This is a genomic window from Halioxenophilus sp. WMMB6, from assembly GCF_033283405.1.
GTDB lineage: Bacteria > Pseudomonadota > Gammaproteobacteria > Pseudomonadales > Cellvibrionaceae > Halioxenophilus.
Genome location: NZ_JAWMQR010000001.1, coordinates 403,701 through 634,386, shown reverse-complemented (window position 1 = coordinate 634,386; position 230,686 = coordinate 403,701). Strand labels below are relative to the sequence as shown.

General features: G+C 51.8%; 209 protein-coding genes, 6 tRNA genes and 1 pseudogene (1 of these 216 running past the window's edge). 92 read left to right on the top strand and 124 right to left on the bottom strand.

Translation table 11 applies throughout. The features are described 5' to 3' along the window. The first annotated feature begins 1 nt into the window (after nucleotide 1). A complete protein-coding gene (locus tag SBL51_RS02715) occupies nucleotides 2-1,012 on the top strand; it encodes an LLM class flavin-dependent oxidoreductase (RefSeq protein WP_317928982.1) in 1,011 nt (336 codons plus the stop codon). Nucleotides 1,013-1,020: 8 nt separating this feature from the next. Here the strand turns inward: SBL51_RS02715 and arsB are convergent, their stop codons facing one another. Genes arsB through SBL51_RS02700 form a run of 3 tightly spaced genes read right to left on the bottom strand, consistent with a single transcriptional unit; the run spans nucleotide 1,021 to nucleotide 2,844 of the window. Then, a complete protein-coding gene (gene arsB / locus SBL51_RS02710) occupies nucleotides 1,021-2,025 on the bottom strand; it encodes an ACR3 family arsenite efflux transporter (protein ID WP_317928980.1) in 1,005 nt (334 codons plus the stop codon). Between the two features lie 2 nt (nucleotides 2,026-2,027). After that, nucleotides 2,028-2,501, bottom strand: coding sequence for an arsenate reductase ArsC (locus SBL51_RS02705; protein WP_317928978.1), 474 nt, complete (start codon nucleotides 2,499-2,501; stop codon nucleotides 2,028-2,030). Between the two features lie 10 nt (nucleotides 2,502-2,511). Then, complete coding sequence (locus tag SBL51_RS02700; RefSeq protein ID WP_317928976.1) at nucleotides 2,512-2,844, bottom strand: metalloregulator ArsR/SmtB family transcription factor; 333 nt, start codon at nucleotides 2,842-2,844, stop codon at nucleotides 2,512-2,514. Nucleotides 2,845-3,997: 1,153 nt separating this feature from the next. Between SBL51_RS02700 and SBL51_RS02695 the strand changes: the two genes are divergently transcribed. From SBL51_RS02695 to SBL51_RS02685, 3 genes are all read left to right on the top strand, one after another. Further along, the gene (locus SBL51_RS02695; RefSeq protein WP_317928974.1) at nucleotides 3,998-4,831 is read left to right on the top strand and encodes a TauD/TfdA family dioxygenase; all 834 of its coding nucleotides are present in this window, start codon (nucleotides 3,998-4,000) and stop codon (nucleotides 4,829-4,831) included. Nucleotides 4,832-4,848: 17 nt separating this feature from the next. Then, a complete protein-coding gene (locus SBL51_RS02690; RefSeq protein WP_317928973.1) occupies nucleotides 4,849-5,592 on the top strand; it encodes an SDR family NAD(P)-dependent oxidoreductase in 744 nt (247 codons plus the stop codon). Between the two features lie 137 nt (nucleotides 5,593-5,729). Next, nucleotides 5,730-6,449 (top strand): dienelactone hydrolase family protein, encoded by a 720-nt coding sequence (locus SBL51_RS02685; protein WP_317928972.1) that lies wholly within the window; start codon nucleotides 5,730-5,732, stop codon nucleotides 6,447-6,449. 24 nt (nucleotides 6,450-6,473) lie between these two features. On the opposite strand, the gene SBL51_RS02680 is transcribed toward SBL51_RS02685, so the two are convergent. Beyond that, nucleotides 6,474-7,268 carry a GntR family transcriptional regulator gene (locus SBL51_RS02680; protein WP_317928970.1) on the bottom strand — a complete coding sequence of 265 codons (795 nt, stop codon included), beginning with the start codon at nucleotides 7,266-7,268 and terminating at the stop codon, nucleotides 6,474-6,476. A 405-nt stretch (nucleotides 7,269-7,673) separates the two neighbouring features. Here SBL51_RS02680 and SBL51_RS02675 point away from each other — a divergent pair, with 405 nt between their 5' ends. The 11 genes from SBL51_RS02675 (at nucleotide 7,674) to SBL51_RS02625 (ending at nucleotide 20,471) form a co-directional block, all read left to right on the top strand. Continuing rightward, nucleotides 7,674-9,044: an aromatic ring-hydroxylating dioxygenase subunit alpha gene (locus tag SBL51_RS02675; RefSeq protein WP_317928968.1), complete on the top strand. Its 1,371-nt coding sequence runs from the start codon at nucleotides 7,674-7,676 to the stop codon at nucleotides 9,042-9,044. Between the two features lie 123 nt (nucleotides 9,045-9,167). Beyond that, nucleotides 9,168-10,343 (top strand): CoA transferase, encoded by a 1,176-nt coding sequence (locus SBL51_RS02670; RefSeq protein WP_317928966.1) that lies wholly within the window; start codon nucleotides 9,168-9,170, stop codon nucleotides 10,341-10,343. Between the two features lie 80 nt (nucleotides 10,344-10,423). Next, complete coding sequence (locus tag SBL51_RS02665) at nucleotides 10,424-11,590, top strand: acyl-CoA dehydrogenase family protein (protein ID WP_317928962.1); 1,167 nt, start codon at nucleotides 10,424-10,426, stop codon at nucleotides 11,588-11,590. A 40-nt stretch (nucleotides 11,591-11,630) separates the two neighbouring features. After that, nucleotides 11,631-12,524 (top strand): CoA ester lyase, encoded by an 894-nt coding sequence (locus SBL51_RS02660; RefSeq protein WP_317928961.1) that lies wholly within the window; start codon nucleotides 11,631-11,633, stop codon nucleotides 12,522-12,524. After that, nucleotides 12,521-13,792 carry an acetyl-CoA hydrolase/transferase family protein gene (locus SBL51_RS02655; RefSeq protein WP_317928959.1) on the top strand — a complete coding sequence of 424 codons (1,272 nt, stop codon included), beginning with the start codon at nucleotides 12,521-12,523 and terminating at the stop codon, nucleotides 13,790-13,792. Before SBL51_RS02660 ends, SBL51_RS02655 begins: the two co-directional genes overlap by 4 nt. 3 nt (nucleotides 13,793-13,795) lie before the next feature. Then, nucleotides 13,796-14,563 carry an enoyl-CoA hydratase/isomerase family protein gene (locus tag SBL51_RS02650; RefSeq protein ID WP_317928958.1) on the top strand — a complete coding sequence of 256 codons (768 nt, stop codon included), beginning with the start codon at nucleotides 13,796-13,798 and terminating at the stop codon, nucleotides 14,561-14,563. A 267-nt stretch (nucleotides 14,564-14,830) separates the two neighbouring features. Next, nucleotides 14,831-15,601 (top strand): enoyl-CoA hydratase/isomerase family protein, encoded by a 771-nt coding sequence (locus SBL51_RS02645; protein ID WP_317928957.1) that lies wholly within the window; start codon nucleotides 14,831-14,833, stop codon nucleotides 15,599-15,601. Nucleotides 15,602-15,644: 43 nt separating this feature from the next. Further along, nucleotides 15,645-16,274 carry a carboxymuconolactone decarboxylase family protein gene (locus tag SBL51_RS02640; protein WP_317928956.1) on the top strand — a complete coding sequence of 210 codons (630 nt, stop codon included), beginning with the start codon at nucleotides 15,645-15,647 and terminating at the stop codon, nucleotides 16,272-16,274. A gap of 49 nt (nucleotides 16,275-16,323) precedes the next feature. Next, nucleotides 16,324-17,571 carry an MFS transporter gene (locus SBL51_RS02635; protein ID WP_317928955.1) on the top strand — a complete coding sequence of 416 codons (1,248 nt, stop codon included), beginning with the start codon at nucleotides 16,324-16,326 and terminating at the stop codon, nucleotides 17,569-17,571. 211 nt (nucleotides 17,572-17,782) lie between these two features. Next, nucleotides 17,783-18,343 (top strand): TetR/AcrR family transcriptional regulator, encoded by a 561-nt coding sequence (locus tag SBL51_RS02630; protein WP_317928953.1) that lies wholly within the window; start codon nucleotides 17,783-17,785, stop codon nucleotides 18,341-18,343. Nucleotides 18,344-18,443: 100 nt separating this feature from the next. Beyond that, nucleotides 18,444-20,471 carry a molybdopterin-dependent oxidoreductase gene (locus SBL51_RS02625; protein ID WP_411860447.1) on the top strand — a complete coding sequence of 676 codons (2,028 nt, stop codon included), beginning with the start codon at nucleotides 18,444-18,446 and terminating at the stop codon, nucleotides 20,469-20,471. A 70-nt stretch (nucleotides 20,472-20,541) separates the two neighbouring features. On the opposite strand, the gene SBL51_RS02620 is transcribed toward SBL51_RS02625, so the two are convergent. Next, a complete protein-coding gene (locus tag SBL51_RS02620; protein WP_317928949.1) occupies nucleotides 20,542-21,648 on the bottom strand; it encodes an HD domain-containing phosphohydrolase in 1,107 nt (368 codons plus the stop codon). Between the two features lie 567 nt (nucleotides 21,649-22,215). Here SBL51_RS02620 and SBL51_RS02615 point away from each other — a divergent pair. The 3 genes from SBL51_RS02615 (at nucleotide 22,216) to SBL51_RS02605 (ending at nucleotide 28,842) form a co-directional block, all read left to right on the top strand. Then, a complete protein-coding gene (locus SBL51_RS02615) occupies nucleotides 22,216-25,467 on the top strand; it encodes a PAS domain-containing protein (RefSeq protein WP_317928948.1) in 3,252 nt (1,083 codons plus the stop codon). A 121-nt stretch (nucleotides 25,468-25,588) separates the two neighbouring features. Next, nucleotides 25,589-26,707 carry a PleD family two-component system response regulator gene (locus tag SBL51_RS02610; RefSeq protein ID WP_317928947.1) on the top strand — a complete coding sequence of 373 codons (1,119 nt, stop codon included), beginning with the start codon at nucleotides 25,589-25,591 and terminating at the stop codon, nucleotides 26,705-26,707. A 407-nt stretch (nucleotides 26,708-27,114) separates the two neighbouring features. Continuing rightward, complete coding sequence (locus tag SBL51_RS02605; protein ID WP_317928945.1) at nucleotides 27,115-28,842, top strand: thiamine pyrophosphate-binding protein; 1,728 nt, start codon at nucleotides 27,115-27,117, stop codon at nucleotides 28,840-28,842. Between the two features lie 106 nt (nucleotides 28,843-28,948). Here SBL51_RS02605 and SBL51_RS02600 read toward each other — a convergent pair whose 3' ends face one another. The 4 genes from SBL51_RS02600 to SBL51_RS02585 form a co-directional block, all read right to left on the bottom strand. Beyond that, complete coding sequence (locus SBL51_RS02600; protein WP_317928943.1) at nucleotides 28,949-29,581, bottom strand: TetR/AcrR family transcriptional regulator; 633 nt, start codon at nucleotides 29,579-29,581, stop codon at nucleotides 28,949-28,951. Between the two features lie 100 nt (nucleotides 29,582-29,681). After that, on the bottom strand, nucleotides 29,682-30,026 hold the full coding sequence (locus SBL51_RS02595) for a hypothetical protein (protein WP_317928941.1): 345 nt from the start codon (nucleotides 30,024-30,026) through the stop codon (nucleotides 29,682-29,684). Further along, on the bottom strand, nucleotides 30,023-31,219 hold the full coding sequence (locus SBL51_RS02590; protein ID WP_317928940.1) for an aromatic ring-hydroxylating dioxygenase subunit alpha: 1,197 nt from the start codon (nucleotides 31,217-31,219) through the stop codon (nucleotides 30,023-30,025). The genes SBL51_RS02595 and SBL51_RS02590 overlap by 4 nt, the downstream gene beginning before the upstream one ends. 335 nt (nucleotides 31,220-31,554) lie before the next feature. Next, nucleotides 31,555-32,187 (bottom strand): TetR/AcrR family transcriptional regulator, encoded by a 633-nt coding sequence (locus SBL51_RS02585; protein WP_317928939.1) that lies wholly within the window; start codon nucleotides 32,185-32,187, stop codon nucleotides 31,555-31,557. 297 nt (nucleotides 32,188-32,484) lie between these two features. Between SBL51_RS02585 and SBL51_RS02580 the strand changes: the two genes are divergently transcribed. The 3 genes from SBL51_RS02580 to SBL51_RS02570 are packed head-to-tail and all read left to right on the top strand — an operon-like array spanning nucleotide 32,485 to nucleotide 34,876. Beyond that, nucleotides 32,485-33,705 carry a cytochrome P450 gene (locus SBL51_RS02580; protein ID WP_317928938.1) on the top strand — a complete coding sequence of 407 codons (1,221 nt, stop codon included), beginning with the start codon at nucleotides 32,485-32,487 and terminating at the stop codon, nucleotides 33,703-33,705. 56 nt (nucleotides 33,706-33,761) lie between these two features. After that, nucleotides 33,762-34,118, top strand: a complete 357-nt coding sequence (locus SBL51_RS02575) for a nuclear transport factor 2 family protein (protein ID WP_317928937.1) — start codon at nucleotides 33,762-33,764, stop codon at nucleotides 34,116-34,118. A 5-nt stretch (nucleotides 34,119-34,123) separates the two neighbouring features. Then, nucleotides 34,124-34,876, top strand: coding sequence for an SDR family NAD(P)-dependent oxidoreductase (locus tag SBL51_RS02570; protein ID WP_317928935.1), 753 nt, complete (start codon nucleotides 34,124-34,126; stop codon nucleotides 34,874-34,876). Nucleotides 34,877-35,090: 214 nt separating this feature from the next. On the opposite strand, the gene SBL51_RS02565 is transcribed toward SBL51_RS02570, so the two are convergent. The 8 genes from SBL51_RS02565 to SBL51_RS02530 form a co-directional block, all read right to left on the bottom strand. Beyond that, the gene (locus tag SBL51_RS02565; protein WP_317928934.1) at nucleotides 35,091-36,521 is read right to left on the bottom strand and encodes an aldehyde dehydrogenase family protein; all 1,431 of its coding nucleotides are present in this window, start codon (nucleotides 36,519-36,521) and stop codon (nucleotides 35,091-35,093) included. A gap of 171 nt (nucleotides 36,522-36,692) precedes the next feature. After that, nucleotides 36,693-38,429, bottom strand: a complete 1,737-nt coding sequence (locus SBL51_RS02560; protein ID WP_317928933.1) for a thiamine pyrophosphate-binding protein — start codon at nucleotides 38,427-38,429, stop codon at nucleotides 36,693-36,695. Between the two features lie 127 nt (nucleotides 38,430-38,556). Next, entirely contained in the window at nucleotides 38,557-39,963 is a 1,407-nt protein-coding gene (locus SBL51_RS02555) for an aromatic ring-hydroxylating oxygenase subunit alpha (protein ID WP_317928932.1), read from the bottom strand. A gap of 122 nt (nucleotides 39,964-40,085) precedes the next feature. Beyond that, nucleotides 40,086-41,948: an NAD(P)/FAD-dependent oxidoreductase gene (locus tag SBL51_RS02550; protein ID WP_317928931.1), complete on the bottom strand. Its 1,863-nt coding sequence runs from the start codon at nucleotides 41,946-41,948 to the stop codon at nucleotides 40,086-40,088. Nucleotides 41,949-42,233: 285 nt separating this feature from the next. Further along, on the bottom strand, nucleotides 42,234-42,992 hold the full coding sequence (locus SBL51_RS02545) for a glucose 1-dehydrogenase (protein ID WP_317928929.1): 759 nt from the start codon (nucleotides 42,990-42,992) through the stop codon (nucleotides 42,234-42,236). Between the two features lie 44 nt (nucleotides 42,993-43,036). Then, nucleotides 43,037-43,885, bottom strand: a complete 849-nt coding sequence (locus SBL51_RS02540) for a TauD/TfdA family dioxygenase (protein WP_317928927.1) — start codon at nucleotides 43,883-43,885, stop codon at nucleotides 43,037-43,039. A gap of 274 nt (nucleotides 43,886-44,159) precedes the next feature. Next, nucleotides 44,160-44,909, bottom strand: coding sequence for an IclR family transcriptional regulator (locus tag SBL51_RS02535; protein ID WP_317928925.1), 750 nt, complete (start codon nucleotides 44,907-44,909; stop codon nucleotides 44,160-44,162). A gap of 42 nt (nucleotides 44,910-44,951) precedes the next feature. Further along, on the bottom strand, nucleotides 44,952-45,704 hold the full coding sequence (locus SBL51_RS02530; protein WP_317928924.1) for an IclR family transcriptional regulator: 753 nt from the start codon (nucleotides 45,702-45,704) through the stop codon (nucleotides 44,952-44,954). A gap of 159 nt (nucleotides 45,705-45,863) precedes the next feature. Between SBL51_RS02530 and SBL51_RS02525 the strand changes: the two genes are divergently transcribed. From SBL51_RS02525 to SBL51_RS02510, 4 genes are all read left to right on the top strand, one after another. Beyond that, nucleotides 45,864-46,430, top strand: coding sequence for a hypothetical protein (locus tag SBL51_RS02525; protein WP_317928922.1), 567 nt, complete (start codon nucleotides 45,864-45,866; stop codon nucleotides 46,428-46,430). Next, nucleotides 46,427-47,572, top strand: coding sequence for a hypothetical protein (locus SBL51_RS02520; protein ID WP_317928920.1), 1,146 nt, complete (start codon nucleotides 46,427-46,429; stop codon nucleotides 47,570-47,572). Before SBL51_RS02525 ends, SBL51_RS02520 begins: the two co-directional genes overlap by 4 nt. Nucleotides 47,573-47,686: 114 nt before the next feature. Then, on the top strand, nucleotides 47,687-49,393 hold the full coding sequence (locus SBL51_RS02515) for a thiamine pyrophosphate-binding protein (protein ID WP_317928919.1): 1,707 nt from the start codon (nucleotides 47,687-47,689) through the stop codon (nucleotides 49,391-49,393). A gap of 13 nt (nucleotides 49,394-49,406) precedes the next feature. Then, nucleotides 49,407-50,195, top strand: a complete 789-nt coding sequence (locus tag SBL51_RS02510) for an SDR family NAD(P)-dependent oxidoreductase (protein WP_317928917.1) — start codon at nucleotides 49,407-49,409, stop codon at nucleotides 50,193-50,195. Nucleotides 50,196-50,647: 452 nt separating this feature from the next. On the opposite strand, the gene SBL51_RS02505 is transcribed toward SBL51_RS02510, so the two are convergent. The 10 genes from SBL51_RS02505 to SBL51_RS02460 all read right to left on the bottom strand — a co-directional run bounded on the left by SBL51_RS02505 (nucleotide 50,648) and on the right by SBL51_RS02460 (nucleotide 64,266). Then, entirely contained in the window at nucleotides 50,648-52,015 is a 1,368-nt protein-coding gene (locus tag SBL51_RS02505; protein ID WP_317928916.1) for an aromatic ring-hydroxylating dioxygenase subunit alpha, read from the bottom strand. 81 nt (nucleotides 52,016-52,096) lie between these two features. Beyond that, on the bottom strand, nucleotides 52,097-53,944 hold the full coding sequence (locus SBL51_RS02500; protein ID WP_317928915.1) for an NAD(P)/FAD-dependent oxidoreductase: 1,848 nt from the start codon (nucleotides 53,942-53,944) through the stop codon (nucleotides 52,097-52,099). Nucleotides 53,945-54,188: 244 nt separating this feature from the next. Next, nucleotides 54,189-55,028, bottom strand: coding sequence for a TauD/TfdA family dioxygenase (locus SBL51_RS02495; RefSeq protein WP_317928913.1), 840 nt, complete (start codon nucleotides 55,026-55,028; stop codon nucleotides 54,189-54,191). A gap of 83 nt (nucleotides 55,029-55,111) precedes the next feature. Further along, nucleotides 55,112-56,425 carry an amidohydrolase family protein gene (locus tag SBL51_RS02490; protein WP_317928912.1) on the bottom strand — a complete coding sequence of 438 codons (1,314 nt, stop codon included), beginning with the start codon at nucleotides 56,423-56,425 and terminating at the stop codon, nucleotides 55,112-55,114. A 367-nt stretch (nucleotides 56,426-56,792) separates the two neighbouring features. Continuing rightward, nucleotides 56,793-57,227, bottom strand: coding sequence for a PaaI family thioesterase (locus tag SBL51_RS02485; protein WP_317928911.1), 435 nt, complete (start codon nucleotides 57,225-57,227; stop codon nucleotides 56,793-56,795). Between the two features lie 141 nt (nucleotides 57,228-57,368). Next, nucleotides 57,369-59,069 carry a class I adenylate-forming enzyme family protein gene (locus tag SBL51_RS02480; RefSeq protein ID WP_317928910.1) on the bottom strand — a complete coding sequence of 567 codons (1,701 nt, stop codon included), beginning with the start codon at nucleotides 59,067-59,069 and terminating at the stop codon, nucleotides 57,369-57,371. Nucleotides 59,070-59,100: 31 nt separating this feature from the next. Further along, nucleotides 59,101-60,015, bottom strand: coding sequence for an SDR family NAD(P)-dependent oxidoreductase (locus SBL51_RS02475; protein ID WP_317928909.1), 915 nt, complete (start codon nucleotides 60,013-60,015; stop codon nucleotides 59,101-59,103). A 154-nt stretch (nucleotides 60,016-60,169) separates the two neighbouring features. Next, nucleotides 60,170-61,387, bottom strand: coding sequence for a CoA transferase (locus SBL51_RS02470; RefSeq protein WP_317928908.1), 1,218 nt, complete (start codon nucleotides 61,385-61,387; stop codon nucleotides 60,170-60,172). A gap of 162 nt (nucleotides 61,388-61,549) precedes the next feature. Further along, complete coding sequence (locus SBL51_RS02465; protein ID WP_317928907.1) at nucleotides 61,550-62,677, bottom strand: MaoC family dehydratase N-terminal domain-containing protein; 1,128 nt, start codon at nucleotides 62,675-62,677, stop codon at nucleotides 61,550-61,552. Between the two features lie 23 nt (nucleotides 62,678-62,700). Further along, the gene (locus SBL51_RS02460) at nucleotides 62,701-64,266 is read right to left on the bottom strand and encodes an acyl-CoA synthetase (RefSeq protein WP_317928905.1); all 1,566 of its coding nucleotides are present in this window, start codon (nucleotides 64,264-64,266) and stop codon (nucleotides 62,701-62,703) included. A 231-nt stretch (nucleotides 64,267-64,497) separates the two neighbouring features. Between SBL51_RS02460 and SBL51_RS02455 the strand changes: the two genes are divergently transcribed. Next, complete coding sequence (locus tag SBL51_RS02455; protein ID WP_317928903.1) at nucleotides 64,498-65,295, top strand: IclR family transcriptional regulator; 798 nt, start codon at nucleotides 64,498-64,500, stop codon at nucleotides 65,293-65,295. Nucleotides 65,296-65,421: 126 nt separating this feature from the next. Here SBL51_RS02455 and SBL51_RS02450 read toward each other — a convergent pair whose 3' ends face one another. The 3 genes from SBL51_RS02450 to SBL51_RS02440 form a co-directional block, all read right to left on the bottom strand. Then, entirely contained in the window at nucleotides 65,422-66,183 is a 762-nt protein-coding gene (locus tag SBL51_RS02450) for an ABC transporter permease (protein WP_317928901.1), read from the bottom strand. A gap of 4 nt (nucleotides 66,184-66,187) precedes the next feature. Then, the gene (locus SBL51_RS02445; RefSeq protein ID WP_317928899.1) at nucleotides 66,188-67,120 is read right to left on the bottom strand and encodes an ABC transporter ATP-binding protein; all 933 of its coding nucleotides are present in this window, start codon (nucleotides 67,118-67,120) and stop codon (nucleotides 66,188-66,190) included. A gap of 226 nt (nucleotides 67,121-67,346) precedes the next feature. Then, nucleotides 67,347-68,219: a LysR family transcriptional regulator gene (locus SBL51_RS02440; RefSeq protein ID WP_317928898.1), complete on the bottom strand. Its 873-nt coding sequence runs from the start codon at nucleotides 68,217-68,219 to the stop codon at nucleotides 67,347-67,349. 123 nt (nucleotides 68,220-68,342) lie between these two features. Between SBL51_RS02440 and SBL51_RS02435 the strand changes: the two genes are divergently transcribed. The 4 genes from SBL51_RS02435 to SBL51_RS02420 all read left to right on the top strand — a co-directional run bounded on the left by SBL51_RS02435 (nucleotide 68,343) and on the right by SBL51_RS02420 (nucleotide 72,971). Then, nucleotides 68,343-68,756: an EthD domain-containing protein gene (locus tag SBL51_RS02435; protein ID WP_317928897.1), complete on the top strand. Its 414-nt coding sequence runs from the start codon at nucleotides 68,343-68,345 to the stop codon at nucleotides 68,754-68,756. A 76-nt stretch (nucleotides 68,757-68,832) separates the two neighbouring features. Further along, on the top strand, nucleotides 68,833-70,002 hold the full coding sequence (locus tag SBL51_RS02430; protein WP_317928896.1) for a MaoC family dehydratase N-terminal domain-containing protein: 1,170 nt from the start codon (nucleotides 68,833-68,835) through the stop codon (nucleotides 70,000-70,002). A gap of 46 nt (nucleotides 70,003-70,048) precedes the next feature. After that, on the top strand, nucleotides 70,049-71,743 hold the full coding sequence (locus tag SBL51_RS02425; RefSeq protein WP_317928894.1) for a class I adenylate-forming enzyme family protein: 1,695 nt from the start codon (nucleotides 70,049-70,051) through the stop codon (nucleotides 71,741-71,743). A 361-nt stretch (nucleotides 71,744-72,104) separates the two neighbouring features. Next, entirely contained in the window at nucleotides 72,105-72,971 is an 867-nt protein-coding gene (locus SBL51_RS02420; protein WP_317928893.1) for an oxygenase MpaB family protein, read from the top strand. 134 nt (nucleotides 72,972-73,105) lie between these two features. On the opposite strand, the gene SBL51_RS02415 is transcribed toward SBL51_RS02420, so the two are convergent. From SBL51_RS02415 to SBL51_RS02360, 12 genes are all read right to left on the bottom strand, one after another. Then, nucleotides 73,106-73,999 carry a hydroxymethylglutaryl-CoA lyase gene (locus SBL51_RS02415; RefSeq protein ID WP_411860446.1) on the bottom strand — a complete coding sequence of 298 codons (894 nt, stop codon included), beginning with the start codon at nucleotides 73,997-73,999 and terminating at the stop codon, nucleotides 73,106-73,108. A gap of 2 nt (nucleotides 74,000-74,001) precedes the next feature. After that, complete coding sequence (locus SBL51_RS02410) at nucleotides 74,002-76,014, bottom strand: acetyl/propionyl/methylcrotonyl-CoA carboxylase subunit alpha (RefSeq protein ID WP_317928891.1); 2,013 nt, start codon at nucleotides 76,012-76,014, stop codon at nucleotides 74,002-74,004. A 10-nt stretch (nucleotides 76,015-76,024) separates the two neighbouring features. Continuing rightward, complete coding sequence (locus SBL51_RS02405) at nucleotides 76,025-76,816, bottom strand: enoyl-CoA hydratase/isomerase family protein (RefSeq protein ID WP_317928890.1); 792 nt, start codon at nucleotides 76,814-76,816, stop codon at nucleotides 76,025-76,027. Nucleotides 76,817-76,833: 17 nt separating this feature from the next. Continuing rightward, a complete protein-coding gene (locus SBL51_RS02400; protein WP_317928889.1) occupies nucleotides 76,834-78,441 on the bottom strand; it encodes a carboxyl transferase domain-containing protein in 1,608 nt (535 codons plus the stop codon). Nucleotides 78,442-78,506: 65 nt separating this feature from the next. Then, on the bottom strand, nucleotides 78,507-78,902 hold the full coding sequence (locus SBL51_RS02395) for a MerR family DNA-binding transcriptional regulator (RefSeq protein WP_317928887.1): 396 nt from the start codon (nucleotides 78,900-78,902) through the stop codon (nucleotides 78,507-78,509). Between the two features lie 227 nt (nucleotides 78,903-79,129). Then, nucleotides 79,130-81,376 carry a TonB-dependent receptor gene (locus tag SBL51_RS02390; protein WP_317928886.1) on the bottom strand — a complete coding sequence of 749 codons (2,247 nt, stop codon included), beginning with the start codon at nucleotides 81,374-81,376 and terminating at the stop codon, nucleotides 79,130-79,132. A 418-nt stretch (nucleotides 81,377-81,794) separates the two neighbouring features. Next, complete coding sequence (locus SBL51_RS02385) at nucleotides 81,795-82,712, bottom strand: SDR family NAD(P)-dependent oxidoreductase (RefSeq protein ID WP_317928885.1); 918 nt, start codon at nucleotides 82,710-82,712, stop codon at nucleotides 81,795-81,797. Between the two features lie 100 nt (nucleotides 82,713-82,812). Next, nucleotides 82,813-83,979, bottom strand: a complete 1,167-nt coding sequence (locus SBL51_RS02380; RefSeq protein ID WP_317928884.1) for a MaoC family dehydratase N-terminal domain-containing protein — start codon at nucleotides 83,977-83,979, stop codon at nucleotides 82,813-82,815. A 42-nt stretch (nucleotides 83,980-84,021) separates the two neighbouring features. Continuing rightward, nucleotides 84,022-85,509 carry an SMP-30/gluconolactonase/LRE family protein gene (locus tag SBL51_RS02375; protein WP_317928883.1) on the bottom strand — a complete coding sequence of 496 codons (1,488 nt, stop codon included), beginning with the start codon at nucleotides 85,507-85,509 and terminating at the stop codon, nucleotides 84,022-84,024. 339 nt (nucleotides 85,510-85,848) lie between these two features. Then, a complete protein-coding gene (locus SBL51_RS02370; protein ID WP_317928882.1) occupies nucleotides 85,849-86,256 on the bottom strand; it encodes a nuclear transport factor 2 family protein in 408 nt (135 codons plus the stop codon). A 37-nt stretch (nucleotides 86,257-86,293) separates the two neighbouring features. Then, nucleotides 86,294-87,052 carry an SDR family oxidoreductase gene (locus SBL51_RS02365; protein ID WP_317928881.1) on the bottom strand — a complete coding sequence of 253 codons (759 nt, stop codon included), beginning with the start codon at nucleotides 87,050-87,052 and terminating at the stop codon, nucleotides 86,294-86,296. A 134-nt stretch (nucleotides 87,053-87,186) separates the two neighbouring features. After that, complete coding sequence (locus tag SBL51_RS02360) at nucleotides 87,187-88,416, bottom strand: CaiB/BaiF CoA-transferase family protein (RefSeq protein ID WP_317928880.1); 1,230 nt, start codon at nucleotides 88,414-88,416, stop codon at nucleotides 87,187-87,189. 2,030 nt (nucleotides 88,417-90,446) lie between these two features. Between SBL51_RS02360 and SBL51_RS02355 the strand changes: the two genes are divergently transcribed. Further along, nucleotides 90,447-91,175, top strand: coding sequence for a site-specific integrase (locus tag SBL51_RS02355; protein WP_317928879.1), 729 nt, complete (start codon nucleotides 90,447-90,449; stop codon nucleotides 91,173-91,175). Between the two features lie 11 nt (nucleotides 91,176-91,186). Here SBL51_RS02355 and SBL51_RS02350 read toward each other — a convergent pair whose 3' ends face one another. The 5 genes from SBL51_RS02350 to SBL51_RS02330 all read right to left on the bottom strand — a co-directional run bounded on the left by SBL51_RS02350 (nucleotide 91,187) and on the right by SBL51_RS02330 (nucleotide 96,767). Further along, nucleotides 91,187-91,687: a DUF2244 domain-containing protein gene (locus tag SBL51_RS02350; RefSeq protein ID WP_317928878.1), complete on the bottom strand. Its 501-nt coding sequence runs from the start codon at nucleotides 91,685-91,687 to the stop codon at nucleotides 91,187-91,189. 121 nt (nucleotides 91,688-91,808) lie between these two features. Continuing rightward, entirely contained in the window at nucleotides 91,809-92,714 is a 906-nt protein-coding gene (gene mmsB, locus SBL51_RS02345; RefSeq protein WP_317928877.1) for a 3-hydroxyisobutyrate dehydrogenase, read from the bottom strand. A 20-nt stretch (nucleotides 92,715-92,734) separates the two neighbouring features. Further along, nucleotides 92,735-93,838, bottom strand: coding sequence for an enoyl-CoA hydratase/isomerase family protein (locus SBL51_RS02340; protein ID WP_317928876.1), 1,104 nt, complete (start codon nucleotides 93,836-93,838; stop codon nucleotides 92,735-92,737). Between the two features lie 53 nt (nucleotides 93,839-93,891). Next, nucleotides 93,892-95,058: an acyl-CoA dehydrogenase family protein gene (locus SBL51_RS02335; RefSeq protein ID WP_317928875.1), complete on the bottom strand. Its 1,167-nt coding sequence runs from the start codon at nucleotides 95,056-95,058 to the stop codon at nucleotides 93,892-93,894. A 176-nt stretch (nucleotides 95,059-95,234) separates the two neighbouring features. Next, nucleotides 95,235-96,767, bottom strand: a complete 1,533-nt coding sequence (locus tag SBL51_RS02330) for a CoA-acylating methylmalonate-semialdehyde dehydrogenase (protein ID WP_317928874.1) — start codon at nucleotides 96,765-96,767, stop codon at nucleotides 95,235-95,237. Between the two features lie 101 nt (nucleotides 96,768-96,868). Here SBL51_RS02330 and SBL51_RS02325 point away from each other — a divergent pair, with 101 nt between their 5' ends. After that, nucleotides 96,869-97,822 carry an AraC family transcriptional regulator gene (locus SBL51_RS02325; RefSeq protein ID WP_317928873.1) on the top strand — a complete coding sequence of 318 codons (954 nt, stop codon included), beginning with the start codon at nucleotides 96,869-96,871 and terminating at the stop codon, nucleotides 97,820-97,822. 1 nt (nucleotide 97,823) lies between these two features. Here SBL51_RS02325 and SBL51_RS02320 read toward each other — a convergent pair whose 3' ends face one another. The 10 genes from SBL51_RS02320 to SBL51_RS02275 form a co-directional block, all read right to left on the bottom strand. After that, nucleotides 97,824-98,645, bottom strand: a complete 822-nt coding sequence (locus SBL51_RS02320; protein WP_317928872.1) for a sterol desaturase family protein — start codon at nucleotides 98,643-98,645, stop codon at nucleotides 97,824-97,826. A gap of 17 nt (nucleotides 98,646-98,662) precedes the next feature. Next, nucleotides 98,663-100,030, bottom strand: coding sequence for a glutathione-disulfide reductase (gorA, locus tag SBL51_RS02315; protein WP_317928871.1), 1,368 nt, complete (start codon nucleotides 100,028-100,030; stop codon nucleotides 98,663-98,665). A gap of 148 nt (nucleotides 100,031-100,178) precedes the next feature. Next, on the bottom strand, nucleotides 100,179-100,433 hold the full coding sequence (locus SBL51_RS02310; RefSeq protein ID WP_317928869.1) for a hypothetical protein: 255 nt from the start codon (nucleotides 100,431-100,433) through the stop codon (nucleotides 100,179-100,181). Nucleotides 100,434-100,447: 14 nt separating this feature from the next. Continuing rightward, a complete protein-coding gene (locus SBL51_RS02305) occupies nucleotides 100,448-102,067 on the bottom strand; it encodes a methyl-accepting chemotaxis protein (protein WP_317928867.1) in 1,620 nt (539 codons plus the stop codon). A 296-nt stretch (nucleotides 102,068-102,363) separates the two neighbouring features. Next, nucleotides 102,364-103,125 carry a uroporphyrinogen-III C-methyltransferase gene (cobA, locus tag SBL51_RS02300; RefSeq protein WP_317928865.1) on the bottom strand — a complete coding sequence of 254 codons (762 nt, stop codon included), beginning with the start codon at nucleotides 103,123-103,125 and terminating at the stop codon, nucleotides 102,364-102,366. Between the two features lie 6 nt (nucleotides 103,126-103,131). Further along, the gene (gene serS / locus SBL51_RS02295) at nucleotides 103,132-104,412 is read right to left on the bottom strand and encodes a serine--tRNA ligase (protein ID WP_317928864.1); all 1,281 of its coding nucleotides are present in this window, start codon (nucleotides 104,410-104,412) and stop codon (nucleotides 103,132-103,134) included. A 24-nt stretch (nucleotides 104,413-104,436) separates the two neighbouring features. Beyond that, nucleotides 104,437-104,811, bottom strand: a complete 375-nt coding sequence (gene crcB, locus SBL51_RS02290; protein ID WP_317928863.1) for a fluoride efflux transporter CrcB — start codon at nucleotides 104,809-104,811, stop codon at nucleotides 104,437-104,439. 27 nt (nucleotides 104,812-104,838) lie between these two features. Next, a complete protein-coding gene (locus SBL51_RS02285) occupies nucleotides 104,839-106,206 on the bottom strand; it encodes a replication-associated recombination protein A (RefSeq protein WP_317928862.1) in 1,368 nt (455 codons plus the stop codon). A 6-nt stretch (nucleotides 106,207-106,212) separates the two neighbouring features. Beyond that, nucleotides 106,213-106,836: an outer membrane lipoprotein chaperone LolA gene (lolA, locus tag SBL51_RS02280; protein ID WP_317928860.1), complete on the bottom strand. Its 624-nt coding sequence runs from the start codon at nucleotides 106,834-106,836 to the stop codon at nucleotides 106,213-106,215. 16 nt (nucleotides 106,837-106,852) lie between these two features. Then, nucleotides 106,853-109,192, bottom strand: a complete 2,340-nt coding sequence (locus tag SBL51_RS02275; protein ID WP_317928858.1) for a DNA translocase FtsK — start codon at nucleotides 109,190-109,192, stop codon at nucleotides 106,853-106,855. A 450-nt stretch (nucleotides 109,193-109,642) separates the two neighbouring features. Between SBL51_RS02275 and trxB the strand changes: the two genes are divergently transcribed. From trxB to infA, 4 genes are all read left to right on the top strand, one after another. After that, on the top strand, nucleotides 109,643-110,593 hold the full coding sequence (gene trxB, locus SBL51_RS02270) for a thioredoxin-disulfide reductase (RefSeq protein WP_317928857.1): 951 nt from the start codon (nucleotides 109,643-109,645) through the stop codon (nucleotides 110,591-110,593). 69 nt (nucleotides 110,594-110,662) lie between these two features. Beyond that, nucleotides 110,663-111,355 (top strand): leucyl/phenylalanyl-tRNA--protein transferase, encoded by a 693-nt coding sequence (gene aat, locus SBL51_RS02265; RefSeq protein ID WP_317928855.1) that lies wholly within the window; start codon nucleotides 110,663-110,665, stop codon nucleotides 111,353-111,355. Nucleotides 111,356-111,441: 86 nt separating this feature from the next. Next, nucleotides 111,442-112,158, top strand: coding sequence for an arginyltransferase (locus SBL51_RS02260; protein WP_317928854.1), 717 nt, complete (start codon nucleotides 111,442-111,444; stop codon nucleotides 112,156-112,158). Between the two features lie 258 nt (nucleotides 112,159-112,416). After that, nucleotides 112,417-112,635, top strand: coding sequence for a translation initiation factor IF-1 (infA, locus tag SBL51_RS02255; protein WP_317929931.1), 219 nt, complete (start codon nucleotides 112,417-112,419; stop codon nucleotides 112,633-112,635). Between the two features lie 246 nt (nucleotides 112,636-112,881). Here infA and clpA read toward each other — a convergent pair whose 3' ends face one another. Together clpA and clpS are read right to left on the bottom strand one after the other, a co-directional pair. Further along, nucleotides 112,882-115,158 carry an ATP-dependent Clp protease ATP-binding subunit ClpA gene (gene clpA / locus SBL51_RS02250; RefSeq protein ID WP_317928852.1) on the bottom strand — a complete coding sequence of 759 codons (2,277 nt, stop codon included), beginning with the start codon at nucleotides 115,156-115,158 and terminating at the stop codon, nucleotides 112,882-112,884. A 29-nt stretch (nucleotides 115,159-115,187) separates the two neighbouring features. Next, entirely contained in the window at nucleotides 115,188-115,529 is a 342-nt protein-coding gene (gene clpS / locus SBL51_RS02245) for an ATP-dependent Clp protease adapter ClpS (RefSeq protein WP_317928850.1), read from the bottom strand. Nucleotides 115,530-115,852: 323 nt separating this feature from the next. Between clpS and cspD the strand changes: the two are divergent. From cspD to SBL51_RS02205, 8 genes and pseudogenes are all read left to right on the top strand, one after another. After that, a pseudogene (cspD, locus tag SBL51_RS02240) lies at nucleotides 115,853-116,050 on the top strand (cold shock domain-containing protein CspD); the annotation flags it as partial. Nucleotides 116,051-116,391: 341 nt separating this feature from the next. Further along, nucleotides 116,392-117,012: a pseudouridine synthase gene (locus SBL51_RS02235; protein ID WP_317928848.1), complete on the top strand. Its 621-nt coding sequence runs from the start codon at nucleotides 116,392-116,394 to the stop codon at nucleotides 117,010-117,012. Further along, complete coding sequence (locus tag SBL51_RS02230) at nucleotides 117,009-117,458, top strand: NUDIX hydrolase (protein ID WP_317928846.1); 450 nt, start codon at nucleotides 117,009-117,011, stop codon at nucleotides 117,456-117,458. Before SBL51_RS02235 ends, SBL51_RS02230 begins: the two co-directional genes overlap by 4 nt. Nucleotides 117,459-117,504: 46 nt before the next feature. After that, nucleotides 117,505-118,674: a tRNA 2-thiouridine(34) synthase MnmA gene (gene mnmA / locus SBL51_RS02225; RefSeq protein WP_317928844.1), complete on the top strand. Its 1,170-nt coding sequence runs from the start codon at nucleotides 117,505-117,507 to the stop codon at nucleotides 118,672-118,674. Then, nucleotides 118,671-119,309: a high frequency lysogenization protein HflD gene (hflD, locus tag SBL51_RS02220; protein WP_317928842.1), complete on the top strand. Its 639-nt coding sequence runs from the start codon at nucleotides 118,671-118,673 to the stop codon at nucleotides 119,307-119,309. Before mnmA ends, hflD begins: the two co-directional genes overlap by 4 nt. A gap of 99 nt (nucleotides 119,310-119,408) precedes the next feature. Then, a complete protein-coding gene (purB, locus tag SBL51_RS02215; RefSeq protein ID WP_317928841.1) occupies nucleotides 119,409-120,773 on the top strand; it encodes an adenylosuccinate lyase in 1,365 nt (454 codons plus the stop codon). Between the two features lies 1 nt (nucleotide 120,774). After that, on the top strand, nucleotides 120,775-121,941 hold the full coding sequence (locus SBL51_RS02210) for a cupin domain-containing protein (protein WP_317928840.1): 1,167 nt from the start codon (nucleotides 120,775-120,777) through the stop codon (nucleotides 121,939-121,941). A 12-nt stretch (nucleotides 121,942-121,953) separates the two neighbouring features. Next, nucleotides 121,954-122,928: a GNAT family N-acetyltransferase gene (locus SBL51_RS02205; protein ID WP_317928839.1), complete on the top strand. Its 975-nt coding sequence runs from the start codon at nucleotides 121,954-121,956 to the stop codon at nucleotides 122,926-122,928. A 34-nt stretch (nucleotides 122,929-122,962) separates the two neighbouring features. Here the strand turns inward: SBL51_RS02205 and SBL51_RS02200 are convergent, their stop codons facing one another. Further along, on the bottom strand, nucleotides 122,963-123,265 hold the full coding sequence (locus SBL51_RS02200; protein ID WP_317928838.1) for a Rieske (2Fe-2S) protein: 303 nt from the start codon (nucleotides 123,263-123,265) through the stop codon (nucleotides 122,963-122,965). A 166-nt stretch (nucleotides 123,266-123,431) separates the two neighbouring features. On the opposite strand from SBL51_RS02200, the gene pabB reads away from it, so the two are divergent. Then, nucleotides 123,432-124,763 carry an aminodeoxychorismate synthase component I gene (gene pabB, locus SBL51_RS02195; protein ID WP_317928837.1) on the top strand — a complete coding sequence of 444 codons (1,332 nt, stop codon included), beginning with the start codon at nucleotides 123,432-123,434 and terminating at the stop codon, nucleotides 124,761-124,763. 87 nt (nucleotides 124,764-124,850) lie between these two features. Next, nucleotides 124,851-125,069: a hypothetical protein gene (locus tag SBL51_RS02190; RefSeq protein WP_317928835.1), complete on the top strand. Its 219-nt coding sequence runs from the start codon at nucleotides 124,851-124,853 to the stop codon at nucleotides 125,067-125,069. Between the two features lie 97 nt (nucleotides 125,070-125,166). On the opposite strand, the gene cysB is transcribed toward SBL51_RS02190, so the two are convergent. After that, nucleotides 125,167-126,141 (bottom strand): HTH-type transcriptional regulator CysB, encoded by a 975-nt coding sequence (cysB, locus tag SBL51_RS02185; protein WP_317928834.1) that lies wholly within the window; start codon nucleotides 126,139-126,141, stop codon nucleotides 125,167-125,169. Nucleotides 126,142-126,307: 166 nt separating this feature from the next. On the opposite strand from cysB, the gene SBL51_RS02180 reads away from it, so the two are divergent. Further along, complete coding sequence (locus tag SBL51_RS02180; RefSeq protein ID WP_317928832.1) at nucleotides 126,308-127,090, top strand: sulfite exporter TauE/SafE family protein; 783 nt, start codon at nucleotides 126,308-126,310, stop codon at nucleotides 127,088-127,090. Between the two features lie 50 nt (nucleotides 127,091-127,140). Here the strand turns inward: SBL51_RS02180 and SBL51_RS02175 are convergent, their stop codons facing one another. The 7 genes from SBL51_RS02175 to SBL51_RS02145 all read right to left on the bottom strand — a co-directional run bounded on the left by SBL51_RS02175 (nucleotide 127,141) and on the right by SBL51_RS02145 (nucleotide 133,575). Beyond that, nucleotides 127,141-128,037: a 5'-nucleotidase gene (locus tag SBL51_RS02175; protein WP_317928830.1), complete on the bottom strand. Its 897-nt coding sequence runs from the start codon at nucleotides 128,035-128,037 to the stop codon at nucleotides 127,141-127,143. A 37-nt stretch (nucleotides 128,038-128,074) separates the two neighbouring features. Further along, nucleotides 128,075-129,076: a D-cysteine desulfhydrase family protein gene (locus tag SBL51_RS02170; RefSeq protein WP_317928829.1), complete on the bottom strand. Its 1,002-nt coding sequence runs from the start codon at nucleotides 129,074-129,076 to the stop codon at nucleotides 128,075-128,077. A gap of 59 nt (nucleotides 129,077-129,135) precedes the next feature. After that, entirely contained in the window at nucleotides 129,136-129,471 is a 336-nt protein-coding gene (gene yajC / locus SBL51_RS02165) for a preprotein translocase subunit YajC (RefSeq protein ID WP_317928828.1), read from the bottom strand. A gap of 172 nt (nucleotides 129,472-129,643) precedes the next feature. Continuing rightward, entirely contained in the window at nucleotides 129,644-130,615 is a 972-nt protein-coding gene (locus SBL51_RS02160) for a helix-turn-helix domain-containing protein (protein WP_317928827.1), read from the bottom strand. 592 nt (nucleotides 130,616-131,207) lie between these two features. After that, on the bottom strand, nucleotides 131,208-131,681 hold the full coding sequence (gene bcp, locus SBL51_RS02155; RefSeq protein ID WP_317928825.1) for a thioredoxin-dependent thiol peroxidase: 474 nt from the start codon (nucleotides 131,679-131,681) through the stop codon (nucleotides 131,208-131,210). A gap of 140 nt (nucleotides 131,682-131,821) precedes the next feature. Next, on the bottom strand, nucleotides 131,822-132,802 hold the full coding sequence (locus SBL51_RS02150) for a malate dehydrogenase (protein ID WP_317928824.1): 981 nt from the start codon (nucleotides 132,800-132,802) through the stop codon (nucleotides 131,822-131,824). A gap of 143 nt (nucleotides 132,803-132,945) precedes the next feature. After that, complete coding sequence (locus SBL51_RS02145; protein ID WP_317928823.1) at nucleotides 132,946-133,575, bottom strand: dUTP diphosphatase; 630 nt, start codon at nucleotides 133,573-133,575, stop codon at nucleotides 132,946-132,948. 208 nt (nucleotides 133,576-133,783) lie between these two features. Between SBL51_RS02145 and SBL51_RS02140 the strand changes: the two genes are divergently transcribed. Continuing rightward, nucleotides 133,784-134,299 (top strand): phosphatase PAP2 family protein, encoded by a 516-nt coding sequence (locus tag SBL51_RS02140; RefSeq protein WP_317928822.1) that lies wholly within the window; start codon nucleotides 133,784-133,786, stop codon nucleotides 134,297-134,299. A gap of 65 nt (nucleotides 134,300-134,364) precedes the next feature. After that, nucleotides 134,365-135,465 (top strand): MJ1255/VC2487 family glycosyltransferase, encoded by a 1,101-nt coding sequence (locus tag SBL51_RS02135; RefSeq protein WP_317928821.1) that lies wholly within the window; start codon nucleotides 134,365-134,367, stop codon nucleotides 135,463-135,465. On the opposite strand, the gene SBL51_RS02130 is transcribed toward SBL51_RS02135, so the two are convergent. From SBL51_RS02130 to holB, 3 genes are all read right to left on the bottom strand, one after another. Next, nucleotides 135,462-136,238, bottom strand: coding sequence for a TatD family hydrolase (locus SBL51_RS02130; protein ID WP_317928820.1), 777 nt, complete (start codon nucleotides 136,236-136,238; stop codon nucleotides 135,462-135,464). The genes SBL51_RS02135 and SBL51_RS02130 overlap by 4 nt on opposite strands. A gap of 58 nt (nucleotides 136,239-136,296) precedes the next feature. Beyond that, nucleotides 136,297-136,650, bottom strand: coding sequence for a PilZ domain-containing protein (locus SBL51_RS02125; protein ID WP_317928819.1), 354 nt, complete (start codon nucleotides 136,648-136,650; stop codon nucleotides 136,297-136,299). Between the two features lie 89 nt (nucleotides 136,651-136,739). Continuing rightward, on the bottom strand, nucleotides 136,740-137,705 hold the full coding sequence (gene holB, locus SBL51_RS02120; RefSeq protein WP_317928818.1) for a DNA polymerase III subunit delta': 966 nt from the start codon (nucleotides 137,703-137,705) through the stop codon (nucleotides 136,740-136,742). Between the two features lie 103 nt (nucleotides 137,706-137,808). Here holB and SBL51_RS02115 point away from each other — a divergent pair, with 103 nt between their 5' ends. Then, the gene (locus tag SBL51_RS02115) at nucleotides 137,809-138,471 is read left to right on the top strand and encodes an RluA family pseudouridine synthase (protein ID WP_317928817.1); all 663 of its coding nucleotides are present in this window, start codon (nucleotides 137,809-137,811) and stop codon (nucleotides 138,469-138,471) included. On the opposite strand, the gene SBL51_RS02110 is transcribed toward SBL51_RS02115, so the two are convergent. The 10 genes from SBL51_RS02110 to SBL51_RS02065 all read right to left on the bottom strand — a co-directional run bounded on the left by SBL51_RS02110 (nucleotide 138,428) and on the right by SBL51_RS02065 (nucleotide 146,070). Further along, nucleotides 138,428-138,799 (bottom strand): VanZ family protein, encoded by a 372-nt coding sequence (locus SBL51_RS02110; RefSeq protein ID WP_317928816.1) that lies wholly within the window; start codon nucleotides 138,797-138,799, stop codon nucleotides 138,428-138,430. The two genes, SBL51_RS02115 and SBL51_RS02110, sit on opposite strands and share 44 nt — an antisense overlap. A 22-nt stretch (nucleotides 138,800-138,821) precedes the next feature. After that, entirely contained in the window at nucleotides 138,822-139,460 is a 639-nt protein-coding gene (gene tmk, locus SBL51_RS02105; protein ID WP_317928815.1) for a dTMP kinase, read from the bottom strand. Between the two features lie 17 nt (nucleotides 139,461-139,477). Continuing rightward, nucleotides 139,478-140,509, bottom strand: coding sequence for an endolytic transglycosylase MltG (gene mltG / locus SBL51_RS02100; RefSeq protein WP_317928814.1), 1,032 nt, complete (start codon nucleotides 140,507-140,509; stop codon nucleotides 139,478-139,480). A 90-nt stretch (nucleotides 140,510-140,599) separates the two neighbouring features. Then, nucleotides 140,600-141,844 carry a beta-ketoacyl-ACP synthase II gene (gene fabF, locus SBL51_RS02095; protein ID WP_317928813.1) on the bottom strand — a complete coding sequence of 415 codons (1,245 nt, stop codon included), beginning with the start codon at nucleotides 141,842-141,844 and terminating at the stop codon, nucleotides 140,600-140,602. 171 nt (nucleotides 141,845-142,015) lie between these two features. After that, the gene (gene acpP / locus SBL51_RS02090; protein ID WP_012487300.1) at nucleotides 142,016-142,252 is read right to left on the bottom strand and encodes an acyl carrier protein; all 237 of its coding nucleotides are present in this window, start codon (nucleotides 142,250-142,252) and stop codon (nucleotides 142,016-142,018) included. Between the two features lie 229 nt (nucleotides 142,253-142,481). Further along, nucleotides 142,482-143,225, bottom strand: coding sequence for a 3-oxoacyl-ACP reductase FabG (fabG, locus tag SBL51_RS02085; RefSeq protein WP_317928809.1), 744 nt, complete (start codon nucleotides 143,223-143,225; stop codon nucleotides 142,482-142,484). A gap of 43 nt (nucleotides 143,226-143,268) precedes the next feature. Then, nucleotides 143,269-144,213, bottom strand: a complete 945-nt coding sequence (gene fabD, locus SBL51_RS02080; protein WP_317928808.1) for an ACP S-malonyltransferase — start codon at nucleotides 144,211-144,213, stop codon at nucleotides 143,269-143,271. A gap of 59 nt (nucleotides 144,214-144,272) precedes the next feature. Then, nucleotides 144,273-145,280 (bottom strand): phosphate acyltransferase PlsX, encoded by a 1,008-nt coding sequence (plsX, locus tag SBL51_RS02075; RefSeq protein ID WP_317928807.1) that lies wholly within the window; start codon nucleotides 145,278-145,280, stop codon nucleotides 144,273-144,275. 3 nt (nucleotides 145,281-145,283) lie between these two features. Then, entirely contained in the window at nucleotides 145,284-145,463 is a 180-nt protein-coding gene (gene rpmF / locus SBL51_RS02070; protein WP_317928806.1) for a 50S ribosomal protein L32, read from the bottom strand. Between the two features lie 70 nt (nucleotides 145,464-145,533). Next, entirely contained in the window at nucleotides 145,534-146,070 is a 537-nt protein-coding gene (locus SBL51_RS02065) for a YceD family protein (protein WP_317928805.1), read from the bottom strand. A 90-nt stretch (nucleotides 146,071-146,160) separates the two neighbouring features. Here SBL51_RS02065 and SBL51_RS02060 point away from each other — a divergent pair, with 90 nt between their 5' ends. Further along, on the top strand, nucleotides 146,161-146,775 hold the full coding sequence (locus SBL51_RS02060; RefSeq protein WP_317928804.1) for a nucleoside triphosphate pyrophosphatase: 615 nt from the start codon (nucleotides 146,161-146,163) through the stop codon (nucleotides 146,773-146,775). A 4-nt stretch (nucleotides 146,776-146,779) separates the two neighbouring features. On the opposite strand, the gene SBL51_RS02055 is transcribed toward SBL51_RS02060, so the two are convergent. From SBL51_RS02055 to SBL51_RS02045, 3 genes are read right to left on the bottom strand one after another with little or no spacing between them, the layout of a single operon-like run. Continuing rightward, entirely contained in the window at nucleotides 146,780-147,745 is a 966-nt protein-coding gene (locus SBL51_RS02055; RefSeq protein WP_317928803.1) for a S49 family peptidase, read from the bottom strand. Between the two features lie 36 nt (nucleotides 147,746-147,781). After that, a complete protein-coding gene (locus SBL51_RS02050; protein WP_317928802.1) occupies nucleotides 147,782-148,441 on the bottom strand; it encodes an HAD-IIIA family hydrolase in 660 nt (219 codons plus the stop codon). A 2-nt stretch (nucleotides 148,442-148,443) separates the two neighbouring features. Beyond that, nucleotides 148,444-149,421, bottom strand: coding sequence for an RluA family pseudouridine synthase (locus tag SBL51_RS02045; protein WP_317928801.1), 978 nt, complete (start codon nucleotides 149,419-149,421; stop codon nucleotides 148,444-148,446). Nucleotides 149,422-150,565: 1,144 nt separating this feature from the next. Here SBL51_RS02045 and rne point away from each other — a divergent pair. The 7 genes from rne to SBL51_RS02010 all read left to right on the top strand — a co-directional run bounded on the left by rne (nucleotide 150,566) and on the right by SBL51_RS02010 (nucleotide 156,074). Then, nucleotides 150,566-153,514 carry a ribonuclease E gene (gene rne / locus SBL51_RS02040; protein WP_317928800.1) on the top strand — a complete coding sequence of 983 codons (2,949 nt, stop codon included), beginning with the start codon at nucleotides 150,566-150,568 and terminating at the stop codon, nucleotides 153,512-153,514. Nucleotides 153,515-153,631: 117 nt separating this feature from the next. Next, nucleotides 153,632-153,719, top strand: a tRNA-Ser gene (locus tag SBL51_RS02035). Nucleotides 153,720-153,927: 208 nt separating this feature from the next. After that, the gene (locus SBL51_RS02030) at nucleotides 153,928-154,608 is read left to right on the top strand and encodes a Bax inhibitor-1/YccA family protein (protein ID WP_317928799.1); all 681 of its coding nucleotides are present in this window, start codon (nucleotides 153,928-153,930) and stop codon (nucleotides 154,606-154,608) included. 67 nt (nucleotides 154,609-154,675) lie between these two features. After that, nucleotides 154,676-155,062, top strand: coding sequence for a sulfurtransferase complex subunit TusD (gene tusD / locus SBL51_RS02025; RefSeq protein ID WP_317928798.1), 387 nt, complete (start codon nucleotides 154,676-154,678; stop codon nucleotides 155,060-155,062). 4 nt (nucleotides 155,063-155,066) lie between these two features. Then, the gene (tusC, locus tag SBL51_RS02020; RefSeq protein ID WP_317928797.1) at nucleotides 155,067-155,435 is read left to right on the top strand and encodes a sulfurtransferase complex subunit TusC; all 369 of its coding nucleotides are present in this window, start codon (nucleotides 155,067-155,069) and stop codon (nucleotides 155,433-155,435) included. A gap of 4 nt (nucleotides 155,436-155,439) precedes the next feature. Then, the gene (gene tusB / locus SBL51_RS02015; RefSeq protein ID WP_317928796.1) at nucleotides 155,440-155,739 is read left to right on the top strand and encodes a sulfurtransferase complex subunit TusB; all 300 of its coding nucleotides are present in this window, start codon (nucleotides 155,440-155,442) and stop codon (nucleotides 155,737-155,739) included. Next, nucleotides 155,736-156,074, top strand: coding sequence for a TusE/DsrC/DsvC family sulfur relay protein (locus tag SBL51_RS02010; protein WP_317928795.1), 339 nt, complete (start codon nucleotides 155,736-155,738; stop codon nucleotides 156,072-156,074). The genes tusB and SBL51_RS02010 overlap by 4 nt, the downstream gene beginning before the upstream one ends. 43 nt (nucleotides 156,075-156,117) lie before the next feature. Here the strand turns inward: SBL51_RS02010 and SBL51_RS02005 are convergent, their stop codons facing one another. Then, entirely contained in the window at nucleotides 156,118-156,525 is a 408-nt protein-coding gene (locus tag SBL51_RS02005; protein ID WP_317928794.1) for a secondary thiamine-phosphate synthase enzyme YjbQ, read from the bottom strand. A gap of 103 nt (nucleotides 156,526-156,628) precedes the next feature. Between SBL51_RS02005 and trmA the strand changes: the two genes are divergently transcribed. Further along, the gene (gene trmA / locus SBL51_RS02000) at nucleotides 156,629-157,750 is read left to right on the top strand and encodes a tRNA (uridine(54)-C5)-methyltransferase TrmA (RefSeq protein WP_317928793.1); all 1,122 of its coding nucleotides are present in this window, start codon (nucleotides 156,629-156,631) and stop codon (nucleotides 157,748-157,750) included. A gap of 62 nt (nucleotides 157,751-157,812) precedes the next feature. Here trmA and SBL51_RS01995 read toward each other — a convergent pair whose 3' ends face one another. Further along, nucleotides 157,813-158,265, bottom strand: coding sequence for a DUF2489 domain-containing protein (locus tag SBL51_RS01995; RefSeq protein WP_317928792.1), 453 nt, complete (start codon nucleotides 158,263-158,265; stop codon nucleotides 157,813-157,815). Nucleotides 158,266-158,498: 233 nt separating this feature from the next. Here SBL51_RS01995 and SBL51_RS01990 point away from each other — a divergent pair, with 233 nt between their 5' ends. The 7 genes from SBL51_RS01990 (at nucleotide 158,499) to SBL51_RS01960 (ending at nucleotide 168,464) form a co-directional block, all read left to right on the top strand. Further along, complete coding sequence (locus tag SBL51_RS01990) at nucleotides 158,499-158,918, top strand: hypothetical protein (RefSeq protein WP_317928791.1); 420 nt, start codon at nucleotides 158,499-158,501, stop codon at nucleotides 158,916-158,918. Beyond that, nucleotides 158,915-159,772, top strand: coding sequence for a glutamate racemase (gene murI, locus SBL51_RS01985; RefSeq protein ID WP_317928790.1), 858 nt, complete (start codon nucleotides 158,915-158,917; stop codon nucleotides 159,770-159,772). Before SBL51_RS01990 ends, murI begins: the two co-directional genes overlap by 4 nt. Nucleotides 159,773-159,866: 94 nt before the next feature. Then, nucleotides 159,867-160,160, top strand: coding sequence for a hypothetical protein (locus SBL51_RS01980; protein ID WP_317928789.1), 294 nt, complete (start codon nucleotides 159,867-159,869; stop codon nucleotides 160,158-160,160). Between the two features lie 189 nt (nucleotides 160,161-160,349). After that, entirely contained in the window at nucleotides 160,350-163,064 is a 2,715-nt protein-coding gene (locus SBL51_RS01975) for a PD-(D/E)XK nuclease family protein (RefSeq protein WP_317928788.1), read from the top strand. Next, nucleotides 163,057-166,488, top strand: a complete 3,432-nt coding sequence (locus SBL51_RS01970; RefSeq protein WP_317928787.1) for a UvrD-helicase domain-containing protein — start codon at nucleotides 163,057-163,059, stop codon at nucleotides 166,486-166,488. The genes SBL51_RS01975 and SBL51_RS01970 overlap by 8 nt, the downstream gene beginning before the upstream one ends. A 265-nt stretch (nucleotides 166,489-166,753) precedes the next feature. Further along, complete coding sequence (locus SBL51_RS01965; protein WP_411860458.1) at nucleotides 166,754-167,830, top strand: 3-deoxy-7-phosphoheptulonate synthase; 1,077 nt, start codon at nucleotides 166,754-166,756, stop codon at nucleotides 167,828-167,830. A gap of 298 nt (nucleotides 167,831-168,128) precedes the next feature. Then, nucleotides 168,129-168,464, top strand: a complete 336-nt coding sequence (locus SBL51_RS01960; RefSeq protein WP_317928785.1) for a hypothetical protein — start codon at nucleotides 168,129-168,131, stop codon at nucleotides 168,462-168,464. Between the two features lie 153 nt (nucleotides 168,465-168,617). On the opposite strand, the gene nfuA is transcribed toward SBL51_RS01960, so the two are convergent. Next, nucleotides 168,618-169,202: a Fe-S biogenesis protein NfuA gene (gene nfuA, locus SBL51_RS01955; protein WP_317928784.1), complete on the bottom strand. Its 585-nt coding sequence runs from the start codon at nucleotides 169,200-169,202 to the stop codon at nucleotides 168,618-168,620. A 332-nt stretch (nucleotides 169,203-169,534) separates the two neighbouring features. On the opposite strand from nfuA, the gene metH reads away from it, so the two are divergent. The 4 genes from metH (at nucleotide 169,535) to SBL51_RS01935 (ending at nucleotide 176,584) form a co-directional block, all read left to right on the top strand. After that, nucleotides 169,535-173,239, top strand: a complete 3,705-nt coding sequence (gene metH, locus SBL51_RS01950) for a methionine synthase (protein ID WP_317928783.1) — start codon at nucleotides 169,535-169,537, stop codon at nucleotides 173,237-173,239. A gap of 60 nt (nucleotides 173,240-173,299) precedes the next feature. Then, nucleotides 173,300-173,503: a DUF2970 domain-containing protein gene (locus SBL51_RS01945; protein WP_317928782.1), complete on the top strand. Its 204-nt coding sequence runs from the start codon at nucleotides 173,300-173,302 to the stop codon at nucleotides 173,501-173,503. Nucleotides 173,504-174,438: 935 nt separating this feature from the next. Continuing rightward, nucleotides 174,439-176,103, top strand: coding sequence for a nitrite/sulfite reductase (locus SBL51_RS01940; protein ID WP_317928781.1), 1,665 nt, complete (start codon nucleotides 174,439-174,441; stop codon nucleotides 176,101-176,103). Further along, nucleotides 176,087-176,584 (top strand): DUF934 domain-containing protein, encoded by a 498-nt coding sequence (locus SBL51_RS01935; protein ID WP_317928780.1) that lies wholly within the window; start codon nucleotides 176,087-176,089, stop codon nucleotides 176,582-176,584. The genes SBL51_RS01940 and SBL51_RS01935 overlap by 17 nt, the downstream gene beginning before the upstream one ends. 252 nt (nucleotides 176,585-176,836) lie before the next feature. On the opposite strand, the gene SBL51_RS01930 is transcribed toward SBL51_RS01935, so the two are convergent. The 5 genes from SBL51_RS01930 to SBL51_RS01910 all read right to left on the bottom strand — a co-directional run bounded on the left by SBL51_RS01930 (nucleotide 176,837) and on the right by SBL51_RS01910 (nucleotide 181,693). Further along, nucleotides 176,837-177,331, bottom strand: a complete 495-nt coding sequence (locus tag SBL51_RS01930; protein WP_317928779.1) for an NADAR family protein — start codon at nucleotides 177,329-177,331, stop codon at nucleotides 176,837-176,839. An 85-nt stretch (nucleotides 177,332-177,416) separates the two neighbouring features. Further along, nucleotides 177,417-178,205: a DUF1461 domain-containing protein gene (locus SBL51_RS01925; RefSeq protein WP_317928778.1), complete on the bottom strand. Its 789-nt coding sequence runs from the start codon at nucleotides 178,203-178,205 to the stop codon at nucleotides 177,417-177,419. 85 nt (nucleotides 178,206-178,290) lie between these two features. Further along, on the bottom strand, nucleotides 178,291-178,500 hold the full coding sequence (locus SBL51_RS01920) for a DUF3012 domain-containing protein (RefSeq protein ID WP_317928777.1): 210 nt from the start codon (nucleotides 178,498-178,500) through the stop codon (nucleotides 178,291-178,293). A gap of 26 nt (nucleotides 178,501-178,526) precedes the next feature. Then, nucleotides 178,527-179,918, bottom strand: coding sequence for a cysteine--tRNA ligase (gene cysS, locus SBL51_RS01915; protein ID WP_317928776.1), 1,392 nt, complete (start codon nucleotides 179,916-179,918; stop codon nucleotides 178,527-178,529). 59 nt (nucleotides 179,919-179,977) lie between these two features. Continuing rightward, nucleotides 179,978-181,693 carry a glutamine--tRNA ligase/YqeY domain fusion protein gene (locus SBL51_RS01910; RefSeq protein ID WP_317928775.1) on the bottom strand — a complete coding sequence of 572 codons (1,716 nt, stop codon included), beginning with the start codon at nucleotides 181,691-181,693 and terminating at the stop codon, nucleotides 179,978-179,980. 233 nt (nucleotides 181,694-181,926) lie between these two features. Between SBL51_RS01910 and SBL51_RS01905 the strand changes: the two genes are divergently transcribed. The 3 genes from SBL51_RS01905 to SBL51_RS01895 are packed head-to-tail and all read left to right on the top strand — an operon-like array spanning nucleotide 181,927 to nucleotide 183,408. Continuing rightward, nucleotides 181,927-182,421, top strand: a complete 495-nt coding sequence (locus tag SBL51_RS01905) for a peptidylprolyl isomerase (protein WP_317928774.1) — start codon at nucleotides 181,927-181,929, stop codon at nucleotides 182,419-182,421. Between the two features lie 10 nt (nucleotides 182,422-182,431). Next, the gene (locus SBL51_RS01900; RefSeq protein ID WP_317928773.1) at nucleotides 182,432-183,166 is read left to right on the top strand and encodes a UDP-2,3-diacylglucosamine diphosphatase; all 735 of its coding nucleotides are present in this window, start codon (nucleotides 182,432-182,434) and stop codon (nucleotides 183,164-183,166) included. Between the two features lie 17 nt (nucleotides 183,167-183,183). Then, nucleotides 183,184-183,408, top strand: coding sequence for a hypothetical protein (locus tag SBL51_RS01895; protein WP_317928772.1), 225 nt, complete (start codon nucleotides 183,184-183,186; stop codon nucleotides 183,406-183,408). Between the two features lie 233 nt (nucleotides 183,409-183,641). On the opposite strand, the gene SBL51_RS01890 is transcribed toward SBL51_RS01895, so the two are convergent. The 4 genes from SBL51_RS01890 to SBL51_RS01875 form a co-directional block, all read right to left on the bottom strand. Beyond that, nucleotides 183,642-185,546: a DUF885 domain-containing protein gene (locus SBL51_RS01890; RefSeq protein WP_317928771.1), complete on the bottom strand. Its 1,905-nt coding sequence runs from the start codon at nucleotides 185,544-185,546 to the stop codon at nucleotides 183,642-183,644. Nucleotides 185,547-185,865: 319 nt separating this feature from the next. Next, nucleotides 185,866-186,738, bottom strand: a complete 873-nt coding sequence (locus SBL51_RS01885) for an alpha/beta hydrolase (protein WP_317928770.1) — start codon at nucleotides 186,736-186,738, stop codon at nucleotides 185,866-185,868. 424 nt (nucleotides 186,739-187,162) lie between these two features. Next, nucleotides 187,163-187,239 (bottom strand) — tRNA-Asp (locus tag SBL51_RS01880). A 46-nt stretch (nucleotides 187,240-187,285) separates the two neighbouring features. After that, a tRNA-Val gene (locus SBL51_RS01875) sits at nucleotides 187,286-187,361 on the bottom strand. A gap of 169 nt (nucleotides 187,362-187,530) precedes the next feature. Between SBL51_RS01875 and SBL51_RS01870 the strand changes: the two genes are divergently transcribed. Then, on the top strand, nucleotides 187,531-188,985 hold the full coding sequence (locus SBL51_RS01870; protein WP_317928769.1) for a two-component system sensor histidine kinase NtrB: 1,455 nt from the start codon (nucleotides 187,531-187,533) through the stop codon (nucleotides 188,983-188,985). 43 nt (nucleotides 188,986-189,028) lie between these two features. Here SBL51_RS01870 and SBL51_RS01865 read toward each other — a convergent pair. The 3 genes from SBL51_RS01865 to SBL51_RS01855 form a co-directional block, all read right to left on the bottom strand. Continuing rightward, nucleotides 189,029-189,104: transfer RNA gene (locus SBL51_RS01865), tRNA-His, on the bottom strand. 85 nt (nucleotides 189,105-189,189) lie between these two features. After that, nucleotides 189,190-189,266: transfer RNA gene (locus tag SBL51_RS01860), tRNA-Arg, on the bottom strand. Between the two features lie 51 nt (nucleotides 189,267-189,317). Beyond that, nucleotides 189,318-189,394 (bottom strand) — tRNA-Pro (locus SBL51_RS01855). A 303-nt stretch (nucleotides 189,395-189,697) separates the two neighbouring features. On the opposite strand from SBL51_RS01855, the gene folD reads away from it, so the two are divergent. Genes folD through SBL51_RS01835 form a run of 4 tightly spaced genes read left to right on the top strand, consistent with a single transcriptional unit; the run spans nucleotide 189,698 to nucleotide 193,087 of the window. Continuing rightward, entirely contained in the window at nucleotides 189,698-190,546 is an 849-nt protein-coding gene (gene folD / locus SBL51_RS01850; protein WP_317928768.1) for a bifunctional methylenetetrahydrofolate dehydrogenase/methenyltetrahydrofolate cyclohydrolase FolD, read from the top strand. Then, nucleotides 190,546-191,292: a tRNA pseudouridine(65) synthase TruC gene (gene truC, locus SBL51_RS01845; protein ID WP_317928767.1), complete on the top strand. Its 747-nt coding sequence runs from the start codon at nucleotides 190,546-190,548 to the stop codon at nucleotides 191,290-191,292. The genes folD and truC overlap by 1 nt, the downstream gene beginning before the upstream one ends. 2 nt (nucleotides 191,293-191,294) lie before the next feature. Continuing rightward, the gene (locus tag SBL51_RS01840) at nucleotides 191,295-192,029 is read left to right on the top strand and encodes a pseudouridine synthase (protein ID WP_317928766.1); all 735 of its coding nucleotides are present in this window, start codon (nucleotides 191,295-191,297) and stop codon (nucleotides 192,027-192,029) included. Nucleotides 192,030-192,034: 5 nt separating this feature from the next. Beyond that, nucleotides 192,035-193,087 carry a methyltransferase gene (locus tag SBL51_RS01835; protein WP_317928765.1) on the top strand — a complete coding sequence of 351 codons (1,053 nt, stop codon included), beginning with the start codon at nucleotides 192,035-192,037 and terminating at the stop codon, nucleotides 193,085-193,087. A 31-nt stretch (nucleotides 193,088-193,118) separates the two neighbouring features. Here SBL51_RS01835 and SBL51_RS01830 read toward each other — a convergent pair whose 3' ends face one another. The 4 genes from SBL51_RS01830 to SBL51_RS01815 all read right to left on the bottom strand — a co-directional run bounded on the left by SBL51_RS01830 (nucleotide 193,119) and on the right by SBL51_RS01815 (nucleotide 196,593). Further along, complete coding sequence (locus SBL51_RS01830; protein WP_317928764.1) at nucleotides 193,119-193,880, bottom strand: hypothetical protein; 762 nt, start codon at nucleotides 193,878-193,880, stop codon at nucleotides 193,119-193,121. 84 nt (nucleotides 193,881-193,964) lie between these two features. Next, nucleotides 193,965-195,245 (bottom strand): alpha/beta hydrolase, encoded by a 1,281-nt coding sequence (locus tag SBL51_RS01825; protein ID WP_317928763.1) that lies wholly within the window; start codon nucleotides 195,243-195,245, stop codon nucleotides 193,965-193,967. A gap of 238 nt (nucleotides 195,246-195,483) precedes the next feature. Further along, nucleotides 195,484-196,185, bottom strand: a complete 702-nt coding sequence (locus SBL51_RS01820) for a TIGR01621 family pseudouridine synthase (protein ID WP_317928762.1) — start codon at nucleotides 196,183-196,185, stop codon at nucleotides 195,484-195,486. A 45-nt stretch (nucleotides 196,186-196,230) separates the two neighbouring features. Further along, the gene (locus SBL51_RS01815; protein WP_317928761.1) at nucleotides 196,231-196,593 is read right to left on the bottom strand and encodes a hypothetical protein; all 363 of its coding nucleotides are present in this window, start codon (nucleotides 196,591-196,593) and stop codon (nucleotides 196,231-196,233) included. 287 nt (nucleotides 196,594-196,880) lie between these two features. On the opposite strand from SBL51_RS01815, the gene SBL51_RS01810 reads away from it, so the two are divergent. From SBL51_RS01810 to SBL51_RS01800, 3 genes are read left to right on the top strand one after another with little or no spacing between them, the layout of a single operon-like run. Beyond that, nucleotides 196,881-197,375, top strand: a complete 495-nt coding sequence (locus tag SBL51_RS01810) for a DUF3806 domain-containing protein (protein WP_317928760.1) — start codon at nucleotides 196,881-196,883, stop codon at nucleotides 197,373-197,375. 4 nt (nucleotides 197,376-197,379) lie between these two features. Next, nucleotides 197,380-198,231, top strand: coding sequence for a mechanosensitive ion channel family protein (locus tag SBL51_RS01805; RefSeq protein ID WP_317928759.1), 852 nt, complete (start codon nucleotides 197,380-197,382; stop codon nucleotides 198,229-198,231). Between the two features lie 12 nt (nucleotides 198,232-198,243). Then, a complete protein-coding gene (locus SBL51_RS01800; RefSeq protein ID WP_317928758.1) occupies nucleotides 198,244-198,489 on the top strand; it encodes a hypothetical protein in 246 nt (81 codons plus the stop codon). A 3-nt stretch (nucleotides 198,490-198,492) separates the two neighbouring features. On the opposite strand, the gene SBL51_RS01795 is transcribed toward SBL51_RS01800, so the two are convergent. The 3 genes from SBL51_RS01795 to SBL51_RS01785 all read right to left on the bottom strand — a co-directional run bounded on the left by SBL51_RS01795 (nucleotide 198,493) and on the right by SBL51_RS01785 (nucleotide 200,630). Continuing rightward, entirely contained in the window at nucleotides 198,493-199,326 is an 834-nt protein-coding gene (locus SBL51_RS01795) for a hypothetical protein (protein WP_317928757.1), read from the bottom strand. Continuing rightward, entirely contained in the window at nucleotides 199,326-200,153 is an 828-nt protein-coding gene (gene djlA / locus SBL51_RS01790; RefSeq protein WP_317928756.1) for a co-chaperone DjlA, read from the bottom strand. The genes SBL51_RS01795 and djlA overlap by 1 nt, the downstream gene beginning before the upstream one ends. 177 nt (nucleotides 200,154-200,330) lie before the next feature. Then, the gene (locus SBL51_RS01785) at nucleotides 200,331-200,630 is read right to left on the bottom strand and encodes a hypothetical protein (protein WP_317928755.1); all 300 of its coding nucleotides are present in this window, start codon (nucleotides 200,628-200,630) and stop codon (nucleotides 200,331-200,333) included. A 320-nt stretch (nucleotides 200,631-200,950) separates the two neighbouring features. On the opposite strand from SBL51_RS01785, the gene SBL51_RS01780 reads away from it, so the two are divergent. From SBL51_RS01780 to SBL51_RS01755, 6 genes are all read left to right on the top strand, one after another. After that, nucleotides 200,951-202,429 (top strand): hypothetical protein, encoded by a 1,479-nt coding sequence (locus SBL51_RS01780; RefSeq protein ID WP_317928754.1) that lies wholly within the window; start codon nucleotides 200,951-200,953, stop codon nucleotides 202,427-202,429. 71 nt (nucleotides 202,430-202,500) lie between these two features. After that, nucleotides 202,501-203,394, top strand: a complete 894-nt coding sequence (locus SBL51_RS01775; RefSeq protein ID WP_317928753.1) for a LysR family transcriptional regulator — start codon at nucleotides 202,501-202,503, stop codon at nucleotides 203,392-203,394. A gap of 39 nt (nucleotides 203,395-203,433) precedes the next feature. Next, nucleotides 203,434-204,108: an SDR family oxidoreductase gene (locus tag SBL51_RS01770; RefSeq protein WP_317928752.1), complete on the top strand. Its 675-nt coding sequence runs from the start codon at nucleotides 203,434-203,436 to the stop codon at nucleotides 204,106-204,108. Further along, a complete protein-coding gene (locus SBL51_RS01765) occupies nucleotides 204,105-204,857 on the top strand; it encodes a tRNA-uridine aminocarboxypropyltransferase (RefSeq protein ID WP_317928751.1) in 753 nt (250 codons plus the stop codon). Before SBL51_RS01770 ends, SBL51_RS01765 begins: the two co-directional genes overlap by 4 nt. 4 nt (nucleotides 204,858-204,861) lie before the next feature. After that, entirely contained in the window at nucleotides 204,862-205,284 is a 423-nt protein-coding gene (locus tag SBL51_RS01760) for a hypothetical protein (protein ID WP_317928750.1), read from the top strand. Between the two features lie 2 nt (nucleotides 205,285-205,286). Further along, nucleotides 205,287-205,694, top strand: coding sequence for a hypothetical protein (locus SBL51_RS01755; protein WP_317928749.1), 408 nt, complete (start codon nucleotides 205,287-205,289; stop codon nucleotides 205,692-205,694). Nucleotides 205,695-205,698: 4 nt separating this feature from the next. Here SBL51_RS01755 and SBL51_RS01750 read toward each other — a convergent pair whose 3' ends face one another. Next, a complete protein-coding gene (locus SBL51_RS01750) occupies nucleotides 205,699-206,196 on the bottom strand; it encodes a DUF1499 domain-containing protein (RefSeq protein WP_317928748.1) in 498 nt (165 codons plus the stop codon). A 132-nt stretch (nucleotides 206,197-206,328) separates the two neighbouring features. Here SBL51_RS01750 and SBL51_RS01745 point away from each other — a divergent pair, with 132 nt between their 5' ends. Beyond that, complete coding sequence (locus SBL51_RS01745) at nucleotides 206,329-206,739, top strand: EF-hand domain-containing protein (RefSeq protein WP_317928747.1); 411 nt, start codon at nucleotides 206,329-206,331, stop codon at nucleotides 206,737-206,739. Here the strand turns inward: SBL51_RS01745 and SBL51_RS01740 are convergent, their stop codons facing one another. From SBL51_RS01740 to rimK, 7 genes are all read right to left on the bottom strand, one after another. Continuing rightward, on the bottom strand, nucleotides 206,740-207,306 hold the full coding sequence (locus SBL51_RS01740; protein ID WP_317928746.1) for a hypothetical protein: 567 nt from the start codon (nucleotides 207,304-207,306) through the stop codon (nucleotides 206,740-206,742). 21 nt (nucleotides 207,307-207,327) lie between these two features. Next, nucleotides 207,328-208,767 (bottom strand): NAD-dependent succinate-semialdehyde dehydrogenase, encoded by a 1,440-nt coding sequence (locus SBL51_RS01735; protein ID WP_317928745.1) that lies wholly within the window; start codon nucleotides 208,765-208,767, stop codon nucleotides 207,328-207,330. 24 nt (nucleotides 208,768-208,791) lie between these two features. Beyond that, on the bottom strand, nucleotides 208,792-209,619 hold the full coding sequence (locus SBL51_RS01730; protein ID WP_317928744.1) for a hypothetical protein: 828 nt from the start codon (nucleotides 209,617-209,619) through the stop codon (nucleotides 208,792-208,794). Between the two features lie 134 nt (nucleotides 209,620-209,753). Continuing rightward, complete coding sequence (locus SBL51_RS01725; protein WP_317928743.1) at nucleotides 209,754-210,689, bottom strand: hypothetical protein; 936 nt, start codon at nucleotides 210,687-210,689, stop codon at nucleotides 209,754-209,756. Between the two features lie 279 nt (nucleotides 210,690-210,968). Then, nucleotides 210,969-211,400 carry an ATP-dependent zinc protease gene (locus SBL51_RS01720; RefSeq protein ID WP_317928742.1) on the bottom strand — a complete coding sequence of 144 codons (432 nt, stop codon included), beginning with the start codon at nucleotides 211,398-211,400 and terminating at the stop codon, nucleotides 210,969-210,971. A 57-nt stretch (nucleotides 211,401-211,457) separates the two neighbouring features. Further along, nucleotides 211,458-212,510 carry a M14 family metallopeptidase gene (locus SBL51_RS01715; protein WP_317928741.1) on the bottom strand — a complete coding sequence of 351 codons (1,053 nt, stop codon included), beginning with the start codon at nucleotides 212,508-212,510 and terminating at the stop codon, nucleotides 211,458-211,460. Nucleotides 212,511-212,562: 52 nt separating this feature from the next. Then, nucleotides 212,563-213,468 carry a 30S ribosomal protein S6--L-glutamate ligase gene (rimK, locus tag SBL51_RS01710; protein WP_317928740.1) on the bottom strand — a complete coding sequence of 302 codons (906 nt, stop codon included), beginning with the start codon at nucleotides 213,466-213,468 and terminating at the stop codon, nucleotides 212,563-212,565. A 527-nt stretch (nucleotides 213,469-213,995) separates the two neighbouring features. On the opposite strand from rimK, the gene SBL51_RS01705 reads away from it, so the two are divergent. The 3 genes from SBL51_RS01705 to SBL51_RS01695 all read left to right on the top strand — a co-directional run bounded on the left by SBL51_RS01705 (nucleotide 213,996) and on the right by SBL51_RS01695 (nucleotide 218,087). Further along, a complete protein-coding gene (locus SBL51_RS01705) occupies nucleotides 213,996-216,098 on the top strand; it encodes a carboxy terminal-processing peptidase (RefSeq protein WP_317928739.1) in 2,103 nt (700 codons plus the stop codon). After that, nucleotides 216,095-216,907, top strand: coding sequence for an exodeoxyribonuclease III (xthA, locus tag SBL51_RS01700; protein ID WP_317928738.1), 813 nt, complete (start codon nucleotides 216,095-216,097; stop codon nucleotides 216,905-216,907). Before SBL51_RS01705 ends, xthA begins: the two co-directional genes overlap by 4 nt. 97 nt (nucleotides 216,908-217,004) lie before the next feature. Then, nucleotides 217,005-218,087 (top strand): mechanosensitive ion channel family protein, encoded by a 1,083-nt coding sequence (locus tag SBL51_RS01695; RefSeq protein WP_317928737.1) that lies wholly within the window; start codon nucleotides 217,005-217,007, stop codon nucleotides 218,085-218,087. Here SBL51_RS01695 and SBL51_RS01690 read toward each other — a convergent pair. The 9 genes from SBL51_RS01690 to SBL51_RS01650 all read right to left on the bottom strand — a co-directional run bounded on the left by SBL51_RS01690 (nucleotide 218,071) and on the right by SBL51_RS01650 (nucleotide 227,427). Continuing rightward, nucleotides 218,071-219,072 carry a tyrosine-protein phosphatase gene (locus SBL51_RS01690; protein ID WP_317928736.1) on the bottom strand — a complete coding sequence of 334 codons (1,002 nt, stop codon included), beginning with the start codon at nucleotides 219,070-219,072 and terminating at the stop codon, nucleotides 218,071-218,073. The genes SBL51_RS01695 and SBL51_RS01690 overlap by 17 nt on opposite strands. A 37-nt stretch (nucleotides 219,073-219,109) precedes the next feature. Then, a complete protein-coding gene (locus tag SBL51_RS01685) occupies nucleotides 219,110-221,281 on the bottom strand; it encodes a response regulator (RefSeq protein WP_317928735.1) in 2,172 nt (723 codons plus the stop codon). Between the two features lie 43 nt (nucleotides 221,282-221,324). Continuing rightward, entirely contained in the window at nucleotides 221,325-221,525 is a 201-nt protein-coding gene (locus tag SBL51_RS01680; RefSeq protein WP_317928734.1) for a DUF2788 domain-containing protein, read from the bottom strand. A gap of 145 nt (nucleotides 221,526-221,670) precedes the next feature. Beyond that, on the bottom strand, nucleotides 221,671-222,222 hold the full coding sequence (locus tag SBL51_RS01675; protein WP_317928733.1) for a DUF1285 domain-containing protein: 552 nt from the start codon (nucleotides 222,220-222,222) through the stop codon (nucleotides 221,671-221,673). A 271-nt stretch (nucleotides 222,223-222,493) separates the two neighbouring features. Then, nucleotides 222,494-223,195, bottom strand: coding sequence for a tRNA (guanosine(18)-2'-O)-methyltransferase TrmH (gene trmH / locus SBL51_RS01670; protein WP_317928732.1), 702 nt, complete (start codon nucleotides 223,193-223,195; stop codon nucleotides 222,494-222,496). A gap of 3 nt (nucleotides 223,196-223,198) precedes the next feature. Continuing rightward, nucleotides 223,199-224,263 carry a protease SohB gene (gene sohB / locus SBL51_RS01665; protein WP_317928731.1) on the bottom strand — a complete coding sequence of 355 codons (1,065 nt, stop codon included), beginning with the start codon at nucleotides 224,261-224,263 and terminating at the stop codon, nucleotides 223,199-223,201. A 12-nt stretch (nucleotides 224,264-224,275) separates the two neighbouring features. After that, nucleotides 224,276-224,929 (bottom strand): DUF4006 family protein, encoded by a 654-nt coding sequence (locus SBL51_RS01660; RefSeq protein WP_317928730.1) that lies wholly within the window; start codon nucleotides 224,927-224,929, stop codon nucleotides 224,276-224,278. Nucleotides 224,930-224,941: 12 nt separating this feature from the next. Beyond that, the gene (nudC, locus tag SBL51_RS01655; protein ID WP_317928729.1) at nucleotides 224,942-225,748 is read right to left on the bottom strand and encodes an NAD(+) diphosphatase; all 807 of its coding nucleotides are present in this window, start codon (nucleotides 225,746-225,748) and stop codon (nucleotides 224,942-224,944) included. Between the two features lie 5 nt (nucleotides 225,749-225,753). Then, a complete protein-coding gene (locus SBL51_RS01650) occupies nucleotides 225,754-227,427 on the bottom strand; it encodes a hypothetical protein (protein ID WP_317928728.1) in 1,674 nt (557 codons plus the stop codon). A gap of 782 nt (nucleotides 227,428-228,209) precedes the next feature. On the opposite strand from SBL51_RS01650, the gene nhaB reads away from it, so the two are divergent. Then, nucleotides 228,210-229,742 (top strand): sodium/proton antiporter NhaB, encoded by a 1,533-nt coding sequence (gene nhaB / locus SBL51_RS01645; RefSeq protein WP_317928727.1) that lies wholly within the window; start codon nucleotides 228,210-228,212, stop codon nucleotides 229,740-229,742. 63 nt (nucleotides 229,743-229,805) lie between these two features. Here the strand turns inward: nhaB and sthA are convergent, their stop codons facing one another. Continuing rightward, on the bottom strand, nucleotides 229,806-230,686 hold the 3' portion of the coding sequence (gene sthA, locus SBL51_RS01640) for a Si-specific NAD(P)(+) transhydrogenase (RefSeq protein WP_317928726.1). Its footprint extends 529 nt past the window's final position; only the last 881 of its 1,410 coding nucleotides appear in the window; its start codon lies off the right edge, out of view; its stop codon occupies nucleotides 229,806-229,808.

Below are 230,686 nucleotides of genomic sequence, written 5' to 3'. Positions count from 1 at the left end.
TATGAACAAGCCTTTAAGCTTTGGTTATCTCTACGACTTTCGTAATCCGCAACCTTGGCATAGCCCCAATGCCTCGCTCTATGCTGAAACCCTGGAGTTAATTACCTGGACTGAGTCTCTTGGTTTTCAAGGCGCCTGGCTGCCAGAGCACCATTGTGCCGACGACGGCTATATGCCATCACCATTAGTGGCTCTGAGTGCAATTGCAGCGAAGACCAGCCGCATAAAAATCGGAACCGCCATAGCGCTGGCGCCGCTCTATCATCCCGTTAAATTTGCAGAAGATTGTGCTGTACTTGATATCATCGCCGATGGTCGATTGGAAATCGCCCTGGCGATTGGCTACCGACGACGGGAAACGGCTGCATTTGGTGTCGATTTCACCAAACGCGGCCAGCGTTTTGACGAGTTTCTGGAGATTATCCAAGCTCTCTGGGCCGGCGATACCGTCACTTATGCCGGCAAACATTTCAATGTTACCGAGGCCGCCATTAATCCATTACCGCCACGAGGTAAAATTCCTCTCTATATAGGTGGTTTTGCTGATAAAGCACTGGAGCGTGTGGCGAAATATGCCGATGGCTATTTTGGCAATGAAGAGGTCTGTGCGGCCTACCTGAACAAGGTAAAAAATCTAGGTAAAAATCCACAGAAAATGGGTGTTAGAATCCAGGGGCTCTTCTATTTGGTCGCTCACGATCCAGAAAAAGCAATGCACGAATTGGCCCCCTATTACCACTATGTAAATAATGCTTATAGCATCTGGCTCAATGAGGATAAAGCGTCTGGTGCCGATGGTATTTTGCAGCAGATGAGTTTGGAAGATTTTAAAAAGAGCGGCATCCTTCAGATAGACACTCCCGCAAAAGCAATCGAAAAGTTTGAATGTATGCGGCAATCAATGCCCTTTGAGCACTTTATGATGATGCGTCCACCGGGTTTGCCTGTTGAAAAATTTCAGGAGTACGCCGAGGTTTTTGCTAGCCACGTCCTACCCAGCTTTAACACGTGAATCTGTAGCTACTGAAACCAGTGACGGGTTCTATTCGCAAACAGTACCAGAGAGATCATCACCGGCACCTCAACCAATACACCCACAACCGTTGCCAATGCGGCGCCCGAATTTAAACCAAATAGCGAGATGGCCACTGCCACAGCCAGTTCGAAAAAATTAGAGGTGCCGATCATACAGGCCGGTGCGGCTATTGAGTGTGGCAATCGGATCAATTTCGCCAGCGTGTAAGCGATAGCAAAGATACCATAGGTTTGAATCAATAACGGAATTGCGATTAGTAGAATTACCAATGGCTTGGTGATTATTGTGTTCGCCTGGAAGCCAAATAGCAGAACCACAGTCGCCAGCAGGCCGATAATGGAGAAAGGCTTTAAGTGGTGGACAAAACTATCGAGCTTACCCTGTGCCATCAGCTTGCGCGTTAACGCTCCAGCCGCGAGCGGTATCACCACGTAAAGCACAACCGATAACACAAGCGTAGCCCAAGGTACGGTGACGTTGCTGATTCCCAACAGCAGTGCCGCCAAAGGCGCGAATGCAAATACCATGATCAGATCATTCACCGAAACCTGAACCAAAGTGTAATTGGGGTCGCCCTTGGTGAGCTGGCTCCATACAAACACCATCGCCGTACAAGGTGCCACACCTAATAAAATCATACCGGCGATGTATTGCGATGCCGAATCAGGATCCACTAAGGGCGCAAATAGTAGTTTGAAAAACAGCCAACCCAGTGCCGCCATAGTAAATGGTTTTACTAACCAATTGATAATCAGGGTTAATGCCAGCCCTTTTGGTTTCTTGCCAACATCTCTGACTGCGGTAAAGTCTACCTGGACCATCATCGGATAGATCATAATCCAAATAAATATCGCGACCGGAAAGTTAACGTGGGCATATTCCACTGTGGCGAACCAGTGGAAAAGCCCAGGAATCAAGCTACCTAATAGAACCCCCGTGAGTATGCAAAGCCCCACCCAAAGGGAGAGGTACCGCTCAAATATTCCCATGGTTACCCTGCTTTGATTTCTTCAGACAACGCCCTGGCTAAGGCACTGTTTGATAAGCCCTGCCCGACTATGCCCATGAGTTTTTGGGTGCGCTTCTCAATGGTATCGATCACCTGATTAAACGCGTGTTTAACAGCATGTTCGTCACCTTCTAATCTGGAGGGGTCGGGCAGCCCCCAATGCAATTTTATGGCTGTGCCTAACCATATTGGGCAGGGTTCATTGGCGGCGCTGTCACAGACGGTAATTACCACATCGGGTACTAGGGTTGTGAATTCATTCCAGGATTGGCTGCGTAGAGCGTCGGTGCTATAGCCCCTTTCAGAAAGCGTTCTGATAGTAAGTGGATGCACTTCCCCACTGGGTTCACTACCAGCACTAAAGGCGGTGATCTGATCCTTGGCAAGCTGATTGGTAATAGCTTCGCAAAGAATACTACGACAGCGGTTGTGCGTGCAGACGAACAAAATTTTCATTGGCAGCCTATTAATTGCAGGAGGGACGATTGTTCATCACTTTTAAATTTTGGGAACAGGACAACAATGGTACCTTCTCACTTTTCAATGCTTGGTCCAGTATCTTTATCGCCCAGTGCGGTAGGTTTGGGTTAATACTGTAGTAGACCCATTGCCCCTTTCGGCAGTCAGTTAATATCCCTGCCGCTCTTAGCGGTGCCAGGTGACGTGATATTTTTGGCTGGCTCTCAGCTAATGCAGTCATCAATTCGCAAACACAGAGCTCACCCTCTTGATACACGAGCAATGTCGCTTTTAACCGGGTGGTATCCGACAAACATTTGAATAGTTGCACTGCATCCACGGTTTGTACCTAAATGGCTCTGTTAAGTTGGCGAAATCTAACATAAGGATATACGTATATCCATATGTTATTTCACTGGCTGTATTATTGGGTGTTAAACCATGCTCCCTTTTCATGTATACAGAACCACCTGAATGGTTTATGGCATGCCAGTGTCTATGTTGCACACCGCTGCTGTTCAGAGTAACGGCAAAAAGAGCCATTAAATTGCATAAAGCTATTGTTTTAGCCCTGCTCATTGTGTTTCCCAGGCGGGCTTGGATAGCGGTTCGTCCTCCGGCCATTATTCGGTTTGGCCTATGAAACTACCATGCCATGATTCGTTTTTCGCTTAATTGGTTTCCATCTACCCCTGCGCAAAAGTAAGTTGCGCACAGAGCAGCGGCGTTTGCACGGCGGAAAGTGGCTATAGGTTCACCTGATTACTGATTGGCTGTCTGTGTATGCGAACCGATGCATCTGGTCTAAACGTCTAAGGTTGTTAGTCGTGTTGGTACATTATCTTTTGTAAAACGAATAAATGTATGGACTATAGACCTAAACTTTTTGTCTACATGCTACCCCAAACCGTTGGTTAGCCATTGGTACGTTATCTGCTTTTTTCCCCTCGGAATGGAGATGTTTTTCAACAAATTTTCCATAAAATAATTCCAACAGATAATTAATATCTGTTGAATAGTTGAGCTGGTTCGGGGGGTAATATGGCTCGCAAATGCTTTTATTCAAAAGGGGCCTAATTATAAAAACACCTGGAATTACAGTATCGAAACCGCTTTGCTGCGCCTGCACATTCAACAAATGTAATAGCTCTGTTTAATATTTTGGTCTGGACAAACTTAAACATAGCGATTGGCAACTAACGGTGTATAAATATGGGTGGCACAGCTATTATTAGCCGTATAGATCAATTATATTTGCCGTCCCGGACTAGTATGTAGCAATCTGGTCAATTCCGGCCCGGGGAATTGCCCCGCTAAGGTATGGGTGCTAGTTTTTGTCCATACTTTTGGCCTTGTGGCGCCGACGAATAGGCTTCACTGCTACGCTTATTGGTATCAGACCGATTCCATACGGCTATGAATTCCAGTTTTCGATATTGCCCCGATCCGTTATTGAAAGATGTTTTCGGATAGTTATTAGGAGAGAAAGTAAAATGACACTGCAATCCAAAGAGATTAAGCCTTTTATTGGTTCACAGGTTTTAAACTCCAAAGAAGAGTTGTTAAGCGGTAAATATGCAACAGAAATTCGTGAGCTATTGGAGCAGCGTGGTGTTCTCGTATTTCCTGAAATTAATTTTACTGATGAAGAACAGGTAGCCTTTACCAAAACCCTTGGCAAATTTGCTCCTGAGTTGCTCAATGCTGGCGAAGAGGTTCACAAGATCACTCTTGATACCAAGCACAGCGCCAGCGCCGAATACCTCAAAGGCTCTATGTATTGGCATATCGACGGTACCATGAATAAGGTACCTATTTTGGCTTCTATCCTCTCTGGTAAGGTACTTTCCCCCGAAGGCGGCCAAACTGAGTTCTGTAATACCTACGCCGCTTACGAGCAGTTGTCTGACAAAGAAAAAGCCGAATACGATGGCCTTACCGTTATGCACTCGGCCTGGAACTCCCTCTTCTTCTACGAGCCCGAGCCCAGTGTTCAAAAGCTGCAGGCAATGATGGCTATTGGTGATGCCGAGCTGCCATTGGTTTGGGCACACCAATCAGGTCGTAAATCTCTGGTGCTTGGTTGTACCGCCTACCAGGTGGTTGATAAGCCAGCCAAAGAGAGTGCGCTTATCCTCAATAAACTGCGTGATTGGGCGACTCAAGAACAATTCACTTACAGCCACGAATGGACCGTGGGCGATACCGTAATGTGGGATAACACCGGCACCATGCACCGCGCTCGCCCCTACGATCCAGCCTGTGGCCGCATGATGCACCGCACCAAGTTGGAAGGCGAAGAGCCTATCGTCGCTGCCGCCAGCTGATTGCGGAGACTAGGATAATGTCCGTTAACAAAGTTGCCGTCGTTACCGGTGGTGCCAGTGGTATTGGCAAAGCGATCAGCCAGCAGTTGGCTCAGGAAGGTGTTGCGGTCTCTGTGTGGGATCTCAATGCCGATGCCACCCAGGCGACAGTCGATGAGATTGTCGCCGCTGGCGGCCAGGCGATCGGTTGTGTAGGCGATGCCGCCGACAAAGCCGCCATCGCTGATAATGCGCAGAAAACCCGTGAAGCCTTTGGTGCGATTACCATCTTGGTTAACAACGCCGGCATCACCGGGTTTATCCCCTTCCTGGAGATCGACGAGGAGACCGTTGATCGCATTTTGCGAATCAACGTCAAGGGCCCCCTCCTCTGCTGCCAGGAGATGATTCCCGATATGCTGGAGGCGGGTTGGGGGCGTATCGTTAACGTTACCTCCTCTTCCGCACAAACTGGTGCGGCCCGTATGGTTCACTACGCCACCTCCAAAGGGGGTGTGATGTCGATGACCAAATCCTTGGCCATGGAGTATGCCGATAAAGGCATTACTGTGAACAACATTCCACCGGGCTTCATCGATACCCCGATGATGCGGGCATCGCCGATTGGCGCTGCGCTGGATCAGGTTATTGCTGCATCACCAATGAAACGGGCGGGCCAGCCTGAAGATATCGCCGCCGCCTGTTCTTATCTGGTTTCAGATGCTGCGGCCTATGTCACCGGCCAGACGATCAATGTCAACGGTGGCCGTTACATTTGCTAGTCTCTAGCCCAGCGGGAGCTTAGGCTCCCGTTGCGTCTTCTCCCCATCTCCCGTATTTTCTCTCTGACTTCTGGTTTAGCGCCCTTCGCTGGGGTTCGCTGAGCCAATCCATTCATATTCAGCAATAAGGAAAGGCGATGGCTATCCAGACTAGAACGGTAGAGTACAACGATGGCGGTGTGTTGCTTGAAGCCTATATGGCCTGGGATGACAGCATCGCACAGCCCATGCCCGCGGTCGCTGTGTCGCACGCCTGGGCCGGGCGCACCGAATTTGAAGACAACAAGGCGGAGTATCTGGCGCAATTGGGCTATGTGGGGTTTGCCTTGGATATGTATGGCAAGGGCGTTCGCGGCTCTTCTGCTGAGGAAAACGCCGCCCTAATGACCCCGTTGGTGCAAAACCGGGCAGCACTACAACAGCGAATCGCCCTGGCCATTGAAATCTTACGTGAGCAACCGGAAGTGGATGCCGACAAAGTGGCGGCTATTGGGTTCTGTTTTGGCGGCTTGTGCGTTCTGGACTTGGCCCGAACGGGGGCGGAGGTAAGTGGTGTTGTTAGCCTGCATGGCCTCTTTATGCCGGCCGATAACCTTCCCTCACCGAAGATTTCCGCCAAGGTGCTCTGCCTGCACGGTTACGATGACCCCATGGTGCCGCCAGAGCAGGTGAATGCGCTGGCCAGTGAGCTGACTGCAGCCGGTGCCGATTGGCAGATACATGCCTATGGCAACACCAAGCATGCCTTTACCAATCCACAGGCCAACGACGATGCCGCCGGAACTGTCTACTGCCCGGTGGCCGAGCGGCGGGCCTTGATCAGTATGGAGAATTTCCTAGCGGAGATTTTTGCTTAATCGTATGAGCCTGGCGGCGGGTTGTTAGGCTTTTACCCGCCGCATGGTCATGGAGTGCTGATAGCGCGAAGCCGGGTGCACGTTAATAGTTACCTGGGCCACTTTATCATCCGAGGTTTTGTAGGTGCGCCGTACAATCAGCGCTGGCGAACCGGCTTCAACTTTCAGTACCTCTGCCAGTTCGGCGGTTATCAGTGCCGCTGAAATCTGTTGCTGAACCTCAGCAATTTTCAACCCGAACATATCTTCAATTAGTGGGAATATCGGGCCGCTCTGGCGCTGCAGTAGCCGGCCAACAGCGGCAAAATCGCGATTGATGTAATACTCGGTCCAGCAAACCGGCGTAGAGGACTCTCGCCCATGCCGATAACCACTCACCTGCAGCCATTCACTGTTCAGCGGCAGGCCTGTTCGGCCACTCTGCTTGTCGTCGATTTTGATCATTGTTATCGGGTTGATAACAAAGTGGGTGTCAGAGGCAAACGCCACCAGGTCATTAATCGACATCACCTGGTGGATATCCGAGGCGTTGGAACTGGGTGGGATCACCAGTGTACCCGCGCCCCGCCGTGAAGAGACCAGCCCGTCATCCCGTAAAATTCTTAATGCTTCGCGCACCGTGTAGCGGCTTACTGAAAAGCGCTCGCACAGGTTGTCTTCAGTGGGCAACAAAGACCCGACAGGGTATTTGCCGCTGACTATCTCGTTTTTAAGGGTGCGGGCCAGCTGCAGATAGAGTGGGTCATCGGAGCCGGACTTGGGCAGATTTGAGGATGATTTGCTGCTGCTGGCAGGTTTGGCATCGACTGGCTTATTCACTGGGCTCTATTCCATAATCGAAAATTATCCTTGTTCTGAGCGCGGTACTGGCGTCCATAGCAGGTTAATTCTCTCCTCTGTTTGGCGTACTGCATGGGTACGCCATTTCTGCGCATTATGCCTAGCGGCGCCCGGAAAGCCAAATGGCAATCTGGCTCAGGCCGAGCTCTGGTTTGGGACTCTTCTTGCTCGACGAACAACTATTAGTCCGTACATATAATTATGTTATTCGATGATTCATTCCGTAAAAATGTTGCGAATACGCTTTTTGACATCGTAAATGTATGGACATATTATTAGCGCTTTGCCACGCATGTCCAGTGTTGCCGGCGGCCGTAATCAATGGCCTCACTCTGCGAGTCTGGCCAAACTATCGATAAAAGAGATCCCAAAAGCGAGGGCGCCATGAGCGACAACGATAACAAGATAGCCGTAACCGATCTTACCGAAGCTGTAGTCATCCCCACCGAGGCCTATATCTCGGAAGAGTACGCCCGCGCAGAAAGAGACAAGCTGTGGCGAAAAGTTTGGCTACAAGTTGGCCGGGTAGAAGATGTACCGGAAGTCGGTAACTACCTTACCTTCGAAATATTGGACGACTCCATCCTCATCGTACGGTCCGATGAAGAGACCATCAACGCCTACCACAATGTCTGCCCACACCGAGGTCGTCGCCTGGTTGATCCGCCCAAAGGCGAGCGCAATGGCAGTGGCAAAAAAGCCAACTTCGTGTGTGCCTACCACGGCTGGCGGTTTGACCTTAACGGCAACAATGACCGTATCCCCTACCGTGAAGACTGGCAGGGTGCGCTTACCGATGAGTGTGTTGGCCTGGCCAAGGTTAACATCGATTTTTGGGGTGGCTGGATCTGGATAAACATGGATCCCGATTGTGAGCCGCTACGCGATTACCTGCAGCCGGCCGCCTCGATGCTGGAGCCCTTCCAGCTGCAAAATATGCGTGTTCGCTGGCGTAAATGGGGCATCTTCGACTGTAACTGGAAGGTCGCCCTGGAAGCGTTCAACGAAACCTACCACGTCGCCACAACCCACCCGGAATTCAACAAGTTTGGTGAGTTTCGCGGCTGGGCGAAAGCACAGGGCAAGCACAGTAACCTGGGTTACGAAGCCCCGAAAGATATGGACCAGAACCAGTCCGCCAAGCTGCGCCTGGGCATGAATGCCGACCCTCGTCTCTCCACCGCTGAAATGCAGGTCTACACCTGGGAGAAGGCCAACACCAATACCACCGCGACACTGGTTAATGCCGCGCTGCGCTTAAAAGATGACCTGCCGGAAGGTACGCCACCTGGTGAGGTATTGCAGCACTGGTTAAAAACCGCGCGCAGCGACGACGAGGCGCGCGGCGTTGTCTGGCCTACAGTTGATCCCAAGCATGTGGGCGAAAGCGGTACTGCCTGGCAGATCTTCCCTAATTTCCAGATCGGCCATGCCGTCAACAATATGCTCTGCTACAGCGCCCGCCCCTACGGCTACGATCCTGACAAATGCATTTTTGAGGGTGCGGTCTACGAGCTCTTCCCGGAAGGCGAAGAGCCAAACGCCCCCTGGGAGTACTGCGAAGCCACCGAAGAGGCTTGGTGTTATGTCCTCTCCCAGGACTTCTCCAACATGGCCGCAGTACAGCAGGGTATGAAATCCGCCGGTTTTACCGGGCCGAAACCCAACCCCTACATGGAGCGAGCCACGGCCAACCTGCACCGCAATTTGGCCGCCTACATGGGTACTGGCTCACCTGAAAAAATTAAAAAGTAGGCCGTAGGTACCCCGCTCTCTGGCTTTTGCGTCTCTAGCAAAGCTCAGCGGGCCAACTTAAAGCAGACAAACCCATTCAAGCCCTTTGAATGCGAGCAGGTAACACCGTCGGAGTAGATTAGTGTGAACAAGACAGGCCCACTGGCAGGAATAACCGTTGTTGACCTCACCTCTATGGTGATGGGGCCCTACAGTACCCAGATCATGGCGGATATGGGTGCAGAAGTGATCAAGATCGAGCCACCTGGTGGTGGCGATCCCACCCGGTATGTATCGACTGGCACAGAGCCCGGAATGAGCGGTGTTTTTATTAACGTGAACCGCGGTAAAAAAAGTGTTCAATTGGATTTGCAGTCGGATGAAGGCAAAGCGGTCATCCGCAAAATGGTGGAAACCGCCGATGTCTTTATCCACTCTATGCGCGCTAAGGCGATTGCCCGGCTGGGTTTCAGCTATGAAGATATCGCCGCGATCAACCCCAAGATTGTGTACACCAATTGCTACGGTTATGGCCGGCGCGGACCCGATGCCGATCTCCCCGCTTACGACGATACCATTCAGGCCGAATGCGGCCTGCCGGCGGTTCAGTCGATGCTGACTGGTGAGGCCAATTACGTCGGCACCATTATGGCCGACAAGGTGGCCGGCCTTACCGTGCTCTATGCCACGGTGATGGCGCTGTTCCATCGGGAGCGCACCGGTGAAGGCCAAGAGGTAGAGGTGGGCATGTTCGAAACCATGGCCTCGTTTATGTTGGTCGAACACGCCGACCAGGCCATTTTTGATCCCCCGGTTGGCCCTGCCGGCTACCACCGGGCCATCGCCCCCAATCGCAAACCCTACCAGACCAAAGATGGCTACATCTCTGCGCTTATCTACAACGACAAACACTGGTCGTTGTTTGTCGATGCGGTCAAGCCTGAGTGGGTAACCCCAGATATGGCAACACTGGCGCAACGGGCCAAACGTATTAACGAAGTGTATGGCAATTTGGGTGTGACCTTTAAAGAACGAACCACCGACGAGTGGTTGCAGTTATTCCGCAAGTTGGGCATTCCCGCCGCACCGCTGCGCTCGCCCGAAGAGCTGTTCGATAACCCCCATTTAAATGCTGTCGGTTTCTTCGAGCGCATCGAAACCAGCGGTGGCACCGTGCGCTTTCCTGGCCCGCCCACCTGGTTTTCGAAAACGCCCGGTAAAGTCCACGGCCCTACCCCCCACCTTGGCGCTGATACCGAGGCGGTGTTGGCCACTTATGGCTTTGCCTGTGCTAACGACGAGGTCATCGCCGACCAATAGTCATCGCGCACCCTATTACCTATCTGGCGGGGTCGGTGATCATTACCGCTCCGCCGCGCTTGAATGAAAGGAGCGAAATCGTGGATTTCTCTTACACCGAAGACCAACGCAATATCCGTGAGGCAGTCTTAAAGCACTGTTCTCAATTTTCTGATGAGTATTGGCTGGATGTGGATCGCAAGGGAGAGTTTCCCTATGAGTTTCATATGTCCATGGCCGAGAGTGGCTGGCTGGGCGTAGCCATGCCGGAGAGTGTTGGCGGTGCCGGGCTCGGCATCACCGAGGCCGCCATTATGATGCAGGCAGTCTCTGAAGCCGGTGGTGGCATGACCGCCGCCTCCAGTATTCATGGCCCGGTATTCAGCCTGGAGCCCATCGATCTGTTCGGCACCGAAGAGCAAAAGCAACGGATGATTCCGCCCATTCTCTCGGGCGCGCAGAAGATGTGCTTTGCGGTCACCGAGCCCAATGTCGGCCTCGATACCACCAAGTTAAAAACCCGTGCCGTTAAGGTCGATGGTGGTTACCAGGTCAATGGTGAAAAGATCTGGATCACCAACGCCCATGTCGCCGATAAAATGATGCTGCTGGCACGTACTACTCCCCTGGAAGAGTGCAAACGCAAAACCGATGGCCTCTCTCTCTTCTTTACCGACCTCGACCGCAGCAAGATTGAGCACCGCCTGATCCCCAAAATGGGTCGCCATGCGGTGGGCTCCAATATGCTGTTTATCAATGACCTGTTTATCCCGGAGGAGGATCGCATCGGCAACGAAGGCGATGGTTTCAAGATCATCCTGAAAGGCTTGAACCCAGAGCGGATTCTATTGGGTGCCGAAGCGATTGGTCTGGGCCGCGTGGCGATTCAGAAAGCGGCCCGTTACGCCCAGGAGCGAGTGGTCTTCGACCGCCCCATCGGTATGAACCAAGGCATTCAACACCCGCTGGCTAAGTGTTGGGCTCAGGTAGAGGCCGCTAATTTGATGGTGATGAAAGCGGCCACCCTGTTCGACAAGGGCGAAGAGTGCGGCGTAGAGGCCAATACCGGTAAATACCTGGCGGCCGAAGCCGGTTTTGAAGCTTGCCACACCGCCATGCTGACACTCGGTGGCATGGGCTACGCCCAGGAGTATCATGTTGAGCGCTACCTGCGCGAAGTGCTGATTCCACGCACAGCACCGGTTAGCCCGCACATGATTCTGAACTTTATTGCCGAGAAAGTGCTCGAGCTGCCCAAATCCTACTAATTCAGATAACTACTAGGCCAAATAACTACGAGAAGCTTCCATGACCGAGACTACAGATTACGCGGTTCCCCGCTCCTGGCTGTTTGCTCCAGGCGACAGCGACAAAAAGATGGCCAAAGCCACCGACGGCCCGGCCGATGCGGTAATTTTCGATCTTGAAGATGCCGTTTCGGAAGAAGAAAAATCCAATGCCCGCAATAAGATATCGGAATTTCTTAAAGCACAACCTGAGGCGGCTCGCGCGCGTCTTTGGGTGCGCGTAAATCCGCTCGATGGCCCCCATACCTTAACCGACCTGGCCGCGGTCATGCCCGGCAAACCGGGCGGCATTATGCTGCCCAAAGCCTATGGCCGCGCCGATGTCGAATTGCTCGACCACTACCTCTGCGCACTGGAGGTTGCCAACGGCATCCCACAGGGTGTTACCAAGGTCATTGTGCTGGTGACAGAAACCGCCGATGGCATGTTTACCACGGGCAGTTACAAAGATGCGCCACGCGTGATCGCCATGACCTGGGGCGCTGAAGATCTGGCCGACGCCATTGGTGCCAGCGAAAACCGCAATCCCGATGGCAGTTATGGTTTCACCTACGAGCTGGCGCGCAGTCTATGCGTATTGGGCGCCGGAGCCGCCGGTGTGGCCGCCATTGAGACCATACAGGGCGATTTTAAAGACCTTGAGGGTTTGAAAAAGCGGGCTGAGAAGGTTCGCCGCGACGGTTACCGCGGTATGCTCGCTATTCACCCAGCTCAGGTTGAGGTTATCAACCAGGCCTTCACGCCCAGCGAAGAGGAGCTGGCCGCGGCCCAGGAGATCGTCGATCTGTTTGCTGCCAACCCAGGCGTGGGCACCATCGGCTACAAGGGTGCCATGCTCGACCGTCCTCACCTGGCGCGTGCCCAAGCCCTGTTGGCTCAGGCAGGCCGTTCATGACACGGGTTTTGGATACCAGCCAGTTGGAGTTAAGCCAATACCTGCGCTCAGGTGACCACATCATTATGGGCCAGGCCTGTGGTGAACCGACCAGCCTGGTAAAATCGTTGATCGACCAGGGCCAGGCCATCGGTAACCTCTCTGCCTTTATCGCCACCAGCTTTTCTGGCCTGTTTACGCCGGAAACCGCCGATAGTTTTCACCTCTACAGTATGGGTGCCATCGGCTCCCTGCGCATCATGACCAAAGCCAACAAGCTGTCGGTGATTCCCATCCACGTCAGCCAGGTGGCGCCCATGATTGAGGCTGGCATCATGCCCTGTGACGTCGCCTTTATTCAGGTGAGCCCAGCCGATGAGCGCGGTTACCACAGCTGTGGCTTGATCAGCGACTATGTGCAAGCTGCCGTAGACAAAGCACGGGTGGTGATTGCCGAGGTCAACGAACAGGTGCCTTTCTGTAATGGTGAGCTGATCCACTCGTCGGCCATAGATGTCGCCGTTACCGTCTCCAACCCACCGGTGGAGGTGCCGCCGGCGAAAATCAGCGACCTTGATCAGGCCATCGCCAACCACTGCGCTGCCTACATTGAAGATGGCTCGGTGATTCAAACCGGTGTTGGTGCTGTGCCCGATGCCATTTTGCGCCTGCTGCACGATCGCAAAGACCTGGGTGTGCACTCCGGCATGCTGGGTGATGGCTTGGTGGAGTTGATGGAAGCGGGGGTTATTACCAATGCCCGCAAGAAGATTGATACCGGGGTCTCTATTAATGGTGCCCTCATTGGCAGCCGTCGGCTTTACGACTTCGCTCATCAAAATCCTAATATCCGTATGTGCGCCACCTCCTATACCCACGATGCCGCCGTACTGGCGCAATTGGAGAAGCTGGTCACCATTAACTCGGCCATGGAAGTGGATTTAACCGGCCAGGCCAACGCCGAACAGAGTGGTTCCAGCTATATGGGCGGTACCGGTGGTCAGGTCGACTTTGTGCGCGCCGGTGCCCGTTCCAAAGGTGGCCACGCGATCATTGCCCTGCCTGCCACCGCCAAGGGCGGCTCCATCAGCCGCATCACTGTCGACCTCTCCGGCCCGGTGACTACGGCGCGTACCGATGTTGACGTTATCGTTACTGAATTTGGGGCTGCGGAATTAAAAGGCCAGTGTCTGGCCGAACGCGCCCGCCGTCTGATTGAGATTGCCCACCCCGACTTCCAGGAAGAGCTCTCCCGGGCGGCCCATACCATCGCACAACGAGGCTTTTAATCGATGAGTGACGCAGTTTTATTTGATGCCCGCGATGACGGCATCGCCATCATAACCATCAATCAACCCGAAACCCGTAACTGCCTGAGCAAGGTAGTGCGTGAAGGGTTGTTTCAGGCTTGGGACCGGTTCGAGCGGGACGACAAACTACGCGTCGCCATTTTAACGGGCAGCGGTGAAAAGGCCTTTTGCGCCGGCGGGGACCTGAAAGAGATGGTCACCACTGGTATGAAAGTGCCGCCTCGGGATATGTTTCCCGTGCCCTACGATACGGTGGAGCTCTCCAAGCCAACAATTGCCGCCGTGAATGGTGTCGCTTTTGCCGGTGGCTGGATGATCGCGCAAGCTTGCGACCTCTGTGTGGCTTCAACCACCGCTAAATTTGCTGTTACCGAGGTAAAGGTGGGCCGCAGTTCACCCTGGGCTTCGCCGCTTATTCATATGATTCCTCAGCGCATCATGATGGAGATCCTGCTAACCGGTAAACCAATCACTGCCCAACGCGCCTATGAGATAGGCCTGGTAAACCGCCTGGCTGAGCCGGCTGAGCTGCTCGATAAGGCACTTGAGCTGGCCGGAGAAATTCTCGACGGTGCGCCACTGTCGGTAAAAGCCGCCCGCGAGACGGTGATGGTCTCTACGGAGATGGGCCGCTCTGCTGCGCTTATCGCCGCCCGCCACGCCTCTGAGTACTGCTACAACAGTGATGATGCCCAAGAGGGTCCGCGCGCCTTTGCTGAAAAACGCCAGCCCGATTGGCAGGGCAAGTAATCGAAGGGCCACCGTCACCGGCGGTGGACTACCCTTCCCACGGCGCCATTTTTCAACTTGCGCGGTATCTTTTACTTAGAGCCCTAACCGGCTATGTGAAGGATTTAAACCACTTGCCACTTTGGCTTATATCGCCGCTCCCAGGTCGAATGTCCCTTTGCTCAAGCACAACTAGGCGGATAAACTTAGCGCCTCGTATTAATAATCAACAATGCTGCATATAAGCATTGGTTTATCGTCGCCAGTGCCGGCAACAGGAAGCAGACCATGTCCGAACAGATCGATGTAGAAGTTCTCGGCCATATCGCCAAGATCACTTTTCAAAACCCACCCCTCAACTTTGCCACCGTCAGTTTGTTGCGCGGTATCGCCGATGCCTTGGAGAGCCTGGCTGCTGATGATGACGTTCGCTGCGTGGTGCTTACCTCTGCCACCGACCTCTTCTGCGCCGGTGCCGACCTGGCCTCCCCCAACGGCTTTGGCGCCGAAGGCAGTGACCCCTTGCGCGAATTCTACGACCAGGCGATTCGTATTTTTGCCAGCCCCAAGCCCGTGGTGGCCGCCATCGGCGGTGCGGCTATTGGTGCCGGGCTGGGTTTGGCGGTAGCGGCCGATTTTCGGGTTGCCACCGCTAACGCCCGCTTTGCCGCCAATTTCGTTAAATTGGGGTTCCACCCGGGCTTTGGCCTAACCCACACTTTGCCCCGTCTGATTGGCCAGCAGCGGGCAGCTGAGATGTTCCTCACCTCTGACCGTTATAAAACTGAAGAGGTAGCTCCCTGGGGGCTGGTCGACCGGATTGCGGAAGACGGCACTCTACTTGATAACGCCATGGCGTTTGCCGAGTCAATTGCGGTTAATGCGCCCCTCTCTATTTTGGCCACCCGGGCGACGCTGCGTAAAACCCTGGTACAAGAGGTCACCGAAACCCTGCTGCATGAACATGCCGAACAGTTAAAGCTGCAGGTGACCGAAGACTTTGCCGAGGGGGTGCGGGCGGTAAACGAACGCCGGCCAGGAAATTTCAAAGGCTGCTGATCCAACCTTTGGCCCCAATCAAAACAATAATCTGGAGATAACCATGTCTGATTCTAAGAGCGCCCGTTTGGCGCCCTTGCCCATCCCTGAATGGGATGACGAAATTATGGATGCGCTGGGAGCCTTTCCCGGCGGTTTGAAATTTGTGATGACGCAATTTCAAAGTGAAAGTGGCGATATGCGCGGCAGCCATGTGCTGGGCATTTTTGCCAACTACCCTGCGCTCGCCAAAGCATTTTTAACCTTTAACAACCACGTTGCCGCCAACAGCAGCCTCACTTTTCGCGAACGGGAGCTGCTGATTCTACGCACCGGATGGTTGCGAAAATGTGAGTACGAATTTGTGCAGCATATTGTTTTGGGCAAACGCTCAGGGCTTACGGAGGAGGAGATCGCCGGGATTCAACAGGGGCCGGATGCAGCCATCCTACAAGCTGAAGACGCCTTATTGGTACGGGCCGCCGATGAATTGCATAAGAACACTGATCTGAGTGATGCAACCTACTTGGCGTTATCGGAAAAGTACAATCATCGGCAAATTATGGACATCATCGGTTGTGTTGGTTGCTATACCATCATTGCCTTTATGGCCAATAGTCTGCGCGTTCCCATGGAAGAGGGAGCGGTGCCTCTGGATGACACAACTCGAGCAGAGATGCTTAATCAACAGTAATAAGACACGCGTTAAAGATTAACAATAGAAAATAACAAGAGGGCTGACAATGCATTCACCCACGGCCGCTGACGAGTGGCGAAATTTTTGGTACCTGCCCATTGCTGCCGCTTTGGGCTATGCCACTTCAGTAATTTTTGTCTACGGATTCAGCCCGTTTATTGTGCCATTGGAGAACGAATTTGGTTGGAGCCGACGAGAGATCTCATTTGGCATTACCATCGCCTCATTCACCAACGCCCTACTCTGCATGCCCATTGGCATGCTGGTCGATAAAATAGGCCCCAGGGTTGTTGGCCTGCTAGGTATACTGCTGATGGGTGTGGCGTTTGCGTTATTGGGTACTGCCACCGGCAGCCATAGCAACTGGATTTTGCTCTGGCTTGGTATCGCCTTTGCCGTGCTATTTATTCAGGCAACGGTATGGACGTTGGCTGTTACCAGCCGGTTTACGGCCTCGCGCGGGTTAGCCCTGGCCATAACACTCTGTGGCGCCTCTGTGGCGGCAACAATATTCCCACCTATAGCCCAGTATTTAATCTCTAATTTCGGTTGGCGTATGGGCTTTATTGGTATGGGGTTAGGTTGGGCAGCGTTAGTGTTTCCGGTACTATTTTTCTTTTTCAAAACAGCGAAAGAGGCCAAACACGAACCTGTGGTTGGCAGTAATCCTGCACAAAAAATACTCAAAGGGCTAACCATTAAAGAGGGGTTGCGTTCTCCAGCTCTCTATAAACTGTTACTGGCCGGCGGTTGTTTTTCATTTACTATTATCGGTATTTTTGTCCACTTCGTGCCCATTATGGCCGCCCTGAAAACCACGGGTAATGTGGCTTCAACATTGAGTTCTTTAATTGGTATTTGCTCTATCGTTGGGCGGTTGGGCACTGGTTTTCTGCTTGATCGATTCAAAGGTTACGCAGTCGGTGGCTGTGCTTTTATAATGCCGCTCGTTGGTTGTTTGCTGTTGGTGGTAGCGGGTAACAATTTTATCTGCCAGGTAATTGCCGCGATGACCATCGGTTTAACACTGGGTGCGGAAGTCGACGTTATTGCCTATCTGGCGTCGAAATATTTTGGCCGTAAAAACTTTGCTGCTCTGTATGGTGCACTGGTTGGGGCGTTAACGCTGGGCACAGCGTTTGGTCCGCTAACCGCTGGTGCCATTTACGATCATTTTAAAAATTACGAACCATTCTTAATGATTTCTGCAGCCCTGTTGGCCGCCAGTGCTATTGCCCTATTTAGCCTGGCAAAAACACCCATAGTGGATGAGTCGGCCGCTACCGGTCATTAACAGTACCCCACAATGGGTGTTAGACACCATTGCCACTCAACTTCCCTGGGTGGCAATGCCCTATCGGTTAAGCCCCGTGCGATTTGATTTTCAGCCCACTTAATTAGGCCTACTTCGCTGCTCTATAACCGACGTTAGTACAGCTCGATTTACCCCATAGCCACCTTCACGTATTCTCAGTTTATTCACCGACTAAAAAGACTCAATCGCCATGACGGAGCAGCACAAGGTTGTTAAGCGCAGGAACGCCGTACAGACCCGGGCCAGTATTTTAACGGCTGCGTTTGATGCCTTTGCGGAGCTCGGTTACGCCAAAACCGGCACGCGTGAAATAGCCAGCAAAGTGGGTATCTCATCATCTTTGATTAATCGTTATTTCGGTAGCAAAGCCAATCTGTTCGAAGAGGCGCTGGTGCACGGCATCTACAGCCATAGCCTGTTTGTGCAGAACAAAGAGCATTTTGGCAGGGAGATGGCCAAGTTGATGGTGGGTGAAAACAACCCCAATTTAACAGCCATGATGGTAATGGCCATCGCCGACCCGCAATCCCATGCCATCGCTCAAAAGGTGGCTGCCCGACATGTGCTGGAGCCCCTGGCTGAGTGGCTGGGGCCTCCACAGGCTAAAGCGCGGGCAATTAATATGTTGGTGCTTTTAAACGGTTTTTCTATTCAACTCAAACTCACCCATACACCCATGCCTAAGGATTCCATCCGCTGGTTTGCGCGGGCACTACAAGCCATTGTCGATGGTGGTAATCAAGCCTCGTAAAACCTTGCTCAGGACGGTTGCTATCGCCCCGCCTCTTGTGAATAATTGATCAATTGATCACTTATAACAATAACCAAGGATATCAACGGGAGCACTGTCAATGGCCGCAGCCGAGATAGAAACCAAACCTACCTATTGCAAAGTGTGCATGGTGCACTGTGGTCTGGTGGCTGAAATCCAAGACCAACAGGTCCTCAAGGTGCGAGGAGATCGAGCACACCCTCTCACGCAGGGCTACACCTGTCCTAAAGGCCGTGCCATTGGCCAACTTCACCATGCTCCCGAAGCGATTACAGAGCCACTGATGAAGCAAAATGGTGAGTTGGTGCCTGTCTCTTGGGATGAAGCTCTGGATGACGTTGCTACTCGCTTGCAATCAATTATTGATAAACATGGCCCGCACTCGGTGGCGATCAATTTCGGTAGTGGTTTGGGGCTGGACTCCTCTGGTTATGCCATGGAAGAGGCGCTCTACCGGGCGTTGGGTTATGGCCCCAAATTTACGCCACTGACAATCGACGGCGTGGCCAAGGTGTTAGTGGCCGGTAGTATGGGGGCTTTTCCCGGGCTTAACCCGAAAACCGACTACGACAATGTTGAGCTGTTGCTCTATGTGGGTACCAACCCGATGGTCAGCCACGCGCACAATACCGGCATGTTCAATCCGGCTACCTGGATCAAGGCGGTGGCAAAACGCGGAGAGGTATGGACCATCGATCCACACTTTACCGAAACAGCGGCCCTCTCCACTCGCCATGTGGCTGCCTACCCCGGTAAGGATTATGCGATTCTCGCTTGGCTCACCAAAGAGATCCTGGATGGCGGCCCCATGGATCCCCAGCAACCTATCCAGGGGTTAGAAAATTTACGTGGCGCATTGGATGGCTTGGAGTGCAGTGTGGCCGCCGATATTGCTGGCGTTACAGAGCAGGAGTTGAAAGATCTGCTGGCGGCCGTTCGCCGTCATGGCAAGGTGGTGATTGAAACCGGCACCGGCATTACCATGTCATTCGGTTGCAACATGACTCAGTGGTTTGCCTGGTTGTTGATGATCCTTACCGGAGCAATGAACAGGCCGGGTGGCACTTGGTTTCATCCGAGTTTTCTAACCCCATTCGAATCTTTCGAGCTACCCCAATTGGACCCCTGGACACCAGGCTCCAATACCCGTCCGGAAGTACCGGGTATCATTGGCGATTGGCCCTGTGCGGTACTACCCGATGAGATTAAAGCGGGCAACATCCGGGCATTATTGAATTTTGGTGGCCGGTTGTTGCGCGGCTTTCCCGATACCAATGAACTGAGCCAAACACTCGGCGAGCTTGAATTGAATGTCACGGTGGATATATTAAATAACGAAACCACCGCTTACAGTACTCATGTTCTACCCACCAAAGATGCCATCGAGCGACCGGAGTTTACCCGCTGGGATACCCTGGCTTGGAATCTCTCACTACAATACTCCGAAGCCCTGGTAAAACCTTTGGGCGAGCGCCGTTCAGCCTGGTGGGTTATTGCTGAAATAATGCGCCGTTCGGGCATGCCCGTAGCCGAACATGTGCCAGTGGATGACCGAACTGCTGGTGCCGATGAGACCATGCTGGCGCACATGATGGGCAGTGCCCGCTGCTCTTTTGAGGAACTTAAAAAGGCGCGCTATGTGGAGTTGCCGATGGAATTTCCTGCGCGGTGGCTCGATAACCATATCGAACGCATTGGCGGCTGGCGGCTTGTTCCGGAAAAGCTTCTGCAACAGTGGCAACAGATCTATTCCACGGACAAGGCCCAACTCGGCCAACCCAAACCGCTCTGTTTTTCATCGCGTCGTCAGCGTCGAAAATTTAACGCGCAATTGGATTTTTTAGGTGCCGAGGCCGATATGCTCATACACCCCATTGACGCGGCTGCGTACAACATTGGCGATGGGCAGAAGGTTCGCGTCTCCAATGACAAAGGCGCGATTGAGTTAATTGCTCGCATAGACACTGGCATGCGAGCGGGCGTGGTATCTATTCCTCATGGCCATCTTGAAGCAAACATCAATAAGCTTACCAGTAAGTCAACAATCGACTCGATCAGTGGCATGGCGCTCTATTCGGGAGTGCCTGTTACCATTGAGGCGGGCTAAGATGGTTGCCGAGGTTTTCTCCCGGGGGCTTTGTATTGAGGAAAGAGAGAGCGTTGGCAATGCCCTCGAATCAGGCGTGTAGACTGACGGCTTGGTCTCCGTACTGATTTTGAATAGACCTTACTTGCTCTAAATGTTTAAGGAACACTTCAACCAGCTCCGGATCAAAATGGACGCCGCTATTGGTCTTTATAAACTGAACAGCCTCCTCAAAAGGCCATGGCTGTTTGTAGGGCCTTCTTGAAACCAGAGCATCAAATACATCGGCAAGCGCAGCTATTCGCCCGGACAGGGGTATATCCTCGCCATACAACCCATTGGGGTAGCCGGAGCCGTTCCATTTTTCATGGTGAGTTAAAGCAATATCCTTAGCCATCAGCAACAGGTCAGAGTCGTCACCGTCCAATAACTTAGCGCCAATCACCGTATGGCTCTGCATTACCCGCCACTCTTGCGCATCAAGCTTACCGGGTTTCAGTAATATTTTATCGGGAATGCCTATTTTACCGATGTCGTGCATGGGACTCGCGTTTAGCATCAGTTCACATTGCCCATCATTCCAGCCGATGGCAGAAGCCAGCAGCACGCAGATGTTACTCATGCGCAAAATGTGGTTGCCGGTCTCTTCGTCTCGGTACTCGGCCGCCTTACCCAGTCGTTGAACCACCTGTAGCCGCGTGTGGCTTATCGCCTCGGTTCGCTCTTTAACCAGGGCAGACAACATCAAATTCTGATCACAGACAAGCTTGTGCGCCAGGTGGGCTTCCAAAAGATTGCGCACACGGGCTAACAGTTCATTGCGGTTAAATGGTTTGGTGACGTAGTCACGCGCACCATTGGCAAAGGCCTGTAGCAGGTGCTGGTCTGAAACTTGCGCGGTAAGCATGATTACCGGGGAAGGCAACTCATCGCGTAGGCCTTGTAATTGCGCCATCACCTCGTAACCGTTGAGCGTTGGCATGTTAATATCCAACAGAATCAGATCTGGTTTGTTGTGCAGGTAGAGAGGAATCACCTCCAAAGGGTTGTTGAGCAGAGTGAGGTTATCGTAACCAGCGCTGCGCAATATGCGATCAATCAGCTTAAGGTTAGTCGGCTCATCATCCACCACTAATATGTGGGCATGATGGGACGAGTTGTTTATGTATTTGTCGGCTCTTTGGGTTATTGGGCACACGCTAAGACAGGCTCCATACAGAAAATCCATCCGTAAATAAGGATAGAGCATGATGCCTGGATGGTGCCAAAATATTTCGATATTGCAATGGTTTACACCATTTATCTAACCTGAAATGGAATTTATTCTCGCATCGAATTTGATCGAGCATTCTGCTCTGCGGCCGAGCGCCGTAACAGAACGTTCATACAAAATAGTTTTTTTCAATGACCTGTATCAAGCCGCAGCGAGAACAAGTATTAATTCAAATGATATTGATCTATATCAATGATACTTTGGTCTACACTGTTTATTTATGCGCCATTAGTAAGTAAAACATTGATCAGTACCGTAAGACCCGCAATTACTTAAATAGCTAATATTAGATATTGCTGACATTCGTTTTAACTTGCTTTCCGCCCACCCTGCTTCGGCGAGAGTTCGGCAGCTGTTTTGCTACTACTGCCAGAGTTTAAGCAACCAAAGCTGTAGTCAGGAACGGGATTCGGATGCAAGAAAAATGAGTGGTTATTCCAATTGGAAAAAGTAGTTAACTAGAGCCAGCAGTTGTAAATATTAGGCAAGACTATGGTGGTAAACAGTAACAATCTCGAGGGAATTCAGGACCTCTCGGGCAATGTGGTTTGTAATTGGGAGCGATTGGCCCAAGCGCTCAATCAGCATGCTATCGTTAGCATTGCTGATGCCAAGGGCAATATTGTTTATGCCAACGACCTTTTTTGTGAAATCAGCGGCTACAGCCAATGTGAGCTGATCGGTCAAAACCATCGTATTGTAAAATCCACTCATCACTCTAATCGTTTTTACACCGAGATGTGGCAAACCATCAGTGCCGGGCAGCTGTGGAAAGGAGAAGTCTGCAATCGGCGTAAGGATGGCAGCCTTTACTGGGTAGAGTCTTCAATAACCCCCATTTGTGACGCTTACGGAAAACCCAAACAATACATTTCCATCCGCACCGATGTCACCGCAGTTAAACTGGCAGAGCAGGAGCACAAACTACGCGGCCAATTACGTGGTGCGCTATCGGAAATTGGCCAGGTTCTACTCTCCTCCAGCAATCCCAATATCGAACCGCTGATAGACAACGCGTTAAATATTTCCCAAAAGACTTTGGGCAGCAGCCAAATTACACTGTTTTTGCAACAGACTAAGAACTCAACTATCGCTTACGAATTACTCTCCTGTGCGCCGAGCAACAGGAAACAAGATTGTGCGCAGATGCGGCAGAATTGCCTCAACCTGTTACAGGATGCCGACAAATTTCGCTACCGCATTACCACACTGCCACGTTCCATAGATAACACTCTTGGCGAATTCCCTAGCCGTCAGGCCGTGGTTCTACCCATTCATATTGGCGATCAGATCTCTGGAGTATTGGTGGTCAGTTACGACCACGATATAGAACCGTGGTGGCAAGTGCGTGAGTTCTTCGTTCTGCTCTTGCGCGACATGATTATCAGTGCGACCAAGCGCAGCCTCACTACCGCAGAATTAGCCCGCTCCAAAGAGCGCTTACGCCGTGGCCAGGCTTACGCCAACATAGGTACCTGGGAGTGGGATATACGCACCGATGAACTTTTTTGGTCGGAAAAAATTGCACCACTATTTGGCTATAAAGAGGGTGACCTGGTCACCAGCTACCAAAACTTTATTAATGCAGTCCACCCGGAAGACCGTAAGTCCGTTGAACAGGCAGTGGCAGATGCCGTTGAGAAAGATGCTCCCTACGATATCGAACACCGGGTGGTTTGGCCTGACGGCAGTGTCCGTTGGGTATTGGAGCGCGGTGCGGTGCAGCGAGCTCAGGATGGTACTCCGTTACGTATGATTGGGGTTGTGCAGGACGTTGATACTCGAAAATTAGCCCAATTGAGTCTGGAGCATAGGGAAGCGCAGTTATCACAAGCACAAACGCTAACCAAGTTGGTTAGCTGGTACGCCGACTTTAAAAATAAAACCTTTGAGGCTTCCGCCAACTTTGCTGAGCTGTTTGGTATGGAGCCGGACGGCTCTTCCTCTACCGTGGACCGCCTGCACGAATTGACCTACCCAGATGATCGGGCAGTGGTGAATGATATCTATCGACAGGTCCTGGAGGGTGGAAGCTACAGTATTGTGCACCGTATATACCGAGCAGATAACCGGGAACTCCGTTTTGTAAGAGGCTCCGGTGTTGTCACTCTCAATAACAGTGGCGGTATCGATTCTATACAGGGTACTCATCAGGACATTACCAATTTAATGTTGCTGGAGGACCGTTTGCGCGATATGGAGCAGCGTTTCTCCTTTGCGGTAGAGGGCGCTGGTTACGGGCTTTGGGAATTTGACGTCAACAATAATCGCGTCCGGCTCTCTCCTACCGCCCTGTCACTGCTCGGCTACTACGGTGATTTTCCCGAATCGGACGATATGCCCGATACCTGGCGTGCGTTGATTCATCCGGCAGATTATACCCAGGCTCGCAAGGCGATATTCGATTTTGCTCATGGCCGTGCCGACCACTTCCATATGGAGGTTAGGCTGCAACACGCAGATGGCAGCTACAATTGGTTTCTAACGCAAGGCAGTATTATTGAATATGACCAGACCGGTAATGCCAGCAAGTTGATTGGTGTAAATACCAATATTGATGAAATTAAACAGAAAGAAGCGGAATTAATTCGCGCGCGCAATGAAGCATTTCAGGCAAATCAGGCCAAATCAGAATTTCTTTCCAATATGAGCCATGAGCTGCGCACCCCCTTAAATGCCATTCTTGGCTTCGGACAATTGTTGGAGCTGGATGATAGCCTCTCCAATGAGAGCAAAGACAATCTTCTGGAAATATTAAAAGCTGGTCGGCATCTGCTGGCACTAATCAACGAAGTGCTTGACCTAGCCAAGGTGGAAGCAGGCCGCTCTGATCTAGCGCTTGAGCCCGTGCAGGTCGGCCCGCTTATCACTGATATCTGCACACTGCTGCGAGGGGTCGCATTGACTAACTCGGTCGAGCTGTTAGTGGGCGAACTCTCTGATCAGCCTGTAAAAGCTGATCCGGTTAAGTTAAAGCAGGTGCTGATTAATTTGATCAATAATGCGATTAAATATAATCGCAAAGGTGGGTCGGTGCTGGTGTCTACTAAGCAAATAGGACCCAGCCGCCTGAGAATTGATGTTGAAGATACTGGCTATGGCATAAGCCCCGAAAAGCTGGCCGATATATTCGAACCATTTAACCGGTTAGAGAAAGATAAAGCGGATATCGAAGGCACCGGTATAGGGCTAACCTTAACGAAAAAATTCGTGCACATGATGGGGGGGGAGCTGGGTGTTAGTAGTAAAGTGGGTGTTGGCAGCCGTTTTTGGGTAGAGATAGAAACCCTGGAGTTTGACCAATATCTTCCGGTGTTAGCGCACAGTGACAAGAGCCCTGGTGAGACTCTGCCCACAACCATCCAGAAAACGGTTCTATACATAGACGACAATTTGGCCAACTTACAGTTGGTAAAGAGTATTTTTAAAAGCGCGGAAAATATTCGCTACCTGGAAGCGCACGGTGGGCCATTAGGCCTGCGCACCGCGCAAGCCAACCAGGTGGATCTGATTCTTGTCGATCTAACCATGCCAGAACTGGATGGCTTTCAGTTGCTGGAACTATTTCGTGCGGATAGAAAACTGCAGTCAGTGCCTATCATTGCCGTAACAGCGGCAGCAATGTTGAACAATATCACTAAAATCAAAGCAGCAGGGTTTGATGGCTATATTACAAAACCTTTTGATATCGGCCATTTTAACAATATAGTGCGCCATCATTTAGAGACCACCAGTACCGTTTAGGTAACGGAAGCACAGGCCCACCTCGCGCAAAGCTTGCACTAAGCTTTGCCCTTGGCTAGGGTCATGTTAACGGTACTCCTAACCCCATATACCAAGGAACTCAATTTTCGAGAGTGGCAGTATGTATCGAATTTTGTCGGTTGATGACGAATCCACTAATCAGAAGCTTATACAAAGTGCGCTTGGCCAGTATTATGAGCTGAGCTTCGCGACCAGCGGTGAGGAGGCTCTCACCCTTTTCCAGTCTGTTGCACCAGATTTAATACTATTGGACGTCCACATGCCTGGCATGGATGGCTTAAAGGTTTGCCGTGAAGTGCGCAAACTTGCCGCTGCGGAGCAGTTACCGATTATTTTTGTGTCAGCGTTAACCACACTGGAAGACAAGCTCAAAGGCTATGAGGCGGGAGCCAACGATTACATTGGTAAACCCATCCTATTGCCAGAGCTCGCCTCCAAAGTGCAGCTGCTGCTTCAGCAAAAGCAGCGCTATACCGAAATTGAATCCACTCTGAACGGTACCCGCCAGGCGATGTTCTCCGCTATCCACTACGCCGGAGAGCTGGGCGAAGTGATCCGATTTTTTGAGAACAGTTACGGCGCTAACGATTTTGCTGAGTTGGCAAAGGCGATTTTCTCGGCTACTGATCATCTAAACTTAGCGGTTTCAGTACAGCTGCGCTCTGCAGATCGGGAAGAAAACTTCTCTTCCCGTGAAATTATTCCACCATTGGAGGCGGAACTGCTCAGCCTGGCCAGAAAAGGTGGCCGCATCATCAGCTTGAACAACAAGTCGATCTATAACGGCAAGGGTGTGACGATTCTGGTAAAAAACATGCCGCTGGACGATAGCGAGTTGTGTGGCCGCATTCGTGATCACCTGGCGATACTGTTGCGCGCTTGTGAAGCGCAACTGGAGTTAATCGAAACCCGGCAGCAGCTGCGCGCAGTGCGCAATCACCAGATCGATCAGCTCTGCCGCGAGGTGAGCCAACAGCTGAATGGTGTGCAAGAGCTGATTGGGCAGTGCGCTTGCGAACTTAGTGATGGGTACCAGGAGTTTGCCCTCAATTTAAAAGAGGCAGCGCTGTTGGCCGATATCGACGTCCGGCAGCAACAGGCGCTCATGTCCGCACTAAAACCCTTGAGTCACGCCCAGGAGACCTCCAGTAAGCAACAGGCGGCCATCAGCCAGATCATTGCCGGTATTATTACCTCGCTTACCACCATGAGGGATTAGCCTCCCTCCCCGCTGGCGTTGCTCACTCCTCCCTTACCTTGGGTTGGCAACGTTGAGAACCCCAGCCATCGGCTTTCGCCGCCGCCATCATGTTATAAGCCTGTCATTTGTCCGTACTAATGAAGGCATTTTTTATTGATTCCAAGAGGCGCAAAAGGTATTCTTGTGCGTCTATAAGTCACAGACTTTGGCTCTTCAAGCACGTTAAACGGCTTGGGTGCTGTAAAAAGCACGGTAAATTTGTCTGTACAAAAACTTAAGTCAGGGTTAGCAAGAGGCGGGCTTCACGCTACCGCCGATTGCCAAGTTTTATGGGCTTCTTTCCGGTGCAGCCGGCTCACGCAGAGCGACGCCAGGAAGTGCCAGCGCGCTAACAACAGCTATTTAAAATAACGGGAGAATAATAGATGACCGTGAAAGTTTATGAACGCATCCTCGAACTCTTTGAAGCCGAGGGTGTAAAAGCCGTCTTTGGTATCCCTGATCCCAACTTTGTGCACCTGTTCGTTGCAGCTGAAAAGCGCGGCTGGACCGTTGTAACCCCGCACCACGAGTTGGCCGCCGGCATGATGGCTGAAGCCTATGCCCGTATGAATGGTACACCGGCGCTCTGTATCGCCACACTCGGCCCAGGTATTGCGCTCTCTTCCGGTTCCATGATGAACTCTTTGGTTGAAAACTCTCCGGTGATCTACATCGGTGGTCAACGCGCTCGTATTACTGAACGTCGTGTTCGCCGCGGCCGCATCCAGTTTATTCAGCAGGAATCACTGTTCGAAAACTCCGTTAAGTGGAGCGCGAGTATCGAATACGCGGATCAAACCGATGAGATCATCCGCCACGCTTTGCGCGTTTGTCAGTCTGGTACTCCTGGCCCCGTCTACATCGAGTACCCATCACACGTTATTCAACAAGATCTGGATGTGCCCCCTGCCCTGCCACCTGCAAAATACCGCTTGGTGGAGCCGGGTGCCGACGGCAACATGGTTGCCCAGGCCGCTGAACTGATCAAAAATGCCGAGTGCCCGGTTTTATTGGTTGGCCACGCAGTTCAGTGCACCCGTGCTGGCGCCAAAGTGCGTGAACTGGCTGAGCTGATGGGTTGCCCGGTTCTGCAAACCTCGGGTGGTACCGCCTTTATTGAAGGTATTGAAGATCGCACCTTCCCTTACCTGTTTGCCACTGTTGCCGACGAGATCGTCGCCAAATCTGACGTGGTGGTGGCGATTGGTACTGAAATTGGCGAGCCGGTTCACTACGGTGTTGGTTATCTGTGGAAAGAGGGCAATGTCGATCGCAAGTGGATCAATATCGAACTGGACGCCGAAGCCATTGGCCAAAACCGCCCCATCGATGTCCCCCTGGTTGGCGACCTACGCACCGTTGTGCCGCAGCTTTCTGCCGCCTTGAAAGATTCTCCGCGTGCCGAACATCCAGACCTGGCCCGCTGGGTCAAAGAGGACAAAGAGCGCCTGCAGAAATTAACCGAACAGGATTTCACCACACCCAGCGGCCGTGTGCACACGGGGCAGTGGGTAATTGAAGCCACCAAAGCCATGCCAGAGAACGCTATTCATGTGCGTGATGGTGGCTGTACCGTGATCTTCACCTGGACCTACCTGCAGAGCAAACCACGCGATGTAATCTGGAATCAGAACTTCGGCTGCCTGGGTACTGGTCTGCCCTACGCGGTGGGTGCCTCTATCGCGGACGGCGGTAAACGCCCAGTGTTGTTCACCACCAGTGACTCCGCTTTCCTGTACCACATCGGTGAGTTGGAAGTTGTCCAGCGCTTTAACCTGCCTATGGTTATTGTGGTGGCGGTGGATAACGCCTGGGGTCTGGAAGTGGGTGTTTATAAGCGTACCTTCGGCCACGGTAACACCAACGAGCCTGGCGTACACTGGAGCAAGAATGTCCGCTTCGATGAAATCGCCAAAGGCCACGGCTGTGAAGGCGTTTACGTTGAGAAAGGCGAAGATCTGGGTGCAGCCATTACCGCTGCCTTCGAAAGTGGCAAGCCAACGGTAATCCACGTACCCATCGACCCTGTGATCAACCACGGTGGTAACCAAAACCTGGATACTCCCAATTACGATCGCTTCCGTACCTGGTACGCAGAGGGTCAGCAGTAACTCATACTGCAAACAAAAAAGGAGACCAGATGGTCTCCTTTTTTATGCGCGTTTACCTCATTTTTTTATTGTAGATTTAACCGGCGAGAACTCTCTAAGCTTGAGATTAATCCTCGCTAGCGGTTTTTTGACTACTGCCGAAGACCAGTGGCGAGGTCAGTACTCGCTCTTTGGAGAGGTTGCGTAAGTGCAATTTGCTAATCCGCGCAATTAAACTCTCTTTACTTTCATCTGGGTTAACGCTGCGGATAAACACCAACGGTGTGACGAAAGCGCTAATCAATAGCTCCAAACAGAAAATTTCTGCATCTATCTCTTCACCTTCCTTGGCAAAAAGATCGGCCGTGCTGGCCACCAGTTTGTGCCAAACCGGATAGCACTCTTCAATTTTTTTGCCCGAGATAAGATCTTCCAGCCAGAGTTTAATCAACTCAGGGTTTTCCAGAACATAACGCGTAATATAATCGACACGGTCCTGGCGCGGGATCTGAATATCGATACCTTTTGCCAGCTGCACAGACGACCACTGCTTAACTTCGCTGATAAGCTCATCGCGATTTTTAAAGTGATAGTAAATGGTGGTGCGGTTGACATCCATTGCCCGGGCTAGATCCGCCAGGCTGAGCGCTTCAGCCCCTTTCTCGGCGATAAGCTTAATCGCGGTTTCGACCATTTTCTGATGGGATTTTTGGTAGCCCTTATTGCGCTGCTTTGAATCGTCATCGTTTGCTGAAATCATCGTCTAGCTCGACTGCCGGTTAAAAAATGGGGCGATTGTATCAGTATTTGGGCGTAGATCGACAACGCCCAAATACCGAGGGAGGATGGCCCGCCGCAGATCAGCGATCAGCTGCAGAGTGGCTAATGGTGATGTATTTGGCGTAGCCTGCATGAAAATCTTCGTCATCGCGCTGAATTTCCACGGCCTGGGCAATATGGGCGAGCGTTAATACCAGATTCATTAACCGCGCTTCCTGCTCGCTGTACTCCTTGGAGGGCTTTTGGCCGAGCAGTGCCAAGGCCGGCTCTGCCAGCCCCTTACCGGCCTCGAAAAAGACTTCGCGCTCTTCATAGGAGCTATTCAGCCGGGCTTGCAGACGATCACAAGAGCGATCGATCGCCCACTGCTCCACAAATGGCGATAGCGATTCAAACCCTTCGGGCAGTAAATTGGCTGAACTCATTGCTTTTCTCCTGCATGTGAAGCCTTGTACGCCTGAACCCGTTTATCCACCTCTTTGAAGAGGTGACGACAGAGCACCTCCTGAGACTGGAAATGGATATGTTGCAGGGCCCCGCTGGCCAAACCCTTGTGCCCAGCCTCAATCACGGCGCGATCTTCAGAGTGGATATCCAGCGCAGTTGCCAGGGCAAACTCCTGGGCAAAACGCCGGGTGGCGCTATCGTCTTCACCAACCCAGTACAGGCGAATAACACTGCGGGAGCGGTTATGGGCAATGGGCATAATGCTCTGTGAAAAAGGCGTACTGGCATTGCCCAGAATAAACAGGCTAGGGAAGATGCCAAAGTAGTCTTTGATGGTCATATCCAGGCCATCTTTCATTGACATGATGGCACCCTTGGTAAAGCCAAACATCTGGAAGGGTTTTACCTTTGGTGCCGGGTTAGACCAGATGGTTTGAGTGCGATGTGGATCATGAAAGCCGTATTGTGTGGGGTAACCAAAGGGGTTCTCCTCACCGCCAGCCGCCTCCCCGGAGCGCGGGTGAATAAAGCGCAGGTGATAGTTCTCCTGGAAATTGTCGTAGGTGAGTTTCCAGTTGGCATCAACTTCGTAGGTGTACTCAGAAAACGAGGTCGCTCTGGCGACTGGTAACTGCTCCAAACGCTCTGCCAACGGGCCGATAAAATCGGCCAGGCTCTGCTCAGGGCTTTTATCGAGGTTTACAAAGATAAGCCCTGCGCAAACCCCTACGGCAATTTTAGGCAGGTTGCACTGGCTCTTATCGGTTACATAGAATCGTTCGAAATCCGGTGCTGACTTCAACTCGCCATCACTGGCAAATGTCCACATATGATAAGGGCAGCTGAACATCGATTTGCGCCCTTCCGTGGCCTGCTCCAATCGGGTTCCCCGGTGGGTACAGACATTATGAAAAGCCCGAATCTCGTCATCTTTGCCACGGGTAATGAGAATTGAAACCCCTGCAAAGTCCAGTTCCCGTACGATGAATGAGCCTGGCTGTGGCAGTTCACAGATGTGGCCAATCTGCATCCATGTTTTTTTGAAAACCGCCTCTACCTCCAACTGGAAGTAGTCTGGATCGTAGTAGGGTTTGGCCGGGATAGGATTGGTACCAACAAAGGCCAAAGCCTCCTTGGAAACCGGTTGAAATGGATCAGCGGGTCTATTCATTATGTTCTCCTCCGCTTGGGTCACTATTTGAACTTGCCGGGTAAAAATACCCCTAAAACCACACTTTTACAACACATGTGTTGCAAAAGTGTGGTTGGGACGTCTTAGATTGACCCCTGTTGCATAATCGGTATGCACATCAGGCCGCTTCTGGCCGGGTCCACACTGCCTTGCATTACCTGGATAGTATTGGGATATGGCTTGGAAAGTGTGAGTTATGGCGTAGCTAGTGGAAATGCAGGATGACTGGAAAAACACGCTCCAGGCTGGCTGGAACCAACGTCTATCCACTGAATGACCTAACTTGCCGGGGAAAATGGCGCAGCGGTCGCGCGTTAACGTCGGAAGGCTCTAAAAAAGTAATCCACGGCCTGTTGTGTGCGCGCTTTAATTTTTTGATTATTCATGGGCAGGGTTGTGCCAAAGATCACCCGGTTGTAGGCCGAGCCGGTGACCATATCCAGAAAGTGCTCGGCAGCCGCGTGGGGGTCTGCTATGACAAGATTGGCAGTTTCTGCCTGACGCTCGCAAAGCTCGGCTATTCCGGCAATAACACGCTCCAGGCTCTGTTCTAAAAAGTGGTGAGCAAGCTTCGGAAAACGCTGGGATTCAGCTACCAAATTGCGAAACAGGGCCAAGGTTTGTTCGGCGTTGGCCAGCTGCAGAATATGTTCACCAATCTTCTGCAGTTGTTGAGCGAGATTCAGATTGTCGAGTTCGCCGGGTTCGAAGTTTTGATAGATAGCCCCTAGCTGGCGCTGAATAACATCGATAAAAATCTCATCTTTGCTTTTGTAGTAGTTGTAGAGCGTGCGTTTGGAGACGCTGGCAGCCTCAACAATGCGATCCATGCTCGTTCCACCATAGCCCTCCTTAAAAAACAGCTCAGCTGCCGCCGTGACAATCTGCTCTTCTTTCTGCATACGGCGCTGATCGCGACCACTGATTCTTTCTGCTGGCTCGGACACAGGATAACGACTCTCACTCAATTTTGTTGGTGGTTGGGCAAGCGGATTGCCCTTGTTGATACAACCCTCTGCAGGGAAGTCCGAGCAGGCTTTAACGCCTGTTTTCGATGTTTTATCGCTCTTATCTCCAGTGCCTTCAACGCCTTAAACGCTATTTTTGCCCCGCTTGAGCTTGTCGCTAAGCCTAGCGAGTTTCGTTGACAATGTAAACGGTACGGTGTAGTTTACTTTGCACTGCAAAATAATGAGCTCCACCCCAAGGGAGCCACCCTTTTTCTATAAGCTGAGGGATAACCGATGACCAGTGTAATTGCCGACCAGATAGAGATCCCTGCAAACGTACCCAAAGAGCTAGTCATTAACCAAAGTTATGAAGCCTACGCAATGGCGGGGAATGACCCTTTTAAAGCCATTGCCCGCCTACACCAGGGACCAGGTATCTATTGGACGCCAAATATCGGCTTTGGTGAACCCGGTTGGTTCATTACCCGCAATGACTACGTGCGCGAAGCTTTTACCCATTGGCAGGACTTTTCCAGTGATTATCGTGCCTTGGAAGTATTGGGCATTCCCTGGAAATTGAATCCCATTGAGTTCGACCCGCCCGAACATACCGCCTATCGCAATATCCTTAATCCAATCTTCTCGCCCGCGTCTGTGGTTAAGATGGACGAGGCGGTAAAAGCTGCCTGTTTTGATCTTATTGCCAAATTTGAAGATCGTGGCTCCTGTGAATTCATCAGTGAATTTGGTGAGGTATTTCCCGCGCAGATCTTTCTGGACGTGATTGGCATGCCCAAAGAGCAGCTTGCTCAGTTCCTGGTGTGGGAGCGTTCCATGCTACGTGAATCGGATCCGCAAAAAAGAGTGGGTTCGATGATGGCCATTTTGCAATTTATTAAGGCTTTTGTAGCCGAGCAGAAGCAGAACCCCACATCCGATTTAATGTCGGCTATGGTTGGAGCCAAACTCAACGGTGAACGTCCCCTGACAGATGAAGAGATTCTTGGGATGTGCTACCTCTTTTACATAGGCGGTCTTGATACCGTTTACAGTATGTTGGGGTGGATCTTCCGACATTTGGCAAATGACTTACCGTTGCAAGATCGCCTGCGTGCTAACCCCGAGGATATACCCAAAGCAGTAGAGGAGTTCCTGCGCTGTTACGGTGTGGCCTCCCCTACCCGTCGCGCGCGCCAGGATTTTGAGTTCCATGGTATTCAATTTAAAGCTGGCGATGTTATTAAACTATGCACCCCTGCCGCATCGCGGGATCCACTTGCCTATGACGATCCAGACACCGTAAACATTGATCGTGGAGCGCGTTATCTGGCTTTTGCCACAGGTCCCCACATGTGCTTAGGCATGCATTTGGCGCGCCGAGAGATGCGGGTCGTAATTGAAGCTTTCCTGAGCAAATTTAAAAACATTCGAATGATTGCAGGTGAAGAGTATCAGTATCACACGGGTGGCATTTTTGGCGTCGATAAACTGATGCTCACCTGGGACAGAATTTAATCTCACATTTTAATAATAATAACGAGTGTAAAAATATGAGCAGCAATGAACAACTTATGCGACGGTTTCTTGGCTACTGGGCCACTCGCGAGTGGGGTGCCATGGCCGAGATGTTTAGTGAAGATTGCAAATATCTTAACGTACCGGAAAAAATGGCCTTGGAGGGTAAAGAAGGTGTACGCCAATGGTTGATTAAAGTGTTTGATCACCTTACTCGAATTGATGTCTCTGTAGTCAATATGGTTAGCCAGGGTGAATGGATTTTAAGTGAGCGTGTGGATGACCATATCGTTGGCAACAAACATATGAAATTACCAGTAATGAACGCAACCCGTGTGGTCGACGGAAAATTTGCGGAATTTCGGGACTATTACGATCGTCTGACGGTGAAAGAGCTGGGTATGGTGGAGTAACGATAATGACGAACCAAATACTTTCAGGAAAAACAGCCATTATTACGGGCGCTGCCAGCGGCATTGGTGCTGCCCATGCCCGTCTGTTCAGCCAACAAGGCGCTAACATTTTACTGTGTGATATTCAGCAGGAACTTGGCCGCGCGCTTGCTGACGAGTTAAAAGGCAACGGCGGCAAAGCGGAATTTTTCAACCTGGACGTTAGCAGTGGCGAACAGTGGCAGGCTGCGGTTGACACAGCTGTTTCGCTGTTTGGCGGGGTAACAACCTTGGTAAACAGTGCTGGCATTGTCTCCCCCGCCGGAGCCGAAAAAGAGACCATGGAAGGCTGGCAAAAAGTAGTTGCCACCAATCAAACCGGCATCTGGTTGGGTATGAAAACTGTACTACCGGAATTGGTTAAAAGCGGCAACAGTGCGATAGTCAATATCGCCTCCATGCTCGGCGTTATTGCCAGCCCTGGTGCTTTTGCCTATCAGGCCACTAAAGGCGCGATTCGCCAGATGACCAAAAGCGTCGCCTTGGAATATGGCTCGCGCGGTGTTCGCGCTAATACCGTCTGCCCGGGAGTAATAGAAACACCCATGTCTGCCGGTGGCTCCGAACAGATACGCCAAATGCAAATCAACGCCACCACATTAAAACGCTTCGGCCAGCCCATCGATGTCGCCAATTGCTCGCTATTTCTCTGTTCCGACATGGCCGCGTATGTAACGGCGATAGATATGTTGGTGGATGGCGGCACCAGCGCCGCCTAGTAATTACATGAATGCAACAGACACAAGCAATAGCGCTAACCCAGCACCTATTAATGCTAAACACGTAGCAACCATTTAATCACCAACCTATTCTGATGCCCATACCGTAAACTATCCAGTGCAAAGCTAGATTCCATTCCCGCTCAATAACAGTGAGCACTTCCAAAACAAAAAGGGAGGCGCGAGGCCTCCCTTTCGATTGCCGTTAGTTGGACTAACCTTCTGCAGGCACGTAACCGAGCATGCCCTTCACTTCAAAATATTCGTGGAAGCCAAAGGCCCCCCACTCTCGGCCATTACCGCTGCGTTTGTAACCGCCAAACGGACACATAAAGTCGAAACCATCGTTGATGGATACCCAGCCGGAACGGATGCGACGTGCTACCGCACGGCAGCCTTCTAAGTCTTTACCGGCTACGTTACCGGCCAAGCCAAAGGGAGAATCGTTGGCGATGGCAATGCCGTGGTCAATATCGTCATAGCCGATAATCACCTGCACCGGGCCAAAGATCTCTTCACGGGCGATCACCATGTCGTTGGTAACATTGGCAAAGACGGTAGGTTTCACATAAAAACCTTTCTCCAACCCTTCCGGACGGCCGGGTCCACCGGTAACCAGTTCGGCGCCCTCTTCCATACCTTGCTTAATGTAACCCTGGATGGATTCAAACTGAGATTTGGATACCACTGGGCCCATGTAGACGTCGGTGGTTGGGTCGCCAACCACAGTGGCCTCCGCCGCCTGTTTGGCCGCGGCGATGGCTTCCGCCATGCGCGACATAGGTACCAGCATACGGGAGGTGGCACTACAGGTTTGGCCTGAGTTGAGCATCATGCCACCGATGCCCTTGGCAACGTTAGCGGCCAGATCTTCGTCGTCCAGAATAAAGTTGACGCTCTTTCCACCCAGCTCCTGGGTAACCCGCTTAACGGTAGGGGCGGCGTTGATAGCCACCTGTACGCCGGCGGATTCGGAACCAGTGATGGAAACCATATCAACGTCGACATGTTGCGCCAGGGCGGTGCCAATAACGGAGCCACGGCCCTGAACCATATTAAACACGCCTGCTGGCACGCCGGCGGCATCGAAAATCTCGGCCAGAATTTGTGCGGAGAAATGTGCTTCCTGCGATGGCTTAAGTACCACTGTGCAGCCGGCTGCCAGTGCTGGGAAAACCTTCACGGTGACCTGGTTTATCGGCCAGTTCCAAGGGGTAATCATGCCGACTACACCGATAGGTTCGTGGCGAATCATGGTGTTGCCGCGCAGCTCTTCGGGTTCGAAACCTTTTAATACTTCGATGGCGGTGCCCAGGTGGCCCTGGCCGAGGCCAATATGAAAACCGTTGGCCAGGAATGAGGGCGCACCCATCTCTTCGGTAACTGCCGCGCCCAAATCTTCGGCGCGCTTGCCCATCTCTTCCTGAATGCGCTCTAAAACAGCCAAACGCTCCTCTTTGGTGGTTTGTGACCAGGTTGCAAACGCTTTGCGGGCCGCGGCTACGGCTTTATCGACATCGGCCTCGGAGCCCAACGCGATGGTGCCAGAGACCTCTTCAGTGGCTGGGTTAATGGTATTGGTAGTTTGCATCGTGACCGGGTCGACCCATTGGCCGTCGATATAGAATTTAAGGTACTCGCGCATGGTCCGTGATCCTTTGTTGTTATGTTACGGGCAGCGTGCCCGGATTTAAGTATTGGCTGGAAGCAAGGGCGCCGCAAACAGGTGCGGCGCTTTGGCACCAGCCACAGAGTTTAGCGCTCTCGTGTGACTGGCGTATTTTAAGCTGGCTGTTGCTGCCAAGTTAACCGTCTGCTAGTAAGCGTCTTCGGCTTCGGCACCGTAACCCGCTTTAAAGTCGGTGTACCAGGATTTAAATTCCTCATAGTTAGGTGCATCCATGGCGTTGGCGTAGGCATCGACGGGAACCTGAATCACGGCCGGTTTGCCAGCGGCAATAGCTTCTGCCACGGTTGAGGCGATATCCTCTTCGCGCTCAACAAAATAACCGGTGGCACCAAAGCCTTCGGCGATCTTGTCGAAGCGGACCCAATTGCCCCAATGGGCCTCGGTTTCGGGTGAATCGGGGCCGACCTGTTTTTTCCAGCAGCCGACTTCCAAGCCCCAAGAGTAATCACAGGCAACGACGGTGACGATTGGGCACTTTTTGCGTACCGCGGTTTCCAGCTCATTCAGTGAAAACATGAATGAAGAGTCGCCGGTGACGAATACCACTGGGCGCTCGTTATTGGCGGCCAGTGAAGCACCAATCGCGTAGGGTAAGCCTGTGCCCAGATGACCGGTGTTTTGGTTCCAAACCAGATCTTCAGGCTTGTATTGGGTATAGGTCCAACCGTAGATGGTGGTGGAGCCGCCGTCCGCCGCGTAGATGGCGTTTTCGGGAATTACCTTGGTAGCCTCTACGATTAATCGCGCAGGGTGCACAGGAGTACCGCCGGTGGGTACTTCAGCCAGCAGTTTGGCTTTCCACTCTTTTTGCTGAGTGATCCAGCCTTTGAACTCTTCGCTGGCGCTGCCCTGGTAATCGCCCAATGCCTCGATCAATTGCGGAATGATATCGCGCATGCAACCAACCAGCGGTGCGTCGATGGGGCGGTTAACGCCCATGGCGGAGGCGTCGCGATCCAGGTAGACCCACTTACGTTGTGCGTCGCCCTTCTCCCAGTGGCGGCCGATACCCATGTGCACGGGTTCACCAAGCTCGGTACCAATGGCGATACAGAGGTCCGATTCACTGGCCGCGGCTCGGCCAGCCGGTGAGAAGCCGTAGGCGAAGGTGCGATCTTCCTGGCCTTTGATGGTCATGGCGCAGCCGGAGGTTTGCAGAATCGGGCAGTCGAGCTTTTCAGCCAATTGCGCGACCAAGGCGTGCGAACGGGAGGTAAACATGCCCTGACCCACCAGAAGTACTGGGTTTTTCGCGGCTTTAATCAGCTCTACCGCTTTGTTGATCATGGGGCCGCTGGCGTGTTGCTCAACCATGCGGTACTTCTCGGGGGATTGAATCGGCGGCCAGTTGTAGGTTTCGTGAATAACCGAGAGCGGTAATTCAATGTAGGCGGGCCCGGGCTTGCCGGTGGTTACCTGCCGAATGGCTTCGCGTACGATCTCATCCACCTGATCAGGCTCTTCCACAATGGCCGCGTATTTAACCAGTGGCTTAAAGTGGTCCATTTGGTTCATATACTGAATGCGGCCTACGCGGGCGCGCTGGTTGGCAGTACGGGAGCGGTTACCGCCAAAAAAGATGGTGGGTGAGCCCTCTTTTTTGGCGACGATCATAGCGGTCGCCAGGTTGGAAACGCCTGGGCCTTGAGTGCCAAAACAGACACCCGGTTTGCCGGTCATACGCGACCAGGCATCGGCCATAAATGCCCCGTTTTGTTCGTGGTGCGGCGCCACCACTTTCCAGCCACGCTTTTCACAAACCATAGCCATATGAATAAAACCAGGATCGGGAATGCCGAACAGGGTGTCGATGCCTTCGGCCTCCAGTAGATCCACAATGCGTTCATGAACAGGTACTGACATAGTTTATCTCCAAAATTTATAGCCTGCCGGTAGGGCTTATTGGCTACCGGCGCTTCGCCTTAGCTCTTAATCGAGCATACAGTGTGGTGGCAGAAATCGTTTCAAGCGTAAATGTGCGCCGAGAAGCTTAATCTTTTTTAATCGGTTTTATGGCGCCGCGACCTTCCATCACAGTGGAGAGATGGCGGTGGAAGTTGGTAATTTTCTGTTCCTGATGTGGGTTGGGCAGGGTGCCGCGGAAACCACGGGACTTCATCCCCTTCTGCACAAACTCCATATTGGCGAAATCCTGAGCCAATACGGAGCCCCACTTCTCGGCGGTAGGCTCGGCCTTCACCCACTCCGGTTTTGGCTCCTGCCCTTCGGGGAATCGCTCTAGAGCGTAGGATTCGAAAATACACTGGCTGGGGTCGTCACCGTAGGGGCGTACGCGGTAACAGAGGGCAAAGGTTGGCCCCTGGAGTATGGTTTGGTTGGGGAACATGCTCCACGCCAGGCCCGCTTCAGACATCACCTCTGGTGGAATTTCCGGCCAATCCACACCACGGGCGGCATCGTCGGCTTTGGCTGATTTCATCAGGTGGGCCATCACCTCGCCGGGGGGCGTGCCTTCCGGCAGTTCATCCACTAAACGCTTCGCGGCGTTCACCAGGGTCTCGGTAGAGGCTGAGTAGTTTACGGTTTCGTAGTTTTCGCGAATTAATTCATAGGTGGATATACGCGGGTCCTGGTCTTTACGGCCGGTACGCACCACGGTACTGCTCTGGCTGTTTTTGGCGCTGCTATCACGCTCATCAAAGCCGCTCACGCCGTGCCAACCATAGGGTTTACTGTAAGCGTAGAACTCGCCGTATTTCAGCAGCTGAGTGTGGGTACCGGCTACATGGTAGGGTTCCATAAAGGCCTCAATGGCGGTCTTCCAGTTACAGGGGTAGATCTCCCACTGACGCCACTTGTAGCGCATTTTTTCAAACTGAAAATGGCTCAGGATGCGGCCGGCTTCACCCAGGAAGTCACTCAGTGGCTCAGCCTCTTTATTGAAATTAACGTAGATCCAACCACCCCAGGTATCGACATGCTCAACCGGGGTTAGACAGGTGAGGGATTTATCAAGAATACCCTGCCAATCTTGTGGATCGAGAATAAAGGTATTCTCGCCTTCTAAATTGAACTGCCAGCCGTGGAAACCACAAACAAAGGTCTTTTTGCGACCTTTCACGCAGTTTTGATCGTCGGGTGTGCTCACCAACTGACGGCCACGGTGCGGGCAGACGTTGTAGAAGGCTTTAATGGTATCGGGTGCAGAGCGAACGATAACAATCGACTCGTCGCAGATGTTGTAGGTGATGTAGTCCCCTACTTCGGGTATATCTTCCAGGCGCGCCGCCATTTGCCATACTTTGGGCCACAGCAGCTCTTTCTCTTTCTCCAGGTACTCCCGGGAGATAAAGGCTTCAACGGGGTAGGTTAACGGCTTGCCAAGGTCTTCGTCTGATAAGGGGCCGTAGTTGTCGTCTGTTGGTACGCTACTCATTGTCTGCTCCCGATTTTGTATCTTGGTCGCTGCGCCTTTACTGGATATGCAGCGCTTAGCGGAATTATTGGGTTGTTATTGTATGAGCCGGCACTACGCCGGCCCTTGTTGTGTGACAACGATTACTCTTTAACCATTCCTTCCAGGTCGCCTTTGTTGCGCCAATCACTAACGATCTGCTCAAAAGCTTCCCAGCCTGGGCCGTAAATCTCGCCGAGGAAATTACGATAGACCTCGTTACCGTTTTCATCGATGACCTTCTGGCCTTCGTTGTTGTAGTAACTGGGGGGACATTGATCAACAAAGGATTCAACATTAGCCGCGGTTTCCCGGATATGTTGCACCCATGCAGCCTGAGCTTCTTCAGCGGGTTCAACGGCTTGGTAGCCTTTGTCGATGGCCTCTTTGATGATATAGGCCGCGTGTAGCCCCTGCTGGCTGTACTGGTGAGTGGTGGACGCGTTGACACCACCCTGGTAGTAGCCGATGAAGAATTGGTTGGGGAACTTGGAGGTCATGGTACCGTGCAGGGTTTTGTAACCGTACTTCCAATGTTCGTAAATAGAGAGTCCATCACGACCAGTATAGGTATCAATACCCCAGCGGCGATCCAGGTCACTGGTTACCTCAAAGCCGCTGGCGAAGATCATGCAGTCGATCTTGTACTCTTTGCCGTTGGCTTTGAAGCCGTTTTCGGTCATGCACTCCAGGCCTTGGCTGTCAGAGACATCTACCAACTCAACGTTTGGCAGGTTGAAGGTATCGTAATAATCATCGTTGGAGAGCGGGCGCTTACAGAGGAAGCGGTACCAAACTTTCAGGGCTTCCGCGGTCTCTTTGTCTTCCACCAGGCTATCGACACGATCGCGCATGCGCTCCATCACCTGATAATCCATGGTCTCGCGGCGGGCGTAGTACTCCATGATGTCGACAGTTTCATCGGTGCCCTCTTTCCTGAGGTCGGCCGACATATTGCGGGTGATTTCGGTCCAGAAGTCACACACCTGATCTTCCTCACCGGGGTTGAAACGGCCGACCATGGCGCCGCGGTGGAAGTTATCAATTCGCTCTAGCTGCCAGCCTGCCTTCAAGCTGGCCGCCCAATCCTGGTCAGTGGGGTGGTTGTAGCGCTGGTCAACAACCGAAGGTGTACGCTGCAGGACGTAGACCTTCTTGGCGTATTTGCCGAGGTAGGGAATTGCCTGAATGGCAGTAGCGCCAGTACCCAAAATGGCAACTTCTTTATCCGCCAGTTTATCGAGTACAGGCTTACGATATTCGCCACCGGTGTAGTCGTACTCCCAGCGAGAAGTGTGGAACATCTTGCCTTTAAACTCGTGAATACCGGGAACTTTGGGGAATTTAGGAATATTCAACAATCCGTTGGCGACAATCACAAATCGGGCGCGAATGTTATCGCCACGGTTAGTGCCGATAAGCCAACGCTTGCTTGCTTCATCCCATTGCAGCGATTGCACTACGGTGTGGAAAAGTGCCTTTTCTCCGAGTTCGAATTTGTTTTCGATGATCTTGAAGTAGTCGTAGATTTCGTAGCCATCGGAGTACTTTTTGGTGGGCATAAAGCCGGTCTCTTCCAACAGCGGCAGATAACAGTAGGCGTCGTTGTCGCATTGGATGCCGGGATAGCGGTTCCAATACCACACACCACCCCAGTCACCGGCGTGGTCGATATTACGGTAATCGGTTACGCCGGCCTTTTTCAGGTGGTAGGCCGCCAAAATACCCGACCAACCCGCACCTAGGATGGCAACTTCCAGCTCTTCATCAAGTGGGGCACGCTCCTCTACCGGGGTGTGCGGGTCGTGGAGGTACTCTTCGTTGAACTCCTTGTCTTCTTTAAGCTTGGTGTACTGCTTTTGGCCTTCAGGACGGACACGTTTTGCGCGTTCATCACTGTATTTGGCTTTCAGGGCGGGGATATCAATCTCATGGGGTGCTGGCACATCAGTGGCATTACACTTCATATACAACCTCTTGTATTCGGCGTCTGTCGTCTTTTTGTTATGTAAATCGCTAATTACGACCAGTTAGACAGGTGATGTTAATAGAAGAACAACAGTGTTGTCTACTTATCGCGGGCGGTACTCTAGATCAAAACCACCGGCTCTCTAGAATTCTTATGCTGTAACGGTAAGTTACTCTTCTACGGCGGCGATTGAGCGTGGAGGAGGTTATATTAGCTTGTGGTTAATTACCTTGGGCCGGGCCAGCCTGGTACAGGCCGGCGACTCGTTGGAAGCGCGGGCTAGCTAGAGCATGTAACGCCCACCATTGACGCTTAGAGTAACTCCTGTGATAAATCCCGAATCCTCTGACGCCAAAAAGGCCACAGCGTTGGCAATATCCTCGGGCTGACCTACCCGCTTCACTGGTATGGTGGAATCAACATAACCTTGCAGACCGTTAGGGAAGCGGCTTTCAACCGACTTCAAGCCATCCGTATAGACGGTACTGGGTGGCACGTTGTTGACCGTAATGCCCAAAGGGGCGACCTCCTGGGCCAGCGCTTTAGTGAAGGCGATGACACCTCCCTTGGTGGCGGCATAGTGCACCATACGCCGTGCTCCCGACTGGGCACTGGAGGAGGAGATATTGACTACCCTGCCCCACTGGTTATCGATCATGTCGTTGATCACCGCCTGGGTGCAGAAGAATGTCCCTTTGAGATTGATATCAAATACACGATCCCAATCCTCTTCGCTGATCTCGACGAAATCCTTTTCCGGCGAAATTGCCGCGTTATTCACCAATATGCCAACCGGCCCCAATTCGTTATGCACCTTTTTAGCGGCGGCCAGAACATCGGCCTGGTTGGCGACGTTTACCTTACAGATCATGGCTCGGCGGCCGTAGCCACGAATCTCTTCGGCAACGGCCTCGGCGTTATCGGTATTCCAATCCCAAATGGCGACATCGGCCCCATCTCGGGCGAGAAAACGACAGACGGCGGATCCGATACCGGCGGCTCCGCCGGTAACCACCGCCACACGGTTATTGATTCTATTCATGGAAATCCCCTTCTAATACTCAAAAAATTTGGTTGTGACGGGAGTTATTCGGTGCTCTCTGTGCCCATAATTGTTGTGCGATGCATTAGGCGGCCGGAGTCAACGGTATAGTGGTGTGCGCGGTGTAACATGCCGGGGTTATTCCAGATAACCATATCGCCCTTGGACCAATGGTGGCGGTAGCAAAACTGTGGTTGAGTACACCAGTCGAGCAGCTCTTGCAGGAGCGCTCTGCCGGCTTCGAGTTCCATACCGACGATATGGTCAGCCGTGGAGCCAATAACCAGTGATTTGCGGCCATCGGCCTGCTCCCATACCAGCGGTTGCTCTGTAGGCGGGCCATCCTTCAGCCAGCGCGCCACATCTAAAATCGACGGCTTGGTAAAGGTTTTCAGGTTGGCATTGGCGGCACTGTGAATTACCCGTAAATTTTCAATCCGCTGCCTTTTTGCCTCTGATAAATGGTCGTAAGCCAGGAAAAGATCGCAAAATTCTGTGTCGCCCCCGGCACTTGGTGGATGCTCACACTTCAGGTTGGTCGCTTTAGGGGGGACCTTATAGGTGGTGCCATCCATGTGCCAGTGTTCGTTGGAAAGCACGTAATCGATAAAGCGCGCTTGATTGGGCTCTAAGGTTACTGGGTAGATACCCAGGTCGTCCTTGGCATTCTCATCTTTGGATTTAAATTTAGACCCCTGCATTTTGCCCAGTCGGTTACTGAAGGCCACCTGTTCTTCGTCAGTTACATTTATCTCTGGAAATACCAGCACATTATATTGGTTAAGTAATGCCAGGCACTGTTCTGGTATACCCTCCTGTAGCAGGTCTGCAGCAGTTAGTTTGACTCGAGCGCCAAAATCCGAACCTATGGGTTCCAGGGGAAGATTTGTCATGATGAACTCCCGCCACCGATGGAAGGTGGCTGATGTGCAAGCAGGCAAGTAGTTTAAATGGGCTCACTACACCGAATTAAACTACTTGCCGACTGAATTAAACTTTATAGTAGGTGTGCAACGTTACCGGTTATTGGTTAGTGCGTATTATTTTTATAAACCATTGAGTGCTTGCAAAGCAAACTGTTATGAAATTTTATAAACCTATAAATTCGTATACACATTTATATGTATGCATATGCGATCTTTAGTTCTTTGTGTCAGTTAAACAATGTTATCGTGAAATGACACTCACTAATTCGCTCAGCGCCTGCCCATAACGCCTAAGGTTATGTTCAATACGCGGAATCGGGCCGGCCAAACCAACGGCGAGGAGATGATTTTGTACGGTAACAGGTATGGCCAGACCCATAACATCCGCCTGATGTTCCCCTTTGGTTACATATAATCCGTTTTCCTTACACGCCAATATGTTCTCTTTTAGCTCAAATTTTTTGGTGATTGTGTGCTCGTTAAAGCGGTTAAGCTTCATTTGAGTAATCAGTTTATTTCTTTCGTTTTCCGGCAATTCGCCCAGTAAGGCCTTGCCAAGCGCACTGGCATGTATTGATTTTAAATCGCCGGAATTGGCGGTGTAGCGAATAGTGTGAGTGCCATCGAACACCTCCACATAAACAACTTTCAAGCCCTGTAAACGGCCGATAAATACGGTTTCGCCGGTTTGATCCCTAAGCGCACGTAGCTGCTCATGGATTTTCTCTTTAATGGGGTTGAACTGATAGATCTGCTCGGCCATCTCCCACAAACGGCGGGAGGGATAGTAGCTTTTGCCACCGTCAAGCAGCAGCAGGTAACCCATTTGGGCGAGTGTCTGTACCAGTTCGTGGCAGCTGCTCTTGGGGGCATCCATCTTTCGGCTCAACTCTCCGAGCGTAAGAGGTCTTTTCGCTTCTGCAAAAACCGAGAAAAGCATCATGGTCCGAATTGCTGATTTTACAGTTTTTATAGAAGGGTTTGCGTTCATATGCTGGTTGTCCTGATCTGGTGTTTCGTACGAGTGGCGATATTAGCGTTTACTCTTACGATTATGTTGTTTTAAAAATTCACCCACCCGTTTGGTTAGCAGTGATCCTAACGATTCGAGTTTATCTTCTATACGCGATACCGGCCCGCCCAGAGCGATGGCATTGCGACGGTTCATAAATGGGAAGGCAACCGCTACGCCGGCAACGCCCGGTGCGTAGTTGCCCAAGTTGGAATACCACCCCTTTATGGAATTACTGGCAATATCCTCTTCAACCGATTCGGGTGATAAAAACGTCTCCTTTTCGTAGGGCTGATAGCGTATACGCTTTAACAGACCCCCCCGCTCCTGTTCTGGCATTTGTGAAAGAATAGCCCGGCCTGCGGCAGTGATATGGATTGGTAAGCGTTGGCCAATGTTTGCGATGAAGCGTATCTCAGCAGCAGACTCCACTACGTCCAGGAAGACAATATTACTGCCCTCACCGGCCGCCAAAAAGGCGGTTTCGCCTGTTTCGTCCGCTAAATCCTCCAACAGTTGATGCACTGTATCTGGAAGTGGCTGAGCTTCGGACAGATCACGTGCTAATTCCATCCACTTGTAGGTTGGGAAATAACCGCCACGGGCAACCGGTTGGTATAGGTAACCCAGTTCAACCAGCGTGGAAACAATATTAAAAACACTGGAGCGAGGCCAGCCGAGCTCACTGACAATCTCTCGTACTGAGAGCGGCCGTTGGCTCTGTATAAACAGCTCCATTAGTGAGAAGAGATTTGTTATCTGTTTTACGAGCATTGATTCATATCTCCAACAGAGTTAGCATGTCCAATATATTGATATATAAAGTCCACTATATTGGACTAAAAAAATAAATACAACGCTTCATTCAATAATTTTTCCCACCCGCTTGCGGCCGGCTATCCGCCCCCGCCACCAAATCTTAGGAGGATTCCCATGACCATAGGTCTAGTTCTCGATCCAACCGCGGTAAGAGCCGATGACATCACAACCCCTGGCCCTGACGCTGGCCCACTTGCCGGCAAAACAGTGGGTTTTCGTCTGGATGAAATCTGGCGGGCTTGGGATTGGGTTGCCGAAATTTGGGCCGCTGAATTTGAAAAGGCTGGCGCCCAGGTGAAATTCTGGCGCTCCCATCAGGGCCGAACCGGCGTAGAGGGAGAGCGGGTAGCCAAGGCGCTGGAGGCGTTTTTAAGCTCTATTGATGTCGCCGTGGTTGGCCTGGGCAACTGTGGCTCCTGTACCGGCTGGACTATTCGCGATGCACTGGCAGCGGCCGATAAAGGGCTACCCACCACCGCTATCTGCACCGAAGTATTTGAAGAGTTGGGCCACCAACTGGCAGCCAGGGGTGGCCGCTCTGGCCTGCGTATACACATTCTGCCTTACCCGCTCAATGAAAAAAGCCGTACAGAGGTTGAGCCCGTTGCTTACAACCACTTGGCCGGTGTAGTGACAACTATGGGAGCAACGCTTAATACAAAAGAGGAAGCTGTAGGATGAGCAGAAATATCGCACTGGGCAGTGGCCTGGCCACAGAAGAAAAAGTGGTTAATTTGAGAGATTGCGGCGAAGCCGGCTGTGATATCGATTGGCTCTCCAGTCAGACGCACGAAGCCGAAATTGATGATGTTATGGCTTTTACCGAGTATGCCATGAGTAAAGGTTGGGGCGATGGCCTGCCATTGGTCCCCCCCACAGAGACGCGTGTGCGCACCATGTTGGCGGCTAACAACCGCTACGCAGATGAGGTGATCTGCCAGTTACCGCCAATCGATGCCGATTGCACCGTTGAGAAAATCGCAATTAATGCGGTGATGGCCGGTGCTCCCGCGGAAGGCTTGCCTCTAATTATTGCTGCATTGGAGGCCATGGCTGCGCCCAACTTTGAACTGTTTGGTCTTAATGCCACCACCGCGCCGGTAATTCCACTAACTCTGGTAAACGGCGATATTCGCAACCGTTTGAATATCCCCTATAAACACGGCTGTTTAGGTGGGACAGCTTCCACCAGTGTCGCTATCGGACGAGCGATTCGGCTGATTATAAAAAATATAGCCGGCCAGGAGGTTGGGGTTACCTGCCAAACCACCTTTGGCAGCCCGGGCCGTATTCCTGGAATTCTGTTTGGTGAATGGGAAGAGCGGTCACCCTGGGCGCCGTTTGCCGAGCGTCGCGGAATTAAAGGTGATGCGGTCTCGGTATACGGCACCATGGGCACACAAAATATTATTGATACCACCTCACAAAAGGGGCAGGACTTTGTAGAGATGATTGGAAAATCGCTCGCCTACCCCGGAGCTAATGGATTTTCGCCAGCCATGCCCTATGCCGAAATGATGGTGGCGATTAATCCGGTGTGGGCGGAAATTCTTCATCGCGACATTCCCAACCTGGAGGATATTCAGGAGCTGATCTGGCGCCACGCCAGTATCGATGCCGACTATTTAACAACCAATCATCGCCAACAATTAGAGGCGCAAGATCGCGTTATCAACGGCCGGGTCTATGTCGCTGTTGAACCGAAAGATGTTCTGGTTGTTTGTTGTGGTGGTACTGGCGGCTTGCATGCCACCGGCTTCCACAGTTTTGGCTCCTGCATTACGCAAACCCGGAAAATTATGCCTGGACCGGATTCCATTTAATCCTTCGTTATTAATTTTTCGAGTGATGCGCGGGTTTGTTAGAAACAAGCCCGCCTAACTCTTGATTATTAACCACGATACGGTCTCCCACTTAAGAAGAAAAAACGACCTGCTATGGCAATAAAAATTTATGAACGCCTGCTCGAGTTGATGGAAGCTGAAGGCGTAAAAACGCTGTTTGGTATTCCCGACCCCAGCTTTTTCCATATGTTTGTCACCGCTGAGCGGCGCGGCTGGCAGGTAGTGGCTCCCCACCACGAAGAGGCCGGGGCCTTTATGGCGGAGGCTATGTGGCGTATGACCGGCATCCCCGGTGTGGTGGTTGGTAACCAGGGGCCCGGTGTGGCCAATCTTGTCCCCGCCGCTATCAATGCAGCAAAAGAGAATGCCCCGGTAATATTTATTGGTGGTCAACGGGCACAAATCGCCGCTCGTCGGGTTAAACGCGGGCGTATTCAATACACTCCACAGTACCGCTATTTTGAAGAGGCGGTTAAATATGTGGCGGTAATTGAGTACCCTGAGCAGACCGATGAAATTATCCAGGAGGCTTTTCGTCAGGCGCTCTCTGGTAAACCAGGGCCGGTCTATATTGAAGTGCCGATGAATACTATGCAGGCGGATATTAACCCACAGCCGGTTGCCCTACCTGCCAGCTACCGATTATTACATCAACCAGCGGCACAAACCGCTATTGATCAGGCGGCGGATCTTATTCGCCAGGCAGAGCGGCCCATTCTGTTGATCGGCCAAGGCGCCTTTACTGCCAGGGCTCATGTTGCCTTAGCCGATCTAGCCAATACTTTGCAGTGCCCGGTGATACACACCTACCCCATCAGCTCCTACCTGCCAGGTTCAGAAGAGCGGACCTTCCCCTGCGGGTTCTCGCCTGCCGGTGCTCGGGCAGTCTCTGAGTCAGACCTGGTTGTCGCCATCGGCACTGAGATTGGCGAGCCGGTACACCACGGTACGGGTGGCCATTGGGCGGAGCGAGATGAAAATCGAAAGTGGATCTATATCGAACGCGACCCGGACGCCTTCGGTGTCAACCGCCACATAGACGTCGCCCTGTTGGGCGACCTAAGAGATGTGGTGCCGCAGCTGAATGCGGCATTGGCCAATGATAAGCGTGAGTTACCCGAATATGTAAAGGCGCTTATCAATGAACACGCGGACAACAGAGAGTCCTACCTTGCCAAAGCACCTAGCGCAGTTACCCCAATACACCCCGGCCGCCTGATGATAGAGGCCACCAAGGCCCTTACCCCTGAAACTGTGTTTGTCCGCGATGGCGGAGCCACCAGCATTTACACCTGGACCTACGCCCAGAACAGACCCTGGGATAGCGTTTGGAATCAGAATTTTGGCCATTTAGGCACGGGGTTACCCTATGCCATCGGCGCGCAGATGGCGGTAGGGAAAGATCGTCGCGTGGTGTTGGTTTCCGGTGATTCCGCTTTTCTCTTCCATACCTCCGAATTGGAAACTGCTGTGCGCAAAAAACTGCCAGTGGTGTGCATTGTTGCTTGTGACTATGCCTGGGGGGTTGAGGTACGCGGCTATCGTGGCATGCTGGGGCCCGACACACCGGAAACAGAAGCACACTGGGGTAGCCAACTGCGGCTGGATAAAATAGCCGAAGGCTATGGCGCCCATGGCGAATATGTTGAGCGGGAAGAGGAGATTGGCCCGGCCGTTGAGCGCGCACTGGCCAGTGGCAAACCTGCCGTGGTGCAAATCCCCATCGATGGCACCGCCAATGCCCGTGATGTTCCTGGCCATGAAGAGTACTCCACTTGGTATAACGACTTTTTCTATTGAGGATTGGCGGCGCATGAAATTAGAAAACAGAGTGGCGGTGATAACCGGTGGCGGACGTGGTATTGGTCGCAGTATCAGTTTGGCACTGGCTGAAGCGGGTGCTGATATTGTTATCGCTGCCCGCACACTGGCGCCAGCAAAAAAAGTAGCGCAAGAGGTTGAAGCGCTGGGGCGACGTTGCCTGGCTTTGCAAGTGGATGTCTCTAATTATTTCAGCGTGCAACAGGCTGTTGAAACCATAGTCTCCAGCTTTGGTAGAATCGACATTCTGGTCAATAACGCCGGCGGCAGTGCTCGCGGAAAAATGAGCCTTTTTTGCGATTCAGAGCCCGATACCTGGAACGAAGTCATTGGCACCAATTTAATAGGTGTTTTTCATACCTGCCGAGCTGTGATTAATGGCATGCTCGAACAGGGGGCCGGCTCGATAATCAATATTGGCTCAGTAGCGGGGATGATTGGTCTTCCAAGCCAAGCTGACTATTCTGCGGCTAAAGGTGCGGTGATTGCTTTTTCCAAGGCGCTGGCAAAAGAGTCGGTAAAGCAGGGGGTAAGGGTCAACTGTGTTTCACCCGGGCCGATAAAAAGTGAAGCTGGGCGAAGCATACCGCCGGAAATGCGCAAAAATCTGGCGGTACAGGCATTGATTGATTCGACGGGCTACAGCGAATTTGGTGACCCAGACGACATCGCGAAACTGGTTACCTTCCTTGCCTCTGAGGATGCCAAATTTATCACTGGCCAGAATTACCCCGTATGCGGGCTAATGAACCTGGGCTTGAATGTCAGTATTAGCGGTTAATCGCCTGGGCAGGTAATTAAACCGGTATAGGGTTGAGCATCCTGGCGAAATAAAGCATCCAGAAGCATAGTGTAGTCGAATTTATATATCCGCTTTCAAAATCTCTGACACTGTGATCAACGGTGTTATTGGCGTAGTGCAACAGGCAGTGGATAACGCGCTTTTTCCTTCTACCAAACACCAATTGCCACAGCTTAAGAGCCCCCAGGCGCCAGCGTTGGAAAAGCGAAACTGCTATCAATGGGCTCAAACAGTTTGGACAGAAACCAGGTTGGCAACTTAGGAAAGCTAAAAAGGGTGTTATTGCTGTGCTATATCGAGACGCGCGTGGCGATATAGTGAGAGAGTATTTTTTCGCAAGGAATGCCGTAAAGCACGTTTAAATTAAAAAGGAAGGGAGCCCCAAATTAGTTCGAGGCAGCCCTTCAACGCCGAATAAAACGATACAACAACTAGTTAAGTGGTTTGGGCTCCCCTACCCCCATATATTTCGCCAAATTACGGTGTAGGTTAGTAACCTTGCGCTCTTGGTGAGGGTTGGGCAAATTGCCGCGGAAACCCCGCGACTTTAACCCCAGCTGAACCTGTTCCATATTGGAAAAGTCCTGAGCGATCACCATTCGCCAATTCTCTTCAGTGGGGTCGGCAAACACCCATTCGGTGTTAGGCTGTTCACCTTCCGGGTAGCGCTCAATGGCTATGGCTTCATAAATACACTTATCGGGGTCGGTGCCAAAAGGGCGTGTGCGATAACAGAGTGCAAAGGTTGGCCCTTGCAAAATCCCCATATTGGGGAATACATGCCACGCCAGTCCCGCTTTTGCCATCTCATCGTCACTTATTTCCGGCCACTCAATACCCATAGCCGCATAATCAGCCTTACAAGAGTTTAGCCAGTGTTCGTGCACCTCGTTCGCCGGTGTCCCTTCGGGCAGCTCATCCACCAAACGCAAGGCAGCATCGACCAGTACCTGGGTGGTGCTTGCGCCGACAGTTTCCCAAAACTCTTTCTGCATTTCACCCATCATCTTACGGGCGTCGTGTCCTTTACCGGTTCGATGAACTGTGGTCGTGGCCGCGCTGTCGTCGGTGCTGTGGTCGGGGGTATCGTACCCATCATTACCGTGCAGACCTTGTGCCTTACTCCAGGCGTAAAAATCACCGTATTTGGTTAATTGCGGATGGGTAGCGGCAACATGGTAAGGCTCCATAAAGGCTTCCAAGGCTACTTTCCAGTTGCAGTCAAAGACAACATATTGGCGAAAGCGATAACGCATCTGCTCGAATTTAAATGGATCGAGCATAGAGGCCGCAGGTTCCAGATACTCGCGCAGAGGAACACAGTCTGGGTCCATATTGATCCACAACCAGCCACCCCAGGTATCCACTTTTACCTCGGTCAAACAGGTGCGTGCATGAGTGAGTTTATCCTGCCAATCCTTTTTATCCAGAATGTAGGTGTTTTCACCATCACCATTAAATGCCCAGCCGTGATAGCTGCAGGTAAATACCTGGGTATTACCGGAGACACCATTACTTCCTTTGGGCGTTGATACCAAACGACGGCCGCGATGCGGACAGACATTATGATAAGCCTTTATGGTATCCGGCCCGGTGCGGGTGATAATGATTGAGTCGTGGCAGATTTCATAGGTGATATAGTCACCCACATTGGGGATCTCCTCTACCCTGCCCGCATGTTGCCACACCTTCGCCCACAGTTTGTCGGCTTCGGCTTCGGCATACTCTTTTGAAACGTAGGCGTCCGTTGGGAACGTCAGCGGTTCTGATAACTCTTCAATATTGACCCGATTATTCATATTATCCTCCGAGTCCAGCTTTTTTAAGCAATGGAAAGTTTGTGATTGGGAGGATGATAGTGCACCCTCCCTCGGGTACGATTAATCCAACTCCAAACCACTTAGTTCACCGTTGGTGCGCCAGTCTTCCAACAATTTCATAAAGGCATCCCAGCCAGGGCCATACACTTCACCCAGATAGAATCGGTATTTTTCGTTGCCGTTTTCATCGACATCGGGCTTGCCTTCGTTGTTGAAATAACTGGGGGTACACTCCCGAATCCACTCGGTTCTATCCATTTCTGTTTCACGCAAATGCTGAATGTAGGCATCCTGAGCCTCTTTTGTAACTTCAGCTACGGAAGCGCCCCTGCGTTTTACCTCTTTAATGATGTAACTAATGTGTTTGGACTGCTCTTCGAAGTTTTTAGTGAGGGTAGAGTTTAGTCCGCCCTGGTTTAAACCAACGATGTACATATTGGGGAAGCCATGGGTCATGACACCGTGCATGGTTTTATAACCACCGGCCCAGTTGTCATACATGGATAAGCCATCACGGCCGGTAAACTCCTCAAAACCCCAACGGCGATCCAGGTCACTGGTTACCTCGTAACCACTGGCAAAAATCATGCAGTCAACTTCATATTCTTTACCATTGGCTACAAAACCGTTTTCAGTTAAACGCTCAACACCCTGGCTCTCTGATACATCGACAAGATGAACGTTAGGACGATTAAAGGTTTCGTAATAGTTATCGTTAGAGGTTGGGCGTTTGCACTGGTAGCGATAGTATGGCTTCAGCAATTCAGCGGTTGCTTTATCTTTAACAATGGCATCCACACGACGACGCAGCCTTTCCATTACTCGGAAATCCATCACGTCACGACGGTCTGCATACTCTGCCATATCCGGGTAGTGATCTTCGCTGTTGAACTCGTCGGTTAAGCGGCGGTTAACTTCCGTCCAGATATCGACAATCATATCGGGTTCATTGGCCTGGTAACGTTCGTTGGCGCCCCGGTGGAAATTGGCTCGACGTTCCTCTTGCCAACCCGGCTGCAAAGATTTTACCCACTCCGGGTCTGTCTCTGAGTTGCGGCGGGTGTCTACGCAGGAAGGCGTACGTTGCAGGACATAAAACTGTTCAGCGTATTTACCCAGGTAGGGTACTAGCTGAATGGCAGTTGCGCCGGTGCCGACAATGGCCACTTTTTTGTTGGCCAATTTATCCAACATTGGCGCCCGTTGACTACCACCGGTGTAGTCGTAATCCCAGCGGGCGGTATGGAACATGTGGCCTTTAAATTGGCTGATACCTGGTATCCCGGGTAATTTCGGAATATTTAAAAGACCATTGGCAACAATCAGATGTCGGCCTCGAATATCGTCACCTTGTTTTGTGCGGACGTGCCAGCACTTGCCCTCTTCGTCCCAGTTAACACGATTAACCAGAGTGTGGAAGAGAGCATTATCGTACAAGCCATACTTACGGCAGATGCTCTGCGCGTACTCTAAAATCTCATACCCTTCTGTAAATTTCTTGGTGGGCATGTAATCCATCTCTTCCAGCAAGGGGAAGTAACAGTAAGCATCGTTGTCGCATTGCAACCCAGGGTAACGGTTCCAGTACCAAACACCGCCAAAATCTCCGGCGTGGTCGATATTGCAGAAGTTATCGATACCCGCCTTGCGCAATTGAACGCCGGCCATAATGCCGGAAAATCCGCCCCCCAGAATTACAACTTCGAATTCTTTGGCAATAGGCTCCCGAGGGGTAACAGGTGTGTAGGGATCGCCCTCGTACACATACTCAAAATCTTCGGTAGGTTTAATGTATTGATTTTGACCTTCGTTACGCATACGGCGATCGCGTTCTTGTTTGTATTTTTCTTTTAACGCGGGAATATCGATCTCTTCGGCCTTTGGTAAATCAACGTCATATAGAGTCATTATTGTTAGCCTCCATTGGGTCTTGCGCCCGGGGTTTTATTGAGTAATGTTCTAGTGAACAACACTGTTGATTGATGTTGTTACTCTACTCGACCCCTACCTTTTACTGTTGATCTCTATCAAAATTTTGTTGGCCATTAGCTGTTTTAAAAAGTAATTTAAAACAGTGGTTGCGTTTAAATATGTATTTTGTCCAAGCAAAAAAAAGGCACCCGATGGGTGCCTGTCGATACTAAATATTAAATTAAACAATCGGCTCTTCACCGGCTGTTTTGGTGCGATGTAAAAGTCGACCACAATCGGGATCGTACGGCATTGCCCGGTGCATGGTGCCGGTATTGTCCCAAATAACGGTATCACCAACAGACCACTCGTGACTGTAAACAAATTGCGGACGTGTCGCCCATTCACGTAAACCGTGCAGTATTTTTGCACTCTCCGCCCGGGATTTGCCAATCACATCCTGAGCGGTGTTGCCGAGCACCAAGGATTTACGGCCTGATTTATGTGTCCACACCAATGGTAATTCGATCTCGCCCATCGATTGCCAAATTTCCAGCTCAGCCAATGTCGGCTCCGGTGTGTGATACAGTTGTGTATTCCACATAGAGTGAGTTACGCGCATATTGGCGATTTCCGCTTTACGCTCATCGGTAAGTGCGTCGTAGGCTGCGTAGGTGTTACAAAACTCTGTGTTGCCACCCCAGGTTGGCAGCACTTTACTTGACAAAATGGCGGCGCCAATGGGCACTTTGTTCATAGTGCCATCAATATGCCAATATAAAGAACCTTTCAGATAGTCTCTGTTTGGATTTTTCTCTAAATCGAGTGATATGTTGTATACTTTTTGCCCTTGAATTTCTGGTAAAAACTCACCTAGGGTTTCTGTGAATTGAACCTGTTCGTCGTCTGTAAAATTAATTTTAGGTAAAACCAGAACGCCGCGCTGTTCCAGAAGATCCTTGAGGTCACTGGCATGTTCACCACTTAACAGTGCCGCTTTGCTCAAATGAACGCGACTACCGATTAGTGGTCTGATGTCTTCGGCTTCCAATTTTTCTAAAGTTGCGGTTGCAGTATTCATAATCTTTGCTCCTGTGCCTAACCTTATTATTCGAAACCGGAGCCATTTGGCGCCCGGTTTTTTACGCACGAGTAATTGACTTTCTAAGCTACGTTGGCCTGTTTTTCAAACATCTTCATGATGTCACCGGAGGTGACGGTACGTTTGGATTCACCCTCTGCCAGTGGCGCTGCTCCACCGGACGACAACGGTGTGGTATCAACACCATCAGCAGCTGCTTTCGCACGCAAGGCGCCAACGGTTAACTCTTCGCGAGCGTGGTGTTTGAAGGGGTCAAAACGCAGCATGCGCATCGCATTTTTGTGAGTAATTTTATCAATCTGCTCGTCAGTCAAATGTTGCACGCTCTTCCACAAAAATTCGGGCACTTCTGGCCACAGGGCATCGGAGTGTGGGTAATCGCACTCGTAAGCAACCATATCTTCGCCACAGTCCTCGAGATTTTTCAATCCGAAGGCATCATCAATAAAACAGGTCATAAAATGCTTGCGGAAAATATCGGATGGTTTCTTGCCGCCGAAGTCGGAGTTGGTCCAAGCATGGTGACGGGAATGGCTGAAGTCAGCTCGCTCCAGGAAGTATGGAACCCAACCGATACCACTCTCAGAGAGAATGATCTTCATGTCGCTGTAACGTTTTAAGGCTTCGAGGTTTAACCAATCGGCTGCACCAACGTTAATCGACATCGGCATGGTGGTGATCCACGCTTCAATTGGCGTTTCCATGGAGGCGTGTGGTGCAGCATTACCAGAACCAATATGCAGGTTAATGGTGATGTCGTTTTCTACCAACGCTTTCCACATCGGCTCCCAATAGGCGTTATGAATACTGGGCAGACCAATCTTGGTTGGGTTTTCGCTTAAGGTAACTCCGGTACAGCCGAGTTTGGCAATTCGCTCAATCTCTTCAACGGTTGCTTTCATATCCCAGGTTGGCAGCAGTGCACAGGGAATAAAGCGACCAGGGGCATAACCACACCACTCCAAAATGTGCCAGTCGTTATAGGCGCGCAGGTGTTTTACAGCGAGATCTTTGTCGGGCGCCTTATGGAAGCAACGGCTGCCATCGAAACCACCCATGCTGCCAAAATTGAGTGAACCGGCGATACCGTTAACATTCATATCGTCCAGACGGGCTGCGGGGTCGTAACAACCTTTTCGTACCTGCTCTAACGATTGAGGCTCCATGCCGTACTCATCTGCTGGTCGGCCTACCACGGCATTCAACCCCACAGAGGTCATGGTCATACCTTGGTATGTCCAGTAGTCAGCACCATTTTTCTGTACGAAAGTGGGCGCTGTTGCTAAATCATCCCCTGACAGGTGCTTTTTAAACATATCAGGCGGCTCGCTGATGTGATCATCAACGCTGATAATAACCATATCTTCCATTTTCATAGGAAGTCCTCCGGGTCGGCTGTCATTATTAAAAGTTATCTTGGCAAAAGTGTACGCATATGCGTACTCAGGTTCGCCTAGGTTATAGCGCGTCGTCGGTTTTCACTCACCCTTAATGCAGGTTCGATAACCTTACGACTTAAGTCCAATGGTCGACGATGCAATGATGCTGTGTGTACAGTGGTGTTGTATTGACCTGAATCAACAACCCTGATCACTGATCAACACTGATGTTGGATAACTGAAAAGAGGGAGGCCGTCGGGTATCAGACAGCCGTTTTTAAGAGTGCGAGAAATGAATTATTTGAGATGGGAACGTGGACTGACAATATTGTGGTGTACGGGCCAAGGCCCTTAACTATTGAGCTTATTGGGGAGATCTGGGTACCACACTCCACACACCATTAGCTTCCATTACGGTTTTATCCTCTAACAATAATGCCCCTCGAGCGAATACCAGGTTACGCCCTTTCTTGATTATTTCGGCATTTAATTTCAGAAATGCCGGTGGTTTAACGCCGGAAAGGAAGTGGCTGTCCAGGTGCACCGTGGTACACATGGCGCGATCGGTTGCCTCCCAGATTAATAGGCTTAAGGCGTGATCGATAAAGGACATCATGACACCACCGTGTATGAATCCCTGAGCGTTGGCATGGGTCTCATCAAGCTGTATGGCATAGTGCCAGCCGTTCTCCCCTTTTTGGGTCCAAAGAGCGCCCAAGCTTGCGGGAATACCCTTCATCTCACGCCTGGTCCACCCCTCTGGCGTGTCAACGGAGGTGTTTTGCTGATTACTGCTCATAAGGAATTCCTGGAGGTACTGGCTAGATTACCGAATGTGCAGCGGCAATCCAGCCATACCATTAAAGTATAAATATTAGAGATCCGTTAATATAACGAAAGCCGGGTAAACATCGCTTGCTGTCAACCCAACTGAAAACGATTAGCTATTTGCCAATCGTTCGGCGGCCAGTTTCCGGAGCTCGGCTGTTTTAACTTTATTGCTTCCGGTAGTTTCGAGTTCGGACTCGTCAAAAAAGAGGACTCGACGTGGCACCTTGTAGCTGGCCAGTTCCTGTTTGGCGAAATTGCGGATCTCATCTTCAGTGAGGCTGAAGCCATCCTGTGGCACGATACAGGCAACCACCAGTTCGCCTAACAGCTCATCGGGCACACCCACAGTTTTTGTTACTTTTACGCCGGGCGCCTTTTCGATAACCATATCGATCTCAACCGGCGAAACGTTTGCGCCCCCGGTTTTGATAATATCGTTGAGTCGGCCTTCCCAAATCAGACGACCATTCTCGTCAAAGTAGCCGCCATCGCCGGTGCGTAAAAAGCCGTTTTCATCGACCGATTCATCCAACGGGGTACCGATATAGCCGAGCATTAACGTTGGGCCTTTAACGGCGATCTCACCGCGCTCACCGAGCGCGACCGTATCTCCGGACAGCGGGTCCACAATTTTAAAGGTATTGCCTGCAGCGGGAACGCCATGGCTGCCAGCGGAGATCTCTTTTGGTGTATTGGCGGGAAAGACAGAACTCAGAGTAAAGGTTTCGGTGTTACCATAGGCATGAGTCGCATCCACCCAATCGGTATTCACGGTTGGATGTGCAGCCACCGGCGAACTCTTATCGATATAAACCAGCGAAGAGAGATCCACAGAGTTCCAGTTTTTAGCGTCCACCAATTGTGCCCACTGGTGTGGCCAGGCCACCAAAAAGGTAACCTTCTCTTTTTCCATCAGCTCCAGCGCTTCTTCGGCTTGAAATACCCTCTGCAATACCAAAGAGCCGCCCGCGGCCAGAGTGCTGCCCATAGCCCAGGCAAAATTACCGGACCAGAAGAAACCATTGGCCGACCAGCAGCGAACCCCTTCATTGGCCAATTGTAACCAATTGCGCCAGCGCCACATCTGTAGGCAAACACCCCGATGCGCATTGAGAATGCCTTTCGGTTTACCAGTTGAACCAGAGGAGAAGAGCAAAACACCCGGGTCTGCCGGTGCGACGGTAGCGGCAGTAGCCTCTACCAATGCGTCGCTGATGCTCGCACCACGACTCAGGAAGTTACCCCAACCCTCAATCGCACCTTGATCAGTTTCATTGTCGACGGTTGCCAAATAACGCAGAAATGGAAATTTATTGGAGAACAGCTCACCGGCTTTAATCGTGCTGATTTGCGGCTCCAGTTCCGAAACAATGGCTGCGAAATCTTTCTTGAGAATGTTTTGTTCCAGCATTAATACGGAACAGCCGGAATTTTTAACTAACACCTCTAACTCAGAAGGCGTAGAGAAGGTGCTCATGGCAGTCGCGACACCGCCTGCTAAGGCAGTACCAAAGAGCGAGGTGACAAATTCAAAGCGGTTGGTCATTAATATACCAACGCGAGTGCCCTTGCCCACACCACAGGCCAGAAGCGCTTTGGCGACCGCCATGGATTTTTCCCACAGGTCGTTGTAACTCCAGCGCTCAATACCGTCGGCGGTATGCATCACGGCCACTTCACGCGGGCCATAGGCTGCGGTGACCTCTTTTAGAAAGCCACCCAAAGTTAACGCACCTGTGCCCTTCTCTTCTGACAGCGGTATGCCTTTAACAACAGACATTCCCGGAATGGGAAATAGCACGTTTGTCATGATCTCTCTCGTTTATAAATTACACATTTGGTTATTCGCCCTTAGCGGCCATCTCGAAACAGAACTTCAAATGGTCGAGGTGGCCGGTGGGAACTACGGGGAATATTAAAGAGTCGTCAGTGTTGCGGATTTTTGCAAGTTCATCAGCTACTGACTCGATGGTCCAGTGAGGGTGATAAACTCCTTTGGTTTCCGCTGCGTAGGCTCGGGCGATACGGCCTGCCATTGCTATCAGCATTTCACCGGATACTTCGCAAGACTCATGGGCCAGGTAGGCCACTACTGGAGCAACCATCTCCGGCTCCATCGGTGGGTATTTACTGGTATCCAGCCCTTCGGCCATGCGCGTTACTGCGCCGGGCAGAATAATATTGCTTTTTACATTGAACTCAGCCCCCTCCAATGCCGCCACATTGGAGAGCCCAATCAGCCCGGCTTTGGCCATGCTGTAGTTAACCACACCTGCATTGCCGTATAGGCCATTAATAGAACCAGTTAAAATTATGCGGCCGTAACCCGCCTCACGCATTTTGGCAAATGCAGGTTGTGTTACGTGAAAGCCGCCACGCATATGAACATCTAGCACGGAGTTGAAGTCTTCAATGCTTAACTCGTGCAAGCCTCCGCGGCGAACAATGCCGGCATTGTGAATCAGAATGTCGATTTTGCCATAGTTATCGAGCGCCGTTTGAATAATCGCCTGGCCACCTTCGGCAGTGGCTACGGTATCGGTATTGGCGACAGCTTCTCCGCCGGCAGCCTTAATTGCTTGTACCACCTCTTCTGCGGGGCCGGTATCAATGCCATCTCCCTTCATGGAGACGCCGGGGTCATTGACAACCACCTGGGCACCACGCGCAGCAAGCAGTTCGGCATAGGCTCGCCCCAGACCACGACCAGCTCCGGTAATGACCGCTACTCGATTGTCAAAATTAAGTTCAGACATGAAATTCTCCCCTCGCCTGCTTCTGGTTTTTAAATGGAATACCCGGTCTGCTGAACCGCGAGGTTTGTGTCAGAACAATGCCTTGAAACCACCAACAGATTCCAGTATCACTGGTAAGCGTACCAGTAAAGCCTTTAACTGCGAAGGTTTAGCATCAATCGATAGCATTCGCCCTGCGCAGCTCAGTAATCTGTTCCTTGGAGAGTCCAAGAACGGTAGAAAGAATTTCATCGGTGTGTTGACCGAGCACTGGTGGTGCTTCTGGTATTGGTTGCGGTGCTCCAGCAAATTTAATGGGCCGATTGACGATTGGTATTTTACCCAGGACTTTGTGGTCGGTTTCCACCACCATTTCGCGAGCCACCGCCTGCGGTTGAGCCAGGGCTTCCTGGACTCCTAAAATTGGGGCGTTAGGTACCTGATGCGCAGTGAAGATATCTACCAGTTCTGCAACGGTTCGTTGTTGCGTGAAATCCGATACCAGTTGGTTAACAGCGGCACGATTGTCTCGGCGTTTTTGAATGCTATCAAACAGCGGGTCATGAATGCGTTCTGCCATATTTAGTGCCTGGCAGATTCGCTCCCAAAAACTGTTGGTTAAACAGGCCACAATAATAGACCCATCTTTAGCCGGAAATACGCCATACGGGACTAAATTGGGGTGCTGAGAACCTTGGGGCTTTGGATCTTCTCCGGTGAAAAATGCCAATTGAGCCAGGTAGCCCAACATGCCGATCATGCCATCGAGCAGGCTGACATCAACCCAACGCCCCTTGCCTGTGCTATTGCGTTCGTGCAGTGCTGCGAGGATTCCGATAGGCCCATTAATACCACCCACCAAGTCACCTAAGGGAATACCCAGTTTGGTGGGCAAACCATCGGGTTCGCCGTTAACGCTTAACGCTCCAGAAAGCGCCTGCAGAACAATATCGAATGATGGTCGATCTTTGAGTGGGCCGGTCTGGCCAAAGCCAGAAATGGAGCAATAGATTAAACCAGGGTTTAACTCAGATAACGCGGCATAGTCGAGTCCAAAACGCTCCATTACACCGGGACGATAATTTTCCAGAAGCACATCGCACTTTACCGCCAGCTCTTTAACCAGCTTAACGCCCTCTTCGGTTTTTAAATCGACGACGATGCTTTTTTTACCGCGATTAATACTGAGGTAGTAGTGGCTTTCACCTTCACGAAATGGTGGGAATGTACGGGTCTCGTCACCGGTACCGGGCGGTTCTATTTTAATTACTTCCGCGCCCAAATCCGCTAACGCCAGGGCCGCAGAGGGGCCGGCGAGCACGCGGGTGAAGTCCAGGACACGAATACCTTGAAGCGGGCCAGCCCACTTAGGAGAACTGCTTTCGTCCTTCATTATGTAACCTGCCGATATGCACTGATGATCTTTTTGTTATGGTGGAGATTGCCGTGTGCAAGTCGAGTGGCAACCCCTTAATGTAATGGCCAGGGGCTTGCGCCACTGGCCATCGTCAAGCGTTTCATCCCGGTCAGAACGACCGAGATGAATTTGGCTACATTAGCCTTTGGATGGCAACTCAACGACCGAGTAACCTTGAGCAGAGAGCTCATCGCGGTGAGTTTTAGCAATTTGCTTGATCTCAACCAGGTGCTTGCCATCTTCAACCCACTTACGGGTTACTTCACCTTCGATGAAGATCACATCACCGTCTGGGTTGTGACGACGGATTTCACACTTGGACTTACGCAGGAAGCCTTCATCACCCATCCAGTTGGTGGCGTGGTGGGTCAACCAAGAGCAGCGCTCCGGACCGTAGTCGTAGGCACCAGGTGCCCCCACTTCCAAAGCAAAATCCTCATCCCAGTGAACACGCTCAGGACAGTCAGGCACATTGAAGCGGTTTTTGATGGCAGTACCCGGGTGTTTTTTCTGCATTTCGTGAGCCAGTTTGTTGGCGCGAATGTAGAGGCCACCCCAGCCTTGCGCGTAACAGATAAAGCCAGTCACAGTCATAGGGCCTTTCATCATCTTAGGCAGTGCTTCGCCTTCTTGAACATCTTCCCAGTAACGGGGAGTGGCGCCACGAATCACTTCCTCGTCGTACAGTTTGCCCCACTCGGCCAGCTGCTCATCGGTGAACGGCTCAACTTTACCGCGCACTTCAGTGTACTTGGTGCCACGTTCACGGGCTTCGTCACGGTCGGTACGGAATACCCAGCTGTCAGCTTCGGCAACCAGTTCGTTATTTTGGTTGTAGAAATCAACGTGGTAGATCTGCTGGAAGGCGCGGCCAGCGAAACGGGTTTGGTGCTCAATCAAATCTTTCAGGTAGGCTTCGGTACGGAAGGAGTCGTTACGCATTACCGGTTTGTGCCAAGTCCAGTCGGCACCAGCCCACATGGCATGTACACCTGACAAACCACCACAGTAACCAGAGATAATTCGGCTAGCAGTAAACAGGAAGCTTGGCAGAGCTACTACATCGCCGTACTTGGTGTTTTTAGCGTATTCAGGGTCACACCACAGTGGGTTGTTATCACCAATACCGTGGGCGTAGTGACGGATTGCGTCGCGGGTAGCCTCGAAGTTCCATGGCTCAATGGTGTTTTCGATTTTTACACCAATACGTTTGCGTAAATCGGCCAAGCCTTCTTCTGTGATTTTAGGAAATTTATTTTCAGCCATTGTTGTCTTCTCTCCAGTTAATTTTAGGCGCCGGCTGCGGCGGCTTTGGCAGCTTCGGCATCGCGAAGCTTTTTGCGGTGAACCTTGCCTGCCGGCGTCTTCGGAAGCTCACTCACAAAATCAACGATCCGCGGGAACTCGTGCTGGGCAAGTCGCTCCCGGGTAAAAGTCTGTAACTCTTCAACAAATTCGGGACTAGGCGCACGGTCGGTAACGACAAATGCTTTCACTACCTGGCCTCGTTTATCATCGGGCACACCAATAACACCCACCTCTTTTACGTCGTCGTGTTTAAGCATGGTGTGTTCAATTTCCACGGCGCTCATGGTCCAGCCTGCCGAGATAATTACGTCATCGGCCCGGCCACAATGGTAGAGGTAGCCATCAGCATCGACGCGCGCGCGGTCTTTGGTGGTTTCCCAATGATCTCTTTTCCAGAGCATCAATTCACCGACCTCTTCCGGGTCAGTTTGCGTGCCGTCCGGGCGGTGAACTTCAAGCTTGAGACCAGGAATGGGCTTGCCCAGTGAACCAGGCTTGCGTTCGAAATCTTCTGCTCCTGGAAAGTTGACCAGAACCACGCCGATCTCTGTGGTGCCGTACATACTGCAGGCAGGAACCTTGAAGTGCTGATCGATAAACTCCAGGGTTGCCGGATCAATGGGCTCGCCGGTAAATGAAAGCTTTTTAAAGTAGAAAGTGAATTGCTCTACCGTACCCGCATTTTTCATCAAACGATAGTGGGTAGCGGCTGCAGACATATTGGTGATTTTGAAATCCTGCAGCGCTTTCATTAAGCGGGTTGCATCAAACTTGCCGGCAAAAGTACCAGTAGTCACACCCAAAGCCAAAGGCGCCAGGGTGCCGTGCCACAGGCCATGGCCCCAGGCAGGTGACGACGGACAGAAATATTCGTCACCAGGTCGTACGCCGGTACCATAAAGAGCGGCGAACATTAGAGTAACAATGGATTTATGGGTATGTCTTACCGCTTCCGGCAACTCCCGAGTGGTACCCGAGGTGTATTGGAAAACGGCCAAATCACTGGCCTTGGTTTTGGGTTCGTAGCTGGTTGGGTATTTTGCAATCTCATCGAGCAGGCTCTGATCAGCCACCACCACGCGCAAACCGTCGATTGCACGTGCGGTATCCGCTTTCTGGGCATTGGTTACCAGGATGGTTGGTTTACAGTCGTCGATCCGTAAACGTAGTGCATCGGGGCCAAACAGCGTAAACATCGGCACGCTGATAGCGCCGGTCTGCATGGCACCAAACAGGCAAACATAAAAAGGCAGAGAGGGCTCAAGCATAAAGGCAATTCGATCGCCCTTCTGTACACCTTCGGCATCCAGCCAATGGGCAAATTGCGCGGCTTTGGACGAGAGTTCATCGAAACTAAGAATCTCATCTTCACCGCTGGCGTGGGCAATGCGTACCGCGGTACGACCACTGCCGTCCGCATGCCGAGTGATGCATTCATTGGCAATGTTCAGGTATTCGCGATCACCATCGAAGAGTTCCCAAAGAGCCGCTGAGTTGGCATGTGACTGCGCATCAGCATAGGAGGTGTAGTCCGTCAGCTTGGTCATTTCTTAACTACCACTATTGTTTTGATTATTGGTTTACGGCTGAGTAAGCAGCGCCGTTTTGTGGGAGGCAACATTGCCACAGAACGCAATTGTTGTAAATATAAAATTGTATTTTATATATTGAATACCAATCCTGAGCTAAACTTCACTTGATATTCATTCGATTACTCAGCATTCTGTTCTAACGGCTTCATAAGCCGGTGCTAATTTGTGCTAACCAGAAGCCGGACAATGGAAAATTCCAATAAGAAAACGACTAAGGATGAAAGGCTTGCCCTCGCCGTAAAAGAGAGTAAAGCCCCCGCTATTTCGCGCGCTGCAGCCATTTTGCGCTTGCTAGGCAAGAGCGATTCTCCGCTTGGATTACAGACTATCGCCAGAGAGTTGGGTTTAGTGCCCAGTACCGCGCTCAATGTTTTACGAGCCCTGGTGATTGAGCAGTTCGTCTCTGTCGACCCGGATACCAAACGCTATAGCTTGGAAGCAGGAGTTCTAACACTTGCCCGGCAGTGGTTGGGCAGAAACCAGTTTTCAAATATCGTCCAGCCCGTTCTCGACCGTCTTAGCCACAGTTACGATGTCACAATGCTTGGCGTTCAAATCGTGGGCCTCGAACATATGATTGTGGTTGCCAGCTCCGAGGCGACCGCCAACTTCCAGTTGCGCGCTCAAATAGGCAGCCGCTTTCCGGCATTGATCAGCGCTACCGGTCGCTGTATTGCCGCGTTTGGTGAAATTCCGAGGAGTGTGTTGGTCGAGAAGTTTTCCAGCCTACGTTGGGATGAACCTCCATCGATGGAAGACTGGCTACAACAGATCGAACAGACCAAACAGCAAGGTTATGCCATTGACTCAGGCAACTATATTTCGGGCGTAACGGTCGTGGCCGCACCGGTGTGGAAAAGCCGCGACACCCTTAGCCATGCGCTGGTAGCTATCAGTATTGGCCGGCGCAATGGTATGGAAGAGTTAAAAAACGATTTATTGAGCGCGGCTGCTAATTTATCGCGGCAATTGTGCGGTGAATGACTATTAGCTGAACCACTATTTGAGGCCACCTGCCCGAGCCTATCGGGCAGTAATTCTCTGGGGATTGATCATCAGGAAAGGCAGCCAATCGCGGTTATAGCGAGTGGCCACTGGCAGCAGGCGGGTTTAGGTTCGAATACGGTAGCCGGTGTGAAAAATCCAGCTGATCACAGCGATGCAGATCACCATAAACAGAGCAATCATCGACAAACTGATCCCTACACCCACGTCGGAAATTCCGTAAAAGCTCCATCGAAAACCACTAATGAGGTAAACCACAGGGTTTATCAATGCGATCTTCTGCCACAAGGGCGGCAGCATGGCGATGGAGTAGAAACTGCCTCCAAGAAACGTTAATGGGGTAATCACCATCAGGGGTACAATTTGCAGTTTTTCAAAACCGTCTGCCCATATTCCAATAATAAAACCGAGCAAACTAAAGGTAACTGCCGTTAATACCAAAAAGGCCAGCATCCAGATTGGATGAGTAATGCTGTAGTCGACAAACAGGCGTGCGGTAACCAGGATAAGCAACCCCAACAATACCGACTTGGTGGCGGCCGCGCCCACGTAACCACAGATCACTTCAAAAACTGAGATGGGTGCCGATAAAACTTCATAGATTGTGCCGGAAAAACGGGGAAAATAGATCCCAAAAGAGGCGTTGGAGATGCTCTCTGAAAGCAGCGACAACATCACCAGCCCGGGAATAATAAAAGCACCGTAGCTGACACCATCAACCTCTCCCATGCGTGAACCGATGGCCGCGCCAAACACCACAAAATAGAGCGAGGTGGAGATCACCGGTGAAATTATGCTCTGTGCTAGGGTCCTAAACCAGCGCGCCATCTCAAAGCGATAAATTGCGCGTATACCATAAAAATTCATTGCATCAACCCTCGCCTTTTTCCCGAACCAAAGAGACAAATATATCTTCCAATGAGCTTTCACTGGTTTTCAGGTTTTTAAAATCAACGCCGCGCTCCGCCAACCGTTTTAGTAACGCAGCAATGCCGGCCTGCTCAGCCTGGGCGTCAAATGTGTAAATTAAGGTGTTGCCGTTCTCAGCCAGTTCCAGCGCAAACTCAGCAAACCCTTCCGGTACAGCTGCTAGGGGCTCTGGCAATTGCAGCGTCAGCTGCTTTTTACCGAGCTTAGCCAGTAACGTCTGTTTCTCCTCTACCAGAATAATTTCGCCGCGGTTAATAATACCGATGCGGTCGGCCATCTCCTCGGCCTCTTCTATGTAGTGGGTGGTTAAGATAATGGTTACCCCACGCTGCCTGAGCTCATGCACCATGGCCCACATGTCGCGGCGGAGCTCCACATCGACACCGGCGGTGGGCTCATCCAAAAACAGGATGTCTGGCTCATGTGAGAGAGCTTTGGCAATCAGTACCCGCCGTTTCATGCCGCCCGACAGGGTCATGATTTTATTTTTGCGTTTATCCCATAAAGAGAGATCGCGAAGTAACTTTTCGATGTAATCCGGGTTTGGTGGTTTGCCGAATAGACCTCGGCTTAGATTTACCGTGGCCCACACCGATTCAAACGCATCGGTTGAGAGTTCCTGAGGTACCAGGCCTATTTTCGATCTTACCTGCCGATAATCCCGGGCAATATCCAGGTCGGCGACGCTGATCTGGCCATTGCTGGGGCGAACCAAACCACACACGGTTCCTATGAGGGTGGTCTTGCCCGCGCCGTTAGGCCCCAGCAGAGCGAAAATCTCACCGGCGTTGATCTCTAAATTGATCTCCTTTAATGCCTGGAAGCCGGAGTCATAAACTTTATTTAATTGTTGAATGGATATAATTGGTGGCACACACAATTCCTGGATTAGGGTGGGAGTCCCCGACGTTACTGCACTGCCAGCCCAATGAAGACCGATCGATGTAGCAGTGTGTCGGGTAAGTTTACGATTGAGTTTTTCGCTAGGCTTAGCACTTTGTACGATGACGACTTGAAGCTGGGTAACGGCAAATCAACTACTCATGCGGCAAGGTTAAAGGAGAAGCCAATCTTAAAATAATTGCAATAACATTATTATTTCAATTTGCTAACAGCCCCCGCATGCGCGCAATGGCGTCGACGGCCAGCGGTGAGCTGATCCGCCCAACCAGCCGGGCAAAGAAGATTTTCAGCGGCGGTAGAGGCAAGCCTGCAACCTGAATCACGGTGAGTTCACCATTGGCTAACGCCTGCTCAACAAACGTGAGCGAACAGATACAGACCAGATCACTGTTAACGACAGTTTCCCGAAGGATGTGATAGTTGTCGCACTCAAACAGCGTTGGGTTGGGTAATTCGGCCAAAAATGGCGGTGCCACGGAGCTGGCCCAGGGATACTGCTCCAGGTCATCCAGGGAAGGCGTCGCCAACTTGGTAAGCGGATGCCCTGCCCTTACCACACACGCGGGTTGAATCTCACCCAGCGGCTCCATGGCCAACTCCGGGTCGGGCTCAATAAACGACTCGGGCACAAACAAGAGCTCAATTTCATCGTTTTTCAGTGCCTCAACTAAGCTCTCGCCCGGCCGTACAGCCGCGCGCAACTGCACCTGTGATCGGCCCAGGAAGTAATCCGCCGCGAATTTCGCCAGAGTTTGGCTGGCCAGCAGTGGCGCAAAGCCGATTGACAATGTTCCCGTTGCGCCAGTGCCAAACAGCCGCAATGTATTATCGAACAGACGCAATTTCTGTAGCAACGGTTGTGCTTGCGCCACTACCTGTTTGCCGGCCGCTGTCAGCAGCACCCCATGCCCTACCCGATTAAATATCTGAAAGCCGTAGCGGTCCTCAATAGCGGCCACGCTGCGGCTCAACGCCGGTTGACTGATGTTCAATTCAACCGCGGCTTTGGAAAAGCTGCCGGTACGAGCGACCGTGATGAGTTGCTGCAGTTTACTGAGGGATAGATCCATAACAATATTGCATAGATTTCGTTAATTATTGCATTGGACAACATATCACGTACCGCAGACACTGTCAGCCACTACCCAAAATGGCTGTAACTGACCAACGTCCTATAACAATAAGGTGGCAACGTGTTTAAACAGATCTGTTTCTTTCGCAAACGACCGGACATGAGCTTGGAAGAGTTCATGGACTACTACGAAAACCAGCATTCACAGCTATCGAAACGCCAAGGCCGCGCTCCCTCCATTCCCAATGCTGTGCGCTACGTGCGACGTTACCTAACCCCCGAAAAGAACCCGGTCACCGGCGAGGTGCATGACTGTGGCTATGACTGCCTGATGGAGATCTGGTGGAATAGCCGGGAAGACTTTGAAGCCTCACAACGCATTATTGCCGACCCGGAGCGTCTTCAGTTTATTAAAGACGACGAAGCGAAACTCTTTGCCAGCCACGCCAACCCGGTCTGCTCGGTTACTGAATACGACTCCCCCATGGGGCCCAATGGTGAGCCTACCCATGTTGCCATTGTGCATGATCAATAGGCGAACCCCATAAATAAATGACATTAAAAATAAATCATATCTTATTGTAATTTATATCTATTTAAGGATTTGAAGCGTGACAAAACTGACTCTGGATACCTCCGATATTGATCAATATCTGGGTAAACCCATCGATTCCGCCCCCATCCGTGAAGCTATTGCCAACAATGATATCCGCCGTTGGGCACACGCCATGCACTACCCCAACCGTCTCCACTACGACCCGGCCTTCGCCGCAGAAAGCCGTTTCGGTAAATTGGTCGCCCCGCAAAGTTTTGCCATTGCCACCGACGATGGCCACGGCGCGGCCCCCGCCTGTGTTGGCAAGATCCCCAACTCTCACCTGCTATTTGGCGGCGATGAGTGGTGGTTTTATGATACCCCGGTGGTCGCGGGTGATTTCATCTTCAACGAGCGCATTCCCTTTGACTACGTAGTAAAGGAGACCGGCTTTGCCGGCCCCACCTGCTTCCAGCGTGGCGACAACAACTACGCCAATCAGGATGGCAACCCCATCGCCAAACAGCGCTCAACCTCTATTCGCTACCTGGCCGCTGCCGGGGGTAGCTCCGTTGACCAGGCGGCAATGGCAGAGCCGTTGTGGAGTGACAGTGATATCGAAGCACTGGAAGAGCGCAAATTCAGTTGGATTCAGATGCTGCACGATCTTGGTCACAAGGAGCGCTGGTGGGACGACATCAGCGTTGGTGACCTGCTGCCCGAGCGTGTCTTTGGCCCGCACTCTATCGCCAGCTTTACCACTGAGTGGCGCGCCTACATTGTTAATACCTGGGGTACGCTCGACCTACGCACACTGGATTTAGAAGCCCTCGGCTTTACCAAGGAGATGGCCGGTTTTGAAAACGACCCCGCTATGCAATTGGTTAACCCCGAGCTCACCGACGGCGCCTACTACGGCCCCTCCCGGGGCCACCTATTCCCCCACTTTGCCCGCAAAATAGGTATGCCCCGCGCTTACGGCTACGGTGCCTCTATGGGTGCCTGGGTAACCGACTACCTGGCCGGCTGGGCCGGTGAACACGGCATGGTGCTGCACTCCATTGCCAATTACCGCGGGCCTGCGCTTTCCGGCGATGCCACTGTGCAAACCGCCGAGGTGGTCGACAAGCTGCAGGATGAGCAAGGCAATTACCTTATTCAGGTCAAGCACAAGATGGCCACACACTCTGGCACCACCATGTGCACTGGCACCGCCGAAATTAAATTACCCAAAAAGCCCGTTTGAACCGGGCTCTAACACCCGCACAACCTTGTTAAAAAATGGAAGTAGTATGAGTGACAGTAGCACCCCAATGAACCTGGCGATCTCCCGTGGAATACCGCTGGCCGAAGAGACTTTTGTGGGGAGTCTGACCCTGGCGGGCTATATCCGTGAGATCTGCCAAGCGTTTGGTGAGCGCGAAGCCGCCGTAATGCACCTGCCGGAGTCCATAGAGCGCTGGAGTTATAACGATCTCTGGCAGCAAGCTTTAGCCGTTGCCAAATCCCTGGTGGCACTTGGTATCGGCAAGGGTACGCGGGTGGGCATTATCGCCACTAACCGCCTGGAGTTTTTATCCTGTACTTTTGGTACGGCTCTGGCTGGTGGTATCGCCACCACCATCTCCACCTTTTTCACCGCCAGCGAGCTCGACGCCGTACTCGAGACCGCGGGTTGTTCGGTACTGTTGCTGGAGCGACATGTTCTGAAAAAGGACTTTGCCGCAATGATACTGGAGCTGGAGCCGCAGTTGGCCAGCTGCCAACCGGGGCATTTGCGATCCACCCGCTACCCATTTCTACACACTGTTGCCGTTGTGGATACCAACCAGGGCTTGGGGGCCATTGAAGGTTGGGACGCGTTTCTAGCGCGTGGCGCCAACACCAATGAAGAACAGGTCGCTGCCCGTGCCGATTCCGTACTGCCGAGCGACCCAGGCGTGCTCTTTTTCTCTTCCGGCTCCACCGGCAAAGCCAAGGGCATTTTGAGTGCTAACCGCTCTGTCTGCCTGCAGCTCTGGCGTTGGAAGGAGTGGTACGACATCCAGGAGCCGCCGCGCACCTGGTCTGCCAATGGCTTTTTCTTCTCCGGCAACTTCTGCATGACCTTGGGCAGCGCACTCTCCTCTGGCGGTACTATTGTGCTGCAACGCTTCTTTGATGCGGAGGCAGCGCTCACGTTAATGGACGAGGAGAAGGCCACTATGTTATTGGCTTGGCCACACCAGTGGGCGCAATTGGTGGGAGCCAGTAATTTCCAGAGTGTTGACCTGTCGAGCATGGTTTACATCGACCGTGATTCACCCATTGCCCAGCACCCCACCATCAATACCGATTGGCTGGAACCCAAGCACGCCTACGGCAGTACCGAAACCTTTACCCTGATCTCGGTTTACAAAGCCAATACCCCCAAGGATGTCACTCACAACAGCCATGGCCTGCCTTCGGCGGGAGCAATCCTAAAAATTGTCGACCCCTTCACCGGAGCCACTCTGAAGCAGGGGGAGCGTGGCGAGATTGCGGTAAAAGGCCCAACATTGATGCTGGGCTACCTGGGTACTCCGTTGGCGGAGTCGCTGGATGATGAGGGCTTTTTCAGAACCAATGACGGCGGTTATATCGATGAGCACGGCCGGCTCTTCTGGCAGGGCCGCTTAAACGACATTATCAAAACCGGTGGTGCTAACGTCTCCCCGTTGGAGATTGACGAAGTGATTCGCGCCTGTCCGGGGGTAAAGATCAGTCAAACCGTTGGCACTCCCGATGAGCTGCTGGGGGAATTGGTCGTCAGCTGCATTGTTTTACATGCCGGTGCGAGTGCTACCGATGAAGAGATCCGCAATTTTGCCAAGCAGAAACTGGCCAGCTTTAAGGTGCCCCGTCGAGTGCTCTTTTTTGCCGAGGATGAGTTGCAAACTACCGGTAGCGCTAAAATAAAAACGGCTGATTTGCGTAAACTGGCCAGCGAACGTCTGGCCCAGGCATAAACTGAGCTACAGAACATAAGACTGGCTATTTTAAGAGAGTCATTTTGCCTGCTGTTTGGCGCTATCCGCCCTCCAGGTTTACCACAAAAGAACCTCTGTTAATCCAATTGCCGCGTCGGCGGTGATTGGATTTTTTCCTGCTCCAACCCTTTAAATCCTTCGGAAATTATAAACTTGCTTGTTTTCCAACAAGAAATTCGCGTTGACATTTTTTGGTGGAAATTTAAAAAATAGTAAAAATCATAAATTCAACACCACAATCAGTTGCAGAAACGGCCAACGACTAATACCACTTTGGTATTTGCTATTTTGTTGCTGGTCCAAGGCCGGTGTTCACCAAAGCTACTGTTGCGGAGCGACCATGAAGAGACGGATCGATATACAGAAAGAGATCGAACGACTGGATGCAAAGGCCGATTGCCAACGCATTGTTTTTCTCACCGCCTATCTGGAATTTCCCTGGGATGTAACCCGGGCGTTGGAGCTGGCGCTGTTCAGAACTTTCGCTGTGCCGAGTATTGCCACTGTATTAAATAAAACCGGCGAATTTACCCAGGCTACCCAACGGCGTTATGACGACACCGCCATCATCATTAATGAGATTTTGATCAATGGCTACGATTCCGAACGAGGCCAGGCGTTTATTCAGCGCATGAACGGCATACATGGCCACTACAAAATTAAGAACGAAGATTTCCTCTACACTCTCTCAACCTTTATTTTTGTGCCCATCTATTGGCTGGATCGATTTGGTTGGCGCAAACTACTCAAGCAAGAGCGACTCGCCCTGCACTACTTTTGGGTTGAAGTGGGCAAGCGCATGGGTATTGAAAATATCCCGGAGACACTCGAAGCGTTTGAAGCGTGGAGTCAGGAGTATGAACAGGCGATGTACGCCAATAGCGAGGCTGGTGTACAGATCGGCAATGCTACGCGGGACCTGTTACTCAGTTTTTATCTGCCTAAATTTCTTTGGCGTGCTGCCGAACCGGTGGTCTACGCCTTGATGGACGAACGCTTATTAAAAGCGATGAATTATCCCCTGCCTAGCCCCGCCACCCGGCGCTGGGTGCAGGGGTTATTAAAGGCCCGGGCGAAAATCCTGCGTTGGCTGCCGAAGCATAAATCGCCACAACTGACCACCCTGTGGCGCTCTGCCACCCACCCGGATGGTTATGCTATTGAAGATATAGGCCCAAATTCGCTGCGGGAAAAATTATCCCGCTAGCGGCCAATACCGCGAGCTTTGGCAATGCCCGGTAAATGCCCGGTAAAAGTGCTTTGGAGAAAAATTAAAGCCGCCTGGACAGGCGGCTTAGATAATCTCACTAGACGCGAGCACAGAGTAGGAACGTGTGCAAACTAGGAAAGAGCGCAGGCCACTTTTGAGGCGGGTTTGCGATCTAGGGCAGAGCTGATATAACGCGACGCCTCAAGCAGTTTGCTCATATCCACGCCAGTCTCTATGCCTAAACCATTAAGCATATAGAGCACATCTTCGGTGGCGACGTTACCGGAGGCTCCCTTGGCGTAGGGACAACCGCCCAGGCCGGCGATAGAGCTATCGACGATATTAATACCGCACTCCAGTGCGGCATAAATATTGGCTAATGCCTGGCCGTAGGTGTCGTGGAAGTGGGCCGCCAGGGCATGCACCGGCACCACCTCCAATACCGCTTCGATCATGGCTTTGATCTTGCCGGGCGTGCCCACACCGACGGTATCGCCCAACGAGATTTCGTAACAACCAATCTGCCACAAGGTTTTTGCCAGATCGCGTACGGCAATGGGCGAAATATCGCCTTCGTACGGGCAACCCACCGCCGTGGAGAGGTAGGTACGCACCCGGAGCCCGTGTTTTTTGGCCTCATCAATGACCGGTACAAAACGGTCGATACTTTCGGCTACTGAGCAGTTGATGTTTTTCTGAGTGAAACTCTCCGAGGCGGCGCCAAACACAGCTACCTCATCGGCACCAGCCGCAATGGCGGCCTCCAACCCTTTCAGATTCGGGGTTAACGCAGAGTAGACCACCCCAGGCTTTCGCCGAATGCCTTTTAAAACATCGGTCGAGGTTGCCATCTGCGGCACCCATTTGGGTGACACAAAGCTGGCCGCTTCAATCATGGGCAGCCCGGCTTCCGCCAGACGTTCCACCAGGCCGATTTTCACCTCGGCCGACACCAACTGTGGTTCGTTCTGGAGGCCATCGCGCGGGCCCACCTCAACAATTTTTACCTGCTTAGGAAGCGTCATACTCAAGCCTCCGCTTTCTCGAAGTCGAGCAGATCAGAACCACCTTCGACCAGGTCGCCCGGAGCGTAGTAGAACTCCTTCACGGTACCCTTGGCTGGAGCGCGAATGGTGTGCTCCATTTTCATCGCCTCCATCACCAGCAGGGCAGAGTCTTGCTCTACCTCGGCGCCAGCTTCCACCAACAGGGTGACGATGGTGCCGTTCATAGGCGCGGTCAGTGCACCCTCTCCGGCACCGGCGTTTTCGTCACCCAGGTCGATCTGCGCCTGGCAGAACTGCAGTGCGCTCTCTTGGGTGTAGAGGCTGTAAACGCCGTCGTGCTCGGCAATTACCGCGCGCGATCGATAACCGTCGATATCAGCGTAGAGCTCGCTGCCATTGAGCTTGCCTTGGGCGCGCACGGTCTTACCGGCGGCGGTGATGTTGTAGCTAACCGCACAGCCCTCACCCAACTGCTCGATAACAATTGGGTAGTTTTGGCCCATCAATTCCAACTCGAACTGATGGATGTGGGGCTCGTTCAGACGCCAGGCGTTGCTGAAGTTCCAGGGCGAGTTGGCGTCGCGTTGGGCGCTAACACTGGTGGTGGCATCCTGCGCCCGGCGCAATACCAGATAGAGGCCAGCCAGCGCCGTCGCGCTGGCGATATCGGCTTCGCCGTCGTGGAAGATCTTCTCATGGTGTTTGCCGATAAAACCGGTATCCAACTCCGCTTTCTGGAAGGGCTCGCAGGTGGCCAGGTTGTATAGGAAATCGACGTTGGTGGTCATCCCACTGATACGGTATTCACTTAACGCCTTGCCTAAACGGCGCAGTGCTTTTTCACGGTCTTCATCCCAAACAATCAGCTTGGCAATCATCGGGTCGTAGAAGACGCTCACCTCATCGCCCTGTAACACACCGGTATCGACCCGCACATGGCTATTCTCCTCCGGCGGTTGCAGGAAGGAGAGAGTACCGGTTACCGGCAGGAAGTCGTTGTTAGGGTCTTCGGCATAGATTCGCGCTTCAAAGGCGTGGCCATTGATCGGCACCTGCTCTTGGCTTAATGGCAGGGTTTCACCGTAGGCAACGCGCAGCTGCCACTCGACCAGATCCTGGCCGGTGATCATCTCGGTGACGGGGTGTTCCACCTGCAGACGGGTGTTCATCTCCATAAAGTAGAAAGAGCCATCTTCATCGAGCAGGAACTCCACGGTACCCGCGCCCACATAGTCGATCGCTTTCGCGGCCTGCAGTGCGGCTTCGCCCATTTTGCTGCGCAGTTCGCTATCCACACCGGGTGCCGGTGCCTCTTCGATCACTTTTTGGTGACGGCGCTGAACCGAGCAATCGCGCTCCGCCAGGAATACACCGTTGCCGAGTTGATCGCAGAACACCTGAATCTCAACGTGGCGAGGTTTGGTCAGGTATTTTTCTACCAGCATTCGGTCGTCGCCAAAGCCGTTCATGGCCTCACGCTTGGCCGCCGCCAGCCCCTCGTCGAACTCCTTTTCGCTCCAAATTTGTCGCATACCTTTACCGCCGCCACCGGCGGTCGCCTTCAACAGTACCGGGTAACCCATATCGTTGGCGGCCTGCTTAAGCAGCGCTGGATCTTGATCTTCACCGTGGTAGCCGGGCACCAGAGGCACATCGGCCGCTTCCATAATACGTTTGGCGGCGGATTTGGAGCCCATGGCTTCAATGGCACCCACCGGGGGGCCAATAAAGACAATGCCATTCTCAGCACAGGCACGGCAGAATTCGGCGTTCTCACTCAAAAAGCCATAACCCGGGTGAATCGCTTCGGCACCGGTCTGTTTGGCGGCGGCAATCACACGCTCGATAAGCAGGTAGGACTCTCTGGAAGGGGCGGCTCCAATGTGGACGGCCTCGTCGGCCATGGCCACATGCAGGGCGTTGGCGTCCGCATCTGAGTAGACAGCAACAGTGGCTATACCCAGTTTACGGGCCGTTTTTATCACGCGGCAGGCAATCTCGCCGCGGTTTGCGATCAGGATTTTGTTAAACATTCTGGCTCTCCTACCCTTTAACCCAGGTCGCTGGTCGTTTTTCGAGGAAGGCGGTTAAACCTTCCTGCCCCTCTGGGGATACACGAATGGCAGCGATACGTTCGCTGGTATCTTTAATCAGCTCATCGGTGATGACTTGGTTATCCACGTCCAGCACCAGTTTTTTGGCGGCGAGGATGGCCGCCGGGCTATTGGCCAGCAGGGCATCCACGAGTTGAGTGATGGTTGCATCCATCGCCTCGGCCTCTACCAACTCACTCACCAAGCCCAGTTGCAGTGCGCTTTCGGCACTGAACCGCTCGGCGGTAACAAAATAGCGCCGGGCTGCGCGGGCGCCGATGGCGGCAATGACATAGGGGCTGATCGTGGCGGGAATTAAACCGATTTTGACTTCACTTAACGAGAAGCTGGCCTTGGGCCCGGCTACCGCCATATCACAGCAGCTCACCAAGCCAACGGCACCACCAAAGGCTGCACCTTGGACGCGGGCGATGGTTGGGAAAGGCAGTGTGTTTAATGTTTTCAGCATACCGGCCAGAGCATTGGCATCGCGCAGGTTCTCGTCGTAGCTGTAACTGGCCATACGCTTCATCCAACCGAGGTCAGCACCGGCGGAGAAGCTCTTGCCTTCAGCCGCCAACACCATCACGCGTACTTCGGGATTACCGGCGAGTTCATTAAACGCGTTGGTCAGTTCGGCAATGACCGAGTCGTCGAAGGCGTTGTGTTTTTCGGGGCGGTTCATGGTTACGGTAGCCACGCCCCGGTTGTCGATAGCTACCTTTAATGTTGCTTCTGTCATTTGTGCAGCTACCTGAATTACATGCGGAAGACGCCAAACTGCGTCGCCTCAATCGGTTTGTTGAGCGCCGCTGAAAGGGCCAGGCCCAGAGTCATGCGCGTTTCGGCTGGGTCGATAACGCCGTCATCCCAAAGTCGGGCAGAGGCGTAATAGGGATGGCCCTGCTGCTCGTAGGTGTCGAGAATCGGCTTTTTAAATTCAGCCTCCTCTTCTTTGCTCCAAGCGCCGCCCTTTTTCTCGATCTGATCGCGACGCAACTGCGCCATGACACCAGCGGCCTGTTCACCACCCATCACCGAGATACGGGCGTTAGGCCACATGAACAGGAAACGAGGGTCATAAGCACGACCACACATGCCGTAGTTACCGGCACCAAAAGAGCCACCGATCAATACGGTTAATTTGGGGACATTGGCACAGGCCACCGCGGTTACCATTTTGGCGCCGTGTTTGGCGATACCGCTGGATTCATACTGCTTGCCCACCATAAAGCCGGTGATGTTCTGCAGGAATACCAATGGAATTTTGCGCTGGGCGCAGAGCTCGATAAAGTGCGCCCCTTTCTGGGCGGACTCACCAAACAAAATGCCGTTATTGGCCACAATACCCACGGGGTAACCAAAGATACGGGCGAAGCCGGTAATGAGGGTGGTGCCATAGAGCGCTTTAAATTCGTCAAACTCAGAACCATCCACCACACGGGCGATGATTTCTCGCACATCGTAGGGCTGGCGCGAATCTTTCGGGATGATGCCGTAGATCTCTTTGGCATCGTATAGCGGTGCTACCGGCTCGCGGATATCCAGGCTGTTGGGCTTCATACGGTTTAAACGGGAGATGCACTGGCGGGTGAGTTTTAGCGCGTGGTGATCATTCTGAGCGTAGTGGTCAGAGACCCCGGAGGTTCGACAGTGAACATCGGCGCCGCCCAGCTCTTCGGCGGAAACAATCTCACCGGTGGCGGCCTTAACCAGTGGTGGCCCGGCCAGGAAGATAGTGCCCTGCTCTTTGACGATGATGGATTCATCGGCCATGGCCGGTACATAGGCACCACCGGCGGTACAGGAGCCCATTACACAGGCAATTTGGGGGATGTTTTTGGCTGACATATTGGCCTGGTTGAAGAAGATACGGCCAAAGTGCTCCCGGTCTGGGAAGACATCATCCTGACGCGGCAGGTTGGCGCCGCCGGAGTCCACCAAGTAGATACAGGGCAGATGATTCTGCTCGGCGATGGTCTGCGCACGAATGTGCTTCTTCACCGTTAATGGGTAGTAGGAGCCCCCTTTCACGGTCGCATCGTTGGCGACAATCATGCACTCCTGGCCCTCTACCCGACCGATACCCGTGATAATCCCCGCCGCCGGTACATCTTCACCGTAGACGTCGAACGCGGCCAACTGTGACAACTCCAAAAAAGGTGAGCCCGGGTCAATCAGATTGTTAATTCGCTCGCGCGGCAACAGTTTACCTCGGGAGGTATGCCGCTCCTGGTACTCTTTGCCACCACCCAGTTTGATGGCTGCCAGTTTGGCATGCAGGTCGTCAACCTGCGCTTGCATGTGCGCCGCGTTGGTAGCGAAATCTTCGCTGCGGCTGTTTATTTTCGATTTTATCGTTGCCATATTCTATTCCGTTAATAGAACTATTGATTTTTCAGTTACTTAAAATACTTATTGAAACTACTTCTTTAACTTTGTTTCGCACTTTGATCCGGGCTCGCCATCGCCTCTAAACAGCGCTCTTCGGAGTCGCGTAGGTCGAGCATCATCACTTCGATATCGTGCAATTGCTGCTCAAGCTGGTGGCGTTTCTCGCGAATTTTCGCGAGCAGCGACTGCATCTGTTCGTGGTTACCGGCTTCGGGGTCGTACATATCGATAATCGACCGGCTCTCCTCCAGAGTGAAACCAAGCCGTTTACCGCGCAAGATCAACCTGAGTTTGGTTCGATCCGCCGGTGTGTAGATGCGAGAACTACCCTCTCGACGCGGAGAGAGCAGACCCTTCTCTTCGTAAAAGCGGATGGTGCGGGTGGTGATATCGAACTCTGCAGAGAGATCGGAAATGGTGTATTCGGCTGCCATCGTTTATGCGGTCTTTTGTGAACAACAGTGTTGGGAATTTTAAGTAACGTTTACGTTAACGTCAACCAAGAGCTGGAATTTAGTGGTACGGATAGGTTAGGCTGACAAGTTCAATATGGGGATTTACTTAGGGTGTCGGGTGTAGTTGAAGTGTTGTGGAGAGTGGTCGTTGAGGATTATCACTCGGAGTTGTAAAGGGCTCGGCACCACCGAGCCCTCCCCTTTGATTAATAGCTGTAATTGAGCGAGAGGCCCAACTCCTGAGGACGAGCGTAGGCGGCGGTAAAGCCCTGCCCGCTTGGGAAGCCGTGAGCAATATAGTCTTCACCGGTGAGGTTGCGGCCGTAGATACCAACCCGCAAGCCAAGATCGGAAAAGGTATAACCGGCTCGGGCACTCAGCGTAAAGTAATCGTCCTGCTCGATCACCTGGTAGATGTCGTGATAAACCTTTGACGAGTAGCTGACATTGGCACTGGCATCGAAAAAGCCAGCGTCCGTGCTCTTCTCATAATCAAGCGAGAGATTAGCGGTCAATTCCGGCGCTTTCATCAACCGCTCGCCGGTTGCATCGAATACAACCTGGGAGATAACACCACTGCCCACATTCACCGTGTAACCCACAGCCCCTTCAAAATCGGTGTACTCCGCTACCGGCACCCAGGAAAGTCCGCCTTTGAGGATAAACTCATTGCTCAACTGCACAGTCGCATCGGCATCAATACCGTAGATTTCAACCGGGCCGGTATTTTGTACAAACACGGCGCCCCCGGTAAAACCCTGCTCCTGTTTATTTTTATAGTCGTAGTAGAAGGCGGATAAATTTACCGCCAGCGACGCCGCCGCGTATTTATATCCGACTTCATAGGCGTTGTTCTCTTCGGGATCGATACTCTGGTATGGCGGGTTACTGGCGGTGTTATCGATACCGGTCAAACCACTCTTCTCACCTTCCGAATAGGTGGCGTAAATATTGGCAGAAGGCGATAGTTCGTATTGCAGGCTGATCCGCGGAATAAAGCTTTCGAAGGTCTCTTTACGTGTTTCAACGATTGGATAGGTGATGGTATCTTCGTGTGGTTCGCGGGTATAACGCCCACCGACTGATAACGTCCAAGCTTCCGTTAAATCGATATCCGCTTGACCGTAAACAGCGGCTGAATTGATTTTAAATTTATTGGTTTTAACCGGTATGCCACCAGGTACCACCGTCTCCTGAATGGCCGTCACTGTGCTGGAGTCTTGGTTGTAGTAAAAAAGACCCGCCGTATAGCTGACAATACCGATTTTTTCCGAGGCGAAATTAAACTCTTGCGACACCCCTTTATTATTTGCCAGGTAGTAGTAATCAACACAGGCAAAGGTGGTCACGCAGGTGACCGACCCCTTGGCTTGCGGCAAGGTGGTTTGATTAAACACTTCAGTATCGTGGTAAGCGGTAATAGAGGTTAATGTACCAATATCGCCTATATCAAACTCGATACGCGCGCTACCGCCGCTGCTTTTGACTATCGCATCATTGTATTCAAGGCCATTACCACTATCGAACGCGGTGTGATAGGGCGTGCTTGACACCACGGAGCCGGGATACAAGCTGGCGACCACCCAGCCGTTGTAGGGGGTGGCCGATTGCAGCCCTTCATCGTTGTGTTTCAGATAAAAACCACTGACCACCGCTTTGATGCTGTCGGTTGGCTGATAGAGGAATTTAACACGAGCATTGGAGCGGACAACGGTTCCGTACTGATCACCGGATTCATCATCGGTGAGAAAACCATCGGTGTGATCATAGCCACCGGAGAGACTCATGGCCAAGGTATCGCTTACCATTGGGATGCTGACAAAACCACGTACTGCATTATGTGGCGAGCTCTGGCTGTCGCCCTCACCGGTGTAATACCCAGAATCAACCGTAATATTACCGCTGTTTTCAAAAGTAGGATCTTTGGTGAACAGGCGAATCGCGCCACCGACAGAGTTGCGGCCAAACAGCGTACCTTGCGGCCCTTTCAAAACTTCGATGCGTTGTATATCTGGCAAATTGGCACCAAACAGATTGCCCTGGCTGTAGTAAACATCATCAACGTAGAGCGCGTTGGGGTTTTCACTACCATTAGTGCTCACGCCGGTTGATAAGCCACGAATGGCAGGCTGGGTAAGATTGCCGACGCCACCAAAAGTTAATCCGGCAACGGTATTTTGCAGATCAAAAATATTGGTAACGCCGGCCTTTTCCAATTGTGTATCGGACAGCGCATTTACAGTAAAAGGCACATCGGTCAAGCGCTGTTCTTTGCGTTGTGCTGTAACCACCACCTCTTCAATAACATTGGTGGCGGCCGGATCATCCTGCGCCGCAACAGCACCAGAAATGGTCAATAATCCAGCACTGGAACAGAGCACTAAATGAGAAGATGCAACATTAAAAAATGAACGAGTTTGGATAGACGGCAATGGGGTTTTGGTTCTCTTCATTGATATCACCACTTTGTTTTTTATTTTGTATTACCCAATAAACTACTTGGGATGACCCTATTGTTTGTGGCTTCTTATTTGGCAAGATTATGGTGTTATTTTTTTATTATTTAATTTAGGTGGTTATCACAGCCTTGTGATGGCATTTATATTATTTTGTTCGCATTTATAAAGGAAAGACATGCGAGTGGTCAAGCATGCACCGGGGTACATTATTGTTCTAGCGCAAAATTGCTTATCTATAGGAGGGTTCTTGAGTTAATCAATTAAATCTGGCTTGGCTCTTTGGTGGAAAGTTGGCTGCTAAAATACCACAGGGTACTATTAGTGACTCATTGCTTATACAGCCATGATTCAACGGCGTTACGTGATGACGAACCTAGCACAAACGCCGCTGATCTACATTTTTACGGTACGGCTATTTCTTTGCGGTGCTGGCCATGGTGAAGCTATAACGAATGTGATCCACATGGGCATTAGGTACCACTGGGAAAATAAGCGGGTTTTCACTACCACGAATAGCTGCCATTTGATCGCCAACATCGGCAATCGACCAGTCCGGTTGGTAGACCCCTTCCGTCTCACCAATAAATGCCTTGGCCACCCGTCCGGCAATGGAAACTAACATCTCACCGGTGATGGAGCAGTTTTCATGAGCTAACCAACCAACCACTGGCGCAACCAATTCAGGTCCCATAGGTGGATAGGCGGAAACATCGATCCCTTCTGCCATGCGGGTGACAGCACCCGGTACAATGACATTGCACTTAACACCTTCCGCTTCCCCTTCCAGCGCCACCACATTCGAAAGACCAATAATTCCGGCTTTAGCCACGCCGTAGTTAACCACGTTATGATTACCGTACAGCCCGCCTATCGACGAGGTGAGTACAATGCGGCCGTAGCCGGCATCACACATCAATGGGAAGGCTGGCCGCACCACATGAAACGCACCGCGTAGATGTACATCCAACACGGATTCAAAATCTTCATAGCTGATCTCTTTCAGCGAACCAGGGCGAACATTACCGGCGTTATGAATAAGAATATCGATCTTGCCGTAATTATGAAGCGCGCAATCGATAATGCCCTGCCCGCCTTCTGGAGTGGCCACCGACTCGGTGCAAGCAACGGCTTCGCCACCCGCGGCTTCAATTTCGTTAACGACTGATTGCGCTGGCCCAATATCCGTACCCTCGCCCTGCAAGCTGCCACCGGGGTCATTGACCACCACTTTAGCGCCTTGTTGCGCGAGGAGCAGTGCGTAGGCGCGACCCAATCCGCGTCCGGCTCCGGTTATTACAGCGACTCGATTATCAAATCTTAGATCGGACATAATTTGCTCAATTATCTTAAGTAACTATCTAGTCAGCCTCAGACTGACTGGGTGATGCGTATAAGAAAAACGCCTCCGTAGAGGCGTTTGCATGACAGCCCTATTTCGTCGGCAGTTCAATTTCCGCTTTGGCAGTGGCCATGGTGGCGCCCAACTGGTTGGCCATTTTTACATCCACCTGAATCACGTTACGACCCTCTTCGTCGACCATTTTGTCGATCACTTTAGCCGTCATGTAGGTGGCATCACCGGTAAAGGCTGGGCCACGATAGGCTGAATTGCAGTGCACCACCTGACCCCACTCCCCGGCCCAACCGCCCAGGTAGTCTAGAATCCAGGCACCCATAGAGGCACCGTAACCGTAGCCGCGCGGCATACCGATCATGCGTGCGTATTTCGGGAAAAGGTGACCGCGAGAGGGACCGAAATAGGCACCATCGGTCCACTCTGGGTTATCGCGTTCCATGACTGGATCGTTTTCGTGGCCGGCCATCTCCTTGGTGAAACCGAGTGCTTCCAGGTCCATACCCGGGCGATGAGTGCCACCCCAAATGGTGAACAGGTAGGCGCGCCATTCGGTGGTAAAGCTGGCAACACTGTGAGGGCCAATCACCCGGACCGGTAGCTCGTCGCCGACGGTGATGTCGTCCCAGTAGCGCTTGCCATGACCGAGGTCGTGCATCATTTTGATAAATTCGTATTTTTTATCTTCCAGTGCTTTTAGCTCATCGTCCGTCCAGACTGGATCTTCCTCGGCGCCCGCCATAGAACCCATCTCCAGAGCCAGGTCGGCACGGTACCGGATTGCGGTGGAACGCTGCTTGGCAATGAAATCGCCGTTTTGGTTGTAGTAGTTGTTATCGCCGCGCTGGAAGCAAGTGGGGCCGGCAAACTTGGTCTCTTTTACCGCAAAATCGAATGGGATCTTTTCGTTAACGATTTCATCACCACCAAAAATTTTGGGGCCATAAAACCACCACTCATCGCCACCAAAAATAAGGTGTGACTCGGGAATACGTCCAACACAGGCGGGGCCAGCACCGTGGCCGTCATCCGCAGCTACGGCGAACGATTGTGGTGCAACAATTTTTCCGAAACGGCCTTCGGCGGCAAAATCAGTATCGTAGTGCAATAAATTGGGATAATGCATAGCCTGCGCCCAGCGTCGGATATCGTTGACATGCAGTGGCTCTTTCATCCGAGCTGGGGCAATCGGTTTGCCCATATAGTTTTCCAGATCGGAACAGTCTAATGTTTTGTCGCTCATTGTTTACTCCAATTTTTCAAATTATTTCGCTGCAGCTTTTAACTAGATTGATTTGATGGCCAGCACTGTTCCATCAGCATCACCAGAGAGGTACAAAGTACCGTCCGGTGCACAGGTAATATCGGCAAAGGGACCCATGGGCCCTGCCAGGGGTGGGATGGCGTTTAGGAATTTGGGAACAACGCCCTCTGGGGCTCCCACGGGTAAATCACTGGCGATAACGTCGCGCGCACCACTGTTGAGGTTGAGTTTAATCAACTCTTTCGAACCAGCATCCACGATAAATAGATCATCGCCAACGGCCAGAATACCCTGTGGTTTAATCAAGCCATCGAGTACAGGCTCGGCACCAGCGTTAGTTATTTTTACTACACGACCGGCCCCCTCTTCAGACACGTAACAGCTGCCATTATGAGCAACGGTTACACCCAATGGCTCATTAAGGCCGGTGGCAATGCTCTCAACCTTGCCAGAAGCCAGAGCAAAAACTTCTCCTTTGGCGGCATCAACAAAAATGAGTTCACCATTGCCACCTTGCGCGACGCCGTATAGTCGGTCGTATCCTTCGGCCAATACCTCGGAGGTTTGCGTAGCGGGTGTCCAGCGGCAGACGGTGCCATTGGAGGTCGTTACCACAAACTCTCCGGGGGCTGACTCAAGAACACCACGCACATAGCCCGGATAACCGGGATAGAAGAACATGCCCAGGCATTGCGGCTGGCCACCAATGGGAAGAGCGTAGGAGAAACCACCGTCGGCAACGAACAGCGTACCGTCGCTGCAGAAAGCGAGGCCAAGTGGCCAGTTGAAACCATCGGGCACGATTGAACGAATTTCACCATTCGCCAAGATTTCGTTGATCTGGCCGGAGATACTGGAGACAACAATACGGCCATCGACAAAGGTGAGGTTATCTAGCCCGGGAGCAATAGTTGCCAACACCTTGCGCTCACCGGTGTTAGGGTTAATGCGTAGCACCTGCCCGGAGGCCACCTGGGTGGAGACGATAAAGCCTTCGGCATCGAACTTAACTGCATCAGGCACACCAAGATCTTTAGCGACCACCTCTGGCTCACCACCTTCAAGGCTTACTCGCCAGATCTCGTTGGTACCCATAATAGGAATATAGAGCAGACCGTCGGGACCCACTTCCATAGCATTGGGCATGGGTACATTTTCTAAAATCACTCGTGGCGCCCCACCACTTAAATCGAGCTCCATGATGCGGCCACCTGGACGGCATTCACCGGCAAACAATCGACCTTTATAAATTGTGATCGGGTTGGCTGAGGGCATATCACCACATACCACTTGAGCCGTGCCATTAGGACGAAATACACTGACCCGACCTTCGGTGATTTCTGTGGCAAAAATATTGCCCTGATCATCAAAAGCGATGTCATCCGGTGCGATGATGTCGCCACCTTTTGGACTGATGGTTTCCACGGCGCCGGTGTTGATGTCGACAGCACTAATCTGGCTGCCGGAGACCTGAGCCACGTAAACGCGACCATCAGTGCCGGTGCGCATTCCATTGGCCCCAAAGAGCCTGCTAGGCGGTGTTAGCTGCTCCAGTTGCCAGCCGTCGGCGGGAGTTGGTGAGGAAGACGTTGTGTATCGGCCGGACTGAATAGCCATATTGTAGATCCCTTATTATCTGTATTAGTGTGCAGGCACCTAGATAAGACCTATCGCTACACTTTATCTGGTGCACTTTGCAGGATTCACTTAGAAGAGTAGCGATAAATCAACGCCACGCCTATCACCAAAAATGCAACACGATTTTTAATAACAATGAGGTATCGCTTTGTGTTAGTGAGCCCGGCTCTTCTGTAATTTAACGATTTGGCAGAGCCACCGACTGCGCGATTAAAGCTCTTTACCCATCACAGTGTAAAAACGTGACAGGAACTTCCAGCGGCCATCTTCTTTTATAAATTCATCATCAAAATAACCGACCACTATGACGCGACCTCCTGCTTTAGGGTAAATCAATTCCCGACAGAATGTCTGGCAGCTGGCTTTGTTGCCTTCTATTTGTAGAGAGTCAGGCACAGAGATCATGCTCATGTAGTCGACGTAGGCCATTTTTTCAGCAAAGGCGGCTATAACATTCGCTTTACCGGAGACAGGCGTTTTGAACGAGGGCAGGTTCCAAGTGCCTTCATTGGCCCAGGTGTCTCCCCACTTTTCGACGTTAATTACCATCGCGGCATTAGCAAACTGTTCTATAAGTTCGCGGATTTCTAAACGATCTTCGACAGAGCCTTTATTCATAATATTATTTTATCTTCTGTGATAGAAAAGTTTTGAATTAGAGCGCCAGCACTTCTGGAGCCAAATATTTGGTTTTAGTCCACCCGCAATCAACCACAACCGTTTGACCATTGATAGCACCGGCACCAGGTGAACACAGGAAAGCGATTGTACTGGCAACCTCTTCCGCGGAACCCAAACGTGGATAGGGTGTGGTTTGAACATTCGTTCGCACAAAGGCTTTATCGTTCATACGGTCTTTAACCATATCAGTCATGGTTACTCCGGGGGCAACACAGTTGGAGCGTATACCCTGTGGGCCGTATTCACAGGCCATGTGTTCAGTCAAAGAGCGTAAGCCGCCTTTTGCGGCAGAATAAGCCCCTCCGCGACGCCCACCGATTTCCGCATAGGTGGATGTGATATTGACAAACGCATCGCCATCCTTCATGTGGACAACGGCTTCTCGACAGAGTCGAAAAGGCGCTCGCAGCATAATATCCATGAAATAGTCGTAAGTGTCGTCATCTGTTTCATGCAGTGGCTTAGGACTGCCAATACCCGCATTGTTCACAACAAAGTTAATCTCGCCAAATTTCGTCAATGTAAAATCAACGATCTGCTTGGGAGCTTCTTTAGCGGTGACATCGGCGGATATGGTAGCAACTCTGTCGCTATTGTTTAGGGCGGCGACCAGGTTATCGAGTTTGTCTTGACTGCGGCCAACACCAACAACGGCCATACCCATGCCATGCATAATTTTCGCGGTCTCCAGGCCGATACCACTGCCCGCGCCGGTAATAATTGCAACTTTCATTGATGCTCTTCCTTATTATTTTAATGACTTATGCGTCGTGCAGTTGAATCAACTGTGTGGACTAAACTTAACCTTGGTTGATCTTGATAGACGCTCATTAACGCTCTTGGTAATTAATTTTCCAAGAACGGGTGCTAAATAATACCCTTGGCTTTTAACTCGGCAATCTCGTCTTCACTCATACCCAACTGGCTGCCTAATATTTCGTCGGTATGCTGTCCTATGGTCGGCGGCGCCGTATAGTCCATAGGCGACCCGGACATATAAGCCAGAGGGCTGGCCAGCATGGTCACCTCGCCGGCCAAAGGATGCGGCACAGTAACCTTCAGTTTGCGATGCTGCACTTGAACATCTTCCCAGACATCGGGCAACTCATTGTACCGGGCTGCAGGTAACCCTATTTTATCCAAGGCCTCTAAGAGATCAGCGCCCTTCCAAGCCATACTCCACTGATTGATAATGGCCACCAATTCATTCCGATTTGTACCACGCTTGGGGTTGGTGTCGAATCGAGGGTCACTAAATAGATCGGGGCGTTCCATCAACTCGGTGAGCAGACGCCAGTGCTCATCGGTCCCAGCGGTAATATAAATGATGCCGTCAGAGCAATTGATAAGATCAGCCGGGCCACCGCCATTGCCACCGTTACCAAGACGCGGCGGCGGGTTACCGGACACCAGGTAGTCTTGCATGATGTGCGAGACCATGGCCACCGAACAATCGAGCAGGGCAACGTCAATGTACTGGCCGAGGCCCGTGCTGTGGCGTTGATTCAACGCGCCTAATATTGCCAACGCTGCATTATGGCCGGTGAATACATCAACCAGACTTGGCCCCGCCTTTAATGGGCCGGCACCGGGCTGACCGGCAGGAATCCCAGTGACGGCCATCATTCCACCTGTTGCTTGAAACAGACCATCGTAGCCTGGCTTCGGTGCCATGGGGCCTGTTTGCCCGTAACCGGTGATCGAGCAATAGATCAGGCGCGGGTTAATGGCCTTAAGGCTTTCATAATCGAGCCCATAACGTGCCAAGTTACCCACTTTGTAGTTTTCAATCAGTACATCGTACTCCGCGACCAGTTTGCGGATCAGCTCTTGCCCTTCTGGCTTGGACAGATTACAGGTAAGTGATTTCTTATTACGGTTGGCCGTGAGATAGAAAGCGGACTCTCTCGTAGGGTTGCCTTCGCTATCTTTGAGGGCTGAGAAGCCGTACATGCGGCCATCGTCTCCAGCGCCAGGACGTTCGATTTTAGTCACATCAGCACCAAGGTCGCCCAGGATTTGACCGCAGAATGGGCCTGCCAACACTCGGGTCAGGTCCAGCACACGTACGCCCTGTAAAGCTCTAGAGTTAGTCATTAAGGTTCCTCTGCCAGATCAGGTATGGCGATTCGGCCACTATCTCTAGCCGTCTTTGCCACATGTTAAACCCGTCGATTATACCTTTTGTGTCGAAGAAGGATCAACAGTGTTGTTCAATAACGCTCTGGAGATCGCTGGCAAATGGCGTATTAGCTGGTGTTGGGGTGTGACGGGAGATTAAAAGCGTTGTCGATGACGGAGTGGTCAGCCAATTATTTTGGGCTGTAGAGGGAAACGGATTTCCAGGGGCGTAAGGCTATCCGGATAATTTAAGACCACAGGCCAGGGTAATCACCCGTACCACGTTGCGAATAAAACCGAGGTTTCAAGCAGTTAATGCAATCTATTTATTAGTGACTATTAATCTACATATAAGATCACCTCGGTTAATGCCTATTTTTTCTATCACTTAAGCACAAGGCGACTTCAAAAGTTTCGCACACCATCAGGCCTCTTGTGTCACTAGCACCGCGCAACAGAGAAAACCAAAAAGCCGGCTTGCCTGTTACTTGACAGCCTTGCAATCAATGCCTGGCCTTGAGAGCCCGAGACAAGAGATCTCGCGCACAGTCATTTATTGTTTCTGCTCGTTCTAGCAAAAGCTAATCGATCATCACTTCGGCATTATCACTGCCATTAACACTACCAAAGTATAAGCTCTCGAGAGGAGAGTACGAATACTGTTCTAGTGCGGTTACAGCTTGAAATCCCTGGCGCAGGCAAATTATCCGATTAAAACGTAGCTATGATAATCGCGCTTTAAAATCGACGTCGTGATGTCGACTGGGCCTACAAACGATAAGCCTTTGGCTAATAAATAAGCCATAAAAAATACAGGCGCATCAAGCCTAGTTACTCACCCCGGGAGTAAAACGAGTTAGTAATAAGTTATTTTGCCCGTGTATTAATATGCGGTTGAAAATTCGTATGACTAACATTGCAACACCCGAATTATCTAAGTGGTTAGATACTGCCCAAAATTAACAATTTAAAGGGAGGGTATTGCTGAAATTTTTATAAGCCTGAAATGATTAGGCTACCCCTCGCTGCCAATCAAGATCTTAAATATGCCTCAACGCCCAGCTACTAATTAGCTCTAACGTCTGCCGGCAGAAAACCTAAACTTAGGGGATTTGGTTCGTTAACCACGCTACCCGAAAATACCATAGCCATCTCGACAATATTTAAATAGAAGCGAGGATTTAAAAAGCGAAAGCTATGTGCCCTGCTCCAGGGCAGATTGATTTAAACAGGTACGGGTTAGGCGGCATCGTATGTGCGGATAAAAAAATTGTTTAACTTTCGAAAAGCAGCGCTGTTTTTTTGGTTAACCAAGTTACCACTCTTTACGGTTCTAATTCGCGATTAGCAAATACAGCGATGGTACAACTCAATCACCAGAAACTAGCCCATAACTCCCCTTTCTATCGCAAAACAGATTGCCGTTGACGTCCCCGGCGTTAGCAGGTTAGCCTTATGTCTAATATTAATTCGTATCGGCGCATATAGTTCTAATGGACACCCTACCCAACCCTACTCCACTGTTTCCCACACTTGCCGAGTTGCGACTCTTTAGAATGGGCGACTATCCAGAGTTACAGGAGTTTTTACAGCAGGATACTTCAATACGCGTAAGCCACTGGCAATGGGCTATGGAGTTCTTGCTCTACATTGGGCGCAATAAATCAGAACACACCTACGTTAGATTTCGCTCAGAGGTGGAGCGATTTTTATTATGGCTCTTTCATGTCAAAAAATTAGCGGTACCGGAATTGCGAAAAAATGACATTCTGGAATATGCGGATTTCTGCTGGCAGCCACCTGAAAACTGGATTTCGTTTTCAGCGGCTGATCGATTTATCTTTATCGACGGCTACCATACCAGTAACAATCTGTGGTGCCCTTTTCGCATCACCAGGCGCAAAGGATCAACGGACCAAAAGCCTTTAAGTAAGCGCCAATATCGACCTTCTCAGGAGAGCCTTCATGCCGCCTTTACCGCTATTTCGGCTTTCTTTAACTATCTTATGAATGAAGAAATCAGTCACGGCAACCCGGCACAAATTGCTAAAAAGGATTGCCGCTATTTTATCGCCGACGCCCAGGTGAAGGAGGTTCGCCGGCTTACCCAGGAGCAGTGGCAGTATGTGCTGGAGGCCGCAGAAACCATGGCCAATAGTGACCCGCTCTTTGAGCGCAATCTCTTTATTATCGCGGCATTAAAGGGGCTATTTTTACGGGTGTCGGAACTCTCTGAACGCAGCACCTGGTCGCCAACTATGAATCACTTCTGGCAGGATGAAGACGGCAACTGGTGGTTAAAGGTGTTTGGTAAGGGCCGTAAATTACGCGATGTTTCAGTGCCCACGCAATTTCTCTCCTATCTGGTTCGCTACCGCCGCTTCCGCGGCCTGGCCGATTTACCAAGCAGCAGCGATTACAATGTTTTGGTTGAGAAAATACGCGGCCAGGGCGGCATGACCACCCGCCATCTGACGCGCTTGGTACAAGAAGTCTTTGACCGGGCCCAACAGACCATGACCAAGGAGAAAGGCCCAGTAGCTGCGGAAAAATTAAAAGAGGCCTCAACTCATTGGTTGCGTCATACCGGTGCCAGCATGGAAGTTGAACGAGGCAGAGCCTTGAAGGATTTATCGGAAGATTTAGGTCACGCCAGTATGGCCACTACGGATACTGTTTATGTTCAAAGCGAACATAAGCGGCGCGCGAAAAGCGGTAAAGATCGCTCTATTTAGCCAAGGGTCTACTACATCGAGCTGTCGGCGCGAACGTAAAGAAACACCGGTAACCCCTCCCCTTTCAGTTCTGTTACCACTAATTGTTTATCGCTGTTATTCAGAAAGCCGCCCAGCTCCACTCGATGGGCGGTATCGAACAGACAGACTTCATCGACTTCCGCTGCTGGCGAATTGGCGATGGATAACCGTGTTTCAGATCGCTGCAGGAGGCAATTACTGGCAAAGGCGGGCTCGTCATCATCGATGGCAATGGTATCGCGCTTTAAGGTGATTTGCTGTTGCCGCTGATTGAAAAGCCAGACGCGATGCAGAATAAAAGCCAACAGCCCCACTTCCAACCCGGCAAAAGGCAATACAACCCAGGCGCCCATAAATGTCCAGAAAGTGGCGATTAGCAGTGAGATAGCGGCAAGTGGAAGAAAGAAAAGTTTAAGTTGGCGGCCATTTGCAGAACGGTTGGGGATGAGTGTTATAACAGTAACATCAGCCTGACGCGCGGTGATAACCATGTTCGCCTCCCGGTAAATAGGTTTGGAGTGTGACGACCTGGGGATATTTACCGTTTGCGAAGTGTACCACTGCAGTTACTACCCGGCACAGACGCCGGGCAGCCTTTCGGACGAGTGGCAATTACTCAGGAATTTGGCCGAACATTTTTACGATACTGGAGAAATCTTTGCGACCATTGGCGGCATCGCCCTCGCGGAATAGGGAGTAGAGGTTGCGAGCCAGGCCGCCGAGTGGAATAGTCGCACTCGATGCTTTGGCGGCATCCACTGCCAGGTTGAGGTCTTTCAGCATCAGGTCGACAAAAAAGCCCCCTTCATAATTGCGGGAGGCGGGTACCGTTTCCATTACGCCGGGATAGGGATTGTACTTCTCCAAAGACCAGTTGCCGCCGGAGCTTTTCAGCATGATGTCCGATAATACTTTGGGATCAAGGCCATTTTTAACCCCCATTTGAATAGCCTCAGAGGTGCCGATCATATGGATTGCCAGCAGCATGTTGTTACAGATTTTAGCTACCGCGCCAGCGCCGACGGCTCCGGCATGGAAGATATTCGCACCCATAACATCAAGCACCGCTTTGGCTCTTTCCACATTTTCGCTGCTGCCGCCGCACATAAACGATAAGGTACCCGCTCCAGCAGCCGCAGTACCACCCGAAACCGGGGCATCGATAAAAGCAATACCCTTGGCTTCGGCAGCCTCGCCAACCTTTTTGGAGTTTTCAGGGGCCACGGTAGAGCAATCAATCACCAGGGCATCCGGTTTTACCACTGACAGAAGGCCGTTTTCCCCTAAATAGACCGCTTCAACGATTTGCCCATTGGGCAGCATGGTAACCACATAATCGGCAGATTTCGCTGCGGCAGATGAGTCAGTAAAGGGCTCACAACCGCCACTTTTGGCAGCATCCAATGCGGCCGGTGAAAGGTCGAACGCATTGACGGTAAATCCGGCCTTGGCCAGATTGACAGCCATCGGGCCACCCATATTACCTAAGCCGATGAAGGCGACAGTTTTGTTATTCATTATGGTTCACCTCTTATAAGTTAAAGATCAGCCAGGGGGTGTTCACCTGACCAGGGCGCAACAAAGTGCTGCGCAATAAACGTATCCGTCACTTCAGCCAATTTTGCCGGGGTAAATTTGGGCGATTTGTCCTTATCGATTAACAAGGCACGAACTCCCTCGGCAAAATTATCTAACTTCATACAGTTACAGGAGAGCACCAACTCCATTTGAAACACCTCTTTCAGCGAAAGGTGTTTACTGGCTTGCAACTGTTCAAATACCAATTTGATGGTCGTCGGACAGCCGTTGGCGAGCGTGCCGGCAGCCCTTTTGAGCCACTCATCATCACCGGAATAGTTAACAATATTGGCCACCACAGCGTCGTTGCTGGCAGCTGTACAAAGTTCGCCAATTATCTCAAAGTGTTGGTGCACTGGTGATTCGGGTTTATCCGCTGCTTGGCTGGCGAGTGCAATCAATTGCGCAGATACCACAGAGGCGGAGTTGCCCTGCCAGTTTGCCGCTTGTAATTTAGAGAGCAGCTCATCCCATTGGCTGTGGTTAAGGAAGTAATCGGCAAGGCCGACAAATTGTGTATCCGCCGCATTAATGGAGGCGCCGGTTAATGCCAGGAACAGGCCCACCTTGCCAGGCATACGATTTAAAAACCAAGAACCGCCAACATCCGGGTAGAGACCAATGGTTACCTCTGGCATGGCCAAGCGGGTTTTTTCCGTTACCACGCGATGGCTGGCGCCCGCCATCAGTCCCAGACCGCCCCCCATAACAATGCCATGGCCCCAGACAACAATCGGTTTGGCGTAGGTGTGAATGAGATAATCGAGGCGGTATTCCTGCGTGAAAAAGAGTTGTGCACGGTTATCTTTCTTAACGGCGGAGTCATGCAGCTGTAGTACATCGCCACCTGCGCAAAAGCCTTTATCGCCACTGCCTCGCAACAGCACGCAGGCTATTGAGTCATCCTCCTGCCAATCGAGCAGCTGATGGTAGAGCATCTCTGCCATTGTCATATTGAGCGAATTAATCGACTTGGGGGCATTGAGCGTTGCCGTGGCAATCTTTTTGCCGCCGGCTGAATTTAGTTCTTCGAAAATAACAGGAGCTTGATCGTCAGTTGTCATCTTGTTTCCAGAGCTTTTTATTCAGCAACAGTTATCGAATTCGTGAAGGATTGTTAACGTACTTCCTGGGTGGCGTTATCTTGCAGTAAACGCCTACCAGTAATTACCCGCATAATCTCGTTGGAGCCTTCCAATATCTGGTGCACCCGCACATCGCGCAGGTAACGTTCAATGGGGTATTCACGCAGGTAACCATAGCCACCATGCATCTGCAAACATTGGTTGCAGACTTCGAAACCGACATCGGTTGCGAAGCGTTTCGCCATTGCACAGTAAACGGTTTTCTCCGGGTGGTTCATATCCAACGCTTGCGCGGCCATATGCACCATCTGGCGGGCGGCCACCAGCTCGGTAACCATGTCAGCCAGACGGAACTGTAACGCCTGATTTTCAGCGATGGGTTTGCCAAATTGCTGGCGGGTGCGGATGTACTCCTGCGTGATATCGATACAGGCTTGCGCGGCACCAACTGAGCAGGCGGCAATGTTGATGCGGCCGCCATCTATACCCTTCATGGCAATTTTAAAACCTTCGCCCTCTTCGCCCAGCAGGCACTCTTTGGGTACCCGTACATTATCAAATGAGATGGCGCGTGTAGGCTGGCTATTCCAGCCCAGCTTCACCTCATTCTTGCCGTATTCGATACCGGGAAGATTCGCGGGAATGGCAAAAGCTGATATTCCCTTGGCGCCGGAATCGGGTGCACCGGTGCGTATCATGGCGACTAACACTTCGGTCGCACCAGCACCGCTGATAAACATCTTACTGCCGTTGATGATGTAGTCGTCACCGTCCAAGCGCGCGCTGGAACGTAGCGAACCTGCATCAGAGCCCGCGTTGGGCTCGGTTAAACAGTAGGAGGCGAGACATTGGCCGCTGGTGAGCTTTTCGGCCCACTCGGATTTGATGGCCTCACTACCCCAGGTACAGAGCATCCAGGTGGCCATGTTGTGGATGGAGATAAACGCCGCCGTGGAGGTGCAGCCACCGGCCAACTCTTCAAGAATAATAGTGGTGTCTAACCGGGAAAGCCCCAAGCCACCGTAGGCCTCTGGTGAGTACATACCGCAAAAGCCTAATTCACCGGCTGCGGCAATCACCTCTCTTGGAAAAATCTTCTCCTCATCCCAGCGGGCTGCCTGAGGAGCCATTTCGCCTCGAGCAAAAGAACGTGCGGCTTCCTGGAAGGCCAGTTGATCTTCGGTTAACTGTAGGCTCATTTTTTTATTCCTATTGCCAGTTGTAAGACAAACTGCTGAAGCTTTTTTGGGCCGAGTGTGGCCGGAACCCCCAAATAGAGGGCTCTAAACAGTCAAATATTGGTGATTGATTAAGCGTTGCCTGAGGTAAAAATTGTGGGGTTGGCAGCAACACTGCCAACCCCACTAACTTTGAATTACTTCAGGTGGATGGTCATGTTTGGACCACTGGCGATATCGTCTTCAAACCAACGCTGAGTAACGGTTTTTGCACGGGTATAGAAGCGCACCGCTTGTTTGCCGTAGGCGTGGTGATCACCGAAGAAGGAGTTTCTCCAGCCGGTGAACGAGAAGAACGGCAGAGGTACCGGAATGGGCACGTTAACACCGACCATGCCGACTTGAACTTCATGCTGGTATTTACGTGCGGCGGCGCCAGAAGAGGTAAAGATAGAGGTGCCGTTACCAAACGGGCAATCATTTACCAGTTTCAATGCGTCGTCCAGGGTTTCTGCCTCAACCAAACACAATACCGGGCCAAAGATCTCGTCTTTGTAGATATCCATCTCTGGTGTTACATCGGCAAAAACGGTTGGGCCAACCCAGTTGCCATCCGGGAAGCCTTCGACAGTGCAGTCACTGCCATCCAACAGACAGGTAGCGCCCTGCGCCTTGCCGTTGGCGATGGCATCGATAATACGCTGTTTGGACGCCGGGCTGATCTGTGGGCCGTAGGAGGCGTGAGGATCTTTCCAGTGACCGGGGCGAATAGAGCCAAAGGCTTTAACCAGGTCATCTTTCCATTCACGGGCTTCGCCCACCAACACCGCTACAGAGATGGCCATACAGCGCTGGCCAGCGGCACCACAAGCGGCACCCATCAGGTTGTTAATAACCTGCTGTTTTTGAGCGTCTGGCATGATGACCATATGGTTTTTAGCACCTGCCAGCGCTTGTACGCGTTTCATGGCACCGGTGCCGGTGCTGTAGATGTGTTTGGCCACAGGTACAGAACCAACAAAGGAGACTGCGGCAACGTCTGGGTGAGTCAACAGCTGATCAACCTGGTGACGGCCACCGTGTACCAGTTGTACCACACCTTTTGGAGCGCCCGCCTCTTCAAACAACTGGATTAAGCGCATTGGAGTGATTGGATCCTGCTCCGATGGCTTCAGGATGAAGGTATTACCACAGGCAATCGCCAGCGGGAACATCCACAGCGGAATCATAGCTGGGAAGTTAAACGGGGTGATACCTACACAAACACCGACTGGGTGTAGATGTGAGAATGTATCGATTTTGGTGGCAACGTTCTGTACAGTCTCGCCCATCAGGGTTGGGGCAATATTGGCTGCCTGCTCGACCACCTCGATTCCGCGCCAAACATCGCCTTTGGCATCTTCAAAGGTTTTACCCAATTCTTGGGAAATGATTGTGGCCAACTCGTCCTGGTGTTGCTTCAGCAGATCCTGATATTTCAGCATAATGCGGGAGCGCGTAGGAACAGGCACATCCTTCCAGGCTTCGAAGGTCTCTTTGGCACTGGCTACGGCTGCGTTCACTTCGCCTTCGGTCGCGAATGGAACTTTGGTTAAAACGTTTTGAGTGGCTGGATCAGTTACATCCAGAGTCTCTGTCGCTTGGCTGGCAACCCATTCACCGCCGATGAACAGAGGCATTACCTCTGGAAATTGACTACCCTCGGCATCAATGAAGGTTAAGTTGGACATGTGAAATCCTCTTGTATTTATTACGCAAATGCATGTAAGCAGTTACAGGGCCATTTAAACATAGGCAATAAGCCCTGCAAATTGACGAAATTGCCAATTACATGGATTATATTGCCGCCAACATAAAAATAGAAATCTGTATTAGTATGGCCGGAAACTCAGACAGCACCAACCACGACGATCGGCTCACCTCGCACTGGCCCCTACCGGATAACGGGGTGCGCCAGATTACGCCAAAACCCCTTTTAAAACAATTAGCTACGCATCCCCTGGCGTCTGACCTACATCCGTTGGCCATGGGTTTTTACCCTCAAGCCCAGCAACATAGTATGCAAAGACCAGAGCATATTACCTATCTATTGATTTATTGTGCGGCTGGCGCTGGCGAGCTGATGCTGGAGCAAACAGACCATAAAGTACAAGCGGGCAACCTGATTCTACTGCCGCCAGGCTATGCCCACGACTACCGGGCCGATAGCCAAAAGCCTTGGAGTATCTATTGGGTTCACTTTGATGGAAAGCTGGTGGAGAATTACATAAAACAGATGTTTGGCGACTCAATCATCCTAAATATTGGCCTGCAGGCGAGTGTGAAAAGCCATTTTGAGCTGCTGTTTGAGATGCGCAGCAGAGGCCTGACGCTCGCCAATTTCCTCTGTATTGCCAGTAGTTTGAAATCGCTGTTTTTGCATCTGGCTTACTTGGCTCAACTTCCCAGTCAGGAGGGCTCGCTCAACCACTCTTTGCGCCCTGCCCTCATCTATATGCGGGCAAATATCCATCAGGAAATCAACCTCGACCACCTGGCCGAACTATGCCACCTATCAAAGTTTCACTTCGTTCGTAAATTCAAAGCCTACACAGGCTACGCACCGATACAGTATTTCATTCAATTGAAAATGGAACACGCTTGTCTGTTACTGGATAACAGTACCGACCCCATAAAGCGTGTGGCCAGTAGGCTCGGCTACCAGGATCCGCTCTATTTTTCCAGGCTGTTTAAGCAGATGCTGGGCGTCTCACCCAGTCAATACCGCTCTTTGCACAGCGCTTAGTTCATCGCTTGGGCGCTACTGTAAACGGCATACGTAATAAGGCCGGCAAGTTATTGGCTATCGCCTCTGTTCGGACGTAATCAAGGCCTATTCTCATACCAGCCAGCCCAGCTTGTGGCTTAGGCAGGTAAGAGCGAAAAAAACGATCCCAAAAGCTCAAAAAGAAACCAAAGTTACTGTTGCTCTCCCGCCACAGATCGGAGTGATGGACTCGATGCATCGCCGGCGTTACTACCACCAGGCGAATCCTGGCGTCTAACCAGCCCGGCAGTTTGATATTGCTGTGGTTAAAGAGCGCCGAGCTATTCAATAACACTTCAAAAACGACCACCGCCATGGGTGGTATACCTAGTAATATAATTGCGGCAATCTTTATTAACATGGAGAGCACAATTTCGAACGGGTGAAAGCGGATTCCCGTGGTGACATCGTAGTCGAGGTCGGCATGGTGCACCTGGTGCAGGCGCCATAACCAGGGTAACCAATGAAATATTCTATGCTGCCAGTAAAGCGTTAAATCGAGCAAAACTATGGAGCAGAACATAGCAATCGGCACACTCACATTGGCGCTGTTGAATAGACCGACTTGGTGTTTTTGGCAGAAAAGCGCTACACCGCTGCCGGCGATTGGCAGCGCCATCCGCAAAACGACGCTATCAGTCACCAGCAAAAGGAGGTTGTTAATCCAACGACATCCTTTATTGAGCGATAGCGCCTGAAGTGGTGCCACCAGCTCCCACAGCGCCATCAGCACAAACGTCGCGAGGAATATGGCCAGCCGCACAGCAGATTCATGACTAACTAGCCAGGTTGAATCATTCATAGTACGTCAAATGCGTTTTACGAGCGGATAACTTCACTAACCTCACGCATGGTCACCCACTCTTCAGCGCTGGTTGGATGAATACCTAACGTGGAGTCGAAATGTGCTTTGGTGGCACCGGCCTTGATGGCAATCCCCAAACCCTGAATGATCTCTCCCGCTTCAGAACCGACCATATGCGCGCCAATAATTTTATCGGTCTCGCCATCGACCAGCAGCTTCATAAAGGTGCGTTCATTATGGTTACCCAATGTTAACTTCATTGGTTTAAAACTGGAGCGGAACACCTTAACAACCTTGTAATTTGCTACTGCCTCCTCCTGGGTTAAGCCTACAGTGCCGATATTGGGTTGGGAAAAAACCGCTGTGGGAATATTTTGGTAATCGATCTGTTTTTGTTGTTCGCCGTAGAGATGATCGACCAATACCATCGCTTCTGCCAAAGCAACTGGCGTTAGGGCCACACGATCGATGACATCGCCGATGGCATAAATTGAAGGCTCTCGTGTTTGAAAGTTTTGGTCGACAACAATCGCTCCATTGCTATCGAGCTCGACCTGGGTATTTTCCAGGCCAAGCCCAGTGGTTTTCGGGGTGCGGCCGGTGGCATACATGACACAGTCGACCACCGTGCTGCGGCCGTTATTAAATTCAACCTGTAACGAGCCGTCATCGAGTTTCTCAATCGCGCTGATTTCTGTCTCAAACAGGAGATCGATGCCTTTGTGTGGTAGCTGCTCTGCAAGAAATTCACGAACCTCACCGTCAAAACCCCTTAAGAAAAGCGGCCCACGATAGGCGAGTTGGGTTTTAGCGCCCAGCCCATTGAAGATACCGGCAAATTCAACGGCGATATAACCACCGCCCACCACCAGAACGCGGCTTGGAAACTCCTCCAGGTAGAAGGCCTCGTTGGAGCTGATCACCCAGTCATTGCCGGGAAAGTCGGGAATATAGGGCCAACCACCAACACAAACCAAAATCCGTTCTGCAGTGACTGTTTCCCCATTGATTAACACAGAGTGAGCGTCCAACAGGGTGGCGCGACCGTTAAATAGCTTCACTCCTGAGTTGTCGAGCAGACGTTGATAGATACCATTTAATCGTTCGATTTCCCGGGTTTTATTGTCGCGCAGGGTGGGCCAATCAAAGCTGAGATTATCAACACTCCAACCGAAGCCGCGGCCGATATCAACCTCTTCGGGTAGGTGTGAACCATAAACAAATAGCTTTTTCGGCACGCAACCGACGTTGACACAGGTACCACCGAGAAACAGCTCCTCAGCCACTGCCACGCGTATGCCCTGGCTGGCAGCGGTGCGGCTTGCTCTTACCCCACCAGAGCCAGCGCCAATCACAAAAAGGTCGAAATCGTATCGCGACATAGAATTTACAGCCCCCAAAAAATTGGGACTATTCTACGCTGATCAGACTAGCGTGTGTAAACTGCGGCCTGGCCAAGCCACGATCCGATCGGCGGCTGACTCAAGCAGGGCTAATAGCTGGGGATAAATAGGCTGGCGTGGTTAGGCGTTAAACTTTTATATCGACGGAATTACGCTTGCGGCGATCGCGACCGGAGCGCAGCTCAAGAAACTCACGGGGCGAGCCTTGGCGTCGCTCCTTGCCGGAACGACGCTCCACTTTGGGGTGGGAGACAGGTAGTGGTGATTTGGTCGGATTGCTGGGGGCAATCGGATTGGTCGCATGAGCCTGTTCCACCGCCGGCGTCTTCCGGGTCTCCTTAGTGGGTGGAGTGTAGATACGCTTGTTGTGAATAGGCTCCATAACGCCTGCGACCTCTAGACTCTAAATTGCAAGGCCACCTGCTGTAGCTGATCCGCCAACTGCTGCAAGCTGGTACTCAGGTTGTTTACCCGGTCGGTACTCTGCTCGGCCACCTCAGAGGCATCGCGCATACTCAAAACATTCTGCTGTATATCGTTAGCAAAACGCTGCTGGGTTTCGGTTGCATGGGCTATTTGTTGGTTCATGTCAGTAATCGAGGTTACCTTGGCGGTAATCGCCTGTAATGATGCTCCGGTTGCCCCGGCTTGATCAACACTCTTCTGAGCCTGCTCTTTACCGTGCGCCATCACCTGCACTGCTGACTGCGCCGCCGACTGGAGCTGCTCAATCACTTTTTGGATCTCGTGGGTGGACTCCTGAGTCCGTGATGCCAAGGTGCGAACTTCATCGGCCACTACTGCGAAACCGCGCCCCTGCTCTCCCGCCCGCGCAGCCTCAATAGCCGCGTTCAACGCGAGTAGGTTGGTTTGCTCGGCAATACCTTTAATCACATCCAGAATACCGCCAACACTTTCGGTGTCGGCTTCCAGCTGAACGATCACCTCAGCGGCGCGCTCCACCTCGGCGGCCAGATCATTAATAGTTACTACCGTATTCTGCACAATGGAGAGCCCCTCTTTCGCTTCCATATCGGCGTCAGAGGCAGCTTGTGCCGCGGAGCCCGCGTTATTGGCAACGGCATTGACGCTGCCCAACATCTCATCCATGGCTGAGGAGACAATATTGGCCGATTGCGACTGGCGCTGAGAGACTTGAGACGTTTCCGAGGAGACCGAATTGAGGTCTTGGGCAACCGAGGTCAGCGGTGGAATTACGCGTACAACTTCACCGATAGTGCCATGCAGCTTCTCAACAAAGACGTTAAACCACTGCACCAGCTCACCCACTTCGTCTTTAGTGGAGCGTGGTAGCCGTTGGGTTAGGTCTCCCTCGCCTTCGGCGATATCTTTCAGGGAGCGAATAACCTGCTCAATACTACCGGTGACCAGGAGTGCCACACTAAAACCAATCACAACCAGAGCGGTAATGGTAATGCCGCCAATGATCATGCCCATGGTGAGGTTATCTGTCTGAGCTTCATTCACCGTTTTGATGGTATCGGAAAAGGTGGTTAACGCTTTTTCGCGGAAATCCCGCAGATTGGCGTTGGCAAGATCGCCCAAACGGGATTTCTCGTCGGCCAAATCGGCCAATTGATTAAAATCGACAGTACCGTCAATCATAGAGCTGGTGAGCGCTGCGGATTTTTCGAAGTAGTTATTGACGGAGCGTCGCACGGCGGCGATATCTGAGGTAAACCCAGGGTTTAACTCATTTTGCTTATCGAGGTTGGCATTCAGATCCGTCACCGATTTGCGGGCAAGTTTCAGCATCTCATGCTCACCGGTACTGGCCGCATTGCCCATTAGCTCATTTGCCCGATCCAGCAGCACAATATTGCTGTTAGCCATCTCCAGCATGGGAAAATGAACCGAACGGACCTGCTCTAATCGCTGATTATTGGCTTTACCTGTGTTAACAATCAGCCCCAGAAACACTAGGAAGCCGACAGTCCCCACTAAGGCCACTGAAAGAATCTTGTACTTAATACGTAGGCTACCGAGCCAATTCATTATATTTATCCTCGCAATCGCTTTGGTATTGCATAGCTAATGTAGAGTGCGGCTTTGGGACACTTTGCTCCAAAAGCTGTTTTCTATCGGTTTATAGATCGGCAGGTAGGTATAAATCTTTATGGCAGCAGAAAATTTTGTCATTAGCCGGTCTAGCACAACCCGCAGCGGATACTATGTATTGCTAATAGCCTAGTTCAGATCCCTGGAAAAACTAGGCGCCAACAGGGAATTAACCGCCAGCCGTGGCTGACTAGGGAGTGAACGGATAGCCGAGCGGATTGCGTGTTTTCTGATCAGGATTTGGCAAGCAGCGCGTGTAATTTGACCACATCACCAATAATGATAAGTGTGGGCGCCGAGATAACAGTAGTAGCTAGTAGGTCTTCTACATTAGCCAGGGAGGATATATGGATCTTTTCTTGCGGGGTTGTGCCCTTTTCAATCACGGCAAGCGGGGTATCTGGCGAGCGCCCCATACTGATCATGGTCGCGGCAATTGTGGTTAAACCCACCAGCCCCATATAAAAAACCAGGGTTTGATTGGGCGAGCGTAGTGCCTCCCAATCCAGGTTGATTGAGCCATCCTGCAGATGGCCGGTGATAAACCTTACTGATTGGGAGTAGTCGCGGTGCGTTAGGGGAATGCCTGCGGAAGCGGCACAGCCGGAGGCGGCAGTAATGCCGGGGATAACCTCAAATGGAATCTCAGCCGCTGCCAGCTGCTCCAGCTCTTCACCACCGCGGCCAAAGATAAAGGGGTCGCCCCCCTTGAGCCGAACAGTGAATTTACCCTTCAGGGCGTAATCGACAAGCAGTTGGCCGATATCCGTCTGAGGCACACTGTGATCCGCACGGCGCTTACCAACATAAACCTGAGTGGCGCTTTCAGGCAGCAACGTCATGATCTCGGGCGAGACCAAACGATCGTAAAGTACCACTTCAGCGGCCTGCAAAACCCGATACGCTTTGAGCGTTAGCAGTTCTGGATCGCCAGGCCCGGCTCCCACCAGGAAAACCTTGCCAAGTTTTGGCCTGTTGCTCGCGTCAGTGGTCATTGCTCACTAGCTTGCCTCAATTACTGTTTTACCGCCCAGGTAGGGTTGCAGAACTTCGGGAATGGCAATGCTGCCATCGGCCCGTTGGTAGTTTTCCATCACCGCAATCAAGGTGCGCCCCACCGCCAGGCCGGAGCCGTTCAGGGTATGCAGCAATTCGGGCTTACCGGTCTCTTTGTTGCGGTATCGGGCCATCATGCGGCGCGCCTGGAAATCCCGGAAGTTACTGCAGGAGGAGATTTCACGGTATTTCTCCTGGGATGGCAACCAGACCTCAATGTCATAGGTGCGCGCAGCGGAAAAGCCGATATCGCCACCACACAGAATTACCGTGCGATAAGGCAAACCCAGCGCTTGTAGAATAGCTTCAGCGTGGCCGGTTAGATCCTCTAGCGCCTGATCAGACTCTGACGGCCGAACAAATTGCACCATCTCCACCTTCTCGAACTGGTGCTGACGAATCATGCCGCGGGTATCGCGGCCATAGGCGCCGGCCTCACTGCGGAAACAGGGGCTGTGGCAGACATACTTAAGTGGCAGGCTGCCCTCATCGACGATTTCACCGCGCAGGGTGTTGGTGACCGGGACCTCGGCGGTTGGAATCAAATAAAACTCACGATCGTCGGTCAGTTTAAAGAGATCCTCTTCAAACTTAGGCAACTGTCCGGTGCCGAACAGGGAGTCCTGATTGACGATGTAGGGCACGTAGATCTCTTGATAACCGTGGCAATCCTGGTGGGTATTAAGCATGAATTGGGTTAGTGCCCGCTGCAGTCGGGCCAGGCCACCCCTCATCACCGCAAAGCGGGAGCCAGTCAGCTTGGCGGCACACTCCAGGTCGAGTTGGCCCAATTGCAGCCCCAGGTCGACATGGTCTTTTACCTCGAAGTCGAAACTCTTCGGCTCGCCCCAGCGACGAATTTCGATGTTGTCATCTTCGCTGTTGCCATTGGGTACTTCGTCGTCGGGGATATTGGGAATACCGGCCAGTAGAGTGTCCAGCGCGCTCTGCACTTCGCCCAGTGCCTGCTCCGCGCTCAGAAGTGACGCCTTAAGCGACTCCACTTCCGCCAACAGAGGTGCAATGTCCTCCCCTTTCGCCTTGGCTTGGCCAATGCTCTTAGAACGGCTGTTGCGTTCCTGTTGCAGGGATTCGGCCGAGAGCTGTAACTCACGCCGGCGGCCCTCAAGGGATTCAATCAGCTGGGCATCGAGTACGAAGTGGCGTTTTTTAAGCTTCTCAGCCACCTCGGCTGGGTTGGTACGAACGTATTTGGCATCTAACATAATGAATCTGTTTCAGTTTGAAAATTATAGGATCCGGGCGGTAGACCAGAGCCCCATGGCGCTGGCGGCGATACAGGCCAGTAAGGTGCTACCCGCGTAGGTAATGGCCAATAGCCCCTGCCCCCGCTGCAGTAGGTTTACCGACTCAATCGAAAAGGTTGAGAAGGTGGTTAAGGCGCCCAGAAAGCCCGTCATTAACAGGATTCGCCACTGGTGCGACCACAGCGCCTTCTCCACGATAATGACGTACAGCACGCCAATGCAAAACGAACCTAACACATTAACCAACAACGTGGACCAGGGGAATCGGCCAGGGATTACTGGCAACCAGTAGGTGCTGATTCCGAAACGGGCCATGGCCCCCATGGCGCCACCTAGCGCTACCGCTAACCAAGCCAAGGCATCACTCCTTTGGTTGCTATGGGTTTAATCTTGCTCATTAGGTTCATTGGCCTGTTGTCCGTATCGCTGCCGCGGGCTGTTTTGGTTAAGTGCCCGCAGATACTGCAGTTTTTCCCCGATTTTAATCTCCAGACCACGCGCTGGCGGGTTGTAGTACCGGCTCTCCCGCAGGGGTTCAGGAAAGTAATTCTCACCGGCGGCAAAGGCCTCGGGTTCATCGTGGGCATAGCGGTAACCATCGCCAAAGCCCTGCTGTTCCATCAATTTCGTTGGTGCATTACGTAGATGATAGGGAACCTCGTATGAGGGCTGGCTTTTTATATCGGCCCTCACCGCATTGAATGCGTTGTAGACGGCGTTGCTCTTGGCCGCGCAGGCCAGGTAGGTAACCGCCTGGGCAATCACCAGCTCACCCTCCGGACTACCCAGGCGTTCTTGTGCCAACCAGGCGTTCAGGGCTATCTCCAGAGCGCGCGGGTCAGCATTGCCGATATCCTCGCTGGCCATGCGCACCAAGCGCCGGGCAATATACAAGGGGTCACAGCCACCATCAAGCATTCTGGCGAACCAGTAGAGCGCTGCGTCTGGGTCGCTGCCGCGCAGAGATTTGTGCAAAGCGGAGATTTGGTCGTAAAAGAGATCTCCCCCCTTATCAAAACGGCGTACATCGGATGAGAGCACCTCGTTGAGCAACGCTAGGTTGATCTCCCGCTCCGATTCCCCCAAAAGATCGCTGCACATCTCCAACAGGTTGAGCAGCATTCGAGCATCACCCTGAGCTGCCACTATCAACCGTTGACGGGCGTCGGCGGTTATTGTCAGCTGCTGTGTGCCGAGGCCACGCTGGTGGTCTGTCAACGCCTGTTGCAGCAGGCCGCTGAGATCGTCTTCGGTGAGGCTTTTAAGCAGATAGACGCGGCAGCGGGACAGCAACGCGTTGTTTAATTCGAAGGATGGGTTCTCGGTAGTGGCACCAATCAAAACGATGCTGCCATCCTCCACATGGGGCAGAAAGGCGTCCTGCTGAGACTTGTTAAAGCGGTGCACCTCATCGACAAACACCACCGTCGATTGGCCTCGGCCAGCACGCCGCTGTTTGGCCATCTCTACCGCCGCCCTCACCTCTTTCACACCCGCCAGCACTGCGGAGAGCGGTTCGAAATAGGCTCCGGAGGATTCCGCAATGGTGTGCGCCAGCGAGGTTTTACCTACCCCTGGCGGCCCCCAAAGAATCATGGAGTGCAGTTTGTCACAGGCCAACGCCTTGCGCAGTGGCTTGCCCTCTGCCAACAGATGCTGTTGACCAACATACTCCGCCAGTGATCTTGGCCGCATTCGCGCCGCCAGCGGTTGGTGCTCGTTTTCCTGCTGATCGAACAGAGATTGGGTCATTGTCCGCTATTCGTCATAGAAGACATCAGCGCCTTCTGGTATTTGAAACTTAAATTGTGCTTCGTCTTGAGTGGTGAGGTCACGACGACCGACAAACTCAAACTGAGTGACCGTTTTTGAAGCATCTTGAACGTGCATGGCCACCAATTGGCTACCGTCGAATACCAAATCGATGTTAGTTAGTGAGCCTGGGGCCAAGGGGCGAAGACTAAACACCTGCTGGCTGCCAGTGGCAGCACCCGATTGAATGGAAAATTCGCTGCCTAATAGGTCGAAATCACCGCTCAAAATACGAATGGGCAGTTGATCTTTCTGGCCGGAGGCGGGCTTGATGGTAACCTGTTCCAAATCTGGGTCGTAGAGCCAGATGGTTTGGCCGTCCGAGACCAACAACTGCTCGTAAGGCGCAGAGGTACGCCACATAAACTTGCCGGGCTGCTGGATGGCAAAAGTCCCTTCCGACGACTGGATAACAGCGTCGCTGGCATCTTTGGTTATCTGTTTGAACTGGCCGGTGGAGCTGGCTAAGGGCTCGAGCAGTTCGATCAATCTTTGTTGTTCGCCACCAGCACTGGTAAACGAACTCACAACCGCCAATAGCATGCCTATGAAAGAGGGCCATAACTTCATATTAGAATTAACTCACTTAGTGTTTGGGGGGCGGCGGTGCCAACACCTGCCGGTTGCCGTTGGGGCCCATGTCGCTCACCACACCGGCAGCCTCCATGGTTTCAATTAGACGGGCAGCCCGGTTATAACCAACGCGCAGTTTACGCTGCAGGGAGGAGATAGAAGCCTTGCGCGACTCCGTTACGAATTCAACAGCTTCGTCGTAAAGAGGGTCAGATTCCGCATCTTCGTCATCGCCACCTTCCGTGGCCAAGCCCGGTACCGGAATACTGTTGGCGCTCTCATCGACGATTTCGTCCAAATAGTTGGGGCTGCCCCGGCGTTTCCAATCCTCAACCACCTTATGCACTTCGTGATCATCCACAAATGCACCGTGTACCCGAACTGGAACGCCGCTACCGGGAGGCAGATAGAGCATATCGCCATGGCCGAGCAGCTGCTCCGCCCCGCCCTGGTCGATAATCGTACGGGAGTCGATCTTGGAGGAGACCTGGAAGGCCATACGCGTCGGTACGTTGGCTTTAATCAGGCCGGTAATCACATCCACTGATGGTCGCTGGGTGGCGAGTATCAGATGGATACCGGCCGCCCGGGCCTTTTGCGCGATTCGGGCAATGAGCTGTTCTACCTTCTTACCGACAATCATCATCATGTCGGCAAATTCATCAATAACCACCACGATATAAGGCAGGGTCTCCAGGTCTGGAGCGGTAGCCTCTTCGGCACCCGGTTCGTAGTGCTCCTCCGGCTTGAATAGAGGGTCTTTAATGGGTGTGCCGGCCTTGATGGCATCCTCGACCTGGCGGTTGTACCCGGCAATATTGCGCACGCCCAAAGCCGCCATCAACTTGTAGCGGCGCTCCATCTCACCCACACACCAACGCAGGCCGTTGGCGGCGTCGTTCATATCGGTGACCACAGGGGTCAGTAGATGTGGGATACCCTCGTAGACCGAGAGTTCCAACATTTTCGGGTCGACCAGAATCAACCGCACCTCTTCGGGCGACGATTTGAACAGCAGGCTTAACAGCATCACATTAACGCCGACCGACTTACCAGAGCCGGTGGTACCGGCAACCAGCAGGTGGGGCATCTTGGCTAAATCGGCGATAACCGGCTCACCCGCGATATCCTGCCCCAAAGCCAGCGATAGCGGCGACTTGGCCTTATCGTATTTGCTGCTCTCCAACACCTCGCTTAGGCGTACCATCTGGCGCTGCTCATTGGGTATCTCAATACCCACCACCGATTTGCCGGGAATAACCTCCACCACCCGTACGCTGATAACGGCCAGAGAGCGTGCCAAATCTTTCGCCAGATTGGTGATGCGAGCAGCTTTAATGCCCGGTGCCGGCTGCAGCTCAAAGCGGGTGACCACCGGCCCTGGCATCACCGCGACCACCTCGGCGCTGATGCCGAAGTCCTGCAGTTTAAGTTCCAACAGCTTACTCATTGCGGTCAGTGACTCTTCCGAGAAACCCTTACGCTCATCGTGATCTGCTGGGTCCAACAATGAAATAGCTGGCAATTCACCGACCACTGGTTCGTTGAAGAGCGTCGCCTGCTTCTCTTTCTGCACCCGTTCGCTGGGCTTGGGTTTAGGCTTGGGCGGGGTAATAGCGATAGGCTCGGCTTTTTCCAGTGCCTGCTTACGTTTGGCACGGCTCTCCTGGCGCTCTTGCACAGCGGCAGCGGCTATTTCACGCTCGGTACGTATTTCACGCTTGTGCTCACGCTTAGTCCGAAAGTGTGCGATGGTTTTCAGCACCCCGGCCCCGATGGACTCCATCACCTTCAGCCACGAGAGATCGGTAAAAACCGTCAAACCGAACAGAAACAGCGCCACCAGAATGAGCGTGCCACCTATGAAGCTGAAAGCGGACTCAATGGATTGGCTGACGGTGGCGCCAAGAATGCCGCCATTGGAGAGCGGCAGAGAGCTGGAATCGAGGCCAAACTTGAGCGAAACCAAACCGGTTCCCGCTACCATAACCACTGCCAAGCCGATCAAACGCAGGGCAAACAGTACCCAATCGAACTCCGGAGCCTCTCTTTTGCGGTTGACCAAAATCCGCCATATACGCACGGCAATCAGTGCGGGGAACAGATAGGCGATATAGCCAAATAACAGGTAGAAGACATCCGCTAGCCAGGCGCCAATCGCCCCACCCGCATTATTGATATTGCCGCCGCTCCCGGTACTGGTCCAACCGGGGTCAGTAGCGTCGTAGGTTACCAGAGCCAATACCAGAAAAAGGCACAATGCCACCAGGATCACCAGCACACCCTCGGTAAGGATGCGACGCAACTTGTGTGCCCCGGTGGTGAAGCCTGACTCTGTCTCTGCTTGTGTCAAATGGAGTCTCCAGTACTCAACTAGCTTATGGCCAAGTATGGCCAACTGATTAGGTAATGCGGCCGAATAGACCTACATCGAGGGGGCGGTCCGCCAACCTTTGAAAATAGCCCACTGCGCCTCCGGTTGGAGAGTCGAGCTGGCTAGCAGTTCACTCAGAGCGCCGCCCATCGATTTACGAAATGCAATTGCAAGGCTATTTTTAATTGCTTGCCACTATGCAAATGATAGATCAAGATAATTTTGAGTCGAACAGACCAATGCCCTATTATCTGTCGTCACCAAATTATTGCAAAGCCTGACAGACCAATCAAAGAGAAAAAACCTTTATAAACCATAGAGTTTGTGACAGTAATTCAACCAAACTGTTAAGAATCAAGTCATCTCAATCGGTCTGATCATCCAACCTTATTAACCATTTACTGTTCAAATTACGTCAAAGGTCTAGAAATGAGTGAAGCGAAACATCACCAATTGATCATCCTAGGCTCCGGCCCGGCTGGTTATACAGCCGCTATCTATGCAGCTCGCGCAAATCTTAAGCCCGTAGTTATTACCGGTATGCAGCAAGGTGGGCAACTTACCACCACCACCGAGGTCGAGAACTGGCCAGGCGGCCGCCATGATCTGCAGGGCCCTGACTTGATGATGGAGATGCAGGCCCATGCTGAGCGTTTTGATACAGAGATTGTCTTTGACCATATCGAAGAGGTTGACCTCTCCGTTCGCCCTTTCATGTTAAAGGGCTCGGACTCTTACACTTGTGATGCTCTTATCATCTGTACCGGCGCCTCTGCCCAATATTTGGGTCTGCCCTCAGAAGAGGCTTTTGCCGGCCGCGGCGTTAGCGCCTGTGCCACTTGTGATGGCTTCTTCTACCGGGACCAAAAGGTTGCGGTAGTTGGTGGCGGCAATACCGCCGTAGAGGAGGCTCTCTATCTATCAAATATCTGTGCTGAAGTTACTCTGATTCACCGCCGTGACTCTCTCCGCTCTGAGAAAATACTGCAAGATAAACTGCTGGCCAAAGCAGAAAACGGCAACGTTCGCTTAGAGTGGAACCAAACGCTGGATGAAGTGCTGGGTGATGATCAGGGTGTTAATGCGTTGCGCCTGAAAAGCACCAAGGACGACAGCAGTAAAGAGATACCTGTGAGCGGCGTCTTTATCGCCATTGGCCATAAGCCCAACACCGACATTTTCCAAGGCCAATTGGATATGGACAACGGCTATATTAAAGTGAAAAGCGGCTCCGCGGGCTTTGCAACAGTAACCAGTGTGCCTGGTGTTTTTGCGGCGGGTGATGTTGCCGACCAGGTATATCGCCAAGCTATTACCTCAGCCGGTGCCGGTTGTATGGCTGCTCTGGACGCTGAAAAATATCTCGACGGCCTGGAGTAACCAGCGCGGGGGCAAGGTTGCTCTTGCCCCCTCCCTTTTGGCATCAGCCTATTCGGAAGCTGCAAATCAGTGGTCAACATACCCTGGCTCGACCGAGCCGATATCGAATTCCCCAATACCGACTACGCCCTTACCTTACCCAATGGATTACTGGCAGCTGGAGGCGATCTCAGCAGTGCTCGTCTGGTAAGAGCCTACTCTCTCGGCATCTTTCCCTGGTATAACGAAGGTGAACCCATTCTCTGGTGGAGCCCCAACCCCCGCTGTGTCGTTTTCCCGCAACAGGCGCACTGTTCCAAGAGCTTGGCTAAACTGATTCGCAAAGGTGAATACCGGGTTACCTACGACCAAGCTTTTGCTGAGGTTATTCACCAGTGTGGTGAAACACGCCGACACGCCCAGGGCACCTGGATAACAGAACAACTCAAGCAGGCGTATATAAACTTGCACCAGTTGGGCTACGCCCACAGTGTTGAAGTTTGGCAGGATGAGCGTCTGATTGGTGGCCTGTATGGTATCGCCATGAACAAGATTTTCTATGGAGAATCGATGTTCAGTCTGGAAGCCAATGCCTCCAAATTCGGCTTCATCACGCTTGCGACCAAACTGCAGGAACTTGATTACAAGTTGATCGACTGCCAGGTAACCTCCAACCACCTCCTCTCACTTGGTGCCTGTGAAATAGATCGAGGGCAATTTGAGTCGATTATTGGCGCCAAACAACGCTTTGCAGGCTTGCCAAAACCCGGTAATCTGATTTGAAGCCACGAATTTAGGCTCAGGTAGCCTGGATATTGCTTGTAAATGGAGTGGTGAAATAGGATTAAGTCGCTAATCGGGATATAGATGTGACTACCATCGCAAATTTACGCCTTTTCGCAACACACCCTCACGCCTGCAGCTATTTAGAGGATGAAATAGCGACTACCCTTTTTGTCGACCCGGATGCCAGCATCAATAAAAAGGTCTATAGCCAGCTCTCGGAGGTGGGTTTCCGGCGTAGTGGACAGCACCTTTACCGGCCGGACTGTACCGGGTGCACCGCGTGCATTCCCGCGCGTATCCCAGTAGCGCTTTTCCGCGCCAACCGTCAGCAAAAGCGCTGCGCCAAGCAAAACTCCGACCTGCAGCTAAAGGTGATAAACGATATCAATGCGGCTGAGTACTATGATCTGTATCAACACTACATTAACGTGCGCCATATCGATGGTGACATGTACCCACCCAGCCGCCAGCAGTATCACTCTTTTCTTACTTCAGAGTGGGGGGTAACCCGCTATCTTGAAATGCGGCTTGATGGCAAACTCGTGGCCGTTGCTGTCATCGACCTATTGGATAACGGTCTCTCGGCGGTCTATACGTTTTTTGACCCGGATATGCAGCACCGTAGCCTAGGCACCTATGCAGTACTGGCCCAAATTAAAATCGCCCTAGAAAGCGGTTTACACCATGTTTACCTTGGTTATTGGATTAAAAACTGCCGCAAAATGAGCTATAAAACCAAATTCCAGCCTCTGGAACTGTTCCAGTCTGGATTTTGGTCACAAGCAGACCATTTTGAGTAACCCTGCCCTGCACCTAGCGTCCGCAATTTATTAACGAAATTCTGCTCCAAGCCCGCTACACCTCTGTTTTAGCCAAACATCCCGTGGCAGACCTTCACTATTTATGCTCGATGAGGCTTGGCGTGCGGCCAATATTCAGGCACAATTCCCGCCTCTTTTATACGGGCACCCTTAAATGACACCCAATATGGGGCCACGTTCAGACAACTCCGGCCAAACTTTAGCTGGCAAAAGTAGAGAATTTGAGGAATTTATTTGATGGCGAAAGAAGACAACATTGAGATGGAAGGTGAAGTCGTTGATACACTGCCCAATACCACCTTCCGGGTCAAGTTGGAAAATGGCCATATAGTTACCGCGCATATTTCAGGCAAAATGCGGAAAAACTACATCCGTATTCTCACCGGCGATAAGGTGAAAGTTGAGATGACCCCTTACGATCTCTCCAAAGCACGCATCACCTATCGCGCTCGTTAAGCCCCCCCCCAACGAAACGCATCTAACAAAAAAGCCGCTTGGCACAGTTGCTAAGCGGCTTTTTGCTTTATTTGCTAAGGATTTGACCGCAGGTTACAGACTGCTTAAGCGGCCCGCGCCGGCGTAATAAATTAGCCTTACCCTATCGACAAAGCTAAACTAAAGAGAGCCTAAACACAGCTACCTACATTTAGCCGGCGTCTAACCTGCCAAAATTTATGCGCTTCTGCTCTCTACACGCCAATATCAGGTAGAAACTAACTCCTCTTCTAACTCAATGGCGATATCGTCGTTTTCTATCATAACATCGACAGTGCCTCCATTGGTCAACTCGCCGAAGAGCACCATTTCAGCCAACGGCTTTTTCAGTTTCTCTTTGATTAAACGGGCCATTGGTCGCGCGCCCATCTTCTCATCGTAACCGTTATTAGCCAGCCAAGTACGAGCCTCTTCGGTTACGTTGAGAACCACCTTCTTCTCGTCCAATTGCGTTTGCAGCTCAACCAGGAATTTATCAACCACAGTTTTGACCACTTCCAGACTGAGAGAGGTAAATTGAATGATTGCGTCCAAACGGTTACGAAATTCGGGTGTAAACATCTTTTTAATCGCTTCCATACCGTCGGTTGTGTGGTCCTGGTGAGAGAAGCCAATGGAGGCCCGGCTCATCTCGTGGGCACCCGCGTTGGTGGTCATAATCAGGATGACGTTACGGAAATCCGCTTTGCGGCCGTTGTTGTCAGTTAGTGTGCCGTGGTCCATTACCTGCAATAGCAGGTTGAATACTTCTGGGTGGGCCTTTTCAATCTCATCCAGCAACACGACGCTATGTGGGTGTTTGGTAACGGCTTCTGTCAGTAAGCCGCCCTGATCAAAGCCAACATAACCTGGAGGCGCACCAATTAAGCGTGAAACGGTGTGACGTTCCATGTATTCAGACATATCGAACCTGAGCAACTCAATACCTAATGCCGAGGCCAATTGTCGACAGAGCTCCGTCTTACCCACACCGGTAGGACCGGAAAAGAGGAAAGAGCCAACTGGTTTATCGGGGGAGCTCAAGCCAGCACGAGACAGTTTGATGGCAGTGGACAATGCGTCAATCGCATCGTTCTGGCCAAATACCGTCATACGCAGCTGCTCATCGAGCTTTTTAAGCTGTTCTTTATCGGAACTGCTAACGCTTTTCGGCGGAATACGAGCAATTTTAGCGACAATCTTTTCAATGTCGGCAGTTCCGATCTGGCGTCTGCGCTTATTCAGAGGCAACAACTGCTGGTACGCCCCTGCTTCATCGATGACGTCGATCGCCTTATCGGGCATGAAACGGTCGGTAATATATTTCGAAGCCAGCTCAGAAGCCGCACGCAATGCGGAATCTGTGTATTTCAACGCGTGGTGTTCTTCGAAACGCGATTTCAGTCCTTTTAGAATTTGATAGGTGTCTTCGACGCTCGGCTCATTCACATCAATTTTTTGGAATCGACGGGAAAGTGCCCGATCTTTATCGAAAATGCCTCGATATTCCTGGAATGTAGTGGAACCTATGCAGCGGATTTCACCCGATGTCAGCAGTGGTTTGAGCAGATTGGAGGCATCCATAACGCCACCAGACGCAGCACCTGCACCAATAATGGTGTGGATTTCATCAATAAAGAGGATGGCTTTCTCTCTCTTCTTCAACTGTGCCAGCAGCCCTTTGAAGCGTTTTTCGAAGTCTCCTCGATACTTGGTACCCGCCAAAAGGGATCCAAGATCCAAGGAGTAGACAACGCTATCGAGTAATACATCGGGTACATCACCATCGACAATACGCTTGGCAAGGCCTTCGGCGATGGCGGTTTTACCCACACCCGACTCACCCACCAGCAGTGGGTTGTTTTTGCGGCGGCGAGCCAACACTTGAGCGACACGCTCAAGCTCAACATCTCTACCCACTAAAGGATCGATGCGACCTGCGGCTGCCTCCTCATTCAAATTGGTGGCGTAGGAGTCGAGCGGGTTGCTGGCTCCGGATTCTGAAGGGGTAAGGCCTTCATCTTCACTTTGCTCCTGTGCGGGGTCGTTGCTGTGCTCATTCTGCCCTGCCACCTTTGAAATGCCATGGGTGATGTAATTAACAACGTCAATTCGAGCGATATTCTGCTGTTTGAGGTAGTAAACGGCCTGACTTTCCTGCTCGCTAAAGATTGCTACCAACACATTAGCGCCAGTAACCTCTTTTCTACCGGATGATTGCACATGGAACACGGCCCGCTGAAGCACACGCTGAAAGCCCAGGGTTGGCTGAGTCTCCCGCTCTGTGTCGGATTCGGGGATAAGGGGGGTAGTCGAATCAACAAATTCAACCAGTTCTTTGCGTAGATTAGTCAAATCTGCACCGCACGCACGAAGCACTACTGCAGCTGCCTCGTTATCTATCAATGCCAATAAGAGGTGCTCGACCGTCATGAACTCATGGCGTTTATTCCGCGCTCCCTTGAAGGCTTGATTCAAGGTAACTTCTAAGTCCTTGCTTAACATTGATTCGACCTCGCTGAAACAACCTAAATTTACTCGTCATCCTCCGCCGCAGCGATTTCACACAACAATGGATGCTGGTTATCTCGCGCGTATTGGTTGACCTGCGCAGCTTTTGTTTCCGCTATATCCCGAGTAAAGACACCGCACACCGCACTGCCGTTTGTATGCACTTTGAGCATGATCTGGGTAGCCTGTTCCCGGTGCATAGAGAAAAACAGCTCTAGCACTTCCACTACGAACTCCATTGGAGTGTAGTCATCGTTGAGCATAATGACCTTGTACATCGACGGCCGCTTGAGCTTTGGTTTTTGCTCTGCAACTGCCAGGCCACCCTCACGATTTCCCTCAGAATCATCGGCGTCACTACTCATTAATGTTAGTCGATGATAATTCATATTACCCGCGATACCTTTTCCTTAGAGCCACAAAATACGTCGCCTGATTCTAACCTTACGTTAAGTACCGCCTCAATCGCAATCACAAACAGATCCGTGTCATGAACTTGACAACAGATGTTTATTCGTACGAGTATAAGGGTTGGCCAGTCAAGCGTACCAAAATATAACTAAGCGCTGCTTCCGGCCACTCAAGAAACAACCTGCATTTTTTAACAATAAAAATATTGGGTTCAATACAAAAATAACAATGTAAGCCAACATGAAAAATTAGGCTTATTACCCAAAAGGAATCTGCTATGCCTACAGGTACTGTTAAGTGGTTCAATAACGCCAAAGGTTACGGATTTATTCTTCCAGATGACGGTGGCGACGAGCTATTTGCCCATTACTCAGCGATCTCAATGGATGGTTATAAAACCTTAAAAGCCGGACAGCAAGTCGAATTTGACGTAGCTAAGGGCGACAAAGGTTTGCACGCTATTGCGATAACACCCGTTGGCCTCTCTCAACAGTCAGCGCCTCCACAGGCTCTAGCAAAAGAAGCGCCACCTGTTTTAAAGCAGGCGGAAAGCGTCAGCTAGAGATTCTAACCATCAATCGGTGGGCTCTCTATATTCATTTACGTCTGCGAAATCCGACTTAGAAAGCCTAACCATTGATAGTTAACAATCCTCGAGCCAAGCCCGAGAATCAGCGTTTTCGGGCCTTCGCCGTTTATTGGCTAGGGTTTGACCACCCTCTACCTTTGCGCGCTCCACTCGTTAGGCGCGCATAATATCGTTATACTCCAATTTCCCAGTCTTCCTCGTTTTGTGCCCCGCTGAACTGTTCTTTAATGTCTGAAATCCTACTTTTTAATAAGCCATATGATGTTTTGTCGCAATTTACAGACGGCCAAGGCCGCAAAACGCTGGGCGACTACATCGACAAACCTGGATTTTACCCAGCCGGGCGGCTAGATCTCGACTCAGAGGGACTTTTGCTGTTGACTGACGATGGTCAACTGGCACACCAATTGAGCCACCCTCGTCACAAACAACCCAAAACCTACTGGGTACAGGTGGAAGGCTCAGCAACCGAGCATGAGTGCGCCCTCTTAAGAGCCGGTGTTCTCCTGAAGGATGGCAAAACCTTGCCAGCTAAGATTCAACTAATTGACGAGCCTGAACTTTGGCTGCGCACCAATCCGGTGCGCAGCAGGCAGAGCATACCCACCAGTTGGCTGGAAATCACGATTAGCGAAGGCAAGAACCGCCAGGTGAGACGCATGACAGCCGCCGTGGGCCTGCCAACCTTACGCCTTGTGCGCGTTGCTATCGGCCCGTGGCAGCTGCAAGGGATGCAGCCTGGTGATTACCGGCTTGAAACCGTGCATCTACCCCAAACCAAACCACAAACTCGCAAATCGAACCAAAGTCGCCGAAACCCATCCCGAAAAAAGCCGAAACAACCATGACAGAACGTTTTACACCCCATGTCACCGTCGCCGCTGTTATTGCGCGGGATAACCGCTTTTTAATGGTAGAGGAGCTAATTGAAGGGCAAGTGATGTACAACCAGCCCGCTGGCCATCTCGAAGCCGATGAGAGCTTGACGGAAGCGGTAGAGAGAGAAATTTTGGAAGAGACCGGTTGGCTGGCCACCACTGAACACTACCTAGGGGTGTGCTTATACCAAGCCCCTGCCGGTACAACCTTTGTTCGCCATACCTTCGTTGCATTAGCAAAAGAGCATGTGCCTGGGGCCACGCTCGATATCGGCATTTTACGAGCACTATGGTTAACACGGGATGAAATAGCAGGGCTGGCCAAGCAACTGCGTAGCCCCATGATCCTCTCAACCATTGATCAGTACCTGGCCGGACAGCTCTATCCATTGGCTATGGTCGCTCACCAACGTTAGAATCGCACTCCGGATAACATTGAACATTCCAATCTTTAGAGCTGCTATGGTCAACCGTAAAACCAAAGTCATTGTCGGCATGTCTGGCGGTGTAGATTCCTCAGTCAGTGCCCTACTCCTGCTGCAACAGGGCTACCAGGTAGAAGGCCTGTTCATGAAAAACTGGGACGAGGATGATGGCACAGAGTACTGTACCGCCAAAGCAGATTTAGCCGACGCGCAAGCGGTGTGTGATCGCCTGGGTATTCGCCTGCACACCGCCAATTTCGCTGCTGAGTACTGGGATAACGTATTCGAGCACTTTCTGGCCGAATATCAGGCTGGCCGCACACCCAATCCCGACATCCTCTGCAACCGGGAGATTAAGTTCAAAGTCTTTCTCGACTACGCTCAGATGCTGGGCGCCGACTATATCGCCACCGGGCACTATGTTCGCCGCGCAGATCAGGATGGCCACACCTATCTACTGAAAGGCCTCGATAACAACAAAGACCAGAGCTATTTTCTACACGCCGTGGGCGAGACCGAGTTCGCTAAGAGCTTGTTTCCCGTTGGCGAGTTGGAGAAGCCCGCAGTGAGAGCCTTGGCCGAAGAGCATGGCCTGGTCACCCACAATAAGAAAGACAGCACCGGCATCTGTTTCATTGGCGAGCGGCGTTTTAAGGATTTCTTGGAGCAGTACCTGCCCGCGCAACCAGGCGATATCGTCGACGAACATGGCCATTGTTTAGGTCAACACGCTGGCTTGATGTACCACACTCTTGGCCAACGCCAGGGCCTGGGGATTGGTGGAGTGAAAGGGGCGGGAGAAGCACCATGGTTTGTTGCGGAAAAACGTTTGGAGAGTAATCAATTGGTGGTCGTACAGGGTACCGCTCACCCTCTTTTATACAAAGAGTGCCTTTCGGCTAACCAAATTCTGTGGATCAACAGTAACTTTCCTGAAACAACCGAATTTCGTTGCTGTGTTAAAACACGCTACCGTCAGCCCGACCAGTGGGCGACAGTCAACATAGCCAACATTGATTCATTAGGCAATGATAATTCAGCAAGCGAATTGGAAGTCGTATTCGACGAACCGCAACGAGCGGTAACCCCTGGCCAGGCCGTGGTGTTCTATGTGGGTGAGCGCTGCCTTGGCGGAGCCACCATTGAACGTGGTTTTAATATCAGCGAATCAACAAACGGCGATGCCCTAAGGTCTTCCGCTCGATGAGTGAAATTTACGATCAAACACTCGCACTAGCGGGTGTTTTTCAGGCCGTGGCCCTGGTAGAAGCGCTGGCCAAAACCGGCACTTGCAACAAACAAAGCTTTAAAGCCTGCATCTCCTCGGTTTTTGTGACTGACCCAAAAGATACGCTCGCGGTCTTTGGCGATACCAGCAACCTGGCCCTCGGCTTGAAGGTGGTGATCGAATACTTGCAAGGTCACTCCAGCAAAACCAGCCCAGATGGCCTTCGCTACGCCCTGAGCCTGCTCCACCTTCAGAAAAAGCTCAGCCGCAACCCCGCCATGTTGGCGGTTATAAGCAAACGTCTTAGTCAATGCCAACAGCAGCTGGATCACTTTGATATCTGTCACGAAAACGTGATTGCCAACCTTGCTGGCATCTATTCAGATACCTTGAGCACCTATCCATTTCGTATACAGGTCCGTGGGGGTTTCAATCAGTTGCAACAGCCACGCATTGCCAATCAGATCCGTGCGCTGCTGCTCGCCGGCATTCGATCCACCATTCTCTGGCGACAGGTTGGCGGCTCCCGTGTGAAGCTGCTCTGGCAAAAGAAAAAGCTTCAAGCCTGCGCTGAACAGCTCTATCGCGAGATCGATAATCAATACAAGCTGTAAACCCGGGTATTGGCGGCTAGGCAACTCGGCTTTAACCCAGTTTTCCTGTATGATGCCGGCCCTCTGAAATCCGACTCCGTTGCCGAAGGTACCCCAGCCATGGACTTAACCACTCTAACTGCCGTCTCCCCTATTGATGGCCGCTATGCCAGTAAAACCGACTCTTTGCGAGCGGTATTTAGTGAATATGGGCTTATCCGTAGCCGGGTTTTAGTCGAAATACGCTGGCTGCAAACCTTGGCGCAACACCCTGCGATCAGCGAAGTCCCCCCCTTCTCAAACGAGGCAAATGAGCTATTGGAGAGGGTAGCCAGCGAGTTCAGTGTGGCCGATGCCGAACGCATCAAAGAGATTGAACGCACCACCAACCACGATGTGAAAGCAGTTGAATACTTCATCAAAGAGCGTATCGCCGGGCAGCCGGAACTTAACGCCGTGGCTGAGTTTGTCCACTTTGCCTGTACCTCTGAAGACATCAACAACCTCTCCCATGGCCTCATGCTGGGTCAGGGTCGTGAGATTACCGTCCAATACTGGAGCAAAATTATCAATGCCCTGGCGGACCTGGCACATAACTACGCCCAAGACTCCATGCTGTCGCGCACCCACGGCCAGACCGCCTCTCCTACCACCGTCGGTAAAGAGTTCGCCAATGTGGTCGCCCGCTTGAAACGCCAGTTGCAGCAGCTGCAGTCAATAGAGATTTTAGGCAAGATCAACGGTGCCGTCGGTAACTATAACGCCCATTTAAGCGCCTACCCGGATGTCGATTGGCAGCTGAATGCCAAACAATTTGTTGAAGGTTTGGGCCTGCAGTGGAACCCCTACACCACCCAAATTGAACCCCACGACTATATCGCCGAGCTGTTTGATGTGGTGGCGCGCTTCAATACCATCCTGATCGATTTCAACCGGGATGTTTGGGGCTATATCTCGCTAGGCTACTTCAAACAGAAGGCGATAGCCGGAGAGATTGGCTCTTCAACCATGCCGCATAAGGTTAACCCCATCGATTTCGAAAACTCCGAGGGCAACCTGGGGCTCGCTAATGCCGTTATGCAGCACCTGGGCGCCAAGTTGCCTATCTCACGCTGGCAGCGCGACCTCACCGACTCCACCGTATTGCGCAACATGGGTGTGGGCATGGCCTACTCATTGATTGCCTATGAATCCGTACTGAAAGGGCTTGGCAAGCTGGAAATCAACCGCAACAGACTGGCTGAAGATTTGGAATTAAGCTGGGAAGTGCTGGCAGAACCCATCCAAACGGTAATGCGCCGCTATCAGGTTCCCCAGGCCTATGAGAAGCTGAAGGATCTTACCCGGGGCCAGTCCATCAATAAAACGACCCTAAGTACCTTCATCAGCGGATTGAATATACCGGAAGCAGCCAAGGCTGAACTGTTGGAGCTGACACCACATAGCTACATAGGCAACGCGGTACAGCAGGCGTTAGACGTTTAACGTGTCCTCACCACTGAGGGTACTGGGTGATCTGCCTGTTGCAACCTTTCTAAAGGAGTACTGGCAGAAGAAACCCTTACTTGTTCGGGGGGCCCTCCCCCCTGAAGCCTTAGCCATCACTGGTGATCAGCTCGCCGGCTTTGCCTTGGAAGATGATGTCGAATCGAGGCTGATTACCGATAACAGAGGCTCCTGGCAGTTAGAACATGGCCCATTCAGCGATAAACGTTTTGCTAAGCTCCCCGAAAAGGGGTGGACTCTGCTAGTACAGGCGGTTGATCAACTGGATTGGCACGTGCATAAGCTTTTAAGCCAGTTTAATTTTTTACCCAATTGGCGGCTGGATGACATTATGATCAGCTACGCCGCTGATCAAGGCAGTGTTGGCCCCCATTTAGACCAGTACGATGTTTTTCTGATTCAAGGCGAAGGCACACGACGCTGGCAGATCAGCCCGGATTACAACGATCAGTCCCCTCACCTGTCGGATACCCCGCTCTCGATACTAAGTGACTTTAAGGCACAGCAGGAGTGGTTGCTTGAGACCGGAGACCTGCTCTACCTGCCCCCAGGCTATGCCCACTTTGGTGTAGCCGAGGGTGACTGCATCACCTATTCGATCGGCTTTCGAGCCCCTAGCATTCGTGAGTCGCTCTCCAGCTTCGTCGATTTTTTAAGCCAAAAACCAGGCGCAGATCAACGCTTCTGTGATCAGGATATTCAACTTAATCTCAACATCGGAGAGATCACCCAACGGGAACTTGATCACTTCCAAAGTTGGCTGCTGCAACTGGCCAATGATCGAAGCCAATTTGAGCTGTGGTTTGGCCAGGAGATGACGCGCAACAAATACGCCGGCCCGGATGATGACGAGCCGCCGGCGCTCACTCCCCCAGAGATTGACGACCTTCTGGCAGAGCTTGTCGCCCGTCAGCTTATCAAGACACTGGATACCCGCTGGGCCTATATCGATGCCGAGGGCTATACTCATCTCTTCGTGGATGGCAGGCAGTGGCAGGTATCCACGCCTTTAGCCCATTTGCTCTGCAGCCAGGCGGAGGTCGCCGGCGATGCCATCTGCGCGCAGCTGCTAACAGAGTCTGATCAACGTGTGGTTGCGGAGTTACTTGCACTAACCCTTCTTACCGATGTCGAAGAGGGCCAATAGGAGGCATCAGACTTGATTATTGAACCGGTAACTATCGAATTTGTCGACTGGCAGGCCGAACAGAATGCGCTGCTTGCGATACGCCGGGCCGTGTTTATTGAGGAGCAGGGGGTCAGCGAAGAGGAAGAGATTGACGGCAGGGACGAGCAATACCAACAGGTTCTGTGTCGGGTCGGCTCGGAACAGGCTGCCGTTGGCTGTGCCCGCATTTCAGCCGAGGGGAAGATTGGCCGAGTGGCAATTCTTCAACCGTTTCGGCAGTTCGGACTGGGTGCAAGGTTGATGCAATTTTGCATTGAAGCCGTTACCGCCCGACAACAAACACCCCACCTAGATGCTCAAGTCACGGTTATCCCGTTTTACGAGCGGCTTGGGTTTCTGGCAACCGGAGAAGAGTTCCTGGATGCCAATATCCCCCATAAAAAGATGCATTTTGCTCTAGCATCATTTTTAGCACCCAATGACCATACCACCAGCGATGCAGAGAAACACGCCTATTCGCAGAGATCACTTACCTCACTCAGCTACGACTGCGACGCAAAGTTTGCCGAACTTGCATCCGAAAACCCGCGGGATCTACTGATACTCTGCCCAGAATCACTCAACCACTGGTTGGCATCCGGCAGTCGTGTTGAAGTACTCAAAGAACAACTACTTAATAGCAATATGGCGCGGGTATTTATTGTCTTCGATGAACGGCAACCAGATCTGAGTATCCTAACCCAACTCATTGCACTCGCCCATAAACTACCCAGCAAATTGCAGCTGCGTTGTGCCGCGGACGAAGCCGCGGAGTTCCCAGAGTTCAAGATGATAAGCAACAACAGCAGCTACACCACCAGGGCACTGGGGGATGAGCGCTTGCCGGATCACTGCGAAACAAGGCGCCTGAACGCGCAACAGATGCAGATTGAACGTGAACAGTTCTTTCTGGTGTGGGAACACCAGACTTGGAGCAACCCATACCTGCGCGAGATAAAACTATAACTAGCCCGCCCCTGCTTTCTACCGACTAAAGGGCTTACACCTCAATACCCACCGAATTCCCTTCGTAGATCAGCTGAATGGGCTCCAACGGTTTAGTGTTACCATTGGCCGGTTCGCCATCGTCAAGCCGATACTCAATACCATGTAATGGGCAACGAATAGCTCCACCAATAATCGTGCCGTAGGTCATTGGGGCGCCCTGATGTGGGCAGTAATTTTTATAGCCATACAACTTGCCGTTGTATTGCACCAGAAATATATCCAGGCTATCGATGCGGTAGGTCTGAAAAAAACCCTCATGGATTCGATGTAATTTCTCTAACGAATGGAAAGCCATATCTATTCCCTAATATAAGCAGCTGTCCTGAAGGAGTTGAGGCTGAAGTTGGCACAAACGATAACCAAGCTCGCCTGAAGCGAAACAACTAATCTGGCACCAGAGTTGGGAATCATTATAATCACGCTTTTAACTCCGAGTGTACGAATTGTTAAAAGCAGTGCCCATGCCCTACGAAGAGGACCCCAGCCCCCTTTTTCGTACAATAGCCCATCTACCCGGAGCCGCCTGGATTGATAGCGGCCGCCCCGGCTGCAAAATGGGCCGCTACGATATACTCTCGGCCCTGCCCTCTGAGATTCTTACAGCGGAGCAGAAACCGGGCCACATGACGCCATTCGAATATGTGGAGGCGGCACGAGCCAGACTTCCCTGCGTAGACGCAGGGGAAACACCTTTCGCCATAGGCCTGCTTGGATACTTCACTTACGAAGCCAATAATCAGGAGAGCCAGAAGCCCAAACTGCTCGATAACCCCGATTTTATCTGGGGTGTTTATTACCATTCTCTGGTTATCGATCACGAGCAAAAAAGCTCGACTTTCTACTACTGGCAGGATGATCAAATCAGCAAGGGCGCTCTGGAGATTTTGCAGCGAATCCAAAGCTCGGGTGAAAGCAGCTCCACTGGTAAACTTCCAGCGTTCCAACTGACCAAACTAAACCCCGTGGTTAGCCAACCGGAGTACCAGTTAGGGTTCAACAGAGTAATCAACCATATTCATCTAGGCGACTGCTACCAAGTCAATTACACCATGCCGAACCTCGGCCAGTTCTCTGGTGATTCCTACCCGGCTTATGAATCTCTTCGCAGCCGACTGCCCAGTCCATTCAGTGCCTTTCTGCGTTTTGGACGGGATCAAATTCTCTCCTTCTCTCCCGAGCGATTTATCCTGAAGTCATCCAATCAGGTAGTAACCGCCCCCATTAAAGGCACGCTGCCTCGGGGAGAAAACCGAGAGCAGGACCAGAATAACGCCGCACTGTTGCGGCAAAGTGCGAAAGATAAAGCTGAAAATTTAATGATCGTCGACCTGCTGCGTAACGATCTCAGTAAAAACGCACTGCAGGGTAGTGTTAAGGTTAAAAAGCTCTTTGAATTACAGAGCTTTGCTAACGTCCACCATCTGGTTAGTACTATTGCTTGTGAGATTTCCAACGACACTCCGGCGACCAAAGTCCTTGCTGATGCCTGGCCGGGTGGCAGCATAACGGGTGCGCCCAAGAAGCGGGCTATGCAGATAATCGAGGATATCGAACCCTATCGGCGCGGAGTTTACTGTGGTAGCGTCGGCTATCTCTCTTCAAATGGCCGTATGGACACCAATATTGCGATAAGAACCATCGCCTGCTGTGATGATCAACTCGTCTGCTGGAGTGGAGGCGGTATTGTTGCCGACTCCGAAGGTGAATTGGAATACCGCGAAGCAATCGGTAAGATCAACACAATATTGGAAGGCTTAACCCAGTTCGATGGCAGCCCTTCTACATCGAAGTAAATGAAAATTACAGAGATCTAACTTGTGAAAATAGTAATGGTAAAAAAGATTTTAGCGGATGGATCACCGTGTAAGAAATGCGGAGAGGTGCTCGCTAAATTGGAGTCATCCGGCCTGGATAAATACCTAGATGAAGTACTGGTTGCCGATGAGCGCGATAGCAATAGCCCGGGAATGATAGTCGCCAAGGAGCTTAAGGTTGAGCGGGCGCCCTTCTTCGTGGTTTACCATGAAGATAAAGAACCAGAAGTCCACACCATCTACATTAAATTCGCGAAGGAGGTATTGGAGCCACTACGTAGCTAGACTCCAGGGCTTAAACTACAGCGTCCTCCTGCAGGCGAACCACTCCCCTTGGAAGAACCACTCCCCTTGGAAAAAGGTGCGCCTGGCAGGTTCCAGATCAGTAGTAAGGAAGTTCCATATTGTGGAAGAGTTCGTCCAGCTCTGCCCTAGACTGTCGGCTGAAGGCCTCTTCAACGACTTCACGCGTCAAATGAGGCGCGAACAGCTCGATAAAATCGAACATAAACCCACGCAGGAATGTACCCCTCCTAAAACCGATTTTAGTGGTGCTTGGCTGGAACAGATGGCGGCCATCCAACCTTACCAAATCGGCATCGGCCTCTGGATCATAGGCCATAGAAGCTATGATTCCGATTCCCAACCCTAGTCGCACATAGGTTTTAATGACATCGGCATCAGCTGCGGTGAAGACCACCTTAGGGGCCAACCCCTTATCAATAAAGGCTTCGTCTAGCTTTGACCGCCCGGTAAAGCCAAACACGTATGTAACTATCGGGTGCTTGGCAACATCTTCCAGGGTGAGATTAGAGACCTGCGCCAGAGGGTGATTCTTAGGGACCACAATGCTGCGGTTCCATTGGTAACAAGGCATCATCACCAAATCACTGAACAGCTCCAAAGCCTCGGTAGCTATAGCAAAATCGACGGTACCGTCAGCAGCCATCTCTGAAATCTGCATGGGCGTACCTTGGTGCATGTGCAAAGCGACTTCAGGATACTGCTGTATGAATTCTTTAATGACTTTAGGCAGTGCGTAACGTGCCTGAGTGTGGGTTGTCGCTATAGAGAGGCTACCTTTGCGCTCGTTACTGAACTCCTGAGCGACCTGCTTAATTCCTTCGACTTTGCGCAGGATCTCACCTGCGGTTTTGAGTATCGCTTCTCCCGCCGGCGTAATACGAGTCAAATGCTTTCCGCTCCGCGAAAAAATTTCGACCCCCAGTTCGTCCTCTAGCAAGCGGATTTGTTTACTAATACCTGGTTGACTTGTATACAAACTTTGCGCGGTCGCCGAAACATTCAGGTCATGGTGTGCCACTTCCCATATGTAACGCAGCTGTTGCAGTTTCATAAACCCTCCCAGATGGCGGATAAAATGTTGTTCTTATGATTATAAAAATATAAACAAATATTCTTTTCCAGAATAGTTATTAAACGATATATTTGCCAGTGCTAATTACACAGTTTTTTAAACTTTATTCAATTAAGTTTATCTCTGGAGCGGACGGCCACACTACATGGAAATATTGCTGTTTATTTTGGCCGGCGCCGCTGTGGGTCTAGCGGTAGGCATAACCGGGGTTGGTGGCGGTTCGCTAATGACACCGATTCTGCTTCTGTTCGGCTTCCCCTTCAATGTCGCAATTGGAACAGACCTCCTCTATGCCAGCGTCACAAAAGCCAGCGGTGCCTGGGCTCATCGTCGCCAGGGTACAGTCCGCTGGCGCCTGGTCGGCTTATTAGCCGCAGGTAGTATCCCCGCGTCACTGATGACTGCCACACTGCTCGATTCCGTTTTTGCCGATGCCAAGCAGTATGAGCCGCTGCTTACCACCAGCTTGGGCATTATGTTGATCCTGACTTCAGCGGTTCTGCTGTTTAAATCGCGATTATCCAAACCCACAGAAGATGATCAGAAAAACCTGCGATGGGTGCACCGCAATTCATCGCTCATAACAGTCATTGCCGGCTTTTTGCTCGGAGTCTTTGTTACCCTATCTTCTGTCGGCGCGGGCGCTTTCTGTGCCGCACTCCTACTTGTACTCTACCCCAAGTTGCCCGCTGTACAGGTGGTCGGCACAGACATCTCACACGCGGTACCGCTTACACTGATCGCAGGCTTAGGCCATTTGATCTTATTGGGCAATGTCGATTTTATACTTTTGGGTAGCTTGTTAATCGGCTCTCTACCCGCTATTCACGTAGGCACCAAAATAGGCGCGCGGCTTCCCAACAAGGTTTTACAACCTGTTCTGGCAACCATCTTAATGGGGCTGGGAGTAAAATTTGCGTTCTTTTAACCACCTAAAGCACTTTTCAGTTAAAAGCCAATGGTAGCTAGGGGCTGAATTTAATGGTTGGCAATACCGTGGGGAACATGCCCAGTTGCGACATGCTCTTTGGCAAGATCACAATGGCTCATCTGGTCATCGAAAAAGATATCAGCTCCATAGGCCTTAAGAAATTGAGCCTTAGACATCCCGCCAAGAAACAAGCATTCATCCAGTCTTACTCCCCAAAGGCGTAGTGTATTGATTACACGCTTGTGGGCTGGAGCTGACCGGGCAGTTACCAGTGCCGTCCGGATTGGACAATCATTCGGGAATTCACCCTGCAATTTGTGAAGTGCCAAAAGAAATTCAGAAAATGGGCCCTGTTTCAGCGGCAAATTCGCTTGAGCAACCTCATTATCACTGAAGCCTTGCAGGCCACTCTCTTTGTAAACACGTTCAGATTCATCAGAAAAAACCACCGCATCGCCGTCGAAAGCCACTCTAAGCAGTGAATCACCACTCTTTTTAGAGGAGCCTGGTAGTATTGTTGCCGCTGCCACCCCAGCCTCTAGAGCCATGCGTACATCATCATCACGGGTGGACAGGAACAGGTGACACCCAAACGCTTTAATGTAGCGGTAAGGGCTATTGCCGCCGCAGAAAGCGGCGCGCGTAATGGGTAAACCCCAGTGCTCAATAGAATTAAAAACTCTTAAGCCGGTATCAGCCGTGTTACGAGATAAAAGAACTACCTCAACCCGTCCATGACTACTACTTAAATCGTTAATTTTGAGTAACTTAGCGACCAGCTCGAACCCGTCACCCGGCTGAAGCGGATCGTTCTCATGGGCTATTTGGTATTCTGTATAGGCCTCAATCCCTTGCGTCAAATAGATCTCATGCTCAGATGCCAGATTAAAGAGGGCACTGGATGAAACGGCAATGACCAGTTTGTTGCTCTGTATATCGTTCATTGAGAAAGCATCTGACCGTTAGTAAGGGTAGAAATTGCTAGTCTTTTGGCTCGAAACCGAATTGCTCTTTGAAAGCAAAGGTACCAAAAATACCCCCTGTATGGACAAAAACCAGATCATCCACATCAGCGTACAACCCAGCCTCTATATCCTTCAATAAGCCATGGAAACCCTTGCCTGTGTATACAGGATCCAGGAGTAATCCACTTTGGCGAGCGGTATTGATGATACACTCGAACAAACTAGGGTAGCCCTTGGCGTAGCCAGGACCTATAGCATGATCCCGAGTCTCGATTGCCAAATTGCTCACCTCCAGCTCGATACCATAGCGGGTACAACAACGGGTGATATCCTCTCTTACCTTGTTATTGAAATACTCGCTGTCATCGCAAACAGCATATCCAATGACCTTTGTACCGGGTAAGAAATAGTGCGCACCCAAACTCAGACCAGCTTGTGTACCACCTGAACCGGATGCACAAGCGATTACGGTTCGCTTTAGATCGTGCAGCTTGAAGTCTTCCACCAGTTCACGCGCGCATTGCGCATACCCCCAAATTCCAACTTCATCGCTGGCGCCTGTGGGAATGACATAGGCTTTTTTTCCGCGAGAGGCGTAGTCTTCACGCCGTTGATCAAGGATTTCGTTAATGGAAGTAAAGTATTCTTTACGAGGAATCCGCTCAACCAATGCCCCGGCAAGAGTATCTAGAAACAGATTACCGTCTAGCTCGCCGGAGCCTTCCTCGCGCAGCACTAAATGTACGGAGAGACCTAACTGGGCGCCGACTAGGGCTGTAGCCCGGCAATGGTTGGATTGTAATCCACCGCAAGTTATTAACGTGTCACACCCTTCCGCCAATGCTTGAGCAATGACATATTCCAGTTTCCGGACTTTATTTCCACTGAGTCCGCTGCCGGTAAGGTCATCTCTCTTAATCCACAACCGAGGGGCATTGTTACACAGGCCTACTCTATTGAGGTTCTCAAAGGGGGTTGGTGTGCGCGCGAGGGAGATACGAGGGGGGAAAGGCAGCATCGTTTAATCCTGAAGAATTACCAAGTCAATACGACCTGGCATCCTTCTCAGAACCAAATTCAAGACGAAACTTTCTTAATTGTGCCTTTGGGCAGAACTGCATGTACAGCAGATTTCTGAAAACGGAGCTCGACATTATTAGCCGCCTCGACGCTGATGTAATCCTCATCAACTTTAGTGATTTTAGCAAGTAGGCCACTGGTCATCACAACTTCATCACCTTTACTCAACGCGCTGATGAGGGAGGTATGTTCTTTCTGTCGTTTGCGCTGCGGACGAATTATAAAAAGATACATGAACAGAAAAAGACCACCGATCATGATCAATGGGAAGAAAGTGGGTTCAGCTTGTGGCGCACCGGTTTGTGCGAAAGCTTGTGGAATCAGGAAGCTCATCCAAACATCTCGTTAAGTTTTGACCAAGCACGCCGAGGCTATCAAGCTAGATGGGCGTGCACCTTTTTCGGCCGCTACTGTAACGGTTTTGGGGTCTTCTCGCAAACTGAGATAAGAGAGAGGCTACAGGCCAAAAGCGCTAACTTTTAGCCTGTGAGGACGCCTTGGTGAGTTAGGCATAATCTCTGAACAGCTTTCTGAAAGCACTGGGAGAGAGCCCTGTCCAGCGCTTGAATGCGTTGGTAAAGGAGGTTCTATCTGAAAAATCCAGCGCGCTAGAAATACTATCGATACTGGCATTTTGCTCTATCAGGTAATCGATAGAATAGTGGAATCGAACCTTGTCACGAATTTCCGCATAACTTAAATCCTGCTGTTGTAAGCGTCGTTGCAAAGTTCTCTTTGAGAGGCTTAATTCTGAAGCGATATCGCCAATACCTAATGGAAGCTGCCCTACTCGCTTCTTCAACACCTCAACTACTTTACCTGCTACACCATAGACCTCAGGCAACCTTGCCTGCAGCAAATAATCGTCGAAATGTTTAACGCCGGGAGTAGCGTAGTCCTGCTTTTCAGTTTTCTGATCTTTATAGGCGGATTGCAACTCTATCATTTTGGCTACTCCTTTTGCCATCAATTCGATGGACTCACGGTCTTCGGTTGAGTAATTACGAGGAATGTTGGATGTGGAAAAAAAACATACCAGCCCAAATACTTCGCCATAAACTCTCAGTGGCATAGCTAATACATTTTGAACGACCCTTCCATTATAGGGAATGTTAATAGGTCGAAAAGCAGCTCCAGTCACATTTTCTGATACATACTGCGTAGATTCCGCTAGTACATTTGACACTAGTGGCTCAGTTACTTGTACCAACTGGCCATCAAAAATGGAGTCGAGGACAGAATCACTAACAACGATCCTAACGACTCCGCCGATACGTTGACCAACAAACCCAGAGTCGCACTTAAACATCTTGCAACCCGCACTAACATAATTACGTAACACAGAACGGAGATTGCCTGAAGATGCAGTTAGAACTTCATTAAAGAAACGCAGCCGATCGACTAAATTTTCAAAATTGTATTTAGACAATTCAACTACTGGATCTGGTAGTTGCTTTTGCTGGGCTAATGTACTCAACGAAACGCTCCTGAACCACGCAATGAATAAAAAGTTCAAACTTCGTGGTTTATGGTCCTACACCGTGTTAAATGACTTTCACCTAAAGTATGTACAAACTAGTGTTATTAACGCCCCATGACCAGCATATAAAACGACAGCATGTAAACCTTTACGCCAACAAATCCGAAATATACGATGAGGTTTACGTTTTAAAACCGTCTAACATGAGACTGGCTGGCAGATATCTGAAATTTCCACAAGCGAAACAATTAATTCAATAAAAAGATCAAATTAGAATACTCTTATTACAAAAGAACATAATATTAGATTTTTTTACTAACTTAAGGCGCCTCTGTTTGGCATCTGCAAGCAGGTTATGACTTTTACAACACTACAACAACGGTCAATTGTTTCAGTTGACCACTCGGTAAATACAAAATTTCAGTAGCTGTAAATATTGCTATTTGCTATCGATATCTGGCAACCGATTACAAGTCACTAAGCATATAAACAAGCGCTTGAGAAAATAGCTGTAATTTTTGGGGGACCCTCTTAGACCAAGTCCTATGGCTAAAAATGTCTGTAGAAGTTCAGCTTTCGTGCTTAATGGTTAAACAAGCTCATCCAAAATTGATAGAAGCTCGTCGTGATGTGTAGTTGTTTTAAACTTGTCCATAATTTTTAGTAGCTTGCCATCCTTACCAACAATAAAGGTGGTCCGTATCAAGCCCATGAACTCTCTTCCCATAAACTTCTTCATACCCCAACAGCCATATTTTTCTGCCACGGCATGATCTTCATCTGATAGTAGGTCGAAATTTAGGGAGTGCTTTTCTATAAATTTTGGTAAGCGTGCTACGGGATCCGGGCTAATACCAAAGATGGCCACACCGCGCTTGTCCAATTCAGCTTTAATATCCCGTATACCGCACGCCTGTGTAGTACAGCCTGGAGTGAGCGCTTTGGGGTAAAAATAAAGGACAACCGCCTTTTCGCCTCGAAAGTCTTTTAGCTTAATGGTATTACCATCTTGATTTTTGAGGGAAAAAGTAGGCGCTAAGTTACCAACTTTGGGGTGAGGCATTACAGAATTCCTTGTTTTATCAACCGCGAAACATTGGCTTTCCATCGCTCCTGTTCACAAACTGGTAGCAATTATTACTACCAGTTTGTGGCAACGGCCGGGGCAACTAGGATATTGCACCGGCGGGAGCATTTTTGCAATTAAGGCAGCAGGTGCTTAACAGCGTCACGCTCTTGTTGCAGCTCCTCTTCTGTGGCTTTCATTTTGCCCTTAGAAAAGTCATTTAACTCAACGCCTTGAACAATTTCCCAGTCGCCATCTTTACAAACACAAGGGAAAGAGTAAATCAGGCCAGCTTCAATGCCGTAGCTGCCATCGCTGTATACACCCATAGAGGTCCAATCACCAGCAGGCGTACCCAAAGCCCAATCGCGCATATGGAAAATGGCCGCATTCGCTGCAGAAGCTGCTGATGACGCACCACGAGCTGCAATAATAGCCGCACCGCGTTGCTGGACAGTAGGAATGAAATCGTTTTCGTACCACGCTTGGTCGATCAAGGTCATGGCGCTGGCACCATCGACTTTAGTCTGATGAATGTCAGGGTATTGGGTAGATGAGTGGTTACCCCAAATCGTCAGTTTTTCAACATCATTGATGGTCTTACCAGTTTTTTCGGCGAGTTGAGTCATCGCACGGTTATGGTCAAGACGAGTCATTGCGGTGAATTGACGTGGGTTGATATCAGGAGCGTTTCGCTGAGCGATAAGTGCATTGGTATTAGCCGGGTTACCAACAACCAAGACCTTAATATCACGCGAGGCGTGGTCGTTAATGGCTTTACCCTGTACGGAGAAGATCGCGGCATTGGCCTCCAGCAGATCTTTACGTTCCATACCAGGTCCACGTGGACGAGCACCAACCAACAAGGCGTAATCGGCATCCTTGAAAGCAACATTCGCGTCATCGGTACAAACCATACCGGCCAACAATGGGAATGCACAGTCATCCAACTCCATGGCAACGCCCTTCAGAGCGCCCAGTGCGGGAGTAATTTCCAGCATTTGCAGGATTATAGGTTGGTCTTTGCCTAGCATCTCGCCAGCGGCAATACGAAAAAGCAGAGAGTAACTAATTTGACCTGCTGCTCCGGTCACAGCAACGCGTACTGGTGCTTTCACTTTAAATCTCCAATAGTGGTTTTGTGTTCAGTTTGACAGCCAGAGACTGGTTATCTGTCGAAGGTGGGCAATTATAGGCCAATGACAGTTTTTTTCACCTCTTTCGCTACTGTCACCGACCGTTGTGAATCAAAAAAACGGTATTAACCGGGGTACCGACTTTGCAACTGGCCATACAACCAATCAAAAAAGCTAGTCTCGCCTAGTTCAAAGCCGCTTTGTTTGAAAGTATCCAGTAGCTCAGCGAGATGTTCGTTATCTTCCCTATCCTGCCACTGCTTAATGTATGTGCCCTCTTTATAGCCATGATCCTGGCGAAATCGGTTCAGTATGTTCTTGGCGATATACATCTCGTAGAGGTCGGAAAATGAGAGTTCGGCAAAGTTCAGCAGTTGAGAAAAGAGGCTTACGTCGAACTGTTTGTCACCCACAATCTTGGCTACAAACTGTTCTAAAACCTCGGCAAAACCGGCACCGCTATTGGCAACCGGTACCAAATCCTCTGCCAATTGGGTAACGACCGAATCCGGAGACTGATGCTCCTGCAGCGCCATACTCAACGCAAAATGCCATATATCCACGAGTTCCAGTTGAACTTGCCCCAGGTCCGGAGAGTGCTTCTTCCACCACTTCCAGCCGTAGTGATCCAGTAATTCGGCAGATTCAATCCAGATAGCACGGTGCCATTCGAAGTTCTGTTCCCGCCAATTGGGATGAACCTGCCGGTTGATCTCTTCTTGCAATGCCAACATATCAGCTAATTGTTGCTTCATAGGATAGGGTCTTTGTCTCGGGATTAAGTTGGTTAAAGTAAGATACAGTGTTGATTGCCTACGCACGACACCGGCTGCGCAATCGGGCTAGCAGTTGAAATCCGATTTGCTGTGGTCTGCCATAGCTGTCATATTGTGGTCATATTTTGCTCGTTTAATTGTCGCATCATAAATTTGGGCTTCTTTATACCACAAAGGAAAGACCTGGATGAGGCTACTGGAGAGTATTCACAACTTCGATCTTCTCACCTTCGACTGGTGTCATCGGCGTAAAAACCACGAGATACTAGTTGAAGTGAGTCGTTGGGTGTCAAAAACAGCAGACGGCCCGCTCTACGTTGTGTGTGGGATCGTTCTTGCGTTGAACAACTATTACGCTGTAATCCCTGCCTTTCTGGCAGCATTTGTTCTGGAGCGGACTCTCTATACCCTCATCAAGAAGTTTTTTAAACGCAATCGCCCGCCAGAAGCTATTCCCAACTACCAATCGGCAATCATACCCTCCGACCAATTTAGTTTTCCATCTGGCCACACGTCGGCGGCCTTCATGATGACAATTATACTGTCTGGGCTCTTTCCGCAGCTCTTCTGGGCTCTGCTTCCCTGGGCCGCCTCCGTTGGAGCATCGCGGGTGATGCTGGGAGTTCACTTTCCTACCGATACACTGGCTGGAGCCACGCTTGGATTAAGTTGTGGTCTGTTCACATTAAATTACCTTCTATAGACTCCATCGTTTTACTGACCACTCAGCCCGCTGAGCAAGGTTTTTTGTTTTTAAAAGGCTGATTGATGAAGATCCTTTACGGCGTGCAGGGCACCGGAAACGGCCATATCACGCGTGCACGAGCAATGGTTTCGGCCTTCCGAAACCACCCAGACACACAGGTCGATTTCCTTTTTAGTGGCCGGGAGCGTAACAAGTATTTTGACATGGAGCCATTTGGCCAATGGCAGAGCTATGGCGGCCTAACTTTTCTGCACAAATCCGGTAAGGTGGCGCCCTTTGCCACCTTAAAGCACAACAGCATCAGCCGTCTTCTATGCGATATCCGCAATCTCGACGTTAGCCAATACGACCTCATTATCACCGATTTCGAGCCCATCACCGCTTGGGCAGGTAAATGGGCCCAAAAAACAGTGATTGGTGTTGGCCATCAGTACGCTTTCCATCATGCCATCCCCAAGAAGGGAGATAATTGGCTGGCTGAAGCGATAATGCGTCACTTTGCCACCGTGAATCTGGGTATTGGCTTACATTGGCACCATTTCGGCGCTCCAATACTCCCCCCTATTGCCGATACCCCACCCCAAACAAACGGGGTGATCGAAAATAAGATACTGGTTTATCTGGGTTTCGAAGACCCCGCCAAGGTACAAGCGATGCTCGAGCCTATCTCCGGTTATCAATTCACCTACTATGGTGAGTTTGAAGCAGCAAAGGCTGAGGGCAATATCCAATACCGGCCACTCAGCCGGGAGGGTTTCAAACAGGACTTGGCCACCGCCAATGGTGTGATCTGTAATGCCGGTTTCGAGTTGGCCAGTGAAGCGCTCGATTTGGGTAAAAAGCTGCTGGTAAAACCCCTGTATGGGCAGATGGAACAGCTTTCCAACGCCGAAGCGTTAGCTCAACTTGGGCTTGGCAAAGTGATGAACACTCTCTCTACAGATGCGGTGCAGGAGTGGCTGGAGAACCAGCCCAACGTCACCATGCACTACCCCAATGTGGCGGGGGCGATCGTTAATTGGATACACCAGGGCGTCTGGACTGAAGAGTCATTAACGGACTTGGCCAGTGAGCTATGGGGTGAGGTGCGAACCAATCACGGTGAAGATTTCGCCCAACTGCAGCGCCTAGAGGAATTTAAATTGAAGGCCTTTGGTAGCTAGGCTTTTAAGAACAAATGGTCAAAGTTATCGCTGGTGATTTTAGCCAATTCCGCGAGCGAAAGGCCACGATACTCAGCGATGTATTCCGCCACTTCCCGCACATACTTGGGCTCATTGCGCTTGCCCCGATGGGGTACCGGTGCCAGATAGGGCGCGTCAGTTTCTATCAACAAGCGTTCTAGCGGTATGTTTTTAACCACTTCGCGCACGTTTCCGGCATTTTTAAAGGTAACAATGCCAGAAATCGAAATGTAATAGTTCATGTCGATGGCCTTTTTGGCCATATCCCAATCTTCCGTAAAGCAGTGTAAAACCCCCGCGCTCTCAAGGTCGCCATGTTCACGGATCAGGGCCAGTGTGTCCTGCTTAGCGTTACGGGTATGTACCACAACCGGGGTCTTGGTGATTCCCGCCGCCTGTAAGTGAACGACAAATGACTCCTGCTGTGCCAGCTTGTTTTTGTCGTCGTAATAATAATCGAGCCCGGTCTCGCCAATGGCCACGGTTTTGGTATGACCCTGTACCCACTGGCAGAGATCATCAATCGATACCCGGCCGGCATCGATATCGAGTGGGTGAACACCGGTGGAGGCATATACCATCTCGTATTGATCAGCCAACTGCTGTACAGCGGCCCTATTTTCAACACTGATGGCGATACAGAGTATCCGGTCGACACCGCGCTCCTGGGCGGCGGCGATGAGTTTGTCTAGGTCACCACCATAGGGAGTTAAATCCAACCGATCCAAATGGCAATGGGAATCTACAAGCATGTCTCTGCTCTTTTTGTGAAAGGGGATTTTGAGAAACTCCCCGACGGGAGCTGGATGGCTACATTGTATGGGTCAGTCGGTCGGATTCCAACGCGCCGGCGAGATAAGTCTCAATCTTGCGGTTGGCGGCATCGTCCTGATCATTGAATTGAACGCCAATGCCGGCAGCACGATTGCCCTGGGCACCTTTAGGCGTAACCCAGATCACTTTACCGGCTACAGGGATCTTCTCGGGCTCATCCATAAGGTTGAGCAACATAAACACTTCGTCGCCGAGGTTATAACTTTTGGCCGTGGGTATGAACAAACCACCATTTTTAACAAATGGCATGTAAGCCGCGTACAATACAGCCTTGTCTTTTATCGTCAGCGATAAAATACCATTGCGAGCGCCGCCACCTAGTCCTTTCATTGATAGTCTCTATCTCATCTAACTGTTTGATTGGCTTACCACAAGCCCATCGTTAAGTGTAGTCGAAAATTTGCGGGAAACCGAACTGGCTATCTCATTCGTACGGTGAAAACGCGGGAATAATCGATCAACACCTCTTCCAATGCAAGCTGCTGGTTGGGGTTGCTACCGCGCCGCAGCCGTTCTAACAGCCTCACCACTTTACCGCGCAGTTGCAGCAAAGCCTGAGCCAGCGGTTGGCTGGAGTTGGCCTCTTCCCGCTCATAGAGCGTTCGGATTCGTTTTTCCATGGTCTCCGTTAGCAGCAGACAGATGGTCTCTAAACTGTAGCTCTTTAATTGACCAGCACAGGCGACCGGGCCCAACTGCTGTTGTTCTAGCTTTTGTAGCAGCAGCAAAACGGAATGGCGTGTTTCCAAAGTATCAGCATCGAGCAACGCCAGCGCCTTAAGCGGTATTCCGGCTGCGGTATCCAATAGCGTCTGGGCGCGTTCACCGGCAATCTGGCTCAGCCATTCGCGGCTTTGGTTGAGGTCGGGTACCCCGAGTTGCTGAATTTGGCAGCGGCTGCGAATGGTCGGCATAACGCCGCTAATCTGATGGGAAAAAAGCACTAAAAAAGTATTACTTGTTGGCTCTTCTAAAGTCTTGAGGAAAGCATTGGCAGCATTGCTGTTGAGTGATTCCACGGGCCCCATAACCACAACTTTACTACCGCCCTGCTGCGCCGATTTAGTGAGCGATTCCTGCAAAATCCGGATCTCTTCAATTTTGATCTGTTTGCCGGGTTCAGGCATCACCAGGTGGTAGTCAGGATGGGTTTGTGCCTGAAGTAATAGGCAGCTTTTACAGCTGCCACACGCCAGATCATGTTCGGGCGCTTGGCATAAAAGCAACTGCGCCAGTGCTTTGGCCAGGTTCTCCTTACCAACGCCGGCCACGCCGGCGAATAGAGTGGCATGGGGCAATTTACTCTGGCTGCGCTGCTGATTAAGCCTCTGCCATATGCCCTGCTGCCAAGGATAGGGAACAATAATTTCAGTTGAACTACTCATAGATTCAAAGCAAAGGGTTGTCGCAAATATTGGTGCCCGGTAAAGTTCAGCATCCCGAATGTGGTGGGCACTATGGCTATAAATTTAGTTGGGCGTTGGATCAATGACAGATTTGAGAATTTTGCATAAAGATCATCATCTATTGGTGGTCAACAAACCCGGTGGTCTGCTAACGGTTCCTGGCAGACTACCAGAAAACAAAGACTCCATCCTAACCCGGCTACTTAAAGATTACCCCAACTCCCAAATCGTCCATCGTTTGGACATGCCCACCTCCGGACTGTTACTGGTACCGCAATCAAAAGCAGCGCTTAGCCACCTGGCCCGGCAATTTCAATCCAGAACCATCGGCAAACGATATTTGGCTGTAGTAACGGGGCTATTGAACCCTAACGAGGGCGAAGTGGATGTGCCACTGATTTGTGACTGGCCCAATCGGCCGCGGCAAATGGTTGCTGCCAACGGCAAACCCTCACTCACCCACTATCGCGTATTGGCAAGAGATGAAGCGCAGCAATGCACATTGGTACGACTGATGCCCGTCACCGGGCGCTCACATCAACTGCGTGTACACATGACCCACATTGGCCACCCAATTGTGGGCGACACCCTCTACGGCGCGCCACTGACACTACCCGCAGCTCGGCTCTACCTACATGCTGAGCAGATCAGTTTCACCCACCCCGTCACCGGTTGTGAAATGAACTTCACTCACGAAGGTTTCAGCTGGCCTTTAAACCGAAACGATTTAACAAAAAGTCAATGAGTGGGCGAACCATACTGAGCAACAGGTAACCCATCAGAATTCCCGAGCCATTAGCCAGCATATCCACTCCAGATAAGCTGCGCCATGGTAAAAAGTGCTGCACCAATTCAACGCCACCGGAAAATGTCCACAGCAGAATGAGCATCCGATAAAAAAGGGTATAGTTGGGAAATGCGACATAAGCCGAAAACACGGCAAAGGTATAACCGGTTGCGTGCAATAAAAGATCACTAAAATTCGCTTCGATTTGCAACGGTACCCTGATTACCCCTAACCAGAGATAGCATCCGAGCACAGCCGCAAATTGTCCTATGCCCAACAACTTCATTTTCCGCTGATCTCCATATCGGCTATTGGTGAGCACCCATAAATTTTTGTATCGCAGTACTCACCTGCTGTCCCACTTCAATTGGCGTTTTACTGGCATCGATTAAACGGTAATAGCTTTCCGTTTTTAACCGCTCTAGGTAGAGCGCGCGGATACGCTCGAAGAAAGCTAGCTCCTGCAGCTCAAAGCGGTCTAAGTCTCCCCGTCCGCGAGCGCGCGCCATGCCTGTGGCAACGTCTAAATCGAACAGTAACGTTAAGTCCGGGCGAAGCTCGCCCTGAACCAGATTTTCCAGCAGGGCGATAGTCTGCATGGCGAGCCCACGGCCGGCGCCTTGATAAGCATAAGTGGCATCGGTAAAGCGATCGCACAGCACCCACTTACCCGCCTCCAAAGCCGGTAAAATCAGTCGATTGAAATGCTGTGCCCGAGCGGCAAATACCAACAGCAGTTCGGCACAATCATCCACGTGTTCATCCCGTTTGGCCAGAATAAGCTGGCGAATCTCTTCGGCGAGCGGCGTACCACCTGGCTCACGGGTAACAACCACGTCTATGCCCGCATCACTGAGTAAGTTTTTAACTAACGGAATATTGGAACTCTTGCCGCCCCCTTCTACCCCTTCGAAGGTAATGAATCGTCCACGTTTGTTGTTATCCATTTTGGGCTTCTCGCTGACTATTGCTTGGGAGCGGATTGATAATCGTCACGGCGATTTAAGATTTGATACTGGCGTACAGCGCGGTTGTGCTCGGCCAGAGTTGCAGAGAACTGATGACTACCATCGCCCTTGGCAACGAAATAGAGCGCATCGCCTTCGGCCGGCTGCATGGCCGCGGCCAGGGACTCATAACCAACCAGGGCGATCGGTGTCGGGGGCAACCCGCGAATCATATAAGTGTTGTAATCGGTGGGCTGGCTCAAATGTGCACGGGTTAAATTACCCTGGTAGCTATCGCCCAACCCGTAAATTACCGTTGGATCTGTCTGTAGGCGCATATTCTTTTGCAAGCGACGAACAAAAACACCGGCGATCTGCGCGCGCTCACTGGCTAACCCGGTCTCCTTCTCGACGATAGAGGCCATAATTAAAGCCTGATATGGAGAGTCATAAGGCAAGCCGGCGGACCGTTGCTGCCACAATTGCTGCAGGGTGGTTTGCATTTTATTGTACGCCCGCAGCAGTATCGCCAAATCGGTGTCGCCACTGCGAAAGTGGTAGGTGTCGGCAAAAAACCACCCTTCTGGGTTAGCATGCTCTGCGGGCAGCTGGTTTACCAAACTTGGGTCGAGGAGCGAGTCTAAAGTGCGCACCACGCGGGGATTATCGTGCAGGGCTTGCAGCGCATCGGCCGCCCGCCACCCCTCAATGAGGGTCAATTGATGGTCGATTGCATTACCGGAGATAAGCATCTGGTTAACATCAACCCACGACATTCCTGGCGTGATTCGATACTCACCCTGCTTAATGGCGGTTTGCTTGGTAATTTTGCTGTAAACCAAAAGTGCCTTCGGATAGGAGACCACGCCTTGGTTAGCTAGGTTGATGAGCGTTTTGGTTATGGTTGAGCCTCGCTCAACCTGAAGGATTACCTCTGACTCCAGGGCCAGAGGCTTATGCAGCCATAGGTTAAACTGCCATACGCTATAGGCGCCCGATGCTATTACTAAAACTGCCACTATCAGCAGCAGTTTCAGCAATCTCTTCACTCTATTTTTAGCGTTGGGTTGTGTTGCAGCAGCCACTCTTTAGGAGAGTCCTAAACGAGTTCAACGAGATCGCGATGCTCAAAAACCGGGCTACTCAACACGCCCAAACACCACGGTTCCATTGGTACCGCCGAAGCCGAACGAGTTTGAAAGTGCAACGGAAATATCCATTTTGGCGGCTTTATGCGGAACAAGATTAAGCCCTTCGACCTCGGGGTCCGGGTTATCAAGGTTAATCGTCGGCGGTGCGACCTGATCGTGAATGGACAACACCGCAAATATCGCCTCAACCGCGCCCGCTGCACCCAGCAAATGGCCAATCATCGATTTTGTTGAGCTGACAGCAATATTGGGCAAGTTGTCACCAAAAACAGTGCGCATGGCTCTGATTTCACCCATATCTCCCGCTGGAGTCGAGGTGCCATGGGCATTGATGTAGCTAACCTGATCTGGGGAAATACCTGCATCGCGCAGAGCGTTCTGCATGGAGAGCGCCGCACCGGCGCCATCTTCAGGTGGCGAAGTGATGTGATAAGCATCGCCACTCATACCAAAACCGATCAGTTCAGCATAAATTTTCGCACCGCGGGCTTTGGCATGCTCGTACTCCTCCAATACCAACACCCCGGCGCCATCACCCAATACGAACCCATCGCGGTTGACGTCCCAGGGGCGGCTGGCTTTTTCCGGGTCGTCATTGCGCGTGGACAAGGCCCGTGCCGCTCCAAAACCGGCCAGCCCCACACGGGTTGTAGCCATTTCGGCCCCGCCGGCCAACATCACATCGGTTTCACCGAGGATAATCGAGCGCGCCGCCAGCCCTACCGCATGAGTACCGGTGGTACAGGCTGTAGTTACAGCGAGGTTGGGGCCTTTAAAACCATATTTGATTGACAGGTTACCAGCGATCATGTTGATGATAGAACCGGGTACAAAGAAAGGGCTTACCCGACGCGGGCCTTTGTGTTCGATAGTCAAAGAGACATTTTCGATTTCAGATAAACCACCGATACCTGAGCCGATCACTGCACCCATTCGGGGAGCTAACTCCTCGGTTACCTCGATACCGCTGTCCTGTACAGCCTGAATACCCGCAACAATGCCATATTGCACAAAGGTATCCATTTTCTTGGCATCTTTGGCGGGAATATAGGATTCGATATCCAACCCACGCACAGAGCAGCTGAATTTAGTAGTGAAAGGTGTGATGTCGAACTGATCAATGGTGCGGGCGGCACTAACACCACCCAAAATGTTAGACCAGGTCTCTGCGACGGTATTGCCAACCGGACTAACCATGCCTAATCCGGTCACAACAACTCTTCTACGGGACACTATAGCCTCCAGAAAACTCTATCATTGCGTCAAAGGCGCCCCTTGCGGAGCATAGTCTGCCGCCATCAGCCGTAACTAACCAGCGGCCACATCATTTAAAAATAAAGCCGTACTAATCGACTTAGTACGGCTTTAAATATTGTTCTGGATGTGTAGCAGCGACGAAAGTGATTACGCCAGGTTGGCGTTGATGTAGTCGATAGCCAGCTGTACTGTGGTAATTTTCTCGGCTTCTTCGTCTGGAATTTCGGTTTCAAACTCTTCTTCCAGAGCCATTACCAATTCAACGGTATCGAGAGAATCAGCGCCAAGATCTTCAACGAACGAGGCTTCATTTTTTACTTCTTCTTCTTTAACGCCCAATTGCTCGGCTACGATCTTCTTTACGCGTTCTTCTATGCTGCTCATGTCTTTATTAAACTCCTAGTCGGTATAAATTCTATTGAGCCTTTCTTCAACCACGCTAAACCAGACTAATCATCTAAGGTTCAGCCAAATCGCCGCGCATTTTACATTGATTGCACAGTGATTGTGAATCAGCGAAGCTAAATTTATTGGTGTTTCTGGCTATTTTGCTTTGCAAATCAAGCACTTTAGCCCAGCCTGATCACTCAGGGCAAGCGCTAAAATCGCCTTTTTAGTTCATATACATGCCGCCATTGACATGAATGGTCTCACCAGTGATGTAGGCGCCCTTGTCACCGGCTAGAAATGCCACCACATCAGCGATCTCCTGGGCCTCGCCGAGGCGCCCCAGTGGTACCGCAGATAACATCAGTGCACGTTGATCGTCACTCAATGCACGGGTCATATCGGTATCAATAAAGCCTGGCGCCACGGTATTAATGGTAATGCCACGCGAACCGACCTCTTTTGCCAATGAGCGGGCGAAACCCGCCACGCCGGCTTTGGTAGCTGCATAGTTGGTCTGGCCAGGGTTACCCATGGAACCAACCACAGAAGCGATATTGATCACCCTGCCCCACTTAGCCTTCATCATGCCACGCAGAACGGCTTTGGTGACCCGATAAACCGAGTTAAGGTTAGTCTCGATCACATCCAGCCACTGGTCATCACCCATACGCATCAGCAGGTTATCTTTGGTGATACCGGCATTGTTTACCAAAACAGTTGGCGCGCCGTACTCTTTAGAGATTGTGTCGATCACCTGCGCTATGGATTCGGGGTTTGTTACATTAAGCATCATTCCCTTACCGCTGACACCGGCCTCAGCCAACATTTTTGAAATGTTTTCGGCGCCGGATTCGCTGGTGGCGGTACCCACGACGGTAGCCCCATCAGCACCCAGCTGTAACGCAATGGCAGCACCAATCCCACGAGACGCACCGGTGACCAGCGCTACTTTTCCGTTCAAAGACATATTGAATCCCTATTATTAAGGTAAATTAGGATTTTCTGGTTTATCAATTGCTGTTGGCGGCAACCGCTTTGCTCATGGCGTCGATTGAGTCGGTGCTATCGCTACTGATCGATCGATCGATTCGTTTAATCAAACCACACAGCACCTTGCCAGGGCCACACTCCACCGCCTGAGTGACTCTCTTAGCGGCCAGCGCCTGAACACAATCGACCCACAATACAGGCTGATAGATCTGCTGGATCATAACCTCTTTTATACGCTCCGGCTCCACTTCGCTCTGTGCGTGAACATTGTGAATCACCGGTACAACAGGTGCTTTAAACTCTGTTTCAGCTACCAGGCTAGCCAGTCGATCGGCAGCGGGTTTCATCAGGCTGGTATGGAATGGCGCACTCACTGCCAAGGGCACCGCCTTCTTTGCACCAGCGGCCTTACAGGCTTCGATGGCACGTTCAACCGCTGCTTTATGGCCCGCAATAACCACCTGCCCCGGAGAATTATAGTTAACCGGAGAGACAACCTCCTCCCCTGCAGCGGATTCACAACACTGGCGGATAAGATCGTCATCCACACCAATGATGGCAGCCATAGAGCCAACTCCCGGGGCGACAGCCTCCTGCATGAATTGCCCGCGGGAGCGCACCAGCCGCACAGCATCTTCAAACGCAACGACGCCACTGCAAGTTAACGCAGACCACTCGCCCAGGCTGTGACCCGCCATGTAGGCCGGTTTTATGTCAGATAGAGATTGCCACACCTGCCACAAACCGTAGCTGGCGGTAAGAAGCAAAGGCTGGGTCACTTCAGTCATATCAATGGCGCCATCTTCGCCATTCTGGCAAAGATCCCATAGATCGTAGCCCAACACTTCGGACGCGCGACTAAAGGTAGCACCAATAATTGGGTACTCCTGCGCCATGTCGGCGAGCATACCTTTGGATTGCGAACCTTGACCAGGAAATACGAACGCTAAATTAGAGGCACTCATAACAAAACTCTTCTTAGAAGTGGATTCAACAGTTCATGTAACTTATTGAAAATTGGGAACTATTCTATAAGTTGGTTGGCGCACTGCTCAGTAAGGCGGCCAATCAGACGCTTGGCAGACATATCTCGCGCCAGCTCCAAAGCGTACAAAAAACTACGCTCATCCGCCGCACCATGGCTCTTCACCACACAACCATTGAGCCCTAGAAAACAGGCGCCATTATAGCGAGCGGGTTCAAATTGTTTATGCCATTTTCGCAACAGAGGCCGGGCAATTTGGCCAAGAAGACGGCCGTAGAGGTTCTGATGAAAAGCACCCTGCAACTGGCTTAGTGCCATCTTAGCGACTCCCTCACTGACCTTAAGGGCAACATTGCCAACAAACCCATCACAAACGATGACGTTCACGTCGCCACTGTATATCGAGTCACCCTCAATGAAACCGGCATAATTAAGTTGCCGGTTCTGCGAGAGTATCTCGTGTGCCTCTTTAATAAGGTTATTACCCTTACTGTTTTCGATGCCAATGTTGAGCAGCGCTACAGTCGGACGTCGGATTTCGTCTATCTCCTCGCAAAGTGCGCTGCCCATCAGTGCAAAATTGACCAGCAATGAGGCATCCGCTGTTGCGTTGGCGCCAAGGTCCAACATATAGCTGTGGCCAGTAATCGTAGGAATCGCTTTACAGATAGCTGGCCGCTTAAGGTGTTGGAATGTCCCTAAAAAGTGACGCCCAATCGCCATCAATGCGCCGGTGTTACCACTACTGACACAGGCATCAAAAGGCACCTCTTCTGCCAACGAGGCCAATGCCAACGCCATACTGGAATCCAATTTATTGCGTAGCGCGTTTGACGGCGACTCGTCCATGGAGATAACAGAACTACTCTCCTGGAGGCTTATATTTGAGGGCAATTTTAAACCGGCTAAGGCAAAGGGATCACCATAGAGTCTAAGGTGAACGGAAGGGTGAAGATTGGCAAATTCGATAGAGGCAGGGATAGTGGCGCGGGGACCGAGGTCCCCGCCCATAGCATCGACAGCTATGCGGAAAGGTTTGTCTAACAAACGTTACTCTTCGCCGGAGTCAACAACCTTTTTACCGCGGTAAAAGCCGTCTGGGCTTACGTGGTGACGCAGGTGTTTTTCACCACTGGTTGGATCCAATGACAGGGTTGGGCCAGTCAGGGCATCGTGTGAGCGACGCATTCCGCGACGAGAACGAGTTTTGCGGTTCTGTTGAACAGCCATTTTACAAGCTCCTAAAATTCAAACTGTTTAATTCTAGTCTAATGCAGCTAGGGGCGCCTTCTGCAAAAATCTATTTCGGCGAGCCCTTAAGTTGCTCCAAAACGCTAAATGGGTTGGGCTTCTCACCCTTCTGATCACTGCTGTCATCGCCAGAGCTATAAGCTTCTGGCTTGAGGCAAGCCTGTTGATGGTACGCCACCATGGGTAGCGCCAACAGAATCTCGTCCTCTACCAAACTGTATAAATCCGCGGCATTGTCGGTGACAAACCATGGATCCAATCGCTTGGGCAACTCTTTGGCTCGCTCCTCGCTTGGCACTATGGCCAAACTGACCTCGGTATCAACCGGGTAGGTCATCGGGCTCAAACATCGCTGGCACAACACCAGCACATCGGCTTTAACTGTTCCAGTTACCACAGCGAGCCCCTGTTGATCGATACCCAGCGATAACACCAGGGAGACATCCCCTTCATCGCTTTCCAGTGCCGACTGCAGACGATCCAAAGCCCGAATTGGTATTATGCCGACCAAATCACTGCCTTGATGAGCCATTTTACGGGCATCAATCAGCCTTGGCAGCACTCTCAAATCCGGGGTGTGATTCATAGGCGCGCAATTCTAGGGATACAACCCTGAGCTGTCAAAGAAAAAGTCAAATTTCACACAGATATGCCGTAAATAGGGAGAAAACCCATTTTGAAACTCGTTTTAGCTTCCACATCCAGCTATAGAGCCGAGCTATTGGCGCGCTTTAACCTCCCATTCCAACAATTGGCCAGTCAAATTGAGGAACAGGTAATTCCAGGCGAAACACCCATTGATAGAGCCCGGCGCCTGAGTTTAGAGAAGGCTCAAGCTGTTGCCGACCAGTTGGCAGAGCCTGCTTTGGTGATTGGCTCGGATCAGGTGGCATTTCTTGGCGACCAAATTCTCCACAAACCGGGCGACCTAACCAGAGCCCGTGAACAACTTCGCCGCTGCAGCGGCCAGGAAGTCAGCTTTGCGACCGGCTGCTGCCTACTTAACAGCCAAACCAAGGATAACCACGCCAGTGTCGATTTGGTGAAAGTTAAGTTCAAAACCCTGACACCCCAACAAATCGAGCATTACCTACAGGTCGATGAGCCCTATGATTGCGCTGGCAGCTTCAAGGCCGAGCAACTCGGTATCGCGCTGTTTGACTATATAAAGAGTGAAGACCCGACCGCGCTTATTGGCTTACCCCTGATCAGCCTCGCTAGACACCTAACCGCATTTGGCTACAACCCTCTAAATTCAGCTGGATTATCGCCATCCGCTACTATTACCTAGACTTTTACTGCAGGGTTAGTGATTGCTGGGTGGTTAAATATTTGGCAAACCCGGCGCCCATAGAAACACCAAAACGCTCGAGGATAGCAGCCAAAGGATTGGGTTTGGCGCCGTAGCTGACCATTTTATCGACACCAATAACCTCTCTGGCCACGTAACCGGCACTGCCTAGGCCATCGACCAGCCCCATCTCCTTAGCTTGCTCACCATTCCAAATCAGGCCGCTGTATAGGTTTTCACTGGCAACCAGGCGATCACCGCGCCCTTTCTCTACCTGGGCGATAAACTGCTTATGAGTGTCCTCTAACACTGTTCGCCAGAAGGTTACCTCCTCTGGCTGCTGGGGGCTGAAAGGGTCTAAAAAGGCTTTGTGCTCACCCGAAGTGTAGCGGCGGCGCTCCACACCCAATTTGTCCATCAGGCCAACAAAACCAAAGCCTGAGGCGGTAACACCTATTGATCCCACCAGGCTGGCCTTATCGGCATAGATCTCATCGGCAGCTGCGGCAATATAGTAGGCGCCGGAGGCGCCCAGATCGGAGATTACGGCGTAGACCTTCTTCTCTGGGTGTAGGGCTTTCAAGCGATAGATCTCGTCGTTAACGTATCCTGCCTGTACCGGACTGCCACCGGGGCTATTGATCGCCAACAGTACTGCCTTGCTGTGTTCTGCCTCAAAGGCTTTGCGCAGTGCGCCTACAATGGCATTGGCATTGGCTTTTTCATCCGCCGCGATCACCCCTTCAACGGGCACTACCGCCACGTGATCGTCCTTAACATTAACGCCGCCTGTGCGCGTTGCATTGACCTGGAAAAGCAATAACGCCGCAAAAATATAGATGAAAACCAAAACCTTAAAGAATATACCCCAACGCCGGGCACGTTTTTGCTCTTTTGTGGATTCGAGCAGTAGTTTTTCGATCAGCGACCATTCACGTGGATTCGGGACTGAGGGAGAATCTTGTTGCATGAGTACCTGCTTATAATAGTGATCAAAAATGTGTGGTTATTGAGTCTTGTTAGCAGCCGCGGGTTCAATCTGCCAGCCCAATAACTCTTTTATGTGATCGATAATCACGGCGGGACGATGCTGGTTAAGCTCGGCCACTGAGTGCGACCCAAAGCTGACACCAATTCCACGCATACCAGCTGCGTTGGCCATAGCCAGGTCAAAAGTGGTGTCACCCACCATTACCGCCCGGGTATGACACATGTTGAGCTCTGCCAGTAGCTCCAATAGCATTTTCGGGTTTGGCTTGGAGGCCGTCTCGTCGGCGCAGCGGGTGGCGCAAAAGAAATTCTGCAATCCCGTTTCATATAACCCTCGGTCGAGCCCGGCCCGGCTCTTGCCCGTAGCCACCGCTAACCGGTAGCCTCGTTCTTTCAACTCAAGAAGAGTCTCCTTTGCACCGTCAAACAACTGGGGTTGGCTTGTATCGCGGTTAAAAGCATCACGATAGAAATCAGCAACCTGCGCTCGCGTGGATATGTCTTCATCTGGCAACAGTTGCTGGATGGCCTCTGGCAGAGCCAGCCCAATCACGCTTTTGGCTTCAGCAGCCGATAAATCCTCCAAATTGGCCAAATTTGCGGCCTCTTGTAAGCACCGGACAATCTTATCCAGTGAATTGCACAACGTACCGTCCCAGTCAAAAACAAACAGCATGCTTAGTTACCACTCCGTAAAACATCGAGCAAACTGGCGAAATCGCCAGGTAACGGCGCCTCAACCACGAGATCGCCCCCTTCATGCCCGGGTATTGCCAGTTGTGCCGCGTGTAGACATAAGCGTAACGGCAGTTTTGCAGCGAGTGACCGATTGATATCATCGCGGCCATATTTGCTGTCCCCTACCAGTGGATGACCCAAATATTGCGCGTGTACGCGGATTTGATGGGTGCGCCCGGTGAGAGGCTTGGCCTCAACCAGGGTCAAATCGCCAACACCAGGCAGCTGAAAGCGCTCCAGTATACGGAATTGCGTTTGGCTGGGTTTGCCATCCGGTTTTACCTTAACGATTCGGTTGCCATCGGCCAGCTCCATGCGCAGTAGCGGTGCATCCACCAAAACAGCCTTCTCGGGCCAGGCGCCAACCACCAGCGCACAATAGCGCTTGTCAACGCCACCGGCTGAACGCAAAAAGGCTTGCAAGGCCCGTAGTCGAGACCGCTTTTTAGCCAACATCACGCAACCAGAGGTCTCTTTGTCGAGCCGGTGCACTAACTCCAAATAAGGACAGTCTGACCGAACCTGTCGCATAGCCTCTATTAAACCAAGAGATACGCCATCGCCACCGTGAACAGCAATGCCGGCGGGCTTGTTAACCACCATCAAACCTTCATCTTCGAAGAGGATGGCATTAGACAGACAGTGCCAAAGTGATTGACTGGGTACGGGTACCGGGGGCCGCTCTGCCAAACGAAGCGGTGGGATACGGATCAAATCACCACTTTGCAGCCGATACTCAGGTTTTACCCGTGCTTTATTGATCCTCACCTCCCCTTTACGCAATATCCGGTAAATTCGGGACTTAGGCACCCCCTTTAAACGGGTTAACAGGTAGTTATCGATGCGCTGGCCAGCCGAATCTGCGTCAATAGTGACCCACTGGGCACCAGGCTTGGGACTTTGAGATTCTTCCTGCAATGAACTACCTCGTCTTAATGGAGAGCTGCCAACCGCAAACCGGTTAAACCATCTGGTCATCAACCTTTCGAGCCCTGGCCCGGGTATGACCTATAGTGGTGATAACGGGTTCAAATCAAGGGAATTGGCGGTTTGGTGAGTGAAAAAGTAGGCAATCATAACCCGAGAACCCCGCCATCGGCTGCTCAAGTTCACCTAATTCGTCCCAAAAGCCTCGAAATACGCCCGAAACTGCCCTTCGGGAAGGGTCTAGGTTGCTCTAATGGGTGCTCGCTGATATATTGCGAAATGGTCTGGGTTAGGCTGGTTTCTTGGTTACGCATTTTGTGCCTGAAGGAAATACCGCTAAAGACCACAAACAAGATTCGAGAGATCACGGCCTAAGTCACTGTTTAGCCGGCTGGATACCCAGTAAGGTCTTTCTGATCAACACAGGTCGTAAGAGTTGGCTCGCATATCAACATAGCTGACAGATTGAAACGGCCTGACTTGTAAACAAACCAGCTCATCAAGCTGATTAAATGAAACTGCGCTAGAGTTGCGCAGGAAGTGTAAAGCGAATAGACAAGTTTAAATCAACCAACTCATACTGCGGCGAATCTGAGCCACAGCAACTCCAAAGAAGAGGCGACTCAAACCGAGAGTAGTTGGTTGATAAAAAGAGAGTCAGGATCACAGCGTTAGGTAGCTTAGGATCGATATAAATGGGTAGAGGCCCCTCAGAGCAATGCTCGGCAGGCCTCCCAATGTCTAGGCAGATGTTAATCCCAATAGAGCACGAGTTGCTCCGGCCCAAAAAAGGGCCGAGACACAACCATTTATAGCGAAATCCAGTAACCGATGATGGTCCGACTGTTTTTAGTAGGTCCCTTTAAAGTACTGTCACACAAGACAAGCAAGCCCCACTTCATAAGGGACAGCATGGGCAATCGATCAGAAAAAGAGATCCTATAAACACCAAAAACTGCTTACAAACCGTGTAAATCAGCCACACAAAGGCCGAAACACAATCAGGGTAAACCACCAACACGAACGGATAGATCCCTGAGCTGTAAGCCAAAACTGATGTTTAGAGCCTGCCCCTGCTCCATTCGCGTCACACTCCCCGCCCGCCTTAGCGCCTAGCTATAAAGTTAGGACATCAATGAAAAGAATGCTTATTAACGCTACACAGCCCGAGGAGTTACGGGTTGCGTTAGTGGATGGTCAGTGGTTATACGACCTCGACATCGAAAACAAAACTCGCGAACAGAAAAAAGCTAACATCTACAAAGGCAAAATCACCCGCATTGAGCCAAGCCTGGAAGCCGCATTCGTCGATTACGGCTCCGAACGCCACGGTTTCCTCCCCCTTAAAGAGATCTCCCGAGAGTACTTTTCCAAGAGCCCCAAAGAGGTCGATGGCCGCGTCAAAATCAAAGACGTGTTGAAAGAAGGCACAGAGGTTATTGTCCAGGTCGATAAGGAAGAGCGTGGAAACAAAGGTGCCGCCCTCACTACCTTTATCAGCTTGGCAGGCCGCTACTTGGTTCTTATGCCTAACAACCCACGCGCGGGTGGCATCTCCCGTCGAATCGATGGCGACGAACGCGACGACCTGCGCGAAGCACTTAATAAAATTGAAGTTCCCAGCGGCATGGGAGTGATCGTGCGTACTGCGGGCGTTGGCCGCAGTGCCGAAGAGCTACAGTGGGATTTGGATTACCTTCTGCACCTCTGGAGCACCATCAAAACCCAGGCTGACGAGTCCAAGGCACCACAATTCCTCTTTCAAGAGAGCAATGTGATCATCCGAGCCATCCGGGACTACCTGCGCCCGGATATTGGCGAAGTCATTGTCGATAACAAAGAAGCCTACGATCTGGCCTGCATGTTTATTGACCAGGTCATGCCAAACTATCGCAGCAAAGTGAAGCTCTACAGTGAGAAAACATCACTGTTCAGCCGCTTCCAGATCGAAAGCCAGATCCAAACGGCTTTCCAGCGCGAAGTCAAGCTCCCTTCCGGCGGCTCCATTGTTATCGATGTCACCGAGGCCCTGGTCTCAATTGACATCAACTCCGCCCGCGCCACCAAAGGTGGCGATATCGAAGAGACAGCTCTGCAAACCAACCTCGAAGCCGCCGACGAGATCGCCCGCCAGCTGCGTCTGCGCGATATTGGCGGCCTGCAGGTGATCGACTTTATCGATATGCAGTCCTCGAAGAATCAGCGCGAAGTGGAAAACCGCCTGCGCGATGCTCTGGCGATGGACCGCGCCCGCGTGCAAACCTCCAGAATCTCACGTTTCGGCCTGCTGGAGATGTCCAGGCAGCGACTGCGCCCGTCACTGGGTGAAACCACTTCCAAGGTCTGCCCCCGCTGTAGTGGCCAGGGCACGATCATGAGCACCAAGCCCATGGCCCTGGCGATTCTTCGCCTTATCGAAGAAGAGGCTCAAAAAGAACACAGCGCGGAAATTCGCGCCATTACGCCGGTATCCGTGGGTACCTACCTACTCAACGAGAAGCGTAAATCGATCACCGATATCGAGACGCGCAACAACACGCGCGTGGTTATCGTACCCAGTGATGAGCTCCATACCCCCCACTTCGAAGTACAGCGTCTACGCGCCGACGACGAAGGCGCCATGGAGACCAGCTACAAGATTACGCTGACGCCAGAAGACATCAGTACTGAGCAAAAACAGAGCACCAAAGAGGTCTCACCAGAACTGCCGAAGCCTGTTGTCCAGCAAATTGCCCCCAGCAAGCCAGCGCCACCACCACCTAAAGAACCAGGCCTGATCAGCAAACTGATCAAAATGGTCAAAGCGCTGTTTGAAGGTGAGGAAGAGAAGAAAAAACCAGCGAAAAAACGTAACGACTCTCGCCGTCGCTCAGACTCCAGCGCCAGCAATCGCGGTAAAAGACCACGCAGTGGCGGTAAAGATAACCGCAACAGAAATCGCCAGGAGTCGCAAGAAGTTGTTGATAACCAGCAACCTGCGAAGGCCGCTGCAACCGACGAGCAGGAAAACAAACAGAAGCGACGCCCACGCAAGGATCGCAAGCCACGTAATCGCAACCCAGAAGCAGCGACCGAAACGGCACCTCAGGAGACAACCCAGGCACAGGCCACACCTGAGAGCGAAGACCGCCCAGCTAAGCGACCAGCCAGCAAGCGTGCCAGGCCGCAGCCCCGTCGACGCGGACGCCGTGATAATGCCGAAAGCGGTACCGTAGCGGATACGAGCGATCAGTCTGTAGCCCTAGAGAGCCAGGTGCAGCCCACTGCTGCTGAAATCGAAGAGTCTTTACAGCAGCAGATCGGCAATGCAATTGCCGCTCAGGAGCAAGCCTTCAGCGCAGAGCAGCCGGCTGAACCTGAAGTAGAGCAACCACAAGAGGTCAGTATCGCCACATCAGCACCAGCTGAGGAAGCAGTTGTTGAGCCGGCCCTGTCAGAGGAGGAGTCCACTTCTGCCGAGGAGATTGTCTCTGTGGAAGTCGAATCCACTGCCAATACCGCTGAGTTTGGTTACGATCAGGGCGATACCTCTGCGACTGTTCACCTGAAAGAGGCTGAACCAGAAGCAGCTCCCGCAGAAGCCAGCGTAGCGGTAGAGCCAAAGGCGGAGCCAGAACTAGGAAAGGCTGAGCCAGAAGCAGCCAGCGAAACTGAGTCAGCACCGGAGCCGGTTGCGGCAGCCGCCGCAGAAGCAGTCGAAACGGAGCGCGAACCGGCAGTAGAGGCTGAAGCCGCTGTCGACACCCCCGAAGCCGCCCCCCAAGCTGAAACAGAAACCGCTGCAGCGCAGAGTGAAGTAGAAAAAACCGCAGAGGTTAGTGATAGTTACGCCGCCAGTACCACTCAAGAGAGCGCACCAAGTACTCTGGCTGTCACTGCCACGCCAGCTAAAGAGTCCGGACGCGCGAGCAATGATCCACGGGTCAATCCGCGCACTCAAGTGAGCCACGACATTCGCTCGGTAAGCCATGTTGTTTCGTTGTCTGAACCCTTGGATACCAGCAAGCCAGCGTCTATCAGCCGACAGCCTCGCGACTTACAACGGCCAGCCAACGACCCGCGCAGCAAGTCTGCGGCCAGCTGAGGATTACTGCCCGGCCAAGTGCCGGGCATTTCCCATTAAAAATCTAACAATCCCTGCAAAAATAAAGAGTTACGCTATTGCCTTGCTTTGCTAGCTCTGTATAATCGCAAACCTTCCGGAGGGGTGGCTGAGTGGTCGAAAGCGGCGGTCTTGAAAACCGTTGAGTGTAACAGCTCCCAGGGTTCGAATCCCTGCCCCTCCACCATCTTCCCCCAGTTCGAACGCCCCAAAATCCCCAAGGTATTACTGCTTTTCTTCAAAAGATAATTCATTTCTCCGTTAATCATTCAGCTGTATATCGATCCGGTTGTGAATGAGAATAATTATTGAGATTGAACCGAATAAGCTTGCTTTTGGTCTAACCGTCCGTATTATTTTCACCGAATTCTATTTCTAATAACTGGAGAACATCTATGCGAGACATTTCTGCAACATATTCCGCTGTTGATCAGGCGGGACAGGTCAGCAAGGTATTGCGTAACACCTATTCGTTGCTGGCAATGACTCTACTGTTCAGTGCTGTGACTGCAGGAATCGCTATGGCGGTTAACATGAGCCACGGTATGGGTATGGTGTGCAGCTTGATTGCACTGGGGTTAGTCTGGTTGGTACTGCCAAGAACCGCAAACTCGGCTAATGGTATTTGGGTAGTATTTGCCTTTACCGGTTTACTGGGTGCCGCGCTTGGCCCAATCCTCAACCGTTATTTGGGCATGGCCAACGGTGGCACCATTGTTATGCAGGCGCTGGGCGGTACCGCACTGGTCTTCTTTGGTTTGTCTGCTTATGTTTTAACCACCCGTAAGGACTTCTCCTTCATGGGCGGCTTCCTGATGGTCGGCCTGTTGGTGGCCGTGGTCGCCTCTCTGGGCGCGCTGGTAGCGGGCCTCTTTGGGGTTGAGATCAGCACTTTTAGTTTGGCGATTTCTGCGCTGGTTGTGCTTTTGATGTCTGGTTTTATTCTCTTTGACACCAGCCGTATCATTCACGGTGGTGAAACCAACTACATAATGGCCACCGTCGCCTTATACCTGGATATTTACAACCTGTTTACCTCTTTACTCCACCTGTTAGGCGCACTCAACGACGAGTAAACCACTCTCCAGCTGTAAAGTTAAAAAAATGCCCCATTAAAGGGGCATTTTTGTTTACTATTCGACCATGAAATTTGCTCTTATTGTCCTCTCCCCGCCCGCCTCCGTCGCAAGTTACAGCGCCTACAATTTCGCGCGCGCGGTTATTAGCTCCGGCCATCAGCTGGCTACGGTTTTTTTCTACCAGGATGGCGTTTACAACGGCAACGAGCTAACCACACCACCGCAGGATGAGTTGAACTTAACGCGACTGTGGCAAAGTTTACGGGATGACTCGCCCGTTGAGTTAACAGTATGCATAGCAGCCGGTATTCGCCGCGGCGTATTAGATTCAGCCGAGGCAGTACGCCACCACAAGGTCGCTGGCAATCTCGCTGATGGTTTTACGCTGGGTGGGCTGGGTCTGCTGGTCGATGCAGCCAACCATTGCGACCGCCTTGTTACTTTTGGGTAATGTGATGGACGACGAAACTAAAAACTGCCTGCTATTGGTTAGCCACCCGCCCTACTCTACGCGCAATGGCCGCGATGCAATCGACGTAGCCCTTACCTTCGGCGCCTTTGAGATGGCTATAACCGTCCTCTTTAAAGGCGATGGGGTTTGGCAATTACTAGCCAACCAGCAGAGCGACAGCATCGGCCAAAAATCGATCGCCAAATTGATAACCGCATTGCCTATGTACGATATAGACGACATTTACGTCTGTGCCGAATCGCTTGCGCAACGCGGCATACAGGTAAGCGACCTGGCAATCGCCGCACAACCCCTGGCTGCTGATGGTATCCACCAACTGCTTAATAACCAATTTCATATCTTGAGCTTCTGACCTCGTGATACTACACATTCTCAGTCACTCCCCCACTGGGGCAGGCTATATCGAGGAGTGCTTATCACTACTCACCGCCGAGGATGCCCTGTTGTTAATTAACGACGGCGTCTACACGGCCAGCGCCCAATCCCCATTTGCCGGCCACCTGCAAGGGTGTAACTGTCCGCTCTATGCACTAGCTAGTGATGTGAAAGCCCGCGGCCTGGAGAACCACTTGCTGAACAATATCCAGCTGGTGGACTACGAAGCCTGGGTTGAGCTGGTGGCAAAATATCCACGCAACATGAGTTGGTACCCTTGAGCAGCCTACGCCTTGCCAGCGGGGAGAGTGTTGCCCTGGACGAAAACGGGTTTCTGGCAAATTTGGATGATTGGAATGAAGCAGTGGCGCAGCTGCTGGCCACTGAAGAGGGGTTAGAGCTAACCGAATCTCACTGGGAAATCATCTGGCTGCTACGAGATTTCTACAACACCTACACTATTTCACCTGCCATGAGGGTATTGGTTAAGCAGATTAAAGCTCAGCTGGGGCCCGAGAAAGCCAGCAGTATTTATTTATTGAAACTCTTCCCTGAAAGCCCGGCTAAAATCGCCAGTAAAATCGCTGGTCTGCCCAAACCCACCAACTGTCTATAGCGCATCAGAGCGCTTAACCGCAAACACACCTATTGGCAACAGCTTAGGCCCCGAGATGAACCACCAGGTTACGGCGCCCCCCCGCATGGCGATGCTCCCACAGATAAACCCCCTGCCAAGTGCCCAGCGCCAAACGCTGATCCATAAATGGCACAGCCAAACTGGTGGCAGTGAGTGTCGATTTAATATGGGCCGGCATATCATCGTCCCCTTCCAGGGTATGGCTATAGAGCGGATCGAGCTCTGGCACCAAACGATTTAGCCAACTCTCCAAATCGGCCTTGGCGCTTGGGTCATAGCTCTCCTGAATGATCAAGCTGGCGGAGGTGTGCTGAATAAAGAGCGTGCACAACCCAGATTGCAAACCCGATGTACTGACCAGCTCATTGACACGCGATGTAATGTCATAGAGCCCCTGCTGATTCGTAGCGACCGTTATTAATCTGATCACGGCTATAACTCCCTCTGCCAACCCTATTACACAACCTTAAGAAGTTAGCCTCCGCCGGGCCTCGTTCTGTTACAATCTCGCCTGTCAACATGAGTAACCTTTGATGTCCAGCGATTTTATCCGTCCCAGCCAATATCAGGCCGAACTTAATGTCAAGTTACAGGCGATGGAGCAACTGTTTGCTCCGTTGCACCTGCCAGAGATAAACCTCTTTCCTTCAGCTCCTACGCACTACCGTATGCGTGCGGAATTTAAAATCTGGCACCAGGGCGATGAATGTTTTTATGCTATGCAGCCTCCCGGTGATAAATCAGCGCCACCCATTTTGATGAGCGAATTCCCAGTGGCAAGCGAAACGATTAATTTCGCCATGCCGGTGCTACTGCAGTTGTTAAATCAATCCCCTCTATTGAAACGAAAGCTATTTCAGGTCGAATTTCTTAGCAGCACCACCAAGGAGTTGCTGATTACACTCATCTACCACCGTCCGCTCACCGATGAATGGCAGCAGCAGGCCGTTGCTCTGCAAGACAACCTGCAACAACGCCTGGCCGGCAATCTTGCCAAGCTCGATATAATTGGCCGCAGCCGGAAACAGCGAATAATTTTGGGCCGCGACTTTGTTAACGAAACACTCGAGGTAGACGGTAAAGCCCACTATTACCAACAGGTGGAAAATAGCTTTACGCAACCCAATGCCGGCGTCTGTCAAACCATGCTGCAATGGGCTGTGGATTGCGCAAAACAGCTTACCGGCGATTTACTGGAGCTCTATTGTGGTAACGGAAATTTTACCATTCCACTCTCCTACCAATTTGAGAGAGTGCTGGCGACAGAGATCTCCAAAACATCGGTCGCCAGCGCACTACACAATATAGCGGTTAACCAACGCACCAATATAGATATCGCGCGCCTCTCCAGCGAGGAGTTCAGCCAAGCTTATCAGGGCGTACGTCCATTTCGCAGGCTGGCTAATATCGATTTGCCAGGCTTTAATTTCTCAACCATTTTTGTCGACCCTCCCAGAGCCGGCCTGGACGAACAGACCTTGGCGCTAGCGGGCCAATTTAAAAATATTCTCTATATCTCGTGCAATCCATATACGCTGCAGCAAAACCTTATCGCCCTGCAGGAGAGCCACGAAATCAAGGCATTTGCCCTGTTTGATCAATTCCCCTACACAGATCACATGGAGTGTGGTGTCTGGCTAAAAGCTCGAGAGTAGTCGCCCCTGCACCTCACCAAAAGAGATCCACGGAGCGGCTGGCAAAGATAAATTAGCGGTCGCTAAAATTTCTTATCCATAATGCGTGTGGCTGCATCCAACACAAAATCGCCATACTCTCGCTCCAGGTCTTCGCGCTGTTGATCAAATTGCAACTTCTGTTTGGTGCTCAGATCTTTCCAAGCATCGAGTATTGGAATGTGAGCGGTCTTCTCCGCAAGTATAAAAAAAGCCTGGTATTCGTGTTTGGTCTCATCATCGATCGCCAAGCTCTCCAGCAACACACCAATACGGATACTGGCCTCAGTTAAGGTCAGCTGCCCTTGTATAGCACCGGATGCCAACACTTGAATACTGGTATTGATGCGTTGGCGCTGTGCTTCCCGTTGCTCTTCCAGCTCCTGTAATTGCTGTTTTTGCTGTTGCTGCTGCCTGATCAACAACCAAACATAATAGGCTGCAATCGCGGCCAGAATTACTATGATTGCTACCGCCAACACTACAATCCAATACATACGCAAAAACCACCTCAAGCAGGCCCTGGCGCGTTTATCTCGCACTAATGCGGAGAGTTACCAAACAAGGCCAGTTAGATTCAAAACAACAGCTGGTATAAAAGTAGGCAAGCCCACCTAATTGGGTAATTGTTAACGCAATTTCGGCGATTAACGGCTGGCAGAGCCAAGATTGCCCACTGATGATCGCCTTGCTAACATGCGTTCACACTCACGCTTCGACGCTTTCGTTCATGACCGATACTGAGCATCTCACCAACACCATCCGGGCACTTTGTGCCAAGGGGTATCAGCAGTACGACTCCGGTCAATTTGAACAAGCACTGCGGCAATTCTACCAAGCTTGGCTGGCCCTGCCCAAGCCGCAAAATCAATACCCACAAGCGGGCTGGGTTTTGGCAGCCATAGGTGATTGTTATTTCCGTATGGCTAAATTGCCCCAGGCCCTGGAAGCGCTGGAATCCTGCTTACACTGCCCGGATATGAACGATAATCCCTTCGTTCGCTTGCGCTTGGGCCAGACACTATTAGAGTCTGAGCAGCTACTGGAGGCACGCAAACAGCTACTAAAAGCCTACCAAATAGGCGGCCGTGAGTTGTTTGCCAAGGAGTACCCCAAATACCTCGCCTGTATTGAGGATCTCGTTGTTTGAACACACAACGCCAACCCCGTCCCATCAACAATGGCAACCCAACCGTGCTGGTTTTTGATTCCGGCGTGGGGGGGTTGAGTATCGTGCAGGAATTGATCAAAAGGCTACCTCAGCTCAATGTAACCTTTGCCGCCGACAACGCCGCCTTTCCCTACGGCACAAAAAGTGAAAGCGAATTAATCGAGCGTGTCGATATGGTGTTGCACGGGCTGCAGTCGACGCTAAAACCGGACCTGATTGTGGTGGCCTGCAACACAGCCAGTACCATCACCCTTCCGGTACTGCGCGAGCGATTTTCAATTCCGGTGGTCGGCGTGGTGCCGGCAATTAAGCCCGCGGCACTCATCAGCCACAGCAAAACCATCGGTTTGCTGGCAACACCAGGCACAGTCAGCCGTGACTACACCACGCAATTGATCGCAGATTTCGCGCCGCACTGCACAGTGGTTAAAGTCGGCAGTTCTAAATTGGTTGAATATGCAGAACGCAAATTGATTTCGGGCGATGCACTAATGGCAGAGGTGGCCGATGAAGTCTCCATTTTTACCAGCGACGCTGTGGCCAGCGAGCTGGATACTATTGTTCTCGCCTGTACACACTTTCCCCTACTTAAGGAAGAGCTCAGTGCGGCCCTTCCTAACATTCGCCATTGGGTGGATTCCGGATCGGCAATTGCTCGACGTGTAGAGAGCCTGTTATTCGACTCGAATGAGGTTCTGAAAACCAAAATTCCAAATAATTATAATCCACCGATATACCAGTCGGTTTTCACTGCGCCGATAAATAACCATACTTTTCTTATGGAGTGGCTCGCCAGCTGGTTTGGCGATCACTGGTCAATTTTTGTGGATTAACGCGCCATTCAACCGCCACCACCTACTCGATCCTATGCTAATTTTAAAGGGTCATTGACACCCTGATTGATTTAAAGCAATGGAGACTTGGCTAATGAAGCTTTCCCTTAAACTAGTGACCGGTTTTGGTTTGTTTGCACTTTCAACCGGACTGTGGGCTTGTGATAAACCTTCAACACCTGAGGTTCCAGATCCGGTTACTGCGGTAACCCCACAAATGGTAAAAGCCAAAAACGATGTTAAGGCGTATATGGATGCGGCCAATGCGTTTTTAGCCTGTGTTAAAAATGATCAAAAATATAATCAAATGGTCGACGAGATGAACAAAGTTGCAGAGGACTTCAACTCTGCCGTTCGTGACTTCAAAGAGCGCATGGCCTCCAGCTAGACCATAAAGTCTCCTAGCCTAAGTAGTAGCTCTTTACCCGGTACACCAGCACCTTTTACAGGGTTGGTGATACCTCCCCAAACCGCCCACGCGCATCACTTTCCACTTGCCACTGCATCTCACCATCGCTACTCTTTAGCGCTAAATTTTCTGTAAATTCACTTTATCCTTTCAGATGGGAATAGCATTTTGCCCAAGCTGTTCAACATCGAGCCCCTACTCGGTTATTTACGTAACGGTGAAACAATCATCACCGCCAACTCCCGCCAGTCAGCGAAAATTCGTTCCGCTTATACCCAAGCCATAGCGACTCAACAGAGCGTGGTCTTGGCTCCGAAACTCGGTAGCCTGAATGGTTGGCTAGAGCAACGCTGGAGTGAATTACAAAGCCACAATGACGAGGTAGCCAAGCTGATTGCTGTCGGTTCCGTTACCCGGAGACTGATGTGGCAGGAGATTATCGACACCGATCTCGACGGCCTGCCGTTAGTCGGTTCCGAGCAGCTCTACCCGATTGCGGACTCCGCTCTCAAGAGCTTACTGTTATGGCAACAGAGCCCGAAAACCCTAGCCGATAACTCAGAAACCAACGCAATCTTTCAACGTTGGTTTGAACGCTTTCTGCGCAACCTGGAACAGCGGGAATGGATTTTGGCTGAGCAGAAACAGCAACGTCTGCTGCAAGCGTTTACCGATGGCAGACTGCCAAAAGCGGAGCAGGTTTTGCTGTTCGGATTTGACGATATTCCGCCATTAACTGAAGCACTACTGCAGGCGTCGGCAGAAACAGTCAGTTATCTTCAGCCTGCTGAGGTGAGCGGAGCCCAGTGTCAAAGACTCAGCTTTCCCAATAAACAGCAGGAGATAGTCGCAGCGGCACAGTGGGCAAGATCTCAGCTGGAAGCCGCGCCCAACAAATCCGTAGCTATTATTGCGCCTAACCTCGGCCAAATCCGCGATGAGGTGGAGCAGGTTTTTATCGAGGAGTTTGAACCTCACTACCTCAACACCACCCAGGATCGTTATACCCTGCCCTTCAATTTTTCCACCGGCGTGCCCCTGGGCTCAACCCCGATTGTTCAAGATGCCACTGATCTACTGCGGCTTCTACAGGGGCGTATTGCCATCGATACCTGCAACGCCCTGCTGCAATCCCCCTATTGGTTAGTCGACGACCACCCCGAGCAGGCGCAGGCGCTGCTTATGGCCCTTTATAAAGCGCCGCAAGCGCAGATTAGCAGTGCCCAATTCCGTCACTACTGCGCCCAAACCGAAGCACTAAATATCGGCAATCCCTGGCTCAGCATTGATCAACAGCTTCGCCATGGCGCAGCTAAAAGGTCCACCAGTGAATGGTTGGATTTTATACTCGATTGCCTGCAAATTTTGGGGTGGCCGGGCCGGCGTCGCCTCGACAGCAGTGAGTTTCAGCAGGTAACTCAATTCCAGGGGCTGCTTGAACAGATGGTTGCCGGTGATCTGCTACAACAGGCAATGCCTCTGGCGGATACCATCGGCCTTATTACCCAGCTGGCACAAACCACCCCCTTCCAGGCACAAACACCAGAGTCACCTATTCAAATTTTGGGAGCGCTGGAGGGGGCGGCGCTCAATTTTGACTACTGCTGGGTATTGGGTTGCGATAATGTCTCCTGGCCGCCGCCACCCAATCCAAACCCACTCTTACCCTTTGAGTTGCAGAGCCGCCTGGCCATGCCCAATGCCACTGCAGCCAAGCAGCTCGCCTACGCCCAATCGTTAACCCAGCGTCTTAAAACCAGCTCGGACTGGGTAATCTTCAGCTCGGCTGAGATGGACGGTGAAAGCGAGATGAGCCCCAGCGGACTGATTACCGACATCCCCACCAGTGATTGGACGACCATTCTCCCTCCGGTAACAACGCCGGTTGACAGCCAAGCCGAACCCTTGCAGACCAAATGGGAGGCCACGGGCCAACTGTTGCAGGCCCAGGGACAATGGCAATGGGTCGATTGCGAACAGGCTCCGGCAATCTCGCCGGGCGCAAACCAGGTGGGTGGAGTCTCCGTGTTACAGTGGCAGGCTGCCCTGCCCTTCAATGCCTTCTGTCGCTTCCGACTGGGGCTGCAACCTCTGCCAACCATCGAAAACTACTTAACCGCCTCAACCCGGGGCCAGATCACCCATCTGGTGCTGGCCAATATCTGGCGGGAACTGAAAAGCCAAACAGCACTCCTGGCCCTGTCTGAGCCAGCGTTGACAGTTTTAATCGAAGAGCAGCTAGAGAATGTGGTTACCAGCTTTCAGAGCTTTGTGCCCACCCTCACCCCGGAGATAAAACGGCTGGAGATCTCCCGTCAACTGCAGTTCCTCACATTCTGGTTTGCCCTGGAGAAGAGCCGGGAAGATTTTACTGTGGAGGCCATTGAAGAGGAATATGAGGTCAAGATCGCCAATATGACCTTTAAGCTACGCCTCGACCGGTTGGATGAGATTAACCAACAATATCTGCTTGTCGACTATAAAACCGGTAACAGCCAATCCATCAACGAGTGGCTACCCGGGCGAATAGCCGCCCCACAGCTACCGCTCTACACTCTCAATAACCCTAGCGCCATCAACGGCATCGCCTTTGCTGCCGTTAACAGCCGCAACCAGAACCTGGTTGGCGTGGGTGATTTCAAAAGCTTACCCGCAGGCATGAAAACCTCGGATCAGTTTGCCAAAACCAGTTGGCCGGAGCTGCTACAGGCGTGGCAGAGCGATCTAGAGTCCCTGGCCGAAGAGTTTAAAAGTGGTGCAACCCACATTCACAACTACCACCCCAGTGTCACCCAATATCAAAAGGATTACCTGCCGCTGAATCGCTTACACGAACAATCCGAGCTCTACCGGGTCTGGCTGGCGGGTAAAAACCATGAGTAGCCGCGCCCCTGCCGATCAGTCCGTACGTGACGAGAGCCTGGCCGTCGGCACTTCATTTGTGGTTACCGCCCCGGCCGGCTCTGGTAAAACCAGTCTGCTAACACAACGGGCACTGAGCCTGCTGGCGGAAGTCACCACCCCGGAAGCGGTACTCTGCATTACCTTCACGCGCAAAGCAGCCGCCGAAATGCGCGACCGGGTGGTTAAGGCCTTAACCTTTGCCGCCGAGCAACCACAACCTGAATCGGGCAATGAGCGCAAAACCTGGCAACTGGCCCGCGCGGTGCTGCACAAGGACCAGCAGCATGAGTGGCATTTGCTACAGAATCCAGCCAGGCTGCGCATCACCACCATCGATGGCCTTTGCCGGGCGATTACCAATCAACTGCCACTCGACAGCGGGCTGGGCCTTGGTCTGGACAACATCGACCAGCCGGAACTGATCTACCGCCTGGCCGCGCGCGAGACCATCGCCTGGATCGAGCGCCCGGGCAGCCCCTACCAGAGTGGCATCGCCGGGCTGTTGACGGCATTGGATGGCGATGCCCAACGGCTGGAGAACCTCTTTATTCAGCTCCTGGCTAAGCGCGATCAATGGCTGACGCCATTGATGACCGCCCGCGATCAGCGCCATTGGTTGGAGCAGAATATCGAACTGCTGGCGCAAGACCAGCTTCGGCTCTGCCAGCAACTGCTAGCGCCTCTGGCCGGCGACCTACTGCGTTTGGCCAACTTCTGTGGCAAGCAGCTGGCAGAACTGGGCGATGATAGCGCCATCGCCGACCTGCACAGCCTGGCAACACTGCCTGCGGCCGAATCGAGCGCTCTCCCCAGCTGGCGCGCGCTGCTCAAGCTGCTGCTCACCAACAGTGGCGAGTATCGAAAACGCTTCGATAAATCCATAGGCCTGCTGCCGGGTGCCACTACAGCCGAAAAGGCTCAGAGCAAAGAGTACAAGCAGCTGGCCGCGGAGATCATTGAAGGTTGCCAGGCCATTGCCGGTTTGAAGGAGCAGTTGGCACTGACCCAGCGCCTACCCGCGGCAGAATACCCCGCCGAGGCCTGGCAGTTCCTCGATAACCTGACGCTGGTACTACCACTGCTGGTTGGGCACCTGAAAACACAATTCAGCCAAAGTCACTCGGTCGACTTTATTGAGATCAGCCAGGCCGCCATTGCCGCCCTGGATGCGGAGCAGATTACCGATGTACTGCTGCGCCTGGATTATAAAATCCAGCATATTCTGGTCGACGAGTTCCAAGACACCTCCCACTCTCAACTACAGCTGCTGGGCCGTTTAACCGCAGGCTGGCAGGCAGACGATGGCCGTACGCTGTTTTTGGTGGGTGATGGGATGCAATCGTGCTATGGCTTCCGGGGGGCCGATGTGGGTCTCTTCCTGGAGGTACAGCAGAACGGCATTGGTAACATTCTGCCAAGCGCACGTGCCCTCAACACCAACTTTCGCAGTGAATCGCCCATTGTGGAATGGGTTAATCAAACGTTTGTTTCAGCCTTCCCCCAAACCGACGATATCGCCCGTGGTGCCGTGCGCTACACGCCCGCCCAGGCGTTCCACATCAATGGCAACCCGGCCACAGAAAACAACAGCATCCACTGCTACGGCTTACTGGCCAGTGAACCTGGCAGCGCCTCGGCTATGGAGGCCCAACAGGTGGTGGCAATTATTCAACGGACGCGCAACCAACACCCAGATGAGACCATCGCCGTGTTGGTACGCAGCCGTGGCCACCTCAGCCGAATTACCGCGGCACTTGGTCGTGCCGGCCTATCCGCCATGGCCACCGAGATCGAACCCCTTGCCGAACGGCAGGCAATAGTCGACCTCATCTCGCTCACCCGGGCCCTGCTCTACCCGGCCGACCGTTTGGCCTGGTTCAGTGTGTTACGGGCGCCCTGGTGTGCCCTGTCACCGGCTGATCTGCTAGCCATTGCCGAGGCTATCGCTCACGGCGAAAGCACCCCTTCCGTGTTGAGCTTCCTGCTCAACGCACAGGTCGCCGACCTGGCTATCAGCAGCGACGGTAAAAAACACCTGGAGACATTGCAAGCGGTCATAAAGAGTGCCTGGCAAGAGCGCCGCCGCAAACGGCTACGCCATTGGCTGCAAGGTATTTGGATGAGCCTGGCGGGCCCGGCTGGCCTCCTGGAGGGGAGTGATCTCAACAACGCCAACGTCTATTTTCAGCTGCTCGATAAGCATGAACGGGCCGGTTATATCGCTGATTGGGAGGCCTTTCAGTTGGCCATCGACAAGCTTTTCGCCGCCCCCACCGCCGGCGCAGACCCCAAGCTGCAGGTAATGACCATTCACAAGTCCAAGGGCTTGGAGTTCGATCACGTTATTATCCCGGGCTTGGATAAACGCACCCGCTCGGACGACAAGGAGTTACTGCTCTGGCAATCGCGGCTCTCACACGCCGGTGATGAATTGTTGCTGATGGCCCCCCTAGCCGACGACAGCGACCCCGACGCCCCCTCGCTCTACAAGTTTCTGCGCGAAGAGAACAAAGAACGCAGCCGCTATGAATCAGTGCGCCTGCTTTACGTCGGCTGCACCCGGGCCATCAAACAGCTACATCTGCTCGGCGCATTGCAGTGGGACGAGAAAAATGGCGGCCCCAAAGGGCCCAGCGAGAACACGTTATTAGCCAGTATTTGGCCAATTTTTAACGCCACTATGCAGCTGATCGAACCCGTAACCACAGCCATAGACGAGAGTGAGCAGAACGTGCTTCGTGCGGTCGATGACACCCCTCCAGAGCAGTGGCATAAAATCCGACGGCTGGTACAAAGCGCAGTGGTGGAGCTCCCGGCCAGTGACCTGTTGGCACCGTTTCGCGGCCGCGAATTTGAGCAGGAGAACAACACCCCCGACTTTGCCAATTACGCCAATCTGGTCGCCCGAGCAACCGGCACAGTAATCCATCGGTTACTGGAGGTTATCGCCATGCGCGGCATCGAACAGTGGACCCCCGATACCCTGGCAGACCTGGCACCACAGATTTCCGCTTGGTTAACCGAGCATGGTATCAACAGCAGCAAGACAACCCGTGAGCTGATGCGTTTCACCACGAAACTTCTGGAGTCAGAACAGGCCCGATGGGTGCTGTCCGGGAATCATCGCGAGAGTGCTTGTGAACTACCGTTGCTGGAGACCGAAACCGACAGCCTATATATCATCGATCGCACCTTCATCGAGGATGGCGTACGTTGGATTATCGATTACAAAACCAGCCAACCCCGTAGTGATGAGAGCCTGGAGAGTTTTCTCGACAGAGAATTGGCTCATTACCAAAAGCAATTGGCCAACTACGCGCACCTGTTTGCCGAACTGCAATCCAATCCGGTTCAGACCGCGCTCTATTTCCCACTTATAGACCACTTATGCCCATTAACCTGAAATATGGCGAAGATAGTAAAGTTTTTCGCGCTTGGGGGTAAATTTACGCCCCTGTTTCGATTATTATGCGCGGGTAGGCAAAGAGTGTAGAAAGGTCGCCCACCAATGTAAGCGCTAGCGCTTAGCACAGTTTTTTTGCGGAAGAGCGGTTATAGCAATGCCGCGATTTAAGCAAAAAAAGTTTCCATGAACGAAAAGGATTGACTACCAGGGACCGGGCACCTTGGCGCATAACCTTATTAAACCTAGCAATTTTATAGGCACAATCATGAGCCAAGACATAGATGACTTAAATGTGGTTTCACAAGAATTACTGATCACTCCCAGTGATATCAAACGGGAACTCCCCCTATCTGCCGCCGCCGCCGCAACCGTCACTGAAGGCCGTAAAGCTGTACGAGACATACTGGATCGTAAAGACCCACGCCTGATGGTAGTGGTCGGCCCTTGCTCCATCCACGATGTAGAAGCGGCTATGGATTACGCCCACCGCCTGAAAGAGTTGGCAGCCCGGGTACAGAATACGCTCTACATCGTTATGCGGGTCTACTTTGAAAAACCGCGCACAACCGTGGGCTGGAAAGGCCTGATCAACGACCCATACCTCAACGACTCCTTCAAAATTGATGAAGGGCTGCGCATCGGTCGCAAACTGCTGCTGGATATTTCAGAACTGGGGTTACCCACCGCCACTGAGGCACTGGACCCTATTTCACCGCAGTACATGCAGGATTTGATCAGTTGGTCGGCCATCGGTGCGCGCACCACCGAATCCCAAACGCACCGCGAGTTGGCCAGTGGCCTCTCTTCCGCTGTGGGTTTTAAAAATGGTACCGATGGCAGCCTCACTGTGGCGATCAATGCGCTGCAATCAACCGCCAATCCACACCGTTTCCTGGGTATTAACAACGATGGCCAAGTCTCTATCATTCACACACGCGGCAATCGCTATGGCCACGTTGTGTTACGTGGTGGTAATGGCAAGCCAAACTATGACTCCGTTAGTGTTGCCATGTGTGAGAAGGAGCTGCAGGCGTCAGGCTTGGAGCCGAACATCATGATCGACTGCAGTCACGCCAACTCCAATAAAAACCACGAGTTGCAACCTTTGGTAATCGACAATGCCACCAATCAGATTCTTGAAGGCAATAAATCGATTATCGGGTTGATGGTTGAGAGCAACATAGGCGCCGGTAGCCAGCCTATTCCAGCGGATTTGGCTGACTTGAAATATGGAATCTCCGTAACGGATAAGTGTATCGATTGGCCGACCACAGAGCAGGCCCTGTTGAAAATGGCCGCACAATTGGAATCGGTACTGCCTACCCGCCTCACCCCTTAATTGGAAGCTTTGCCTGCCAATGGTGTTGTCGCCATTGGCAGCTTCCAAATATCAAAAAAAAACTCCCCCGCCATCCGCTGCTGCCTGTTACAATTATCTGACCGTTTATTACAATTGATTCATATAGCTAGTGGTTATCTTTTTTAAAACTTGTTAGCTTAATGTAGTTTTAAAAAGGAGAATGCTTTACTAGCCTGATTGAGGATATCGGGCTGAGAGCTAGTGGAGGAGCAAGGATATGGGTTTCAACCGCTCGTACTATGACTACAAGCAAGACCATGGCCCCCAAGATGGGGTTATGCAGCGTGCAACGGCCATTGAGTGCCAAATTCGCATCGCCAGCATGCTTAACAAAGACTACCTGTTTCTGTTAAGTGATGAAGAGATCAGCCGGGAACAAGCGATTAGTGAGCTGATCCCCTTTCTAGCCGATGACATCCTGATGGACCAGTCTTCCACAGAGATCATCACCGTCCATTGTAATAATCTCGGCCAACGAATCTACCGTCGTTTTGATATCGAATGGGCAGAAACCGGCCCCTATTTGGTTCGGCCCAAGCATCGCAATGCGATCGTCAAAATTCAGTACCTGGAAACACTTCTCGCCTACAGCTCGTGTATGGACGACGAGTAATCCATTCGCCCGTAACACGGCATTAGCGCTGAAAATCCGTTAACTGAAAAGCCCGTTAATAGATCAACAAAAAGCCGCTGTCAGACAGCGGCTTTTTTCTCTTTGCTGGTTGTTATTTACTGGCCATCGGCCTCAGAGTTGCTGCTTGAGGGCTTAGTAGTAAGCGTGACTGGTATCGGTGTGGTCGGTCATATCTTTCACACCCGCCAGTTCCGGGAGTTTCTCCCTCAAGGTTTTCTCCACACCCTCTTTCAGAGTTAGATCGACAGCGCTACACCCCTGGCAGCCACCACCGAATTTCAGCACTGCGTAGTTATCTTCGGTCAGCTCCACCAGAGAAACATTACCGCCATGAGCAGCTAAACCTGGATTGATTTCGTTATAGAGGACATAGTTGATCTTATCCTCCAAAGGGCTATCGTCTGAGACCTTAGGCATCTTGGAGTTGGGAGCCCTTATGGTGAGCTGCCCGCCCATCCGATCGGCAGCGTAATCGACCTTGGCCTCTTCCAGGTAGGGCAGACTGCGCTGCTCGAAGTAAGCGGTAAAGCCACTGTATTCAACCAGCACATCGTCCTCTTTCTCTTCACCAGGGCGACAATAAGCAATGCAGGTCTCTGCTTGCGGCGTACCTGGGGAAGAGACAAACATGCGAATACCAATGCCATCGACTGCCTGTTTCTTCAACAACTCAGCCAGGTACTCCTGTGCCGATTCAGTAATAGTGACCTTAACCATATTGTGAGTTACCAAACTTCTATACAAAAAAGAACGACGGTGAGTTGGCATGTTGAAATGACTTCACACCAACCAAAACCCGACTGCAATAGTCAGGATTGTGCCAAACATTTGCCCGCTTCTCCAGTGGCAGCGCAAAATTGACACGGCCATATTACAAGACGGCAAGCTCCACTAACAATTGGCTATAAGCAAAATAGGCGTCACCAACCCCTTGGGCACCACATAAAATGAGGCCTTGAATGGCGCATTAACTCTGGTACACTTGCGCGGCGACCACCTATATCAAAATATATTGATATAGATTACCCATCGACAGCTAAGAACCGACTATGAACAACACCGCCGATCGCCTCCATCAATTGGAATCTGCTCTTAATCAACGAATCCTGATATTGGATGGCGCGATGGGCTCGATGATCCAGAGCTATAAGCTCACTGAGGCAGACTACCGCGGCGCCCGATTCCGTGATCACCCTACCGATGTTGGCGGCAACAACGACCTGCTCAGCATTACCCGCCCGGATATCATCACCTCTATTCATCAACAGTACCTGGATGCCGGCGCCGACATCATTGAAACCAACACCTTCAATGCCACCCGGCTCTCCATGTCGGACTATGGAATGGAAGAGCTGGTTTATGAGATCAACTATGAAGCGGCCAAATTGGCGCGCCAGGTTACCGATGCCGTTAGCCAACAAACCCCCAATAAACCCAGGTTCGTCGCCGGAGTACTTGGACCAACCTCGCGTACCTGCTCCATCAGCCCGGATGTAAACGACCCCGGTGCCCGTAACGTCACCTTTGATCGCCTGGTGGAGAACTACCTGGAGTCGTGCGACGGGCTGGTCAAAGGCGGGGCCGATATTCTATTGATTGAAACGGTGTTCGACACACTCAACGCCAAGGCCGCAGTCTTTGCCGTGGAGGAGTACTTCGCACGAAATAATGTCCGCCTGCCAATCATGATCTCAGGCACTATAACCGATGCTTCTGGCCGAACGCTCTCCGGACAAACCACAGAGGCTTTCTACAACAGTTTGGCCCACGCCAATCCATTGAGTATTGGCCTGAACTGCGCCCTGGGTGCCGATATGTTGCGCCAATACGTGGTAGAGCTGGCAAAGGTGGCGAGTTGCCGCGTCTCAGCCCACCCCAACGCCGGACTGCCCAATGAATTCGGTGAATACGACCAGAGTGCCGAAGAGATGGCCACCATTGTCGCCGAGTATGCCGCCAGTGGCCTGGTAAATATCGTGGGTGGCTGCTGTGGCTCGACACCACTGCATATCAAAGCCATAGCGGAAGCGGTAGCCGACTACGCCCCCCGCACGGCACCGGCGCTTGAGCCTGCCTGCCGCCTCTCCGGGCTAGAACCCTTTAATATCACCGCCGAATCGCTTTTTGTTAACGTTGGTGAACGCTGTAACGTCACCGGCTCTGCCAAATTCAAGCGGCTGATTATCGAAGAGGACTACAACACCGCGCTCGAAGTGGCTAATGAACAGGTGGCTAACGGCGCGCAAATCATCGACGTCAACATGGATGAAGGGATGCTCGATGCCGAAGCCGCCATGGTCCGATTTCTCAATCTCATCGCCAGTGAGCCCGATATTGCCCGCTTACCCATTATGGTGGACTCCTCCAAGTGGTCGGTGATTGAAGCGGGCCTGAAATGCATTCAAGGCAAGCCGGTGGTCAACTCCATCAGCCTTAAAGAGGGTGAACAGGAGTTTATCGATAAGGCCACCCTCTGCCATCGCTACGGTGCCGCGGTTATTGTGATGGCCTTCGACGAGAGCGGCCAGGCCGACACCTTTGCCCGCAAAACTGAGATCTGTGCCCGCTCCTACCAGATACTGGTCGAACAGGTCGGCTTTAACCCGGCCGACATTATTTTCGACCCAAATATCTTCGCAGTGGCGACTGGCATTGAGGAGCACAACAACTACGCGGTCGACTTCATAGAGGCCTCAGCCTGGATCCGAAGCAATCTGCGCTACGCCGGCATCTCTGGCGGGGTGAGTAACGTCTCCTTCTCGTTCCGGGGCAACAACCCGGTACGCGAGGCGATTCACTCCGTCTTCCTCTATCACGCCATTAAGGCGGGCATGAATATGGGGATCGTCAACGCCGGCCAACTCGAAGTTTACGACGAACTCCCAGCAGAGCTGCGCGAGCGGGTTGAGGATGTCATTCTCAATCGCAACCCTGACGCGACTGACGCGTTATTGGAGATAGCCGACAAGTACAAAGCCGGTGGCAGTAAGGTCAGCAAACAGGAAGACTTGGAATGGCGCAGCCTGCCAGTGGCAGAGCGACTGAAGCACGCCCTGGTGAAAGGCATCAACAGCTACATAGAAGCCGATACCGAAGAGGCCAGAGCAGGCAGTAAGCGGCCACTGGATGTCATCGAAGGGCCACTCATGGATGGTATGAATGTGGTTGGCGATCTGTTTGGTGAAGGTAAGATGTTTTTACCCCAGGTGGTGAAATCCGCCCGGGTTATGAAGCAGTCGGTCGCCTATCTGCAGCCCTTTATTGAGGCGGAAAAAGATAGCCTGGCCAAATCCAACGGCCGCGTATTGATGGCGACGGTAAAAGGCGATGTGCACGATATCGGCAAGAACATCGTCGGTGTAGTGCTGCAGTGTAACAATTTCGAGGTGATCGACCTTGGCGTGATGGTACCGTGTGAAAAGATCATCGATACCGCTGTGGCACAGGAGTGTGACATCATCGGTTTATCTGGCCTGATTACCCCATCCCTCGACGAAATGGTGATTGTCGCCTCTGAAATGGAGCGGCGCGGCATTAACAAGCCGTTACTGATTGGTGGTGCAACCACCTCCAAAGCCCATACCGCCGTTAAAATTGACCCAAAATTCAGCCTCAACCAGGCAGTCTATGTGGCTGACGCCTCCCGCGCTGTCGGAGTGGCCACCTCCCTGCTGAGCGATGAATTGCGGCCTGGGTTTGTACAGTCAGTGCAAGAAGAGTATGTGATCGTTCGCGAGCGCACTGCAAACCGCAAGCCCAAAGATACCGAATGGGGCTACGAACAGGCCAAAACAGCCGCTCCGGTGTTGGATTGGCAGAGTTTCCAGCCGGTGCAGCCCAGCTTTACCGGCACCAAGGTGTTTAAAGATTATCCACTAGAAGAGCTGGTCGATTACATTGACTGGACCCCTTTCTTCATCACCTGGGATCTGGTCGGCAAATACCCCAAGATCCTCAATGACGAGGTGGTCGGTGAGGCAGCCCGTAATCTGTTCAGCGACGCCCAGGCGATGCTGAAGAAACTGATTGACGACAAACTGCTTCGCGCCGAGGCGGTGGTTGGTATCTGGCCTGCCCAAACCGTCCAGAACGAAGATATCGCCGTATACAGCGATGCAAACGGCACAGAGCAAGTCGCCACCCTGCATCACCTGCGCCAACAACAGCAAAAAACAGCCGGTACTGCGGAGTTGAAGTCGTTGGCGGACTACATCGCACCCGTAGAGAGCGGCAGGATGGACTACATCGGCGGCTTTATCGTCACTGCGGGTATTGGTGCTGAGGAGCTGGCGAAGAGCTACGAAGCCCAGGGCGATGATTACAACAGTATTATGGTGAAAGCGCTGGCTGATCGACTGGCCGAGGCCTTTGCCGAGCGTATGCACGAACGGGTACGTACAGAGCTGTGGGGCTTTGCCCGAGATGAGCAGTTGGATAACCAGGCATTGATAGCCGAGCGTTACCAGGGTATTCGGCCGGCTCCAGGCTACCCCGCCTGCCCCGACCACACCGAAAAGGCGACTCTGTTCCAGCTACTTTCCGCCGACACCAACAGCGAGGTCGAGCTGACCGAGCACTATGCCATGACGCCAGCGGCCTCGGTCTCTGGCTGGTACTTTGCGAACCCCAAGGCCAAATACTTCTCGGTTGGTAAGATTGGTAGGGATCAGGTCGAATCCCTTGCCCAGCGTAAAAACCTCTCTATTGGTGAAGTGGAGCGTTGGTTGCAACCCAATTTAAACTACACACCTTAAATAAAAGACCAGACACAGAACACCAGCGAGCAAGGACGCTCCGAATACGGAAACCACCCTATGAATAAAGAAAATAAAACCGGTTGGTTCAGTCTCATAATCAGCGTTTGTGCGGCTGCTTTTGGGGTTCAGAGCCGCAAAAACCTGGATCGGGATTTCAATCAGCGCAGTATCCTTCCCTTTATACTAGCCGGCGTTATCTTCACCGCCCTGTTCATATTCGCAGTTATCTCGGTCGTAAGCCTGGTTCTGCCTGAGAGCTAACCCCCCTCTCGCCTAGCCGATAACGTCATTTCCGACATCCAGGCGGTGACGGGTGAGTAACCGCCGTAGCCGAGCATACATTTCACGTTTCAGCCTGAATCACCCCTGTAAGTCAGGGTTATAGAGCGCCAGTAATGGCGAAGTCACTTAGGCTCTATAATTAACCCGGTGGTATGCCGGTGGTAGCCTATGGAGGCCACAGACCGCAATAGAACTGCGGCTCTATTGGCGAACGCCACAAACGTGCTCGCAGAGCACAAAGGAGGAACACCGCTAGGCATGCAGGCAAAAAGCCAAGTAAATGATGATTGGCGATTAAGAACGCTTCTATCATCCTCAGAAGGGCGTATACCCAGAGAGAACTTTACCGACTCGGAGAGCGCTTTCTGTGAAGATTGCTAATAGTGGAGATTGCTAATAGTTGAGATTACTACTGGAGGGTGTGATTGCCCTGAAAGGGGGGTAGATTGAATAGGCAGCGTGGGCGCTAATCCTGCGCCCTTCCAGGATCCTTATTGGCCGCTAACCCAGAATAAACAAGTGGCAACAAAGATAACAATCAGAACAACCGCTGCAATAGAGTCAGCGATATTGTCTTCTTCTTGTCTAACCTGCACTTCATGATTCATGCGTAAGCTCCATTATTGTTATTTGAGATGTTAAGAAGGCTTTACAGTCGCTATTTAACCATCGAAATTTCAGTTAGCAAGAGAAAAAACTTATATAAGCGCACTAGAGCATAAGATTAGTCCTAAACATTCCTTCTACTTATCAAAACGAAACACTATCGTTACTTTTCTACCCGCGTTACCCGAAATTAGGAACTCGCGACACACTGGCAATTAGTGTATCCTGCGCGCCTATTTTTGGCTCAGTAACGATCAAGGTGCTGGGTTACCAGCCGTTCGCTGTCTTTCAAAGGTAATTTGCACTACATGTACGTCTACGATCACCACGATACGAACATACTGCAACAGCGCATTGCCCAATTCCGTGGGCAAACCGAGCGCTATCTCGCAGGGGAACTGAAAGATGAGGAGTTTCTACCTCTGCGCCTCCAAAATGGCCTCTATGTACAACGCCTGGCGCCAATGCTGCGGGTTAATGTGCCCTATGGCATGCTAAACAGCCAGCAACTGCGAAAATTAGCGTTCATTGCCCGCGAATACGACAAAGGCTACTGCCACGTTAGCACCCGCCAGAACATCCAGTTCAACTGGCCGGAGCTGGCTGAGGTTCCCGATATTCTGGCGGAGCTCGCCACTGTTGATATGCACGCCACTCAATCCAGTGGCAACTGCATACGCAACACAACGTCCGACCAATTTGCCGGTATTGCGCCGGATGAGGTCGTCGACCCTCGTCCCTACTGCGAAATCATTCGCCAGTGGTCCAGTTTTCACCCGGAATTTGCCTTTCTGCCCCGTAAATTCAAAATCGCCGTTACCGGCGCTGCTAGCGACCGCGCCGCGACCAAGGTGCACGACATAGGCCTGCAGCTGGTTAAAGCGGCCGACGGCTCAGTGGCCATTGATGTCTATGTTGGTGGCGGGCTGGGTCGAACCCCGGTTGTTGGCCAGTTGCTTCGGCAAAATCTTCCCGTTGAGGACCTGCTCTCCTACCTGGAAGCCATTTTGAGGGTCTACAACCTGTTGGGTAACCGGGAGAACAAATACAAGGCTCGTATCAAAATTCTGGTAAAAGCACTTGGCGTTGACGCATTCCGCGATCGTGTCGAGCAGGAGTGGCAGGCTCTTGCCCAAAGCTACCCCAAACTGACCGCCGAAGAGGTTACCCACACCCAGCAATTCTTCACCGCCCCCGCCTACGAACAGCTGAGCGCCGATGACAGCGTCTCGGCAATAGCAGCCGAGGCCAATGCCAACAAAGCTTTCAGCCACTGGCTGGTGCGTAATGTGCGCGAACATAAAATACCCGGCTATCGAGCAGTTACCCTTTCATTGAAACCAACGGGTGTAGCACCAGGCGACATCACCGATCAACAACTGGTGGCCATTGCCGACCTGGCCGAGCGCTACAGCTTCGGTGAGGTACGCACCACCCACGAGCAAAACATCGTGCTTGCCGATGTTAAATATGGCGACCTGTTTGTTTTGTGGCAGGAGCTGAAATCCCTTGGCTTTTCCACACCCAATATCGGCACGCTGACCGACATGATCTGCTGCCCGGGTGGAGACTACTGCTCCCTGGCCAATGCCAAGTCGATACCAATTGCCGAAGACATCCAACGCCGCTTTGACGACCTCGATTACCTCTACGATCTTGGGCCAATCGATTTGAATATCTCCGGCTGTATGAACGCCTGTGGCCACCACCACGTCGGTAACATCGGTATTTTGGGAGTCGACAAAAAAGGCCAGGAGTTCTACCAGGTGCAACTGGGTGGCGACGCCGGCAGCAACACCCGCCTGGGCAGTGTGCTTGGCCCGGCCTTTTCACAACATGAAATGCCCGACGTCATCTCGACCATCATGCAAACCTATGTCGACCTACGACACCCCGAAGAACCTTTTATTGATACCTTCGCGCGCGTAGGGATTGATCCGTTTAAGGAGCGCGTCTATGCCAAAGCTGATTAAAGACGGCGTTATTACCGCCAACCAGTGGCAGCGTCTCGACAGGGATGCCGCCCCGGACCAAGTGGCCGTTGGCCAGTACCTGATTCCCCTCGCTCTCTGGTCAGAACAACCGGAAACCTGGTCAGGCAAACTTGGCAGCAAAGGGTTAACCATAACCAGTACCGATACCCTAGAGTCTGTTGGCGACCAGGTGAATCAGTTTTCGGTCATTGAGGTTTACTTCCCGGCGTTTATGGACGGCAGAGGATTCAGCTTAGGCCGGCTACTCAGAGAAAGATACGGCTTTACCGGCGAGCTGCGGGCCAGTGGCAAAATCATTCGGGATCAACTCTGTTATTTACGGCGCTGCGGCTTTAATGCGTTCGCCTTTGATGATGAAACCATCGATTTGGAAACCGCAATAACTTCATTGAACGATTTCACCGATGGTTATCAGGCATCTGTCGATCAGCCTTTGCCACTTTTTATGCGCAGAGGCTGAGTCAGCTAAACCCAGCGAAGTTTCAATAGCCGGCTCAACACCGGCTAGTCGCCACCCCCGCCCTACCACTAATAAAAAAGGCCACCCAACATGGTGTGGCCTTTTTTATTACTACTCTAGTTTTTATGCTGTTTCACACTTGTATTCAACTAACCGGTTGACTATTAAACAATGGTGTTTGGCGGCTAACGAAGGTTATCTATTTATGTGTCGGTAAACGCTAATAAGTTAAATCCGAAACAACGCTAACACCTATACTTGCCGTTGATTATCTTTTATTTTTTGATCGGCTCTTAGTTTTGCACGGATATCCATCCAAATTTGGCCGAGCATATTTTCACCCCGCTGGTCACGACCGATACCCCAATAGGGGTCGTACAGCGAGGTCTCCACAATGCGCTCATCGCCGGTATCCATCAGCGCGTTTTTCACCTCCTGATGGACCTGCACTTTGGTATACAACGCGCGCGTCATCCGTACACGGCGTTTTTGCTTCCAATCTTTGTGACGGCCGAATTTCCACCATCGATTACCTAATTTGTAGGCAGCCACGCCGTTTTCGGCATCGAGAATTTCCTGAACGATAACGGGCTTGGCAAATTTATTTGATTGGTAATAGTGCTCTACCGTTGGCCAATAGCGGTCTTCCAATTGAAATCCATGGGGAGAGACGGTTGACAGTGGATTGTTCTCATCTAAACGCGAGAAGCTGTAAACCTGTTCCAGGCGAAGATCATGCTTAAACATAAATTTATTTGGTGGGTAAGGCTGGCAATATGTGTGGGTCGTAAAAAAGCCGCAAACGACTTAAGCCTGCCATTCTACCGTAAAACTATCGGTTTTCCTGCTCGCGAATGCGCCGCTTTATTAAATAACCAAAAAAATAGATCCACAGATAGTAGCCAGTCAGTGCAAAAAGTAGCCATTCAACTGCCAAACCACCAAATAGGTCTGGGGCCTTCATACTGGTGGACATCAGTGATTCCTGGTAATAAAACAGCCAAGGGTGATCTGGTGGAAATATCGTACGGTGGGCAAAATAGAAAACCTCTTTCGGCCCGATAACAAAAATTATTGCCACGCACGCTAGCAACAAACCGGCAACCGCAGCGTGCAGTGCCCGCCAATTGGGTTTAATTGGAGCGCCACCCCAGTAGCCGAGGTAACGAATGCTGTAACCAATAACCACCAAAATAGCAAAATAAGAGAGGTAATCGAAGGCTGTTATCAAGTTGGCGACATCTTGAAGATGCAACACTTCTGATTCGGTATACATGGTATCAATGACTACGCCATTAACATCGTGGTATTCGATTTCGGCCAACCCTTCACCACCACTATTGATGGCATCTACCACCTCGCCAAATAGTCGGTAGCGCTCCTCGGCGGTAGTATTCGAGAAATCCTTACGGATAGAATTTTGTGGAGCATATTTTTCTATATGCGCGGGAATGTGCAGTACCCGATACCAGAGGGGATAACTAAAATTGAGCGCAGACAGTAGCTGCCAGCTCAGCCAAAGTACCATTACGATACTGGCCAAGACGAAGGGCACACTGAGTAATACTTTGGCGGAAAACCTAGCCTCCTTTACCTCCACGACATCCACTCCTATCCCCATGATTCCATATCCCTATTGATCTGTTTTAATTGTTTTTATTCGTTTGGTTTAGTTGCCAATTATCGACATTGGCTGTGAGTCCCGTCTATTGCAGGCAATGCTCGCTAAAGGCGACGGTCTCCTCCTCGCCCCACTCCTTACCTGGTTTTAGCATCATCGCCTCACACCAGGGTTCATCGTAGACAACCTGAACCTCCACCGGTTCGTCCGCCACAGGTATAAATGCCGCAACAACCAAAACGGCTATAGAGAGGACGATGCCCACCGGCACTATTAATTTCCAAAGAGTTTTCATAAGCACCTACCCATCGACTGATTTTGCTAATTGCGTCGCCAGGTCGTACCTTGCTTACTGTCTTCCAAAATAACACCAGCAGCTTTCAGCTCATCCCTTATCTCATCGCTTCGAGCAAAATCCTTGTTGGCCTTGGCCTGTTTACGCTCCTCGATAAGCGCTTCGATTTCCGCCTCACCGAGACTACTTGCACCAACACCGGATTGAAACCACTCGTCGGGCCGCTGTTGTAACAGGCCCAACAACTTACCCAGTGCCAGCATCTCGCCTTTAATCGCGGGCTCATTGCCCTCCCGCTTGTTTAAGGCCTTCGCCAAACGGTGCAATTCGCTTACCGCCAGTGGAGTGTTCAGGTCGTCGCACAGCGCCAGGTAGCCTGCACTGGTGGTGATATCGAAATCGTCGGCAGCCGCAGCTGTGCTGTCACGTAGAGCGCCGTATAGGGAGTCCAGCGCGGATTTGGATTGCTCGAGCAGCTCCTTGGAAAAATCCAACTCACTGCGATAATGAGCCGACAAAAGAGCGAAGCGGATCACTTCGCCTTTGTACTGCTGTAACAGATCGCGCACGGTGCGGAAGTTGCCCAGGGATTTGGACATCTTCTCGCCATCGATATTGACGTAACCGTTGTGCATCCAGAAGCGGACATAATCCTCCCCGCCATGGGCACAGGTGCTTTGCGCTACCTCATTTTCGTGGTGTGGGAATATCAGATCCCGGCCGCCGCCATGGATATCAATGGTGGTTCCCAGGTGCGTTTCCACCATCGCGGAACACTCCAAGTGCCAGCCAGGACGACCAAATCCCCATGGGCTGGGCCAACCGGGCTCGTCATCACTGGAGGGTTTCCAAAGCACAAAGTCACCGGCATAGCGTTTGTAGGGCGCCACTTCCACACGGGCCCCTTCCAGCATATCGGCCAGGTTGCGATTGGAGAGCTTGCCGTAATCAGCCATGGATTGAACCGCGAACAACACATGCCCTTCAGCTTCGTAGGCGTGGCCGGCTTCGACCAGCTTCTGCACCATAGCGATCATCTGGCCGACATGTTCGGTGGCGAAGGGGACGATGGTGGGCTCAAGGTTATTGAGCGCCGCCATATCCTCCTGATAAGCCTGGGTGTAACGGTCTGTGAGGGCTTTGATGGGCTCGCCGTTCTCCTTGGCCGCCTTCATGATTTTGTCGTCGATATCGGTAATGTTGCGAGCGTAAACCACCTCTTGATAACGGCTCTGCAGCAGGCGAAAAAGCGTATCAAACACCACCACCGGACGGGCATTACCGATATGAACCAAGTTGTAGACGGTTGGCCCACAGACGTACATTTTCACACTATCGGGTGCCAGGGGCTCGAACAGCTCTTTACTGCGGCTGCGTGTGTTGTAGAGATGTAACGGTGCTGTTGTTTCTAAAGTCATGGTGCTACCCGCCGGGCAATCTTACCCGGCTACTGCTGATATACGGTTAAATAGAGCAATCAGGAGACTTTGCTCTCCCAATTATCTTTTAGGCCGATGGTCCGGTTAAATACAAGCTTCTCGGCTGTGCTATAGCGGCTATCCAGGGTGAAATAGCCCTCGCGTTCGAACTGATAAGCAACCCCCAGTTCCGCACCGTTCAGGTTTATTTCTGCACGGGCGCCACTGATCACAACCAGTGATTCGGGGTTCAAGCAGTCTAAAAACTCCTTGCCGCCGGCATCCGGGCTTGGGTCGTTGAACAGCCGATCATACAAGCGCACCTCGCACTCGACACTCTCCGTGGCGGAAACCCAATGGATCACACCGCGTGGGCGGATGCCTTCTGGTGGATCTTCGCCGATGGTGTTGGGTACCAGGCTGCACTCCACGTAGCTGATCTCCCCCGCCTCATCGCGCACCACCTTCTCCGCCTTAATGACCGAGGCTCCGCGCAGGCGAACGTAATCGCCCAACACCAGGCGCTTGAACTTTTTACGGGACAAGCTGGTGTCCTCGGTGAAGTCAGAGACATCGATAAAGACTTCCGCGGTGAAGGGCAAAGTGCGCTCACCCATCTCCGGATGCTGTGGGTGACAAGGCTGGCCGACGGCGATTGTACTCTCGCTAAAATGGTCTGCAAAATTATTGATCACCAATTTCAGGGGCGATAAAACGCACATGGCCCTGGGAGCATTGGCATTCAGGTCATCCCGCACGGCAAATTCCAGCATCCCTACATCAACGGTACTGGCGGATTTGGTAACACCAATCAGATCGCAGAAATTGCGCAAAGCCCGGGGGCTGTAGCCGCGACGACGCATACCGGCAATGGTTGGCATACGGGGGTCGTCCCAGGCATCAACGTAGTTTTCATCAACCAACTGCTTCAGTTTGCGCTTGGAAGTGATGGTGTAGTTCAACTCCAGGCGCGCGAACTCGTACTGCCGGGGCTGTGCGGGCACCGGCAGGTTATCCAACAACCACTCGTAAAGCGGACGATGATCGGCAAACTCAAGGGTACAGATTGAATGAGTAATCCCCTCGATGGCATCACCCTGGCCATGGGCGTAATCATAAGTGGGGTAGATACACCATTTGTCGCCAGTCTGGTGATGGGACTGCTTTCGAATTCGATAGAGAATCGGGTCACGCAGATTGATGTTACCCGCCGCCATATCGATTTTGGCGCGCAACACACAGGCACCTTCGTCATAGGCGCCGGAGCGCATCTTCTCAAACTCAGCCAGATTCTCTTCCACCGAGCGATCCCGGTAGGGGCTGGGCCGCCCAGGCTCGGTTAAGGTACCGCGGTATTCACGGGCCTCATCCGGCGAGAGGCCGCAAACGTACGCCTTACCGTTTTTAATCAGATCCAGAGCCCAATCGTAGAGCTGGTCAAAGTAGGCGGAGGCGAAAAAGATCTGGGACTTGGCATCACCTCCGGTAGGAAAGCCCAACCAATTGACATCGCGGATAATGGCATCGATGTACTCCTGGTCCTCTTTCGCCGGGTTGGTGTCGTCGAAGCGAAGATTGCAGACGCCACCAAAGCGCTCTGCCAAACCAAAATTAAGGCAGATCGACTTGGCGTGGCCGATGTGCAGGTAACCATTGGGCTCGGGTGGGAAGCGTGTGGTGATAGTGGAGTGTTTGCCCGTTGCCAGATCCTGAGTGATGATCTGTTCAATAAAATTAAGCGGTCTCTCTACGGTTGACTCGTTCGGTTTAGTCATTCAAGTCCTAACTCTTGCAACTCCTCAGGAGGCTCATAGCGTAATAAGCAACTGGCCTGGTGAGTACGGTTTCAGATTAAAGCCAAAGCGCGTATTATAGCCGCCTGCTAAATGGGGGGCACCCGCGACTGGGTATTTTTTTGCTGTAGCCGGTTGCAATACCCAAAAAAATCGCCACGTTTCCCCCTCAAATCACCGACAATCGGGCAAAAAATCACCAGGCGGAGAGCTGCATGATCACACTGACTACCAATTTTGGCACTATCAAGCTGGAACTCGATTTCGAGAAGGCACCCAAAACAGCCGCTAACTTTAAGCAATATGTAGAAGAAGGCTTCTACGACGGTACCATTTTCCACCGCGTAATTGATGGCTTTATGATTCAGGGCGGCGGCATGACCAGCGACATGAAAGAGAAGCAGACCCGCGCCGCTGTTGAAAACGAAGCTGACAACGGTCTGGCCAATGAAGTGGGCACCGTCGCCATGGCCAGAACCATGGATCCGCACAGCGCCACTGCCCAATTTTTCATCAACGTGAAAAACAACAGCTTCCTTAACCACTCCGGCAAAACCAGCCAGGGTTGGGGCTACTGTGTTTTCGGCAAGGTGGTTGAAGGCATGGATGTCGTTAACAAAATCAAGGGCGTAAGCACTGGTAACAAGGGCTTCCACCAGGATGTACCGGTCGACCCGGTGATTATCGAAAAGGCAACTGTCGACGCATAAGGCCTGCTTGATGAGCACTCTGTTCATATCAGATTTACATCTGGATGAATCCCGGCCACAGATCACCAAAGCGTTTTTGAGATTTCTCTTTAACCAGGCGTCGAAAGCCGACGCCCTCTATATTCTTGGTGATCTGTTCGAGGCCTGGATTGGCGACGACGATGACAGCGAATTTGTCCTCCATATAAAAGAAGCAATCAATCGCTATGCTGCGGCCGGCGTACCCACCTATTTCCTACACGGCAATCGCGATTTTCTCATCGGTGAGCGCTTCGCCGAGGAGACCGGGATCACCCTGCTCAACGAAAGCACTGTGGTGAACCTGTACGACACCCCAGTGCTGCTGATGCACGGTGACACCCTGTGCACCACCGATAGCGAATACCTGGAGTTTCGCGCACAGGTACGCTCGCCGGCCTGGCAGGCGCAGGTACTGTCGCAGCCACTGGCAGTCCGTAGGGAGATGGCCAAGCAACTGCGCGCGCAGAGTAAATCGATGAATGCCATGAAGGCTGAAGACATTATGGATGTGACGCCATCGGAGGTGGTCGCGCAGATGCAGGCCGAGCACGTCACTAAACTGATCCATGGCCACACCCACCGACCCAACCGTCATATTGTCGATTTGGGTACGAGCCAGGGGGAGCGGATCGTTCTGGGTGATTGGGGTGACCAGGGTTGGTATCTCAACGTGGAGCCCGATCAGTGGTCACTGGTTAACTTCCCTATTCCACCCGCTAAGTAGACGTTTTCACAAATCCCATGAAAGCAGAGATCGCCTATCGATTTCCCACCGCCAGTCTTGCCTCGCGCTTCCTGGCGGAGCTGGAAACTGGTGCGGTGGGCCGGGTGCAGAGCCGCAGGCACCACGATGATTGCTGTGTGCTGGTGATTTACCAGTTAAACCCATCGAGCCGCTTCAGCCCGGTAGTCGCCGAGCTGGACGACCTGGCCGAGAGCCTGCAGGGCAAAGAGTGCGAGATTTAAGCGCGCTTACCGGCGGCCTCCTGGGCATCCGCAGGGCTCACGCCCTACCCATAATTACCAGCGACTGATCGCCCCACTCAACTCCCCTACCCCGGGTCCAGACCAAACTCCTCGTCTGGCGTACAGCAAGAGTTTCCAAGCCAGCCTCGTGCTGGTGGCAGCTCTATGTCTGAAGCAGGGGAAATTTAAACAGGAAGGAGCGGCCACCCAAGTCACCTCAGGTGGCCCAACAGTTACAGATCTACGCCTTTGCTCGCCAGCCAGGTGTGGATTTTGGCCTCCAGCACCGACAGGGAGATTGAGCCGTAGATCAATACTTGATCGTTAAACTCGGCCAGGTCAAATTTATCGCCGAGTGTATCCTTGGCCAAATCCCGTAACTCCAGGATCTTCATCTGACCGAGCTTGTAAGAACAGGCCTGGCCCGGCCAAACGGAGTAGCGCTCCACTTCCCGCTCAATCGCCGCACGGCTGCCACCAATAGTTTCATACATATAATCCACAGCCTGATCGCGCGACCAGTGCTTATAGTGGATGCCGGTATCGGTTACCAAGCGAGCCGCACGGAACAGCTCAGACTGCAACCGACCCAGGTCGCCCAGTGGATCATCTTTGTAGAGCCCCATCTCCTTGGCCAGACGCTCAGCATAGAGCGCCCAGCCTTCGCCATAGGCACTAAACCAGATCATATTGCGCAGCATAGGCATATCGGGGATCTCCTGGGCAATGGCCACCTGCAGGTGATGCCCGGGACTGGCTTCGTGGTAAGTCAGCGTCGGCAAAGTGAATTTTGGCCAATCGCTGGTCTCTTTCAGGTTGATCCAGTAGATGCCAGGGCGGGAACCATCCAGGGTGGGATTTGTGTAATAACCGCCGGGCGCACCATCCTGCTCGTAGGGGGCGATACGGCGTACTTCAACGGCAGCCTTGGGCAGGGTTTTCAGGATCATCGGCAACATCTCGGTTACCGTTTTCATCTGCCCGTTGAGATAGTCGAGTAGTTTTTGGCGGCCGGCATCGGTATTGGCGAACAGGTATTTGGGGTCTTCACTGAGTTTATTGAAGGTGGCAATTACATCGCTGCTATCCATTCCTTGGGCGTCGAGAATAACAGCCATCTCCTTTTGGATGCGGGCAACTTCAGACAAGCCCAATTGGTGGATCTCCTCAGCGGATTTGCCACTGGCGCCGAAGTTTTCCAATGCCAACTGATAGATAGTGTCGCCATCTTTCAAATCCCAAACACCAGCGTTTTCCGATGCTTGCGGCAGTATGCTCTCTAATGTCGTTTTTAACTGGGTGTACCCCGGGTAGACGCTCTCCTCTACGGCCATGGTCACCTCAGCGGTTAAGGCGGCTATGGTGGTGTCGTCCAGGTCACTGGTGGCTTTAAGCCGTTGAGTAAAAGTGGTGGTTAATGAACTCTCCCCTGCTGGCGACTCCAGCACTTGTGAGATAAAACCGATGGCTCCTTCCACCGCAAACTTGGGTGGAGTCAGTCCGCGATTGATATCGTTCAACACCACTTCAGAGAGATCAGCAAACGCGGGCTTGATCTGATTCAACCGGGCAATGTAATCGCGCGCGTCCTCTTCTGAAGTGAGCGGGTGCTCAGACTGCAGCGAACGCAAAATATCGATATGGGGACCGGAAATTTGCGTTACAGGGAAGAGCGAAAAGTAACTGATTGGCTGAAATGTGCCGTTGGTGTATGGCTTCAGCTGACCAGTCACCGTTAATGCATGCTGCACCACCTGGTAGGTGGTAAGCGCTGTACCGGAGAGCTCATTCGGATCAAACTGTGCCATTTGCGCGAGCAGTTCATCGTGCTCCCGTTTAAGCCGCTCTAATCCCGCCTGACTGAAATCGCCTAACTTGTCGTTAAAATGTTCACCGACAAAATCATCGCTCACGCCCAAACTCGTGGCAGTGAGTGGTGATTGCAGCAGCGACATCTGTGCGACACGATCGACGAACAGCAGAAAATCCTCGTTCTCCACGCCAACCGACTGCTCGGCCGCCACGGCCTGTTCCATTTCAGCAACCTGAGTATCACTGGTTACCTCCCCTTTTTCAGAACAACCGGAAACGATCAGGGCGAACGCTGAAAAAAGCAGCGCGCGGGAAAAATTGTTCATGGAATCCTCTAATATGCTTGTTGTCGTTGGATGGAACAGTCGGGAAAATGTCCGATTGGTGCAGTTAAGCCAGATGGTAGAGCTAATTCAACGGATAACCAGTGTGACACCCAGCGCTCTGTAACTGCACCTAGGGGTTAGCCCCTGCTACGCCGTATTCAGGCTAGGACGAAGAGCGCAAATGAACCTTCAACGCAAATTCACGCCTAGCTTACAGCCCCCTATTACAGGCCAATCGCCCGCCTCCACGCTTCCTAACCGGGTGTCGCCAGCCATAGCAGACCTGCCAACCGCCGCTCAACCAATGGTGGCTATCGAGCTACAGAAAATCATTCAACACTGTCAGAAACTGGTCTAGCTGGTCATGGTGTAACCAATGCCCCGCCCCCTGAAACCAGTGGCAGCGCGCATCGACAAACAACTCAGCACGGCCATCTTCGGCCGGGTTGGTAGTCCAGCTTTTGTCGCCCCAACAGAGCAAGGTGGGCGAGGTAATAGCCCGCCAATACTCCGCCAGCTCTATGGCAAAGTCTTCCGGTAAGAAGTTACCCACCGACGGATCCTGCTTCCAGAGGAATCCACCCGTCACAGGTCGCACACCGTGTTTGGCCAAGTGCAGCGCTCGCTCTTGTGTCAGCTGGCCATTGGTGCGCATCAAGCGTTCGGCGGCTGCCTCAACACTGGCGAAAGGCGGTCGCGGTGCGGCCAATTTCTCACGCTTTTCCAGCCAATCCCGCGTGCGACGGACAACCCCCTCCTCGTGCCAGCGCCGGGTCACTTCAGCATTAGGTCCCATGGCGTCGACGAGAACCAATTTTTGAACACGCTGCGGATAGAGAGCGGCAAAACGGGTGCTACAGTTACCGCCAAAAGAGTGGGCGACGATGGTCACTTTGGTGTAACCCAAATGGTCAATAAAATCGGTAAAGTCAGCCAGGAAATAGGCGGCCAGATAGGCATTTTCGGTTGACCAGCCACTATCACCATGGCCCCTTAGATCCAAGGCAAAAACGTGCCACTGCTGGCAGAGCGCCTCTGCCACCCAATCCCAACTCCTGGCGTGATCCCACATGCCATGCACCAGAATCAGTGGCGGTGCATCGGGGTTACCCCAATCCAAGTAGTTCAACTTCAGACCATTGGACTCAAAGATCTTGGCCTCCGGTACGGCAGCAGTAGTTTGTGTGTTCATAACTCAATTTATGTCGTTGTGGAATATAAACACAAAGGAGTCTAACCGATAATTTAGCGCCAGCGCCAAAGTTGACACGTCGATAACTGGACAGTCCAGTTCAAATAGCTGGGCACCAAAGCACCGGCGCGGAGACAGCCACCTTCAAATCGCCCTCTCTGCGCCAACTATTGGTTCTATCAGTGCCTGACCAAAACCCAAAAGCCCCGCATTAAGCGAGGCTCTTAAATAGTGGCGGACCGGACGGGACTAACCACAAAACCCTAGGGGGTTTTGTGACCCTTTCAGGGCTTCGTCGCTACGCTCCTCGTTCCCAATGCGCCTGAGGTCGCATTGGGTCGCACCGCTGCGCGGGTTCATCGTCCCGTCCTTTGGGCTTGGCTGGAAATAAAAAAGCCCCGCATAAAGCGAGGCTCTTAAATAGTGGCGGACCGGACGGGACTCGAACCCGCGACCTCCGGCGTGACAGGCCGGCATTCTAACCAGCTGAACTACCGGTCCGCGAATGTGTTGCTGGCCACTTATACTCTCCGGTCGTTGGAGAAAGTGGTGGGTGGTACAGGGGTCGAACCTGTGACCTACGGCTTGTAAGGCCGTCGCTCTCCCGACTGAGCTAACCACCCAGCAGCGTGGCGAGCATTCTACTCATTTGGGTTTTGATGTCAAACCTTTTCCCGCCCGGTTATTCCTGTTCGGTAGTAGCCCAATCTATGGCCATTTTTTGTGCGTAAATTGGCTATCATGTAGGATAGTCAACCGCTATCCCACTAGGCTCATGGCACGATAATAACAATGATCCCAACCTCACGATTGGCCTACCGCCGGCCGGCTGTTACCCCCCTACTTCCGCTGATCTTTTTCAGCCAAGCCAGCAGCGCACTGGAGAGCCCCAACCAATTAGAAGCCGATAATATGACATTGATGCTGATAACCGGGTTACTACTGCTCTCCTTAGCCCTGGCAGTTATCTGCTTCCGGCTTATGCAGTCGCTGCACAGTGCCCGAGTGAAACTCGACAGCAAAGTCAAACAGAGAACCGAGTCACTCTCTAATAAAAACACAGATTTAATCGAACGGATTGCACGCCATCAGGAGACCGAGCTACTCCTGGCCACCACCCAAAAATATTACCAGAGTATTCTGAACTCACTGCCGAGCTTGATCATTGGCTTAAGCAATGAATTAAAGGTCAGCTTATGGAATTCAGCCGCGGCGCAAGCCACCGGTAAAACGCCGGAGCAAGCCATCGACCAGGATATTTTTGCGCTGCTACCCGGTTTAAAACATTATCAGCAGCAACTTATCGCTGTCATTGAAGATGAGATTTCAACAGTGAACGAAGGAACTGAATTCTTTTTTGACGAGCGCAAATGTTTTATTGACCTCAGTATATTTCCCCTGCCAAAACCCCAGGCCGGGGCGGTGATACTAATAAGCGATGTCACCAAGCGCATCGAGGTTGAACAGTTCATGGTACAAAACGAAAAATTGCTTTCCCTCGGCCAAATGGCCGCCGGCCTCGCGCATGAGATAAACAATCCACTGAGTGCGGTGCTAAATAATTTACAGAATCTGCAGCGCCGTACCAGCCTGGAGCTGCCACAAAATCAGACAGCAGCCCGTATCACCGGCATCGATTTACAAAACCTGCAGGACTATTTTATCGAGCGAGGCCTGAATAAATTTTTCGTGGGCGCACGCGAAGCCGCCGAACGGGCTGTGGCGATTGTCAATAATGTACTTAGTTTTGCCCACAGCGGGCACGGCGCCAAAGGGCCGGAGCACATCAACCAACTGATTGTGGATGTCGTGGAACTGGAACAAAAAGCCAGAGAGGCGTTAGGTGCGCAGATGGGATTTGAGCACGAAATAGTCACTCACCTAACGGCCGATCCGGATATCTGCGAATGTTCACCGCCAGAGATCCAACAGGTAATGCTCAACCTGCTGCAAAATGCCATTCAGGCATCGGAACATCATCAGCGGGCTGCGAACATCAGTATTAATACCTGGAGCGACGGAGGCTTTATATTCATCAAAGTCACCGATGATGGACCTGGCATAAACAAAGAGAACCTGCCCTATATCTTCGATCCCTTCTTTACTACCAAGGGGGTGGGCGAAGGTACCGGGCTTGGGCTTTCAGTCTCATACCTCATTATTACCGAACACCACAATGGCTCGATTGAGGTTACATCCGAGGAAAATCAGGGCACCAGTTTTACCATCAAGCTGCCGCTGATGTGAAACCAGAAAGATGATTTGAGGAAGTAGGGAAAGTTTGGGGAATTGGGGTGGCTGATGGGACTCGAACCCACGACGACTGGAATCACAATCCAGGGCTCTACCAACTGAGCTACAGCCACCATTGACAGTGAGTTGGCCAATTGGCCATGGAAACCAAAGTAGTTTCCAAAGTTACCAGTGAGGGCTGAACAGGGCCAGACTCAATGGCACGCCCGGCAGGATTCGAACCTGCGACCCACGGCTTAGAAGGCCGTTGCTCTATCCAACTGAGCTACGGGCGCATAGTTTGCTTCCGAACCTGGCTACTACTGGCGATCTACCCAAAAGGTAAATGGTCGGAGTGGAGGGATTCGAACCCCCGACCCTCTGGTCCCAAACCAGATGCGCTACCAAGCTGCGCTACACTCCGATTTCGAATACCGCGGTAGTGTTTACCTCAGTACAAGCACTCAAACCAGGTTAGCAGTAAGCCCCCTGCTTTGAGAGGTGCGCATCATACCTATAGCCCCCAGCCACGTCAACGACTTAAAACAGTTAAAACAATAAATCTCTTAAAGAAACCAACCACTTAGGCCAGAAAATCATCAGTCTCTCTGGCGCGGTTAACAGCATCTGTTGTTTGAGCAGGCCTTGGCTCTGTGGGAGAATAGCGCCCTTTGCAAACAGACGGTTCCTAACAGGCAGAACCGCAGAAATCTTAAAGGATGCTTATATGCCCGCACTGGTGTTAGACGGTAAAGCCCTCGCGGCCAAAACTGAACAAGAACTCAGCCAGCGAGTTGCCAAACTTAAGGCCGACAGCAACGGCCAAACACCCATTCTGGCGACCATATTGGTGGGAGGCGACCCAGCTTCAGCCACCTATGTAAAGATGAAAGGCAATGCCTGCCAACGCATTGGCATGGACTCCCTGAAAGTGGAGCTCCCGGAATCGACCACCACCGAGGAGCTGCTGGCCGAAATCGACAAGCTCAACACCAACCCCAATGTGCACGGTATTCTGCTGCAACACCCAGTGCCACCACAAATCGACGAACGCCTCTGCTTTGATGCCATCGCCCTCGATAAAGATGTCGATGGCGTCACCTGCCTGGGCTTTGGTCGCATGAGTATGGGTGAAAGTGCCTACGGCTGTGCCACGCCCAAGGGCATCATGCGCCTGCTGGAGGCGTATAACATCCCCCTGGCGGGCAAGCACGCTGTGGTGGTTGGCCGCAGCCCTATTCTCGGTAAGCCCATGGCTATGATGCTGCTCAACGCCAACGCCACCGTGACTATCTGCCACTCCAGAACCGAAAATCTGCCCGCATTAATCGCCCAAGCCGACATTGTGGTCGGTGCGGTAGGCAAGCCGGAGTTTATCCGCGCTGAGTGGATTAAAGATGGCGCCGTTGTGGTTGATGCCGGCTACCACCCCGGCGGCGTGGGCGATATCGAGCTGGCGCCGCTGCAGGAGCGCGCCAGCGCCATCACGCCGGTACCCGGCGGCGTAGGCCCGATGACCATCAACACCCTTATCTACCAATCTGTGGACTCCGGCGAGCAGAAAATCCGCCGCTAATGGAGCAGCCCCTGGCCCTGCTCTATCGGGACGACTACCTGGTGGCAATCAATAAGCCATCGGGCCTGCTGGTCCATCGCAGTCCAATCGATCGCCACGAGACCCGCTTTGCCCTGCAACTGCTGCGCGATCAGTTGGGCCAGCGCGTCTACCCACTGCACCGGCTCGACAAACCCACCTCCGGCGTACTGCTGTTCGGGCTCGATGCCGGGACTGCCAGGCTGATGGGCAACGATTGGCAAGCAGGTACCCACAAGAGTTATCTCGCTGTCGTTCGCGGCTGGCTAGCAGAGACCACCACTGTCAACCACCCGTTAAAAGAGGAGCTGGACAAAATCGCCGACAAACATGCTCAGGCCGATAAACCCGCCCAGCCGGCACTAACCGATATCCACTGCCTGGCGCAGGTGGAACTACCCTATCCGGTCGACAAGTACCCACAGGCGCGCTACTCCCTAGCCCGCTGCCAGCCCCACACCGGCCGCAAGCACCAGATACGCCGCCATCTGAAGCACATCAGTCACCCCATTATCGGTGATGCCAAGCATGGCAAAAGCAGCCACAACCGCTTCTTCCAGGAGCAGTTCGGCTGTCGACGACTACTCCTGCACGCGGATTCTCTCTCATTTGTCCACCCGGTTTCAGAGCAGATGGTTACCATCAGCGCCCCTCTCACCGACTGCATGGGCCGACTGATAACCGAGCTCGGCTGGGGCGCCCACCTGCCAACCTGGGAAGCCAGTTAGTCATGCGCCTCGACAAGTTTGTCGCCAATAACACCTCCCTTTCCCGTAATGAGGCAAAGCGGGCGGCGAAAAACGGGGAGCTGTTGGTGAATGGCATAGCCACCAGAGATATGGCGTATCAGCTGCAACCTGATGACCTTGTTGAGCTGTTTGGCCAGCGGGTGCAGAGCTTTGAGCCTCTATACCTCATGCTCCACAAACCCGCCGGCTGTGTCTGCGCCAATGAGGAAGGGCAAAACCCAACGGTAATCGACGTGTTGTATCAGGCGGCAGACGCGCAAGGCGACCGGCCAATGCTGGCGCGGCTGGCCAGTAATCAATCGATTCAGATGGTAGGCCGGTTGGACCTGGATACCACGGGACTGCTCTTTATAACCAGCGATGGCCAGTGGAACCACCGGGTCTCCGCCCCCGGTGGAAAGTTCGGTAAAACCTATCGCGTGACTCTGGCCGAGCCCATTACCCCAGCCGCCCTGAAAGCGCTTGAACAGGGAGTGGTACTCAACGACTCCCCCACCCCAACCGCTCCGGCACAGGTGGAGGTTATTTCTGAGAGAGTTATTCTGCTCACCATCTTTGAAGGCCGTTATCATCAGGTGAAACGGATGCTGGCCAGTGTCGACAACCAGGTAACGGCACTGCACCGGGAGCGGATCGGCCCCACCCGCCTCGACCCGGAGCTACAACCTGGTGACTACCGGCCACTCACGCCCAGTGAAATTAACCAATATTTGTAACCACCATGACCACCGCTCTTGATCTGCTCTTTCACGCCTATCAGCACAATAGCCAACAAGGTGCGGCCAATCAGCTGTGGCTGGTGACGGAGAATCTGTCGGTGACGGGCCACCCCATCACCCAGATCAGCCATGCAACCGTTATCTCTAATCGCTGGGACCAGTACCAGTTGTTTAATCCAGACGTCGCCCTATTCAGCGACTTCAATATCGATGCCGCCAGCTACAACAAACCTTTCGATTTTATCTACAGCGCCATTCCGAAAGAGAGGGCACAGCTTAACTTTTTATTAAATCAATGCGCCCTGCATCTCGCCGCCGGCGGCAAGCTCTATTTAACCGGGGAGAAACAGCAAGGTATTAAAAGTGTGCCAAAAAACAGTAAGCTTCTGTTTGGCGGCGCCAGTATTGAGAAACACGGCAATGACTATTTGGTTACCCTGACCAAAACCGACAGTTGTACAGAGCCATCATTACTGGACGACCAGTCCTACACCGAACTGCGTGCCATCGGCCACTTGCAGCAGCTGGAGCTCTACAGCAAACCGGGTATTTTTGGTTGGGACAAAATCGACCAAGGCAGCGCACTGTTGGCAAAACATCTGGCAACAAAAGTCCACCAGTTTGATAAGCACCAATGCGCCGTGCTGGACCTAGGCTGCGGTTATGGGTACCTGACACTGGCCGCCGCCGAACTGGGTTTTACCGAGCTTTACGCCACCGACAATAATGCCGCAGCGCTGTTGGCGATTGCGGAAAATGCTACCCGCAATGGCCTGGCCATTCAGGCCTGGCCGGGGGATATTGGCGGCCCGGTGACACAGACCTTCCCGCTAATCCTCTGCAATCCACCCTTTCACCAGGGGTTTGAACACAGCAAAGCCTTAACCAACGGCTTTTGCCAAAAAATGGCGGAATTTCTTACAGACAACGGTGTGGCGCTGGTGGTGGTAAACCAGTTCATCGCGCTGGAAACCATTGCCAAACCCTTTTTTAAATCGATTCAGCTAGTGAATAAAGAGCAAGGTTTTAAAGTGCTAGAGCTAAGAAAAAGCTAACCTGCCGAAGGAAAAAGCCAGCCTCTCCCAATTACCAAACCAGGCGCATCGAAAAATTGAGCCGGCAGCCCCGCTTGCGGGTAGCCAGTAGTGGCTCCGCTTGAAGACGCTGAAAAAAGCGCTCTTTATCCAACTTCACCCGCGCTAACACCAACACACGGTTTTCGTAACCTGGGCAGTAAAATTCGGCGGCATCAATAATACCCAACTGGATACACAAGGCCTTGGCATCCTGCAGCAGCTGATGTAGATAAACTCGTCGATCGAAATTGATAATTAACAGCCCGTTATCGGACAACAACGTAAGTAACTGCTGCAACCATTGGCCATCGAAGGCAAAAGGCCGGGTTGGGTCGCCATTATGGCCGGTAAATACATCATCAATAATGATCTGCGGAGCAACCGCATTACGCTCTGCCAGGCGCTGCTGCACGTACTCCCGTGCATCAGCCCATTGCAGCTTGAAGGCGCTACCCTGCACACCAAAATAGCGTTCAGCCAGGGCCAGGTGTTGTTTGTCGTAGTCGACCCCATGGATAAGTGCTTCAGGAAAAAAGTGGTTAACCATACGCATGACGGAGCCGCCGCCCACACCCAGGGTTAACACCTGTTTGGGCGGTTCCGGCAGCAAAAAAGCCGGCAGTAGCAACAGATCCCACAGCGCTCCGGTAACAATCGCATTGGTGTTAAATTGGCTGTGAAAGATGCCATTGGTGTAGAGCCGCACACTGTTTCCGGCCTGGGTTACTTTGTAGTGGTTACCGTCATTGAACGTTTCAAAGAGGAGTGCCATGCATCACCTTGTACGCGCTGTCAGTGGATGCATAACCCGGCTGAACTGCAAATCAGCACCCAGTAAGTTAAAAATTAAAACGTGTTACTGCACACCCGCTGTTTCGCCCTTCACCGGCTGCCTGATTAAACCGCAGGGGAGCGGGCCTTCGCTTGCCAATTGGCCCGCGAGGAACTGTTGCAATAGTGGTGCCCGGCACGGCAGCTGAGCCAACACCCCGTGGCCTATATCCGGGTGTGATAGAACAATGCCAGTCGGAAACCTGGTCACTAATTGCAGGGCATCTCTCATGGGCGTGATCGGATCGAGCTCACCGCTTAATATCAAAATTGGCGGCAACACTAACTCGTCGGCCACCAGCTCCGTGTTGTTATATACCGGCGGTTTAAACATTTGGCAGACATCGCGATCCTTTCGATAAGCAAAATAGCGTTGCCAGCGCGCCGGCCGCTGCGGCTGGGAATAGAGGCGTTCGTCAAAAGCGCTGTTTTCCAAGCACTGATTTGCGTAATAGATAAAAAAGTTAAATTCCGGATCGACCGCCTGATTGATATAACCCGCCAGCGGCTTTTTTACCGCCTGCAGTAAATGCTCGGCGCTCCACGCCTCTGCAGTTTTGGGCCAGGAGTAATTCGTTAAGCCCTCCGGCGAATAGAGCCCCGAATAAAACACCGAGAGAAACAGGTTGTCGTCGAGCTCGGCGGTCATCAAGCCGGGCTCGTGCCACTGCTCGAAAGTTATAGAGAGTGGTTCAGCACTTAAAGCCTGCAGCACAAGAAACAGAGAGTCTTCGCTGAACGAGCAATTGCCAGTCTCCGCACAATAGTCTTGATAATTCACCACCGCAGCGAGTACTTTTTGGGGAAAGTAGTTAACCCCGGTTTTGCTCGCCATCACCGGTGAGTCCAATACTATACGACCTATACGTTCCGGGAAGTGTTCGCTTAAAAACTGTCCGACCCGGGTTCCATACGAGACACCATAGAAATCCGCCTGTTGCCACTGGAGTTGATCCAGCAATGCGACAACATCTTCGGCGTTTTGCCGAACAGTAAAATCTTCCTCTGAAAAACCGCGCTGGTGCCAGATCGCCAGGCACTCCTGGGTGGTTTGAAACAATTTCCCGGGGGCCAACTCATTAGGGTGAGTGAGCGAGGTTTGATAGTCGCGCAGAAACGGAGAGCAACGAAAATTGGGGGTAGAGAGCCCAACGCCACGGTAGTCCATCAATATTAACGGCTGTTGCAGCTGATTTTGAAGATACCAGCCCAGCCAGTGAGTGATATTGTTCTCCGCAAGGCCCAGGCCCGCCCCGGGGCCGCCGCCGAGGTAGACCAGCGGTTTAGCGGTTGAGTCAACGGGCAATTTTTGCCTTTTACTGATTACCACCACCGGCATACGGTAAAGTAGCGATGTACCTTGGCTTGTAAGATAACCACAGCGCAGCTCCAATTCTGGATCATGGGTGTTAAACCAGCATTCGCTCGGTTGAAAGACAGTTAACGGTTGAGGCAGGTTCTGGCTCGGCCAAAATAACCAGCCAAGAGCAGTAACCACCATCAAGGTAAGTGCGCCTAGCCCAATAAACCTACCGCTAATCACCCTACTCGCCCATCTCTTTTGGCGGCGCTGATTTTAACGGAGAAGCCGTGAGTAGCTGCTCGATGGCATCACCCATTTGGTCGGTCACAGTATCGAGCTTAAATAAGTCACCATAGCTCGGCATACATTGCCAGCGATAGGCTGAGCCATCCAACTCAAAACTGAGTTGATAGGCATGCAGGTAAACACGATCGGCAGGCTCGCCACCGTAGAGCTTATCCCCCAAGATCGGCGTACCCAAAGAGCGCATAGCCACGCGTAACTGATGGGTTTGACCGGTCTCTGGCCGCAGAAGATAGAGTCGCAGTGAGGGGGCCAGCGAGAGGGAGACAAAGCGGGTAACAGCAGGGTTGTTGGTTTCCCGGGTTAAGCGCCAGGCACCCCTACGGCTCTTAACCATATCACCAACGATAACACCCTGTTTTTTTTTCGGTTTGCCATGGGCTAGCGCCAAATAGATTTTGACCACCTGTCGCGTGGCAAACAACTCACTTAACTGAGTGCAGGCGGCCTGGCTGCGGGCCATTAACAGCAACCCGGAGGTGACCTTATCCAACCGGTGCACCGGCCAAAGAGTACCATCCGTGGTGGATTGTTTAATGAAATTAAAGAAGCCTGTCTGACCATCGCAATCGTGGAAGTCCCAATTGGGGGGCTTGTGTGCGACGAGGAACTTTTCGTGGTGACCGACTATGTAATCCATAGCCGGCATTTTAACGTGAAGTGTATGGCAGCGGTAAATTAATAATCAGGTCTCAATGCCACTTGGATCTGGAGCTTTCTTCGGGTCATCGTTTGGGGCGGTTGGCGGTGAGGCCGGTTGCTCCTCCTCTAACGAATCCTCCAGCGTCTTTTGCAAACGTTCAAACTCCTGCTCGGCAGCTTCCAATAAATTGTGCAGGCCGGATTTTACCCGTGCATTAGCTTCATCTACTACACCCTGCACGGTCTGTTTTTCCAGTATTTCAACCTGTGCTTGCAGATCAGCTACCTCGGCCTTCAATTGAGCGATCTCCGCTTCAGCGGCCAAATTTTGTTGATAGAGATAAATACCACCGCCAATCGCAACGACCAATACAACAAAGAGGATTAAAGAAGATAATCGTTTCATTAGTGACCTTGCCTTTATACCCCAAGTACTGTTAATTGCATGCCGCATTCAAGGGAGCGGTTGTCGCTCCATTGCCTGAGGTTCATAATGCCGCTTTTGACTGTAGCCTAAAGGCTGAGTTCAACCGCCTGGCTGGCCAATTACAGGGTTAACCTAGCAACGGGGTAATCGAACTGGCAACGCTGCCTGCAGTCTTAGACCCTAACCCAAACATAGACCCAAAACCCAAAACCCAAAAAGTGTAATGGCGTATGCTACTCCTGGAGCTGCGCGAATGGGAGATTGCCATGCGGATTCTACTTGTTGCGCTCACGTTAGCGCTATCCATTCCCTGCTTTAGTGAGGACAAATGGCCTCAAGTCACCGACCTGGACTGGCGCGACCTCCGTCAGCACAACAACCAGCGGCAATATATCGACGAAATGGCAACCAGCCGCCTTGGCCAGAGCCTACATAAAACAGAGTCTGACCTGAACATTTTACAGCGCATTGTCGACCAAAAATTAATCGAACCATCAGACTCCTTTAATCTGCAGGCTTTGGGTGTAGTGCTGGGGGACCTGTTTGTTGAGCGCTATAACCTGCAATGGAAGATCTATCAAGATGAAGAGGGGCGCAGTCGCGCCACCTGTGTCCCCAACACCAGCCAGTGCCTGTTCCCCGTCACCATGCTCTCGCGCCGCATAGAGGTGGGCCTACACCCCGATGTACAGGCCATCTATCAAGAGTCGGCCGAGCTGATTAAACCCTACCTGCCAAAACTGCCCTACCAAGTGGACTAACAACATGGATCCGAGCGATATCAACCTGGACGAACAGCTGGAACAGATCTCTGCCATCTACAGCTTAATTACTGAATTTCTGGTCAACTACAGTTTCCAGATCATCGGCGCGGTTATCGTATTGGCGATAGGCTTGTTTATCTCCAATCGCATTGCCAAAAAAGTCGAAAATCTCTGCATCGCCCGGCATATGGATGTAACCCTCTCCCACTTTCTGGCCAATGCTCTGCGCATCGCTCTTCTGGCTGTGGTGGCGGTGATTGTGCTCAATAAGTTGGGGATCAATATCACGCCCATGGTGGCCGCCATCGGCGCCTTGTCTTTGGGGGCTGGCTTGGCGGTGCAGGGGCTGCTGACCAACTACAGCGCCGGGCTCAATATTATCGTCACCCGCCCCTATGTGGTGGGCGATACGATTACCTTGTTGGGTGTAACGGGTATTGTCAAAGAGGTTCGCCTGGCCGCGACCGTACTCACCAATGAAGATGGCCAGATGATCACCATACCCAACCGCCACGTTATTGGCGAGATCATCCACAACTCACACGGCAGCCGAGTGGTGGAGCTGGAAATAGGTATAGCCTACAGCAGCAACCTGGAATTAGCCTGCGCTGTGGTTGCAGAGGCCGTGGCCGCCACCGAGGGCAACGACCAACGTCCGGCACAAGTTGGAGTGGATAACTTTGCCGATAGCGCCATCGTATTGGGCATTCGCTTTTGGGCACCCACCGACCAATACTTTGAGCAGAAATACAAAACCAACATGGCGATTTTCAAAGCCCTGCAGGCCAATCAAATTGCCATTCCTTTCCCCCAGCGCGAAGTTACGCTGCTAAATACGCCAGCCGGTAGCTGACAGGGCAAAGTTATGAAAAATTATCTAAAAGAGCTCGCCAATCAAGGCATCACCAGCGCCGATCTTGACAAAATCACAGAGGCCATGGCTGGCCGGGCTGAAAAAACCGGTTTCAGCCATCCGCACTCCGTTTACCATACGCTGGCGGTGGATTTAACGCTGGGGATGTTGGATACCATGCAGGAGGCCGAGCAGAACCTCGATAAGACACACAGCCTGAAACAGTGGTTGGCGATTGTTATGGATGTGGAGCTTTAAGCCTCACAATTCGTAGTCGCGCTTAAGCAGCTCCCGGGGCAACTCCTCTTCAATTTCACTGATGGTAGCAGCCTGCAAAACCAGGTAATCAATACCCAGCGTTTCACACAGTTTGGGTCGCTCCAGCCGCTCAGCCAATTGCTGAGGTTTTAGGCCAGCATCCCAAATATCGATATAGAGCCCTACCTTCGGCAGAAAAAAATCAAATACCAAATTGGGCCGTTTGCTATTGGCTATATTTTGCGCCGCCACCACATCAGAGAGATAACACCAGGATAAAAATGCCGCGGTTTGCGGGCGCTCGACCTCTATGCCATTCAGGCTATGACAGGGGGAGAGCAGCTCTTCATTACTAAGGCAAACACAGGCTGACTGAAAGTAATCATTGGCCAGCAAACTCTGTGGCCAGGAGACCCAAGGCACCCCGGTTTTTGGGTTTTCGTGTTGTACACCGCCCAGGGCCAGCCCCTCGGCGGTAAGCTGCCACCCTTTATGAACCCGCCGCATCCACTGACAGTGCTCAAGCAGCAGGTTGATAAGCCGTGGCGATAAGCCTACCGACTTACCGATATCACTCGCCGAAAGCGTATCGTCCCGCTCAATTTTAAAAATGGGGTGGGAGAGAACAGATTCTGGCCAGGCCAAATAGTTGCCGTACTTTTTACTCTCCCTAAGGAAACCACCCTCAAATTCACCTTTGGCAGTAAGCTGCCAATTATCACCATCCTGTAATATCCAACCCGCGGCCAGCAGTATCTCGGTAACCTCTTTCAGCGAGAGATCCAAGGCATCCGCCAGTGCGGAACGGGAGTAGCTCTTCTCTTTACGCTCCTCCATTACGAATTACCTGCGGCGGCACGCTGTTTTTTAATCAGATCATAGGCTGCCTGGATATCTTTGGCCCGCTCGGTAGCCATATCGATCATATCCTGCGGCACACCCTGCCCCATGAGTTTATCTGGGTGATTTTCACTCATCAGTTTGCGATAAGCTTTTTTAACCACCGCATCGGAAGCACTCGCCTCCACACCCAACGCCTCGTAAGCCAAGGCCAGCTCGTTGGCGGAGGAAGGCTGGGCACCACCAGCGTACTGCTGTTGGTGAGATTGATAACTCTGGTGGAAATTTGCCTGGGCGCGGATCATCGCCAGTAGTTGTTTGAAAACAAAAGTGGCAATCCCCAGGTGCTCGGCAATCTTTGCCAGACAGACCTCTTCCGCCGGGTCCAGCCGGCCATCGGCCAAAGCCATATTAATAAGGTAGGTTAAAACTGTTTGCCGAAGGCTCGGCAGTTTGTCGCCGATGGCATTAAACCGGCCTGCCTGGGCGATCAGATCAAAGTCTGCAGAAGAGCCGGCTTTGAAATGTTCGATGGCCTGTTTACGGTGTTCCGGGTGCAACCGCATCTGTGCCATAAATTGTTCAGCAGCGGCTATCTCCTCTTCAGAAACCCGGCCATCGGCTTTAGCGACATAACCCATCAGACGGAACACGGTTTCAAAAAAGATCTGCTCGGCCTCTGCCCGTTCAGCGGGTGAAAGCGCCGGCCGGAATTGTTTGAGCGAGCGATCGAACATATGGCCAACTGCCAAACCAATTAGCAGCCCCAACGGCCCGAGTACCATTAAACCAAGCAGCGCACCAATTAACTTTCCAAACCACATAACAATCGCTCAACGGGAAAAGCGGCCAGTATACCAAGGATAGGGCCAGGCTCTAGACCCGAACAGGGCCACAGTGAAAGAGATCAAGAAAAGGATCGAACAGACGCGAGGAGACAAGCAGAAACACAATCGCCCCAAGAGATGGGGCGATTGATTAACAGGGACTAAAACAACCGACTATTTGCCGTAGGTGCCCAGTTCCTTAACGAAGGCATCACGGGCTTCTTCGGCAATAGTCGAGAACTCGGCACCTTGTGATTTCAGCAGTTCAAACAGCGCTTTGCTGGTATCCATATTGAATTGGACCAGCTCCTCAGGGGATTTCAAACCCTGCGCCTTTTTGGCTTCATCCTGAAAGAAACCAGCCAACATCTGGGCCGCTTTCTGCTGCTGGGCTACGGTTTTAGAAATTACGTCTGCCTGCATGGTCATTAACGCTTTTACTGACTCAAAGGGCTTCATAAGGTCTTCAGTCATGGTCTTTCTCCTATATACCGGTGTCATCCGGAAATTTGACGAGGTGATTTAATCCCAGTTGCTGGTAACGGTCACGGGCTGTTGATTGCACCAGACGGCTCGTGCTGCATTGCAGCAATTGTTGTTTACCCGCCAGAGGTTGTCAATATAATTTTGCAGCCTCTACTTGCCCCCTCTGCAACTGCGAGCCCACGGTAAGCGCACCGGGTTAGCCAAAACTTTAAGCGCAGCGCCTGGTCAGAGTACTTCGTACGGTTGAATAATCCTGGCCTCGACCGGCCACCAACAATAAATACATTTGTGTCTTTTTCAGCATGCTAATGTCACTGTGCATTCAATACCTCTGCCCCGGTCGCACTGCATGGACCTTTTGCATCCTATGCCTGAGCCTGCACGCCTTCAAGCTGCAAGCTCAAACCGAAATGGAATATCCACTGCTTGAGGTTCTCGAAACGACCGGACAACCACATCAATACCGGGTTACCCTCTACAACCAGGGGCAGTCACCGGCTCAATTTCGTTGGCCCAAGCACGCGCAGGTTGATAAAGATCCGGTCAACGACACGCCCTGCGAGCCCTATAGCCGGGGCAGCAACACCTTGGCCGCAAACCACTGCACCAGCGCTTTAATAACCCCACCCGAAGTCTCGGCGAGCTGGCAAAGGTTCGACACAAGTACCGGCCAGCCAAGCGTCCTGCATCAACTTAAGGGTGAAGATTGGCTGGTCGATAGCCAAGCACACCTGCTTGTTGAACTTAGGCTGCCCCCTAATTACGTTGTCTCAAGCCCCTGGGCTGAACAGATCACTGAAGCCGGCCACGTCCGTTTTCCGGTTCCCAGTTCACCCTACAATAGTGACGGTCTATTACTGTTTGGCGAATTTACCCAAGCCACCCTGCTGATCAACGGCATGAGCGTTGACCTGGCCTATCTTGGCGGCAATAACCTCACCGCCGTTGAGGGCTGGTTGCGTGATAATCTTCGGCAAAATATCACCACCTTTGGCGCTGTTGCCCGGCCTGACCTACAGGTTATTGTGGTACCGGTTGCCGGCCACCACTCAGAAAGCCCAGTGCCCTTTGGCCACGTCATTCGAGCGGGAAACAACAGCATTCGCTTTTTTGTGGCCAACAACGCCAGCTATGCCGAGTTAATGGCCGACTGGACCGCCACCCACGAGTTCTCGCATCTATTGCTCCCCTACCTGGGCTACGACGGCAAATGGGTATCGGAGGGCTTTGCCAGTTATTACCAGAATGTTTTGATGGCTCAGGAGGGGCAGTATTCGGCAGAGCAAGCCTGGCAAAATCTGTTGGCGGGCTTCGCTCGAGCCATACAGGTTCGGCCCCTCACCTCGCCTAACAACAGCGTTGAACTGGGCATGCGCCAGGCGCGCATGATGATCTACTGGAGTGGTGCTGCCCTGGCACTAATGGCCGATGTCGAAATCAGACAACAAACCAAGGGGGAACGGACCCTCGCCAACCTTTTGGGTGAATTCGCCGAGTGCTGCTTCGACCAGCAACCCACCTGGAACACCACCAACTACCTGCAGGCGCTGGATAAACACCTGGCTCAACCGGTGTTAATGCCCCTCTACAATCGCTACGCCGACCGCCCGGGTTTACCTGATGTGGCTAATACCCTTCGGGCACTTGGCATCAGCCACCGGGATTTCCAATCGGTAACCCTGGTGAAAGGCCCACTTGACGCGCTAAGAGATACCATTATGGGGCCACCACAGAGCAATCAGACCCCCGGGCAACCCCCTGCCAGCTCAACGAATAGACCCGACTAGGGTACGATTCCCTTTTTTGAAAATTGCCTTACCATTAGGCCTAAATATTCCCGCCAAAAAGATTCTTTCTAATGAGCCGAGAACCTCAACTCACCCTCGACGCCCTGCGTACGTTGGATGCCATCGATCGACGTGGAAGCTTTGCCGCCGCCGCCGACGAACTGTCGAAAGTGCCCTCGGCGCTCAGTTACAGCATACAAAAGCTGGAAGACGAGCTGGACCTGCTGCTGTTCGACCGCTCGGGGCATCGTGCCACACTCACCCCCGTCGGCCGGCTGATACTGGAGCGCGGCCGGGAGATACTGCTCGCCACACAACTGATGATCGATGATGCGCGGTTGCTATCCAACGGCTGGGAACCGGAAATCGTCATCGGCGTAGAGACCCTGTTTGACGAAGCCCGGCTCTTCCCGCTGGTGAACGAACTCGCCGAACAGGCCAACACCCGGGTGCGGCTCGAAAGTTCAGTGCTGTCCGGCACCTGGGAGCTGCTTGATCACGATCGCGCCGATCTGATTATCGGCTCCGATATCAACGCCGCCACCACCGAAGTGCAAACCCGCTACCTCTATTCCGATACCATGGTCTTCTGTGCAGCCCCCGACCACCCCATTCACCAGGAAGAGACACCCCTGGACCCAGAGGTGTTAAGCCGCTATCGCGCCATTGCCATTGCCGACTCCGCCATAAACCGGCCCAAGCGGGAGGTTCGGCTATTTGATGAACAACCCCGGCTTACAGTCGCGAGCCTGCCCTTAAAACTGAAAGCTTTATGTCTGGGATTGGGTATTGGTACCCTCCCCCAATCCAGAGCGGCAGACCTGCTGGCCAGTGGTGAGTTGGTCACTATTGGCGACGGTCAGCCACAAACGGTCGATCTGCAGTTGGCCTGGAAGAATCACAAAATGGGGCAAGCCAAGCAGTGGTTTATGCGGCGGATCACTGAGTTGTGTAAGACGCTTTAACCACCCGCCAGCAGCAGACGAACAAATTTCGAGGATCTCATGACTACTATCGTTATTACCGGCGCCAACCGAGGCATTGGACTGGCGCTGACGCAACTCTATCTGGCCGCCGGCGACCAGGTTATCGCTCTATGCCGCCATACCAGCCCAGCATTAAGTCAAACCCAGGCACAGGTCATCGAGGGTGTGGATGTTGGCGACGCAAGCACCCTAACCAATCTCGCCAGTACCTTAGCCGGGCCTTTGCAGGGCAAGGCGATCGATATCCTGATCAATAACGCCGGTATACTGCGTGAGGAGGAGCTCGACTCGCTCGATTATGACGATATGCTCGCCCAATACCGGGTAAACGCGCTGGGGCCATTGATGGTTTCGAACGCCCTGCTTGGTCTGCTCAAACAGGGCTCTAAAATCGCAGTGATCACCAGCCGCATGGGTTCTATCAGCGACAACACCTCCGGTGGTTACTACGGCTACCGTATGTCGAAGGCTGCACTGAACGCCGGTGCCACTTCTCTTGCTGTCGATTTAAAACCGCGCGGTATCGCTGTTGGCATTCTGCACCCGGGCTTCGTACAGACGGAGATGGTCAATGGCGCCGGTAACATCAGTGCTGAAGAGGCGGCCCGCGGTTTGATAGCGCGCATTGCCGAATTAACCCTGGCAACCAGCGGATCATTCAGGCACTCCGACGGACAGGCACTGCCCTGGTGAGTGAACGGACAGCCCCACCGCTATTTTGTGGTCCACCGGCCGAGTTAGAGCTCAGCTGTGGCAGCAACGCCTTTCAAAAGCTGCGGCAACAGCGTCAGCGCAGTGCCACACGCCCCTTTCTGGCCCGTGGCCACCGGGTAGTACGCTGCCCCCGCTGCCAGTTAAACCGCTGTATCTGCCACCATCGCCAAAGCCACACCAGCGAGATTGATTTCCTGTTGCTGATGCACCGCAATGAGGTGTTAAAACCGACCAACACCGGCAGCCTGGTGGCAGACTGCTTTCCCGCCAACACCTGGGCAGCCACCTGGCACAGGACACAACCGCCAGCAGAGTTACTGCAACTGCTGGACAATGGTCGTCACCGGCCCCTGCTGCTCTTTCCCGGGGAGCTGAACCCGGTGTTCTACGAGCAACCTGACACCAACGAGCACAGCGACAGCCGCTGGCTACTGGTGGTGATCGATGCCACCTGGAAACAGGCGAGGAAGATGTATCTGCAGAGCCCCTGGCTACAAACCATGCCCACCATTCGCATCAATGCTGGCCACAGTGCTGCCTACCATCTGCGCCAAGCCGTCGACGGAGACCAGCTCTCCACCGCGGAGGCGGTCGCCTATGGCCTGGATAGCCTAAATCAACCAGCCAGCGCCCAGCATCTGCGGCACTATTTCGGGATCTTTAATCAACACTATCTGGCCATGCGGCGCAATTTGGTTGAGCCCGTGGTTACCCATAATCAAGGTTGATGTTATGTGTGGCGGTGTCCGTTTTAAAGCCGAAGGCGATGAACTGAAGATCTACTTCCCCAACCCCAAAGCGGTGATGCCGGTACGGAGAAAGGATGGCAGCCACGAACTGGTGGCCTGGGGCCGGCGCGAATCCCAGCCCGGATTTATGCCCAAAGGCGGCTGGGCCAGGCTCGACTCCATTCGCGCCGGAAAATGGAGCCAGTATTCGCCGGTTCCCGTCAAAATTGACGTGGCGGCCTTTATGGAGAAAGATGCAGAAAACGTGAGCCAGTGGTATGAGCTGCAACCCGGGGAGTTTATTCAGGGGTTAATTGCCACCCTGGGCGAAGAGCGCCGCCTCTATGTGGTTACCGAGTTGAGTGAAAATAGCCAACACGCCAGTCAGCGCTGGCCAAGAGTTATCAACGAACAAGAAGAGCGTTAACTATGCGTCTGGACTTTAACCCTTCTCAAGCGGTAATACAGGCAGGTGTTGTAGTACTCACCCAGGGAGACGCCCGTACCGAACTGTACCTTAAAACTTGTGGTGACCTTAGTGAGCAGCGCGACCTCAACGAAAGCAGCGATAAGAGCTACACCCTGATCGCGTTCAGCCGGGTGGCCGACAGCGAGCGCATCGCTCGACAAGGGCCCTACACCACCCGCGCCCAAGCCGTTGCGGCTCGTACTGCCATTATTAACGAACTGCTCCGTTTAGGTTATGAAGTGGCTGAGTCCCAACCTCTGTGGGAGCTTAAAGCGCAACAGGAGATCAGCCGCATCCGGCAGACAAAGAGTCAAAGCGGTGGCAATTACGCCTTCGACCCCAAAGATGTCTTTTTTGACTTCCCTTAGCGGGCTACTGCTCTAGGGAAGGCGCTTTAGCGTTGGCAAACGCTTCGCGAAAGGCCGCCACCCGCTTGCCATTAACCCCCATATCGCCATAGCCCACTCGCGACGCCGAGCGCACTTGCAACACCCCCTTCTCTTCGTCAAAGCGCAGTTCAAAATCGTCGACAAAGCCAAACAGCTTGGAAGTAAATTCCGCAGCCAGATAACTCTCGGTCTGTTCGACCACCACGCCGCCCATAGCGGTAATAACGTCATTGGCCTTGGTTAGAATCGGAGTAGTAACATCTGCCGCGAGCTCAATGGCAGGTACATAATGGGCGGTATCGACAGGGTACTCGCTGTTAACGCAATTGGGGGATTTGGGGCAAGGGTGTAGTTGGCCATCGAGCAACCCGGGGGCCGACGCCTGTCGCGACTCCTTACCCAGAGCGAAGAAACGCAACACCAGCAACACCGCCAGAATAAGCAGTACAACCACTGCGCCGATGACAATATTTTTAAACATAACACGCCCCTTATTTTTATAGCGGCCAATCTAGCACATTCATCTGTGTCAACCAATTCACTCGCCCGGCGTTTATAACCAGACAACCCAAATCTGGGGAACAGTTCCAATTTCAATACAGAGGATCAATTTTTGGCAAGTGGCAAACGCTTATCCGTCGTGGCAATTATCACTCTGTTGGCAGGTAGTACAGAAACTGCGCTGGCAATTGGCGATGGCTCGCGCCTGTTCAATGCCATCGATAAAAATCACAATGGGGTAATAGAAGAACAGGAGCTGACCGAGTCGCGCACAGCGCTCTTCCATCGGTTGGATAGCAACACCAGTGGCTACCTGGAACAAAGCGAGCTTGAAAATAAGCAGCAGCGATTGCAGAACCGTTGGCCAAACTTCCCGCCGTTAGCAGATCTGGATGGCGATGGGCTGATCAGCTTGGCAGAGTTCGGCCGTGCACCCTTGCCACTGATGCTGGCCGACGCCGATGGTAGTGGTGCCATCAGTGAACAGGAGTTTCAACTGTTTGTTGCCAACCGCCGCCAATAATCAAGCGCGATCGGCTACCAGAATCGTCGTTAAATAGAACAGCGTACCCAGTTGTGGTTGGCCGGGTAACTGCGCGGCGACAGTGCGCATCAACGAACCGATAAAATGAATATTCTTGGGGAAGATCAGCGCCGCTTGAGCGCGGAAAAACACCGTGGCCGAGAGCCGGTTATCGTCATCCAGATAACAATGCAGCTCGCGCATGCATTTAGCCTGGTCATCGTCAGAGTGTGCGGCAAAGGCGTCGTTGCCGATTGTGATTACCGCCCGCTTGGAGGCGGGATAGCAGCTCAAGCAATCGACAACATTGGCAATTTTACGCTGCATCCCTTGGCGATAATCGCCCTGGCCGCCACCGCGTAAATTACTGAACAGCTGATGTTGTGCTTCGCTAATGGGCAACTCTAAATTCCAGGCCGTGTAGGCTTCCAGTACCGGCAGAGGAAAAAGCTCGGTCTCGACACAATAGTCCGCCATATCCAGTAGCTGGCAGTAGTTGCGAACACTGCCCTGTCGCGCACTGCGGGTCATGTTTTGCCAAGCTTGGTGGCAACTAATTGCCTGCATATTCATTTCCTTTACCGCTGACTACTCGATACCCAAACAGACGCTTTTCACCTGCAGAAACTCATCCAGGCAATCTATCCCCTGCTCTTTTCCCAAACCCGACTGTTTCCAACCACCAAAAGGAATTTCGGCGGCAAACAGCTGACAGCTGTTAGCGCCTATAGCGCCCGCTTGCAGTTGTTCACTGACGCGAACCAGCCGGCTGATATTTTCGGTAAATAGATAGGCGGCCAACCCAGCCTCGGTGCTGTTGGCTGAGGTTATCACCTCTTCTTCGGAATCGAAGCGATATAAGCAGGCCACGGGACCAAAAATTTCCGCACTGAAAGCCAACATGGTGGGCTGCATATCAGCCAGCACCGTGGGTTGAAAAAAAGCACCGCTTGTTGACTGCTCGCCTAGCAATAGACGAGCGCCTTTATCAATGGCATCGGCAACCAGTTCAGCCAGTCGGCTGGCCGCGGATGAGTGAATCTGCGGGCCGATGTCACTGGTGGCAAGCAGTGGGTCGCCGACACTCATCGACGCTACGGCCGCCTGTAGTCGCTGGCAAAATTGGTCATAGATGGTTGATTCAATATAAAAGCGATTGGCACCGACACAGATTTGGCCAGAGTTATAAAACCGGGCATTGATGGCACACTCCACCGCACGCTCTATATCGGCGTCGGCGAAGACAATAAATGGCGCATTACCGCCCATCTCCAGAGCTAGCCGCTTTACTGTGGCAGCACACTGTTGGTAGAGCTGTTTACCCACCTTGGTGGAGCCTGTGAATGACACCATGTGAACACGCGGGTCAGCACAGAGAACTACGCCCACGGTGGCCGGAGCGTTAGTTATCAGCACATTCAGTACACCCACCTCCACACCGGCACGCTCAGCGAGCTGCACTAAAGCAAGGGCAATCGTGGGGGTTAATTCCGAAGGTTTTATCAAGCAGCTACAACCTGCCGCCAGTGCCGCACCGGCTTTGACAATGATGGCAGCGGCCGGAAAATTCCAGGGAGTAATACAGGCGACCACGCCTACGGGTTGCTTTAGAGTGAAGTTGCGTTGCCCGCCGTGCATTGGCAGGGTGGTGCCGGTAATTCGCAAAGCGGCCTGGCTATACCAACGCAGCATAGCCGCACAGTGGTCTATCTCCCAGCCAGCCTGGGTTAACAATTTACCCGACTCCGCTGTGATTAGTTTGGCCAGCGGTTCTCTGTGCTGTTGCAATAAATCGGCCCAAGCGAGGAGTATTTCAGCACGCCCCGGTAACGAGCGTTGCTGCCATTCAATCTGCGCGTCTACAGCCGTGCTAATGGCCCCTGCCACCTGCTCTGGAGCAATAGCCTCCAACGTTGCTACTGGCTCGCCGGTAGCGGGATTTATCACCTCAAAGCGGTCGCCACCGGCGACGGCCCGACCACCAACCCAGGAGGCCGCCAGCGCCATACTCTCTTTTAATTGCACCATGCACGAATAACTTTTATCGCTGAATTAGAAGTAGTGGGAATACTCATCTTGCATTGCCGGCCACTCCTCGGCCATGAAGTGGCGCAAACGGGCGGTACAATCGACCTCTGGGCTAACCCAGCCCTCGGCAATTTGATGATACTCACCACCCTGAAAATAACGATCATCGGCGGCAAAATGCCAAGGCAGATGGTCAAAATTGCGCAGACCAATACTGATGCGCGGCTGTTCAAGTAGTGGCACCCGGTGGCGCAGGTAGATGTTATCAAACACCACCATATCACCGGCATTTAAGGTGGGGGCGTAGAGCTTCTGCTTACGGTTATCCAACAACTCGATGCCTTTGCCCTCATTGGCATTGGCTACCACCATCACCGCCACGTAGCGGGGTAAGATACCCTCCAGCAACTGAAACTCCACACCGTCAGCCGCCTTTTGCGCGCGCAGATACTCACCATCGAAGTGTTCGCCAACCGGTTTGCTGCCACTGAAGTAGTTTTGGTAATTGAGCATACAGCGCGAACCCGGCGCCACCGGTTGGCCGGAAAGCAGCGTCAATATCTGGTTGTGCTCTCTCAAAAAGCGGTCGATGGTAGGGAAATGGCAGTGGCCAACAGTTGGAAATTCGCTGTTGCCTTCGGCAATCATGGCCGCGTGGCTAACACGTGTTTCAGTGCTGTCGGATGGGTAGACGCTGTGCGCAGCCAGATTTTCTCTGGTGTAGAACTGTTCTATGAACGCTTCCGCCTCCAGTTGTAGCTGTTGCAGCTCATCGGCGGGAAAATAGCCCTGCAATACGCAAAAGCCCTGCTTGGCCATATCAGCTGCCAGCTGCTCACTATCGATATTCATGGCCTTTTCACCTGTCGTCCTCTGTTGTTAAGGGCTTGTGGTTCGCTCTGCTGATAGCGAATTCAGGCCCAGCAGAAAGTTAACCGGTTAAGGCTACGCACAGTTTTCGCCAATTTCAAGCGTTTATTAAGTGGTTAGGAGTATTCCAAATCAAACCAACCCTGAGCCTGCCGCAGGCGTATGGCCAGTGAGCCTGTTGGAACAAGATTAATCGCCAGCCCAAGTGGGGTGATAGCGACGAATGTCGCGAGGCTCATACCCGCTGCCAGCCTACTGCCGGAGTCTATAAGCCGTCTCTTCATCTGTGCCTGTTGATCATGCCAGGCGCTCGCCGCTCCAACCGCCTCCGTATGATTGCTAAACAACAGGACATTGTCCGAGATTAGCGTTATCGATTTGGCCAACATCGCCAGCTTCTGTTCGGCGTTGTGGTCCTGCAGTGGGATGCAGAAATCAGCAGCTTTAGCACCCGCCAAGGGAGAGTTGCGTAAACTCGCGGCGAATTGATTAAAACTGGCCTGACTCTGTAGGTTAACAACCAGATTATGGCGATCAAAAGCCCGCTGCAGGCGGCGCATCGCCGCCGCTAACATCTGCGGTGAAGCACCGTGGGCTCGCAAACCATCGTAATGCCACAACGCTCTTTCATACTTATCCAGGGTTAATAGCACCGCGGTGACGGCAATTCCGCTATCGGCACCAACACTGGCAAGGCCCTTGCCACCATAGAGCCGCAAACAGTTTTTAGCCTGATAAAAGTTTTGCCGCGAGAAGAAATCAGCCAAACCCATCACCACCCCACCACCCACCGCTCTGCTCAGGGCTGCCAGTACAGCGTGCTGTTGTGGCGATAAGCTCATTAACGCGGTGGAACGGTTGTCTCCACAGGCTTGTTCAGGGACCAGGATGGGAGTCTTGGGGGTGCAGTGTTCAGTTGGGAAGAGAGACGCCTGATTGGCGCCCAAGAGGCGATCAACAAATCGCTGATAATCAGCGCTGGGTGGGCAGAGTAACGTCGCCAGGTTATCGAGAGTAGCTGAGACGGACGGATAAAACAGGTAATACGCCATAAAAGCCCCCAGTAGCGAATAAATCCGTTAAATGTACTGAGTTTGATCTCCGTACAACGTGATCAATTGCCAATAAATGAACCCAACTGACCGGGCTCTGTTCCAGTCACTTCGCGTTATCGGTGCAGCCGAGCTCAGTGCTCTGAGTTGAATAATGCTTTCGCGAAAAGCACTTTTCAAAGCCCGGCAAAGCTAAACGAAACGCCTGACGAAGCAGCTGAGCGCGCGGTTCTGTTATACGATTCAATATTGATTTGGGGATTGGCCAGTTGCCAAGGCCTAGTTTTCACTGCTCAAGATAAAGGTTTCCGAGGGGTCGACCAAAACCTTATCCCCCATACCCTCACGCCCCAGCAGCATTAGGTAATTCATGTCTGAGCGATTAGTAAGCGTGATCTCAATCGGCCAGGAGTGCTGCCCGAGCTGTATGGGTGTTTTGATCACATAACGCTCTTCAGAAACCCCGTTGGACGATTTAATCGTGCGGATATCGTGCAGCCTGGAGGCACATTCTACAATGTGGTTAACATTGTAGACATCCGGGTGGATATCGAATTTTACCCAGGGCTTCCCACCCTGCCGGTAGCGCCGAATATTATCGACGTGCAGAGACGACGTTTTCGCGCCAGTGTCGACTCGGATTTGCAGATCGTAAATACTGAGCTCCGGGAGGTTACAGCTCTCTAATGAGCCGATGATCAACTTCTCCATAGGGATCACCCGATTATTGAGATTATTAAGTTTCTTGACGTGTTACCAACACCGGCCCTAGGAACTTACCTGTTCATCCGGGTTATCTGATGAAGGCATCAAGGCATCCTGCATCAGCTCGATGTTCTCCACCACTTCATCGTCGCTCTCGGTAAAGTAGGCGATATGAAACATGGCATCGCCCTCCTGCACCAGCGGGATATTCTGCTTACCAATGATAATTCCCGAGCGCGTAGCGGTTACCGTGCCAAGGGTTTGTGCCAACGGGCTGCCTATTTCTGCCAGCGGATCGCCCGTTTCGACCTTATCACCCAGGTTTTTCAAACTATGCACGATGCCGCTGCAATTGGCCCGCACCCAAAAACTGGTGTTGGCCACAAACGGCTGTATCGGTTGCCGCTTGGGCGAGGCCTGGCGTACACGTTTCGCCACCATTCCCAAATGCTCCAAAATCTTCACCACACCCCGCACGCCGGCTCGGATGGAGAGTTCATCAAAGCGCAACGCCTGCCCGCCTTCATAGAGCAGCAGTTTTAACCCCTGTTCAACGGCGGCCTCGCGCAGCGAGCCATCCCGGATGTTTGAGTTGATCAACACCGGCACACCAAACGCCTCGGCCATGGCCAGGGTCTCCGGGTCTTTAAGATTGGCCCGAATCTGGGGAAGGTTGGAGCGATGAATCGCTCCGGTGTGAAGATCGATACCGTATTGGCAATGGCTGATAATTTCGGTGAGGAATCGGTTGGCCACGATACCGGTTAAGGAGCCGGTGCTGGAGCCCGGAAAGCTACGGTTTAAATCGCGCCTATCGGGCATATAGCGGCTCTGGTTGAGTACGCCATAAACGTTCACCATGGGCACCAATATCAGTGTTCCGGCGGTGAGTTTGGGCTTTTTCAGCCGGATGAGCCGCCGAATAATCTCGACGCCGTTAAGCTCATCGCCATGTATCGCCGCACTGACAAACAGAGTCGGCCCAGGCTTTTTAGAGCGCACCACATGCACCGGCATGCAGATATCCGTATCGGTATAGAGGCGCACCACGGGAAGTTCTATCTGGACCGATTCGCCGGCTTTTATGCGGTGCCCACCTATCTCAAGTTCGTCCAAACTGTACCTCTTCCTGCAGAGCCGGGAGCCGGTTGCTTAACTCACCGGCGGCTTAACCCTTGCCTTTGGTTCGCGTTTTGTGAGGTTGAGCACTCTCTTCAATAAACTCAAAAATCATGCTGGCAACATCTTTTTTTGTAGCAGACTCTATACCCTCCAGGCCCGGAGAGGAGTTTACTTCCATCACCACCGGGCCCCGTGATGATTGCAGTATATCGACCCCGCACACATTTAAACCCATAATCTTTGCCGCGTTAACGGCCGTGGCCCGCTCATCTTTTGATAAGCGCGTCAACTGCGCGGATCCGCCGCGGTGAAGATTGGAACGGAACTCGCCCTCAGCCCCCTGCCGCTTCATGGCCGCGACCACCTTACCGCCCACCACAAAACAGCGAATATCGGCACCGCCAGCTTCGGCAATGAACTCCTGCACCAGAATATTCGCCCGTAAGCCCATAAACGCCTCAATAATACTCTCGGCGGCCTTATTGGTATCGGCTAACACAACCCCAATACCTTGCGTTCCCTCCAACAATTTGATCACCAGCGGCGCACCACCGACGTTTTTGATCAAATCTTTTACATCATCGGGTTTACTGGCAAAGCCGGTTCTGGGCAAACCCACGCCTTTGCGGGAGAGCAACTGCAGTGAGCGCAGCTTGTCACGCGCACGGCTAATCGCCACCGATTCGTTCAAACAAAAGGTGCCCATCATCTCAAACTGCCGCACAACGGCCGTGCCATAAAAAGTAATAGACGCGCCGATTCTAGGGATGACCGCATCGTAATGCGGCAGCGCCTTACCCATATACCGCACTGTCGGCTGGCTGGTGGTGATATCCATGTAGCAGTGTAGGGTGTCGATCACATCCACTGTGTGGCCACGCTGTTGGCCAGCCTCGACCAGGCGTCTGGTAGAATACAAATTTGAATTACGCGACAGAATTGCCACTCGCATAGGTCTTTCCAAGATTAATTGTTAAGCGGATAGAGGTCGTTTAAGGCGTGCAGACTATAGTTTAGCTAACCTATTATTTTGAGAAGGCCACCGTTGTTCCCAAGCGGGTTCAATCCTAAAGATTGAACAAGACAGGTAGATGTATGCCCATTGGCTTTGGCGCCGGTCAATTGGCGTTGTACGGTCAGCATTGTGCAACCTCCAAATCAGGCCTGCCTCCAACCAAAGTGCCTCTAGAGTGCAGATACCGGGACTGCTAGACTATCGGCCACATAAACAGATTACCGTAGCCCATAGCCCGATTTGGGCGGCTAAACTGTATGAATCGGGCTAAATGTGCAAGCAAAATTTGCATGACGATGGGACCTAGCTGTTGCAAATTATGATAAAGGCGTCACGTACGGGAACAATCAATCATCTAAACGAGTCAAAAGTGGCCAGTTCGGCCTCTATAATGACCGCCTCCCCCATCACCTCCATGATAGCTCGCTATATCGATAAACTTATCTAAAACAAAGGCTTAAAGAATGTTTCAAAAGTTATTTGTTAGTGTCTTACTGGGCGCAATCGCCATCAACGCCTGCGCTAAGCCTGAGCCTATCCGTATTACCGAATCCCAGTCGCAAACCCTGGCTGAGATCATCGATACCTTAAGCAGCAAGCACTACCGGGTCCAGCGGGTTAACAACAACCTGTCGGAAAAGTATTACGAGAATCTCCTCTCCAACCTGGATCCTTCCAAAGCATTCTTTCTGGCCAGCGATATCAACGGCTTCGACCGCTACAAAACCAAACTCGACGATCACCTGCGCGAAGGTGATCTCTCCCCCGGCTATGAGATCTACAACACCTATCGAGACCGCGTTGAGTCGCGCCTGGAGCAGGTTATCGGGCTGCTTGAAGACCCAAAAACCCAGTTCGACTTCAGTATCGACGAATCGATAGAGCTGGACCGGGACAAAAGCGGTAAGTGGTTCGAGTCAAAATCAGCGGCAGATGAGTACTGGCGCAAGCGAATCAAATCCGCTGTGCTCAATTTGGTACTGGCCGACAAGAGCGTCGATGAAGCTAAAGAGACCCTGGTTCGCCGCTATTCCAACCAACTCAAACGGTTAAGCCAACAGGATCAACAGGATGTATTTGAAATCCTGATCAACTCACTGACCGAAATTTACGACCCGCACACCAGCTATTTCTCCCCCCGCTCGGAAGAGAACTTCACCATCAATATGTCACTCTCGCTTGAGGGTATTGGTGCCGTGCTGCAAACCGAGGACGAGTACACCAAAGTGGTGAGAATTGTTACGGCCGGCCCCGCCGACAAACAGGGCGACCTAAAAGCCGCCGACCGTATTGTCGCCGTAGGCCAGGGTAAAGAGGGTGAACTGGTGGATGTAGTCGGCTGGCGTCTGGACGAAGTGGTCAGCCTTATCCGCGGCCCGAAAGACTCTGTTGTGCGCCTGCAGATCATTCCTGCGGATGGCGCGTCAGAGAGCGATACCAAAGTGATCGCGATTACCCGCAACAAGGTAAAACTTGAAGAGCAGGCCGCCAAAAAAGCGGTATTTGAGGTACCCGATGGAGCCGGCGGCACCATAAAATTGGGGGTGATTGATATCCCCGCCTTCTACCTCGATTTTGAAGGCTATCGCCGCCGTGAGCCGGATTACAAAAGCACTACCAACGACGTTCGCAAACTCCTGGACGAACTGGAAGCTGAGCATGTCGATGGTGTGATTCTCGATTTACGCAACAATGGTGGCGGCTCTTTGACCGAAGCGACCATGCTGACCGACCTCTTTATCGATGCCGGCCCGGTGGTGCAAATCCGTGAAACCAACCAAGAGATCTCCCGCCGTAACCGCAGCCGCCATAAGGCGATCTATCGTGGCCCCTTGATTGTGATGGTTAACCGCCTGAGCGCCAGCGCTTCTGAGATCTTCGCCGGCGCCATCCAGGATTACAATCGTGGTCTGATTGTGGGAACTCAATCCTTCGGTAAAGGTACCGTGCAAACCCTCACGCAAATGCACGAAGGCCAATTGAAAATCACCGAATCGAAATTTTATCGTGTCTCTGGCGATAGCACCCAACACCGGGGAATCATCCCCGATATCACCCTGCCGCAAATTATTGATCCGGAAGAGGTCGGCGAAAGCACCTACGATACCGCCCTGGAGTGGGATCAGATCCATCCGGTCAGACACGATAAGTACATCGACTTCTCCGCCGTGTTGCCTCTGCTTAGGACGCAACACGATAAGCGCAGCGCCAGCAACCCAGACATGCAGTTTATTAATGCTCAATATGAGCTGGCCAAGCACTACCGCGACAAGCCGACGCTGTCACTCAATAAAGCGATCCGAATGAAAGAGAAAGAGGATCGTGAAACTGAGCTGCTACAGCTGGAAAACAAACGACGACAAGCCAAAGGTGAACCGATTTTAAAAACCATTGACGATGTCACTGAAGAACAGGCCGATGAGAGCGATGAGTTCACCGGTGTGGATATCGATACGGAGAAAGATGCCCTCCTCATCGAGAGCGGAAACATCCTCGCCGACTACATTCGCCTGCACGAGCAAACACGCACCGCGCAAACTGAAACCACGGAAAGCGCAAATCAGTGAAGGTAGTCTCGTTTAACGTCAACAGCATCCGTGCCCGCCTGCATCAGCTCGAGGCTGTGATCGAACGTCACAGCCCCGACTTTATCGGCCTGCAGGAGACTAAAGTCACCGACGCAGAATTTCCCCAGGCAGAAATTGAGCAATTGGGTTACAACACCTATTTTCATGGCCAGAAAACCCACTATGGCGTTGCCCTCCTCTCGAAAAGCCCGGCCAACCACCTGCAAAAGGGTTTTAACTCCGATACCGAAGAGAGCCAACGGCGATTCATCTTGGGTGAATTCGATTCAGAGTGCGGCCCACTGACCATTATTAATGGCTACTTCCCACAAGGGGAGAATCAGGCTCACGAAACCAAATACCCCAACAAGCGCCATTTTTACCAAGAGTTAACCGCCCTACTTCAAAGCCGCTATAAACCCGACCAGGCGCTTTTGGTCATTGGCGATATGAACATCTCCCCCACCGACCTGGATATAGGTATAGGCGAGGATAATCGCAAGCGGTGGTTAAGAACCGGTAAGTGTAGTTTTCTTCCGGAAGAGCGCGAGTGGTTGGCAAAATTACTGGACTGGGGGCTCGTTGATACCTTCCGCTGCCGCTACCCCAGCGAAGACCAAACCTACAGCTGGTTTGATTACCGCAGTAAAGGTTTTGAGCGCGAACCCAAAAGAGGTTTACGCATAGACCTGATCCTCGCCAGCAAAGGCCTTTGCCAGCGTATGGACGACTCTGGCATCGACTATCATATTCGTGCGATGGAGAAATCCTCCGACCACTGTCCAGTATGGACTAGCTTTACAAGCTAGCGTTTTCTTTTTACCTTCCTGTATCAGTAGCATAAGTTCACGCCTCGTCTTTTGGCGATAGCATTATCTTTGCATTCAGAACTGGAGCACTGTACGCATGCCTCTCGATACACTTCAGCTCGACCATCTGCCCCCCTGGTTACTACTCAGCCTGGGCTACCTGGGTGTGTTGGTTTTACTGATTCTGGTTAAATATATAATTCTCGCGCGTGTGGAAGCGCTGATTGCAAGAACACCTTTTTTTCTCGACTCCCTGATTATCAGCTCATTGAAGCGTCCGCTGGATATCATCATCCTGGCGATCAGCCTTTGGCCGCTGAACAGCATTCTTAGCTATTACCTCCCCAATGCCGGCAACTGGGATCAATATTTTTCCTACACTACGCGAGTGTTACTGATTTTATCCATGATTATCTTCGTGGAGCGAACCACGGTTGGCGCTATCAAAAAGTATTCAGAGAGCAGTGAGCTTTTGAAAAACAGCCGGGGATTGGTAACCGGCGTTAGCCGAACAGTGATTATCGGGCTGGGTGTTCTGATTGTGCTGGGCACACTCGGCGTCTCCATCACCCCAATAATTGCCTCCCTAGGTATCTCGTCTCTGGCAGTGGCACTGGCCCTGCAACCCACCTTGGAGAACTTCTTCTCTGGGGTTCAGTTGGTGGCCGACAAACCGATACGGGTGGGTGATTTTATTGAGTTGGATTCTGGCGAACAGGGCTTTGTCGAGAAGATAGGCTGGCGCTCAACCTGGATAAAAATGTTACCTAACAATACAGTGATCATGCCCAACAGCGTGTTGTCACAGTCGAAGATTATCAACTATTACTACCCGGTGAAGGAGTTATCCGTGCCGGTGGAGGTGGGGGTACATTACGATTCCGATTTGGATCACGTCGAGCGCGTCACCCTGGAGGTGGCCCGCGAAGTTCTGCACAGCCACGAGATGGCTGTGCCGAGCTTTGAGCCCTTTATGAACTACCACACCTTTGATAGCTCCAGCATAAACTTCACCGTCATTTTACGCGGCAAAGAGTATTTTAACCGCTTTTTTATTACCTCGGCATTTATCAAGAAGCTACACAAGCGCTATGCCGAGGAAGGTATCGTCATACCTTACCCCATCAGAGCCTTAAACATAAGCCAGGAGAAAGCGGCGCTCTTTAGTGGCTCGGATTAGCCAACCACTTGTGGCGTAATTCGGCGAGCTCAGCATCATCGAAACCGAAAACGGCTTTTAAATAGTGCTCATCACCGTCGAATTGATCGTCAATGACCTCAAACAGGGTGGCGAGAAACTCTGGCTGAACGGATAACAAGTATCGGAGATTATCGACAATCTTGGGTTGGCTCTCAAAATGTTGCAGCATCTCCTGCCACTCGATATCGGAGGGGTAAAACTCAGACGTAAGCAGGTAGTCCTGCATGATAGTTTTACGATTAACCCCAAGCGCCATAAGAATCAAGGCTACCCCAACTCCAGTTCGATCCTTGCCGGCGGTGCAGTGCAGTAGAAGGGGCTGATCTTGATGCAACAGGTAGTCGAATATTTTTCGGTAAACGGCGCCCTGGGCCAAGGCCAGATCGCGGTATATAGCCTTCATACCTGCCAGCAGTTCGGGCTTGGCAATGGTTTCATCCATAACCAGCTTATTAAAGCTTCGCGCACCACCGCCACCAATAGGGAGATTGTCTATGCTGATAGGCTGGGCAATAAAGTTGAGCGTGGTTGGAGCAAGGTTAATCTCTTCCGGGCGCCTGAAGTCGAAAATCTGATTGATTCCCGCATCCACGAGGCGCTGTTGATCGTCTGCCGTTAACGCCGAAAGTTTGCCAGAGCGATAAAATGAACCCCAGCGCACAGAAGCGCCGTGCTGCGTAACATACCCGCCAAAGTCCCTGAGATTTGGGGTACCAGCAAGCGCTACTCGACGCTCTGCGACTACCACCTGATCATCGCTGGTAACCAGCAGAAAGCTATGCTTACCAGCAGGAAGTGAATCGTTTACGACAAAATCTGCAGAGTCAGAGGTGCCTAGCAAACGTTTTTCACCAGCGCCTGATAACAGGTAGATGGCGACGTCGCTGGGCTCACTTAAACGCCACTGCAGGCGATGCAGACCAAACTCATCAACACTGGCATGGGCGGTTATAAAACCCTTCACTAGCCTCCTCCCCGGCGAAATAAAACAGTCAATTGAGCTAAGCGTGAGTGACTAACCAGTGATCCAACTGCTTTTTAAGCTCATCCCTACGTATCGGCTTGGCAATGGTATCGTCAATGCCCGAGGTTAAGCAGAGGCGGTCGAGCTGGTCATTTTTCACCATGGTCAAGCCCAACAAGGGCACCCGTTTTTGCTCACGTTCATTGAGTTCCCGTATCTGTTGCGCCAGGGCAAAACTATCTCGGCAATCTTCACAACCATTCAGGTGGCAGGAGAGGAATACCAGATCATAATCGCGCTGCTCCAACCGCTTTAAGCCACTCTCCGCACTGGCGGTAACATCCAGCGAGAAATTCATTTTCTCCAGCATGTTGGAGATAACCAACTGATCAACGGAGTTATCTTCTATCAGCAGTATTTTGGATAGCTTGCGAGCCTGCTCCGCTTGTGGCTGTAGCCAGATATTACTGAACGCTTGATAAAGCTTATCCTGGGTAATGGGCTTTTGAATCACCTGAATAGCGTTTTTCTCTTCGATATAGCGCGCAAGGATACGTGATCCTGCCTGAAGATGGCTGACAACCAATACCTGAGGCACGTCGTTAACAGCCTCGAGTTGAACTATTTTTTGAGATTGAGGGATGGCGGTGAGGCTATCTTTTCGAGAGAAGATCAGCACCAAATCGAGATCCCGACCTTTATCAAAATGTTCTTGCATAATTTCCGTGAGATCTTGGCTCGCTGTGGCAAATAGAGGCTTCAGACCCCAGCCGGTAAAGATCTCCAACAGCTCCTGCTCGATCTTGCGTGGAGCATCGATAACCAGCACATGCTCGCCGTGAAATTTGCTTTCGTACTGTTTCAGGAAAGATTGGCTTGAGAGCGGTGTCAACGGCAACTCGAGCCAGAAAGTTAATTTCTCTGAGTCGGTGATACCGATATCGCCGCCCATGGCTACGGCCAAATGTTTACTCATGTTGAGGTTAAAGCCGCTCACCTTGGGCGTGCTTTGCGACATTCCCATGCCAATCAAGGCGGCCGCATTGCTCTCGCCCTCGTCGATGATATCGATAGACAAACTCAGTTGCGCACTACCATCCTGCTCACAATGAATATTGACTATTAGATCTGTTCCCTGGCCGAGCGAGATAGACTGGTCAATGAGGCTATTGATCAGTTGCGATGTGCGGATGGAATCGCCTTTTACACGAGTGGGAATATGCTCAGCAAAATTGAGCGAAAACTCTTTGCCGTGTATCTCAGCATCGACCTCTTTCTCATCGAAGCTCTCTTCAATTAACTTTGGCAGGTTAAAAACGGTTTCATCCAAAAGTAATTTGTGCGCTTTGATTTTGGAGTAGTCGATAACACTATTGACCATCTGTAACTGCCGCTCGCCGGCTTTTTCGGCGATTGAGAGCAGTTGGCGCTGTTTATCAGTGATATTGCTATCGTGGGATAGCACAGAAAGCGCACCGACAATGTCGTTTAAGGTGGAGCGGAATTCATCGCTCAGTTGCACGAGAAACTCATGATTAAGTTGGGCAGCAGCCTGTGAATCACGCTTCTCCAACTCCAGGGTATCGGCACGCTGTTTGAGGATATAGTTCGCTTCCAGCCGCTCCCAGTAGGACTCACACAACAACATGGCTTGGTTACGCAGCATCAGATACAGCAGCGCCATTATCAAGCCATAGAGGTAGCCATCAGCGGTATTCAGTACAAAACTGATGACAATGATTGGAGCCAATCCCAGGAATAGGTAAAGCGTAAGGAAGCGCAAATAGGGAGCCAACACCGCACACATGCCCGAATAGAACACAACGGTATACAGCCACAGAAATAGGGTCTCGCCTTTAAAACCCAGCACGTAGGTGATACAGGCAACAATAATGCCCCACCAGGTAGCCCCCAGCATCGAGGACAAGAAAAACATCGTCCGCCATTTCGCCGGTGCCCTGGGATAGATGGCATCAAAGCCAAACATCAGGTAGCCACGCAGAAGGGTGATCAGCAATAGGGCCGCCGCGAGCCCAATAGCGAGATTTATCGATTGCTTGAAGAAGTCACCCAGTATCAGGGTGACCGTAAAAACAGTGATTGAGAGCAGCAGTCCACGACGACTGTATTTCGCCATCCGGAAATCGGTTTCCCGGATAAGACTGCGGTCTTTTTGTACTTTGGAGTTTGGCGTGAATAGATCAAGCATTTTAGCAATCAGCTCAAAAACTTAGGGGTTTGGCCACGACTGGTCAGATGCCCAGATACTCCACGATGACCGTTTTGATGATAAAGCCCAGCAACCCCATTCCCAGCGCCCCGAACAGCACAATCGTGCCAAATTTGCCGGCTTGGGATTGCTTGGCGAGATCCCAGATAATAAAAAACATGAAGGCCATTAAGCCCCCCACGCCCAGTATTAGCGAAATATTCTCGAACTGATCAATATCCACAACTTAAACCACCACAACTTCAAGGGCTAATTTACGGTATCTGACGAATTGCTTCGTAGACACCGTCCCAAAGAGCCTGCCCTGCTAAAAGAGTCCGCCACTTAGTGGCGCTAGTTTATACGAAATATCCGCTAACCTCAGCGAATTAATGCGCTTCTAATGAGAACCAGCAGCCCCCACTCCAGATACCAATCTCGCCGGCATCGTTTTCAACGGCTCTATTGGCCAGCTCATAATAGACGTTGCGGCTTATAACACCATTCAAGCCATCCCGACAAGCAACTACCGGTAGTGGGCCATCTGCGAGCTGCTCGACCCACAACGAATGATCCCGCCCTATTGCCACGGGGTAATCGCTAGGCCCATTCAACACCAAGGCTTCTTGTCCCGCTACAGAGCAGATCTCTAGGCTGTCGTAGAAAAGAGGATAGCTATCAACACGAATTTGCCATTTTTCTACAGGAGTGACCAAATAATAGTCACCGCCCTCTTTCTTAAGAATTGATGAGAATAAGCGCACTAGCGGCTTACGCACTATTGGCGAGCCTTCATGTAACCATTCACCATTGCTTTTTATGACAATATCTATGACACCGGACAACTCTGGATTCCAGCGATCGACGGGGGGCAATGATGACTTCGATTGCGCATCCATTGCCTGCAGTTGGTTATAAAGCTGGTCTATGTTGTCTGCCATGGCACCACCCTAATATTTATACTGATTCAATAATAACGATCATTCAAATATGCCGAATCGGTTTAAAAAATAGGCAGCCACCACTGGAAGTTTCTCAGGCTTGATCGATACTTAAAGTGTACTGGTCGCATCCCCCCCAATCCTGCGGCCAGTAGGGCTTCGGCCCGATGTTAAGGAATTTTCCTTAATGTTTCACTCCTAATGGTCTTTGCCCGACGTTCTCCCCCAAGTCGTCGGGCTTTTTTATTGGCCCCTGCTCTTTTTTTATGTTTTAGCCTTTTTGGTCTATACCGCTCTCGCGGACACGTCGATACCATTCTGAAGGGTCTATTATTTCACCGTCGTCGGGATTTATTTCGGGATAGTCTAAATTTCGTTCATCACAATAGGCGGCAACCTTCGGGTGCGCCCACTGAAAAAAACGGAGTTTTTGGACCTCTGCTGGCAATTGGTTGGCCCCGTACATTCCCACTTGCATACGTTGCCGCAGCACCTCCTGCAGAATAATTGCCACTGCGACGGAAACGTTTAAGGACTCAACCAACCCGACCATCGGTACACTGACATGGACATTGGCAGAAGCCAAGCCAGCTTCGCTGATACCAAACTTTTCGGCACCCACAAGAATAGCTGTTGGCTTGGTGTAATCGATATCCAGATAACTACAGCTGTGCTCGCTAAGCGCTGCGGCGACCACCTGCATTGATTGCGCCTTGGCAGTTTGTATCGCCCCATCCAATTGAGAGTGGAGCTCCACATTAACCCATTTGTGGCTGCCGGATGCAGTTCCGCGGTAACCGCGATACCCACTACCGGGTACGACGCAATGGATCGTATCGATGCCCACAGCATCGCAGGTACGCACTATGGCGGAGATATTGCGCCCTTTATGGACCTCATCGGTAATGACAGTCAGATCGGGCTGTCGATACTGCAGAGCCTGCAGAAGACGGCGATATCTTTCCGGTGTCATTCGTCACACCGGCGGACGATTGGGCATAAGACGGGTTAACCAGCGAATCACCAGACGGTCGAAGGAGGTTTCTGCCGCGCCACTGATGCGTTCGACCAAGTTTTTCTTCAAAGCGTAATTAACAGCAACTACCCGCCGTTCTGCTAGCTGGTCCATGATGTACTGGTCGCTTGTACAAATTTCATCGACCAATTTTTTTTCTAATGCTTGACGCCCATACCAGATTTCACCGGTGGCGACAGCATCGATATCCAGACCCTGGCGATGCTCAACAACATACTCTTTAAACAGAGTATGGGTTAATTCCAACTCCTCAATAAACTTGGAGCGCCCCTTGTCGGTGTTTTCGCCAAACATCGTAAGTGTGCGTTTATATTCACCCGCTGTCAGCAATTCGAAATCGACATCATGTTTTTTTAGCAGGCGGTTGAAGTTTGGCATTTGTGCCACGACACCGATGGACCCAATAATGGCAAAAGGGGCTGCAATAATGCGGTTGGCCACGCAGGCCATCATATATCCTCCGCTGGCTGCGATCTTATCGACGGCAACAGTTAAGGGAATCTCCTTGGCCTTGATCCGGTCGAGCTGGCTGGCCGCCAAACCATAGCTGTGCACCATACCGCCACCACTTTCCAATTTGACCAGGACCTCATCCTGACTGGTGGCTACACGAAGAATGGCTGAGATCGTTTGCTTAAGAGAATCGACTTGGCTTGCTTTTATATCGCCATCAAAATCAATAACAAATAGACGGTGCTTGGTATTCGCTAGCGCTCCATCTTTACCTCTTTTAGCGACAAGTTTTTCCTGCTTGGCTTCAGCTTTGGCCTTTTTCGAACGTTCTTTTTCCAGCACTTTAAATTCAGCGTCGGTCAGTACCGAATCTTCCACGGTATCGAACATGGCTTGGTAGAAGTCGTTTAAATCAGTAACTTCGATATGCCCTTTCGGGCCGCTTTTTTTGCGCCCGCTAATACCTGCAATTAAGGCGATGATCAATACAATAGCTATGACGATGGTCAACGTTTTAGCCAAAAATATTCCATATTGATATAGAAATTCCAAATCTTCCCCCGGTTAATTCCAACGGTTAATCGCATCTTCCGCGACTTTGTTAAACGGCCTGGCGATTAGCCCTGTGCGAGTTAATGCCACCTCATAGAGTGCGCCATCGGCCATAGGTAGATAGGTTGCACTACCATAGGTGGCATCAATGCCAATGTCAGACAAATTTAATTTTTGAGACCATTTCCAGATATCCAAACCGTAGTAGTTTTCATCAAGGGGATAGACTGAACGCGGCTCATTGAGTTCTTTCTCCCAGGAGTAATAGCGCCCACTAAGCCGCTCCAAGCGATAAGCCGGCTTCACACCCATTGCAGCTAGAGTATCTGGCCATTTGATAATACGGGCATCCAACTGCCATTGATCACCATGCATATCAAAGTAATACTCTTTGCCATCCGTGGTGATCATTTTGGTACGGAACACCTGCTCGCCCTTGCGAGTGAACTCTAGGGTGGCGACCGCTTTTTCCGCCACTATGGCTTTGTAACTGAAGAAATCCAGAGCGCTGAGCGCGAAGACAACCGCACAGAACAGCAACAAAATGCCACCCATGCCGCGCAGCCAGCCAGTAATCCAACCATGACGAAAAAGAACTTTTGCGGCAAAAAAGCCAATCAATACCCCTATGGCCACCAGTACTATGGTCATCAAGTTATAAAACATCGCTCTCTCACTTTATAATTTTGGATTTGCAGCATAGTGCTCAATCAACTGCCCGGAGATAGACACGGATGGAGGGTGATCAGGCAAATCATGGATAGACCACCACTCGGCTGCCACAATTTCGTCTTGGTCGACCTGGATATCACCATCTAAATACTCGGCGAAGAATCCGACCATCAATTGATAGGGAAAGGGCCATGCCTGACTACCGAAATAGCGCAAATTATGAACGCGGACACCAACCTCCTCTGCCACTTCCCGCATTAGTGTTTGCTCGAGATTTTCACCGGATTCAGCGAATCCCGCGATGCAGCTGTAGGTATTGGTGGTATAACGGCGATGCTTGGCGAGCAAAACCTTATCTTTATTATGGATTAAGGTAATGATGCAGGGTTGAATTCTAGGAAACCAAAATTTATTGCAGGTTTTGCATTCCAGGGCATTTTCTGTTGTTGCCATTGCCGTGGCACTACCGCAAATACCGCAAAATTGATGCTCTCGCAACCAATGAAAGTACTGCACGGCACGCGCGTGATATTGGAATTCGTCGTCGGTGTGCAGGGCGAGGAATTCGCGTAGGTCAGCCCAATGCCACTGCCCTTCAGCACCGACGGCTTCAAAACCCATCTCCGCCAACAGTGGTAATAGGTGCAGATTCTGGAGGTTGTATTGCCCAAGCGAATGCGAGTCGATTTGATCGGCAGCTGCAATAACGCCAAGATCCAGTAACGTGGGTAGAGTATGGAGAGTCTGCTGGCCATTCAGACAGAGCAAACGGCCGTTTTGTACAACGATGTATAAATCAAGGGAGTTGATCATGGGAGCTATTTTATTAATCCCAAAGAGCTCAGGCTGGTTTCAGCAATTTGGAGAATACTGTCATCGGTATTTTTGTCGGACTGCAAAGCAGTAACATAGTACTCCAAACTAACGATGCAATCGGCAAAAGTCTCCAATAACTGCTGCAAAACTGCTGGGTGGTCCTCTCCCAACAACTCCTCTTCTATAAACTTCTCTGCCAGTGCGAGAACCTGCGCACAACGCTGACGGTGCAGCAGCGTCATACCACCTTTAATAGTGCCCAGTGTTTTGGCCACATTACGTATATGCCCCGTATCATAGTTCGATTCAGCAAAGGCGCTTAGCGCACGTTTCACCATTAGCAAACCGGTCTCAGCCTCCTGCAAGACTATCAGTTCGGCTTCAGCCAACTGCCGGTCGGCGATGGCAACATCTGCATCCTGGGTTTCACCCGATTGGTAACCTGCCTGATTTTTAAACAGAACCACTGAGCTTTCTATCTGCAAGAAGGCATCGGCCACCTCTGACAACACTGCTCTATCTGGTTGACCACCGGTGGCATGCAGTCCGGAAATGACTTTAGCCTGCTCCTTCAAGCGGATGCTTGGCTTGGTTAAGCCGATTACCGCCAGAATATCGGCGAGTTTCTTCAATAGATCGACCAGGGTATCAAAATCAGCTGTGCTCTGCGCCTGAGCACTTAACTCCAACATACGTTTAGCCGATTCTATCTCTTCCTCGAATACTGAAATTACCGATTGAATGGTGTTGAGGCTGGGCCCGCTGAGAATCTCCGCCTCTTTTTGTAACTGTTTATCGGTGTAATTAGCTCGAGAGATCCCGAACTCAGTCAGCAATTTGTTGATTTTTTGATCCGTGCCGGCGGAGATTGGGCTGATTGCACACCAGTAGACAAACTCATTGTAGAGCTGTTTGGGCGGTACAGTTTTGCTGGCATCGACATCGGTTTTGATCAGAGTTCGAATCAGCTTTTCGACCAGCATGAGCAGCTTTCTACGCGACATGGACAGCTCTGCGCGCCCACTTAAACTCGCTTTAATTGCCAGTTCACCAGCGGCAAATAGCACGCCAACAGGACGTTTACTGTACAGACCAGTCAATCGCTCAAGGGCTATTGACATCATTTTCAGAGGTGGCTTGACCGGCTTATTCTGTAGCAGTGCTACCAAACCGATCTGGTACATGTGGCGCAAACGCGTGGCGGCGGCTTTAAGGTCGCCACTCTGCTGGCTCGACGCTTTTATCCAGGTCAGATTCGCGACTGACGCGGGATAACGCACTATTTTGAAAAAGTGGCTATCAGGCAGTGCCGATTTGCCACAACAAGCGCGCAGTTCATTTATCCAAGGTAGCAGCAACTCCGGATGGTCGGTTTTGGTATTTTCCAAAAACTCCAGGTAACGCGGCAACACAAAGAAAGCGTTGGTTAGGGACTGTAAAGTACCCTCTGCCACGGTTTTATCCCCGGGAGTGATATCTTGCGCGACTTCCAGAATACTGGCGGCCAGTTGATGTGGCCCGCTCAGCTGAATCATGGCCAGCGTACCAGTGATCTGCTGCAAACCTTCGATACTGGCTTGTAACTTAGAACCATCACTACTGCTGCCAAAAAAGTCTTCTATGTCCCTTGCGGATGTTTCAATCGTTGTGAGCAGCTCATCTCGAACCAGTTTCAAGGCACTTATAACGTTAGTTGGAGGGGTGTGTACCACGGATTCCACCTTAATAGTCGCTACAACCACATAGAGTCCGCTGTGTGCCATAACCTGGGCAGCCGACTAAACGCATATTAGCTTCGTCAAATACAGTCATTCTTATTAATACTGTTATCCACTATGTTCTCTAAGGGAGCCGTCTGGAAACGATTCCCGCCCTAAGTTTAGGCCCAAAATGGTCGCTAGGCGCAGTCGTTGACGATTAAAGTTCTTACCGTCAGCGGACTAACTCCCTCAGCTGCAAAGTGAGGCTGGGCATTAATTGCCGAGTTTCGCAATAAGTGAGAACATACCGGCCATTCCCAACCGCTTATTTCAGCAGCACAATTGGGCAATGCTCTCTCATAACTTACTATAATTCTAGCTGTTACTTTAATTTTCGATGTGATGTAATTGAAATTGCAGAATTTTTCTACAAATTTAATTGTGTAAACAGTAAACCTGGGGAACATCCTATAATTACTATCCCGACAGCCCCTGAAGTAAAATATTCTTCATAAACAATAATTTGCTAATATCAAATCAGAATGATTAGACTGTTAACAATCATGTTTACTGTACGTTGCTAGCCCCGAGAGCCGAGCTACCCTATATGCCCCAAGCACCCCTGGTTTTAACATCCGCGGCTCTAGCGTTAATACAGATAGCCTCACCTCCCCTGCCAGAGTCGTGGCACACGCTGAAACCAATTTCAAACCCACCCCTATACTCCAGTTATCAGTCTATTAAATAAGGATTCAGGCATGGACATATCCCTTCCCAGCGCCTTCGGGAGAAATTTTCTGGGTCAGGCCCCAACCTGGTACAAACAGTCCATCTTGGCGTTCCTAGTAGTGAACCCGTTGGTTATGTGGTTCGGAGGAGAGTCCGGGTCATTTATCGCCGGATGGCTGCTGATTGCCGAGTTCATCTTTACCCTGGCCATGGCATTAAAATGCTACCCATTACAGCCAGGCGGCTTGCTGGCTCTGGAAGCCGTGCTCCTGAACCTGACCAATACCGATACCATCTACCATGAGGTGGAGGCCAACCTTGAGGTGATATTGCTGCTGATCTTCATGGTGGCAGGTATCTACTTCATGAAGAACCTACTGCTCTATCTATTCACAAAAATCATTACCGGGGTTAAATCAAAGTTAGCACTTTCGCTGCTTTTCGTACTCTCAGCGGCCTTTTTGTCGGCCTTTCTGGATGCACTAACCGTTACAGCCGTGCTGATCAGTGTCATTGTTGGTTTCTACTCGGTTTATCACAAGGTTGCGTCAGGCAAGCAGATTCATCAGGACCAGGATCACGACCATGCAGATGACAGTACAGTTATTGAATACCACCGAAGTGATTTGGAAGAATTCAGAGCGTTTTTGCGCAGCCTGATGATGCACGGTGCCATTGGCACAGCCTTGGGTGGCGTTTGTACCCTGGTGGGTGAGCCGCAAAACCTGTTGATTGCGGAGATCGCAGACTGGGACTTCGTTACTTTTGCGCACATGATGTCGCCAGTGACCATACCCTGTTTTATTGTGGGCTTAACCACCTGCATTATCTTGGAGAAAACTAAGCTGTTTGGTTATGGCACCAAACTGCCGGAGACCGTACGTCGAGTCCTTGAGGAGTTTGGCGAGCGGCAGACCAAGCAACTGACTAATCGCGATATTGCGTCACTGATTGTGCAAGGCTTGGTAGCCGTCTTCCTGGTACTGGCACTGGCCTTCCACTTGGCAGAGGTGGGCTTGATCGGCTTAACCATTATCGTTGTCACCACGGCCTTTACAGGTATTGTGGAAGAGCATCAAATTGGCCATGCCTTTGAAGAGGCCCTACCGTTCACTGCTCTACTCGTGGTGTTCTTCTCCGTAGTAGCGGTAATTCACGATCAACACCTCTTTTCACCCGTTATTCACGCAGTGTTGGCGATGGATGTTGAAAAACAAACCCCGATGTTTTTCCTCGCCAATGGGGTGCTGTCGATGATCAGCGATAATGTGTTTGTCGCAACCGTCTACATCAATGAGGTGAAAGCGGCGCTGGATAACACCGACCCATCACAGATCACCATTACCAGAGAGCATTTTGACCGCTTGGCTGTTGCCATTAACACCGGCACCAATTTACCAAGTGTTGCCACACCCAATGGCCAGGCGGCGTTCCTGTTTTTGTTAACTTCCGCATTGGCGCCACTCATCCGCCTCTCCTATGGCCGAATGGTTATCATGGCCCTGCCCTACACTGTGGTGTTGTCGGTGGTCGGTATCAGTTGTGTGACCTGGCTGCTTTAGCCAGAGTATTGACGTTCAGGATAGGAAGCTGGGCCTGGAGATCACCAGGCCCAAGAGGAACCCCTAGCGGGCAGACATGCGATTGACACGGTTCAGGCCATTGAACGCTGCTTGTCGATAAGCCTCGGCCATGGTGGGATAGTTGAACGTGGTGGAGACGAAGTACTTAATGGTATTGGCTGACCCCTGCTGCTTCATAATTGCCTGGCCAATATGGATGATCTCCGAGGCTTCGGCACCAAAGCAGTGAATACCAAGTATTTCCAAGGTATCCACATGGAAAAGGATTTTCAGCATACCCACGTCTTCACCCGATATTTGACCCCGGGCAACGTGTTTGAAGAACGCTCGACCAACCTCGTAAGGAATCTTCTGCGCGGTTAGCTCCCGCTCTGTTTTACCCAGTGAACTGATCTCTGGCAGTGTGTAAATGCCGGTGGGAACATCGGTGGCAAACACCTCGGAGTCTTCACCACAAATCACCCGGGCAACAGCCCTTCCCTGATCAAACGAGGCACTGGCCAGGCTCGGCCAACCGATAACATCCCCCACTGCGTAGATATTATCCACCTCAGTTCGGTAGTTGTTATCAACTGTTAATTGGCCACGGTGGTCAGCCGTTAAACCAATGCTCTCCAGGTTTAAACGGTCGGTGTTACCGGTGCGGCCATTACACCAGAGCAGTGCGTCCGCTCTCAGACGTTTACCGGAGTTTAGCGTGATAGTTACACCTTTTTTATCACCCTCGACGGATTGGTACTCCTCGTTGTGGCGAACCATTACTCCACCATCGCGCAGGTGATAACTCAAGGCATCGGAAATTTCGTCGTCAAGGAACGACAATAAACGTTCGCGGCTGTTGAGCAAATCAACCTTAATACCCAAACCAACAAATATCGAAGCGTACTCGCAACCAATAACACCAGCGCCGTAGATCAGCAAAC

What these genes read in the sequence shown, in the direction of transcription:
- SBL51_RS02715 (WP_317928982.1), top strand. Translation starts at nt 2, where the DNA reads ATGAACAAGCCTTTAAGCTTTGGTTATCTCTACGACTTTCGTAATCCG.
- arsB (WP_317928980.1), bottom strand. Translation starts at nt 2,025, where the DNA reads ATGGGAATATTTGAGCGGTACCTCTCCCTTTGGGTGGGGCTTTGCATA.
- SBL51_RS02705 (WP_317928978.1), bottom strand. Translation starts at nt 2,501, where the DNA reads ATGAAAATTTTGTTCGTCTGCACGCACAACCGCTGTCGTAGTATTCTT.
- SBL51_RS02695 (WP_317928974.1), top strand. Translation starts at nt 3,998, where the DNA reads ATGACACTGCAATCCAAAGAGATTAAGCCTTTTATTGGTTCACAGGTT.
- SBL51_RS02690 (WP_317928973.1), top strand. Translation starts at nt 4,849, where the DNA reads ATGTCCGTTAACAAAGTTGCCGTCGTTACCGGTGGTGCCAGTGGTATT.
- SBL51_RS02685 (WP_317928972.1), top strand. Translation starts at nt 5,730, where the DNA reads ATGGCTATCCAGACTAGAACGGTAGAGTACAACGATGGCGGTGTGTTG.
- SBL51_RS02675 (WP_317928968.1), top strand. Translation starts at nt 7,674, where the DNA reads ATGAGCGACAACGATAACAAGATAGCCGTAACCGATCTTACCGAAGCT.
- SBL51_RS02660 (WP_317928961.1), top strand. Translation starts at nt 11,631, where the DNA reads ATGACCGAGACTACAGATTACGCGGTTCCCCGCTCCTGGCTGTTTGCT.
- SBL51_RS02655 (WP_317928959.1), top strand. Translation starts at nt 12,521, where the DNA reads ATGACACGGGTTTTGGATACCAGCCAGTTGGAGTTAAGCCAATACCTG.
- SBL51_RS02650 (WP_317928958.1), top strand. Translation starts at nt 13,796, where the DNA reads ATGAGTGACGCAGTTTTATTTGATGCCCGCGATGACGGCATCGCCATC.
- SBL51_RS02645 (WP_317928957.1), top strand. Translation starts at nt 14,831, where the DNA reads ATGTCCGAACAGATCGATGTAGAAGTTCTCGGCCATATCGCCAAGATC.
- SBL51_RS02640 (WP_317928956.1), top strand. Translation starts at nt 15,645, where the DNA reads ATGTCTGATTCTAAGAGCGCCCGTTTGGCGCCCTTGCCCATCCCTGAA.
- SBL51_RS02635 (WP_317928955.1), top strand. Translation starts at nt 16,324, where the DNA reads ATGCATTCACCCACGGCCGCTGACGAGTGGCGAAATTTTTGGTACCTG.
- SBL51_RS02630 (WP_317928953.1), top strand. Translation starts at nt 17,783, where the DNA reads ATGACGGAGCAGCACAAGGTTGTTAAGCGCAGGAACGCCGTACAGACC.
- SBL51_RS02625 (WP_411860447.1), top strand. Translation starts at nt 18,444, where the DNA reads ATGGCCGCAGCCGAGATAGAAACCAAACCTACCTATTGCAAAGTGTGC.
- SBL51_RS02615 (WP_317928948.1), top strand. Translation starts at nt 22,216, where the DNA reads ATGGTGGTAAACAGTAACAATCTCGAGGGAATTCAGGACCTCTCGGGC.
- SBL51_RS02610 (WP_317928947.1), top strand. Translation starts at nt 25,589, where the DNA reads ATGTATCGAATTTTGTCGGTTGATGACGAATCCACTAATCAGAAGCTT.
- SBL51_RS02605 (WP_317928945.1), top strand. Translation starts at nt 27,115, where the DNA reads ATGACCGTGAAAGTTTATGAACGCATCCTCGAACTCTTTGAAGCCGAG.
- SBL51_RS02600 (WP_317928943.1), bottom strand. Translation starts at nt 29,581, where the DNA reads ATGATTTCAGCAAACGATGACGATTCAAAGCAGCGCAATAAGGGCTAC.
- SBL51_RS02595 (WP_317928941.1), bottom strand. Translation starts at nt 30,026, where the DNA reads ATGAGTTCAGCCAATTTACTGCCCGAAGGGTTTGAATCGCTATCGCCA.
- SBL51_RS02590 (WP_317928940.1), bottom strand. Translation starts at nt 31,219, where the DNA reads ATGAATAGACCCGCTGATCCATTTCAACCGGTTTCCAAGGAGGCTTTG.
- SBL51_RS02580 (WP_317928938.1), top strand. Translation starts at nt 32,485, where the DNA reads ATGACCAGTGTAATTGCCGACCAGATAGAGATCCCTGCAAACGTACCC.
- SBL51_RS02575 (WP_317928937.1), top strand. Translation starts at nt 33,762, where the DNA reads ATGCGACGGTTTCTTGGCTACTGGGCCACTCGCGAGTGGGGTGCCATG.
- SBL51_RS02570 (WP_317928935.1), top strand. Translation starts at nt 34,124, where the DNA reads ATGACGAACCAAATACTTTCAGGAAAAACAGCCATTATTACGGGCGCT.
- SBL51_RS02565 (WP_317928934.1), bottom strand. Translation starts at nt 36,521, where the DNA reads ATGCGCGAGTACCTTAAATTCTATATCGACGGCCAATGGGTCGACCCG.
- SBL51_RS02560 (WP_317928933.1), bottom strand. Translation starts at nt 38,429, where the DNA reads ATGTCAGTACCTGTTCATGAACGCATTGTGGATCTACTGGAGGCCGAA.
- SBL51_RS02555 (WP_317928932.1), bottom strand. Translation starts at nt 39,963, where the DNA reads ATGAGTAGCGTACCAACAGACGACAACTACGGCCCCTTATCAGACGAA.
- SBL51_RS02550 (WP_317928931.1), bottom strand. Translation starts at nt 41,948, where the DNA reads ATGAAGTGTAATGCCACTGATGTGCCAGCACCCCATGAGATTGATATC.
- SBL51_RS02545 (WP_317928929.1), bottom strand. Translation starts at nt 42,992, where the DNA reads ATGAATAGAATCAATAACCGTGTGGCGGTGGTTACCGGCGGAGCCGCC.
- SBL51_RS02540 (WP_317928927.1), bottom strand. Translation starts at nt 43,885, where the DNA reads ATGACAAATCTTCCCCTGGAACCCATAGGTTCGGATTTTGGCGCTCGA.
- SBL51_RS02535 (WP_317928925.1), bottom strand. Translation starts at nt 44,909, where the DNA reads ATGAACGCAAACCCTTCTATAAAAACTGTAAAATCAGCAATTCGGACC.
- SBL51_RS02530 (WP_317928924.1), bottom strand. Translation starts at nt 45,704, where the DNA reads ATGCTCGTAAAACAGATAACAAATCTCTTCTCACTAATGGAGCTGTTT.
- SBL51_RS02525 (WP_317928922.1), top strand. Translation starts at nt 45,864, where the DNA reads ATGACCATAGGTCTAGTTCTCGATCCAACCGCGGTAAGAGCCGATGAC.
- SBL51_RS02520 (WP_317928920.1), top strand. Translation starts at nt 46,427, where the DNA reads ATGAGCAGAAATATCGCACTGGGCAGTGGCCTGGCCACAGAAGAAAAA.
- SBL51_RS02515 (WP_317928919.1), top strand. Translation starts at nt 47,687, where the DNA reads ATGGCAATAAAAATTTATGAACGCCTGCTCGAGTTGATGGAAGCTGAA.
- SBL51_RS02510 (WP_317928917.1), top strand. Translation starts at nt 49,407, where the DNA reads ATGAAATTAGAAAACAGAGTGGCGGTGATAACCGGTGGCGGACGTGGT.
- SBL51_RS02505 (WP_317928916.1), bottom strand. Translation starts at nt 52,015, where the DNA reads ATGAATAATCGGGTCAATATTGAAGAGTTATCAGAACCGCTGACGTTC.
- SBL51_RS02500 (WP_317928915.1), bottom strand. Translation starts at nt 53,944, where the DNA reads ATGACTCTATATGACGTTGATTTACCAAAGGCCGAAGAGATCGATATT.
- SBL51_RS02495 (WP_317928913.1), bottom strand. Translation starts at nt 55,028, where the DNA reads ATGAATACTGCAACCGCAACTTTAGAAAAATTGGAAGCCGAAGACATC.
- SBL51_RS02490 (WP_317928912.1), bottom strand. Translation starts at nt 56,425, where the DNA reads ATGAAAATGGAAGATATGGTTATTATCAGCGTTGATGATCACATCAGC.
- SBL51_RS02485 (WP_317928911.1), bottom strand. Translation starts at nt 57,227, where the DNA reads ATGAGCAGTAATCAGCAAAACACCTCCGTTGACACGCCAGAGGGGTGG.
- SBL51_RS02480 (WP_317928910.1), bottom strand. Translation starts at nt 59,069, where the DNA reads ATGACAAACGTGCTATTTCCCATTCCGGGAATGTCTGTTGTTAAAGGC.
- SBL51_RS02475 (WP_317928909.1), bottom strand. Translation starts at nt 60,015, where the DNA reads ATGTCTGAACTTAATTTTGACAATCGAGTAGCGGTCATTACCGGAGCT.
- SBL51_RS02470 (WP_317928908.1), bottom strand. Translation starts at nt 61,387, where the DNA reads ATGAAGGACGAAAGCAGTTCTCCTAAGTGGGCTGGCCCGCTTCAAGGT.
- SBL51_RS02465 (WP_317928907.1), bottom strand. Translation starts at nt 62,677, where the DNA reads ATGGCTGAAAATAAATTTCCTAAAATCACAGAAGAAGGCTTGGCCGAT.
- SBL51_RS02460 (WP_317928905.1), bottom strand. Translation starts at nt 64,266, where the DNA reads ATGACCAAGCTGACGGACTACACCTCCTATGCTGATGCGCAGTCACAT.
- SBL51_RS02455 (WP_317928903.1), top strand. Translation starts at nt 64,498, where the DNA reads ATGGAAAATTCCAATAAGAAAACGACTAAGGATGAAAGGCTTGCCCTC.
- SBL51_RS02450 (WP_317928901.1), bottom strand. Translation starts at nt 66,183, where the DNA reads ATGAATTTTTATGGTATACGCGCAATTTATCGCTTTGAGATGGCGCGC.
- SBL51_RS02440 (WP_317928898.1), bottom strand. Translation starts at nt 68,219, where the DNA reads ATGGATCTATCCCTCAGTAAACTGCAGCAACTCATCACGGTCGCTCGT.
- SBL51_RS02425 (WP_317928894.1), top strand. Translation starts at nt 70,049, where the DNA reads ATGAGTGACAGTAGCACCCCAATGAACCTGGCGATCTCCCGTGGAATA.
- SBL51_RS02420 (WP_317928893.1), top strand. Translation starts at nt 72,105, where the DNA reads ATGAAGAGACGGATCGATATACAGAAAGAGATCGAACGACTGGATGCA.
- SBL51_RS02415 (WP_411860446.1), bottom strand. Translation starts at nt 73,999, where the DNA reads ATGACGCTTCCTAAGCAGGTAAAAATTGTTGAGGTGGGCCCGCGCGAT.
- SBL51_RS02410 (WP_317928891.1), bottom strand. Translation starts at nt 76,014, where the DNA reads ATGTTTAACAAAATCCTGATCGCAAACCGCGGCGAGATTGCCTGCCGC.
- SBL51_RS02405 (WP_317928890.1), bottom strand. Translation starts at nt 76,816, where the DNA reads ATGACAGAAGCAACATTAAAGGTAGCTATCGACAACCGGGGCGTGGCT.
- SBL51_RS02400 (WP_317928889.1), bottom strand. Translation starts at nt 78,441, where the DNA reads ATGGCAACGATAAAATCGAAAATAAACAGCCGCAGCGAAGATTTCGCT.
- SBL51_RS02395 (WP_317928887.1), bottom strand. Translation starts at nt 78,902, where the DNA reads ATGGCAGCCGAATACACCATTTCCGATCTCTCTGCAGAGTTCGATATC.
- SBL51_RS02390 (WP_317928886.1), bottom strand. Translation starts at nt 81,376, where the DNA reads ATGAAGAGAACCAAAACCCCATTGCCGTCTATCCAAACTCGTTCATTT.
- SBL51_RS02385 (WP_317928885.1), bottom strand. Translation starts at nt 82,712, where the DNA reads ATGTCCGATCTAAGATTTGATAATCGAGTCGCTGTAATAACCGGAGCC.
- SBL51_RS02380 (WP_317928884.1), bottom strand. Translation starts at nt 83,979, where the DNA reads ATGAGCGACAAAACATTAGACTGTTCCGATCTGGAAAACTATATGGGC.
- SBL51_RS02375 (WP_317928883.1), bottom strand. Translation starts at nt 85,509, where the DNA reads ATGCGCACCGGCACTGATGGTCGCGTTTACGTGGCTCAGGTCTCCGGC.
- SBL51_RS02370 (WP_317928882.1), bottom strand. Translation starts at nt 86,256, where the DNA reads ATGAATAAAGGCTCTGTCGAAGATCGTTTAGAAATCCGCGAACTTATA.
- SBL51_RS02365 (WP_317928881.1), bottom strand. Translation starts at nt 87,052, where the DNA reads ATGAAAGTTGCAATTATTACCGGCGCGGGCAGTGGTATCGGCCTGGAG.
- SBL51_RS02360 (WP_317928880.1), bottom strand. Translation starts at nt 88,416, where the DNA reads ATGACTAACTCTAGAGCTTTACAGGGCGTACGTGTGCTGGACCTGACC.
- SBL51_RS02355 (WP_317928879.1), top strand. Translation starts at nt 90,447, where the DNA reads ATGAATGAAGAAATCAGTCACGGCAACCCGGCACAAATTGCTAAAAAG.
- SBL51_RS02350 (WP_317928878.1), bottom strand. Translation starts at nt 91,687, where the DNA reads ATGGTTATCACCGCGCGTCAGGCTGATGTTACTGTTATAACACTCATC.
- mmsB (WP_317928877.1), bottom strand. Translation starts at nt 92,714, where the DNA reads ATGAATAACAAAACTGTCGCCTTCATCGGCTTAGGTAATATGGGTGGC.
- SBL51_RS02340 (WP_317928876.1), bottom strand. Translation starts at nt 93,838, where the DNA reads ATGACAACTGACGATCAAGCTCCTGTTATTTTCGAAGAACTAAATTCA.
- SBL51_RS02335 (WP_317928875.1), bottom strand. Translation starts at nt 95,058, where the DNA reads ATGAGCCTACAGTTAACCGAAGATCAACTGGCCTTCCAGGAAGCCGCA.
- SBL51_RS02330 (WP_317928874.1), bottom strand. Translation starts at nt 96,767, where the DNA reads ATGTCCAACTTAACCTTCATTGATGCCGAGGGTAGTCAATTTCCAGAG.
- SBL51_RS02325 (WP_317928873.1), top strand. Translation starts at nt 96,869, where the DNA reads ATGGATTATATTGCCGCCAACATAAAAATAGAAATCTGTATTAGTATG.
- SBL51_RS02320 (WP_317928872.1), bottom strand. Translation starts at nt 98,645, where the DNA reads ATGAATGATTCAACCTGGCTAGTTAGTCATGAATCTGCTGTGCGGCTG.
- gorA (WP_317928871.1), bottom strand. Translation starts at nt 100,030, where the DNA reads ATGTCGCGATACGATTTCGACCTTTTTGTGATTGGCGCTGGCTCTGGT.
- SBL51_RS02310 (WP_317928869.1), bottom strand. Translation starts at nt 100,433, where the DNA reads ATGGAGCCTATTCACAACAAGCGTATCTACACTCCACCCACTAAGGAG.
- SBL51_RS02305 (WP_317928867.1), bottom strand. Translation starts at nt 102,067, where the DNA reads ATGAATTGGCTCGGTAGCCTACGTATTAAGTACAAGATTCTTTCAGTG.
- cobA (WP_317928865.1), bottom strand. Translation starts at nt 103,125, where the DNA reads ATGACCACTGACGCGAGCAACAGGCCAAAACTTGGCAAGGTTTTCCTG.
- serS (WP_317928864.1), bottom strand. Translation starts at nt 104,412, where the DNA reads ATGTTAGATGCCAAATACGTTCGTACCAACCCAGCCGAGGTGGCTGAG.
- SBL51_RS02285 (WP_317928862.1), bottom strand. Translation starts at nt 106,206, where the DNA reads ATGACCCAATCTCTGTTCGATCAGCAGGAAAACGAGCACCAACCGCTG.
- lolA (WP_317928860.1), bottom strand. Translation starts at nt 106,836, where the DNA reads ATGAAGTTATGGCCCTCTTTCATAGGCATGCTATTGGCGGTTGTGAGT.
- trxB (WP_317928857.1), top strand. Translation starts at nt 109,643, where the DNA reads ATGAGTGAAGCGAAACATCACCAATTGATCATCCTAGGCTCCGGCCCG.
- infA (WP_317929931.1), top strand. Translation starts at nt 112,417, where the DNA reads ATGGCGAAAGAAGACAACATTGAGATGGAAGGTGAAGTCGTTGATACA.
- clpA (WP_317928852.1), bottom strand. Translation starts at nt 115,158, where the DNA reads ATGTTAAGCAAGGACTTAGAAGTTACCTTGAATCAAGCCTTCAAGGGA.
- clpS (WP_317928850.1), bottom strand. Translation starts at nt 115,529, where the DNA reads ATGAGTAGTGACGCCGATGATTCTGAGGGAAATCGTGAGGGTGGCCTG.
- SBL51_RS02235 (WP_317928848.1), top strand. Translation starts at nt 116,392, where the DNA reads ATGTCTGAAATCCTACTTTTTAATAAGCCATATGATGTTTTGTCGCAA.
- SBL51_RS02230 (WP_317928846.1), top strand. Translation starts at nt 117,009, where the DNA reads ATGACAGAACGTTTTACACCCCATGTCACCGTCGCCGCTGTTATTGCG.
- mnmA (WP_317928844.1), top strand. Translation starts at nt 117,505, where the DNA reads ATGGTCAACCGTAAAACCAAAGTCATTGTCGGCATGTCTGGCGGTGTA.
- hflD (WP_317928842.1), top strand. Translation starts at nt 118,671, where the DNA reads ATGAGTGAAATTTACGATCAAACACTCGCACTAGCGGGTGTTTTTCAG.
- purB (WP_317928841.1), top strand. Translation starts at nt 119,409, where the DNA reads ATGGACTTAACCACTCTAACTGCCGTCTCCCCTATTGATGGCCGCTAT.
- SBL51_RS02200 (WP_317928838.1), bottom strand. Translation starts at nt 123,265, where the DNA reads ATGGCTTTCCATTCGTTAGAGAAATTACATCGAATCCATGAGGGTTTT.
- pabB (WP_317928837.1), top strand. Translation starts at nt 123,432, where the DNA reads ATGCCCTACGAAGAGGACCCCAGCCCCCTTTTTCGTACAATAGCCCAT.
- cysB (WP_317928834.1), bottom strand. Translation starts at nt 126,141, where the DNA reads ATGAAACTGCAACAGCTGCGTTACATATGGGAAGTGGCACACCATGAC.
- SBL51_RS02180 (WP_317928832.1), top strand. Translation starts at nt 126,308, where the DNA reads ATGGAAATATTGCTGTTTATTTTGGCCGGCGCCGCTGTGGGTCTAGCG.
- SBL51_RS02175 (WP_317928830.1), bottom strand. Translation starts at nt 128,037, where the DNA reads ATGAACGATATACAGAGCAACAAACTGGTCATTGCCGTTTCATCCAGT.
- SBL51_RS02170 (WP_317928829.1), bottom strand. Translation starts at nt 129,076, where the DNA reads ATGCTGCCTTTCCCCCCTCGTATCTCCCTCGCGCGCACACCAACCCCC.
- yajC (WP_317928828.1), bottom strand. Translation starts at nt 129,471, where the DNA reads ATGAGCTTCCTGATTCCACAAGCTTTCGCACAAACCGGTGCGCCACAA.
- bcp (WP_317928825.1), bottom strand. Translation starts at nt 131,681, where the DNA reads ATGCCTCACCCCAAAGTTGGTAACTTAGCGCCTACTTTTTCCCTCAAA.
- SBL51_RS02145 (WP_317928823.1), bottom strand. Translation starts at nt 133,575, where the DNA reads ATGAAGCAACAATTAGCTGATATGTTGGCATTGCAAGAAGAGATCAAC.
- SBL51_RS02140 (WP_317928822.1), top strand. Translation starts at nt 133,784, where the DNA reads ATGAGGCTACTGGAGAGTATTCACAACTTCGATCTTCTCACCTTCGAC.
- SBL51_RS02135 (WP_317928821.1), top strand. Translation starts at nt 134,365, where the DNA reads ATGAAGATCCTTTACGGCGTGCAGGGCACCGGAAACGGCCATATCACG.
- SBL51_RS02130 (WP_317928820.1), bottom strand. Translation starts at nt 136,238, where the DNA reads ATGCTTGTAGATTCCCATTGCCATTTGGATCGGTTGGATTTAACTCCC.
- SBL51_RS02125 (WP_317928819.1), bottom strand. Translation starts at nt 136,650, where the DNA reads ATGAAAGGACTAGGTGGCGGCGCTCGCAATGGTATTTTATCGCTGACG.
- holB (WP_317928818.1), bottom strand. Translation starts at nt 137,705, where the DNA reads ATGAGTAGTTCAACTGAAATTATTGTTCCCTATCCTTGGCAGCAGGGC.
- SBL51_RS02115 (WP_317928817.1), top strand. Translation starts at nt 137,809, where the DNA reads ATGACAGATTTGAGAATTTTGCATAAAGATCATCATCTATTGGTGGTC.
- SBL51_RS02110 (WP_317928816.1), bottom strand. Translation starts at nt 138,799, where the DNA reads ATGAAGTTGTTGGGCATAGGACAATTTGCGGCTGTGCTCGGATGCTAT.
- tmk (WP_317928815.1), bottom strand. Translation starts at nt 139,460, where the DNA reads ATGGATAACAACAAACGTGGACGATTCATTACCTTCGAAGGGGTAGAA.
- acpP (WP_012487300.1), bottom strand. Translation starts at nt 142,252, where the DNA reads ATGAGCAGCATAGAAGAACGCGTAAAGAAGATCGTAGCCGAGCAATTG.
- fabG (WP_317928809.1), bottom strand. Translation starts at nt 143,225, where the DNA reads ATGTCTTTGAACGGAAAAGTAGCGCTGGTCACCGGTGCGTCTCGTGGG.
- fabD (WP_317928808.1), bottom strand. Translation starts at nt 144,213, where the DNA reads ATGAGTGCCTCTAATTTAGCGTTCGTATTTCCTGGTCAAGGTTCGCAA.
- rpmF (WP_317928806.1), bottom strand. Translation starts at nt 145,463, where the DNA reads ATGGCTGTTCAACAGAACCGCAAAACTCGTTCTCGTCGCGGAATGCGT.
- SBL51_RS02065 (WP_317928805.1), bottom strand. Translation starts at nt 146,070, where the DNA reads ATGAATCACACCCCGGATTTGAGAGTGCTGCCAAGGCTGATTGATGCC.
- SBL51_RS02055 (WP_317928803.1), bottom strand. Translation starts at nt 147,745, where the DNA reads ATGCAACAAGATTCTCCCTCAGTCCCGAATCCACGTGAATGGTCGCTG.
- SBL51_RS02050 (WP_317928802.1), bottom strand. Translation starts at nt 148,441, where the DNA reads ATGCTGTTTGTTTTTGACTGGGACGGTACGTTGTGCAATTCACTGGAT.
- rne (WP_317928800.1), top strand. Translation starts at nt 150,566, where the DNA reads ATGAAAAGAATGCTTATTAACGCTACACAGCCCGAGGAGTTACGGGTT.
- SBL51_RS02030 (WP_317928799.1), top strand. Translation starts at nt 153,928, where the DNA reads ATGCGAGACATTTCTGCAACATATTCCGCTGTTGATCAGGCGGGACAG.
- tusD (WP_317928798.1), top strand. Translation starts at nt 154,676, where the DNA reads ATGAAATTTGCTCTTATTGTCCTCTCCCCGCCCGCCTCCGTCGCAAGT.
- tusC (WP_317928797.1), top strand. Translation starts at nt 155,067, where the DNA reads ATGGACGACGAAACTAAAAACTGCCTGCTATTGGTTAGCCACCCGCCC.
- trmA (WP_317928793.1), top strand. Translation starts at nt 156,629, where the DNA reads ATGTCCAGCGATTTTATCCGTCCCAGCCAATATCAGGCCGAACTTAAT.
- SBL51_RS01995 (WP_317928792.1), bottom strand. Translation starts at nt 158,265, where the DNA reads ATGTATTGGATTGTAGTGTTGGCGGTAGCAATCATAGTAATTCTGGCC.
- SBL51_RS01990 (WP_317928791.1), top strand. Translation starts at nt 158,499, where the DNA reads ATGACCGATACTGAGCATCTCACCAACACCATCCGGGCACTTTGTGCC.
- SBL51_RS01980 (WP_317928789.1), top strand. Translation starts at nt 159,867, where the DNA reads ATGAAGCTTTCCCTTAAACTAGTGACCGGTTTTGGTTTGTTTGCACTT.
- SBL51_RS01970 (WP_317928787.1), top strand. Translation starts at nt 163,057, where the DNA reads ATGAGTAGCCGCGCCCCTGCCGATCAGTCCGTACGTGACGAGAGCCTG.
- SBL51_RS01960 (WP_317928785.1), top strand. Translation starts at nt 168,129, where the DNA reads ATGCAGCGTGCAACGGCCATTGAGTGCCAAATTCGCATCGCCAGCATG.
- nfuA (WP_317928784.1), bottom strand. Translation starts at nt 169,202, where the DNA reads ATGGTTAAGGTCACTATTACTGAATCGGCACAGGAGTACCTGGCTGAG.
- metH (WP_317928783.1), top strand. Translation starts at nt 169,535, where the DNA reads ATGAACAACACCGCCGATCGCCTCCATCAATTGGAATCTGCTCTTAAT.
- SBL51_RS01945 (WP_317928782.1), top strand. Translation starts at nt 173,300, where the DNA reads ATGAATAAAGAAAATAAAACCGGTTGGTTCAGTCTCATAATCAGCGTT.
- SBL51_RS01940 (WP_317928781.1), top strand. Translation starts at nt 174,439, where the DNA reads ATGTACGTCTACGATCACCACGATACGAACATACTGCAACAGCGCATT.
- SBL51_RS01935 (WP_317928780.1), top strand. Translation starts at nt 176,087, where the DNA reads ATGCCAAAGCTGATTAAAGACGGCGTTATTACCGCCAACCAGTGGCAG.
- SBL51_RS01930 (WP_317928779.1), bottom strand. Translation starts at nt 177,331, where the DNA reads ATGTTTAAGCATGATCTTCGCCTGGAACAGGTTTACAGCTTCTCGCGT.
- SBL51_RS01925 (WP_317928778.1), bottom strand. Translation starts at nt 178,205, where the DNA reads ATGGGGATAGGAGTGGATGTCGTGGAGGTAAAGGAGGCTAGGTTTTCC.
- SBL51_RS01920 (WP_317928777.1), bottom strand. Translation starts at nt 178,500, where the DNA reads ATGAAAACTCTTTGGAAATTAATAGTGCCGGTGGGCATCGTCCTCTCT.
- cysS (WP_317928776.1), bottom strand. Translation starts at nt 179,918, where the DNA reads ATGACTTTAGAAACAACAGCACCGTTACATCTCTACAACACACGCAGC.
- SBL51_RS01910 (WP_317928775.1), bottom strand. Translation starts at nt 181,693, where the DNA reads ATGACTAAACCGAACGAGTCAACCGTAGAGAGACCGCTTAATTTTATT.
- SBL51_RS01905 (WP_317928774.1), top strand. Translation starts at nt 181,927, where the DNA reads ATGATCACACTGACTACCAATTTTGGCACTATCAAGCTGGAACTCGAT.
- SBL51_RS01900 (WP_317928773.1), top strand. Translation starts at nt 182,432, where the DNA reads ATGAGCACTCTGTTCATATCAGATTTACATCTGGATGAATCCCGGCCA.
- SBL51_RS01895 (WP_317928772.1), top strand. Translation starts at nt 183,184, where the DNA reads ATGAAAGCAGAGATCGCCTATCGATTTCCCACCGCCAGTCTTGCCTCG.
- SBL51_RS01890 (WP_317928771.1), bottom strand. Translation starts at nt 185,546, where the DNA reads ATGAACAATTTTTCCCGCGCGCTGCTTTTTTCAGCGTTCGCCCTGATC.
- SBL51_RS01885 (WP_317928770.1), bottom strand. Translation starts at nt 186,738, where the DNA reads ATGAACACACAAACTACTGCTGCCGTACCGGAGGCCAAGATCTTTGAG.
- SBL51_RS01870 (WP_317928769.1), top strand. Translation starts at nt 187,531, where the DNA reads ATGATCCCAACCTCACGATTGGCCTACCGCCGGCCGGCTGTTACCCCC.
- folD (WP_317928768.1), top strand. Translation starts at nt 189,698, where the DNA reads ATGCCCGCACTGGTGTTAGACGGTAAAGCCCTCGCGGCCAAAACTGAA.
- truC (WP_317928767.1), top strand. Translation starts at nt 190,546, where the DNA reads ATGGAGCAGCCCCTGGCCCTGCTCTATCGGGACGACTACCTGGTGGCA.
- SBL51_RS01840 (WP_317928766.1), top strand. Translation starts at nt 191,295, where the DNA reads ATGCGCCTCGACAAGTTTGTCGCCAATAACACCTCCCTTTCCCGTAAT.
- SBL51_RS01835 (WP_317928765.1), top strand. Translation starts at nt 192,035, where the DNA reads ATGACCACCGCTCTTGATCTGCTCTTTCACGCCTATCAGCACAATAGC.
- SBL51_RS01830 (WP_317928764.1), bottom strand. Translation starts at nt 193,880, where the DNA reads ATGGCACTCCTCTTTGAAACGTTCAATGACGGTAACCACTACAAAGTA.
- SBL51_RS01820 (WP_317928762.1), bottom strand. Translation starts at nt 196,185, where the DNA reads ATGGATTACATAGTCGGTCACCACGAAAAGTTCCTCGTCGCACACAAG.
- SBL51_RS01815 (WP_317928761.1), bottom strand. Translation starts at nt 196,593, where the DNA reads ATGAAACGATTATCTTCTTTAATCCTCTTTGTTGTATTGGTCGTTGCG.
- SBL51_RS01810 (WP_317928760.1), top strand. Translation starts at nt 196,881, where the DNA reads ATGCGGATTCTACTTGTTGCGCTCACGTTAGCGCTATCCATTCCCTGC.
- SBL51_RS01805 (WP_317928759.1), top strand. Translation starts at nt 197,380, where the DNA reads ATGGATCCGAGCGATATCAACCTGGACGAACAGCTGGAACAGATCTCT.
- SBL51_RS01800 (WP_317928758.1), top strand. Translation starts at nt 198,244, where the DNA reads ATGAAAAATTATCTAAAAGAGCTCGCCAATCAAGGCATCACCAGCGCC.
- SBL51_RS01795 (WP_317928757.1), bottom strand. Translation starts at nt 199,326, where the DNA reads ATGGAGGAGCGTAAAGAGAAGAGCTACTCCCGTTCCGCACTGGCGGAT.
- djlA (WP_317928756.1), bottom strand. Translation starts at nt 200,153, where the DNA reads ATGTGGTTTGGAAAGTTAATTGGTGCGCTGCTTGGTTTAATGGTACTC.
- SBL51_RS01785 (WP_317928755.1), bottom strand. Translation starts at nt 200,630, where the DNA reads ATGACTGAAGACCTTATGAAGCCCTTTGAGTCAGTAAAAGCGTTAATG.
- SBL51_RS01780 (WP_317928754.1), top strand. Translation starts at nt 200,951, where the DNA reads ATGTCACTGTGCATTCAATACCTCTGCCCCGGTCGCACTGCATGGACC.
- SBL51_RS01775 (WP_317928753.1), top strand. Translation starts at nt 202,501, where the DNA reads ATGAGCCGAGAACCTCAACTCACCCTCGACGCCCTGCGTACGTTGGAT.
- SBL51_RS01770 (WP_317928752.1), top strand. Translation starts at nt 203,434, where the DNA reads ATGACTACTATCGTTATTACCGGCGCCAACCGAGGCATTGGACTGGCG.
- SBL51_RS01760 (WP_317928750.1), top strand. Translation starts at nt 204,862, where the DNA reads ATGTGTGGCGGTGTCCGTTTTAAAGCCGAAGGCGATGAACTGAAGATC.
- SBL51_RS01755 (WP_317928749.1), top strand. Translation starts at nt 205,287, where the DNA reads ATGCGTCTGGACTTTAACCCTTCTCAAGCGGTAATACAGGCAGGTGTT.
- SBL51_RS01750 (WP_317928748.1), bottom strand. Translation starts at nt 206,196, where the DNA reads ATGTTTAAAAATATTGTCATCGGCGCAGTGGTTGTACTGCTTATTCTG.
- SBL51_RS01740 (WP_317928746.1), bottom strand. Translation starts at nt 207,306, where the DNA reads ATGCAGGCAATTAGTTGCCACCAAGCTTGGCAAAACATGACCCGCAGT.
- SBL51_RS01735 (WP_317928745.1), bottom strand. Translation starts at nt 208,767, where the DNA reads ATGGTGCAATTAAAAGAGAGTATGGCGCTGGCGGCCTCCTGGGTTGGT.
- SBL51_RS01730 (WP_317928744.1), bottom strand. Translation starts at nt 209,619, where the DNA reads ATGAATATCGATAGTGAGCAGCTGGCAGCTGATATGGCCAAGCAGGGC.
- SBL51_RS01725 (WP_317928743.1), bottom strand. Translation starts at nt 210,689, where the DNA reads ATGGCGTATTACCTGTTTTATCCGTCCGTCTCAGCTACTCTCGATAAC.
- SBL51_RS01720 (WP_317928742.1), bottom strand. Translation starts at nt 211,400, where the DNA reads ATGGAGAAGTTGATCATCGGCTCATTAGAGAGCTGTAACCTCCCGGAG.
- rimK (WP_317928740.1), bottom strand. Translation starts at nt 213,468, where the DNA reads ATGCGAGTGGCAATTCTGTCGCGTAATTCAAATTTGTATTCTACCAGA.
- SBL51_RS01705 (WP_317928739.1), top strand. Translation starts at nt 213,996, where the DNA reads ATGTTTCAAAAGTTATTTGTTAGTGTCTTACTGGGCGCAATCGCCATC.
- SBL51_RS01695 (WP_317928737.1), top strand. Translation starts at nt 217,005, where the DNA reads ATGCCTCTCGATACACTTCAGCTCGACCATCTGCCCCCCTGGTTACTA.
- SBL51_RS01685 (WP_317928735.1), bottom strand. Translation starts at nt 221,281, where the DNA reads ATGCTTGATCTATTCACGCCAAACTCCAAAGTACAAAAAGACCGCAGT.
- SBL51_RS01675 (WP_317928733.1), bottom strand. Translation starts at nt 222,222, where the DNA reads ATGGCAGACAACATAGACCAGCTTTATAACCAACTGCAGGCAATGGAT.
- trmH (WP_317928732.1), bottom strand. Translation starts at nt 223,195, where the DNA reads ATGACACCGGAAAGATATCGCCGTCTTCTGCAGGCTCTGCAGTATCGA.
- SBL51_RS01660 (WP_317928730.1), bottom strand. Translation starts at nt 224,929, where the DNA reads ATGTTTTATAACTTGATGACCATAGTACTGGTGGCCATAGGGGTATTG.
- nudC (WP_317928729.1), bottom strand. Translation starts at nt 225,748, where the DNA reads ATGATCAACTCCCTTGATTTATACATCGTTGTACAAAACGGCCGTTTG.
- nhaB (WP_317928727.1), top strand. Translation starts at nt 228,210, where the DNA reads ATGGACATATCCCTTCCCAGCGCCTTCGGGAGAAATTTTCTGGGTCAG.